General features: G+C 60.4%; 212 protein-coding genes, 12 tRNA genes and 8 pseudogenes (2 of these 232 cut by a window edge). 140 read left to right on the forward strand and 92 right to left on the reverse strand.

Going from position 1 to position 222,575, the window contains the following annotated elements; genetic code table 11:
• The 8 genes from ccoP (I9018_RS09795) to ccoN (I9018_RS09830) form a co-directional block, all read right to left on the reverse strand.
• Window positions 1-465 carry the beginning of a cytochrome-c oxidase, cbb3-type subunit III gene (ccoP, locus tag I9018_RS09795; protein WP_068588102.1) on the reverse strand. The gene continues 513 nt to the left of window position 1, outside the view, so only the first 465 of its 978 coding nucleotides appear in the window; its start codon is at window positions 463-465; the stop codon falls past the left edge of the window.
• Entirely contained in the window at window positions 462-647 is a 186-nt protein-coding gene (locus I9018_RS09800; RefSeq protein ID WP_025128824.1) for a CcoQ/FixQ family Cbb3-type cytochrome c oxidase assembly chaperone, read from the reverse strand. Before I9018_RS09800 ends, ccoP (I9018_RS09795) begins: the two co-directional genes overlap by 4 nt.
• Before the next feature lie 5 nt (window positions 648-652).
• Window positions 653-1,261: a cytochrome-c oxidase, cbb3-type subunit II gene (ccoO, locus tag I9018_RS09805; protein WP_011060240.1), complete on the reverse strand. Its 609-nt coding sequence runs from the start codon at window positions 1,259-1,261 to the stop codon at window positions 653-655.
• Complete coding sequence (gene ccoN, locus I9018_RS09810) at window positions 1,261-2,703, reverse strand: cytochrome-c oxidase, cbb3-type subunit I (protein ID WP_124346254.1); 1,443 nt, start codon at window positions 2,701-2,703, stop codon at window positions 1,261-1,263. Before ccoN (I9018_RS09810) ends, ccoO (I9018_RS09805) begins: the two co-directional genes overlap by 1 nt.
• Window positions 2,704-3,198: 495 nt before the next feature.
• The gene (gene ccoP, locus I9018_RS09815) at window positions 3,199-4,146 is read right to left on the reverse strand and encodes a cytochrome-c oxidase, cbb3-type subunit III (protein WP_124346255.1); all 948 of its coding nucleotides are present in this window, start codon (window positions 4,144-4,146) and stop codon (window positions 3,199-3,201) included.
• Window positions 4,143-4,373 carry a cbb3-type cytochrome c oxidase subunit 3 gene (locus I9018_RS09820; RefSeq protein WP_068587738.1) on the reverse strand — a complete coding sequence of 77 codons (231 nt, stop codon included), beginning with the start codon at window positions 4,371-4,373 and terminating at the stop codon, window positions 4,143-4,145. Before I9018_RS09820 ends, ccoP (I9018_RS09815) begins: the two co-directional genes overlap by 4 nt.
• A gap of 3 nt (window positions 4,374-4,376) precedes the next feature.
• The gene (gene ccoO / locus I9018_RS09825) at window positions 4,377-4,985 is read right to left on the reverse strand and encodes a cytochrome-c oxidase, cbb3-type subunit II (protein WP_068587740.1); all 609 of its coding nucleotides are present in this window, start codon (window positions 4,983-4,985) and stop codon (window positions 4,377-4,379) included.
• A 10-nt stretch (window positions 4,986-4,995) separates the two neighbouring features.
• Window positions 4,996-6,420, reverse strand: coding sequence for a cytochrome-c oxidase, cbb3-type subunit I (gene ccoN, locus I9018_RS09830; RefSeq protein WP_241109303.1), 1,425 nt, complete (start codon window positions 6,418-6,420; stop codon window positions 4,996-4,998).
• Window positions 6,421-6,519: 99 nt separating this feature from the next.
• Between ccoN (I9018_RS09830) and I9018_RS09835 the strand changes: the two genes are divergently transcribed.
• The gene (locus I9018_RS09835) at window positions 6,520-7,215 is read left to right on the forward strand and encodes an alpha/beta family hydrolase (protein WP_241109304.1); all 696 of its coding nucleotides are present in this window, start codon (window positions 6,520-6,522) and stop codon (window positions 7,213-7,215) included.
• A 62-nt stretch (window positions 7,216-7,277) separates the two neighbouring features.
• Here the strand turns inward: I9018_RS09835 and I9018_RS09840 are convergent, their stop codons facing one another.
• The 3 genes from I9018_RS09840 to acnA form a co-directional block, all read right to left on the reverse strand.
• Window positions 7,278-8,843: a PAS domain-containing methyl-accepting chemotaxis protein gene (locus I9018_RS09840; protein ID WP_241109305.1), complete on the reverse strand. Its 1,566-nt coding sequence runs from the start codon at window positions 8,841-8,843 to the stop codon at window positions 7,278-7,280.
• A 233-nt stretch (window positions 8,844-9,076) separates the two neighbouring features.
• On the reverse strand, window positions 9,077-9,868 hold the full coding sequence (locus I9018_RS09845) for a CPBP family intramembrane glutamic endopeptidase (protein ID WP_241109306.1): 792 nt from the start codon (window positions 9,866-9,868) through the stop codon (window positions 9,077-9,079).
• 177 nt (window positions 9,869-10,045) lie between these two features.
• Complete coding sequence (gene acnA, locus I9018_RS09850; RefSeq protein WP_241109307.1) at window positions 10,046-12,787, reverse strand: aconitate hydratase AcnA; 2,742 nt, start codon at window positions 12,785-12,787, stop codon at window positions 10,046-10,048.
• A 238-nt stretch (window positions 12,788-13,025) separates the two neighbouring features.
• On the opposite strand from acnA, the gene rlmM reads away from it, so the two are divergent.
• Window positions 13,026-14,099, forward strand: a complete 1,074-nt coding sequence (rlmM, locus tag I9018_RS09855; RefSeq protein ID WP_241109308.1) for a 23S rRNA (cytidine(2498)-2'-O)-methyltransferase RlmM — start codon at window positions 13,026-13,028, stop codon at window positions 14,097-14,099.
• Between the two features lie 58 nt (window positions 14,100-14,157).
• Window positions 14,158-14,409, forward strand: a complete 252-nt coding sequence (gene tusA / locus I9018_RS09860; protein WP_011060251.1) for a sulfurtransferase TusA — start codon at window positions 14,158-14,160, stop codon at window positions 14,407-14,409.
• On the opposite strand, the gene I9018_RS09865 is transcribed toward tusA, so the two are convergent.
• Entirely contained in the window at window positions 14,406-15,815 is a 1,410-nt protein-coding gene (locus tag I9018_RS09865) for an MATE family efflux transporter (RefSeq protein ID WP_241109309.1), read from the reverse strand. The genes tusA and I9018_RS09865 overlap by 4 nt on opposite strands.
• A 184-nt stretch (window positions 15,816-15,999) precedes the next feature.
• Here I9018_RS09865 and pdxB point away from each other — a divergent pair, with 184 nt between their 5' ends.
• Window positions 16,000-17,142, forward strand: coding sequence for a 4-phosphoerythronate dehydrogenase PdxB (gene pdxB / locus I9018_RS09870; RefSeq protein ID WP_241109310.1), 1,143 nt, complete (start codon window positions 16,000-16,002; stop codon window positions 17,140-17,142).
• A 59-nt stretch (window positions 17,143-17,201) separates the two neighbouring features.
• Here the strand turns inward: pdxB and I9018_RS09875 are convergent, their stop codons facing one another.
• A complete protein-coding gene (locus I9018_RS09875) occupies window positions 17,202-17,381 on the reverse strand; it encodes a PA1571 family protein (RefSeq protein ID WP_011060254.1) in 180 nt (59 codons plus the stop codon).
• 259 nt (window positions 17,382-17,640) lie between these two features.
• Here I9018_RS09875 and I9018_RS09880 point away from each other — a divergent pair, with 259 nt between their 5' ends.
• The gene (locus I9018_RS09880; RefSeq protein WP_241109311.1) at window positions 17,641-19,410 is read left to right on the forward strand and encodes an ABC transporter transmembrane domain-containing protein; all 1,770 of its coding nucleotides are present in this window, start codon (window positions 17,641-17,643) and stop codon (window positions 19,408-19,410) included.
• Window positions 19,411-19,575: 165 nt separating this feature from the next.
• Here the strand turns inward: I9018_RS09880 and I9018_RS09885 are convergent, their stop codons facing one another.
• Window positions 19,576-21,504: a transglycosylase SLT domain-containing protein gene (locus tag I9018_RS09885; protein WP_241109312.1), complete on the reverse strand. Its 1,929-nt coding sequence runs from the start codon at window positions 21,502-21,504 to the stop codon at window positions 19,576-19,578.
• 213 nt (window positions 21,505-21,717) lie between these two features.
• Between I9018_RS09885 and I9018_RS09890 the strand changes: the two genes are divergently transcribed.
• Window positions 21,718-23,640, forward strand: a complete 1,923-nt coding sequence (locus I9018_RS09890; protein ID WP_241109313.1) for an ATP-binding cassette domain-containing protein — start codon at window positions 21,718-21,720, stop codon at window positions 23,638-23,640.
• 61 nt (window positions 23,641-23,701) lie between these two features.
• Here I9018_RS09890 and I9018_RS09895 read toward each other — a convergent pair whose 3' ends face one another.
• Window positions 23,702-24,139, reverse strand: coding sequence for a universal stress protein (locus I9018_RS09895; protein WP_241109314.1), 438 nt, complete (start codon window positions 24,137-24,139; stop codon window positions 23,702-23,704).
• 99 nt (window positions 24,140-24,238) lie between these two features.
• On the opposite strand from I9018_RS09895, the gene I9018_RS09900 reads away from it, so the two are divergent.
• The 10 genes from I9018_RS09900 to I9018_RS09945 all read left to right on the forward strand — a co-directional run bounded on the left by I9018_RS09900 (window position 24,239) and on the right by I9018_RS09945 (window position 35,345).
• A complete protein-coding gene (locus tag I9018_RS09900) occupies window positions 24,239-24,676 on the forward strand; it encodes a hypothetical protein (RefSeq protein ID WP_241109315.1) in 438 nt (145 codons plus the stop codon).
• Window positions 24,677-25,237: 561 nt separating this feature from the next.
• A complete protein-coding gene (gene fadB, locus I9018_RS09905) occupies window positions 25,238-27,385 on the forward strand; it encodes a fatty acid oxidation complex subunit alpha FadB (protein ID WP_241109316.1) in 2,148 nt (715 codons plus the stop codon).
• A 28-nt stretch (window positions 27,386-27,413) separates the two neighbouring features.
• On the forward strand, window positions 27,414-28,589 hold the full coding sequence (fadA, locus tag I9018_RS09910; protein ID WP_068587866.1) for an acetyl-CoA C-acyltransferase FadA: 1,176 nt from the start codon (window positions 27,414-27,416) through the stop codon (window positions 28,587-28,589).
• A gap of 86 nt (window positions 28,590-28,675) precedes the next feature.
• A complete protein-coding gene (locus I9018_RS09915; protein ID WP_019093731.1) occupies window positions 28,676-28,912 on the forward strand; it encodes a DUF1653 domain-containing protein in 237 nt (78 codons plus the stop codon).
• 113 nt (window positions 28,913-29,025) lie between these two features.
• Entirely contained in the window at window positions 29,026-31,635 is a 2,610-nt protein-coding gene (topA, locus tag I9018_RS09920) for a type I DNA topoisomerase (RefSeq protein ID WP_068587864.1), read from the forward strand.
• A 161-nt stretch (window positions 31,636-31,796) separates the two neighbouring features.
• Entirely contained in the window at window positions 31,797-32,318 is a 522-nt protein-coding gene (locus tag I9018_RS09925) for a DUF6586 family protein (protein ID WP_241109317.1), read from the forward strand.
• A 50-nt stretch (window positions 32,319-32,368) separates the two neighbouring features.
• The gene (locus I9018_RS09930; RefSeq protein ID WP_241109318.1) at window positions 32,369-33,388 is read left to right on the forward strand and encodes a hypothetical protein; all 1,020 of its coding nucleotides are present in this window, start codon (window positions 32,369-32,371) and stop codon (window positions 33,386-33,388) included.
• Window positions 33,388-34,404 carry a hypothetical protein gene (locus I9018_RS09935; protein WP_241109319.1) on the forward strand — a complete coding sequence of 339 codons (1,017 nt, stop codon included), beginning with the start codon at window positions 33,388-33,390 and terminating at the stop codon, window positions 34,402-34,404. Before I9018_RS09930 ends, I9018_RS09935 begins: the two co-directional genes overlap by 1 nt.
• A gap of 3 nt (window positions 34,405-34,407) precedes the next feature.
• Complete coding sequence (locus I9018_RS09940; RefSeq protein ID WP_241109320.1) at window positions 34,408-34,965, forward strand: LemA family protein; 558 nt, start codon at window positions 34,408-34,410, stop codon at window positions 34,963-34,965.
• A gap of 146 nt (window positions 34,966-35,111) precedes the next feature.
• Window positions 35,112-35,345 (forward strand): hypothetical protein, encoded by a 234-nt coding sequence (locus I9018_RS09945; RefSeq protein WP_011060267.1) that lies wholly within the window; start codon window positions 35,112-35,114, stop codon window positions 35,343-35,345.
• Between the two features lie 105 nt (window positions 35,346-35,450).
• On the opposite strand, the gene sulA is transcribed toward I9018_RS09945, so the two are convergent.
• Both sulA and lexA read right to left on the reverse strand, forming a co-directional pair.
• Window positions 35,451-35,924 carry an SOS-induced cell division inhibitor SulA gene (gene sulA, locus I9018_RS09950; protein ID WP_241109321.1) on the reverse strand — a complete coding sequence of 158 codons (474 nt, stop codon included), beginning with the start codon at window positions 35,922-35,924 and terminating at the stop codon, window positions 35,451-35,453.
• A gap of 10 nt (window positions 35,925-35,934) precedes the next feature.
• Window positions 35,935-36,540, reverse strand: coding sequence for a transcriptional repressor LexA (gene lexA / locus I9018_RS09955; RefSeq protein ID WP_068587853.1), 606 nt, complete (start codon window positions 36,538-36,540; stop codon window positions 35,935-35,937).
• A gap of 251 nt (window positions 36,541-36,791) precedes the next feature.
• On the opposite strand from lexA, the gene I9018_RS09960 reads away from it, so the two are divergent.
• Together I9018_RS09960 and nagZ are read left to right on the forward strand one after the other, a co-directional pair.
• Window positions 36,792-37,499: a TetR/AcrR family transcriptional regulator gene (locus I9018_RS09960; protein ID WP_068587851.1), complete on the forward strand. Its 708-nt coding sequence runs from the start codon at window positions 36,792-36,794 to the stop codon at window positions 37,497-37,499.
• A 198-nt stretch (window positions 37,500-37,697) separates the two neighbouring features.
• A complete protein-coding gene (gene nagZ / locus I9018_RS09965; protein WP_241110124.1) occupies window positions 37,698-38,696 on the forward strand; it encodes a beta-N-acetylhexosaminidase in 999 nt (332 codons plus the stop codon).
• A gap of 27 nt (window positions 38,697-38,723) precedes the next feature.
• On the opposite strand, the gene I9018_RS09970 is transcribed toward nagZ, so the two are convergent.
• From I9018_RS09970 to mfd, 3 genes are read right to left on the reverse strand one after another with little or no spacing between them, the layout of a single operon-like run.
• On the reverse strand, window positions 38,724-41,414 hold the full coding sequence (locus I9018_RS09970) for a DEAD/DEAH box helicase (RefSeq protein ID WP_241109322.1): 2,691 nt from the start codon (window positions 41,412-41,414) through the stop codon (window positions 38,724-38,726).
• Between the two features lie 11 nt (window positions 41,415-41,425).
• On the reverse strand, window positions 41,426-41,992 hold the full coding sequence (locus tag I9018_RS09975; RefSeq protein WP_241109323.1) for a CsiV family protein: 567 nt from the start codon (window positions 41,990-41,992) through the stop codon (window positions 41,426-41,428).
• Between the two features lie 10 nt (window positions 41,993-42,002).
• Complete coding sequence (gene mfd / locus I9018_RS09980; protein ID WP_241109324.1) at window positions 42,003-45,452, reverse strand: transcription-repair coupling factor; 3,450 nt, start codon at window positions 45,450-45,452, stop codon at window positions 42,003-42,005.
• Window positions 45,453-45,805: 353 nt separating this feature from the next.
• On the opposite strand from mfd, the gene I9018_RS09985 reads away from it, so the two are divergent.
• Entirely contained in the window at window positions 45,806-47,269 is a 1,464-nt protein-coding gene (locus I9018_RS09985; protein WP_068587842.1) for a glyceraldehyde-3-phosphate dehydrogenase, read from the forward strand.
• Window positions 47,270-47,339: 70 nt separating this feature from the next.
• On the opposite strand, the gene I9018_RS09990 is transcribed toward I9018_RS09985, so the two are convergent.
• Window positions 47,340-48,641, reverse strand: coding sequence for an MFS transporter (locus I9018_RS09990; protein WP_241109325.1), 1,302 nt, complete (start codon window positions 48,639-48,641; stop codon window positions 47,340-47,342).
• Window positions 48,642-48,916: 275 nt separating this feature from the next.
• Here I9018_RS09990 and I9018_RS09995 point away from each other — a divergent pair, with 275 nt between their 5' ends.
• Window positions 48,917-49,942: an FAD:protein FMN transferase gene (locus I9018_RS09995; protein WP_241109326.1), complete on the forward strand. Its 1,026-nt coding sequence runs from the start codon at window positions 48,917-48,919 to the stop codon at window positions 49,940-49,942.
• Between the two features lie 199 nt (window positions 49,943-50,141).
• Window positions 50,142-51,536 (forward strand): Si-specific NAD(P)(+) transhydrogenase, encoded by a 1,395-nt coding sequence (gene sthA, locus I9018_RS10000; RefSeq protein ID WP_031321327.1) that lies wholly within the window; start codon window positions 50,142-50,144, stop codon window positions 51,534-51,536.
• A 42-nt stretch (window positions 51,537-51,578) separates the two neighbouring features.
• Here sthA and I9018_RS10005 read toward each other — a convergent pair whose 3' ends face one another.
• Both I9018_RS10005 and I9018_RS10010 read right to left on the reverse strand, forming a co-directional pair.
• Entirely contained in the window at window positions 51,579-52,301 is a 723-nt protein-coding gene (locus tag I9018_RS10005) for a glycerophosphodiester phosphodiesterase family protein (RefSeq protein ID WP_124346272.1), read from the reverse strand.
• 47 nt (window positions 52,302-52,348) lie between these two features.
• Window positions 52,349-52,936, reverse strand: coding sequence for a PilZ domain-containing protein (locus I9018_RS10010; RefSeq protein ID WP_068587837.1), 588 nt, complete (start codon window positions 52,934-52,936; stop codon window positions 52,349-52,351).
• Window positions 52,937-53,030: 94 nt separating this feature from the next.
• Between I9018_RS10010 and I9018_RS10015 the strand changes: the two genes are divergently transcribed.
• The 3 genes from I9018_RS10015 to I9018_RS10025 all read left to right on the forward strand — a co-directional run bounded on the left by I9018_RS10015 (window position 53,031) and on the right by I9018_RS10025 (window position 56,288).
• A complete protein-coding gene (locus I9018_RS10015) occupies window positions 53,031-54,281 on the forward strand; it encodes a lipoprotein-releasing ABC transporter permease subunit (RefSeq protein ID WP_068587835.1) in 1,251 nt (416 codons plus the stop codon).
• A gap of 7 nt (window positions 54,282-54,288) precedes the next feature.
• Window positions 54,289-54,972, forward strand: coding sequence for a lipoprotein-releasing ABC transporter ATP-binding protein LolD (gene lolD, locus I9018_RS10020; protein WP_164487274.1), 684 nt, complete (start codon window positions 54,289-54,291; stop codon window positions 54,970-54,972).
• A gap of 71 nt (window positions 54,973-55,043) precedes the next feature.
• Complete coding sequence (locus I9018_RS10025; protein WP_241109327.1) at window positions 55,044-56,288, forward strand: lipoprotein-releasing ABC transporter permease subunit; 1,245 nt, start codon at window positions 55,044-55,046, stop codon at window positions 56,286-56,288.
• A gap of 36 nt (window positions 56,289-56,324) precedes the next feature.
• Here I9018_RS10025 and I9018_RS10030 read toward each other — a convergent pair whose 3' ends face one another.
• Complete coding sequence (locus I9018_RS10030; RefSeq protein ID WP_241109328.1) at window positions 56,325-57,686, reverse strand: heavy metal sensor histidine kinase; 1,362 nt, start codon at window positions 57,684-57,686, stop codon at window positions 56,325-56,327.
• Window positions 57,686-58,366: a heavy metal response regulator transcription factor gene (locus tag I9018_RS10035; RefSeq protein ID WP_241109329.1), complete on the reverse strand. Its 681-nt coding sequence runs from the start codon at window positions 58,364-58,366 to the stop codon at window positions 57,686-57,688. Before I9018_RS10035 ends, I9018_RS10030 begins: the two co-directional genes overlap by 1 nt.
• Before the next feature lie 157 nt (window positions 58,367-58,523).
• Between I9018_RS10035 and I9018_RS10040 the strand changes: the two genes are divergently transcribed.
• Window positions 58,524-59,090 carry a cupredoxin family protein gene (locus I9018_RS10040; RefSeq protein WP_241109330.1) on the forward strand — a complete coding sequence of 189 codons (567 nt, stop codon included), beginning with the start codon at window positions 58,524-58,526 and terminating at the stop codon, window positions 59,088-59,090.
• Between the two features lie 67 nt (window positions 59,091-59,157).
• Entirely contained in the window at window positions 59,158-59,988 is an 831-nt protein-coding gene (queF, locus tag I9018_RS10045; protein ID WP_241109331.1) for an NADPH-dependent 7-cyano-7-deazaguanine reductase QueF, read from the forward strand.
• A 55-nt stretch (window positions 59,989-60,043) separates the two neighbouring features.
• On the opposite strand, the gene I9018_RS10050 is transcribed toward queF, so the two are convergent.
• Both I9018_RS10050 and I9018_RS10055 read right to left on the reverse strand, forming a co-directional pair.
• Entirely contained in the window at window positions 60,044-60,307 is a 264-nt protein-coding gene (locus I9018_RS10050) for a DUF4404 family protein (protein WP_241109332.1), read from the reverse strand.
• 124 nt (window positions 60,308-60,431) lie between these two features.
• Entirely contained in the window at window positions 60,432-61,052 is a 621-nt protein-coding gene (locus I9018_RS10055) for a phosphatase (RefSeq protein ID WP_068587820.1), read from the reverse strand.
• Between the two features lie 192 nt (window positions 61,053-61,244).
• Between I9018_RS10055 and I9018_RS10060 the strand changes: the two genes are divergently transcribed.
• Window positions 61,245-61,931 (forward strand): VacJ family lipoprotein, encoded by a 687-nt coding sequence (locus tag I9018_RS10060; RefSeq protein ID WP_068587818.1) that lies wholly within the window; start codon window positions 61,245-61,247, stop codon window positions 61,929-61,931.
• Window positions 61,932-61,998: 67 nt separating this feature from the next.
• On the opposite strand, the gene I9018_RS10065 is transcribed toward I9018_RS10060, so the two are convergent.
• Window positions 61,999-62,295 carry a PilZ domain-containing protein gene (locus I9018_RS10065; protein WP_241109333.1) on the reverse strand — a complete coding sequence of 99 codons (297 nt, stop codon included), beginning with the start codon at window positions 62,293-62,295 and terminating at the stop codon, window positions 61,999-62,001.
• Between the two features lie 273 nt (window positions 62,296-62,568).
• On the opposite strand from I9018_RS10065, the gene rssB reads away from it, so the two are divergent.
• Together rssB and rssC are read left to right on the forward strand one after the other, a co-directional pair.
• The gene (gene rssB, locus I9018_RS10070) at window positions 62,569-63,750 is read left to right on the forward strand and encodes a two-component system response regulator RssB (RefSeq protein WP_068587897.1); all 1,182 of its coding nucleotides are present in this window, start codon (window positions 62,569-62,571) and stop codon (window positions 63,748-63,750) included.
• Window positions 63,750-64,232, forward strand: a complete 483-nt coding sequence (rssC, locus tag I9018_RS10075; RefSeq protein WP_068587814.1) for an anti-sigma factor antagonist RssC — start codon at window positions 63,750-63,752, stop codon at window positions 64,230-64,232. Before rssB ends, rssC begins: the two co-directional genes overlap by 1 nt.
• Window positions 64,233-64,302: 70 nt before the next feature.
• Here the strand turns inward: rssC and tal are convergent, their stop codons facing one another.
• The gene (gene tal / locus I9018_RS10080; RefSeq protein ID WP_068587812.1) at window positions 64,303-65,229 is read right to left on the reverse strand and encodes a transaldolase; all 927 of its coding nucleotides are present in this window, start codon (window positions 65,227-65,229) and stop codon (window positions 64,303-64,305) included.
• A gap of 178 nt (window positions 65,230-65,407) precedes the next feature.
• Window positions 65,408-66,427: a tRNA dihydrouridine(20/20a) synthase DusA gene (dusA, locus tag I9018_RS10085; RefSeq protein ID WP_241109334.1), complete on the reverse strand. Its 1,020-nt coding sequence runs from the start codon at window positions 66,425-66,427 to the stop codon at window positions 65,408-65,410.
• Window positions 66,428-66,529: 102 nt separating this feature from the next.
• Between dusA and I9018_RS10090 the strand changes: the two genes are divergently transcribed.
• From I9018_RS10090 to I9018_RS10100, 3 genes are read left to right on the forward strand one after another with little or no spacing between them, the layout of a single operon-like run.
• Window positions 66,530-67,630: a site-specific integrase gene (locus I9018_RS10090; RefSeq protein ID WP_241109335.1), complete on the forward strand. Its 1,101-nt coding sequence runs from the start codon at window positions 66,530-66,532 to the stop codon at window positions 67,628-67,630.
• A 52-nt stretch (window positions 67,631-67,682) separates the two neighbouring features.
• Entirely contained in the window at window positions 67,683-68,594 is a 912-nt protein-coding gene (locus tag I9018_RS10095; RefSeq protein WP_241109336.1) for an endonuclease/exonuclease/phosphatase family protein, read from the forward strand.
• A gap of 1 nt (window position 68,595) precedes the next feature.
• Window positions 68,596-69,654: a hypothetical protein gene (locus I9018_RS10100; protein ID WP_241109337.1), complete on the forward strand. Its 1,059-nt coding sequence runs from the start codon at window positions 68,596-68,598 to the stop codon at window positions 69,652-69,654.
• A gap of 59 nt (window positions 69,655-69,713) precedes the next feature.
• Here the strand turns inward: I9018_RS10100 and I9018_RS10105 are convergent, their stop codons facing one another.
• From I9018_RS10105 to I9018_RS10120, 4 genes are all read right to left on the reverse strand, one after another.
• Window positions 69,714-69,983, reverse strand: coding sequence for a pyocin activator PrtN family protein (locus I9018_RS10105; protein WP_241109338.1), 270 nt, complete (start codon window positions 69,981-69,983; stop codon window positions 69,714-69,716).
• A complete protein-coding gene (locus I9018_RS10110) occupies window positions 69,980-70,588 on the reverse strand; it encodes a hypothetical protein (protein WP_241109339.1) in 609 nt (202 codons plus the stop codon). Before I9018_RS10110 ends, I9018_RS10105 begins: the two co-directional genes overlap by 4 nt.
• A 103-nt stretch (window positions 70,589-70,691) precedes the next feature.
• The gene (locus I9018_RS10115; protein WP_241109340.1) at window positions 70,692-71,330 is read right to left on the reverse strand and encodes a helix-turn-helix domain-containing protein; all 639 of its coding nucleotides are present in this window, start codon (window positions 71,328-71,330) and stop codon (window positions 70,692-70,694) included.
• 167 nt (window positions 71,331-71,497) lie between these two features.
• A complete protein-coding gene (locus I9018_RS10120; protein WP_241109341.1) occupies window positions 71,498-71,908 on the reverse strand; it encodes a GNAT family N-acetyltransferase in 411 nt (136 codons plus the stop codon).
• A gap of 163 nt (window positions 71,909-72,071) precedes the next feature.
• Between I9018_RS10120 and I9018_RS10125 the strand changes: the two are divergent.
• From I9018_RS10125 to I9018_RS10130, 3 genes and pseudogenes are all read left to right on the forward strand, one after another.
• Window positions 72,072-72,719 (forward strand): annotated as a pseudogene (locus I9018_RS10125) (glycoside hydrolase family 19 protein).
• A 195-nt stretch (window positions 72,720-72,914) separates the two neighbouring features.
• Window positions 72,915-73,040: a hypothetical protein gene (locus I9018_RS32715; protein WP_277398118.1), complete on the forward strand. Its 126-nt coding sequence runs from the start codon at window positions 72,915-72,917 to the stop codon at window positions 73,038-73,040.
• A complete protein-coding gene (locus I9018_RS10130) occupies window positions 73,037-73,315 on the forward strand; it encodes a hypothetical protein (protein ID WP_241109342.1) in 279 nt (92 codons plus the stop codon). The genes I9018_RS32715 and I9018_RS10130 overlap by 4 nt, the downstream gene beginning before the upstream one ends.
• A gap of 583 nt (window positions 73,316-73,898) precedes the next feature.
• Here I9018_RS10130 and I9018_RS10135 read toward each other — a convergent pair.
• Window positions 73,899-74,786: a serine hydrolase domain-containing protein gene (locus tag I9018_RS10135; RefSeq protein ID WP_241109343.1), complete on the reverse strand. Its 888-nt coding sequence runs from the start codon at window positions 74,784-74,786 to the stop codon at window positions 73,899-73,901.
• 212 nt (window positions 74,787-74,998) lie between these two features.
• Here I9018_RS10135 and I9018_RS10140 point away from each other — a divergent pair, with 212 nt between their 5' ends.
• The gene (locus I9018_RS10140) at window positions 74,999-75,481 is read left to right on the forward strand and encodes a hypothetical protein (protein WP_241109344.1); all 483 of its coding nucleotides are present in this window, start codon (window positions 74,999-75,001) and stop codon (window positions 75,479-75,481) included.
• Window positions 75,482-76,164: 683 nt separating this feature from the next.
• Window positions 76,165-77,736 (forward strand): GGDEF domain-containing protein, encoded by a 1,572-nt coding sequence (locus tag I9018_RS10145; protein ID WP_241109345.1) that lies wholly within the window; start codon window positions 76,165-76,167, stop codon window positions 77,734-77,736.
• Window positions 77,737-77,739: 3 nt separating this feature from the next.
• Here I9018_RS10145 and I9018_RS10150 read toward each other — a convergent pair whose 3' ends face one another.
• Together I9018_RS10150 and I9018_RS10155 are read right to left on the reverse strand one after the other, a co-directional pair.
• Complete coding sequence (locus I9018_RS10150) at window positions 77,740-78,261, reverse strand: GNAT family N-acetyltransferase (RefSeq protein ID WP_068589240.1); 522 nt, start codon at window positions 78,259-78,261, stop codon at window positions 77,740-77,742.
• A 28-nt stretch (window positions 78,262-78,289) separates the two neighbouring features.
• Window positions 78,290-78,871, reverse strand: coding sequence for a GNAT family protein (locus I9018_RS10155; RefSeq protein WP_241109346.1), 582 nt, complete (start codon window positions 78,869-78,871; stop codon window positions 78,290-78,292).
• Between the two features lie 229 nt (window positions 78,872-79,100).
• Between I9018_RS10155 and I9018_RS10160 the strand changes: the two genes are divergently transcribed.
• Entirely contained in the window at window positions 79,101-79,928 is an 828-nt protein-coding gene (locus I9018_RS10160; protein ID WP_241110125.1) for an arylamine N-acetyltransferase, read from the forward strand.
• A gap of 310 nt (window positions 79,929-80,238) precedes the next feature.
• Window positions 80,239-81,774 carry a nucleobase:cation symporter-2 family protein gene (locus I9018_RS10165; RefSeq protein WP_068589234.1) on the forward strand — a complete coding sequence of 512 codons (1,536 nt, stop codon included), beginning with the start codon at window positions 80,239-80,241 and terminating at the stop codon, window positions 81,772-81,774.
• Between the two features lie 60 nt (window positions 81,775-81,834).
• Here I9018_RS10165 and I9018_RS10170 read toward each other — a convergent pair whose 3' ends face one another.
• Window positions 81,835-82,413: an SH3 domain-containing protein gene (locus tag I9018_RS10170; RefSeq protein WP_241109347.1), complete on the reverse strand. Its 579-nt coding sequence runs from the start codon at window positions 82,411-82,413 to the stop codon at window positions 81,835-81,837.
• Between the two features lie 96 nt (window positions 82,414-82,509).
• A complete protein-coding gene (locus I9018_RS10175) occupies window positions 82,510-83,664 on the reverse strand; it encodes an MFS transporter (protein WP_241109348.1) in 1,155 nt (384 codons plus the stop codon).
• Between I9018_RS10175 and I9018_RS10180 the strand changes: the two genes are divergently transcribed.
• Window positions 83,663-83,845, forward strand: coding sequence for a hypothetical protein (locus I9018_RS10180; protein WP_124346283.1), 183 nt, complete (start codon window positions 83,663-83,665; stop codon window positions 83,843-83,845). The two genes, I9018_RS10175 and I9018_RS10180, sit on opposite strands and share 2 nt — an antisense overlap.
• Window positions 83,846-84,607: 762 nt before the next feature.
• On the opposite strand, the gene I9018_RS10185 is transcribed toward I9018_RS10180, so the two are convergent.
• The 14 genes and pseudogenes from I9018_RS10185 to I9018_RS10250 form a co-directional block, all read right to left on the reverse strand.
• Window positions 84,608-85,051, reverse strand: coding sequence for a hypothetical protein (locus tag I9018_RS10185; protein ID WP_241109349.1), 444 nt, complete (start codon window positions 85,049-85,051; stop codon window positions 84,608-84,610).
• Window positions 85,052-85,182: 131 nt separating this feature from the next.
• Window positions 85,183-85,845, reverse strand: a complete 663-nt coding sequence (locus I9018_RS10190; RefSeq protein ID WP_241109350.1) for an SDR family NAD(P)-dependent oxidoreductase — start codon at window positions 85,843-85,845, stop codon at window positions 85,183-85,185.
• Window positions 85,846-85,848: 3 nt separating this feature from the next.
• Window positions 85,849-86,670 carry a sugar phosphate isomerase/epimerase gene (locus I9018_RS10195; protein ID WP_241109351.1) on the reverse strand — a complete coding sequence of 274 codons (822 nt, stop codon included), beginning with the start codon at window positions 86,668-86,670 and terminating at the stop codon, window positions 85,849-85,851.
• 3 nt (window positions 86,671-86,673) lie between these two features.
• The gene (locus I9018_RS10200) at window positions 86,674-87,603 is read right to left on the reverse strand and encodes a hypothetical protein (RefSeq protein ID WP_241109352.1); all 930 of its coding nucleotides are present in this window, start codon (window positions 87,601-87,603) and stop codon (window positions 86,674-86,676) included.
• Between the two features lie 24 nt (window positions 87,604-87,627).
• On the reverse strand, window positions 87,628-88,410 hold the full coding sequence (locus I9018_RS10205; RefSeq protein ID WP_241109353.1) for a 1-deoxy-D-xylulose-5-phosphate synthase N-terminal domain-containing protein: 783 nt from the start codon (window positions 88,408-88,410) through the stop codon (window positions 87,628-87,630).
• Between the two features lie 21 nt (window positions 88,411-88,431).
• Window positions 88,432-89,442, reverse strand: coding sequence for an alcohol dehydrogenase catalytic domain-containing protein (locus I9018_RS10210; RefSeq protein ID WP_241109354.1), 1,011 nt, complete (start codon window positions 89,440-89,442; stop codon window positions 88,432-88,434).
• On the reverse strand, window positions 89,423-90,121 hold the full coding sequence (locus I9018_RS10215) for a Gfo/Idh/MocA family oxidoreductase (protein ID WP_346780106.1): 699 nt from the start codon (window positions 90,119-90,121) through the stop codon (window positions 89,423-89,425). The genes I9018_RS10210 and I9018_RS10215 overlap by 20 nt, the downstream gene beginning before the upstream one ends.
• Window positions 90,118-90,465 (reverse strand): Gfo/Idh/MocA family oxidoreductase, encoded by a 348-nt coding sequence (locus I9018_RS10220; RefSeq protein ID WP_241109356.1) that lies wholly within the window; start codon window positions 90,463-90,465, stop codon window positions 90,118-90,120. The genes I9018_RS10215 and I9018_RS10220 overlap by 4 nt, the downstream gene beginning before the upstream one ends.
• 21 nt (window positions 90,466-90,486) lie before the next feature.
• A complete protein-coding gene (gene fabG / locus I9018_RS10225) occupies window positions 90,487-91,200 on the reverse strand; it encodes a 3-oxoacyl-ACP reductase FabG (RefSeq protein WP_241109357.1) in 714 nt (237 codons plus the stop codon).
• A gap of 30 nt (window positions 91,201-91,230) precedes the next feature.
• Window positions 91,231-91,959: an SDR family NAD(P)-dependent oxidoreductase gene (locus I9018_RS10230; RefSeq protein WP_241109358.1), complete on the reverse strand. Its 729-nt coding sequence runs from the start codon at window positions 91,957-91,959 to the stop codon at window positions 91,231-91,233.
• Window positions 91,960-92,743: 784 nt separating this feature from the next.
• Window positions 92,744-93,143, reverse strand: a pseudogene (locus tag I9018_RS10235) (hypothetical protein); the annotation flags it as partial.
• 179 nt (window positions 93,144-93,322) lie between these two features.
• Window positions 93,323-93,398 (reverse strand) — tRNA-Asn (locus tag I9018_RS10240).
• An 86-nt stretch (window positions 93,399-93,484) separates the two neighbouring features.
• Window positions 93,485-93,682: a hypothetical protein gene (locus I9018_RS10245; RefSeq protein WP_068576808.1), complete on the reverse strand. Its 198-nt coding sequence runs from the start codon at window positions 93,680-93,682 to the stop codon at window positions 93,485-93,487.
• 128 nt (window positions 93,683-93,810) lie between these two features.
• On the reverse strand, window positions 93,811-95,007 hold the full coding sequence (locus I9018_RS10250; protein WP_241109359.1) for an amino acid aminotransferase: 1,197 nt from the start codon (window positions 95,005-95,007) through the stop codon (window positions 93,811-93,813).
• Between the two features lie 336 nt (window positions 95,008-95,343).
• Here I9018_RS10250 and uvrB point away from each other — a divergent pair, with 336 nt between their 5' ends.
• A complete protein-coding gene (gene uvrB / locus I9018_RS10255; RefSeq protein WP_241109360.1) occupies window positions 95,344-97,359 on the forward strand; it encodes an excinuclease ABC subunit UvrB in 2,016 nt (671 codons plus the stop codon).
• 39 nt (window positions 97,360-97,398) lie between these two features.
• Here uvrB and I9018_RS10260 read toward each other — a convergent pair whose 3' ends face one another.
• Both I9018_RS10260 and I9018_RS10265 read right to left on the reverse strand, forming a co-directional pair.
• Window positions 97,399-98,949, reverse strand: a complete 1,551-nt coding sequence (locus tag I9018_RS10260) for an MDR family MFS transporter (RefSeq protein WP_124346284.1) — start codon at window positions 98,947-98,949, stop codon at window positions 97,399-97,401.
• Window positions 98,939-99,985, reverse strand: coding sequence for an HlyD family secretion protein (locus I9018_RS10265; protein WP_124346285.1), 1,047 nt, complete (start codon window positions 99,983-99,985; stop codon window positions 98,939-98,941). Before I9018_RS10265 ends, I9018_RS10260 begins: the two co-directional genes overlap by 11 nt.
• 228 nt (window positions 99,986-100,213) lie before the next feature.
• Between I9018_RS10265 and gltX the strand changes: the two genes are divergently transcribed.
• The 11 genes from gltX (at window position 100,214) to I9018_RS10320 (ending at window position 105,688) form a co-directional block, all read left to right on the forward strand.
• Complete coding sequence (gene gltX / locus I9018_RS10270) at window positions 100,214-101,695, forward strand: glutamate--tRNA ligase (protein WP_068576798.1); 1,482 nt, start codon at window positions 100,214-100,216, stop codon at window positions 101,693-101,695.
• 277 nt (window positions 101,696-101,972) lie between these two features.
• Window positions 101,973-102,048, forward strand: a tRNA-Ala gene (locus tag I9018_RS10275).
• A gap of 79 nt (window positions 102,049-102,127) precedes the next feature.
• Window positions 102,128-102,203, forward strand: a tRNA-Glu gene (locus tag I9018_RS10280).
• A gap of 53 nt (window positions 102,204-102,256) precedes the next feature.
• Window positions 102,257-102,332: transfer RNA gene (locus tag I9018_RS10285), tRNA-Ala, on the forward strand.
• Window positions 102,333-102,409: 77 nt separating this feature from the next.
• Window positions 102,410-102,485: transfer RNA gene (locus tag I9018_RS10290), tRNA-Glu, on the forward strand.
• Window positions 102,486-102,538: 53 nt separating this feature from the next.
• Window positions 102,539-102,614: transfer RNA gene (locus tag I9018_RS10295), tRNA-Ala, on the forward strand.
• A 77-nt stretch (window positions 102,615-102,691) separates the two neighbouring features.
• Window positions 102,692-102,767 (forward strand) — tRNA-Glu (locus I9018_RS10300).
• A 174-nt stretch (window positions 102,768-102,941) separates the two neighbouring features.
• Window positions 102,942-103,481, forward strand: coding sequence for a TetR/AcrR family transcriptional regulator (locus I9018_RS10305; protein ID WP_068586232.1), 540 nt, complete (start codon window positions 102,942-102,944; stop codon window positions 103,479-103,481).
• A 127-nt stretch (window positions 103,482-103,608) separates the two neighbouring features.
• Window positions 103,609-104,043: a thioesterase family protein gene (locus tag I9018_RS10310; RefSeq protein ID WP_241109361.1), complete on the forward strand. Its 435-nt coding sequence runs from the start codon at window positions 103,609-103,611 to the stop codon at window positions 104,041-104,043.
• A 124-nt stretch (window positions 104,044-104,167) separates the two neighbouring features.
• Window positions 104,168-105,127, forward strand: a complete 960-nt coding sequence (locus I9018_RS10315) for a tRNA-dihydrouridine synthase (protein ID WP_068586238.1) — start codon at window positions 104,168-104,170, stop codon at window positions 105,125-105,127.
• A gap of 114 nt (window positions 105,128-105,241) precedes the next feature.
• A complete protein-coding gene (locus I9018_RS10320; RefSeq protein WP_068586242.1) occupies window positions 105,242-105,688 on the forward strand; it encodes an Hsp20 family protein in 447 nt (148 codons plus the stop codon).
• Between the two features lie 51 nt (window positions 105,689-105,739).
• Here I9018_RS10320 and I9018_RS10325 read toward each other — a convergent pair whose 3' ends face one another.
• Entirely contained in the window at window positions 105,740-109,018 is a 3,279-nt protein-coding gene (locus I9018_RS10325) for an EAL domain-containing protein (protein WP_241109362.1), read from the reverse strand.
• Window positions 109,019-109,103: 85 nt separating this feature from the next.
• The gene (locus I9018_RS10330; protein WP_068586248.1) at window positions 109,104-109,994 is read right to left on the reverse strand and encodes a LysR family transcriptional regulator; all 891 of its coding nucleotides are present in this window, start codon (window positions 109,992-109,994) and stop codon (window positions 109,104-109,106) included.
• A 153-nt stretch (window positions 109,995-110,147) separates the two neighbouring features.
• Here I9018_RS10330 and leuC point away from each other — a divergent pair, with 153 nt between their 5' ends.
• From leuC to I9018_RS10365, 7 genes are all read left to right on the forward strand, one after another.
• The gene (gene leuC, locus I9018_RS10335) at window positions 110,148-111,575 is read left to right on the forward strand and encodes a 3-isopropylmalate dehydratase large subunit (protein WP_068586250.1); all 1,428 of its coding nucleotides are present in this window, start codon (window positions 110,148-110,150) and stop codon (window positions 111,573-111,575) included.
• An 11-nt stretch (window positions 111,576-111,586) separates the two neighbouring features.
• Window positions 111,587-112,231: a 3-isopropylmalate dehydratase small subunit gene (leuD, locus tag I9018_RS10340; RefSeq protein ID WP_068586252.1), complete on the forward strand. Its 645-nt coding sequence runs from the start codon at window positions 111,587-111,589 to the stop codon at window positions 112,229-112,231.
• Between the two features lie 71 nt (window positions 112,232-112,302).
• Window positions 112,303-113,067, forward strand: a complete 765-nt coding sequence (locus I9018_RS10345) for a class I SAM-dependent methyltransferase (protein ID WP_124346288.1) — start codon at window positions 112,303-112,305, stop codon at window positions 113,065-113,067.
• Window positions 113,068-113,118: 51 nt separating this feature from the next.
• Window positions 113,119-114,201, forward strand: a complete 1,083-nt coding sequence (gene leuB / locus I9018_RS10350) for a 3-isopropylmalate dehydrogenase (RefSeq protein WP_053138888.1) — start codon at window positions 113,119-113,121, stop codon at window positions 114,199-114,201.
• Window positions 114,202-114,255: 54 nt separating this feature from the next.
• Window positions 114,256-115,368 carry an aspartate-semialdehyde dehydrogenase gene (asd, locus tag I9018_RS10355; RefSeq protein WP_241109363.1) on the forward strand — a complete coding sequence of 371 codons (1,113 nt, stop codon included), beginning with the start codon at window positions 114,256-114,258 and terminating at the stop codon, window positions 115,366-115,368.
• A 142-nt stretch (window positions 115,369-115,510) separates the two neighbouring features.
• Entirely contained in the window at window positions 115,511-116,521 is a 1,011-nt protein-coding gene (locus tag I9018_RS10360) for an aspartate-semialdehyde dehydrogenase (RefSeq protein WP_068586262.1), read from the forward strand.
• A 204-nt stretch (window positions 116,522-116,725) separates the two neighbouring features.
• Window positions 116,726-119,347 (forward strand): FimV/HubP family polar landmark protein, encoded by a 2,622-nt coding sequence (locus I9018_RS10365; RefSeq protein WP_241109364.1) that lies wholly within the window; start codon window positions 116,726-116,728, stop codon window positions 119,345-119,347.
• A gap of 69 nt (window positions 119,348-119,416) precedes the next feature.
• Here I9018_RS10365 and I9018_RS10370 read toward each other — a convergent pair whose 3' ends face one another.
• Window positions 119,417-120,076, reverse strand: coding sequence for a M24 family metallopeptidase (locus tag I9018_RS10370; RefSeq protein ID WP_241109365.1), 660 nt, complete (start codon window positions 120,074-120,076; stop codon window positions 119,417-119,419).
• A 218-nt stretch (window positions 120,077-120,294) separates the two neighbouring features.
• On the opposite strand from I9018_RS10370, the gene truA reads away from it, so the two are divergent.
• The 12 genes from truA (at window position 120,295) to I9018_RS10430 (ending at window position 129,717) form a co-directional block, all read left to right on the forward strand.
• Window positions 120,295-121,119, forward strand: coding sequence for a tRNA pseudouridine(38-40) synthase TruA (gene truA / locus I9018_RS10375; RefSeq protein WP_068585806.1), 825 nt, complete (start codon window positions 120,295-120,297; stop codon window positions 121,117-121,119).
• A 63-nt stretch (window positions 121,120-121,182) separates the two neighbouring features.
• Complete coding sequence (locus tag I9018_RS10380; RefSeq protein ID WP_241109366.1) at window positions 121,183-121,815, forward strand: phosphoribosylanthranilate isomerase; 633 nt, start codon at window positions 121,183-121,185, stop codon at window positions 121,813-121,815.
• Window positions 121,816-122,074: 259 nt separating this feature from the next.
• The gene (accD, locus tag I9018_RS10385; RefSeq protein WP_241109367.1) at window positions 122,075-122,995 is read left to right on the forward strand and encodes an acetyl-CoA carboxylase, carboxyltransferase subunit beta; all 921 of its coding nucleotides are present in this window, start codon (window positions 122,075-122,077) and stop codon (window positions 122,993-122,995) included.
• On the forward strand, window positions 122,992-124,299 hold the full coding sequence (gene folC, locus I9018_RS10390; protein ID WP_241109368.1) for a bifunctional tetrahydrofolate synthase/dihydrofolate synthase: 1,308 nt from the start codon (window positions 122,992-122,994) through the stop codon (window positions 124,297-124,299). Before accD ends, folC begins: the two co-directional genes overlap by 4 nt.
• Entirely contained in the window at window positions 124,283-124,939 is a 657-nt protein-coding gene (locus tag I9018_RS10395) for an SPOR domain-containing protein (RefSeq protein ID WP_241109369.1), read from the forward strand. The genes folC and I9018_RS10395 overlap by 17 nt, the downstream gene beginning before the upstream one ends.
• A 98-nt stretch (window positions 124,940-125,037) precedes the next feature.
• The gene (locus tag I9018_RS10400; RefSeq protein WP_241109370.1) at window positions 125,038-125,595 is read left to right on the forward strand and encodes a CvpA family protein; all 558 of its coding nucleotides are present in this window, start codon (window positions 125,038-125,040) and stop codon (window positions 125,593-125,595) included.
• 41 nt (window positions 125,596-125,636) lie between these two features.
• Window positions 125,637-127,142: an amidophosphoribosyltransferase gene (gene purF, locus I9018_RS10405; protein WP_031321374.1), complete on the forward strand. Its 1,506-nt coding sequence runs from the start codon at window positions 125,637-125,639 to the stop codon at window positions 127,140-127,142.
• 36 nt (window positions 127,143-127,178) lie between these two features.
• On the forward strand, window positions 127,179-128,390 hold the full coding sequence (locus I9018_RS10410) for an O-succinylhomoserine sulfhydrylase (RefSeq protein ID WP_241109371.1): 1,212 nt from the start codon (window positions 127,179-127,181) through the stop codon (window positions 128,388-128,390).
• Window positions 128,387-129,163, forward strand: coding sequence for an SDR family oxidoreductase (locus I9018_RS10415; RefSeq protein WP_068585831.1), 777 nt, complete (start codon window positions 128,387-128,389; stop codon window positions 129,161-129,163). The genes I9018_RS10410 and I9018_RS10415 overlap by 4 nt, the downstream gene beginning before the upstream one ends.
• A gap of 167 nt (window positions 129,164-129,330) precedes the next feature.
• Window positions 129,331-129,406 (forward strand) — tRNA-Val (locus I9018_RS10420).
• A 59-nt stretch (window positions 129,407-129,465) separates the two neighbouring features.
• Window positions 129,466-129,542, forward strand: a tRNA-Asp gene (locus I9018_RS10425).
• 98 nt (window positions 129,543-129,640) lie between these two features.
• Window positions 129,641-129,717 (forward strand) — tRNA-Asp (locus I9018_RS10430).
• A 165-nt stretch (window positions 129,718-129,882) separates the two neighbouring features.
• On the opposite strand, the gene I9018_RS10435 is transcribed toward I9018_RS10430, so the two are convergent.
• Window positions 129,883-131,166: an FAD-binding oxidoreductase gene (locus tag I9018_RS10435; protein WP_241109372.1), complete on the reverse strand. Its 1,284-nt coding sequence runs from the start codon at window positions 131,164-131,166 to the stop codon at window positions 129,883-129,885.
• Between the two features lie 186 nt (window positions 131,167-131,352).
• Between I9018_RS10435 and I9018_RS10440 the strand changes: the two genes are divergently transcribed.
• Window positions 131,353-131,429: transfer RNA gene (locus I9018_RS10440), tRNA-Val, on the forward strand.
• Window positions 131,430-132,944: 1,515 nt separating this feature from the next.
• On the opposite strand, the gene I9018_RS10445 is transcribed toward I9018_RS10440, so the two are convergent.
• The 3 genes from I9018_RS10445 to I9018_RS10455 form a co-directional block, all read right to left on the reverse strand.
• A complete protein-coding gene (locus I9018_RS10445; RefSeq protein WP_241110126.1) occupies window positions 132,945-134,231 on the reverse strand; it encodes a Wzz/FepE/Etk N-terminal domain-containing protein in 1,287 nt (428 codons plus the stop codon).
• A 529-nt stretch (window positions 134,232-134,760) separates the two neighbouring features.
• Window positions 134,761-135,378 (reverse strand): peptide chain release factor H, encoded by a 618-nt coding sequence (prfH, locus tag I9018_RS10450; RefSeq protein ID WP_241110127.1) that lies wholly within the window; start codon window positions 135,376-135,378, stop codon window positions 134,761-134,763.
• Window positions 135,378-136,511, reverse strand: a complete 1,134-nt coding sequence (locus I9018_RS10455; protein WP_241109373.1) for an RNA ligase RtcB family protein — start codon at window positions 136,509-136,511, stop codon at window positions 135,378-135,380. Before I9018_RS10455 ends, prfH begins: the two co-directional genes overlap by 1 nt.
• 275 nt (window positions 136,512-136,786) lie before the next feature.
• Between I9018_RS10455 and I9018_RS10460 the strand changes: the two genes are divergently transcribed.
• The 6 genes from I9018_RS10460 to I9018_RS10485 all read left to right on the forward strand — a co-directional run bounded on the left by I9018_RS10460 (window position 136,787) and on the right by I9018_RS10485 (window position 141,132).
• Window positions 136,787-137,107, forward strand: a complete 321-nt coding sequence (locus I9018_RS10460; protein WP_053138141.1) for a helix-turn-helix transcriptional regulator — start codon at window positions 136,787-136,789, stop codon at window positions 137,105-137,107.
• An 89-nt stretch (window positions 137,108-137,196) separates the two neighbouring features.
• A complete protein-coding gene (locus tag I9018_RS10465) occupies window positions 137,197-137,547 on the forward strand; it encodes a hypothetical protein (RefSeq protein WP_241109374.1) in 351 nt (116 codons plus the stop codon).
• Window positions 137,548-137,884: 337 nt separating this feature from the next.
• Window positions 137,885-138,514 (forward strand): lytic polysaccharide monooxygenase auxiliary activity family 9 protein, encoded by a 630-nt coding sequence (locus I9018_RS10470; RefSeq protein ID WP_068585735.1) that lies wholly within the window; start codon window positions 137,885-137,887, stop codon window positions 138,512-138,514.
• A gap of 45 nt (window positions 138,515-138,559) precedes the next feature.
• Entirely contained in the window at window positions 138,560-140,026 is a 1,467-nt protein-coding gene (locus I9018_RS10475; RefSeq protein ID WP_241109375.1) for a glycosyl hydrolase family 18 protein, read from the forward strand.
• Window positions 140,027-140,162: 136 nt separating this feature from the next.
• Window positions 140,163-140,624 (forward strand): DUF2214 family protein, encoded by a 462-nt coding sequence (locus tag I9018_RS10480; protein WP_241109376.1) that lies wholly within the window; start codon window positions 140,163-140,165, stop codon window positions 140,622-140,624.
• A gap of 79 nt (window positions 140,625-140,703) precedes the next feature.
• Window positions 140,704-141,132 (forward strand): VOC family protein, encoded by a 429-nt coding sequence (locus tag I9018_RS10485; protein ID WP_124346300.1) that lies wholly within the window; start codon window positions 140,704-140,706, stop codon window positions 141,130-141,132.
• 235 nt (window positions 141,133-141,367) lie between these two features.
• Here the strand turns inward: I9018_RS10485 and csrA are convergent, their stop codons facing one another.
• Complete coding sequence (csrA, locus tag I9018_RS10490) at window positions 141,368-141,562, reverse strand: carbon storage regulator CsrA (RefSeq protein WP_007920550.1); 195 nt, start codon at window positions 141,560-141,562, stop codon at window positions 141,368-141,370.
• A 248-nt stretch (window positions 141,563-141,810) separates the two neighbouring features.
• On the opposite strand from csrA, the gene I9018_RS10495 reads away from it, so the two are divergent.
• Window positions 141,811-142,188 carry an SPOR domain-containing protein gene (locus tag I9018_RS10495; RefSeq protein ID WP_241109377.1) on the forward strand — a complete coding sequence of 126 codons (378 nt, stop codon included), beginning with the start codon at window positions 141,811-141,813 and terminating at the stop codon, window positions 142,186-142,188.
• 49 nt (window positions 142,189-142,237) lie between these two features.
• On the opposite strand, the gene I9018_RS10500 is transcribed toward I9018_RS10495, so the two are convergent.
• The 3 genes from I9018_RS10500 to I9018_RS10510 all read right to left on the reverse strand — a co-directional run bounded on the left by I9018_RS10500 (window position 142,238) and on the right by I9018_RS10510 (window position 144,477).
• On the reverse strand, window positions 142,238-142,927 hold the full coding sequence (locus I9018_RS10500; protein ID WP_068585746.1) for an endonuclease I family protein: 690 nt from the start codon (window positions 142,925-142,927) through the stop codon (window positions 142,238-142,240).
• 4 nt (window positions 142,928-142,931) lie between these two features.
• A complete protein-coding gene (locus I9018_RS10505) occupies window positions 142,932-143,201 on the reverse strand; it encodes a DUF1654 domain-containing protein (protein ID WP_241109378.1) in 270 nt (89 codons plus the stop codon).
• Window positions 143,202-143,388: 187 nt separating this feature from the next.
• A complete protein-coding gene (locus I9018_RS10510; RefSeq protein WP_068585751.1) occupies window positions 143,389-144,477 on the reverse strand; it encodes an asparaginase in 1,089 nt (362 codons plus the stop codon).
• A gap of 339 nt (window positions 144,478-144,816) precedes the next feature.
• Between I9018_RS10510 and I9018_RS10515 the strand changes: the two genes are divergently transcribed.
• The 8 genes from I9018_RS10515 (at window position 144,817) to I9018_RS10550 (ending at window position 152,528) form a co-directional block, all read left to right on the forward strand.
• Window positions 144,817-145,281, forward strand: a complete 465-nt coding sequence (locus I9018_RS10515) for a hypothetical protein (protein ID WP_068585754.1) — start codon at window positions 144,817-144,819, stop codon at window positions 145,279-145,281.
• A gap of 270 nt (window positions 145,282-145,551) precedes the next feature.
• Complete coding sequence (locus I9018_RS10520) at window positions 145,552-146,508, forward strand: sugar ABC transporter substrate-binding protein (RefSeq protein ID WP_068585757.1); 957 nt, start codon at window positions 145,552-145,554, stop codon at window positions 146,506-146,508.
• A 57-nt stretch (window positions 146,509-146,565) separates the two neighbouring features.
• The gene (locus I9018_RS10525; protein ID WP_068585760.1) at window positions 146,566-148,119 is read left to right on the forward strand and encodes a sugar ABC transporter ATP-binding protein; all 1,554 of its coding nucleotides are present in this window, start codon (window positions 146,566-146,568) and stop codon (window positions 148,117-148,119) included.
• Window positions 148,116-149,093, forward strand: coding sequence for an ABC transporter permease (locus I9018_RS10530; RefSeq protein ID WP_068585763.1), 978 nt, complete (start codon window positions 148,116-148,118; stop codon window positions 149,091-149,093). Before I9018_RS10525 ends, I9018_RS10530 begins: the two co-directional genes overlap by 4 nt.
• A gap of 3 nt (window positions 149,094-149,096) precedes the next feature.
• Window positions 149,097-150,116 carry a LacI family DNA-binding transcriptional regulator gene (locus I9018_RS10535; RefSeq protein ID WP_068585765.1) on the forward strand — a complete coding sequence of 340 codons (1,020 nt, stop codon included), beginning with the start codon at window positions 149,097-149,099 and terminating at the stop codon, window positions 150,114-150,116.
• A gap of 24 nt (window positions 150,117-150,140) precedes the next feature.
• Window positions 150,141-151,058, forward strand: a complete 918-nt coding sequence (gene rbsK, locus I9018_RS10540) for a ribokinase (RefSeq protein ID WP_241109379.1) — start codon at window positions 150,141-150,143, stop codon at window positions 151,056-151,058.
• Entirely contained in the window at window positions 151,055-151,459 is a 405-nt protein-coding gene (gene rbsD, locus I9018_RS10545; protein ID WP_241109380.1) for a D-ribose pyranase, read from the forward strand. The genes rbsK and rbsD overlap by 4 nt, the downstream gene beginning before the upstream one ends.
• Before the next feature lie 40 nt (window positions 151,460-151,499).
• Window positions 151,500-152,528: a nucleoside hydrolase gene (locus tag I9018_RS10550; protein WP_068585772.1), complete on the forward strand. Its 1,029-nt coding sequence runs from the start codon at window positions 151,500-151,502 to the stop codon at window positions 152,526-152,528.
• 35 nt (window positions 152,529-152,563) lie between these two features.
• On the opposite strand, the gene I9018_RS10555 is transcribed toward I9018_RS10550, so the two are convergent.
• Complete coding sequence (locus I9018_RS10555; RefSeq protein WP_241109381.1) at window positions 152,564-152,776, reverse strand: hypothetical protein; 213 nt, start codon at window positions 152,774-152,776, stop codon at window positions 152,564-152,566.
• A gap of 124 nt (window positions 152,777-152,900) precedes the next feature.
• Between I9018_RS10555 and I9018_RS10560 the strand changes: the two genes are divergently transcribed.
• Both I9018_RS10560 and I9018_RS10565 read left to right on the forward strand, forming a co-directional pair.
• Window positions 152,901-153,206 (forward strand): hypothetical protein, encoded by a 306-nt coding sequence (locus tag I9018_RS10560; RefSeq protein ID WP_068585778.1) that lies wholly within the window; start codon window positions 152,901-152,903, stop codon window positions 153,204-153,206.
• Between the two features lie 161 nt (window positions 153,207-153,367).
• Window positions 153,368-153,682, forward strand: coding sequence for an I78 family peptidase inhibitor (locus I9018_RS10565; RefSeq protein WP_241109382.1), 315 nt, complete (start codon window positions 153,368-153,370; stop codon window positions 153,680-153,682).
• A gap of 69 nt (window positions 153,683-153,751) precedes the next feature.
• Here the strand turns inward: I9018_RS10565 and I9018_RS10570 are convergent, their stop codons facing one another.
• Window positions 153,752-153,964 carry a cold-shock protein gene (locus I9018_RS10570; RefSeq protein WP_003179963.1) on the reverse strand — a complete coding sequence of 71 codons (213 nt, stop codon included), beginning with the start codon at window positions 153,962-153,964 and terminating at the stop codon, window positions 153,752-153,754.
• Between the two features lie 294 nt (window positions 153,965-154,258).
• Window positions 154,259-154,558 carry a hypothetical protein gene (locus I9018_RS10575; RefSeq protein WP_068585784.1) on the reverse strand — a complete coding sequence of 100 codons (300 nt, stop codon included), beginning with the start codon at window positions 154,556-154,558 and terminating at the stop codon, window positions 154,259-154,261.
• Window positions 154,559-154,938: 380 nt separating this feature from the next.
• Between I9018_RS10575 and thrS the strand changes: the two genes are divergently transcribed.
• From thrS to I9018_RS10620, 9 genes are all read left to right on the forward strand, one after another.
• A complete protein-coding gene (gene thrS, locus I9018_RS10580) occupies window positions 154,939-156,861 on the forward strand; it encodes a threonine--tRNA ligase (protein WP_241109383.1) in 1,923 nt (640 codons plus the stop codon).
• Window positions 156,861-157,412: a translation initiation factor IF-3 gene (infC, locus tag I9018_RS10585; protein WP_176719736.1), complete on the forward strand. Its 552-nt coding sequence runs from the start codon at window positions 156,861-156,863 to the stop codon at window positions 157,410-157,412. Before thrS ends, infC begins: the two co-directional genes overlap by 1 nt.
• Before the next feature lie 60 nt (window positions 157,413-157,472).
• Complete coding sequence (gene rpmI, locus I9018_RS10590) at window positions 157,473-157,667, forward strand: 50S ribosomal protein L35 (protein WP_002553160.1); 195 nt, start codon at window positions 157,473-157,475, stop codon at window positions 157,665-157,667.
• A 30-nt stretch (window positions 157,668-157,697) separates the two neighbouring features.
• The gene (gene rplT, locus I9018_RS10595) at window positions 157,698-158,054 is read left to right on the forward strand and encodes a 50S ribosomal protein L20 (protein WP_016963673.1); all 357 of its coding nucleotides are present in this window, start codon (window positions 157,698-157,700) and stop codon (window positions 158,052-158,054) included.
• A gap of 109 nt (window positions 158,055-158,163) precedes the next feature.
• On the forward strand, window positions 158,164-159,180 hold the full coding sequence (gene pheS / locus I9018_RS10600) for a phenylalanine--tRNA ligase subunit alpha (protein ID WP_241109384.1): 1,017 nt from the start codon (window positions 158,164-158,166) through the stop codon (window positions 159,178-159,180).
• A gap of 35 nt (window positions 159,181-159,215) precedes the next feature.
• Entirely contained in the window at window positions 159,216-161,594 is a 2,379-nt protein-coding gene (pheT, locus tag I9018_RS10605) for a phenylalanine--tRNA ligase subunit beta (protein WP_241109385.1), read from the forward strand.
• Between the two features lie 3 nt (window positions 161,595-161,597).
• Window positions 161,598-161,900 (forward strand): integration host factor subunit alpha, encoded by a 303-nt coding sequence (gene ihfA / locus I9018_RS10610; protein WP_002553164.1) that lies wholly within the window; start codon window positions 161,598-161,600, stop codon window positions 161,898-161,900.
• On the forward strand, window positions 161,881-162,237 hold the full coding sequence (locus tag I9018_RS10615) for a MerR family transcriptional regulator (RefSeq protein ID WP_007920509.1): 357 nt from the start codon (window positions 161,881-161,883) through the stop codon (window positions 162,235-162,237). Before ihfA ends, I9018_RS10615 begins: the two co-directional genes overlap by 20 nt.
• An 88-nt stretch (window positions 162,238-162,325) precedes the next feature.
• A tRNA-Pro gene (locus tag I9018_RS10620) sits at window positions 162,326-162,402 on the forward strand.
• Window positions 162,403-162,471: 69 nt separating this feature from the next.
• Here I9018_RS10620 and I9018_RS10625 read toward each other — a convergent pair.
• Window positions 162,472-163,668 (reverse strand): tyrosine-type recombinase/integrase, encoded by a 1,197-nt coding sequence (locus I9018_RS10625; RefSeq protein WP_241109386.1) that lies wholly within the window; start codon window positions 163,666-163,668, stop codon window positions 162,472-162,474.
• Between I9018_RS10625 and I9018_RS10630 the strand changes: the two genes are divergently transcribed.
• The 6 genes from I9018_RS10630 (at window position 163,667) to I9018_RS10655 (ending at window position 167,080) form a co-directional block, all read left to right on the forward strand.
• On the forward strand, window positions 163,667-164,041 hold the full coding sequence (locus tag I9018_RS10630; RefSeq protein WP_241109387.1) for an antiterminator Q family protein: 375 nt from the start codon (window positions 163,667-163,669) through the stop codon (window positions 164,039-164,041). The two genes, I9018_RS10625 and I9018_RS10630, sit on opposite strands and share 2 nt — an antisense overlap.
• Window positions 164,042-164,309: 268 nt before the next feature.
• Complete coding sequence (locus tag I9018_RS10635) at window positions 164,310-164,822, forward strand: acyloxyacyl hydrolase (protein WP_241109388.1); 513 nt, start codon at window positions 164,310-164,312, stop codon at window positions 164,820-164,822.
• Window positions 164,823-165,166: 344 nt separating this feature from the next.
• Window positions 165,167-165,508, forward strand: a complete 342-nt coding sequence (locus I9018_RS10640) for a hypothetical protein (protein WP_241109389.1) — start codon at window positions 165,167-165,169, stop codon at window positions 165,506-165,508.
• Between the two features lie 106 nt (window positions 165,509-165,614).
• The gene (locus tag I9018_RS10645; protein ID WP_241109390.1) at window positions 165,615-166,457 is read left to right on the forward strand and encodes a putidacin L1 family lectin-like bacteriocin; all 843 of its coding nucleotides are present in this window, start codon (window positions 165,615-165,617) and stop codon (window positions 166,455-166,457) included.
• A 127-nt stretch (window positions 166,458-166,584) separates the two neighbouring features.
• Window positions 166,585-166,908 (forward strand): phage holin, lambda family, encoded by a 324-nt coding sequence (locus I9018_RS10650; protein WP_241109391.1) that lies wholly within the window; start codon window positions 166,585-166,587, stop codon window positions 166,906-166,908.
• Window positions 166,909-166,933: 25 nt separating this feature from the next.
• On the forward strand, window positions 166,934-167,080 hold the full coding sequence (locus tag I9018_RS10655) for a hypothetical protein (protein WP_241109392.1): 147 nt from the start codon (window positions 166,934-166,936) through the stop codon (window positions 167,078-167,080).
• A gap of 4 nt (window positions 167,081-167,084) precedes the next feature.
• Here the strand turns inward: I9018_RS10655 and I9018_RS10660 are convergent, their stop codons facing one another.
• Window positions 167,085-167,813 carry a type II toxin-antitoxin system HicB family antitoxin gene (locus tag I9018_RS10660; protein WP_241109393.1) on the reverse strand — a complete coding sequence of 243 codons (729 nt, stop codon included), beginning with the start codon at window positions 167,811-167,813 and terminating at the stop codon, window positions 167,085-167,087.
• A 201-nt stretch (window positions 167,814-168,014) separates the two neighbouring features.
• Between I9018_RS10660 and I9018_RS10665 the strand changes: the two are divergent.
• A pseudogene (locus tag I9018_RS10665) lies at window positions 168,015-168,239 on the forward strand (putative metallopeptidase); the annotation flags it as partial.
• A pseudogene (locus tag I9018_RS32775) lies at window positions 168,238-168,711 on the forward strand (hypothetical protein); the annotation flags it as partial. The pseudogenes I9018_RS10665 and I9018_RS32775, both read left to right, overlap by 2 nt.
• Here the strand turns inward: I9018_RS32775 and I9018_RS10670 are convergent.
• Window positions 168,703-169,246: pseudogene (locus I9018_RS10670) on the reverse strand (integrase); the annotation flags it as partial. The pseudogenes I9018_RS32775 and I9018_RS10670 sit on opposite strands and share 9 nt — an antisense overlap.
• Before the next feature lie 482 nt (window positions 169,247-169,728).
• Here I9018_RS10670 and I9018_RS10675 point away from each other — a divergent pair.
• From I9018_RS10675 to I9018_RS10690, 4 genes and pseudogenes are all read left to right on the forward strand, one after another.
• Window positions 169,729-170,421, forward strand: coding sequence for a formyl transferase (locus tag I9018_RS10675; protein WP_241109394.1), 693 nt, complete (start codon window positions 169,729-169,731; stop codon window positions 170,419-170,421).
• A pseudogene (locus I9018_RS10680) lies at window positions 170,417-170,659 on the forward strand (phage head morphogenesis protein); the annotation flags it as partial. The gene I9018_RS10675 and the pseudogene I9018_RS10680, both read left to right, overlap by 5 nt.
• Window positions 170,660-170,740: 81 nt before the next feature.
• Window positions 170,741-171,061 (forward strand): hypothetical protein, encoded by a 321-nt coding sequence (locus I9018_RS10685; protein WP_241109395.1) that lies wholly within the window; start codon window positions 170,741-170,743, stop codon window positions 171,059-171,061.
• Between the two features lie 85 nt (window positions 171,062-171,146).
• Window positions 171,147-171,347: a hypothetical protein gene (locus tag I9018_RS10690; protein ID WP_241110220.1), complete on the forward strand. Its 201-nt coding sequence runs from the start codon at window positions 171,147-171,149 to the stop codon at window positions 171,345-171,347.
• Window positions 171,348-171,453: 106 nt separating this feature from the next.
• Here I9018_RS10690 and I9018_RS32720 read toward each other — a convergent pair.
• Window positions 171,454-171,678: pseudogene (locus I9018_RS32720) on the reverse strand (DNA cytosine methyltransferase); the annotation flags it as partial.
• Between the two features lie 385 nt (window positions 171,679-172,063).
• Complete coding sequence (locus tag I9018_RS10700; RefSeq protein ID WP_241109396.1) at window positions 172,064-172,474, reverse strand: hypothetical protein; 411 nt, start codon at window positions 172,472-172,474, stop codon at window positions 172,064-172,066.
• A gap of 99 nt (window positions 172,475-172,573) precedes the next feature.
• Here I9018_RS10700 and I9018_RS10705 point away from each other — a divergent pair, with 99 nt between their 5' ends.
• Window positions 172,574-172,885: a hypothetical protein gene (locus I9018_RS10705; RefSeq protein ID WP_068586332.1), complete on the forward strand. Its 312-nt coding sequence runs from the start codon at window positions 172,574-172,576 to the stop codon at window positions 172,883-172,885.
• A 253-nt stretch (window positions 172,886-173,138) separates the two neighbouring features.
• Here the strand turns inward: I9018_RS10705 and I9018_RS10710 are convergent, their stop codons facing one another.
• Entirely contained in the window at window positions 173,139-173,468 is a 330-nt protein-coding gene (locus tag I9018_RS10710; protein ID WP_068586336.1) for a hypothetical protein, read from the reverse strand.
• A 179-nt stretch (window positions 173,469-173,647) separates the two neighbouring features.
• On the opposite strand from I9018_RS10710, the gene I9018_RS10715 reads away from it, so the two are divergent.
• Window positions 173,648-174,295: a Qnr family pentapeptide repeat protein gene (locus I9018_RS10715; RefSeq protein WP_241109397.1), complete on the forward strand. Its 648-nt coding sequence runs from the start codon at window positions 173,648-173,650 to the stop codon at window positions 174,293-174,295.
• Window positions 174,296-174,357: 62 nt separating this feature from the next.
• Here the strand turns inward: I9018_RS10715 and I9018_RS10720 are convergent, their stop codons facing one another.
• Complete coding sequence (locus tag I9018_RS10720) at window positions 174,358-174,627, reverse strand: hypothetical protein (RefSeq protein WP_346780100.1); 270 nt, start codon at window positions 174,625-174,627, stop codon at window positions 174,358-174,360.
• A 239-nt stretch (window positions 174,628-174,866) separates the two neighbouring features.
• On the opposite strand from I9018_RS10720, the gene I9018_RS10725 reads away from it, so the two are divergent.
• On the forward strand, window positions 174,867-175,565 hold the full coding sequence (locus tag I9018_RS10725; RefSeq protein ID WP_241109398.1) for a pentapeptide repeat-containing protein: 699 nt from the start codon (window positions 174,867-174,869) through the stop codon (window positions 175,563-175,565).
• Between the two features lies 1 nt (window position 175,566).
• Here the strand turns inward: I9018_RS10725 and I9018_RS10730 are convergent, their stop codons facing one another.
• Window positions 175,567-176,484, reverse strand: coding sequence for a LysR family transcriptional regulator (locus I9018_RS10730; RefSeq protein WP_068586343.1), 918 nt, complete (start codon window positions 176,482-176,484; stop codon window positions 175,567-175,569).
• A 95-nt stretch (window positions 176,485-176,579) separates the two neighbouring features.
• On the opposite strand from I9018_RS10730, the gene I9018_RS10735 reads away from it, so the two are divergent.
• The 6 genes from I9018_RS10735 to I9018_RS10760 all read left to right on the forward strand — a co-directional run bounded on the left by I9018_RS10735 (window position 176,580) and on the right by I9018_RS10760 (window position 185,045).
• The gene (locus I9018_RS10735) at window positions 176,580-177,752 is read left to right on the forward strand and encodes an MFS transporter (protein WP_241109399.1); all 1,173 of its coding nucleotides are present in this window, start codon (window positions 176,580-176,582) and stop codon (window positions 177,750-177,752) included.
• Between the two features lie 59 nt (window positions 177,753-177,811).
• Window positions 177,812-179,020: an MFS transporter gene (locus I9018_RS10740; RefSeq protein WP_241109400.1), complete on the forward strand. Its 1,209-nt coding sequence runs from the start codon at window positions 177,812-177,814 to the stop codon at window positions 179,018-179,020.
• 224 nt (window positions 179,021-179,244) lie between these two features.
• Window positions 179,245-179,856, forward strand: a complete 612-nt coding sequence (locus I9018_RS10745; RefSeq protein WP_124346315.1) for a TetR/AcrR family transcriptional regulator — start codon at window positions 179,245-179,247, stop codon at window positions 179,854-179,856.
• Window positions 179,857-179,952: 96 nt separating this feature from the next.
• Window positions 179,953-181,167 (forward strand): efflux RND transporter periplasmic adaptor subunit, encoded by a 1,215-nt coding sequence (locus tag I9018_RS10750; protein ID WP_241109401.1) that lies wholly within the window; start codon window positions 179,953-179,955, stop codon window positions 181,165-181,167.
• Window positions 181,164-184,265 (forward strand): efflux RND transporter permease subunit, encoded by a 3,102-nt coding sequence (locus I9018_RS10755; RefSeq protein ID WP_241109402.1) that lies wholly within the window; start codon window positions 181,164-181,166, stop codon window positions 184,263-184,265. The genes I9018_RS10750 and I9018_RS10755 overlap by 4 nt, the downstream gene beginning before the upstream one ends.
• Before the next feature lie 54 nt (window positions 184,266-184,319).
• On the forward strand, window positions 184,320-185,045 hold the full coding sequence (locus tag I9018_RS10760; protein ID WP_241109403.1) for a GNAT family N-acetyltransferase: 726 nt from the start codon (window positions 184,320-184,322) through the stop codon (window positions 185,043-185,045).
• Between the two features lie 134 nt (window positions 185,046-185,179).
• Here the strand turns inward: I9018_RS10760 and I9018_RS10765 are convergent, their stop codons facing one another.
• Window positions 185,180-185,980: a helix-turn-helix transcriptional regulator gene (locus tag I9018_RS10765; protein WP_068586368.1), complete on the reverse strand. Its 801-nt coding sequence runs from the start codon at window positions 185,978-185,980 to the stop codon at window positions 185,180-185,182.
• A gap of 442 nt (window positions 185,981-186,422) precedes the next feature.
• Between I9018_RS10765 and I9018_RS10770 the strand changes: the two are divergent.
• A pseudogene (locus tag I9018_RS10770) lies at window positions 186,423-186,980 on the forward strand (FtsX-like permease family protein); the annotation flags it as partial.
• Between the two features lie 42 nt (window positions 186,981-187,022).
• Here the strand turns inward: I9018_RS10770 and I9018_RS10775 are convergent.
• The 6 genes from I9018_RS10775 to I9018_RS10800 form a co-directional block, all read right to left on the reverse strand.
• Window positions 187,023-187,793 (reverse strand): LuxR C-terminal-related transcriptional regulator, encoded by a 771-nt coding sequence (locus I9018_RS10775; protein WP_068588751.1) that lies wholly within the window; start codon window positions 187,791-187,793, stop codon window positions 187,023-187,025.
• Window positions 187,794-188,262: 469 nt separating this feature from the next.
• Window positions 188,263-188,679, reverse strand: a complete 417-nt coding sequence (locus tag I9018_RS10780; protein WP_068588754.1) for a VOC family protein — start codon at window positions 188,677-188,679, stop codon at window positions 188,263-188,265.
• A gap of 189 nt (window positions 188,680-188,868) precedes the next feature.
• The gene (locus tag I9018_RS10785; protein WP_068588758.1) at window positions 188,869-190,335 is read right to left on the reverse strand and encodes a GDL motif peptide-associated radical SAM/SPASM maturase; all 1,467 of its coding nucleotides are present in this window, start codon (window positions 190,333-190,335) and stop codon (window positions 188,869-188,871) included.
• Between the two features lie 136 nt (window positions 190,336-190,471).
• Window positions 190,472-191,089 carry a DUF1842 domain-containing protein gene (locus tag I9018_RS10790; RefSeq protein WP_068588828.1) on the reverse strand — a complete coding sequence of 206 codons (618 nt, stop codon included), beginning with the start codon at window positions 191,087-191,089 and terminating at the stop codon, window positions 190,472-190,474.
• A 45-nt stretch (window positions 191,090-191,134) separates the two neighbouring features.
• Entirely contained in the window at window positions 191,135-191,767 is a 633-nt protein-coding gene (locus I9018_RS10795; protein WP_241109404.1) for a DUF1842 domain-containing protein, read from the reverse strand.
• A 36-nt stretch (window positions 191,768-191,803) separates the two neighbouring features.
• Window positions 191,804-191,992, reverse strand: coding sequence for a DUF1843 domain-containing protein (locus I9018_RS10800; RefSeq protein WP_068588822.1), 189 nt, complete (start codon window positions 191,990-191,992; stop codon window positions 191,804-191,806).
• Window positions 191,993-192,323: 331 nt separating this feature from the next.
• On the opposite strand from I9018_RS10800, the gene I9018_RS10805 reads away from it, so the two are divergent.
• Window positions 192,324-193,178 (forward strand): PhzF family phenazine biosynthesis protein, encoded by an 855-nt coding sequence (locus tag I9018_RS10805; protein WP_124346325.1) that lies wholly within the window; start codon window positions 192,324-192,326, stop codon window positions 193,176-193,178.
• A gap of 233 nt (window positions 193,179-193,411) precedes the next feature.
• Window positions 193,412-194,386 carry a porphobilinogen synthase gene (gene hemB / locus I9018_RS10810; protein ID WP_068588817.1) on the forward strand — a complete coding sequence of 325 codons (975 nt, stop codon included), beginning with the start codon at window positions 193,412-193,414 and terminating at the stop codon, window positions 194,384-194,386.
• Between the two features lie 28 nt (window positions 194,387-194,414).
• Here the strand turns inward: hemB and I9018_RS10815 are convergent, their stop codons facing one another.
• Both I9018_RS10815 and I9018_RS10820 read right to left on the reverse strand, forming a co-directional pair.
• The gene (locus I9018_RS10815) at window positions 194,415-195,977 is read right to left on the reverse strand and encodes an FAD-dependent oxidoreductase (RefSeq protein WP_241109405.1); all 1,563 of its coding nucleotides are present in this window, start codon (window positions 195,975-195,977) and stop codon (window positions 194,415-194,417) included.
• A 55-nt stretch (window positions 195,978-196,032) separates the two neighbouring features.
• Window positions 196,033-196,647: a LysE family translocator gene (locus I9018_RS10820; RefSeq protein ID WP_068588803.1), complete on the reverse strand. Its 615-nt coding sequence runs from the start codon at window positions 196,645-196,647 to the stop codon at window positions 196,033-196,035.
• A gap of 238 nt (window positions 196,648-196,885) precedes the next feature.
• Here I9018_RS10820 and I9018_RS10825 point away from each other — a divergent pair, with 238 nt between their 5' ends.
• On the forward strand, window positions 196,886-197,974 hold the full coding sequence (locus tag I9018_RS10825; RefSeq protein ID WP_241109406.1) for a DUF1615 domain-containing protein: 1,089 nt from the start codon (window positions 196,886-196,888) through the stop codon (window positions 197,972-197,974).
• Here the strand turns inward: I9018_RS10825 and I9018_RS10830 are convergent.
• Window positions 197,971-198,885, reverse strand: a complete 915-nt coding sequence (locus I9018_RS10830) for an AraC family transcriptional regulator (RefSeq protein ID WP_241109407.1) — start codon at window positions 198,883-198,885, stop codon at window positions 197,971-197,973. The two genes, I9018_RS10825 and I9018_RS10830, sit on opposite strands and share 4 nt — an antisense overlap.
• A gap of 123 nt (window positions 198,886-199,008) precedes the next feature.
• Between I9018_RS10830 and I9018_RS10835 the strand changes: the two genes are divergently transcribed.
• Window positions 199,009-199,977, forward strand: coding sequence for an SDR family NAD(P)-dependent oxidoreductase (locus tag I9018_RS10835; protein ID WP_124346329.1), 969 nt, complete (start codon window positions 199,009-199,011; stop codon window positions 199,975-199,977).
• Between the two features lie 337 nt (window positions 199,978-200,314).
• Window positions 200,315-200,863, forward strand: coding sequence for an ATP phosphoribosyltransferase regulatory subunit (locus I9018_RS10840; RefSeq protein WP_241110128.1), 549 nt, complete (start codon window positions 200,315-200,317; stop codon window positions 200,861-200,863).
• Between the two features lie 6 nt (window positions 200,864-200,869).
• On the opposite strand, the gene I9018_RS10845 is transcribed toward I9018_RS10840, so the two are convergent.
• Window positions 200,870-201,667 carry a DUF4349 domain-containing protein gene (locus tag I9018_RS10845; RefSeq protein ID WP_241109408.1) on the reverse strand — a complete coding sequence of 266 codons (798 nt, stop codon included), beginning with the start codon at window positions 201,665-201,667 and terminating at the stop codon, window positions 200,870-200,872.
• A 198-nt stretch (window positions 201,668-201,865) separates the two neighbouring features.
• Here I9018_RS10845 and I9018_RS10850 point away from each other — a divergent pair, with 198 nt between their 5' ends.
• On the forward strand, window positions 201,866-202,294 hold the full coding sequence (locus tag I9018_RS10850) for a PaaI family thioesterase (protein ID WP_068588788.1): 429 nt from the start codon (window positions 201,866-201,868) through the stop codon (window positions 202,292-202,294).
• Between the two features lie 148 nt (window positions 202,295-202,442).
• Here I9018_RS10850 and rtcR read toward each other — a convergent pair whose 3' ends face one another.
• Window positions 202,443-204,041, reverse strand: coding sequence for an RNA repair transcriptional activator RtcR (gene rtcR, locus I9018_RS10855; protein ID WP_241109409.1), 1,599 nt, complete (start codon window positions 204,039-204,041; stop codon window positions 202,443-202,445).
• Window positions 204,042-204,244: 203 nt separating this feature from the next.
• Between rtcR and I9018_RS10860 the strand changes: the two genes are divergently transcribed.
• From I9018_RS10860 to I9018_RS10910, 11 genes are all read left to right on the forward strand, one after another.
• Window positions 204,245-205,795: an RNA-binding protein gene (locus I9018_RS10860; RefSeq protein ID WP_241109410.1), complete on the forward strand. Its 1,551-nt coding sequence runs from the start codon at window positions 204,245-204,247 to the stop codon at window positions 205,793-205,795.
• 746 nt (window positions 205,796-206,541) lie between these two features.
• On the forward strand, window positions 206,542-207,768 hold the full coding sequence (locus I9018_RS10865; protein ID WP_068589187.1) for an RtcB family protein: 1,227 nt from the start codon (window positions 206,542-206,544) through the stop codon (window positions 207,766-207,768).
• A gap of 4 nt (window positions 207,769-207,772) precedes the next feature.
• Window positions 207,773-209,113 (forward strand): PBS lyase, encoded by a 1,341-nt coding sequence (locus I9018_RS10870; protein ID WP_068589185.1) that lies wholly within the window; start codon window positions 207,773-207,775, stop codon window positions 209,111-209,113.
• Window positions 209,114-209,129: 16 nt separating this feature from the next.
• The gene (locus I9018_RS10875) at window positions 209,130-209,774 is read left to right on the forward strand and encodes a hypothetical protein (protein ID WP_241109411.1); all 645 of its coding nucleotides are present in this window, start codon (window positions 209,130-209,132) and stop codon (window positions 209,772-209,774) included.
• Between the two features lie 14 nt (window positions 209,775-209,788).
• A complete protein-coding gene (locus tag I9018_RS10880) occupies window positions 209,789-210,580 on the forward strand; it encodes a nucleotidyltransferase domain-containing protein (RefSeq protein WP_241109412.1) in 792 nt (263 codons plus the stop codon).
• A gap of 8 nt (window positions 210,581-210,588) precedes the next feature.
• A complete protein-coding gene (gene rtcA / locus I9018_RS10885; RefSeq protein WP_241109413.1) occupies window positions 210,589-211,620 on the forward strand; it encodes an RNA 3'-terminal phosphate cyclase in 1,032 nt (343 codons plus the stop codon).
• Window positions 211,621-211,656: 36 nt separating this feature from the next.
• Complete coding sequence (locus I9018_RS10890) at window positions 211,657-212,292, forward strand: glutathione S-transferase (RefSeq protein ID WP_241109414.1); 636 nt, start codon at window positions 211,657-211,659, stop codon at window positions 212,290-212,292.
• Between the two features lie 201 nt (window positions 212,293-212,493).
• Window positions 212,494-212,787 (forward strand): DUF3144 domain-containing protein, encoded by a 294-nt coding sequence (locus I9018_RS10895; RefSeq protein WP_068589176.1) that lies wholly within the window; start codon window positions 212,494-212,496, stop codon window positions 212,785-212,787.
• Window positions 212,788-212,926: 139 nt separating this feature from the next.
• Window positions 212,927-213,127: a hypothetical protein gene (locus I9018_RS10900; protein ID WP_241109415.1), complete on the forward strand. Its 201-nt coding sequence runs from the start codon at window positions 212,927-212,929 to the stop codon at window positions 213,125-213,127.
• 164 nt (window positions 213,128-213,291) lie between these two features.
• Window positions 213,292-213,456 carry a hypothetical protein gene (locus I9018_RS10905; RefSeq protein WP_241109416.1) on the forward strand — a complete coding sequence of 55 codons (165 nt, stop codon included), beginning with the start codon at window positions 213,292-213,294 and terminating at the stop codon, window positions 213,454-213,456.
• Between the two features lie 155 nt (window positions 213,457-213,611).
• On the forward strand, window positions 213,612-215,627 hold the full coding sequence (locus tag I9018_RS10910; protein ID WP_241109417.1) for a methyl-accepting chemotaxis protein: 2,016 nt from the start codon (window positions 213,612-213,614) through the stop codon (window positions 215,625-215,627).
• A 92-nt stretch (window positions 215,628-215,719) separates the two neighbouring features.
• Here I9018_RS10910 and I9018_RS10915 read toward each other — a convergent pair whose 3' ends face one another.
• Window positions 215,720-216,148, reverse strand: coding sequence for a hypothetical protein (locus tag I9018_RS10915; RefSeq protein WP_241109418.1), 429 nt, complete (start codon window positions 216,146-216,148; stop codon window positions 215,720-215,722).
• Between the two features lie 118 nt (window positions 216,149-216,266).
• Entirely contained in the window at window positions 216,267-217,160 is an 894-nt protein-coding gene (locus I9018_RS10920) for a LysR family transcriptional regulator (protein WP_241109419.1), read from the reverse strand.
• Between the two features lie 132 nt (window positions 217,161-217,292).
• On the opposite strand from I9018_RS10920, the gene I9018_RS10925 reads away from it, so the two are divergent.
• Both I9018_RS10925 and I9018_RS10930 read left to right on the forward strand, forming a co-directional pair.
• Window positions 217,293-218,729, forward strand: coding sequence for an MFS transporter (locus I9018_RS10925; protein WP_241109420.1), 1,437 nt, complete (start codon window positions 217,293-217,295; stop codon window positions 218,727-218,729).
• A 36-nt stretch (window positions 218,730-218,765) separates the two neighbouring features.
• Entirely contained in the window at window positions 218,766-220,487 is a 1,722-nt protein-coding gene (locus I9018_RS10930; RefSeq protein ID WP_241109421.1) for an alkaline phosphatase D family protein, read from the forward strand.
• A gap of 150 nt (window positions 220,488-220,637) precedes the next feature.
• Here I9018_RS10930 and lysA read toward each other — a convergent pair whose 3' ends face one another.
• Window positions 220,638-221,870: a diaminopimelate decarboxylase gene (gene lysA, locus I9018_RS10935; RefSeq protein ID WP_068589156.1), complete on the reverse strand. Its 1,233-nt coding sequence runs from the start codon at window positions 221,868-221,870 to the stop codon at window positions 220,638-220,640.
• A 130-nt stretch (window positions 221,871-222,000) separates the two neighbouring features.
• Here lysA and I9018_RS10940 point away from each other — a divergent pair, with 130 nt between their 5' ends.
• Window positions 222,001-222,575: the 5' portion of a LysR family transcriptional regulator gene (locus tag I9018_RS10940; RefSeq protein ID WP_241109422.1), read on the forward strand. The gene runs 349 nt beyond the window's last position; only the first 575 of its 924 coding nucleotides appear in the window; it begins with the start codon at window positions 222,001-222,003; its stop codon lies off the right edge, out of view.

Consider the following 222,575-nt stretch of genomic DNA (forward strand, 5'->3'; position numbering starts at 1 on the left):
GGACGCGAACAGGCGGCCACCCATTTTCAGGGCTTGCGGATCCTTGGCGACTTCCTCGATCGGCATTGCAGCGTACTTGGCGAAGATCGGGCCGAACTTGGCGTCGGAGCGGGCCATTTCCTTTTCCCACTCGTGCACGCCGGTCCAGCCGGACTGGCCGTTGGCGAATGCTGTCTGCTTCTCGTTATCGAGATAGTTGTAGCCCGGCAGGACGCCTTTCCAGTTGCCCAGGCCCGGGTACAGCACCAGGTAACCCAGGGCGAAGACGATGGTGCCGACGAACAGCATGAACCACCATTTGGGCAGTGGGTTGTCGTACTCCTCGATCCCGTCGAAGGAGTGGCCGACCGTCTCGTCGGTCTGCTCGGCGCGCTGGCCCTTGCGGGTCGACAGCAGCAGCCAGGTCAAGGCGAAGATGGTACCCAGACTGAGGACTGTGACGTACAGACTCCAGAACGTAGTCATTCTTTGTTACTCCTAGAAGCTTGCTCGACGTGCTTGATGGCGTCGGGATCATCCGCGAACGGCAGCAAGGTCGCGTCTTCAAACTCGGACTTGCGCTTGGGACTGAATACCCACAGTGCCAGGCCGACGAAGGCCACCATCACGACGAGGGTGCCCAGGCCACGAATCATCCCGATATCCATCTAGATCACCGTTTGCTTTTGATGATGGTGCCCAGGCCTTGCAGATAGGCCACCAGCGCGTCCATTTCGGTCTTGCCCTTCACAGCATCCTTGGCACCGGCGATGTCTTCATCGGTGTAGGGAACGCCGAGCGTGCGCAGGACTTCCATTTTTTTCGCGGTGTCTTTGCCGTCGAGCTTGTTTTCTACGAGGAACGGATAGGCCGGCATTTTCGACTCGGGGACAACGTTGCGCGGGTTGTACAAGTGCGCGCGTTGCCAGTCATCGGAGTAGCGGCCGCCGACGCGGGCCAGGTCAGGGCCGGTGCGCTTGGAACCCCACAGGAATGGGTGATCCCAGACGCTTTCACCAGCGACCGAATAGTGGCCATAACGTTCGGTTTCGGCACGGAACGGACGGATCATCTGCGAGTGGCAGCCGACACAGCCGTTGGCGATGTACACATCACGACCTTCCAGTTCCAGCGCGGTGCGTGGCTTCATGCCTTCCACCGGCTTGTTGGTGACGTCCTGGAAGAACAGCGGGACGATCTGGGTCAGGCCGCCGATACTGACGGCGATGACCATGAAGAAGGCCAGTAGGCCAATGTTCTTCTCGACTACTTCATGCTTCATCAGTGAGCTCCAACTACAGCGATCTGAGCAGCGGCTTCAGCTTCAGCCGGGTTAGAGGCGCGAACGGTGCGGAACACGTTGTACGCCATGATCAGCATGCCGCCGGCGAAGAACGCGCCGCCCAGGGCGCGAACGATGAAGCCCGGGTGGCTGGCTTGCAGCGCTTCGACGAAGGAGTAGGTGAGGGTGCCGTCATCGTTGATTGCACGCCACATCAGGCCCTGGGTGATGCCGTTGACCCACATCGAGGCGATGTAGAGCACGGTACCGATGGTAGCCAGCCAGAAGTGGGTATTGATCAGGCCGATGCTGTGCATCTGCTGACGACCGAAGACTTTCGGGATCAGGTGGTACAGGGCGCCGATCGAAATCATCGCTACCCAGCCCAGGGCGCCGGCGTGTACGTGGCCGATGGTCCAGTCGGTGTAGTGGGACAGCGAGTTGACGGTCTTGATGGCCATCATCGGGCCTTCGAAGGTCGACATGCCGTAGAACGCCAGGGATACCACCAGGAACCGCAGGATCGGGTCGGTGCGCAGCTTATGCCAGGCGCCCGAGAGGGTCATCATGCCGTTGATCATGCCGCCCCAGCTCGGAGCCAGCAGGATGATCGACATGGCCATGCCCAGGGATTGGGCCCAGTCCGGCAGCGCGGTGTAGTGCAGGTGGTGCGGACCGGCCCAGATGTACAGGGTGATCAGCGCCCAGAAGTGCACGATGGACAGGCGATAGGAGTAGATCGGGCGCTCGGCCTGCTTGGGTACGAAGTAGTACATCATCCCCAGGAAGCCGGTGGTCAGGAAGAAGCCCACGGCGTTGTGGCCGTACCACCACTGGATCATCGCGTCGGTCGCACCGGCGTAGGCCGAGTAGGACTTGAAGAAGCTGACCGGCAGGGAGGCGTGGTTGACGATGTGCAGCATCGCGGTCACCACGATGAAGGCACCGTAGAACCAGTTGCCCACGTAGATGTGCTTGGTCTTGCGCTTGGTGATGGTGCCGAAGAACACCAGGCCGTAGGTGACCCACACGATCGCCAGCAGGATAGCCAGGGGCCATTCCAGTTCGGCGTATTCCTTGGTGGTGGTGTAACCCAGGGGCAGGGTCACGATGGCACCGACGATCACCGCTTGCCATCCCCAGAAGGTGAAGGCCGCAAGGCTGTCGGAAATCAGTCGCGTCTGGCAGGTTCGCTGCACGACATAGTAAGAGGTGGCAAACAATGCACATCCACCGAAGGCGAAGATCACCAGGTTGGTGTGCAGCGGGCGCAGGCGTCCAAACGTCGTCCACGGCAGGCCGAAGTTCAACTCCGGCCATACCAGTTGCGAGGCGATGAAGACACCGAGCCCCATGCCAAGGATCCCCCAGACCACCGTCATGATGGCGAACTGGCGGACTACCTTATAGTTATAAGCAGTCGGACTGATTGCTGTGCTCATTCTAAGGTTCCACGGTTTGGGTGTTTTATTAGGGATAAAAATCGGTCGCAAGTATGGAGAAAGCAGGGGGTCATTGCAACGCGCCATGACCTGCGTCAATGCGTTCCATGCCTGATTCTGCGGCCTTTCCCTATGCCGAGTAGGGACAAAAAATGCCCTCGGACAAAATGTCGCAGCGGGTAAAAAACTCGAGCTATCGAGTTACTTGTAACCGAGTGTGTTGAAGCCCATTGATCAACTGACAGGTGGTCATCGAGTCGACAGCCGGTATAAACCAGCCCTTACGGCCTGTCATCGGACAAAAGCTTTCGAATGTCACGAATGGATCGGTCAGCGAGCGATCTGTGCCAGCCTATTTGCGAATAAGCCTAGACCTGATTCGGATCGGTGCAAACGTGGCGGGGGAGGAGGGTGCGACACTTGGTCGCAAAGAAGCAGAGAGGAAGTTTGAAGCGGCAAGCTGCAAGTGAAGACTCGCAGCTTGCCGTTGATCTTTTACTTGTCGCTTGCAGCTTGAGGCTTGTTGCTGCTGTTGTGGGACAGGCTGTAGACGTAGGCTGCCAGCAGTTGCACCTTGTCATTGCCGAGCAGTTCGCTCTGCGCAGGCATGTGACCCTGGCGACCGTGGCGGATGGTCTGTTGCAACTGGGCCAGGCTGGTGCCGTAGATGAAGCCGGCTGGTTGGGTCAGGTCAGGCGCGCCCATGATGGCGGTGCCCTTGCCATTCGCACCGTGGCAAGCCACGCAGGTGGTGCTGAAGGCTTGTTGGCCGGCTACCAGGTCGGCGTCGTTATCGGCTGGCAGCGGCAGGCCGGCCAGTTCATGACGTACATAGGCAGCGACGTTCTTCACCCCGTCTTCCTTGAGCACTTCACCCCAAGCCGGCATGGCGGCCATGCGGCCGCCCATGATGGTGGCCTTGATGGTGTCGGCATCGCCGCCCCAGCGCCAGTTGTCGTCAGCCAGGTTGGGGAAGCCGAAGGCACCCTTGGCGTCGGAGCCGTGGCAGACCGAGCAGTTGGAGGCAAACAGGCGTCCGCCCATTTTCAGCGCTTGTGGGTCCTTGGCCACTTCTTCAACGGGCATGGCAGCGAATTTGGCGAAGATCGGACCAAACTTAACGTCCGCCTTGGCCATTTCCTTTTCCCATTCCTTGTTCTGGGTCCAGCCGTCCTCATAGCCCGGCAGGACGCCTTTCCAGTTGCCCAGGCCCGGGTAGAGGATCAGGTAGCCCACGGAAAATACCAGGGTGCCGGCGAACAGCAGGAACCACCATTGCGGCAGGGGGTTGTCATACTCCTCGATGCCATCGAACGCGTGCCCCATGGTCTGGTCCACGCTGCCCTTGGTTTCACCCTTGCGGGTGCCGACCAGCAGCCAGGTCAGGCCGATCAGGCTGCCGATGGTCAGTACGCAGATCCACGTACTCCAGAAGGTGGTCATGGCCGAATGCTCCTTGTTACAGGCTCTTGAGGTTGAGCGTCATCTGATGGTTGACCGGCGTGCGCCGTGCCCGGTGCCGGATCGTCGGCGAAGGGCAGCAAGCGTGCCTGGGCAAACTCGGGGTTGCGTTTGGCGTTGAAGACCCAGATCGACAGGCCGACAAAGGCGATCATCACCACCAGGGTCCCGAGCCCGCGGATCATGCCGCTATCGAGTTCAAAACCCATGGCTCACCTCTTGCTCTTGATCGAAGTGCCAAGCACTTGCAGGTAGGCCACCAGGGCGTCGATTTCAGTCTTGCCCTTGAGCGAGGCGGTGGCGCCGGCGATGTCTTCGTCGGTGTAAGGCACGCCCAGGGTGCGCATGACCTTGAGCTTGGTTTCGGTATGGCTGCTGTCCACCGGAGCGGTCACCAGCCACGGGTAGGCCGGCATCTTCGACTCAGGCACGACGTTGCGCGGGTTGTACAGGTGCGCACGGTGCCAGTCATCGGAGTAGCGGCCGCCGACACGGGCCAGGTCCGGACCGGTACGCTTGGAACCCCACAGGAATGGGTGGTCCCAGACGCTCTCACCGGCTACCGAATAGTGGCCGTAGCGCTCGGTCTCGGCGCGGAAGGGGCGGACCATCTGCGAATGGCACTGTACGCAGCCTTCGCGAATGTAGATGTCGCGACCTTCGAGTTGCAGCGCGGTATAGGGCTTCATGCCTTCCACCGGCTTGTTGGTGACGTCCTGGAAGAACAGCGGGACGATCTGGGTCAGACCGCCGATGCTCACCGCGAAGATCATCAGCAGCATGAGCAGGCCGACGTTTTTCTCAATCGTTTCGTGTTTCATGGCGGACTCCTCAGGCCATCTGCGCTGCAGCGTTGACTTCGGCTGGCACCGCGGCACGCACGGTGCGCCAGGTGTTGTAGGCCATCAGGAGCATGCCGCTGAGGAAGATCGCACCACCGACCAGTCGTACGATGAAGCCTGGGTGGCTGGCCACCAGGGTTTCGACGAAGGAGTAGGTGAGGGTGCCGTCTTCGTTGACCGCACGCCACATCAGGCCCTGGGCGATACCGTTGACCCACATCGAGGCGATGTAGAGCACGGTGCCGATGGTGGCCAGCCAGAAGTGGGTGTTGATCAGGCCGATGCTGTACATCTGCTCGCGGCCGAAGACTTTCGGGATCAGGTGGTACAGGGCGCCGATGGAGATCATCGCTACCCAGCCCAGGGCGCCGGCGTGTACGTGGCCGATGGTCCAGTCGGTGTAGTGGGAGAGGGCGTTGACGGTCTTGATGGCCATCATCGGGCCTTCGAAGGTCGACATGCCGTAGAACGCCAGGGATACCACCAGGAACCGCAGGATTGGGTCGCTGCGCAGCTTATGCCAGGCCCCCGAGAGGGTCATCATGCCGTTGATCATGCCGCCCCAGCTCGGAGCCAGGAGGATCAGCGACATGACCATGCCCAGGGACTGGGCCCAGTCCGGCAGTGCGGTGTAGTGCAGGTGGTGCGGGCCGGCCCAGATGTACAGGGTGATCAGTGCCCAGAAGTGCACGATGGACAGGCGATAGGAGTACACCGGGCGCTCGGCCTGCTTGGGCACGAAGTAGTACATCATCCCCAGGAAGCCTGCCGTCAGGAAGAAGCCCACGGCGTTGTGGCCGTACCACCATTGCACCATGGCGTCGGTCGCACCGGCATACAGCGAGTAGGACTTGGTCAGGCTGACAGGCAGCTCCAGGTTGTTGACGATATGCAGGATGGCCACGGTGATGATGAAGCTACCGAAGAACCAGTTGCCGACATAGATATGCTTGGTTTTACGCTGGGCCAGGGTGCCGAAGAACACGATGGCATACGCGACCCAGACAATGGTGATCAGGATATCGATCGGCCATTCCAGTTCGGCGTATTCCTTGGAGCTGGTGTAGCCCAGTGGCAGGCTGATAGCCGCCAACAGGATCACCAGTTGCCAGCCCCAGAAGCAGAACGCGGCGATCTTCGGCGCGAACAGGGTGGTCTGGCAGGTACGTTGTACCGAATAGAACGAGCTGGCGAACAGTGCACAGCCACCGAAAGCGAAAATCACCGCGTTGGTGTGCAAGGGCCGCAGGCGACCGAAGCTGGTCCACGGTAGATCGAAGTTAAGTTCGGGCCACACCAACTGGGCTGCGAGAAAAACCCCGAGCCCCATGCCGACGATGCCCCACACCACCGTCATAATGGCGAATTGGCGGACCACCTTGTAGTTGTAGGCGGTACTGATAGAAGTGTTCATGGTTCCCCATCCACGGTTCAGCTGAAGTGAAAGCGACTGCGCGAGGCGGTATGCGTCCACTTCGTCTGGAGTTATAGGCAGACTAAAAGCGAGGCAAGCATGAGCAATGAGCACAAGGCCAGTATTGACGGGGATCAATGGGGGCAGTGCGTGCGGGAGCGGGGCTGGTTGTGGGATGTCGCGGCGAGTGCGACTCCGGGCAAGTCGCCGACCTTGATCCTGGCCCACGGTGCCGGCGCACCGATGGACAGCGGGTTCATGGAACAGATCGCTGAACGCCTTGCCCGGCATGGGGTGAACGTCTTGCGCTTCGAGTTCCCCTACATGGCCCAGCGTCGCCTGGACGGTGGCAAGCGCCCTCCGAACCCGGCGCCCAGGCTCCTGGAGTGCTGGCGCGAGGTGTATGCCCAAGTGCGACCTTATGCCACTGGGGTGCTGGCGGTGGGCGGCAAGTCCATGGGCGGGCGCATGGCCAGTTTGCTGGCCGATGAGCTACAGGCCGATGCCCTGGTCTGCCTGGGGTATCCCTTCTATGCCGCTGGCAAGCCCGAGAAGCCGCGGGTGGCGCATCTGGCGAGCCTGGCCACGCCAACGCTGATCGTGCAGGGGGAGCGCGATGCCCTGGGCAATCGCCAGGCCGTGGAGGGCTACGCGTTGGCGCCAAGCATCGAGCTGTGCTGGTTGTCGGCGGCGGATCATGACCTAAAGCCCCTGAAGGCATCCGGACATACCCACGAAGAGCATCTTGAGTCCACGGCATGCCGGGTCGCCGGATTCCTCCGGGGGCAGGGGTAAGGATCGTCGGGCAAAAAAACCGGAAGCAGCGGCTTCCGGTTTTTTATTGCCTGGCCCTGGGCCTAGCGGTTGAAGCGTTCTACCAGAGAGTACTGGGTGTGCGCGGTATGGGTCAGGGCCTCGCTGAGTTCGGCCGAATGCTGGGCCTGCTCGGAGGTCTGGTCCGCCAGTTGGGCGATGGTGCTAATGTTGCGGCTGATCTCCTCGGCCACCGAGCTTTGCTCTTCGGTGGCGGCGGCGATCTGGGTGGTCATGTCGGTGATGTTGGCTACCGCCTCGCTGATGCCCACCAGCGCCTGGTCGGCTTCCAGCACCCGGGCCACGCCTTCTTCGGCCTGGCGATGGCCGGCATCCATGGTCTGCACCGCACTGGCGGCGGTTTGCTGCAGCTTGGCGATCAGTGCGTGGATCTGCCCGGTGGATTCGCTGGTGCGTTGCGCCAGCTGGCGCACCTCGTCTGCCACCACGGCAAAGCCGCGACCCATCTCCCCGGCCCGGGCCGCTTCGATGGCGGCGTTCAGCGCCAGCAGGTTGGTCTGGTCGGCGATGCCCTTGATCACGTCCACCACGCCGCCGATTTCATCGCTGTCCTTGGCCAGTTGGGTCACGGTCTGGCCGGTCTCGCCCACCACCACCGACAGGCGCTGGATAGCTTCACGGGTTTCCCCGGCGATGTTGCGGCCGCGTCCGGTAAGACGATTGGCTTCCTGGGTGGCGTCGGCGGTGCGTTGCACGTGGCTGGCCACTTCCTGGGTGGTGGCCGCCATCTGGTTGACCGCGGTGGCGACCTGCTCGGTCTCCTGGCGCTGGCGCTCCAGGCCGCTGGAACTGTTGTGGGCCAGGGTGTCGGACTGCCGGGCCTGCTCGTTGAGGTGCTCGGCGGTGTCCTGCAGGCGGGTCAGGCAGGTCTTGAGTCGTGCCTCCTGGCTGAGGATCGACATCTCCAGGCGCGCCTGGGCACCCCGGCTGTCGGTGTACATCTGCGCGATCAGCGGGTCCGAGGTGGTCTGCTCGGCCAGGCGTAGCAGCCGCTTGAGGCCACGCTGCTGCCAGGTCAGGCCCAGCAGGCCCAGCGGTACCGAGAGAGCGGCGGCCAGGACGAAGCCCCAGTGGGAGTTGAGCCAGGCACCGATCATGAAGCTCAGCTGGCTGACCAGGATGAACGGCAGCCAGTCTTGCAGTATCGGCAGCCACTTGTCGCGCTTGGGAATGGCCGACTTGCCCTGGTTGATTCGCTTGTAGAGGGATTCGGCGCGGCGCACCTGTTCGGCGGTGGGCTTGACCCGTACCGATTCGTAGCCCACCACCTTGCTGCCTTCGAACACCGGGGTCACGTAGGCGTTGACCCAGTAGTGATCGCCGGTCTTGCAGCGGTTCTTGACGATACCCATCCATGGCAGGCCTTGTTTCAAGGTGGTCCACATGTGGGCGAATACCGCCGCTGGCACATCCGGGTGGCGTACCAGGTTGTGCGGCGCGCGAACCAGTTCTTCGCGGGAGAACCCACTGATCTCGACGAAGGCGTCGTTGCAGTAGGTGATGACGCCCTTGGCATCGGTCGTGGAAATCAACCGTTGTTGAGCCGGGAAGGTACGTTCGCGCTGAGTGACAGGCTGGTTATTACGCATGTTTTTTCAATCCGCAAGGCTTTGATAAGTGATCGGCCGCTTCGGCTTATTATTGAAACTATTTTTCAATAATTGGCATTCGGTCTCATTGGCAGAGTGTGTTGTGTCGTCGTATGCGGCTCCGGTATCCACCGGCGTTGGCGAGGGGCTAATCATTGACCTTCTTCCTTGGCAGTCAATACTTCTGAAGTACTGGTTTGGGCAATTTGCTTGCGGTTTTGCAGTGTCCGGACCTATCCGGCGAGCATTGGGTAGGTGAAAAGCCCGAAATGCAGCAGGTTCAGTCCGAAGTGGGTGGCCAGCGCGGCTCCCAGGCCCCCGAACCGATAGGCCAGACCGTACCCGATCCCGGCGACGCTCGCCAGCAGCGTCCATTGCCAGCCGGCTCCCAGGTGCGCCAGGCCGAATAGCAGGGCCGAGGCGAGCAGGGCCAGGTTCTCGCCGTAAGGCAGGTGTTTCAGGCGTCGGCTCAGGCCTCCCTGGATATAGCCCCGGAATAGTGCCTCTTCCACCAAGGTCACCAGCAGGAGGTTGTTCAGTACCCACAGCCAGGCCTGGTCCGGCCATTTGGGAGCCCAGCTGATGATGCCCAGCAGCAAGGCGCCGCCCAGCGCAGTGATGGCGCACAAGAGCAGGGCCAGGACGCTGGCACACAGCGACAGGCGCAGAGAGCGCCGACCAATGATCCAGGGGCACACCAACAGCAGCCAGAAGCCGATCAGCGGCTTGTCCTGGTTCAGGTACAGGGAAAACGGCACGGCGTCATCGGTGAGGCGTTGCGGATCGATGGCGCGCCCATTGTAGAAGCCGGGCAGCCAGTGCATGGCCAGGGCCAGGGCGACGACCACGAACAGGCCGTGGCCCAGGTATTGGCCAATGATGCTGCGCTGCTGGCGCACGGCGAAGCCGGCGCACAACAACAGCAAGAGCGAGAGGGCGGCCAGCAGCCCCAGTTGCCCGTAGCTCAGGGCCAGTGCATAGCCAAGGGAAAGGAGTGCCAGGTACATCCATGGCAGAGCGGTCATGGGGAATCCTTGTTGCGAAAGAATGGGTATTGCAGAGACGTTGTCCGGCGCCTGATCTGTAGTCGTTGTTGTGACTGATCGGTCAGGTTTTGCGGGCGGGCATTATAACCAGTCGATTTGTGTGCGTTAACCCAATAAAAAACACCGCCCGAAGGCGGTGTCTGTGGCTGTCACGGCTCAGGCCGCGATCAACTGGCGCAAGACGTAGTGCAAGATCCCCCCGGACTTGAAGTATTCCACTTCGTTCAGGGTGTCGATGCGGCACAGCACCTCGATCTGCTCACGGCTGCCATCCTCGCGGGTGATCACCAGTTGCAGGTTCATCCGCGGGGCCAGTTGCGTGCCGCTGAGGCCAAGGATATCCAGGGTCTCGCGGCCGCTGAGCTTGAGGCTCTTGCGATCCTGGCCGGTCTTGAACTGCAGCGGCAACACGCCCATGCCCACGAGGTTGGAGCGGTGGATGCGCTCGAAGCTCTCGGCGATGACCGCCTTGACCCCCAACAGGTTGGTGCCTTTGGCCGCCCAGTCGCGGCTCGAGCCGGTGCCGTACTCTTGCCCCGCGATTACCACCAGTGGCGTGCCCGTGGCCTGGTACTTCATGGCCGCGTCGTAGATCGCCATTTTCTCGCCGGTGGGAATGTACAGCGTATTGCCGCCTTCCTCGCCGCCGAGCATTTCGTTGCGGATGCGGATGTTGGCAAAGGTGCCGCGCATCATCACTTCATGGTTGCCGCGCCGTGAACCATAGGAGTTGAAATCCCGGGGTTCCACGCCCTTGTCCCGCAGGTAGCGCCCGGCCGGGCTATCGGCCTTGATGTTGCCGGCAGGGGAGATGTGGTCGGTGGTCACTGAGTCTCCCAGGAGCGCCAGAACCCGCGCGCCGCCGATATCCTTGATCTCTGGCAAGGGGCCTGAGATATCGTCGAAGAACGGCGGATGCTGGATGTAGGTCGAGTCGTCCTGCCAGACGTAGGTAGCGGCTTGCGGCACTTCGATGGCCTGCCATTGGGCGTCGCCGGCAAACACCTCCGCGTATTCCTTGTGGAACATGCGCGTGTTGACCTGGGCGACGGCCTCGGCAATTTCCTGGCTGCTGGGCCAGATGTCCTTCAGGTACACCGGCTGGCCATCCTTGCCCTGGCCCAGGGGCTCGCGGCTGAGGTCGATGCGCACCGTGCCAGCCAGGGCGTAGGCCACTACCAGGGGCGGAGAGGCCAGCCAGTTGGTCTTCACCAGTGGATGCACCCGACCCTCGAAGTTACGGTTGCCGGACAGCACTGAAGCCACGGTCAGGTCGGATTTCTGGATGGCTTTCTCGATCGGCTCCTGCAATGGGCCGGAGTTGCCAATGCACGTGGTGCAGCCGTAGCCCACCAGATCGAACCCCAATTGGTTCAGGTACGAAGTGAGGCCTGCGGCCTGGTAGTAGTCAGTCACCACCTTGGAGCCTGGCGCCAGGGAGCTCTTGACCCAGGGTTTGCGCTGCAGGCCTTTCTCGACGGCCTTCTTGGCCACCAGGCCGGCTGCCATCATGACGTTCGGGTTGGACGTATTGGTACAGGAGGTGATGGCTGCGATCACTACCGCGCCATTTTTCAGGCGATGGGTCTGGCCGTCGTGCTGGTAGTCGGCTTCCCCGACCAGGTCGGCGTTGCCAACGGCGACACCGCCACCGCCTTCGCTTTCCAGGCGACCTTCTTCCTTGCTGGTGGGCTTGAACTGCAGGTCGAGAAAGTCGCTGAAGGCTTGGCCGACATTCTGCAGGGCGACTCGGTCCTGGGGGCGCTTAGGTCCGGCGAGGCTGGCTTCCACGGTGCCCATGTCCAGGGCCAGGCTATCGGTGAACACCGGCTCCTTGCCCGGCAGGCGCCACAGGCCCTGGGCCTTGCTGTAGGTTTCCACCAGTTTCACCAGGGCGCTTGGGCGACCAGACAGGCGCAGGTAGTCGAGGGTGATCTCGTCCACCGGAAAGAAACCGCAGGTGGCTCCGTATTCCGGCGCCATGTTGGCGATCGTGGCGCGATCCGCCAGGGGCAGGTCGGCCAAGCCGTCGCCATAGAACTCGACGAATTTGCCCACCACGCCTTTCTTGCGCAGCATCTGCGTGACCGTCAGCACCAGGTCGGTGGCGGTGATGCCTTCCTTGAGCTTGCCGGTGAGCTTGAAGCCGATGACTTCGGGGATCAGCATCGAGACGGGCTGGCCAAGCATCGCCGCCTCGGCCTCGATCCCGCCCACGCCCCAGCCCAGCACGCCCAGCCCGTTGATCATGGTGGTGTGGGAATCGGTACCCACCAGGGTATCGGGGAAGGCATAGGTGCGCCCGTCTTCATCCTTGCTCCAGACGGTACGCCCCAGGTACTCCAGGTTGACCTGGTGGCAAATGCCGGTGCCCGGTGGCACTACGCTGAAGTTATCGAACGCGCTTTGGCCCCAGCGCAGGAAAGCGTAGCGCTCGCCGTTGCGCTGCATCTCGATGTCGACGTTCTGCTCGAAGGCGCTGCTGCTGGCGAACTTGTCCACCATCACCGAGTGGTCGATCACCAGGTCCACCGGCGACAGCGGGTTGATCCGTTGCGGGTCGCCACCGGCCTTGGCCATGGCTGCACGCATGGCGGCCAGGTCGACCACGGCGGGGACCCCAGTGAAGTCCTGCATCAGCACCCGGGCCGGGCGGTATTGAATCTCGCGGTCGGAGCGGCGCTCCTTGAGCCAGGCGGCAATGGCCTTGAGGTCGGCACTGGTAACGGTTTGGTTGTCCTCCCAGCGCAAGAGATTTTCCAGCAGGACTTTCAGCGACATGGGCAGGGCGTCGATATCGCCCAGGCTCTTGGCTGCGTCCGGCAGGCTGAAGTAGTGGTAAGTCTTGTCTTCGACTTTTAGGGTCTTAAGGGTTTTCAGGCTATCGAGGGATGGCATTGAATGACTCCTTTGAGCCCGCACGGCTACGGGCCTTGGGTACGAACAGAGCATTAACCTAGCTCTGTTTGGGGCTTATCGCTAATCACTGGACTCCAAGCCTGAGTCCAAGGTTCCTAACTCGGTTATCATGCGCCGGTTTTCGTGACAGGCTTTGCGCTTGTCCTGTTTCCATTGATTCAGGGCACTTTCGGGCAGGTTTGCGCATCGATTCATCGCCAGTTGCCCAGGAGATTCAATGAACACCCTGTTTTTCCATTGCCGTCCCGGTTTCGAGGGCGAAGTCTGTTCGGAGATCGCCGATCACGCGGCTCACCTGAACGTCTCCGGTTATGCCAAGGCCAAGCCCGGTACTGCTTGTGCGCAGTTCATCTGCACTGAGCAGGATGGGGCCCAACGCCTGATGCAGGGCCTGAGCTTCGACAAGCTGATCTTTCCCCGGCAGTGGGCGCGGGGAGGTTTCATCGATCTGCCGGAAACCGATCGCGTCAGTGCGATCCTGGCCTACCTGGCCCATTTCCCACAGTGCGGCAGTTTATGGCTGGAAGTGGTGGACACCAACGACGGCAAGGAACTGTCGACTTTTTGCAAGAAGTTCGAAGGCCCGCTGCGCAAGGCCCTGCTCGGGGCCGGCAAGCTGGTGGAGGACGCCAGCAAGCCGCGCTTGTTGTTGACGTTCATGAGTGGCCGCGAAGTGTTCGTCGGGCTGGCCGATGCCGGTAATTCGGCGATGTGGCCCATGGGAATTCCACGGCTGAAGTTCCCCCGGGAAGCTCCCAGTCGCTCGACCCTGAAGCTTGAGGAGGCCTGGCACCACTTCATTCCCCGCGAGCAGTGGGACGAGCGCTTGCACAGCGACATGACCGGCGTCGACCTGGGCGCCGCACCGGGGGGCTGGACCTGGCAACTGGTCAATCGCGGCATGCTGGTGACCGCGGTCGATAACGGGCCAATGGCCGAGAGCCTGATGGACACAGGCCTGGTCCAGCACCTGATGGCCGACGGTTTCACCTACAAGCCCCGTCAGCCGGTGGATTGGATGGTCTGCGACATCGTCGAGAAACCGGCGCGCAACGCAGCCTTACTGGAGACGTGGATCGGCGAGGGGCATTGTCGCGAGGCAGTGGTCAACCTGAAGCTGCCGATGAAGCAGCGTTATGCCGAGGTGAAGCGCTTGCTGGAGCGGATTGAAGAGGGGTTCAAGGCCCGGGGGATTCGCGTGGCCATTGGCTGCAAGCAGCTGTACCACGATCGAGAGGAAGTGACCTGCCACCTGCGCCGCCTGGAGCACAAGCCCGCCCGCTCGCGCTGAGTCCCTCGCCACATGACCGGCATTGCGCGACAATGCCGGCCAGTTTCAGGAGTGAACCATGAGTCAAATCATCGATACGCCGGTTGACGGCACCCTCGACGCCACCGGGCTCAACTGCCCGGAGCCAGTGATGATGCTGCACCAGCACATTCGTGATCTACCGCCGGGTGGACTGTTGAAGGTGATTGCCACCGACCCGTCCACCCGCCGCGATATTCCCAAGTTCTGCGTCTTCCTGGACCACGAGTTGGTGGCGCAGCAGGAAGAGGCCGGGACCTACCTCTACTGGATCCGCAAGAAGCTCGATTAACTCGCCGAGCGGCTGATGCGAATCTGCTTGCGTGCACTGCGCACCAGGCGGATCGAAAGCATCAGCGCGGCGCAGCTCAAGCCGACGATCAAGCCCTCCCAGAGGCCGCTTGGTCCCCTGGGGGCACCGAACCATTCGGTCAGCCCCAGGGCATAGCCCACCGGCAGACCAATGCCCCAATACGCGAACAAGGTCAGGATCATCGTCACCCGAGTGTCCTGGTAGCCGCGCAGTGCCCCGGCGGCAGTCACCTGGATGCCGTCGGAGAACTGGAACAGTGCGGCATACACGATCAGCATCGATGCCACCTGGATCACCAGCGGGTCGGCGGTGTAGATCGAGGCGATAGGCTCGCGCAGGAAGAACATCAGGCTCGCTGACAAGCAGGCATAGACGAGCGCGGTGGCCATGCCGACGCCGGCGCTGAAGCGAGCATTGCGTGGTTCCTGGCGTCCCAGCGACTGGCCGACCCGCACGGTCACCGCCATGGCCAGGGAGTAGGGGATCATGAACATCAGGGCGCTGACGTTGAGGGCAATCTGGTGTCCGGCCACTACCGTGGCACCCAGGCTGCCGATCAGCAGGGCGATCACCGCGAAGATGCTCGATTCGGCGAATACCGCGATGCCGATGGGCAGGCCGATGCTCAGCAAGCGCCCGATCATCGCTCCTTGTGGCCAGTCGAAACGGCTGAACAATTGAATCTTGCGGTAGGCCGGGGCCCAGCGAATCCAGCCGGCCATGCCCAGCATCATGGCCCACATCACGATCGCCGTGGCCCAGCCGCAGCCGACACCGCCCATGGCCGGTACGCCGAAATGACCGTAGATGAAGATGTAGTTGATGGGGATATTCAGGGCCAGGCCGCAGAGGCCGATGACCATGCTCGGCGCCGTGCGGCCCAGGCCATCGCTCAAGCAGCGCAGCACGTAATACAGCGCTACCGCGGGCAGGCCGCTGGCGATGCCGTGCAAGTAGCCCATGCAGGGCCCGATCAACTCCGGATCGACCTTCATCAGGTGCAGCACCGGCTCGGCACTGACCAGTATCAGCATGGCCGAGATCCCGGCCACGATGGCCAGCCACAGTGCCTGGCGCACCAGCGGGCCGATTTCATCGAGCTTGTCGGCGCCGAAACGCTGGGCCACCTTCGGCGTGGTGGCCAGCAAGGTGCCGGTCATCAAGAGGAACACCGGGATCCAGATCGAGTTGCCCAGCGCCACGGCCGCCAAGTCGCGGGGGCCGACTCGCCCGGCCATCACGGCATCGACGAAACCCATGGCGGTGGTCGCCACTTGGGCGATCATGATCGGCAGGGCAAGAGCCAGCAGATCCTTGAGTTCACGGCCAACCCGCACGGGACGGCTGGTGGGGAGGGGAGTGGATGAGTCGATCACGGAATTCACGGGGCGGAGCGTCCATAGGTGGTGTTGCGCAGGACGCGACAGTCTACGCGTTGACACCGCAGTCAGGAAAAAACCCGTGTTGTGGATTTGTAATGCCCAGTGGCCAATTTTTCTGCGCCTGCACGCTGTGCTGGTTCGTGCCTGGATCTGGGCCTAAACTGCGGCTCCCCAAGAGGAGCCTGCCATGTTGATTGTTGTCGACGAAAACATTCCCCTGATCGATGAGTTCTTTGCCGGTTTCGGCGAGATCCGGCGCTTTCCCGGGCGCGCCATCGATCGGCAGAGCGTAGCGCAGGCCGATGTCCTGCTAGTGCGTTCGGTGACCCGGGTCGACCAGGCTTTGCTCGAGGGGAGCCCGGTACGTTTTGTCGGCACTTGCACCATCGGTACCGATCACCTGGACCTGGACTACTTCCAGCAGGCCGGCATCACTTGGTCCAGCGCGCCGGGATGTAACGCCCGTGGCGTGGTGGATTACGTGTTGGGCAGCCTGCTGACCCTGGCCGAGCTCGAGGGTGTCGACCTGGCCCGGCGCTGTTACGGCGTGGTCGGGGCTGGCGAGGTGGGGGGGCGGTTGATCGAGGTGCTGCGCGGCCTGGGCTGGAACGTACTGGTCTGTGATCCCCAGCGCCAGGCGGTGGAAGGTGGCGACTATGTCAGCCTGGAGCAGTTGCTCGAGCGTTGTGATGTCATCAGCCTGCACACGCCGCTGACCCGGCATGGCGAGCATCGTACCTGGCACTTGCTGGATCGCCAGCGCCTGGAGCGGCTGCGCCAGGGAACCTGGTTGATCAATGCCGCCCGGGGCCCGGTGGTGGACAACCGTGCGCTGCGTGAAGTGCTGGTGCAGCGCGAGGACCTGCAGGCGGTGCTGGATGTCTGGGAGGAGGAACCCACGGTGGACAGTGCACTGGCCGACCTTTGCGTGCTGGCCACGCCGCACATCGCCGGCTACAGCCTGGATGGCAAGCAACGGGGGACGGCGCAGATCTACCAGGCGTTCTGCCGGCATTTTGGTCATGCCGAGCAGGTTCGCCTGGAGACCCTGCTGCCAGCCCCCTGGGTGGCGCAGGTCAGCCTGAATGCCAGTGCCGATCCGGCCTGGGCCCTGGCAGCGATCTGCCGGGCGGTGTATGACCCGCGCCGGGACGATGCGGATTTTCGGCGTAGCCTGTCGGATAACGTCGCCCTGCAGCGCAGTGCTTTCGACGGGCTGCGCAAGCATTACCCTGAGCGCCGTGAGATCGACGGTTTGCAGGTGCGAATCCAGGGCGAATCAGCGGCTTTGAGCAGGATCGTCCGGGCCCTGGGAGCCAGCCAGGTCTAGTGAGGCGCCCATAAAAAACCCGGCCACCAGGCCGGGTCAAGAGGACGTGAGGCTATGTGTCAATCTTGCCGAGCAGGCTTGACCAGTCGCTTTTCCAGTTCGCGGCAGGCGTTCTGGATCATGTCTTCAGTAATAGGTACTTCGCGGCCTTGGGCGTCGATGATGGCACACCCCAGAGACTGGTTAGGCTGGGTACGAATTACTTGAATCTTGTCATTGCTGCTGTGTTGCAAGGACATGGCCTGTCTCCTCATCAGGTTGTGTGCTTACTTTAGAATGACCGGGTGACCAAGCTGTTACAGATCACCGCCAGGGCTGGCCCGGTAACTTCACTCCAACAGAAATACCTGGGGAGTGCCAGGCATAGATTAGACCGATAATCTCTAGGTCCTAGTGTTACTGGTCATAATCAACCTGACTCATTGTGATTTACCAAAGTTCCTGCGAATTCATCTCGTTGCCGAGGCTGCGACGGGTCGAACGCTGGTGCGTCAATGGATGAACGGCATGCTTTCTTCTCGTCATCGCCGGGCCTTGAAACTGGCCGGCCGCTTTATCGCTCCCTACCGTTGGCAGGCGTTGGGAGCCTTGCTGGCACTGATCCTGACTGCGGGCATTACCCTGTCCATGGGGCAGGGTATCCGGCTGTTGGTGGATCAGGGTTTCATGACCCAGTCCCCCCATCTGCTGAACCAGTCCATCGCCCTGTTCCTGCTGCTGGTGCTGGCCCTGGCGGTGGGGACATTCGTGCGCTTTTACCTGGTGTCCTGGATTGGCGAGCGCTGCGTGGCGGACATCCGGCGCCAGGTGTTCAACCACTTGATCTACTTGCACCCTGGCTTCTACGAGAATAATCGCAGTTCGGAGATCCAGTCCCGGCTGACGGCAGACACCACGTTGCTGCAATCGGTGATCGGCTCGTCCTTGTCGTTATTCCTGCGCAACGCCCTGATGGTGCTGGGTGGGGTGGTGCTGTTGTTTATCACCAACCCCAAGCTCACCAGCATCGTCGTGATCGCCTTGCCGCTGGTATTGGTACCGATCCTGTTCTTCGGTCGCCGGGTGCGCAGCCTGTCGCGCCTGAGCCAGGACCGGATCGCCGATGTCGGCAGCTATGTTGCGCAAACCCTCGGCCAGATCAAGACAGTCCAAGCCTACAACCACCAGCCCCAGGACGAGCAGCGTTTTGCCGTGACCGTGGAGGAGGCGTTCCGTACGGCGCGCCAGCGCATTGTCCAGAGGGCCTGGCTGATCACCCTGGTGATCGTGCTGGTTCTGGGTGCCGTGGGAGTGATGCTCTGGGTCGGTGGCATGGACGTGATCGCCGGGCGAATTTCCGGCGGTGAGCTGGCCGCCTTCGTGTTCTACAGCCTGATCGTCGGCAGTGCCTTCGGGACCTTGAGCGAGGTGATCGGCGAGTTGCAGCGGGCGGCAGGGGCTGCTGAGCGAATTGCCGAACTGTTGCGGGCAGACAGCATCATCCTGGCGCCCGAGAGCGGATTGGTGAGCCTGCCGGCTAGGGTGCAAGGCGCATTGCAGCTCGAGGGGTTGCGGTTCGCCTATCCGTCGCGCCCGGACCGTTATGCCCTGGATGGCTTTTCCCTGAATATCCAGGCCGGAGAAACCCTGGCACTGGTCGGGCCTTCGGGTGCCGGTAAATCCACTCTCTATGATTTGCTGCTGCGATTCTACGATCCGCAACAGGGGCAGATCCTTCTCGATGGCGTGCCCCTGACCCGTCTCGATCCGCTGGATTTGCGCCGTTGCTTTGCCCTGGTGTCCCAGAGCCCGGCGCTGTTCTACGGCAGCATCGAGGAGAACATTCGCTACGGTAATCCCGGTGCGAGCCTGGAACAGATCCAGGAGGCGGCAAGGATCGCCTATGCCCATGAGTTCATCGAGCAGATGCCCCAGGGGTACCAGACCCATCTGGGCGATGCGGGGCAGGGGCTGTCTGGCGGCCAGCGCCAGCGCCTGGCGATTGCCCGGGCCTTGCTGGTGGATGCGCCGATCCTGTTGCTGGACGAGGCTACCAGCGCCCTCGATGCGCAAAGCGAGCACCTGATCCAGCAGGCCTTGCCGAGCCTTATGAGGAACCGCACCACCCTGGTGATTGCCCATCGCCTGGCGACGGTGAAGAATGCCGACCGTATCGCGGTCATGGATCATGGTCGCCTGGTGGCGGTAGGCAGCCACCAGCAGTTGCTTATCAGCAGCCCGTTGTATGCGCGGCTGGCAGCGCTGCAATTCAGTGATGGTTCGGTTTGATGGCTGCGTGCTCCTATCGCCGCTGCCGAGCTTGCGAGGCTGCACACGAGGACGCAGCCTCGCCACTCACAGTATCGCGGCCGCTTCGTACCCGATCACAGCCAAGGGGCAGGGGATAGACGAAAAAAAGCCCGCTACCATGCGGGCTTTTTACTGGGCGGGGCGCTAGAGGTCGTCGAAGTACCGCTCATGCCAGTCCACCAGGGGTTGTGGCGAATTGAGCTTCTGGCCGTAGATCACCGAATAGGACAGGACGTTCTGCACGTACTGGCGGGTTTCATCGAAGGGAATGCTCTCCACCCAGACGTCGAAGCTCAGGTGATCGGCCCCCTTCAGCCATTGGCGTACCCGCCCCGGGCCGGCGTTGTAGGCCGCGGAGGCCAGTACCCGGTTACCGTTGAACTGGCTATGGACCTGGCTGAGATAGGCCGCGCCCAGTTGGATGTTCTTGTCCGGGTCCAGTACCTGCTGCGGCGATGCCAGGGGAATGCTGAACTTGCGCGCGGTTTCCTTGGCGGTACCAGGCATCAATTGCATCAGGCCGCTGGCGCCGACACCGGAGCGGGCGTCATCCATGAAGGCGCTTTCCTGGCGGGTGATGGCAAATACCCAGCTTGAATGCAGGCCGCGGACCTTGGCCTCGCGCACCAGGGTGTCGCGGTGGGCCATGGGGAAGCGAATGTCCAGGTCGTCCCAGTACTGGGCCTGGCTGATGGTGCGGATGGCCGGGAAGTACCATTTGAGGTCATAGGCCAGCCGCGCCTGTGCGACCATTTCGTCGCGGTTGAAGTGCCGGCTGACGTGGTACCACTCGCGACGCCCGTCGACGATCTGTCCACGGGCGTGGAGTTCCAGGGCGCGACGCACCCCAGGGGTGTTGCGTACCTTGTTGATCACCGCCTGGCTGAGCATCAGCGGCTGGTTGTTCAACTGGTAGGGGGCCTTGGCATGGTCGGCGGCGAGGAAACCATAGAAGTCGCGCTCCCGGGACAGGCCCTTGAACAGTGCCTGGGCCTGGGGGTTCTTCGGTTCCGCCAGTTCCAGGCTGCGCGCTTGCCAGTAGCGCCAGCGGTTGGTGCTGGCCAGCTCCTGGGGCAATTTGCGGGTCAGCTGGTAGGCGTCCTCCCAGCGCGCCAGGCGCAACAGCAGGCGCAGGCGCCATTCGGACACGGTGTTGTCCCGCAGCTCGGGGTCGTACTTGGTCATCACGTCCAGGGCGCGGCTGTCGAAGCGGCGGGCCAGGGTCAGGCCGATCTCGCGGGCGATGGCCACTTTTTCGTCACGGGAGAAGTGCATGCTGCTGGCATAGCCATCCAGCAACGCCATGGCCTTGTCCGGGTCCTGGCGGGCCAGGCGACGCAGGCCGAGGCCGACCACGTCGGACATAGCTTCGTTGACGGGCTGGAAGCGCGAAGGCTGGCTCAGCAGCTCCGGTTTCTGGGCCACGTCCACCAGCAGGCGGCCCTGGGGGGCCAGGGTGGTCATGCTGTTGACCAGGCTGTTGGCCAGGGCGTAGTTACGCGCTTCGGCCGCCAGCTTGGCCCGTTGCCAGCGTTTTTGTTCGGTCAGCTGGCCTTCGGCGGCCCACTGGCCGAACAGGCCGTCGCAGGCCGCCGGCTGGGACTTGCCGCTCAGCCAGAGCTTTTCGGCGGTGGCGTAGCCCTCGGCCTTGAGGTTGTGGCCCAGCTGGTACTGGCCGTTGAGGCAGTCGAGCTCGGTGAAGTTGAGCTTGGGGTCGTAGTACTTGGTGAAGGTCGCCCAGTCACCGCGTTCTGCCAGCCAGCGTAGCCAGCGCAGTTTCATCCAGTTGGCCTGCGGCAGGTCGCCATGTTCGGCGAGGAACTTCTCGATCTCCGCATTGCTGGCGGACTTCAACCGGGCGGTGAGCTCGTCGTAGGCCAGGTACGGCTCGAGGGGGTAGTCGCGCAGGGCATCGGCATAACGGAAGTAGGGGCCGGAGTCGCCCTTGGCCAGGGCGCGCTTGGCTTCGTCGTAGTACTGGCGTTGCAGGGTCAGGTCTGCCGCCTGGGTGGATTGGGCGGCAGCGGCGGAAAGAAGCAGGCAGGATAAAAGGCTGAAAAGGCGACTGCGCATGAGACATCCGGGCAGAGAAATCATGACAAGTGCCGACAGGGCCAACACTGATTGCTCACTAGCTTAGCCTTTTGCCAGCAACCGGCGAAAGCTTTGCCGGTTCGCTGGTATCAGTTGGCAACAAATGTCGCCCCAGGGTCGCCACCGGCGAAATAGCCGGCCTTCTGCGAGCCTAACTCAGGTAGAATGCGCGCCCGGTTTTTGGAGAAGAACATGACCCTGCTCAAATTCAGCGATGTGTCCCTTGCTTTCGGCGCCATGCCGTTGCTGGACAAGGTGTCCTGGCAGATCGCCCGTGGCGAGCGGGTGTGCATCATCGGTCGCAACGGTACTGGCAAGTCCAGCATGATGAAGCTGGTCAAGGGCGACCAGAAGCCCGACGACGGTGCCATATGGCGCGCACCCGGCCTGAAGATCGGCGAGTTGCCCCAGGAGTTGCCGGTGGCCGACGAGCGCACCGTGTTCGATGTGGTCGCCCAGGGCCTGGCTGGCGTCGGCGAGCTGCTGGCCCAGTACCATCACCTGAGCCAGAACATCGTCACCGACGCCGACCTGGAAAAGCTGATGCACGTCCAGCACGACCTCGAGGCTCGTGACGGCTGGCGCTTGCAGCAACTGGTGGACAGCACCCTGAGCCGCCTGCAACTGCCTGCCGACAAGACCCTCGCCGAGTTGTCCGGCGGCTGGCGCCGGCGCGTCCTGCTGGCCCAGGCCCTGGTGGCGGAGCCGGACCTGCTGCTGCTCGACGAGCCGACCAACCACCTGGACATCGGTGCGATCGCCTGGCTGGAAGAAGCGTTGAAGGATTTCCCGGGGGCCGTGCTCTTCATCACCCACGACCGTTCGTTCCTGCAGAACCTGGCTACCCGCATCCTCGAGCTGGACCGTGGCGGCCTGATCGACTGGAACGGCGACTACGCCAGCTTCCTGGTCCACAAGGAAGCGGCATTGGCGGCGGAAGAAACCGCCAATGCGTTGTTCGACAAGCGCCTGGCCCAGGAAGAAGTCTGGATTCGCCAGGGCATCAAGGCCCGTCGCACCCGTAACGAGGGCCGCGTGCGAGCGCTCAAGGCCTTGCGCGTGGAGCGTAGCCAGCGTCGCGAGCGCACCGGCAAGGCCAACATCCAGCTGGAAGCGGCGGACAAGTCCGGCAAGCAGGTGATGGTGCTGGAGAATGTCAGCTTCGCCCACCCGGAAGGGCCGTTCCTGGTCAAGGATTTCTCCATGGTCCTGCAGCGCGGCGATCGTATCGGCCTGCTGGGCGCCAACGGCACCGGCAAGACCACCTTGCTCAAGCTGATGCTGGGCGGCTTGGTGCCCAGCAGCGGCACGGTGGAAGAGGGCACGCGGATCGAGGTGGCCTATTTCGACCAGCTGCGCCATCAACTGGACCTGGAAAAGACCGTGATCGACAACGTCGCCGAAGGCCGCGACTTCATCGAGATCGATGGCCAGAACCGCCACGTGCTCAGCTACCTGGGCGACTTCCTGTTCAGCCCACAGCGGGCCCGTACGCCCGTCAAGGCGCTGTCGGGTGGCGAGCGTGCGCGCCTGCTGCTGGCCAAGCTGTTCAGCAAACCGGCCAACCTGCTGGTGCTGGACGAGCCGACCAACGACCTGGACGTGGAAACCCTCGAGCTGCTCGAAGAGGTGCTGTCGAACTACCAGGGCACGGTACTGATGGTCAGCCACGACCGAGCCTTCCTCGACAACGTGGTCACCAGCACCTTGGTCTTCGAGGGTCAGGGGCGCGTGCGCGAGTACGTCGGTGGTTATGAGGACTGGATCCGCCAGGGTGGTTCGCCACGGTTGCTGGGTGTGACCGAGAACAAGTCCGGCAAGGCCGAGCTGAACTCCGCGGTAGTACCACCGGTACAGGCCCAGGCATCGGCGCCGGCACAGGATGCACCTGCAGCGAAGAAGAAACTCAGCTACAAGCTGCAGCGCGAGCTTGAGGCACTGCCAGGGCAGATCGAGGCGATGGAGCAGCGCATTGCCTCTGTCGAGGCCGAGATGGCCGATGCCGGTTTCTACCAGCGTCCCGTGGCTGAGACTGCGGCGGTCATTGCACAGCTGGAGCAGTTGAATGCCGAGCTGGACCAGATGGTCGAGCGCTGGGCGGAGCTGGATGCCTGAGTGACCGGCGCCATATGAAAAGCCCGACTCTAGAGTCGGGCTTTTTTTCGAGGCCGAATGCTTAGCGCTTGGCCAGGTGGACCGCGAGTACGTCGCAGGGGGCGCCGTGCAGGACGTCATTGGCGGTGGAGCCCAGTAGCAGGGCAAGGCCGTGGCGGCCATGGCTGCCGACCACGATCAGGTCGCATTCCTGTTCCTTGGCCAGGTGATGGATTTCCTGGCGCGGTTGGCCATAGGTCAGGTGGCTGTACTCCTTGGTCAACTCCGGGTACTTGTTGATCAGCCGATCGAGGCGTTCCCTGGCCTGGTCGAACTGTTGTTGCTGCAGTTGCGAAAGATCCATCGGGACATCGCCGCCAAAGGCCATGGCCATGGGTTCGACAATATGTACCAGCGACAGCTTGGCGCAATTGCTTACCGATAGCTCGCGAGCACGATGGATAACAGGATCGCACTCTTCGGTTAGATCTACGGCGACCAGAATATGGTGGTAGGACATGAGGCGCTCCTCCTGAGGATTGCAATTGCTTCAAGTATGGCTGGTTTCAAGCGGGTTGGTTCCAACCAGGCCCGCTCATCAAGAATCGAGAGTACAGATATGACGGTCTGGATAGTGGTGTCAATCCTTGTGGTGGTCCTCAGCCCTTGGGCATGGTTGCGACCTTCGCGCCGCCAGAATGGGTTGATCGCCTTGCGCATGGAGGCCCGGCGAATGGGGCTGGCCATGCAGCTGGCGCCCCAGCAATGGCCGCATTGGCTGGGGCAGGAGCCTCCTGATCCTTGTCCGCAATATCATCGGCCGCGACGCAATGGCCAGGCCGCCTGCTGGAGTTATTGGCAGGTAGAACCCGGTAACTGGGTCAATCAATGGCGCGAGCCCTGTGACGATGAGTCACTGGTCAAGCAACTGCGCAGCTTGCCCTTCGGCGTGTTCAAGGTTGAAGCGGACAAGCAGATGATCGCCGTGTATTGGAATGAGCGCGGTGAAATCAGTGTATTGCAGGACATTGCCACGGTCCTCAAGTCCCTGGCTTGAGGGCTGGGCAGGCAGGCGTAGCCAAGGCGCTTGCGAGCAGTAAGGGCGCGAGCTTGGCATTGGGAGGGCTGTCCGGCCAAGTCGCTGCCATGGAGCCATCCGGTATAAGCGCGGGCGCGGCTCGCTCTTGCGTTCATTCGACACGGTGCCTTCGATCGAAAGGCCCTGTTTTCTCTCTAGATATCTTCCTGATGTAGTTGCCTTTGGTCCGTGACAGCGGAGATTTAGGGCGATTTTTCTAAATATTGATCCTATGAATGACTATAAATGCAGGGGCGTGTTGGTGGTCCGTGCAGTGCGGGAATGACCGCAAAGTCGCGTTTCAAACGGCATTTTGGACGATTGACAATTCGTGGATTTTCCGTGAATGTGGCGTACCCAAATCAAACGGGCGTATGAAATGAGCGTTTATATCTTAGGCGACTCTATACAGATTCCCGACTATCGCGTTGGCGGGTGTGCCTGGCGGATTGGCGTTAGCATCGACGGTGACGTCAGTGCCATGCCAGAAGTTAGCGTCCGACGTGTACTGTTCAGCTTCCATATCGTGGAGATCAGTTGATGATTTACGAAGGTAAAGCCATCACGGTTAAGGCTCTTGAAAGCGGTATCGTCGAATTGAATTTCGACCTCAAGGGTGAGTCCGTCAACAAGTTCAACCGTCTAACCCTGAACGAATTGCGTCAGGCTGTTGACACCATCAAGGCAGATGCTTCGATCAAGGGCGTGATCGTCAGCAGTGGCAAGGACGTGTTCATCGTCGGCGCCGACATCACCGAGTTTGTCGATAACTTCAAGCTGCCGGATGCGGAGCTGGTGGCGGGCAACCTCGAAGCCAACAAGATCTTCAGCGATTTCGAAGACCTTAACGTGCCGACCGTTGCCGCCATCAACGGCATCGCCCTGGGCGGCGGCCTGGAAATGTGCCTGGCGGCGGACTACCGCGTCATGTCCGCCAGCGCCAAGATCGGCCTGCCGGAAGTCAAGCTGGGCATCTACCCGGGCTTCGGCGGCACCGTGCGCCTGCCGCGCCTGATCGGTACCGACAACGCCATCGAGTGGATCGCCGCCGGCAAGGAAAACCGTGCCGAAGACGCGCTGAAAGTTGGTGCCGTGGATGCAGTGGTGGCCCCTGAGAAGCTCAAGGATGCTGCCCTGACCCTGATCAAGGGGGCTATTTCCGGCGAGTTCGACTACAAGGCCAAGCGCCAGCCGAAGCTGGAGAAAATCAAGCTCAACGCCATCGAGCAGATGATGGCTTTCGAAACCGCCAAGGGTTTCGTCGCAGGCCAGGCAGGTCCGAACTACCCGGCGCCGGTCGAAGCGATCAAGACCATCCAGAAGGCTGCCAACTTCGGTCGCGACAAGGCGCTGGAAGTGGAAGCAGCCGGCTTCGTCAAGCTGGCCAAGACTTCGGCCGCCCAGAGCCTGATCGGCCTGTTCCTGAACGACCAGGAACTCAAGCGCAAGGCCAAGGCCTACGATGAGATCGCCAAGGATGTGAAGCAGGCCGCCGTACTCGGTGCCGGCATCATGGGGGGTGGCATCGCTTATCAGTCGGCTTCCAAAGGCACGCCGATCCTGATGAAGGACATCAACGAACACGGTATCGAGCAGGGCCTGGCTGAGGCTGCGAAATTGCTGGTTGGCCGCGTCGAGAAGGGCCGCATGACCGCAGCGAAGATGGCCGAAGTGCTCAACGGCATTCGTCCGACCCTGTCCTACGGTGATTTCGGCAATGTCGACCTGGTGGTCGAGGCTGTCGTCGAGAACCCCAAGGTCAAGCAAATCGTCCTGGCCGAGGTCGAGGCACAGGTCAAGGAGGACACCATCCTGGCGTCCAACACCTCGACCATCTCCATCAGCCTGCTGGCCAAGGCCCTCAAGCGTCCGGAAAACTTCGTCGGCATGCACTTCTTCAACCCGGTGCACATGATGCCTCTGGTGGAAGTGATCCGTGGCGAGAAGTCCAGCGAACAAGCAGTGGCCACCACCGTTGCCTACGCCAAGAAAATGGGCAAGAACCCGATCGTGGTCAACGACTGCCCGGGCTTTTTGGTCAACCGCGTGCTGTTCCCGTATTTCGGTGGTTTCGCCAAGCTGGTCAGCGCTGGCGTGGACTTCGTGCGCATCGACAAGATCATGGAGAAGTTCGGCTGGCCGATGGGCCCGGCCTACCTGATGGACGTGGTCGGCATCGACACCGGCCACCACGGTCGTGACGTGATGGCCGAAGGCTTCCCGGATCGCATGAAGGACGATCGCCGTTCGGCCATCGACGTGCTCTACGAGGCCAAGCGCCTGGGCCAGAAGAATGGCAAGGGCTTCTACGCCTACGAGACCGACAAGCGCGGCAAGCAGAAGAAGGTCGCCGATCCGTCGGTGCTGGAAGTGCTCAAGCCGATCGTCTACGAGCAGCGTGAAGTCACCGACGAAGACATCATCAACTGGATGATGATCCCGCTGTGCCTGGAAACCGTTCGCTGCCTGGAAGATGGCATCGTCGAGACCGCTGCCGAAGCCGACATGGGTCTGGTCTACGGTATTGGTTTCCCTCCATTCCGTGGCGGTGCGCTGCGCTACATCGATTCCGTCGGTGTTGCCGAGTTCGTTGCCCTGGCCGACCAGTACGCCGATCTGGGCGCGCTGTACCACCCGACCGCGAAGCTGCGTGAGATGGCCAAGAACGGCCAGAGCTTCTTCGGTTAAGCGCCCACACTAGAGCGAGAGTGAACATATGAGCTTGAATCCTAGAGACGTCGTGATTGTCGACTTCGGTCGTACTCCGATGGGCCGCTCCAAGGGCGGCATGCACCGCAACACCCGTGCCGAAGACATGTCGGCACACCTGATCAGCAAGCTGCTGGAGCGCAACGCCAAGGTCGATCCGGCGGAAGTCGAAGACGTGATCTGGGGCTGTGTCAACCAGACCCTGGAGCAGGGCTGGAACATCGCCCGCATGGCCTCGCTGATGACCCAGATCCCTCACACGTCGGCTGGCCAGACCGTCAGCCGCTTGTGCGGCTCGTCCATGAGCGCACTGCACACCGCGGCGCAGGCGATCATGACCGGTAACGGTGACGTGTTCGTCGTCGGCGGCGTCGAGCACATGGGCCACGTGAGCATGATGCATGGCGTCGATCCGAACCCGCACATGTCCCTGTATGCGGCCAAAGCCTCGGGCATGATGGGCCTGACTGCCGAGATGCTGGGCAAGATGCATGGCATCACCCGTGAGCAGCAGGACGCCTTTGGCCTGCGCTCCCACCAGCTCGCCCACAAGGCGACCCTGGAGGGCAAGTTCAAGGACGAGATCATCCCGATGCAGGGTTACGACGAGAATGGCTTCCTGAAGCTGTTCGACTACGACGAAACCATCCGTCCGGACACTACCCTGGAAAGCCTGGCGGCCCTGAAGCCGGCGTTCAACCCCAAGGGCGGTACCGTGACTGCCGGTACTTCGTCGCAGATCACCGACGGTGCCTCGTGCATGATCGTGATGTCTGCCCAGCGTGCCCAGGACCTGGGTATCCAGCCGATGGCAGTGATTCGCTCGATGGCGGTAGCAGGTGTGGATCCGGCGATCATGGGCTATGGTCCAGTACCGGCTACGCAAAAAGCCTTGAAGCGTGCGGGCCTGGGAATCGCCGATATCGACTTCTTCGAACTTAACGAAGCTTTCGCCGCACAGGCCCTGCCAGTGCTGAAAGATCTGAAAGTACTCGACAAGATGGACGAGAAGGTTAACCTGCACGGCGGCGCAATCGCCCTGGGTCACCCATTCGGTTGTTCCGGGGCCCGTATCTCGGGGACTCTGCTCAATGTCATGAAGCAGAATGGCGGCACCTTCGGTGTGTCCACCATGTGCATCGGCCTTGGCCAGGGTATCTCGACCGTCTTCGAACGCGTTTAAGCGTTGGGTTGATGGAAGCCGGGGCCCTGTGCCCCGGTTTTTGTTTTTCTGAAGATTTTTAATTTTTTTTGCAAGAGGGCCAGAGCATGCAGTTACAACCCGGGCTCTACCAGCATTACAAAGGGCCGCAGTACCGCGTCTTCAGCGTGGCGCGGCATTCGGAAACGGAAGAAGAAGTGGTGTTCTACCAAGCCCTGTATGGCGATTACGGCTTTTGGGTACGCCCCTTGAGCATGTTCCTGGAGTCAGTCGAAGTTGACGGCGAGCAGGTCCCACGCTTTGCTTTGGTGCAGGCCGAACCCAGTCTTTTTTCACCGGCTTGAGCGCAGGTCGCGCAGTACCCTGCGCTTGACCTCACCTTGTTGCCACTATATATAGCGGTGCCGCGTCAGGCGCCATCCGCCTCAACTTCTCGAATTCAGGAATTTTCCGATCCATGGGCAAATCGCTGGTCATTGTGGAATCCCCGGCTAAGGCCAAGACCATCAACAAGTACTTGGGTAACCAATACGTGGTGAAGTCGAGTATCGGCCATATCCGAGACCTGCCCACCAGCGGTTCGGCAAGTGCCGCCAAGGAGCCAGCCGCCAAGCGTGGCAAGGCCGCAGGCGAGGCTCCGGCCCTGTCGCCGAAGGAAAAGGCGCGCAAGCAGCTGGTGGCGCGCATGGGCGTCGATCCCGAGCACGGCTGGAAAGCCAAGTACGAAATCCTTCCCGGCAAGGAAAAGGTCATCGAAGAGCTGCGCCGCCTTGCCAAGGATGCCGACACCATCTATCTCGCAACGGACTTGGACCGCGAAGGGGAGGCCATTGCCTGGCACCTGCGCGAGGCCATCGGTGGTGACGACGAGCGCTACAAGCGCGTGGTGTTCAACGAAATCACCAAGAAGGCGATCCAGGACGCCTTCTCCCAGCCGGGCGAGCTGGATATCCATCGGGTCAATGCCCAGCAGGCCCGGCGCTTCCTCGACCGCGTAGTGGGCTACATGGTGTCGCCGCTGCTGTGGGCCAAGATCGCCCGTGGCCTGTCCGCCGGTCGCGTGCAGTCGGTGGCGGTCAAGTTGGTAGTGGAGCGTGAGCGCGAAATCCGCGCGTTCATCCCCGAAGAATACTGGGAGGTGCATGCCGACCTCGGTACCGCGAAGAACGCCAAGGTGCGTTTCGAAGTGGCGCGCGAGAACGGCGAGGCCTTCAAGCCGCTCAACGAAGCCCAGGCCATGGCGGCCCTGGAGAAGCTCAAGGCGTCGTCCTACAGCGTCGCCAAGCGCGAAGACAAGCCCACCAGCAGCAAGCCTTCGGCCCCATTCATCACTTCCACCCTGCAGCAGGCTGCGAGCAACCGCCTGGGCTTCGGGGTGAAGAAGACCATGATGATGGCCCAGCGCTTGTATGAAGCGGGCTACATCACCTACATGCGTACCGACTCCACCAACCTCTCGGCCGACGCCGTGGCGATGGCTCGTAGCTATATCGAGAGCGAGTTCGGTGACAAGTACCTGCCAGCCTCGCCCAATGTCTACAGCAGCAAGGAAGGGGCCCAGGAGGCGCACGAAGCGATTCGTCCGTCCGATGTGCACACCCATCCGAGCAAGCTGTCGGGCATGGAACGCGATGCCGAGCGCCTGTATGAGCTGATCTGGCGCCAGTTCGTGGCCTGCCAGATGCCGCCAGCGCAATACCTGTCCACCACCGTCAGCGTTGCCGCTGGTGAGTTCGAGCTGCGCGCCAAGGGCCGTATCCTCAAGTTCGACGGTTACACCCGGGTCATGCCCCAGGTGAGCAAGCCGGGCGACGACGATGTGTTGCCAGACATGGCCCAGGGCGAAGTCCTGAAACTGATCAAGCTGGACCCGAGCCAGCACTTCACCAAGCCCCCGGCGCGCTACTCCGAAGCCAGCCTGGTGAAGGAGATGGAGAAGCGTGGCATCGGCCGTCCTTCGACCTATGCGGCGATCATCTCCACCATCCAGGATCGCGGTTATGTGACCCTGCACAACCGTCGCTTCTACTCGGAAAAGATGGGCGACATCGTTACCGAACGCCTCTCCGAAAGCTTCTCCAACCTCATGGACTACGGCTTCACTGCCGGCATGGAAGAGAATCTCGACGACGTGGCCCAGGGCGAGCGTGACTGGAAGAACGTGCTCGACGAGTTCTACGGCGACTTCAAGAACAAGCTCGAGGTCGCGGAGGGCGCTGAAAGCGGTATGCGCGCCAACCAGCCGGTCATGACCGATATCCCATGCCTGACCTGCGGCCGGCCGATGCAGATCCGTACGGCTTCCACAGGCGTGTTCCTGGGCTGCTCGGGTTATAGCCTGCCGCCCAAGGAGCGCTGCAAGGCCACGGTCAACCTGGTTCCGGGCGACGAGATCGCGGCGGACGACGAGGGTGAGTCCGAGTCCCTGGTACTGCGCGGCAAGCATCGTTGCCCGATCTGCAGCACGGCGATGGACGCTTACCTGCTGGATGAAAAGCGCAAGCTGCATATCTGTGGCAACAACCCGGATTGCGCCGGCTATGAGATCGAAGAGGGCAGCTACCGGATCAAGGGCTACGAAGGCCCGAGCCTGGAGTGCGACAAGTGCGGTAGCGAAATGCAGCTCAAGACCGGTCGTTTCGGCAAGTTCTTCGGTTGCACCAATGCGACCTGCAAGAACACCCGCAAGCTGCTCAAGAGCGGCGATGCGGCGCCGCCGAAGATGGATCCGGTGAAGATGCCCGAGCTCAAGTGCGAGAAGGTCAACGACACCTATATCCTGCGTGACGGTGCATCGGGGTTGTTCCTGGCTGCCAGCCAGTTCCCGAAAAACCGTGAGACCCGTGCACCGTTGGTGCTCGAGCTGATCCCGCACAAGGACGAGATCGATCCGAAGTATCACTTCCTGTGCGAGGCGCCGCAGAAGGATCCTGATGGCCGTCCCGCAGTCGTGCGCTATAGCCGCAAGACCAAGGAGCAGTACGTGCAGACCGAAGTCGATGGCAAGCCTACTGGCTGGCGCGCTTTCTACGATGGCGGTAGCTGGAAGATCGAAGACAAGCGCTGAGGTCCATTGAGCGCTGGAGCCGGGTATCTGGCTCGGTGATTCACGAGGCCGCATGTTCCCACGGAGCATGCGGCCTTTCTTTTGGCTTGCGGCCGACAGGATTGATCCCTGAAACTGTGCCATTCGCACCCGGTTCTCTTCTCGCAGTGGAGGCTGCCTACATGGCCCACGAGCTCTATACCCGTACCAATCAGAAGATCTACTTCGCCGGCCTGGCCCTGGAGGCTCTGGCGCGGGCTGAAGAGGGGCGAGCGATGAATGCCCAGGCTCTGGTCCAGGCGGGGCGTGAGTCAGTACTGTTTCACCTGTACGGGGCGCTGCTGGGCTTGTGTCATGAGATCGCCGGGTTCTACCGGTTGCCCCAGGCGGGCGCTGCGCGGGTGGAGCAGATACTCAATCGTGATGTGCTGGAGAGCATCGCGATTCCTGAACTGGCGGAGCTGGTCGAGCTGGCGCAGAGCCCGCAAAGCTGGCTGGCGCAGCTGTTAACTGCCTATGCAGCGTTGCTCCAGCCGCCAAGGGTGCCCCACAAGCCCAAGAGCGATGTCACCCAGCCACTTATCGTGGCGGTCAACCTCGATGAGGAAGAACAACCAGAGCTGGGGCGCGAGGAGCTGGAAAGCTGGCGGCAGAATCTCAAGGCCCTGGCCATTCGCTTTCGGGACGGCTTGAACGAGTGCTGAACCTGAGTGCCAGCTGATTCGCCGTAAGACTATTTGATCAAGGAAGATTCATGCTGTTCTTCTTGCGTGACCAGGCGCTGGTTCGCCTGCTGAGCGACTCTCAGGTGCGGGTTGCGCGTGCCCGTTGCAATGCGGATCTGCTAGAGGTGCTCGACAGGCTCGATGTATTTCCCGGCGGGTTGGAGTTCGATCATGTGCAATCGATAGTCCTCCTGGTACTGGCCTTTGCCTCTTTCGCCACGGCGCTGTTGATGGATGGGATGGGCGGGTTTTTCTGGGTGGGCCTGGCCTTGGCTTTTTTCAGTTATTACACCCGTAAAGGGTTTTCCGGATCGTTAACGGACCTGGCAACGAGCATTGCCCGCAAGTGTGCTTTGTTCTGTAACGAGCTGAGCGAATTCGACAGCACTGCCGATTGGCGCTTGAAGAAGCTCAATAGCGAATTTGCCGAATATCAGCGAGGCAATGAGCGACGTCACATCGTCGACTCGGTCCAAGGGGCCTATCAGGGGAGCCGCCATCGGCTGGCGTTCGAGTATCACCAACTGCAGTACGTTACCTCCAGTCTCCAGCGTGGGGCGGGGGGCAGCTACAGAACAGTCTTCGAGACTTTCAATCGCTATAGCCTGGTAGTGGATTTTCCTTGGGTCACGGACATTGCGGTTCGATCCCGTCCATTGGAGGCCACCCTGGCGGGACAACCATTCAAGACTGACTGCAACGCTTTCAATGAGGTCTTTGTGCTTCGGGGCAATGACCAGGCCAGTTGGGAGCGATTCGTCACACCTGCGACCTTGGATCTCCTGCTGGGGCTCGCGCGCCACCTGGACCAGCCGAACCTTGAGTTTTCCAGTCAGGGGCGGCTCTGCCTGAGCTTCGATAATGCACAGGTCATGGCTCATGCCGATCTGGGAGCTTTGAGTGATCTTTCGGTCTTTCGTGAGCGGATCGAGGAGGGGGTTGAATTACCAGGACTATTCCCGGTTCTGGAGTGGGTGCACCAGTTGGCGCTGGCACATGATAGTCCGACAGAGGACTCCGAGCTCGGTGAGCTGATCAAGGAAGGATGATGCAATTTCTCAAGCGCGATGCTGATTTGATCCGTTTGTTGGGCGATTGCGATGTGGCGGTGTTGCAGGCCCGGTCCAATGAAGACTTGTTGATAGTCATTGACAGGCTCAAGGCCTTCAAGGGAGGGCTGCAGTTCGATCATGCCCAATCCTGGGTGTTGCTACTGCTGGCCATTGTCTCGGCGATCCCTGCCCTGGCAGGTCTGGTGTTGATGTGGTTCGCCACTGCGTGCCTGGGGTTTGCCAGCCTGTACATTTGGATGAGCCGTTCGGCGGCCTTGGATGAGTTGCCGAAGAACATAGCCCGCAAATGTTCGTTTCTCAGCAATGGCCTCAGGGATCCGGGCGGTACTGCAGATGAGCGCCTGAGTTGGTTGGATGAGGAGTTCGATGATTATGACCGTGGTAACGACAGTCGTCGCATCGAGGCTTCGGCCAGGGGCGTGTATCAGGGGAGACGGCATCAGTTGTCCTTTGTCTTCCACCATTTGCATTATGTGAACGCCCATAACAAGACCCAATCCGATGGTGAGAGCGAAAAGGTGTACGAGCACTTCGACCGCTTCAGCCTGGTGGTGGATTTTCCTTGGGTTTCCGGTGTAACGGTGCGCAGTGATCTGCCGAGCAAAAAAAACACTAGGCCCAAGGTCTTCGAGACCACGTCCGATGAATTCAACAGGGTCTTCAGTTTTGCCGGTGACAGCGAGTTGGATTGCGCAAAGTTCGCGACACCTACAACCCTGGCTTTTTTGCTGGGTCTTCATCGGCGGCTGAAAAAAGTGAACCTGGAGTTTTCCAGCCAGGGGCATCTATGCCTGAGCTTCGATGATGCAGAAGTCATGGCCTACAAGGATCCAGGCACGCTTGAGGATCTAGCGAGCTTCTACGCGAACATCGAGCGCGGGTTGGAGTTGCCGAATCTGTTTCCGGTACTGGCCCTGGTGCATGAGTTGGCGGAGTTGCACGACAATAATTTCGACCTTCCATTGAAGGTCGCTGATGAAATGGAGCAGTAGGGAATGGAGTTGTTGCTGGTTGCGGTGATTGCCGTGGGTGTTGTTGCTTATGTTCACTACAACAGGATTATCAGCGCGTACAACCGTGTCCAGCGTGCCTGGTCGGATGTTTTGACCTACCAGCGCCAGAGAATCAAGGTGCTGGATATGCTCGAACCCCAGGTAGCCGGCTTTCAGGCTTATGAAAGCCAATTGTTGGAAAAGATCGTTGGGCTGCGTAGTGCTATTGGCAGTTTGCCGTCTGCAGCCGATGGCGGTGCGCTCAAATCGGTAGATCAGGGCGCCAAGGCTCTGCGGGGCGAGTTGAACCTCGCGCTTGAAGCCTACCCTGAGCTCAGGTCCGTGGAGCTGTTGAGCAACCTGATGCGCGAGGTTGCCGAGCAGGAAGGTAATGTCGGTGGAGCCATTACCTTGTTCAACCTGAATGTGGAGCGCTTCAATAACACCATTCAGTTGTTCCCTGGTTCTCTGATCAACAGGTTGGCCCTGGGCAAGCCACTGATCGTACCGTTCTCCGACAGTGAGGCCTCGGCTGGCATTGAATACAAGCCGAATCTCTGAAGATGCCGAGGTGCTTGCACATGCTTATTGGGCAGCATTGGGCGTTTCAAATAGGCAGGGTCGGTCTGCTGAGGGTTAGCGATTCCTGAGCGGGGAGAGGATGATGGCTGGTATAATCCCCCGCCTTTCGTGGAGAACAGATCTATATGCCAACGTCCTTTCTAGAAATTGTCGAGTTGCCAGACGGCCGTATTGAGCTGCGTAGGGCTGAGGACGAGGGTTCTCTGGTTACTTTGGATTTCTCCGAGGATGCCAAGGCCTTTCTGCAGGGCCAGCATGTCGAAGTGGCCAAGGCCATGTTGAGTGTCGGTGTACAGATGGCTGGCCGCCTGGTCGAGGGTGAAATCGACAAGGAAGATGGTCCACGGGTTCTTCACTAAGCCCGTCTATCGGTTTTCTTTAGGTCATTCGTCGCATTGTTCCGGCTTCTCAATCCTGGAGAAGCCCCGAGTTATTCAAGCGTATTTCCCGCGACCTCCCGCTGTTCATCCCAAGCGAATATTCAGGCTTTGCGCCTCGCCAGTGCGTGCAGCGCTGACCAGTTGTTGCCGGGCGCTGGAGCTCATTGGATTCAGCCAACTGACTACCGTATGGCTGCGACCTAGGCGCAGGGCCTCACAGGCTAGCTGTTGAGGGCTTTGGTTACCCCGCGGATGGAGCAGCAAGATGCGTTCGCGATTCAGGCCGGCATCACGTAGCCAGGCCTGGGTCAGGCTGGAGGGTGGGGCAATCAGGGTCAGCCAGCGGGCGTCCTGGTCCTGGCTTAGTTCCCTGAGGATGGGGGCCAGAAGGTTCAGGCAGCTCCCGGCAGTACCGCGTAGCGACAGCTCGCTGAAGGCTTCCTGAGTATTGTTCTTGGGCGGCTCGACCACGTCCTTGAGGGCGGGCGTCAAGGGGTGTGCCATGAACGCCTCGAACAAGGGTAGCTGTGCCTGTTGTGGTGCGTGGGGGAACTGCATGGAGCCTCCTTCAGCGGCGAATGACGCCGACACTCAAGCCTTCAATCACCAGGTCCTGGTCCTTCAGGTTGACTTCGATAGGGGCGAACTCGGGGTTTTCTGCAATCAGCCAGACCTTGCTGCCTTCACGCTTGAAGCGCTTGACCGTGACTTCATCGCCGATGCGCGCTACGACCACCTGGCCGTTGCGGGCTTCACGGGTGGTGTGTACTGCCAGCAAGTCGCCGTCGAAAATGCCGATATCCTTCATGCTCATGCCGTGGACCCGTAGCAGGTAGTCGGCGCGCGGATGGAAGAAGGTCGGGTTGATGTTGCAGGATTCCTCGATGTGCTGCTGGGCGAGGATGGGAGCACCGGCAGCGACGCGCCCGATGATCGGCAGGGTGTCGTCGTTCTTGGCCTCGAAGCCTGGAATGCGGATGCCTCGGGAGGCGCCGGGGGTCATCTCGATGGCGCCCTTGCGGGCCAGCGCCTTGAGGTGTTCTTCCGCCGCATTGGGGGACTTGAATCCCAACTCCTGGGCGATTTCGGCACGAGTTGGCGGATAGCCATTGTCTTCAAGGCAACGTTTGATAAAAGCCAGAATCTCAGCTTGGCGTGGCGTCAGTTTTAGCATGTCGATCGCTCTGTCTTTTTATACAGTTGCTGGGATTATATACAGTGAATGTCGCTTGGCAATCCTCCATTTGTCATGCTCGCTCCTGAAGCTTGTCGTTCAGGTGTCGGAATCTGCTGCCAGGGTCGCCAACTGGCAGTGGCAGGTATGATTAAATAGCGCGCCGGCTGGTCGTTGAAAGGGCTCGCAGACTTGACATTACGGAGCCTGAAACGTATGTTTCAAACAAGTGTTTGTCAGGCGGAGTAGCCATGGCCCAGTCGGAAACCGTTGAACGCATTCTCGATGCAGCCGAGCAGTTGTTCGCGGAAAAAGGTTTTGCCGAAACCTCATTGCGGCTGATCACCAGCAAGGCCGGGGTCAACCTGGCTGCTGTCAACTATCATTTCGGCTCCAAAAAGGCCTTGATCCAAGCGGTGTTCTCGCGCTTTCTCGGGCCGTTCTGCATCAGCCTTGATCGCGAGTTGGAGCGACGCCAGTCCAAGCCGGACAGCAAGCCCAGCCTGGAAGAACTGCTGGAAATCCTTGTTGAGCAGGCGCTGGTGGTTCAGCCGCGTAGCGGTAACGACCTATCGATCTTCATGCGTTTGCTGGGGCTGGCTTTCAGTCAGAGCCAGGGGCATCTGCGTCGCTACCTGGAAGACATGTACGGCAAGGTATTTCGCCGCTATATGCTTCTGGTCAACGATGCTGCGCCGCGTATTCCACCGATCGAGCTGTTCTGGCGTGTGCACTTCATGCTGGGTGCAGCCGCTTTCAGCATGTCCGGAATCAAGGCCTTGCGGGCTATCGCCGAGACTGACTTCGGGGTCAATACCTCCATCGAGCAGGTCATGCGCCTGATGGTGCCGTTCCTCGCTGCCGGCATGCGTGCCGAAACGGGGGTAACCGACGAAGCGATGGCCAGCGCCCAGCTCAAGCCGCGCAGCAAGTCGGTCCCGGCAGCTGCCAAGGCCTGATCCGCGGGTGGGCGCGACAGCTTACATCCGCTAAGCTAGCCGCCCATGCCGATTCTCGTTTTCTACCCCCGCGCTTTTTTCCCGCCAATGCGGATCGCCTGGGCCGCCTGTGTCGTGGATACAGTCGGCTCGCGTTCCGTGGACGCCATTGCTGATGGCGCGCGCACTCGTGTTTAAGGACATTCTATGACCGCTGGCCTGCAAGGCTCCTTGATGGTGGACGTCGCCGGTACCTGGCTGACGGCCGAAGATCGCCACCTCCTGCGTCAGCCAGAAGTGGGCGGGCTGATCATCTTTGCCCGTAATATCGAGCACCCGCGCCAAGTGCGTGAGCTCTGCGCCTCGATTCGCGCAATCCGCCCGGACCTGCTGTTGGCGGTAGACCAGGAAGGTGGCCGGGTGCAGCGCTTGCGCCAGGGCTTCGTGCGCCTGCCGGCGATGCGTGCCCTGGCCGACAACCCGAATGCCGAGTACCTGGCCGAGCAATGCGGTTGGGTCATGGCCACTGAAGTCCTGGCCGTTGGCCTGGATCTGAGTTTCGCGCCGGTGCTGGATCTCGATCACCAGCGTAGCGCTGTGGTGGGCACCCGGGCCTTCGAAGGCGATCCGGAGCGCGCCGCGTTGCTGGCCGGAGCCTTCATCCGGGGCATGAACAGCGCCGGCATGGCCGCCACCGGCAAGCATTTCCCCGGCCATGGCTGGGCCGAGGCGGATTCCCATGTGGCGATCCCCAATGACGAGCGCAGCCTGGAGGAGATCCGTGCCAAGGACTTGCTGCCATTCGCCCGCCTGAGCAAGCAGCTGGCGGCGGTGATGCCGGCCCATGTGATCTACCCACAGGTCGACGGCCAGCCAGCCGGCTTCTCCCGGCGCTGGCTGCAGGACATCCTGCGCGGCGAGTTGCAGTTCGATGGCGTGATCTTCAGTGATGACCTGTCCATGGCAGGGGCTCATGTGGTGGGTGACGCTGCGAGCCGGATCGAGGCTGCCCTGAGCGCCGGGTGCGACATGGGGTTGGTCTGCAATGACCGTGCTGCCGCCGAGTTGGCCCTGGGCGCCGCGCAGCGCCTCAAGGTCAGTCCTTCGCCACGGATTGCACGGATGCGCGGCCAAGCCTTCGCCAATGTCGAATACAAGCAGGATCCGCGCTGGCTGACGGCGCTGGGCGCCCTCAGGGCCGCTCAGTTGATCGACTGACCCGACCGATCCCTTCGACAGGCCGCTTCAGCGGCCTGTCTTGTCATCGGGGAGCGGTGCGAACAGGGCCTCGATATCTTCGCTTTGCAGTTTCCAGTCGCCAGCCTGGCGTCCATCCAGCACGCCTGCTGCCAGGTCCGACTTCTCCTGTTGCAGGTGCTGGATCTTCTCCTCCACGGTGCCACGGGCAATCATCTTGTAGACGAATACCGGCTTTTCCTGGCCGATGCGATAGGCGCGATCGGTGGCCTGGGTCTCGGTGGCCGGGTTCCACCACGGGTCGTAGTGGATCACCGTATCGGCTTGCGTCAGGTTGAGGCCGACCCCGCCGGCTTTCAGACTGATAAGGAAGATCTGCAAGCGACCGCTCTGGAAGTCCCGCACCGGTGTGCGCCGGTCCCGGGTCTGGCCGGTGAGTAGCCCATAGGCGATGTTTCGTCGCTTCAGCTCGACTTCGATCAGGCCCAGCATCGAAGTGAATTGCGAGAACAGCAGGATTCGCCGGCCTTCATCGAACAACTCCTCGAGCATCTCCATCAGGCTGTCGAGTTTGCCGGACGAGCTGCCGCGCGCCGGTGGCGAGTCGTTGACCAGGCGCAGGTCGCAGCACACTTGGCGCAGCTTGAGCAGGGCCTCGAGGATGATGATCTGGCTGCGGGCCACGCCTTTGCGGGTGATTTCGTCGCGGACCTTCTTGTCCATGGCCAGGCGCATGGTCTCGTAGACGTCACGCTGCGCATCGTTGAGTTCGACCCAGTGGATGATCTCGGTCTTGGGTGGCAGCTCCGTCGCTACTTGTTCCTTGGTGCGGCGCAAGAGGAAAGGCTTGATCCGGCCATTGAGGTGTTGCAGGCGTACTTCGCTGGCCTGTTTCTCGATCGGCGCGCGGTAGTCGCGATTGAAGCTCTTGGCATCGCCCAGCCAGCCCGGCAGGAGAAAGTGGAACAGCGACCAGAGCTCTCCCAGATGGTTTTCCAGGGGTGTACCGGACAGGCACAGGCGTTGCCGGGCATCGAGCAGGCGTGCGGCCTGGGCCGCCTTGCTCGAGGGGTTCTTGATGTATTGCGCCTCATCCAGGATCAGCACGTGCAATGGTTGTGCGGCCAATAGCTCGGCGTCCTTGGGCAGCAGGGCATAGGTGGTCAATAGCAAGTCGTAATCGGCCAACTGGTTGAAATGCTTCTTGCGCCCGGCGCCATACAGGGCCAGGACTTTAAGCTGCGGCGTGAAGTGTGCGGCCTCGTCCAGCCAGTTGGGAATCAGGCTGGTAGGCATCACTACCATGCACGGGCGGTCCAGGCGTCCGGCGTTTTTTTCGCTGAGGATGTGGGCCAGGGTCTGCAGGGTCTTGCCCAGGCCCATGTCGTCGGCCAGGATGCCGCCCACTTCCAGTTGGCGCAGCGACTGCATCCAGCTCAGGCCTTCGAGTTGATAGGGCCGCAGGGTCGCGTTGAGCCCCTCGGGGACTGGCGCTGAATAGTCGCGGATGTCCCGCAAGCGCTGGGCGAAGCTGCGAATGTGCTCGCCACCCTCCCAAAGCAGCGGCAGCTCCTCGAGCGGGTTGAGGCGGATGGCGTCGGCGTTGCTCAGGCGCAGGGCCAGATCGCTGTTTTCCTGCAAGTAGAACTCGCCCAGGGTCGCCAGCACGGGTTTCAGGCGGCCATAGGGCAGCGCCACTTGCAGTGGGCCGTGCTGGGAGTTGGGGCGATTGGGAATGTTCACCAGGATCAGTTCGTCATCGCGGCGCTTGGCCAGGCGTTCCGGGTTGAGGATCTCGGTATGCGAGCGCATCAGGTTGAGCAGGATCGGCAGCAGGCTCAGGCGTTCGCCGTTGACGATGATCCCCAGCTCAAGGTCGAACCAATCCCGCCCCGGGGCTTCATCGACACTGGCATACCAGTCGTCCACCGCTGTCAGGTCGAAGCCGAAGCCATCGTCGATTTGCAGTTCCCAACCCTGGCTGCGCAGCTTGGGCAGTTCATTGAGGGTGAAGGTCAGCCAGGCGCTGTCATTGACCATCTCGTACAGCTCGCCAGCGCTCTCCGGCAAGGCCTTGCTCTGGCGGGTGGCGATCTTGAAGCCCAGGCCCCGCAACTGTTCGCGAAAGGCCTGTTCCTGTTCGGGCTGGCGCTTGATCCGCAGGCTCTGGTGTTCCTGGCGGATGATCAGGTCGGCGTGTTTCTGGTCGCTGACGTATTCGCCCTGGTAGTTGAAGGACAGTGCCGCGCGGTGCTGGATGTATCGCTGCATCTTGCCGTTGCGCGGCTCGAAGGCGCTGAACTCGACGCTCGCCAGCCACAGGCGTGGTACTGGCTGGACATCCTCCAGCAGTTGTTGGGGCGGCGCGGGTGGGCGCCGGTTGTCGAGGACGGCGGAAAGCTTTTCCAGCAGTTCGGCATCTTTGGCCGCCGCCGGATAGGCCAGGGTTTCCTCCACTTGCAGCAAGACGGCGGCGATGTGCTTGCAGTTGCTGTGCACCGGGCACGTGCAGTGGCCATCGATCAGTAGCAGGTTGCCCTTGCTCGACTCGCGCAGGGTGATGGTCTGGCGATAGATATTGCCATTGGAGCCTTCGCAACTGGCCGTGATAGCGCTGTCTCCGGCGCTGACGATGCGCACGCGCTTTTCCATGGCGTAGCGCCGGCCGCGCTCCAAGGCTTGTTCCTTGAAGCGATTGAGCCAGGATGGGGCCAGGGGTTTGGTCAGGGGCAGGGTCATAAGGACTTCTATCAGTCCGGAATTTCAGCAGGAGCGGGGCGCGGTGCGGGCGCGGTCAACGAAGTGATCTTGATCAGCAGTGCCAGGTGGCCGTTATCCAGGTAGTTGAGCTGGCCGTTCTTGGTATGGCTCTGCTGCTTGAGGCGTTCGCTGCGGGTGACCAGGCCATTGCTGTCGATCTGGTTGATCCAGAAGTCGGCATCCACATCGGTAAAGCGCCCAAGCGTCAGGCTCAGGGTGCCTTCGATGGGGAACTGGCCGAACTGCTCGGGGCCGTCGCTGAGGGCGACTTTGACCGGGCTTTCTCCCAGGGGCTGTTGCCAGGCCCGATGCAGCAGCACGCTGTAGTCGCTGCTGGCGCCGAGTTTTTCGACTATCGCGTTCAGCGCGGGAGTCCGCAGGCTGCCCGGCTCCAGGCGCGTGGCGCCGGCGGCCCAGTTCTCGGGGGCGGCGCGGCTGATGATCTGGGGTTCGGCGTTCTGGCGCACGAGGATCATTTCCACCTGGTACAGGTCGTTGGCGAATGCCGTTGGCATGACCAGGGCCAGGAGCAGGGGCAAGGAGCGGAACAGGCGCATGGGGCGTCCTTCAAGCAGTTTTCGGGGTGAGGCTCTCAAACAGGGCCTCCAATGTATTAAAGCGCTCTTCCGGGCGTTCCATCGGCACCATGAACTTGAACAGCGTGGCGCCTTCGAATTTGTAGCGCTTGGGCTGGCCCTGGATCAGCTTGATCAAGGCCAGCGGGTCCACCGGGGTGTCTGCGGCGAACTCGATACGCCCACCCTGGGGGCCGCCATCGATCTTCTTGATCCCCAGTTGCTCGGCCTGGAGCTTGAGCTGGGTCAGGCGGATCAGGTTCTTGGTCGGCTCCGGCAACAGGCCGAAGCGGTCGATCATTTCCACTTGCAGGTCCTTCAGGCCATCTTCGTCGGTGGCCGAGGCGATGCGCTTGTAGAGGATCAGGCGAGCGTGGACATCCGGCAGGTAGTCCTCGGGAATCAGTGCCGGCAGGCGCAGGTTGATTTCCGGGCCGCCGCCCAGGGGTTGGTCGAGGTTGGGTTGTTCGCCCTTGCGAATGGCCTTCACCGCCCGCTCCAGCATCTCCATGTACAGGGTGAAGCCCACCGCCTGGATCTGGCCGCTCTGGCCATCCCCCAGCAGCTCGCCGGCACCGCGGATCTCCAGGTCGTTGGTGGCCAGGACGAAACCGGCTCCCAGGTCCTGGGTGTTGGCGATCGCCTCCAGGCGCTTTTCCGCATCCGTGGTGATCTGCTGGCGCGGTGGCGTGAGCAGGTAGGCATAGGCCTGGTGGTGGCTGCGGCCGACCCGGCCGCGCAATTGGTGCAACTGGGCCAGGCCGAACTTGTCGGCCCGTTCGATGATGATGGTATTGGCGCTGGGCACGTCGATCCCGGTCTCGATGATGGTCGAGGCGATGAGGACGTTGAAGCGCTTGTGATAGAAGTCACTCATCACCTGTTCGAGTTCGCGTTCGCGCATCTGCCCGTGGCCGATGCCGATTCGCGCTTCCGGCACCAGTTCGGCAAGGTCGGCGGCACACTTCTCGATGGTCTTCACGTCGTTGTGCAGGTAATACACCTGGCCACCACGCAGCAGCTCGCGCAGCAGGGCCTCCTTGACCGTGCTCTTGTTCTGTTCCATGACGAAGGTGCGTACCGACAGCCGTCGGGCCGGCGGCGTGGCGATGATCGACAGGTCGCGCATGCCCGATACCGCCATGTTCAGGGTCCGCGGTATCGGCGTGGCGGTGAGCGTGAGGATGTCCACTTCGCTGCGCAGGGCCTTGAGCTGCTCTTTCTGGCGTACGCCGAAGCGGTGTTCTTCGTCGATGATCACCAGCCCCAGGTTCTTGATCTTCACATCGTCCTGCAACAGCTTGTGGGTGCCGATGACGATGTCGATCTTGCCTTCGGCCAGGTCCTGTACCGCCGTGCTGACCTCCTTGGCCGACTTGAAGCGGCTCATGACCTCGACGGTTACCGGCCAGTCGGCGAAGCGATCGCGAAAGCTGTTGTAGTGCTGCTGGGCGAGCAGAGTGGTGGGGACCAGGATCGCCACCTGCTTGCCGCCGTGCACCGCGATGAAGGCTGCGCGCATGGCCACTTCGGTCTTGCCGAAGCCCACGTCGCCGCAGACCAGGCGGTCCATCGGCTTGGGCGAGAGCATGTCCTCGCGCACCGCTTCGATGGTGCTCTGCTGGTCCGGGGTCTCCTCGAAGGGGAAGCCGGCACTGAAGGTCGCATAGTCGGCCTTGGGGTCGGCGAAGGCATAACCTTCCCGGGCCGCCCGGCGGGCATAGATATCCAGCAGCTCGGCGGCCACGTCGCGCACCTGTTCGGCGGCCTTGCGCTTGGCCTTTTGCCAAGCCTCGGAGCCCAGGCGGTGCAGGGGCGCGAGGGCATCGTCGCTGCCGGTATAGCGGGCGATCAGGTGCAGGTTGGCCACCGGCACGTAGAGCTTGGCGCCTTCGGCGTATTCGAGGGTGAGGAACTCGGCGGCCTGGTTGTCGATCTCCAGGGTCGCCAGGCCCAGGTAGCGGCCGACACCATGATCGATATGCACCACCGGTGCGCCCTCACGCAATTCGGTGAGGTTCTTGATCACGGCATCGTTGTTGGCGTCGGCACGTTTTTCCCGACGCCTGCGTTGCATCACGCGCTGGCCGAACAGTGGGCTTTCCGCGACCAGCGCCAGGGCTGGCTCGTCCAGGGCCAGGCCTTCATCCAGGGGCGCGATGGTGATGGCCAGGCGCTCCTTGCTGGCGACGAAGTCCGGCCAGCTGTCGACCGTCCTGGGGCGCAACTTGAGGCGCTCCAGCAGTTCCAGCAAGACTTCGCGGCGGCCGGCGGACTCGGCGGTGAACAGCACGCGGCCCGGGAATTCATCGAGGAAGGTGGCCAGCGCCGCCAACGGTTGGTTGGCCTTGGCTTCGATGGCCAGGTTGGGCAGTTCGCGTGCGGCAAAGCGTTCGCGCCCGACACCCGTCTCGATGTCCTGCTGGCTGGCGACCACCCGAGGCCAGTTCTTCAGGCGGGCGAAGCAGTCTTCCACGGGGAGGAACAGTTCGGCCGGCGGCAGCAATGGCCGCGAAGGGTCGATGCGCCGCTCTTCGTAGCGGTTGCGCACGTCGTTCCAGAAGTTCTCCGCGGCCTGTTCGATGCCGGGCAGGGAAAACACCTGGGTGTCCTGGGGCAGGTAGTCGAACAGGGTCGAGGTCTCTTCGAAAAACAGCGGCAGGTAGTACTCGATACCGGCCGGAGTGATTCCGCTGGTCAGGTCCTGGAAGATCGGGCAGCGGCGGAAGTCGACGTCGAAGCGTTCGCGAAAGCGGGCCTTGAAGCGGGTGACCGCCTCCTTCTGCAGGGGGAACTCCTTGGCCGGCAACAGGCGTATGGAGTCGACCTTGTCGATGGAACGCTGGTTTTCCGGGTCGAAGGTGCGCAAGGTTTCGATTTCGTCATCGAACAGATCGATGCGGTAGGGCAGCGTGCTGCCCATGGGGAACAGGTCGATCAGGGCGCCGCGAACGGTGAACTCGCCGTGTTCGTACACCGTATCCACATAGCGATAGCCGCTGGCCTCCAGGCGGGTGCGCATCTGTTCCACATCGAGCTTCTGGCCCACGTCCAGCACCAGGCTGCTGCCCAGCAGGAATTGGGTCGGCGCCAGGCGGTGCAGGGCGGTGGTGATCGGTACCACCAGGACGCCATGCTCCAGCTCGGGCAACCGATACAGGCTGGCGATGCGCTGGGAAATGATGTCCTGGTGGGGGGAGAACAGGTCGTAGGGCAGGGTTTCCCAATCGGGGAAATGCAGGACCGGCAAGTCCGGGGCAAAGAAGCTCAACTCCTGTTCCAGGCGGTCAGCGCTTTGGCTGTCGGCGGTCAGCAGGAGGGTGAAGCGCTTGGCGGCGCTGGCCGCTTCGGCGATGGCCAGGCTCAGGGCGGCACCGGGCAGGTTGCCCCAGTGCTGTTTGCCGGTGGCGGCTGGGAGTAGCGGTAGACGCAGGACAGGCACGGACGGTCAAGCTCCAGGCGTTGCGACAAAGTCGGTAATTGTAACGGCCCCGGGCAGCCACTGTCAGTGGCTGATGTGTCTAATACGCTGGTTGGGGGAAATGTAGTGGCAATCACAAAAAAACCGGCTTTTTAGTGGGAAATGTAGTGCCGATTTTGGCTAGTGTTACGGAGGGTTACGGACAGGTCGCCCGCTCTGACAAAAAAATGACACCGCTGGAGCCCGCGTGTTTACTGGGCTGCAGCGTAGCGTTGATTTTTTTGCAAGGACTATTGTTACGTTCCGCACGACAGGTGCGCATTGCTACGGGAGGGACTCGGCGGCATAATGTAGCCCCTTTTTTCTGCCCCTACATGTGGAAGGTTCCCGTGACTCAGAAGCCCGACCAGTGTCTTGGTGAATGGATCGACCGTGAAGCACTCGCAGAAGCGATGATTCCGCTTATCGGTCAGCTCTACCGCAACAACAATGTGGTGAGCTCGATCTATGGCCGCAGCCTGATCAACCAGTCTGTCATCGCGATTCTCAAAGCTCACCGCTTTGCTCGCCATCGTCAGTCCGACGAAAGCGAATTGTCCGTCCACGAAACGTTCCCGCTCCTCAAAGCCATGAGCGAGCTCAAGCTCGGTGCGGCTTCGGTCGATCTGGGCAAGTTGGCTGTCAAATTCAAAACCCAGGGCAATGGCCGCACCGCCGAACAGTTCGTTCGCGAAGAGCTGGCTGATGTCGTGGGCCAACAAAACGCCTCGGCGCGCAAAGGCACTGACGTAGTGCTGTACGGCTTCGGTCGTATCGGTCGCCTGCTGGCACGCATCCTGATCGAAAAAACCGGTGGTGGCGATGGCCTGCGCCTGCGCGCCATCGTGGTGCGCAAGGGCGCCGAGAACGACCTGACCAAGCGCGCCAGCCTGCTGCGTCGCGACTCGGTACATGGTTCGTTCAACGGCACCATCACCATCGATGAAGCAAACAACACCATCACCGCCAACGGCAACCTGATCCAGGTGATCTACGCCAAGAGCCCGAGCGAAGTCGACTACACCCAGTACGGCATCCACGATGCGCTGATCGTCGACAACACCGGTGTATGGCGCGATGCCGATGGCCTGGGCCAGCACCTGGCCTGCCCGGGCGCTGCCCGCGTGGTCCTGACCGCACCTGGCAAGGGCGCGCTGAAGAACATCGTGCACGGCATCAACCACGGTGAAATCACCCCTGACGACAAGATCGTTTCCGCTGCTTCTTGCACCACCAACGCCATCGTGCCGGTGCTCAAGGCCGTGAACGACCAGTACGGCATCGTCAATGGCCACGTCGAAACCGTTCACTCGTTCACCAACGACCAGAACCTGATCGACAACTTCCACAAGGGCAGCCGTCGTGGCCGCGCCGCGCCGCTGAACATGGTGATCACCGAGACCGGTGCAGCCACCGCTGCTGCCAAGGCATTGCCGGTGCTCAAGGGCAAGCTGACCGGCAACGCGATTCGCGTACCAACGCCGAACGTGTCGATGGCCATCCTCAACCTGAACCTGGAAAAGGCCACCACCCGCGACGAGATCAACGAGTACCTGCGCCAGACCGCCATGCACTCGGATCTGCACAAGCAGATCGACTTCGTCAATTCCCAGGAAGTGGTGTCCACCGACTTCGTTGGTTCCCGCCATGCTGGTGTGGTCGATGCCGAGGCTACTATCTGCAACGACAACCGCGTTGTCCTGTACGTCTGGTACGACAACGAATTCGGTTACAGCTGCCAGGTAGTGCGCGTGATGGAAGACATGGCTGGGGTCAACCCGCCAGCGTTCCCACGCTAAGTATCTGCCAATGTGAAAACGCCCCGACTTGTCGGGGCGTTTTTGTTTGGGGCGATTGCCCGCGAAAGGTTTACCGAGCGCCGCCGGTCACGGTCGTCTGCGCGGTCCGCAGGGCATGGCGGTTGCCGTGGAACAGCACCAGGGTGGCGATCAGCCCCAGTACGGCAGCGCCGCTGAGCCAGATGCCGGGGGCAGCCTTGTTGTCCAGTATGTGGATCAGGTAGGTGCAGGCTGCCGGGGTGAAGCCGCCGAAGGTGGCGGTGGCCAGGCTATAGGCCAGGGAGAAACCGGTGGTACGGACTTCGGCCGGCATGATTTCGGTCAGGGCCACCACCATGGCGCCGTTATAGGAGCCATAGAGGAAGGACAGCCACAACTCGACGATCAACAGGTGGCTGAAGCTGGGGTTGGCCACCAGCCAGGACAGCGCCGGATAGGCCGTGAGAATCGCCAGGATGGTGGCGCCCAGCAGCAATGGCTTGCGGCCGATCCTGTCGGACAGCGACCCCATGACCGGTAGCCAGAAGAAGTTGGACGCCCCGATGCATACCGTCACCAGCAGCGAGTCGAAATCGGACAGGTGCAATTCGGCCTTGCCGAAGGTCGGGGTGTAGGCGGTGATCAGGTAGAAGGACACGGTGGTCATCACCACCAGGGCCATGCCGGCGATGACGATGCCGAAGTTCTGGCCGATGGAGCGCACGATTTCCTGCAGGGTCGGACGGTGCTTGCGCGCCTGGAACTCCGGGGTTTCCTCCAGGGAGCGACGGATCATGAAGATCGCCGGCACGATCATGCAGCCCACCAGGAACGGTACGCGCCAGCCCCAGTCGCCCATCTGATCGGGGCTCAACCAGTGGTTCAGGCCTACGCCCAGCAAGCCGGCGAATACCACGGCGGCCTGTTGGCTTGCCGATTGCCAGCTGACGAAGAAGCCCTTGCGTCCGGGGGTGGAGATCTCGGCCAGGTAGACCGAGACGCCGCCCAGTTCCACGCCAGCGGAGAAGCCCTGCAGCAGGCGCCCGAGCAACACCAGCAGCGGGGCGGCCACGCCCAGGGTGGCGTAGCCAGGCACACAAGCAATCAGCACGGTGCCGGCGGCCATCAGGGCCAGGGTAATGATCAGGCCTTGGCGACGACCATGGCGGTCGATATAGGCACCGAGGAAAATCGCTCCCAGGGGGCGCATCAGGAAACCAGCGCCGAAAGTCGCCAGGGACAGCATCAGCGAAGCGAAAGCACTGTCGGCAGGGAAGAAGGTCTTGGCGATCGCCGTGGCGTAGAAGCCGTAGACCATGAAGTCGAACATCTCTAGAAAGTTGCCGCTGACAACGCGAAAGATCGCCTTGCCTTTGCCCGTGGTCGTGGACATGTTTTTCACTCACTTTGGCTGTCTTGTTAGCATTCCCTGGTCATTACTCGTCCTCACTGCAAAGGCGGGGCACGGGGCTGCACGCTGAACAGTTTTGTAACAATATGTGTGTGGAAGGCATCAGGCAACTAAAACTCTTGGTCATCGCGCGATGGCTCTAGCGTGTGGCTTTGCCCTTGTCTTTGAGGGGAAGTGGATAGGTGAATGCCGTTCCGTCTGTCGCATAATGGCTTTTTGCTTGATGGGCAGGCCCTGCGGGTGGCCGTTCTGGAGGGATGACCTTGGCAGGTAGCAGGCAGTGGCAGGTGCTGTGGGGTGTGATGGCGCTATTGGCTGGATGTGGTGCCGGGGAGCGTTTGGAAAGCATTTCCGGGCCGACCATGGGCAGCACCTGGTCGGTGCAATATGTCCGGCCTTCAGGAGGGCCGCAGGCAGCTGCGGTCAAGGCTGAGGTCGAGGCGATCCTGGCTGAAGTGGATCGCCAGATGTCCACTTACCGCAGCGATTCGGATATCGAACGATTCAATCGGTTGCCGGCCCATGCTTGCCAACCCATGCCCGAGCCGGTGTTGCAGCTGGTGCGGGTTGGCGAGCAGCTGTCCCGTGACAGCGACGGGGCCTTCGACCTGACGGTGGAGCCGCTGCTCGATCTCTGGGGCTTTGGTCCCCAGGGGCGGGCAGAGAAGATTCCGGACGCCGGGGCCCTGGCCGAGGTGCGGCAGCGCGTGGGGCATGGGCTGCTGCGCATCGAGGGATCGCAGTTGTGCAAGGAGGCGGCAGTGGAGGTGGATTTCAACAGCATCGCTGCCGGGTATGCGGTGGATCGTATCGCGGCGCGTCTTGGGGCGCTGGGTATCACCCGTTATCTGGCCGAGGCCACCGGCGAACTCAAGGCGGTTGGACGCAAGCCGGATGGCACGCCCTGGCGTATTGCCCTGGAGGAACCACGGGATGACCGGCAGGTGGCCGAGCGGGTGATCGCCGTGGACGGCTATGGCGTTTCCACCTCTGGCGACTACCGTAATTACTTCGAGCAGGACGGCCAGCGCTACTCCCATACTTTCGATGCCAGGGCCGGCCGGCCCATTGCTCACAAGCTCGCTTCGGTAACGGTGGTTCATCCTTCGGCGCTGATGGCCGATGGCTTGTCGACGCTGCTGCTCATCCTGGGGCCCGAGGCTGGCTGGGACTATGCCGAAAAACAGGCGATCGCCGCGTTTTTCGTGATGCGTGCCGATACAGGTTTCGTCACACGCAGCAACCCGGCCTTCGACCGGTTGTTCCCGGGGCGGCCCAAGTGAGCCAATGAGGGCGCGCACGCTGTAGTGCAGGCAAAAGTAGCCTACGACGCGACCAAGGGTTAATGTGCGCGGCGTTGTCGCTTCTATAGACTGTGCCCGGGTTCGTAACCGAGCCAAATTGATCCTTCATGCCGCTGGCCGCGGCATGATTTAGCCGTAGGTGCCAGAAGGGCATCGCGGCCTGTTCTGAGGAGTACGCATGGCTGTCTACAACTACGACGTAGTGGTGCTGGGTTCAGGCCCCGCTGGAGAAGGTGCGGCGATGAATGCCGCGAAAGCAGGGCGCAAGGTGGCAATGGTCGACAGCCGTCGCCAGGTCGGCGGTAACTGCACTCACTTGGGTACCATCCCGTCCAAGGCCTTGCGTCACTCGGTCCGGCAGATCATGCAGTTCAACACCAACCCGATGTTCCGGGCCATTGGCGAGCCGCGCTGGTTTTCCTTCCCGGACGTGCTCAAGAGCGCGGAAAAAGTCATCTCCAAGCAGGTGGCCTCGCGTACCGGCTACTACGCGCGCAACCGGGTCGATGTGTTCTTCGGTACTGGCAGCTTCGCCGACGAGCAGACGGTCGAAGTGGTTTGCGCCAATGGCGTAGTGGAAAAACTGGTGGCCAAGCACATCATCATCGCCACCGGCTCGCGCCCTTATCGCCCGGCGGACATCGATTTCAACCATCCGCGTATCTACGATAGCGACACCATCCTCAGCCTCGGCCATACCCCGCGCAAGCTCATCGTCTACGGTGCCGGAGTGATCGGTTGCGAATACGCCTCGATCTTCAGCGGCCTGGGTGTGCTGGTGGAGCTGGTGGACAACCGCGGCCAGTTGCTCAGCTTCCTGGACTCCGAGATCTCCCAGGCCCTGAGCTACCACTTCAGCAACAACAACATCACCGTGCGCCACAACGAAGAGTACGAGCGGGTCGAGGGCGTGGATAACGGCGTGATCCTGCACCTCAAGTCCGGCAAGAAGATCAAGGCCGACGCCTTGCTCTGGTGTAACGGCCGTACTGGCAACACCGACAAGCTGGGCATGGAGAACATCGGGATCAAGGTCAATGGCCGTGGCCAGATCGAGGTGGACGAGAACTACCGCACCAGCGTGCCGAACATCTATGGCGCCGGTGACGTGATCGGTTGGCCGAGCCTGGCCAGTGCCGCCCACGACCAGGGGCGTTCCGCTGCCGGCAGCATCGTCGACAACGGCAGCTGGCGCTTCGTCAACGACGTGCCGACCGGGATCTACACCATTCCCGAGATCAGCTCGATCGGCAAGAACGAGCAGGAGCTGACCCAGGCCAAGGTGCCATACGAAGTGGGCAAGGCGTTCTTCAAGGGCATGGCCCGCGCGCAGATCGCCGGCGAGCCCCAGGGCATGCTGAAGATCCTGTTCCACCGCGAGACCCTGGAGGTGCTGGGCGTGCACTGCTTCGGTTACCAGGCTTCGGAGATCGTGCACATCGGCCAGGCGATAATGAACCAGCCGGGCGAGCTCAATACCCTGAAGTACTTCGTCAACACCACCTTCAACTACCCGACCATGGCCGAGGCCTATCGGGTGGCAGCGTACGACGGCCTCAACCGGCTTTTTTGAGCGGCTCCGGCCGGTGGCCTGAGCCGGCCGGGGAGACCGATTTCAGTAATTCTCGAGGGTGGCGCTGGCCAAACCGGGAAAGTCTGTAATCAGGCTATCTACGCCGAAGTCGGCGAGCCTGCGCATCAGCGCCGGCTCGTTGACCGTCCACACTGACACATGCAGGCCCTGGCGCTGCGCCCGTTGCAGGCGTTCCGGGGTGCACAGGGTCCAGTTCAGCGCAAGCATCTGGCAGCCATAGCTCTGGGCGACCTTCAGCGGGTCGAGCCAGGCGTACTCGGCTACCAGTCCGCGGGACAGATCCGGAGTCAGCTCGACGGCGGCCTTGAGGACCTCCCGGGAGCTCGAGGTGACGGTGACCTTGTCCAGCAGGCCGAAGCGCTGGGCCATTTCCCGGATCGCCAGCACGGTGGTGGCGGCACGGGTGCGCGAGGCGCTCTTGACCTCCAGCTGCCAGTGCTCGAAGTCGCATTTCTCGAACAACTCCTCCAGGCGCGGGATGGGGCAGGGGCTGACCCAGCCCGGGCCGCCCCGGCGTGCATCGTAGGTCACCAGTTCGGCAGCGGAGTGCTCCACGACCTTGCCGCGCCGGTCGGTGGTGCGCTTGAGGGTCGGGTCATGGATGACCATCAGTTCCCCGTCCATGGACAGGTGCAGGTCGAGCTCGCAGCGGCGTACGCCGTGCTTGAGGCATTCCTGAAAGCTGGTCAGGGTGTTTTCCGGCGCTTCGCCCTTGGCGCCGCGATGGCCATAGATCAGGGTCACAATTGCTCCTTCACGGATGTTGTTCCTTTAAGAGGGGTCAGGCGCGCTCATTGGGTGTCGGGAGTGTTCTGTTCCCGGGCCAGGCGACGTTGTTGGGCCTGTTTCTGCATGATATAGCGTGCCAACAGCTGGCGCTGGGCCTCGGTCAATGCTTCGAATTCGGTGCCGATTTCAAAGGTGCCGAAGCCCTGGGGCTCGCAGTGGGTGACCTTGGCTCGCAACAGCAGGCCCAGGGCCTGGGGCATCAGCAGCAGTTTCAGCGCCAGGTGGCTACCGGCCGGGTAGCTCTGGTGGTGGCCGAATTCGATGCCCCCCTCCGAGAGGATCACCCGTTGCGGCTCGCCGAACTTGCCGAGCACGGTCTGGGCCACTACCTGGCCGAGCAGGTCGATGCGCTTGTTCATGACCTTGAGGTAGCTGGCCAGGGTGCGATCGCGCTCGCTGACCTGACGCAACAGGTGCTGGGATTCGAATTCGCTCAGGTGCAATTCACTGAGCAGATTGAACAGTGCGGACTCATCCTGCAACACTTCCTTGCTCGCCGCATCGTGGGCGGACAAGGGGCTAATTTCCAGTGCGATCGCGTCCTCGATACGGTAGTATTCGCGGCGATCTTCTTCATCTAATGTCGACATGGCGAACCCATGGTAGAGGCAGTGGTCTGAGTGTAAAGCTGCTTACCAGGCCCCGCCACAAGGACGTCTTCTTTTCCTCCGAACAAGCCCCGACATGTTCAGACCTCTGTTTGCTTTCATCGGCACGCGTTACACCCGTGCAAAGCGCCGCAATCATTTTGTGTCATTCATTTCCCTGACTTCGATGATCGGACTCGCCCTCGGCGTGATCGTGATGATCGTGGTGCTGTCGGTAATGAACGGCTTCGACCATGAGATGCGCACCCGCGTGCTGGGCATGGTGCCCCACGCCACTATCGAATCCGGCGAGCCCATCAGCGACTGGCAAGGCCTGGCCGCCAAGGTCAAGGCCAATCCCCAGGTACTGGCGGTGGCGCCCTTCACCCAGATGCAGGGTCTGTTGACCAACAACGGCCAGGTGCAGAAGGTGCTGCTCAATGCCATCGATCCGGCCCAGGAACGCCAGGTCTCGATCATCGACCACTTCATGCAGCAGGGGCAGCTCGATGCCCTGGCGCCCGGCAGTTTCGGTATCGTCATCGGTGACAAGGCCGCCAACAAGCTGGGCGTCGGCCTGGGTGACAAGCTGACCTTCGTCGCCCCGGAAGTCTCGGTGACGCCGGCTGGCATGTTCCCGCGCATGAAGCGCTTTACCGTAGTGGGCATCTTCCACGTTGGCGCCGGCGAGATCGATGGCTACCTGGGCCTGACCAACCTCCAGGACCTGGGGCGCCTGCACCGCTGGAAGCCGGATCAGGTCCAGGGCCTGCGGCTGAAGTTCGACGACCTGTTCCAGGCGCCGCGCACGGCCTGGCAGATCGCCCAGGAGCTGGGCGAGAACCATTTCTACGCCCGTGACTGGACCCGCACCCACGGCAACCTGTACCAGGCCATCCGCATGGAAAAAGCCATGATCGGCCTGCTGCTCTTGCTGATCGTCGCGGTGGCCGCGTTCAACATCATCTCGACCCTGGTGATGGTGGTGAACGACAAGAAAGGCGATATCGCCATCCTCCGTACCCTGGGGGCGACGCCAGGAACCATCATGGCGATCTTCATGGTCCAGGGCACGGTGATCGGTGTGGTCGGTACCCTGATCGGCGCCGTGCTGGGCATGCTCGCGGCGTTGAATGTCAGCGCTGCGATCGCCGGCCTCGAACGCCTGATCGGGCACAAATTCCTTAATGCCGACGTGTACTTCATCGATTACCTGCCGTCCCAGCTGATGGCCGAGGACGTGTTGATGGTCTGCGGCGCGGCGTTGGTCCTGAGTTTCCTCGCCACCCTGTATCCTGCCTGGCGTGCGGCGCGCACCCAGCCTGCGGAGGCGCTACGTTATGAGTGAGTTGGGCATGAGTGAAAAAGCAATCCTGAGCTGCCGCGACCTGGGCAAATCCTACGAGGAAGGTCCGGAATCGGTGGTGGTGCTGTCTGGCCTGCAGTTGGAGCTGCACCCGGGGGAGCGAGTGGCCATCGTCGGCAGCTCCGGCTCCGGTAAAAGTACCTTGCTCAACTTGCTGGGCGGCCTGGATACGCCTTCCAGGGGCAGCGTCTGGCTGGCCGGGGAGGAGCTTTCGGCCCTGGGTGAGAAGGCCCGTGGCCAGCTACGCAACCGCGCCTTGGGATTCGTCTATCAGTTCCACCACCTGTTGCCGGAATTCACCGCCCTGGAGAATGTCTGCATGCCGCTGCTGATCGGCCGTACACCGATCCCGGAAGCCCGGCAGCGGGCTACGGCGCTGCTGGAGCGGGTTGGTCTCGGTCATCGCCTGGAACACAAGCCCGCCGAACTGTCCGGTGGCGAACGCCAACGGGTGGCCATCGCCCGGGCCCTGGTGAACAAGCCTGGGCTGGTGATGCTCGACGAGCCTACTGGCAACCTCGACTCCCATACCGCCCAGGGCATCCAGGACTTGATGCTGGAGCTCAGCACCTCGATGCGCACCGCCTTTTTGGTGGTGACCCACGACATGAACCTGGCCCGGCAGATGGATCGCGTATTGCACCTGCAAGAAGGTCACCTGGTCGCAATCTGATGCGACCGCACGCGGCGTCGGTGGTTAGCCCAGCGGCGCCGGGTCATTAATTTTTCCAGGGTGCCTTGCCCATGTTCCGACCCTTATCGATCTTTATCGGCACGCGCTACACCCGCGCCAAGCGGCGTAACCGCTTCGTTTCCTTCATTTCCATGACCTCGATGATCGGCCTTGCCCTGGGTGTGCTGGCGATGATCGTGGTGCTCTCGGTGATGAACGGTTTCCAGCGGGAAATGAGTTCGCGGATCCTTGGCATGGTGCCCCATGCGACCATCGTCGGGGTCAAGCCCATCGATGACTGGCAGCCGGTGGCCGCTGCGGCGCTGAGCAATCCACAAGTCACCGCGGCAGTGCCGTTCACTGAGATGGAGGGCATGCTGTCCTACAAGGGCGCGATGCAGCCGATCCAGATCAGCGGCATCGATCCGGCCCAGGAAGGCAAGGTCTCCATCGTCGCCCAGCATATCGTCCAGGGCAGCCTGCAGGACCTGAAGCCAGGCGAGTTCGGCGTGGTGATCGGCGAGATCACGGCCCGGCGCTTTCGCTTGAATGTCGGCGACAAGCTGACGCTGATCGTGCCGGAAGTCAGTAGCGCCCCCGGCGGTATCACCCCGCGCATGCAGCGCCTGAATGTGGTGGGGGTATTCAAGGTCGGTGCCGAGCTGGATGGCTCCATGGGCCTGATTCACGTGGCCGATGCCGCCCAAATGCAGCACTGGCAGCCGAACCAGGTGCAGAGCGTGCGCCTGGCGGTGAAGGATCTGTACGCTGCGCCGCAGGTTTCGGCGAGTATCGCCAAGGATCTGGGGGCGGACTTCAGGGCCGATGACTGGACCCATACCCAGGGCAGCCTGTTCAGCGCGATGAAGATGGAAAAGACCATGATCGGCCTGCTCCTGCTGATGATTGTCGCGGTGGCGGCCTTCAACATCATCGCCACTCTGATCATGGTGGTGAACGACAAGGGCGCGGATATCGCGATCCTGCGCACCATCGGCGCCACCCCGCGGCAGATCATGGCGATCTTCATGGTCCAGGGGACGGTGATCGGCATCGTCGGCACCCTGATCGGCGGCGTGCTGGGCGTCCTGGCGGCGCTGAACGTGAGCGAGCTGGTGGGTTGGCTCGAACGCATCAGCGGCCAGCAGATCTTCAGCTCGGACGTGTACTTCGTCAGCAACCTGCCATCGGAACTGCAGGGCGGTGACGTGGCGTTGATCTGCAGCGCCGGGTTCATCTTGAGCTTCCTGGCCACCGTCTACCCGGCCTGGCGCGCTTCCAAGGTCGAGCCGGCCCAGGCGCTGCGCTACTCCTGAGTCATGAACCCCTGTGCTGCGAGGGTGGCACAGGGGTCAGGTGTTCTTCGGTAGCTCAATCACGAAGCGAGTCCAGCCCGGGCCCGATTCGCAATGGATCTGCCCGCCATGGGCCCTGACGATCGATTGGGTGATGGCCAGCCCCAGCCCGGCATGCTCACTGCTGCCTTCGCGCCGCGCCGGATCGGCCCGGTAGAAGCGATCGAACAGGTGCGGCAGGACTTCCTTGGCGATACCTTCGCCACTGTTCTCGATGCTCAGGCACAAATCCCGAGGCCTTTCGCTGATTTGCACCTTGACCCAGCCAGTGGCTGGAGTGAAGCGCAGGGCGTTGTCCAGCAGGTTGGACAGGGCCCGGCGCAGCATGCTGCGGTCCCCGGAAATCTGGGCACTGCCCTCGCGGCTGAGGTGGACTTGCGCGTCCTCGGCCAGGGGGCCGTAGAACTCCAGCAGCACGTCGGTCTCATGGGCCAGGTCGAGCATCTCGCGCCGAGGGGCCAGTAGACCGTGGTCGGCCTTGGCCAGGTACAGCATGTCGTTGACCAACTGTGCCATCCACTGCAGTTCTTCGAGATTGCTGTGCAGGGCTTCGCGGTAGTCCTCGATTGGCCTGGGCCGGGTCAGGGTGACCTGGGTGTGGGTCAAGAGGTTGGACAGCGGCGTGCGCAGTTCATGGGCGATGTCGGCGGAGAAGGCCGAGAGGCGCTGGAACGACTCGTCTAGGCGACCGAGCATGGCGTTGAAGCTGCCGGCCAGTTCCGCCAGCTCGGCCGGCATCTGCTCTGTCGGCAAGCGCTGGGTCAGTGAGCTGGCGGAAACTCCGGCGGCTACCGCACTCATGCGCCGTAACGGACGCAGGCCACTGCGAGCGGCCCAGGCGCCCAGCAGGGCGGTGGCCAGGGCTGACAACCCTACTGTGAGCCAGATCAGGTTCTGCATGCGTTGCAGGAAATGCTGGTGATGGGTGATGTCGAGCATCAGGGTCAGCCTGGGGGAGCTGGCTTGGCCGGGAACCAGCGCCGCGTTGTAGATCCGGTAGGCGGTTCCGGCCAGGTCCAGGCTGTGCAGGCCTGCAGGGGTGGGCAGTGGGGTGTCGAGCGCGGGCAGGGTGTCGAGCCAGGCCTGGCCGTCGGCGCCGTCGATTCGCAGTGCCAGGTCTGGTTGATGGCGCAGTTCATCCTGCAACCTGGCCAGGTGCTGGGGAAAGTCAGCCGCCGTGGTGACATCCTGCAATGCACTGCGCAGGGCGATCAGCTTGCTGTCCAGCAGTTGTTGGTCCAGTTCGATGAAGTGCGCCTCGCTGGCGCGGCTGAACAGTACCCCGGCCAGTAGCGACACCACGGCGGTACAGGCCGCGAACAGCAGCGCCAGGCGCCCGCTCAAGGACAGGCGGCGCATCAGGCCTGGCGCTCTTCGAGCACATAACCCATGCCGCGCACGGTATGGATCAGCTTGTTGGGGTAATCGTCATCGATCTTCAGGCGCAGGCGGCGGATCGCGACTTCGATGACGTTGGTGTCGCTGTCGAAGTTCATGTCCCAGACCTGGGAGGCGATCAACGACTTGGGCAAGACCTCGCCCTGGCGTCGCAGGAGCATCTCCAGCAGGGCGAACTCCTTGGCCGTGAGGTCGATGCGCTGGTTGCCGCGTTCCACCCGGCGACGGATCAGGTCCAGGCGCAGGTCGGCCAGTTGCAGGCTGGTTTCCTGGGCGGTGCTACCGCCACGACGCAGCAGGCTGCGCACCCGGGCCAGCAACTCGGAGAAGGCGAAGGGCTTGACCAGGTAGTCGTCGGCGCCCAGCTCCAATCCGTGCACGCGGTCTTCAACGGCATCCCGGGCGGTGAGGAACAGCACCGGTATCTCCAGGCCGGCGCTGCGCACCGCTTGCAGTATCTGCCAGCCACTGCGTCCGGGGAGCATCACATCGAGGATCAGCAGTGCATAGTCGCCGGTCAGGGCCAGATGCTGGCCGGTGTTGCCGTCCGCCACCAGTTCGGTATTGAAGCCGGCTTCGCTCAGGCCCTGGCGCAGGTATTGGCCGGTCTTGGGTTGGTCTTCGACGATCAGTAGCTTCATGGCAGGACTCTTGGCATATGGAACCCCGGCTTTATACCTTGCAGGGGCGTTGCACAGGTAAAGCTGACAAAGTTGTAATCTAGCTGTCAGCCAGCCGGCAGCAGCGGGGCCCTAAAGTTTGACACAAGCTCGATTCCGTTCTTGTTGGGGTTTGATAATGAGTATGCAAAGTGTGTTGTTGCGAAGCCGTTCCTTTCTTGGCGGCTGCCTGATGTTGTTGGCTACGCCGCTGTGGGCGTCGCCAGCGGCGTCCTATGATTTTGGCCAGCCGGCTCCGGCGAACAAGGCCACTCGCAGCATCGAAGTGGTGATGGGGGACATGTCGTTCACCCCCAAGGCGCTGGAGGTCAAGGCTGGCGAGACGGTGCGATTCGTACTGGTGAACAAGGGGCAGTTGCTGCATGAGTTCAATCTGGGCGATTCGGCGATGCATGCCCGGCACCAGCAGGAAATGCTGCAGATGCAGCAGAGTGGCATGCTGACTCCCACCGGTATGAAGGCCATGGAGCACGGCTCGATGGATCATGCCTCGATGGGGCATGGCGCCATGCCCGGGATGGCCCCGGGCATGCAGCACGACGATCCCAATAGCGTGCTGGTGGAGCCGGGCAAGCAGGCCGAGCTGACCTGGACCTTCAGCAAGAGCGGCAGCCTGGAGTTCGCCTGCAATATCCCAGGGCACTACCAGGCCGGGATGGTGGGCAAGTTGACGGTCAGTCCGTAGGCTCCTGGGGCTCAATGGCGAAGCAAAGGCTGTTAGAATCCGCTGATTCTTCAGTCAGGTTTCCGCCATGCATCCCGCAGCCGAACATTCGCCGCTGGGCAAATCCAGTGAATACATCTCCACCTACACACCCTCGTTGCTGTTCCCGATTCCTCGGGCAGCGAAATGGGCCGAGCTGGGCTTGAGCGCCGAGACCCTGCCTTACAAGGGGGTGGATTTCTGGAACTGCTTCGAGCTGTCCTGGTTGCTGCCTTCGGGCAAGCCGGTGGTGGCCATCGGCGAGTTCAGTATTCCCGCCGACTCGCCGAACATCATCGAGTCCAAGTCCTTCAAGCTGTACCTCAACTCGCTGAACCAGACGCCGTTCGCCGACCGGGCCACGCTCGAAGCGACCCTGGGCAAGGATCTTTCGGCTGCCGCGGGCAAGCCGGTGGGCGTGCGGGTCCGCAGCTTGGGCGAGGTCCAGGAGCAAGGGTTGGTGGCGCTGCCGGGCGTGTGCATCGACGACCTGGATATCAGCGTCGACAGCTATGAGCATCCGCGTCCCGAGCTGCTGCGCTGCGACAGCTCGCAGGTGGTGGAGGAAAGCTTGCACAGCCATCTGCTCAAGTCCAACTGCCCGGTGACCAGCCAGCCGGACTGGGGCAGCGTGGTGGTGCAATACCGTGGTGCGGCCCTGGATCACGCCAGCCTGCTGGCTTACCTGGTGAGCTTCCGCCAGCACTCGGACTTCCATGAGCAGTGCGTGGAACGGATCTTCCTCGACCTGCAGCGCCTGCTCCAGCCGGAGAAGCTCACTGTCTACGCGCGCTACGTGCGCCGCGGCGGGTTGGATATCAACCCTTACCGCAGTACCGAAACGATGGATTTCACCAACCAGCGCCTGGTACGCCAATAAACGAAAAGCCCCGCCATCATGGCGGGGCTTTCGCTTGAGCTTGATCGTTGGTCGATCAGATGGCGATGTTGCCCAGGGTCTGGACGATGTTGCGCAGGGTTCCGGCAATGGCGGGATGTTCCAGTTCGAACCGCTCCACAGCCAGGTTGACACCATCGGCGAGGCTGGCGTCATGGGTGCTGCTCTCCAGCTTGAGCTGCACTTCGATCTGTTGCATCAGCTCCTGCAGGTTCTCGCGTTCGGCGGGCGAAAGCGGTGGGTTCTGTTCCAATTGCTCGCGCAGGGTGTCGAGTTGTTCTTGCAGTTCGCGGGCAGGCATGGCGTTCTCCCTTCATTGATAGGCACAGGGATGGACCGCGAGCCAGGGTCAAAGGTCCATGCCCCCAGGATTTAGAGTAATCCACTCGCCAACGCCGTGCATGATCCTGATCAACGGGCTTATGTCAGGGTTTTTCACCCTTGAGCCGGCGCAGCTCGATATCCGCCAGGCAAGTATTCAGGTCGCCCAGGTGATCGATCACCGAGTGCACGCCCAAACCGAAGAGTTGCATCGTCGCCTTGCCCCGCTTGAGCTCGCGCTCCTGCTGGTCCAGTGCCTGCCATTCACTGGGCGTCATGCCGCACAGGGAGCCGCAGGATGCCAGGCCGATGGTCCAGAGCCCGGCATTGAGCCCCGATTGCAGCAGGTGTGGTTCACCGCTGACCAGGACGCAACCGTCCAGGCCTTTGACCTTGAGTGCCATCAGTGCTTGCCAGCAAGCATCCGGGGCGGGCCAGGGATTACAGGCGTTCGGCGCTGGGTGGATCCATTCCGGCAGGGAGGCGCTCAGGTGGCGGGCCTGGGCCGGGGAGAGCTGCTCGAGCCAGGCGCAGGGAATGCCTCGCTGGCGCAGGTGGTGCAGGGTGTCCAGCGCGCCAGGGGTGGCCAGGGCTTGTTCGGCTGTAGGTTGCATGGAGGATTGCAGGCGCAGGCGGGCGCCGAAGTCCACCAGGCAGCCGCTGAGCCCGAAAAGCACTGCTGTCAGGGGGCGATGGGGGAGGCCCGAAGGCTCGGCGTGGGGCATGGCAGCGTCCTTGAAATACTCTCCAAAACTAGTTGGAGAACATGACATGCAGGTTACAGGGAGGTGAACGCCCCGGCCGATTTGCTCGGGTCGCTTGCGTCGGTACTGCCTAAACGGCTTCTTCCGCTTTATACTCCTGAGCCTAACCTCTGGGCATGCCCCACGAGAGAACAAGCCAAGGAGTTTCCCGCGATGCGCTGGAGCCGTTATCTAGTTCCACTATGTATGAGTGCCGGTGTGACACTGGCTCCCCTGGTCGCCCAGGCAGCCGAGGAAGATCCGTGGGAAAGCGTCAACCGCCCCATCTTCACGTTCAACGATACCGTGGATACCTATGCCTTGAAGCCATTGGCCCAGGGCTACCAGGCCGTTACGCCACAGTTTCTGGAAGATGGCATCCACAACATGTTTCGCAACATTGGTGATGTCGGCAACCTGGTCAACGATATCCTCCAGGCCAAGCCCAATGCCGCGGGTGTCGACACCGCACGGCTGTTGATGAACACCACCCTGGGCGTGGCTGGCTTCTTCGATGTGGGTACCAAGATGGGCCTGCAGCGCAATGATGAAGATTTCGGCCAGACGCTCGGCCATTGGGGGGTCGGCAGTGGCCCCTACGTGATGCTGCCGTTGCTGGGGCCTAGCACCTTGCGCGATGCGCCGGCCAAGTATGTCGACAGCTACACCGCTCCTTATCGCTACATCAACGATATCCCGGCCCGTAACATCACCATGGGCGTGAATGTGGTCGATACCCGTGCCAGCCTGCTGGCGGCGGACAAGTTGATTCGTGGCGACAAGTACACCTTCATTCGCAATGCGTATCTGCAGAACCGCGAATTCAAGGTCAAGGACGGCAAGGTCGAAGACGATTTTTAAGCTTGCGTAGTTCTTGCTGGAAACAAAAAAGGCGGCCATTGGGCCGCCTTTTTCATTGAGCAGAGGTTCACTTCATTTTAAGGATTGTAAGGCCAAGTTTCTGGCCGCTCTCAAATGGCTTGACCCATACCACTTCGGTGTCCGCTTCAAGGCCGCTGAGCGCCGCATGCTCCGAATCGATGCGTACGCTTAATTGATCGCCGACCTGGAACGAGCGAGGCGCCTGGACCTGCATGCCGCTGCTGGAAAGATCGATGCAAACGGCTTCGATCACCTGCCCTTGGTGAATCAGCGTGATTTCGGCATCCACCCGCATCCGGATGTAATCGCGCTTTTCACTGTAGTCACGCTGGTTCTGATTCATGGCTCCATCCTACGATTGAGTTGCGGTTCCAGGGGTTTTTATAACTCTCGGTGATTTGCCGTGTAAAGACGTCAAGCGACCATCGGCATGAGCTTGAAACGCCCCGCGGATGGGAGTACCGTCTGCGCCTTAGAAGGGCACCTCTGATGCTCGGGCGTGCAGGACTCAAGGTCCTGGCCCTGCTCGGAGTGGCTAGAAAGCGAATCCAGTAGCGTGCGTCGGGCCTTGGGCCATGCCACCTACGCCAACCTAATTCTGGCGCCGTTTGCCCACATGCAAAAAACCAGTGCCACGCTGCTGATAATCGATGACGACGAAGTAGTACGCGCGAGTCTCGCGGCCTATTTGGAAGACAGTGGCTTCAGCGTACTGCAGGCCGCCAATGGCCAGCAGGGTCTCCAGGTATTCGAGCGTGACAAACCCGATCTGGTGATCTGCGATCTGCGCATGCCGCAGATGGGCGGTCTCGAGCTTATCCGTCAAGTGACCGAGCTGTCGCCGCAAACCCCGGTGATCGTGGTGTCGGGCGCGGGCGTGATGAACGACGCGGTCGAGGCCTTGCGCCTAGGTGCTGCCGACTACCTGATCAAGCCCTTGGAAGACTTGGCGGTACTTGAGCATTCGGTACGTCGCGCCCTGGACCGTGCGCGCCTGCTCCTGGAGAACCAGCGTTACCGGGAAAAACTCGAAGCGGCCAACCGGGAGCTGGAGGCGAGTCTCAATCTGCTCCAGGAGGACCAGAACGCAGGTCGCCAGGTGCAGATGAACATGCTGCCCACCAGTCCCTGGTCGATCGATGCCTTCCATTTCGCACACCAGATCATCCCGTCGTTGTACCTGTCGGGGGATTTCGTCGATTACTTCCGTGTCGACGAACGTCGGGTGGCGTTCTATCTGGCAGATGTTTCTGGTCATGGCGCATCTTCGGCTTTCGTCACGGTACTGCTGAAGTTCATGACCACGCGCCTGTTGTTCGAATCCAAGCGCAATGGCACGCTACCGGAGTTCAAGCCCTCGGAAGTCCTGGGCCATATCAACCGCGGCCTTATCAGCTGTAAGCTGGGTAAACACGTCACGATGGTCGGTGGAGTCATCGACGAGGAGACAGGTTTGTTGACCTATAGCATTGGCGGGCATTTGCCGTTGCCGGTGTTGTATACACCAAGCAGCGTACGTTACCTGGAAGGACGTGGCTTGCCTGTAGGGCTGTTCAACGAGGCAACCTACGAGGACCACGTCCTGGAGTTGCCGCCGGTGTTCAGCCTGACGTTAATGTCCGATGGCATCCTGGACCTTTTGTCCGAGCCTACACTCAAAGAGAAAGAAGCAGCCTTGCCTGAACGGGTGAAGGCAGCGGGCGGCAGCCTGGATGGCCTGCGGCAAGTTTTTGGATTGGCCACGCTAGGGGAGATGCCGGATGATATCGCCCTGTTAGTGTTGAGCAGGAACCTTTGATGAGTACCGGTAGAATCCAGTTCGCCGAGCAGGACGGCACCTTTGTCCTGAAATTCGTCGGTGAAGTGCGCCTGACCCTCTGTTCGGCGCTGGATGCGACTATTGAGCGGATCTTCACTGCGCTGAACTTCTCGGCGATCGTGATCGATCTGACGGAAACCCGCAGTATCGACAGCACCACGCTGGGCTTGCTGGCCAAGTTGTCGATTCTTTCTCGGCAGAAGGTCGGCCTGCTGCCCACCGTCGTCACCACCCACGAAGACATTACCCGGCTCTTGCAGTCCATGGGTTTCGATCAGGTGTTCAATATCGTTGATCGCCCGATCCCCTGTCCTGAGTGCCTGACCGACCTACCGTCCCAGGATCAATCGGAGGAGGTAGTGCGGATCAAGGTCCTGGAGGCCCACAAGATTCTGATGGGGCTCAATGACTCCAATCGTGAAGCCTTCCATGATCTGGTGAACGCCCTGGAGCGCCACTGATCGATAGAAATGCCGGGTATAAAAAAGGGCGAACCATCAAGGTTCGCCCTTTTTTATACATGCTGCCCGATCAGAGCTTGGCGCTGAGCAGGGCCTCGAGTTTTTCCTGGTCGCGAGCGAATTGACGGATGCCTTCCGCCAGTTTCTCGGTGGCCATCGCATCCTCGTTCGACGCCCAGCGGAACTGCGCTTCGTTGAGGCTCTGGCGTGCTTCGCCGGTCTTGCTCGGGCTCAGCTTGCGCTCCAGCTTGCCAGTATCGGCCGCTAGTTTTTCGATCAGGTCCGGGCTGATGGTCAGGCGGTCGCAGCCTGCCAGTTGCTCGATCTGATTCAGGTTGCGGAAGCTGGCGCCCATGACCACTGTCTTGTAGTCATTGGCCTTGTAGTAGTTGTAGATTCGAGTCACCGACTGCACGCCTGGGTCGTCCGCGTTGGTGTAGTCGTTTCCAGTCGCCTTCTTGTACCAATCGTAGATCCGGCCCACGAACGGCGAAATCAGGAACACCCCGGCATCGGCGCAAGCCACGGCCTGGGCAAAGGAGAACAGCAGGGTCAGGTTGGTCTGGATGCCTTCGCGCTCCAGTTGCTCGGCAGCACGGATACCTTCCCAGGTAGAAGCGATCTTGATCAGCACTCGATCGCGGCCCACACCGGCTGTTTCGTACAGGTCGATCAAGCGATGAGCGCGCTTGAGCATGGCCGTGGTGTCGAAAGACAGGCGAGCATCGACTTCGGTGGAAATACGGCCCGGGATGACCTTGAGGATTTCCTGGCCGACGGCCACACCGAAACGATCGCTGGCCAGGCCAACATCGCCTTTGCAATCACTGACGCTGGCGTTGAGCAGTTCGGCATAGCCTGGAATAGCCGCAGCCTTGAGCAGCAGCGATGGGTTGGTGGTGGCGTCTACTGGCTTGACTCGGGCAATTGCGTCGAAGTCTCCGGTATCGGCCACGACGGTGGTGATTTTCTTCAGTTGTTCCAGCTTGGAAGTCATGAGCGTGCTCTGTCCTATGGGTCCGATGACATTACCCGAGCGCCGACGAGCGCTCAAGGGCGCGAAATACTTGCAGAAGCCCCAAAGGCTACGGCCGGAACATGGCCGTTTGAAGGTTGGGGCGCTATCCAGATAAATACGATGCCAAAAGCTGGATCAGGTTCAATTGAACCGATACCTAGCGTCCTTCGAGCAGTTGGCCGGCCTGGTCCAGCAGGGCAAGCGGATCTTTGCTCTTGTGGATGTCCACTGACAATAGCTGACGAAACTTGCGTGCCCCTGGAAAACCGGTGCCCAGCCCCAGGATATGGCGGGTGATGTGATGCATGGCGCCACCGCTGGCCAAATGCTCGGCAATGTAAGGTCGCAGTTGCGCCAACGCTTCGGCGCGGGAAATCACCGGTGCTGTGCTGTTGAACAGCTGTTGGTCCACTTCGGCCAGCAGATAGGGGTTGTGGTACGCCTCACGGCCCAACATCACCCCATCGAAGGTCCGCAGATGCTCATGGCAGGACTCGAGGGTCTTGATGCCACCGTTGAGGATGATCTCCAACTGCTCAAAGTCAGCCTTCAATTGCGCCGCCACGTCATAGCGCAGGGGCGGGATTTCCCGATTTTCCTTGGGTGACAGGCCTTCGAGGATCGCGATCCGGGCATGCACGGTAAAACTGGTACAGCCCGCTTCGTGGACCTGCCCTACGAAATCACGCAATTGCTCATAGCTGTCTCGCCCGTTGATGCCGATCCGGTGCTTGACCGTCACCGGGATCGATACCGCATCGCGCATCGCCTTCACGCAATCGGCCACCAGGGCCGGATGCCCCATTAGGCACGCACCGATCATGTTGTTCTGCACCCGGTCGCTGGGGCAGCCCACATTGAGGTTGACCTCGTCATACCCGTGCTCCTGGGCCATGCGCGCGCAGGCGGCCAGGTCCGAAGGCGTACTGCCCCCCAGCTGCAAGGCCAGGGGATGCTCCGACTGGTGGTAGCGCAGGAAGCGCTCATGATCGCCGTTGAGCAAGGCCCCCGTGGTGACCATTTCGGTGTAGAGCAGGGTGTGCTTGGAGAGAAGGCGCAGGAAGTGACGGCAATGGCGGTCCGTCCAATCCATCATCGGTGCTACGGAGAAGCGTCGAGATGGATCGGAGCGGGATGAGCTAGTGTTTACGGGCGCTTCAGGTTTTTCGGAATTCATTGAGACTGATCTTTTATACAGCGGTTTAAACCCGTTTTACCTTGTTTTTCAAGGTTAGTTGCTACAATGTAGCAAGCGAATTCGGCAATGTAGCAACTGGAAATGGGCACGATCACAGCACGTAAGCGCAAGGACAACTCGACAGCCTACACGGCGCAAATTCGGATCAATCGGGATGGCAAGACAGTTTATCAGGAAAGCCAAACCTTCGACCGTAAGCAGGTCGCTCAGGCCTGGATCAAGCGCCGTGAAACTGAGCTAGCCCAGCCAGGTGCTATTGAGCGGGCCAGCAGGAAGGGGATGACGATCAGAAGGATGATCGAGCAGTACCTGGATGAGTACGAGAAGATCCGCCCGCTGGGGAAGACAAAGCGTGCCACCTTGAATGCAATCAAGGATACCTGGTTGGGCGATCTCGACGACTCTGCGCTCACCAGTCAGAAGCTGGTGGAGTTTGCTCAGTGGCGTATGGGGCAGGGGGGGGGTGTGCAGGCGCAGACGGTCGGTAACGACCTGTCGCACCTGGGTGCAGTGTTGTCCGTAGCTCGGCCTGCCTGGGGTTATGTGGTGGACCCGCTGGCTATGCCTGACGCCCGTAAAGTGCTGCGCAAACTTGGTATGGTCAGCAAGAGCAAGGAGCGTAATCGCCGGCCGACGCTGGAGGAGCTGGACAAGCTCATGGTGCATTTCACTGAAATACTAACGCGCCGTCCGGATTCAATCCCCATGCCAAAGCTGGTCGCCTTTGCCATTTTTTCAACTAGACGGCAGGAGGAGATAACACGGATTCGTTGGAGCGATCTCGATGAGTCTCGACAAGCCGTCCTCGTACGCGACATGAAAAATCCAAGACAGAAAATCGGCAACGATGTGTGGTGCCATTTGCCAGACGAGGCGTGGGCAATCCTGCAAAGTATGCCCAGAACTGAGAAGGAGATTTTCCCCTACAACGCTAAGTCGGTATCTGCGTCATTCACCCGGGCGTGCCCAATGGTCGGCATCGATGACTTGCACTTTCATGACCTACGACACGAGGGGGTGAGTCGTCTCTTCGAGATGGACTGGGACATTCCTCGGGTTTCGAGCGCCTCGGGGCATCGAGATTGGAACTCTTTGCGACGATACACTCATCTGCGTAGGCGGGGTGATAAATATACAGAATGGTCATGGCTAGAAAAAGTTATTGCGGAAGGCTATAACTAGGTAGTGCTTTCGCTGTAGGGGAATTTGCCCTGTAACTTGTTGAGGGTGGTAAATGGACTTAAAAATTGCATGGTGGAATACTGGGATGTCTCCGCCAACAACCAGGAAAAGCGCTCAAGGCAAGAGGCAGTCTGAAGGTTTTTTAACTGTACTTCGGCATTTGCTTGTTGAGGATGAAGTTGATTTGCTAGGGCTGTGTGAGGTTAGTCCGAAGGAAATTTCAGCGATAACTATGCTCTTAAGTGGCCTCGAAAAGGATTTTAAAGTCATTTCTCTTTACAGTATTGAAGGTAATAGAATTCAAGATTTTTGTGCAATAATAAATGAGAGCAAGATTCAGTACTTGGAGCATCATTTTGTTGGCAGGAAAGATGAAGCCGGGGTTTATTATAAGGTTGGTGTTAAAGTTAAATTTATAATTTCTGATGGGGCGATTTTTAATGTTTATTTGTCGCACTGGCAAAGTCGACGTACGGTGTCGGATAAGCCTCATAGAGCTGAGTTAGGCAGCGCCTTGCGAGCATCAATAAATACGGTGTTCGAAATGGATGGAGAGAATTCCCACGTTGTGCTCATGGGGGATTACAATGATGATCCGTACGAAGACTCAATGACCCATCACCTTAAAGCGACTCGTGATAAGAGTTTTGTTTTAGCGAATAAGGCAATTTTGTATAATCCTTTTTGGAGAGAAATGGGTGCTTTGATCCCATACGCGCATGCTGATCGGCCATTATGGGACTATCCCTATGGCACTTGCTATTTTAAGCAAAATAAAGAAATGACTTACTGGAAAACGTTTGATCAAATTCTGTTTTCTTCATCGTTTTTTGGTGATGGAAGTTGGCATCTTTCGGAGGGGGAGACCAAAATATACTCTATGGTTGAATTTGGATGTTATTTCGATAAATGGAGTGTTGTTTCTGATCATTTGCCCGTTGCAACCAAGCTCATGAGGGTTTGATATGTTTGATTTTGTGGGTGCGTTCAAGCGAGGTGTAAAGGCTGCAAAAGAGCTGAATAAGCATCAGTCAGAAATTGACGAGGTCTTTTCCGAGCTTTCAAGAAAATTTTTAGATGCAACAAATGGCGAGTTTGTTATAGAGCGGGCTAACTCGTTAGCCTCAGAGTTTTCGACAGCTATAGATCTTTTAACTGAGGTCTCGCCAGGGTCGAAAACAAAATCTAGTGGCGGGATTTATATTTGCTCAACAGTTGAATCTAGTCGGAGGATAAAAGTCGCCAATTGGATTAAGCATTCCAAAGGTTTTGTTTTTGTACTCCAATTTGAGCAGCGTGAGATTATTTCAAAGAGCAAGGCAGAACTGGGTGCTGCATTGGAGGAGCTCTTGAGCTCGCCAGTTTTAGGGAAAGCATATTTGAGTTTGCGGGACTCAACTCAAGCTGACCTTAAAGAAAAAAGCGGTGTCTCTGGTCGTCCATTGAGATTGATAAAAGGAGCTGAAGTAGCAGAGGCGAAGTCTGGGGTTGCACTGGTGGGAATGAAGCCGGCGGTAGCCAGGGTGGCGGCTAAGTTAGTAGCGAAGTCTACAGCAGCTAAACCAGCGGTTAAGGTAGCAGCGAAACCTGCGGCAGCTAAGCCAGCGGCTAAAGCGGCAGCGAAACCTGCGAGAGCTAAGCCAGCGGCTAAAGCAGTAGCGAAACCTGCGGCAGCTAAGCCAACGGCTAAAGCGGCAGCAAAACCTGCGGGAGCTAAGCCAGCGGCTAAAGCAGCGGCGAAACCTGCGGCAGCTAAGCCAACGGCTAAAGCGGCAGCAAAACCTGCGGGAGCTAAGCCAGCGGCTAAAGCAGCGGCGAAACCTGCGGCAGCTAAGCCAGCGGCTAAAGCGGCAGCGAAACCTGCGGCAGCTAAGCCAGCGGCTAAAGCAGCAGCGAAACCTGCGGCACCAATGGTGAGGCCTGCGGTTCCAGCTGTGCCAAATCCTGATTCGCTCAATGGGGGCGCGAACGAGGTGAAGTCCGGAGCCCCTCAGGGTGCAGCCAACCCAGGCCTTCTGAATTGAGCGATCTTGCTGGGCATAACTTTTTTGTTGCCAATTCCAAAAGGGGCATAAGCCCCTATTCATGCTGCTCGCCCCATGAGTTGATTTTGTTCTTTAGCGGCTTTTGCTCTCTGACGGTCGATGTAGTCGGCCAGATCTTTAAGGTGAATGCCCAAAGCTGCTTTTTGAGTGTCGGCTCCCAGGCGTACAACCGGGATGTCGATTTCACCATCAAGTCTCTTGCGTTTGAATTTTTCCACAGTTAAATGCATGTAATCCGAGCACACTCGATCTAGTGGAATGACAGCCTGTCCATCGTACTGAGCCATTAGTAGAAACAAAGTGTTCATGCTGCCTCCTCGGCCAGTTCGCCTGCTTCGCGCTGCTGGTGCTGCTCGTAAGCGTCGCGCAAGGCTTCCCGCAGGTGCGGATAGCCCTCGGTGTCCGCCTCGTGCGGGAAAGTAACGGTGCTGGTTTCCAGCTCGGCCCAGAAACTGCCGTGGTTGTTCAGCCATTCGATCAGGCGGGTATCGAGCGAATCGGCATTCAGCGCGGCGCTCGCCGTGGCGGTGTGGAAAACTCTGTAAGCCAGTTCCCGGGCCTGTGGAATGAGCGAGGCGGCTTTTGCGTGGGCATCTTCGGCCTTGAGTGCTTTGAACGTCTTCGTGGCCAGCTCCAGTGCTTGGGCCATGCGGATCAGGGTTTGTTGATCGTCCACGGTGAAGGGCTGGGCCTTGAGCTGCTGTTGCTGGGCCTGGTGTTCGGCCGCCTGGGCCGCTAGTAATTGGCAACGCTCGACGGTTCGCGCCAGGTCGTTGCTCAAGGCGTGGTTGCGGTCCCGATAGTCGGCCGTGGCGCTTGCCAAGGCGCGCAGGAAGGCCCTGCGGATGAAGTAGGCCAAGGCTAAGCCGCTGAGTAGGGCGCCTGCGAGCATGATCATGTGTTGGGCTTGCATGTGCTGTGATCCTCGATAGAGCCCGCTGCCGGATGTGTAACTTGGTGAGAGGACGGCGGCGGGGTGTTGAGCTTGCCCCTGGGCGGCAGGGGTTACCGTTTAATCAAGCTGCTGCTTGGCTGGCCTGGGCGTCGAGATAGACCGCCAGGTCATACAGGTAGACCACCCATGGGGCGCGGGCCGAGTGGTGAATCCGTTTGATCGTCAACTTGATGCGGCCCCTATCGGCATCCAGCACGACGCTGGCGTAGCGATGCCCTTTGAAGAGGGCAAACTCGTCCATGACCAAGCGCCTGGGGCGGGCTGCAGGCAGCGCATCCAGTTCCATCTGTAGAGCCCGTCGCTCCAGTAGTCGCACGCTATCCCAGTGCAATCCGAATAGCTGAGCCACATGCAAGGTAGGCAGTCGTCGACAGGTCTGGATGACGGTTTCAGCCAAGCGGCGTGTCATCCGGGAGTAGCGGTCAAGCCAGCTGACCCCCTCCATTCGTTTGCCGCAGGCGGCACATCCAACTCGCCTGAGCTCGACGTTCAGCCGCACCGGTTGTCCAAGGATGGGCAGGTCTCGGATGAAGCGCTGACAGTATTCATGGGTGGTTGTGCTGGGCTCGTTGCAGCCGCTGCAGATGGGAAAGCGAGTGCTCAGAGGGACGAGATCGATCTGTAAAGCGCCACCCTCAGGTTTGATGGCGACCACAGAAAAACCCTCCCAAAACGGAAGGAACGTATTAACATCGCGCATAAGAACGCCGGTTTTTTAGATGTGTTTGTTCGCACTAACATCATCTATCAAATCGGCGTTCTTGTTTCTGTGTTTCCCGGGATTCCGTGAAGAACCTTTTTATTGGAGGAGCGCGCTGTCGTTGTTGGCACTGACGTGAATGGCCTGGATGCTGTTAGCGTATTTGCTCAAACATTCACTTTCATTATGTTGCTGAATTCTCTTTCTTCAAATAATGAAAAACCCATTTTTTCATATAGGCCTATTGCGCTATTGTTATTTTTTTTGACTTCAAGCGCGCATCTTTTGAAGCCGCGCGAACGAGTGATTGACAGTACTGCCTCAACTAGGTTTGAGGCTATATTCCTGCCTCTAAAATCTGAATTAACTAGCATTAAGGTTATGAATGATTCTTCTTTTTGAACGTCGTTACAGTAGAACGCAATAAATCCACCGTTGCATCCCTCTATAGAATGAGTTATCAATTCGGCTTTTTCTAGTAATTTTTTCCAGTACGAATCTAGATCTTGAAATGAAATGAAATCTCCATTTTGTAATTCTTGTTCTTCTTTAACCATTTTCAATAATGAGTTAAACATTTCGATTCTTTCACTCTGCAGGCGGCTTGCTAAAATTTGGCGCCGAACTAGAAAACACGTTTCGACTTCTGAGTCAATGACTGTCAGTCTGTTCCGTGAGATCAGCTGCGTGCATGACTCTCAGTCGCATGAAACACCGCCACCTTGATACCTGGAGAAGCGAATGCCTCCCATTACCGAGCAGTTGCTGCAGATCCTCCCCAAAGCCCGCCCAGTCGCGGACGTTTTTTTGCCTGCGATAAACCGGGCAATGGCCCGCTTTAAGATCGACAGCCGGGTGCGCCAGACGGCGTTCCTGGCTCAGGTCAGGCATGATCGGGCCACCTGCACAACTTGGTGGAGAACCTGAACTACAGCGTCGAGGCATTGCTGGCGAAGTTCAGTCGCGCTCGAATCAGCGAAGCCGATGCCAAGGCCTGTGGTCGCACCGCCGAGTGCCCGGCCAATCAGCAATCCATCGCCAATTGCGTCTACGGTGGCGCCTGGGGGCGGCGAAGAACCGCGGGAACAAGAAACCAGGAGACAGCTGGATGTACCGAGGCCATGGACCGATTCAGATTACCAGCCTCGCGAACCACATCCTGTGCGGCGCCGCCCTAGACCTTGACCAGGTCAATCACCCTGGGTTGCTCGAGCAGTTGGAGCATGTCGCCATATCTGCCGCCTGATGGTGGGCGAAGCACGGGCTGAACGAACTGGCCGACGCCGGCCGCATCCAGGACATCGGCAGCATTATTAACTCCGGCAAGCCAGGTCGGGAGTCGCTGAGCGCAAAGCGCTGTATGACCGGGCGCTGCAGGTGTTGACGTGATCGGTAAGTCGGCGGGCCTCAGGATTTGGCTGGCGCTCGTTGTACGGGTTTCCCTGGTAGGGATGGGTTCTATGGCTGGCAGCGGGGCACTATCGCCTGCTGCTCGACAATTCCAACGCGTAACTGGTCAAGGGGCTTAAGCTTGGCGCGCTGGTCCTGGCCGGAAACGAATGCTAGGCCCGGGTAGAGCTGGCGGTGGAAGAGGCAACTGCCCGGGGGCAGGATGACTTCGCCTCGGCAAACCGCCTGCAGCAGGAGCGCACCGGCGGTGACCAGTGTGCGGCGACCGCCTCGATCATCGACAAGGAGCCTGGTCTGTGAACTACAAAGTCGACAGCAAAATATTCCGGAGTCTATTCCTGGTATTGATCGTCGCGGCGCTGAACGGATGCGCGAGCCAGGTAGAGCCAGAAATCCGCACTGTGCGCGTTGAGGTGCCAGTGCAGGTGCTGTGCCAGGTGCCAGATGTCGCCGTGCTACCGTGGGCTGCCGCCGGGCTGAAGAAGGGTGAAAGCCTGGAGGTGAAAGTGAGGGCGTTACTCGCTGAGCGCCGACAGTGGATCGGGTACGAGATGCAGTTTGTGCAGCGGTTTTGACCTGCCAATGATCGGAGCACCAGAGGGCCCCTATATAAAGGAGGCGATGACTCCGTATTGCTACAGAGAAACACCCCTAGTGCCAGTCCGGAGTGTCGCCTTTCATCCCGCCTAAAAAATGATCAAATCGCTGGTCATCCTGCCTTCATTGCTGAATTTTTGCTTTAGCAAATTTCCAAGCGTCCTTTGGGTCCCGTAAACGCTGGGCCTTCCTGATTAATCGTCCAATCCATCATCGGCGCAACGCTAAACCGCCGAGACAGCGTAGGGCTTGAGTTTACTGGGGCTGTAGCTGAATTCTGGACCATTTTGCTCTACGTGTTTAAGGCGTGTTCTGGGGCGTTTTCAGGTGTTCTTTAGGTGTTGGTGGTACGACACACCACCTAAGGAACTGGCATGTAGCACTTTCGATAGGGCGACTTTCTGGGCAGGAAAGCTGGCAGATGGGCTGCGAGCTGCACGGCTCAGGTCCGCATCAAACGAAATGGACGGCAAGTTTACCAAGAGAGCCGCAGCTTCGCCCGAAAACAGATGGCCCCGCCCTGGTGCGCGATCAAGTGGGTAGGCTGCGCGGATGAACGATTCAGCAAGCTTGCCCCAGGGCTTGTATCAGCTGTCCAGCCACGAAGGTTTCTACCGCGCCTTCGCTGGTGCCTGTTGCAAAGGCCGCACAGCAGGCCGATGTGGCGCCATCGCGGACTCGATAGACCGCGATCACGCTGCCAGGTCCGCAGCCTGTGTGCCCACTAAGGGAAAAACCGCCTTCAATCGAACCCTGCATAACCCCCAGGCCATAGCCAGGCTCGATCCATGGTCGCCCTGGAATCGGACCGCCGAGTGTTCGAGTGGCCTGCATTTCCTTAAGCAGATCCGCGGAGAAAAGGTACTCACAAAGCAAGCGATCCAAGAAGAGCGCCGCTTGCGAAATCGGGCCGACCAGCAGGCCGTGATAAACCCTGGCGGGGTCATAGTTCGATGTGTTCCCCGAAGCCGTTGCCTGTAGGTCTGCGGGTGTCTTGGCGAACCGAACATTCGACAGCCCCAGAGGCGCCAGGGCGCGTTGAGTGACGGCATCATTCAGTTCCAGGTCAGTCATGCGTTCAATCAACCTGCCAACCAGCAGATAGCCAACATTCGAGTATCTCCAATGGGTTCCGGGGGCATATCGAAGTCGCAGACCATCAAGGCGTTGCATCATTTCAGTTGCTGGCCAAGGTGATTCATTGTTGGCAACAGCGGCGTGATACTCCACCAGCTCGCCATAGTCGGCGAGGCCGGCCTCATGTCGCAGTAGCTGGCGCAAGGTGAAAGCGTGACCGGCAATAGGGGCGTCCAGCTCCAGCAATCCATCACGCACCAGTGACAGGGCTGTCGCCGCTAGAACTGTTTTCGTGAAACTCCACCAAGGTGCGATCAGGTCCGAGCGATCAGGCGTTGCAGGCTTACCATTCGAGATGAGCGAACTGAGCATGGGGTTCCTGGGTATTGAGCGGTTCTACAAGATACCTCCATTGATTCCCATTGGCTCGAATCCGCTATCCAGCCATGGTCCTGGCAGCGAGCAAGGTATTGGGCCCATCCTCGATATGGGCTGGCGGCACTTGGCTAGCATGGACGCCGTGTTTCAGCTGAGCCAGAGTTTCGTGGTTTTTCCCTACGCCACATGCACAAGGAGTGAATGTCATGCCTTCGATCAAGCTCGCCGCCCTGACCATGGCCGTTCTGGCTCTCACGGCCTGCGCCGTGCCTGGTAAAACCAGCAGCCAGGACAATGAGGTCAATATTGCCGCGCAACGGCTGATTGGCCAGCCAGCCAAGAAAGCCTTCGAATTGTTCGGCAAGCCCGACCAGGGGATGGGGCCTTCGTCCTATGGCAGTGGTGGCTTCTATGCCTGGAACCGGGTGCAGACCCATCTGGGGCCCGACAAGGTGTTCGTGCAGACTGGCAGCGAATATGTCGGCCAGCGCGAAACATGGGTTGGGGTCGGTGGCCAGGGTGTGGCTGGAGCGATGCCGGTGAGCAGCGAGGCGGTCTATCGCAAGACCGGTTATTACGAGAACCAGACCGTGCTGGATTATTTCTGCAGCATCACTCTGTATACCGACAGCAAGAACATCATCACCAAGGCCAGCGTAATCGATTGCCAGGATCGCCAGCGGCGCTAGGTGTGGTACGGAAAGTACCGTCGTAGGCGTGCTGCATGCCGGAGAGCAGCGTAGCGGCTTCCTGACTGTTTTTCTCGATACGCCAGCCTGTGCGTCGCATCGTTCGAGCGGCTGGCGTAGGTTGCGCTGCCCACGCTCCGGTCCGGAGCCAGATCCTCGTGCGGGCTTCGTCGTTGGCGGCGGTAGCCAGCAACTGGCTCGATTCGGCAGAGGGCGCTGCACAGGTCCAGAATGTCATGCCGGGCATTGTCGCAAATCAGGTCAGGTGGGTGTGGCGCGCATCTTTGAAGGGTGCCTGGGGGAAACGCCTGTAGCGATTACCTGAAAAGTTTTTGTGAATACCCGGTGAGCAGCATGCAGCAACCCTGGAAAAGCCTTTTGCAAGGTGCTCTGTACTACCTGAAAATCGGCTCGGAGCCACTGTTGCGGTTTCCATGGTTCGCACCGGCCTGATCATTGTTGAGAGAAATTCTCAGGTCATGGACGAATACTCTGCTGCACCGGCGATCTATGCTTCAGGCATTGCCTCGTGCAGCCGATAACGGCCCATGGACCTGCTTGCCAAAGTAGTGGGCCCAATAAGCATGGAGCTGATGCTGCGCCAGACGCTGGCGGATGAGCCGGCGAAAAACAACAAGGGATTTGCGTTGCAAATCACGCCTTTTCCCGTCAGGACGACCCTTTTGCCCGTTCCCATTTACGATGCACATCATGCCCCCGGCGGCACCCTGAAGCGCCTGCCTTTGCTCAAGGCGGCAGTGGCCTTCATCGCCATGGTCTTTCTCTGCCTGTGCGGCTTGTTGTATCTGCAGCTCGAACAGTCCTGGCGGCATGACTTGGCCCAGGCCGAGGTCAACTCCATCAACCTCACCCAGGCCATGGCCCAGCAGGCCGAGGACACCTTCATGGAGGCCGACCTGGTACTGATGAGCCTGTCCGAGTGGATCGAAGCCCTGGGCGAGGGGCCAGAGCAGAGATTGCGCCTGCAGAAAATCTTCGCGCGGCGCGTATTGGCCCTGAACCAGCTCAGCGGGGTCTTTCTCTACGACAAGCAGGGGCAGTGGATGGTCAGCTCCTTCAACGACTCGCCCCATGGCGAGGAGGTAGCGGATCGCGATTACTTTCGCTTCCACCAGCAGAATGCCTCGTTGCAGGTGCACATCAGCCCGGCGATTCGCAGCCGTGCCAATGGCGAGTGGATCATTCCGATTTCCCGGCGGATCAACGACCAGAATGGGGATTTCCAGGGGGTACTGATGGCCGGCATCAAGCTGGCGTATTTCGACCAGTACTTCAAAAGCTTCAATATCGACGATCAGGGGACAATGTTCCTGGCCCTGTCCGACGGGACGCTCTTGGCGCGGCGGCCATTCGAGGAGCGCCAGGTCGGGGCGTCGATGGCCCGTGGTGAGATCTTCAGCAAGTACCTGCCTGAGGCCACTGCCGGCAATGCCATGATCACCTCGATCGTGGACGGCATACCGCGCCTGTATGGCTATCGCCAGTTGCAGGCCTATCCGCTGGTGGTGGCTGCGGCCAACTCCAAGGATGCGATTCTCAAGGGCTGGTACTCCTCGGCCTACCAGTCCAGCGCTATCGTGGCCCTGGTGTTGCTGGGCGTCGGCTTGTTCGGCTGGGTGTTCGTGCACCAGGTACGCAATAACGAGCGGATCGAGGCTGACCTGCGCGAGGCGCAGGAGGCGCTGGAGGTGATCGCCACCCATGACAGCCTGACCGGCCTGGCCAACCGGCGGCTGTTCGAGCGCTCCTTGGCGATCGAGTTCAGTCGCGGTGCCCGGCAAGGCAGCCCGCTGGGGCTGATCATGGCCGACATCGACTTCTTCAAGAGCTACAACGATACCTATGGCCATGTCGCGGGCGACCATTGCCTGAGCCAGGTGGCCCAGGCCCTGCAGCAGTGTTGCCAGCGCAAGGCCGACCTGGCGGTGCGCTATGGCGGCGAGGAGTTCGCACTGCTGTTGCCCGATACCGATATCCATGGCGTGCTGGCCATGGCTGAGCAGGTGCGCCAGAGCGTCATGGCACGCAACATCACCCACTCCGGTTCTCCGGTCGGCTGCGTGACGGTCAGTCTGGGCTGCTACTCCTTCGTGCCCAGTGGCCGCGACAGCATCGAAGTGTTCATCGAGCGAGCGGACGCAGCGCTGTACCAGGCCAAGGCCACGGGGCGCAATCGGGTGGCGGCGTTAGCGATGGAAACGCTGCCGGAGCAGTTGCAGCGTTCTGATCGTTGAGGGCTACCAGGTCTTGCAGAACACCTGATTGCCATAGCGGTTGCCGCCGAATTCATAGTGGGTGGTGCCGACCGCGTCGTATCCCTGGGCCAGGTAGAAAGCAAGCGCTGGATGATTGCCATCCCAGGCGGTGAGCCACAGGCAACTGGCCTGGCGCGCTTGTGCCAGGCTCTCGGCCCTATCTAGCAAGGCTTGGCCAATTCCCTGGCGATGAGCATGGCGCTGCACATACAGGCGTACCAGTTCCATGCCCTGGGAGAGTTGTGCCAGCGGCGGCCGGATGTTGTCGCCGAGCTCGGCAAATCCCAGCAGGTGTCCCGCGCGCTCGGCCAGTAGCAAGACCTTGCGCGGATCCGCCAGGCGTTGGCGAAATTGCTGCGGTGCATAGGTGCTCAAGGCTTCCTCGGCCAGGTCCGCGCGCATGCCGTCGGTGGCGTAGGTATCGAGGAAGACCTGGGTGGCCAGGCCGCTGATGCACAGGGCGTCCTCGACTTGTGCGTGACGAAAGACAACGGGGGTGGACATGACTACATCCTTGTCGGCAAAGACTTGCTCAATGGGAGGTGTGTTCGAGCAGCTGCTCCAGGTGCCGGCGCACCTCGGGCCACTCGTCGTCGATGATGCTGAAGCGCACGGAATTGCGTTTGCGGCCATCGGGCATGATGCGCTCATGGCGCACTATGCCTTCTTGCTGTGCGCCCAGGCGCAGGATCGCGGCGCGAGATTTGTGGTTGATTTCATCCGTGGTGAACTGCACTCGCACGCAAGCCATCGTCTCGAAGGCATGGCACAGCATCAGGTACTTGGCCTCGGTATTGACGAAGCTGCGTTGCCAGCGACTGGCAATCCAGGTGCTGCCAATCTCCAGTTTTCGATTGTGTCGATCGATCTTCCAGAAGCGTGTGCAGCCGATGACCTCGCCGGTGGATCGCAAACACGTGACGAAGGGCTGCACGGTGCCGTTGGCGCGGCCATCGAGGGCGGCGGCCAGGTAGCGGTCGATGGTGTCCGGGGAGGGCACCACGGTGAAGGGCAGGTTCCATAGCTCGCCATCCCGGGCGGCAGCGACCAGGGCATCGGCATCGCTGGCTTGCAGGGGGCGCAGAACGATGCGGGGGCCTTCCAGCGGGTACATGGCACGGCTTCTCCAGAGCGAGGCGAGGGGGCATTACAGGATCGTCGCTGCCTCTTGGCAAGAGCCAATCGAGTGCCAATTCAATAAAAAATATCAGGCGAATCGATTGTCGCGGCTCGTGCTTTCTGGCTTATACATCAGCCGGGTATGCCAGGGCCTGGCGTTGCTCGAATGGATCGGTACGCGGATTGCCGGGGCCCGGCGCGACACTCATTTCAAGGACTTGTACATGAGCCAGCCGAACCAGATGAATTTCGATCTCTACCTGCATCGCCTCGGGTATGACAGCCCGCCGTCGCCAACCCTGGAGACATTGCGGGAGCTGCAGCTGCGTCATGTCTGCCGGTTCACCTTCGAGAGTCTTTCGACGTTGTTGCAGGTGGCGGTGCCTATCGACCTGGCATCGGTGGAACGCAAGATCCTTCACCAGGGGCGCGGAGGCTACTGTTACGAGCTCAACCAGGTCTTCCTGGTGCTGCTGCAGTACCTGGGTTATGAGGTCCGGGGCATCACCGGCCGGGTGGTGATGGGAGGGCCGGAGGATGAGCTCACCGCCCGTAGCCATCGCTTGACGCTGCTGCACCTGGACGGCCAGCGCTATATCGTCGATGTCGGTTTCGGCGGCATGGTGCCCACCGCGCCGCTGTTGCTGGACACCGAGCAGGAACAGGCAACGCCCCATGAGCCTTACTGCATCACCGAGCGTGAGGGCAGCTATACCCTGCGAGCCAAGGTCGCGGACGAATGGCGAGCGATGTATGTGTTCGACCTGCAGGTGCAGGGGGACGTGGACTACGAAATGGGCAACTGGTACGTCTCGACCCATCCGGACTCGCCGTTTCTCGGCCAGTTGAAGGTGGCGCGAATCGGAGCGGGTGTGCGCCATACGCTGAACAACGCCAGCTATGCAATCCATCGGATGGGGCAACCCAGCGAGCGACGGCAGATCTCCGACGTCGGGGAGTTCATGCGACTACTGCAGGACGAGTTCGCCTTGCGCTTGCCGGATCATCCCGACCTGCAGCGTACGCTCCAGCAATTGCTCGAGGCCGGATGATCGCAAGGCTGCTTGGGACCTTTTCTTGCAAGGGCCGACTCGTTCATCGAGTCGGCCTTTTTTTATGATGTTTTTTTAAGCTCCGAAGTGTCGCTGCCGTGGTGGGCGGGGCCATGGAGTACAGGACTTGGCAGAGGCTCTGGAACGGCTTTTTCGCCTGAGCATCCAGATAGCGCGGGCGGCTCCGAGTTGGCAGGGATGCACCAAAGTGGCCCGGGACTTGGCAGATAAACTGTATACAATCATATGGACAGTTGTCTTTGATGTTGCATACAGTGTGTCCATAACAAAAACAGGAAGCCCTCACACCATGACTACGCCCCAGGTTTCACCGCAGCGGCCCGAAGACGAAAATTTGGGTGTTGGCGCAAACATGGCCTATGGCCTGCAGCATGTTCTGACCATGTATGGCGGTATCGTCGCCGTGCCTTTGATTGTCGGCCAGGCAGCCGGCCTGTCCTCGGCAGAGATCGGTTTGCTGGTCGCGGCCTCGCTGTTTGCCGGAGGGCTGGCCACTCTGTTGCAGACTCTTGGCGTGCCGTTCTTCGGTTGCCGGCTGCCGCTGGTACAGGGCGTGTCCTTCGCGGGTGTGTCGACCATGGTGGCGATCGTCACCAGTGGTGGTGAAGGCGGTTTTCAATCGGTGCTGGGGGCGGTGATTGCCGCGTCGTTGATCGGCTTGTTGATCACCCCGGTGTTTTCCCGTATCACCAAATTCTTCCCGCCCTTGGTCACTGGCATTGTGATCACCACGATCGGCCTGACGCTGATGCCCGTGGCGGCGCGCTGGGCCATGGGCGGCAACAGCCGGTCGCCGGATTTCGGCAGCATGTCGAACATCGGCCTGGCCGCTGTCACCCTGGTGCTGGTGCTGATGTTGAGCAAGATCGGTAGTGCGGCGATTTCCCGGCTGTCGATCCTGCTGGCCATGATCATCGGTACCGTGATCGCCGTATTCTTGGGCATGGCCGATTTCTCTGGTGTCGCCCAGGGGCCGATGTTCGGCCTGCCCACGCCGTTCCACTTCGGCATGCCGACTTTCCATGTCGCGGCGATCCTCTCGATGTGCATCGTGGTCATGGTGACCTTGGTGGAGACTTCCGCGGACATCCTGGCAGTGGGGGAGATCATCCATACCAAGGTCGACTCCAAGCGCCTGGGTAATGGCCTACGGGCCGATATGCTATCGAGCATGATCGCGCCGATCTTCGGTTCCTTTACCCAAAGCGCCTTTGCCCAGAACGTCGGGTTGGTGGCGGTTACCGGAATCAAGAGCCGCTTCGTGGTCGCCACCGGCGGATTGTTCCTGGTGATCCTTGGCCTGTTGCCATTCATGGGGCGTGTGATCGCCGCAGTACCGACCTCCGTGCTCGGTGGGGCCGGGATCGTATTGTTCGGCACCGTGGCGGCCAGCGGTATCCGCACCTTGTCCAAGGTCGACTATCGCAACAACATGAACCTGATCATCGTTGCCACTTCCATCGGCTTCGGCATGATCCCGATTGCCGCACCCAGCTTCTACGATCATTTCCCCAGTTGGTTCGCGACGATCTTCCATTCCGGTATCAGTTCCTCGGCGATCATGGCGATCCTGCTGAACCTGGCCTTCAACCATTTCACCACCGGCAACTCCGACCAGCAGTCGGTGTTCGTCGCCGGTACCGAGCGCAGCCTGCGTTTCCAGGACATCGCGGTACTGCGCGAGGGAGACTATTTCAGTGGTGGCAAGCTGCACGATGCCGAGGGCAATGAGGTGCCCTTGGTGGCTGATGGCTTGGTGGGCGATGTGCAGGCAGAGGGCGCGACGCCCAGCCATGCGAGGAGCAGCGTAGAGGCGACTCACTGACGTGAGTGGCTGTCGTAAGCAACCGGCGCCTTGGGGCGCCGGTTTTGCATCAGGGCCTGGTTATTCCAGGTTTTCCAGCGGGGCCAGTGCCTGGATGACCTCGGCGTCGTCTTTGTACTGCTCGCGCAAGCTGGCGAGTTGGCGATCCAGGCCGATGCAGGTCTTGGTGGCTTTTTCCAGCTCCGCGCGGCGCTCGGCGTCGTAGGGCTCCTCTGCGGCGAAGTGCAAGCATTCTTCATGGCGCTGCACAAAGGTCGTGACCTCGGCTGGCAGTTGAGCGCGCCCATAGTGACCGGCGAATTGCAGGCGCTGCTCCTCGACCCAGCCGGTGTAGTCTTCACCACCCTTGGCGATGTACATGACCTGGGCCCAGCCGTTGTCAGTGGAGGCGTACACCGTCAGGCCATCGCCAGGGATCACGAAGAGCTTCTTGTCCACGCAGGCGGGGTTCGGAGCGCTGTGAAAGTGCAGGCGGCCCGTGCCGGTAACCTTGGCCTCCAGGGGAGGGCGGTAGTCGCCAGCTTCCTGGGAGGCGCTTTCGCCCAGGGCGGCGCAATCTATCGCTGGGTTGGCCAGGGCGGGTAGCGGCAATAGCAAGAGCATGCCGCACAGGGGCAAGAGGCGCAGGGGTCGGTCCATCGCAAGGTGTCCATGAAGGCGGGTTGAAGGGCGCGATGGTAATGACAAAGACGCGGCCTGTGAATGATCGGCGGCCGCGTCTTGCGCTTCGGCGCGTTACTGTGCGGCTTTGAACTGTCCCTGGCGCACCAGGGACAGGGCGAATACCACCACGATGGCGGCGGCGGCCGACAGGGTCAGTGGCAGGCCATAGCTACCACTGCTCATGGCTGCGCCACTGAGCAGTGGTCCCAGCAGGCTGCCAATGCCCCAGAGCAGGCCGGCACTGGCGTTGGCGGTGACCAGGTCCGGGCCGCTGAAGGATTCCCCGATCAGTACGATCGCCAGGGTATAGATGCCGCCGGCCACCGCACCCAGTATCACCAGGCTCGGCCATAGCAGGCCTGGGGTTTGCATCAGCATCGGCAGGCCAAGACCGATCAGCAGCGAGATGATGCCGCAGCCCAGGTAGATGCCCGGACGTCCGAGCTTGTCCGAGAGCCAGCCCAGGGGAAACTGGAATGCCGTGTCGCCCAATAGAATGATGGTCACCATCAGTGCTGCAAGCTTGATGCTGTAGCCGTGGCCGGCGGCGTAGACCGGAAACAGCGACAGCACCATGCTGTCGAAGAAGGCGAAGAACAGGATGCCCACGCATAGCGCCGGGGCAATCCGAATGAAACCCAGCACGGAGAATGTCCGGCTCTCGGCATGGGGGCTCGGCGCATCCTCTTGGGGCAGGATCAGCCAGACCACGGCAATCGCTACGGCGTAGCCGACGCTGACGATGGCCAGCACGGCCGGTCCCTCGGTGCCCAGCAGGGAGACCAGGCCCGGGCCCAGCAGCTGAAAGAAGGTGAAGCAGGTGGTATAGACCGCGACCAGTCGCCCGCGGGTGGCATCTTCGGCCATTTCATTGACCCAGGTTTCGCCGAGAATGATGATCAGCCCGGCGCCCAGGCCCATGCTGATGCGGGCCAGGCCCAGGCTATAGAGGCCGGTACCAGGCACATCCAGGGCCGCGACGCTCAGGGCGCAGAGGCTGAAGCACAGCAGATAGATCTGGCGACGGGTGAAGCGTTGGCACAGCGTATTGACCAGGAACGCCGACAGCATCATGCCGGCTGCCGGCAGGGCTGACATGAGGCCTATCTGGTTGTTGGACGCACCGGCCTGGTAAAGGCGCAGGGCGAGGATCGGCACCGTGGAGCCAATGCTCAGGCCAACGATGGAGATGCCCAGGATCAGGGCGGCTAACAAAGCTTTGTTCATGGCTCAGGACCTGCACCTGAAGATTCAGGCGCCAAAAATAAGAGAGACCGGCTGCGTCATGGCGCGGGCCGGCGTGCAGGCAATTGCTGGGTGGTTAGCTCGATCGCTGGCGGTGGCTACCGGCCGGCAGATTCAGGGTCGGCTGGCGGCCGGGACGCTGGTTGTCCTGACCCTGCGCTAGCGCGCGCGAGCCGGTTTGCAGCTTGGAGTCGCAGCCAGTCGCGATCAGCGGCTGTGCTGGGGAGGGGAGAACGTGAAGGCGAACAGCACGCTGCGGCGTCGACGATTGATCGCGCAGTCATGCTGGGCAACGACCACTTTGGCCGAAGAGGATATCGAGGGAGAGCTGCACGGTGACTGTGCTGACAGGAACATCATCGTCTTACTGACCGGAAAAAGAGGCGCACAGCCTACGCCAGGCTTTTGCGGCAAAGCAACCCGTCGAACGCAGGCGTGGGTTTTGGGCAAGAGCCCGTATCCGCACACCCAGCTTGGTGCACGGATTGGACAACAGATAAGGAGATAGCTTGAGCTGGTTTGCTAAAAAGAGCAGGGCGCCCTTTATGGTGTTTAGCAAACAGTCTGGAAGATGGCGCCGCAGATGGGATTAAAAGAGAGCAATAAATACCTGTATCACAATGAGTTTATGCTGACTGCTAGAATCTTATTCCCTGTGATGTAAACGTATTTTTAAAGCCGTTAGTGACGAAAATAGTTCGGGAGTTGTATTTATACGTAAATTGCAGGCTCAATGATTGAGCGAGTGCTGGCAGTTTTTTTCGCGTAGCGACGCAGACCTAAAGCCGATGAATGCCTGTTTATGCAGCCAGGATGGACAGATAACTCTGTCCGCTGCTGAGACAATGTCCTTCACTAAGGCACTCTGGAATAGTCTGCGTACTTAATGTCGCGACATATTTTACGGCACTACAGTGCCTGTTGTTTACAAGGGCTGCGAAAAATAGGCCTTGAGGGTTTCCTTGAGCCTTGATTGAGCATCCTGCACCTCTTGAGGCACGTCTGCTTGGGAGCTACAGAATCTTTTTCGTGCCCAGCTGAAAAATAACGGGCCATCAATAATACGTTCATTGTGCTCCGCTAAATATAATGTGGTTGCGGAAGCATACCGAGGGAAAATATGAAAGTGCAGCTCAGGATTGAGCTCGGAAATACGCATTATGTATATTTTTTCAGGGGAAAACAGAGTGTTTAGTGCTTGTTCCGCAAAAGCCAGTCCGTTGAATAATTCGACTTTCTCAGAAAAGCTGAGTTCTGTAAGTTTAGATGTTGGCCGCTGAAGCGAAATGATCATGTAGCCAGGAATTTCACAGTCTCGGCAGTGAGATATTATTATGTGTTCTCCCAAGTAGATCGTTCTTGCTGACATGACTAGCCTCCCATATGCCAACCATGATTAACGTGTAGGGTTTGTCCTGTTAAGCTCATGCCGGAGGTTAGTAGAAAAACTAGTGTGTTCACAATTTCCTCTGGTGAGCCAAGTTGGTGACTGGGTATTTGTTATTTCAAATATTTGATAAAGCCATCATCGAACTTACCCATTCCACCGGATACCGCGCCGGGAGCAATAGCATAGACGGGGATTTCAAATTCGCTGAGTTCGCGCGCCAAAGATTTTGTGAAGTTGATTACTCCAGCTTTTGATGCGCTGTAGTGTGCGGCGGAAACACTATAGGGGAATATTTGATGAGCGTCGACCCCAGAGCCGGTAACACCCATCATGGATGCAATATTGATAATTTTTCCTTTCTTGGGTTTCAATGCACTGAAGAAATATTTACACATCAGGAAAATGCTTTTTAGATTGGTTTTCATTACAAAGTCCCACTCCTGATCATCGATATCCAGGGTCGGTATTCTCTTACCATCGGTTAGTTTTGGAGAGATACCCGCGTTATTAATCAGTATGTCGATGTCCCTGAATTTATCCTGGACTATCTGTGCCGCATTTATCACTTCTCGGGAAGAAGAAACACTAGCCTCCAGTGCGAGAACGTGAGTTTCAGGGTGTTGGCTGTGGATCTTTGACTGGAGGGTGGCTAAATTACTTTTGTGATTGTCGATAATTACTAAGTTGTAACCAATACTTGCCAGTCGCATGGATATACATGTGCCGATTGTGCCTCCTGCACCTGTCACAACGGCGGTCAATACCTCTCGCATAGCTTATGCTCCTAGTTGCTGTAGCGTTGAAGTGTAGGAGTTGAGCACCGAATCAATATGGTGCTTTGACGTTGAGTTTTTGTTCAATACCTCAAGACTAACCGGTGCCTTGACACCCATTTCACGCAGGGTCTTAAAAAACTGAATGAGAGGAAAGTCACCCAGGCCGGGTGCTACCCGGTATCCACGGGTTATCTCGATCAGTGAAAGCGTCGAAAAGAGCTCAGAGTCATTAATCAAGTCGTTGATATGAATGAGAAAAATTTTTTCCGGTGGGATCTTTTGCAATGCTTTTAAATCTGGGTCTCCCATAAAAAAATGATAGGTATCTAACAAAATGCCTACATTGTCTCGGTCGATGGTGGCAAGCTGCTCTTGTAAATCTGTGATTGAAGGAATTTCTGTCCAGGGAAGGAACTCAATCGCTAGAGAAATATTTTCTAACTCTAATTTTTTTGAGAGCTTTCTGATATTTTCTCTATACAGCGTCGGTTGAAGGTTTTCTCCAAATGTCGCCGCTGTAAGAAAGGGGGCGTTGAATAACTTTGCATAATGAATCCCTCGTGAAATTTCATGCTGTAGTTCTGGGTGTTCATAACTATGAGTGAAAAGTAGTTTTAAAAAATTAATCTCAATTACGTCGACTTTTTTAGTCTTTAATGCAGAGCTTATGTCCTGCAGGTCGGTGTTTTTTTGACCGAGCCAGAGATCAAGTTTTTCGAACCATAATCCAATTCCGGAAAATGAAGAGTCAGAGATCAAATTTATCTTTTCCAATGGTGATATACCAAATCCGAAGCTGCCCTCATTTATATAAATTTTCATTGATTAACTCTCCAATATATTAATGCATTTATTGATGATTCCATGGGCGTTAAGTTTGTGGAACTCTAAAGCTCGGTCATAGGTTTGGTTGCGGACGATTAAATCTCCGACTCCCAAGCAATGTATTCTGCTACCGGCTTGCTTCACGGACCATGAAAATCCTATGGAGGCTCCGGTTCCGCAGAACGCCAGGTGTTCTTCGACGATCAGCAGGTTTTGGTAATGGCGTACGTATTTTTGGGTGCTGGACTGTAAGCGCTTAACATCCAGATCACACAATGGATGCACAGAGATATTAAGGTTTAAATTTGACTTCAAGTATTCAGAAGCAAGTAGACTTCGTTTTACCGACTGGCCTGTCGCGAGTATTGCTAAGGTCACTGAGCCGTTGAGTGCGGATGAGTCTGAGGTTATATGTAGGTCAAGATAGTCACTTTCGGGAAGTGGGTTCTCAATTCTAAAATATGAAGGTCCTTGGTGCTCAAACGCATCGTCGAGGCAGCGTTTGGTGCTGAGATCGCTGTAGGGTGAGTATATGTTGAGGTTCGGCAGCGAGCGAGTGACATTGATGTCATCTATTTGTAAGTGCGTGTATCCCTGGTCAGAGTAATAGAGGCCACACCAGAGGCCGATAAATATAACTTTGAGTTTGTTCTCACAAATTATTGAACGTAGTTGTTCGTATCCTCGGTACAGCAGAAAGGTCGATATCCCAAACACGAACACCGTGGCTCCTTCCCGAGCAAGTCCAGCGGCGATGTCGAAAGCGTTTTGTTCGGCCACTCCCACATCGATAAAACGATGGCCCAATTGACTCCTGAATATATACAGGTTTGAAGATATAGCGGAGTCAACAGCAATAACGTAAATGTCAGAGCTTTCAGCGTGTAAAATGATATAGTTGTTGATGATATCCCTTAGATCTTTCTTCATCTGCGCGGCTCCTGGCGTGATTCATTAAACGTCCAATTCGTTTTTTACAAAGTCTAATTCCAGTGCTGTAGGAACTCGATAGTGCCAACTGAGATCTCGGGCGCAAAAGCTTATGCCGTGACCTTTTACGGTATGGGCAATCAGCACAGAAGGGCCTGCAGTTTTATTTCGCTTAATGGTGCTAATAGCATTGGTAATTTCTTCGGTGCTATGTCCGTCTACACTGAGTACGCTACAGCCAAAGGAGATTAGCTTGTCGACCAAGGGCTCTATATTCATTACAGTCGCTGTAGGGCCATCAATTTGAACCTTATTGTAATTGATGATGATGATCAGGTTGTTGATCGAGAAGTGCGCAGCGGCCATGATTCCTTCCCAGTTGCTACCCTCGTCAAGTTCGCCATCACCGATAACCACATACAGAGTGCTTTCTGCAATATTATTGAATTTTTTATGCAGGCCCATTCCTACAGCCATGGAGATTCCATGGCCGAGGGAGCCCGAGGTCATATCTGAAAATGATAGCTTGTCATTAGGGAACATGGTCAAATTTGATCCCTCTTTTAAAAAATCAGAGAGTTCAACTTTTTGGTTTCTCAGCGCATCTTGCACGCAATATAGGGCCAGTGCTCCTTGGCAAGAACTCAGCAAAAACCTATCACGCGGTGCTTTATAGTGAGTTGAAAAAACGGACCACAAAATTTCCACCATCGATAGCGAAGAAGCAATATGCCCTCCTCTCGATTCATGGCACAGTTTGAATATCTGATAACGGATGTTTCTTTCAATATGCCGATAGCTAAGCATGCGATGTCCGCCACATTGTTCTCAGTTGAAGTTAAAGGCTGATTTGATCCCTTTTTGGCTCCGAGCGAAATTGAACGCTTGTTGATATTCATGCGGACTAAAGAAATGAGTTGTCAGTCCACTTAGCTTGTGGCTGTTGGTTTCTATGTAGTTACAGGCCGCCACCATGTGGCGGTTCTGTATGCCTTTGCTCGTTGATATACAGCACCCACTTTTGACAATGTCAGAAGAGCTGATATTTTTTTCTGTTGAAAGGTTCAGAACTCTAAGGTGTCCGCCGGGTTTACACCGGCCCAGTGCGAACGCAGCGCCGGAACTGGTATTACTCGAGTCAATGACGAGGTCGTACTGTTGCATTGTTGTTGGAATGGCATCAGACCTAAATGCATTTTTTGCTCCGAGGCTGAGTGCTTTTTCAAGGCGATGATCGTCGCTACTTATGCCAAAAATATCGACCGAGTGATCTCTTTCCGCCAATAAGAGCGTATGTAGAAGACCCAGTATCCCAGGCCCGACGACCGCGACCTTCAATGCCTTATTTCGAGGCTCCTCAAAAATACTGGCAGTGGAGTTCAGGGCAATGGAGAGTGGCTCTGCGAGCACACTGATTTGGGGAGGGATGTCTTTCGATATTTTATGAACCATTGACTCGTCGATGGTTAGGTATTCAGAAAACGTACCGTTGGTATTGATACCGATGTGCAGCCAGTTGCTACAGTAATTAGTCAGGCCTTTTACACATACAGCGCATTTTTGGCAGGGGAAAACGGTCTCAAATACCACGTGATCTCCCGCCTTGAAGAGGCTACCAGAAGAGCTTTGGGCAACACGGCCGCACCCTTCATGACCAAGTATGCCATTGGGTTTTAATAAAGTTTTATTGTAATACTTTCCATCGATGATTTTTAGGTCAGTCGAACAGATTCCGGCTAACTGGATCTTGATTTTTATAGGGTGAGGGTAAAGTTTGGCATCATGCTGCTGAACATCCTGACAGTTGACACGTTCTCCATCATAGATTAAGGCTTTCACTTTTAATCTCCTGTTTTATTTTGTCTACAACGACCATGTTACTCAGCGCATCGTCTATGTTGACCAAAGGTGTGTCTTTACCCTCGATGATTCTTATAAAATGGTCCATTTCTAGTTTGAGCGGATCCTCGCATGCAATTTTTGAATTGATAACATTCGCCGAGAACACGGAAAACCAATCTCCGGAACCATCGTAGGGATATAAAGTTAAGCTTGGAAATGTGATAACGCCTTTGTCGCCAAAGACTTTAAGGAAGTCCACATTGCTTGACGGAAATGAACGGTTTTCATTCATCGTTTTTTCATAACTAAATGGTGATGGAATGTTATCCCCTATTAGTAGAGTTCCGATAATCTCGTTTTCTAGTTTGAAAATAGCAGTGATATTTTCTTCGATAGCCAAGTGCCTACTGCTTTGGCCCAAGATGGCCTTGGTGAGATTGATTTCACCAAATAGAAACCTGACAGTGTCTATTTCATGAATTCCATTGATTGCTAAAGGTCCTCCCCCTTGGCTTGCGTGAATTCTCCAGTTGGTTTCATCATTGTTGAAATACTCGTCATTTTTCTTGATGCACCACACTGATTCAAAAGAAATGACGTTTCCTATAGCGCCACAATCAATGGCTCTTTTGAGCTCTTGCAGTTTTGGAGAGAATCTTCGGTGATGCCCTATCAGTGCAGTACAATTGTGCGTCTGAAGTGTTTTTTAATCTGGACGATTTCTGAAGAGTCATGGGCTACCGGTTTTTCAATCAAGAAAAATTTAATTCTTTCTGCGCTGAATTCAATTATTTCTCGAGTTAAATTATGAGGGCCGGCCAAGACTAATGCGTCTAAATTTTCCTCATCAATCATTTTTTTATAGCTGTCATAGGTTTGAACTTTACTTTCAAGGCTCGAGACTTTGGAGTGATCTTTGTAAGTGAGGCCTTTGACCAGGGCTTTGTTGGAATGATAGCGTTGAATGTTTTTTAGATGTTTCATTCCGTGGTTGCGACCAACAATACCAATGTTCAGCATGGGTCGATCCTCCTTGGCTATTTATCGCCCACCGGCGACTCTGAACAATTCACCTGTGATGTAGTTAGCGTCTGAGCTGGATAGAAAAAATTCTGCACCGGCAATATCTTCAGGCAGCGCAATTCGTCCTAGAGGAACCAAATTTACAAATCGCTCTAAGGTCTCGGCAGACAGCTCCAGCGCGGCATCTGTCAGGGTCAGGCTGGGCATGATCGCGTTGACTCGGACGTTGTACGTCGCCAACTCCTTTGCCAGGGATTTCGTCAGGCCGATCAGCGCACTCTTGGAGGTTGCGTAGGCGCAGGCTCCGGGGTATCCATCGGTGGCGGCTACGGAAGCCACGTTGATGATCACTCCTTCACGCCTTCTCTTCATGTCAGGTATTACTGCTTTACATAAATGAAAGACGCCATCTAAATTGGTAGCGAGGACGTTTCGCCAATCGTCATGATCAATATGTTCTAGACCATCAGATGGTGGTTGCTGGATGCCTGCACAGTTAACGAGAGTGTTTATGTTTTCAACTTCTGTAAGTATCTGGTCGATACAGTGTTTTACTGAATTTAAGTCACGAACATCACATTTTATTATGTGGATGTTTGCGTGAGTTTTTCTGGTTTTGTCAGGGTTTAAACACAATGCAAATACTGTGTCACCAGCTCTTGCGTGCCTCTCTGAGATGGCTAGGCCGATTCCTCTAGTACCACCACTAACGACAACGACTCTATTGGACATAGATATTTACTCCCTAGAAGGTAAGTAGGATCAAGTTATTACCCAACCTCCATTGCAATCAAGTGTGGCCCCATGCACATAATCAGCGTGTTTGGAGATTAAAAATAAGACAACTCCTGCAATATCTTCGCCCTTGCCTAGTCTACCCAAGGGGACATGGTTCTTCGCCCAGTCGGCGCTCAGGTTGGCATTGCAGATCATATCGGTGTCTATACGGCCAGGCGCAATAGCATTAACAGTAATGCCACAGCTCCTTAACTCGTAAGCAAGTCCTTTAGTTAAACCAATAAGTCCTGATTTCGACGCGATGTAGTCAACGGAGGCGAGTACTCCCCCAAATCTTGCTGAAGCCGAAGATATATTTATAATTCGACCATAGTGATTCTTCTTCATGTGAGGAATCACTTGCTTGCAGGTATAAAAAGCTCCGGATAAATTGGTGTTGATTACTTGGTGCCAAATATCATCTTGGATGTCCTCAATCAAAAAGCGTCCGTCGGATTTAATGTGAGAGACACCAGCATTATTGATGAGTATATCGATGCTGTGGTGTCTTTCAATAATTTTGTTAATCATTGAAGAGACGGAGTTTGAGTTGGAGATGTCACATTGGATGTATTCTACACCCTCAGGAAGTTTAGATTCAGAATGAGACTTAGTGCCACAGGTGATGACCACTAAGTATTCTTCGAGTGCGAGCAAATTAACGATAGAGAAACCAATGCCTCTGGTTCCTCCCGTGACTAGAGCAACTTTCATAAAAATGTCTTCCATGAAAATTAACAAAATGACGATATAGATAGCTTGCTATCTATATCGTCATTTGTTTGTTGTTTGTTAGACTTTTTAAGGGTTAATACTTGGGGTGTCAATATCCAGTGTGGTTTTCTTTGTTGGTTGATTTAATTGGGTTTTTATAGTTTTTATAGCGTTGAGAGATAAGTAGATTGTGTTTATTTCGATGTGTTCTTGGTGGAGGGGTGTTGATGGTGGTCATTCCAAGGTGGTTGTAAGAATAAATTTAGGCTCTCCACAATATTCGAGCGGTTTGTTGGATATTTATTGGTCGGATATTATTGCTGGCAGGCTCACATGTGAACGACCGCCGTGTACGGCACCTACGACTACAGCGGATTGAGCTAAGGGCATGAGCTTCACCAAGCTTGAAGCCTCGTCTGTTACGCTAGTGCTATTCAATCTCACATAAACACTGGATCAGTATCGCGATACCTGTAGCATGACTGTTATGAGTTAAGCGCTGGCTCATGAAGGCAGCAATTGGTAGTTTCTGACCTTCGTTTAGTGGTTCAATTATCTGGGTCTCCCGGGGGGAGTGAGTAATTATATAGTTGGTAAATAGTAATGATATGCCGATTCAGTGTGCTGGATTAGGTTGTGATTTAATAAAGCCAGGCAAAATTTTTCTTTATCAAGTCCATAGATTGTGTCGTTGCCAACGTTTAGCGATCTCTGTTTGGATAGCCTTCGTCTGAGTGTCTAATGGTTAACTAAGTCCGAACATGAGACTTAGTTTTTTCTCGGACTAATTAGGTGCATCCCATGCCTGAACTGATGCGATTGAATCTAGTTGTAGCGATGTATCAGGTAATGACTGGTGTCTTGGTGGGCTTCTTGAGTTGTCATGTAGCCCGCGGTTGGTACCCATTCAGTTTTCGAACTGTGGGATACGCGCTAGTAGTTTCCACGAAGGCTCATGTTCTGACGAATGGTAATGCCAGAGCCGTTTCGAGGTACCGGGGCGTTTGACCGTCGTTTGTTTGTAGACATGTGATCCAGGTTGTTCAGGCCACGCACTTTGAATTGCCCGATTTGCTAGCCGTCTTCCTGCATCATGGGCATGGGATGCGACTGCCAGCGAGGCTTCGACTTTGTGTAAACAGTTCGTTGATCAGGCCGCGTAACCGATGCCGTTCAGCGTCCGGAGGTCAGTGCCTGAAGTAGAGGGTGGAGTAACGCGAGAGAGTGACGTCAAAGAGCGTACAAAGCCAGTCGCGAGTCGCCTGGTATCCACTGGGATCTGATAGAACGCCCAAACGCAAAAAACCGCCATAAGGCGGTTTTTGGGGTCAGAGATTTTGAAAGCTCTCTCTGGAACTCTATCTGGCTCCACGACCTGGACTCGAACCAGGGACCCAGTGATTAACAGTCACTTGCTCTACCAACTGAGCTATCGCGGAATGCGCCGTATCTTACTGATTCAAATAGGGAAGTCAAGGGCGGCGGGTGAAAAGAATAATTTTTTACGCGGCGCGCCTTATGTGCCTCAGCCGCCGAAGGTGAGGCTGCCCAGCATCAGTTTGGTCATCAGCGATGTGGCTGCCAGTTGCACCAGCCATAGCGCCAGGCCACCGAGGAACACCCCCAGGGCTATCTGCAGGACCAGGTTCTTCTGCCGTTTTTGTGAATGGGACGGATAGCGTTCCGGTTCGTCGCGCTCGGCTCGCAGGTCATCATCTTTCATTGGGATTCTCGCTAGGCGGGTATGGCTAGAGTCTAGAGCGTGCGGCGTTTTTCCGAACACATAGTTCGCATGCGCCCATGAAAAAGGGGAAGCACGATGGCTTCCCCTTTTTTGCTTGTCCAGGATGATCAGATCACCTGGAGGATGGCCTTGGTCACGACATCGATGTTGCTTTGGTTCAGCGCTGCGACGCAGATGCGGCCGGTATCCAGGGCGTAGATACCGAACTCGCTGCGCAGGCGACCCACTTGTTCGGCGGTCAGGCCAGAGTAGGAGAACATGCCGCGCTGGCGGCCAACGAAGCTGAAGTCGCGATGTGGGGCGCCCTTGGCCAGCAGGTCGACCATCTGGGTGCGCATGCCGCGAATCCGCAGGCGCATTTCCGCCAGTTCCTGCTCCCACTGGGCACGCAGTTCCGGGTTGTTGAGCACCGCGGCGACGATGGTGGCGCCATGGGTCGGCGGGTTGGAGTAGTTGGTGCGGATCACGCGCTTGACCTGGGACAGCACGCGGGCGCTTTCTTCCTTCGAGCTGCTGATGATGGACAGCGCGCCGACACGCTCGCCGTACAGTGAGAACGACTTGGAGAAAGAGCTGGAAACGAAGAAGGTCAGGCCCGAGTCGGCGAACAGGCGGACAGCGGCGGCATCTTCGTCGATGCCATCGCCGAAGCCCTGGTAGGCCATGTCCAGGAACGGCACCAGGTTCTTGGCCTTGACCACTTCCAGGACGTTCTTCCAGTCCGCAGGGCTCAGGTCGACGCCGGTCGGGTTGTGGCAGCAGGCGTGCAGGATCACGATCGACTGCTCTGGCAGGGCGTTGAGATCCTCCAGCAGGCCGGCGCGGTTCACGTCATGGGTGGCGGCATCGTAGTAGCGGTAGTTGCGTACCGGGAAGCCGGCGGTCTCGAACAGCGCGCGATGGTTCTCCCAGCTCGGATCGCTGATGGCAACTACGGCGTTGGGCAGCAGTTGCTTGAGGAAGTCGGCACCGATCTTCAGGGCGCCAGTGCCGCCGACGGCCTGGGTGGTGACCACGCGGCCGGCCGCCAGGAGGGGCGAGTCGGCACCGAACAGCAGCTTCTGTACCGCCTGGTCGTAGGCGGCGATACCGTCGATCGGCAGGTAGCCACGGGAAGCATGCTGGGCTGCGCGGATCGTCTCGGCTTCGACAACGGCGCGCAGGAGTGGAATGCGTCCCTCCTCATTGCAGTACACGCCCACCCCAAGGTTGACCTTGTCGGTACGGGTGTCGGCGTTGAATGCTTCGTTGAGGCCCAGGATTGGATCGCGTGGTGCCATTTCGACAGCGGAGAACAGGCTCATTTTACGGCGGCTCTGAATGGAGTGTGGAGGGACGTGTCGCGCTCCAGCCGAATGCACTAGAGCGGTGCACAAACGGGGAGCTAGTATAGAGGCCATCATCGCGGCGGGCGACAGGCTATTAGCCTTTTGCGACAAGTTTTTCGGGTTATTTTCTGACCGTTAGTCTTATTGCAACATTCGGCGTGTTAGCGGGTGTAGGGCCTTTACCTTGAAAGCTGTGGGATTTGGCTCCACATTCTGAATATTCCCGTTTTCTTTCCTCGACGACCTGGGTCGTACGTGGTCTTTCCCATTGTTGTCCGGTCGCGCCGCGCAGGATGATTCCAGAGGTAGGTTATGTCTGAGTTCCAGCTCGTTACCCGTTTCCAGCCTGCCGGCGACCAGCCGGAGGCCATCCGCCTGATGGTCGAAGGCATCGAGGCCGGCCTGGCGCACCAGACCCTGCTCGGTGTGACCGGTTCAGGCAAGACCTTCAGCATCGCCAACGTCATCCAGCAAGTGCAGCGCCCGACCCTGGTACTGGCCCCGAACAAGACCCTGGCGGCGCAGTTGTACGGCGAGTTCAAGGCGTTTTTCCCGAACAACGCAGTGGAGTACTTCGTTTCCTACTACGACTACTACCAGCCCGAAGCCTATGTGCCGTCCTCCGATACCTTTATCGAGAAGGACGCCTCGATCAACGACCATATCGAGCAGATGCGCCTGTCGGCGACCAAGGCGTTGCTGGAGCGCAAGGACGCGATCATCGTCACCACGGTGTCCTGCATCTATGGCCTGGGCAGCCCTGAGACCTACCTGAAGATGGTCTTGCACGTCGATCGCGGCGACAAGCTTGACCAGCGGGCCTTGTTGCGACGCCTGGCGGACCTGCAATACACCCGCAACGACATGGATTTCGCCCGGGCCACTTTCCGGGTGCGTGGCGATGTGATCGATATCTACCCGGCGGAATCCGATCTGGAGGCGATCCGCATCGAGCTGTTCGATGACGAAGTGGAAAGCATCAGTGCCTTCGACCCGCTGACCGGCGAGGTCATCCGCAAGCTGCCGCGCTTCACCTTCTATCCCAAGAGCCACTACGTGACCCCGCGGGAAACCCTGCTGGAGGCCATCGACGGGATCAAGGAAGAGCTGCAGGAGCGCCTGGAGTACCTGCGCTCCAACAACAAGCTGGTGGAAGCCCAGCGCCTGGAGCAGCGCACCCGTTTTGACCTGGAGATGATCCTGGAGCTGGGTTATTGCAACGGTATCGAGAACTACTCGCGCTATCTGTCCGGGCGTCCCGCCGGTGCGCCGCCGCCAACCCTGTATGACTACCTGCCAGCCGATGCCTTGCTGGTGATCGATGAATCCCATGTGAGCGTGCCCCAGGTCGGCGCCATGTATAAAGGTGACCGTTCGCGCAAGGAAACCCTGGTGGAGTATGGCTTCCGCTTGCCGTCGGCCCTGGATAACCGACCGATGCGTTTCGACGAGTGGGAGGGCATCAGCCCGCAGACCATCTTCGTCTCGGCCACTCCTGGCAACTATGAGGCGGAACATGCCGGCCGGGTGGTGGAGCAGGTGGTGCGTCCCACGGGTCTGGTCGACCCCCAGGTGGAAGTGCGTCCGGCGCTGACCCAGGTGGATGACTTGCTGTCGGAAATCACCAAGCGCGTAGCCCTTCAGGAGCGTGTCCTGGTGACCACCTTGACCAAGCGCATGGCCGAGGACCTTACCGATTACCTGGCCGATCACGGCGTCCGCGTGCGCTACCTGCACTCGGATATCGATACCGTGGAGCGTGTGGAGATCATTCGCGACTTGCGCCTGGGGACCTTCGACGTGCTGGTGGGGATCAACCTGCTGCGCGAAGGCCTGGACATGCCGGAAGTGTCCCTGGTGGCGATTCTCGATGCCGACAAGGAAGGCTTCCTGCGTTCCGAGCGTTCGCTGATCCAGACCATCGGTCGTGCCGCGCGCAACCTCAACGGCAAGGCGATCCTCTACGCCGACAACATCACCGGCTCCATGCAGCGTGCTATCGGTGAGACCGAGCGTCGTCGTGACAAGCAGCTGGCTTTCAACCTGGCTAACGGCATTACGCCAAAGGGCGTGGTCAAGGACATCGCCGACATCATGGAAGGCGCCAGTGTGCCGGGCTCGCGCAGCAAGAAGCGCAAGGGCATGGCCAAGGCTGCCGAGGAGAACGCGCGCTACGAAAACGAACTGCGCTCACCGAGCGAGATCACCAAGCGCATCCGCCAGCTCGAAGAGAAAATGTATCAACTGGCCCGCGACCTCGAGTTCGAGGCGGCGGCGCAAACACGCGACGAAATCAGCAAGTTGCGCGAGCGGTTGCTCAACGTCTGATGGCCGCGTCCAGCCTGCTGCGCTTGTTGCAGGCTGTATTCAGTGAGCTTCACCGGCCTTGGCTCCCTGGGGCAGGGCCTTGGTCAGGAGGATGGCCAGCATGCTGATGCCCAGGGCGATGCCGACAAAATGGAATGCATCGTTGTAAGCCATGATCAGCGCTTGTTGATGGGTGATTTCGCTCAGCTTGCCCAGGGCCGCGGTATCGTTGCCGAGCTTCTCCGTGAGGTTGGCCAGGCGTTCCGCGACTTGTGGGTTGCCTGGCACAACGGCTTCGCGCAGATAGTCGAAGTAAGTCTTGGTCCTGGCATCCAGCAGGGTTGCCAGCAAGGCGATGCCGATCGCACCGCCCAGGTTGCGCAGTATGTTGAACAGGCTGGAGGCCGAGCCAGCATCCTGTGGCTGTATGTAGACCGTGGCGATCAGCGAGATGGTCACCATGATCAATGGCTGGCCCAGGGCGCGGATGATCTGGATCTGGTTGAACTGCGGGCCAGCGAAATCCGGGTTGAGTACGCCTGATGAGAAGCTTGCCAGGCCGAACAGGCCAAAACCCAGGGCGCACAGCCATTTGGGCGAGACATAGCGCATCAGCTTGGGAACCAGCGGGATCAGGAACAGCTGCGGAACGCCCATCCACATGATCACCTCGCCGATCTGCAGGGCGTTGTAGTTCTGGATCTGCGCCAGGTACAGCGGCAGCAGGTAGATCGAGCCGTAAAGGCCGACCCCCATGCCCAGGCTGGAGATGCTCGACAGGCCGAAGTTGCGATTGCCCAGAATTCCCAGGTTGATCAGTGGATTGGGCTTGGACAGTTGGACAATGACGAACGCGCTCAGGCTGATCAAGGCGATGCTGCCCAGGGTGACGATCAGGCTCGATTCCAGCCAGTCCTTGCGATGGCCTTCCTCGAGGAACACCTGCAGGCATCCCAGTCCCAGCCCCAGGGTGAGAATGCCGGTGTAGTCGGTGCTCTTGAGCAGCTCCCAATGGGCAGGTTTCTTCTCCAGGCCGTACAGCAGGCCGGCAATCATCAGCAGCCCTGGGGGGACGTTGATATAGAAGATGTATTCCCAGCCCCAGTTCTCTGTCAGCCAGCCACCGAGGGTCGGGCCAATGGAGGGGGCGAAGGTGGCGGTCATGGCGAACATGGCCATGCCCTTGGCCCGGTGGTGCTCGGGGAGCTTGATCAGGGTCAGGGTGAATGCCAGGGGAATCAGTGCGCCGCCGGTGAAGCCCTGCAGGGCGCGGAACACGATCATGCTTTCCAGGCTCCAGGCCATGGAGCAGAGCAGGGAGGCGATAAGGAATCCCACCGACACCCAGACGGCCAGCCGGCGTGCCGAGAGCAACTGCACCAGCCAGGCGGTGAGAGGAATCATGATGATTTCCGCCACCAGGTAGGAGGTGGAGATCCATGAGCCTTCCTCCAGGGTCGCGGAGAGGGCGCCCTGGATGTCCTTGAGCGAAGAGTTGGTGATCTGGATGTCCAGGACCGCCATGAAGGCACCGAGCATGGCGCTCATGACCGCGATCCAGTCGCGCCGGCTGGGCTCTCCGACCGGGCGCAGTAACGCGTCACCGGCCATCGGCTGGGTCTTTGATGTTCACTTTGACGGTCACGGACATGCCCGGGCGGATCTTGCCTTGCAGCGGGTTGTCGCTGGCGAAGGTCAATTTCACCGGGATGCGTTGTACCACCTTGGTGAAGTTGCCGGTGGCGTTGTCCGGTGGCAGCAGGCTGAACTGCGCGCCCGAAGCGGCGAACAAACTCTCGACCCGGGCTTGGATCGGGGTGTCGCCATAGGCATCGAAGGTCAGCTCGGCTGGCTGTCCCGGGCGCATGTGGCCGATCTGGGTTTCCTTGAAGTTGGCCTGGACCCAGATGTCCTGGTCCGGAACGATCGACAGCAGGTAGGCGCCGGCCTGAACCACCTGGCCATTGCGGGCGGCGCGCTGGCCGATGATGCCGCTGATGGGGGCATGGATCTCGCTGCGGCTCAGGTTCAACTGCGCTTGGGCCAGGTCAGCCCGGGCGTTGGCGATCAGGGCGTCCAGGCGCTTGATATCGGCGCTCAGGGCGCTGACTTGCTGGCGTTGGCCCTGCAGGTCGGCCTGGGCCCTGGCGACCTGGGAGCGGGCAATATGGTTGTCGGCGGAGAGCGTGGTGACCCGCTCTTCAGATACGTAGCCAGGCTTGCGCAGGGTCTGGGCCCGGGACAGGTCGATTTGCGAACGGCCCAGGGTGGCCTGGCTCGATGCAACCTGGGCCTCGCTGGCGGCGATAAGGCTGCCTTGTTGGGTCAGCTTGCTCTGGGCCTGCAGGCGTTCGGCCTCGCGGGTAGCCAGGGCGGCCAGGGCACGATCAACGGCCAGTTGGAAGTCGGCGCGCTCCAGGCGTGCCAGCAGTTGACCCTGTTCCACATGCTGGTTGTCTTGCACCAGCACTTCATCGATGCGTGCACTGAGCTGGCTGGAGACCCGGGTTATTTCGCCTTGGACATAAGCATTGTCGGTCACTTCGTAAAAACGTCCGTGGAACCACCAATGACCGAGGAAACCCAGGGCTACCAGCAGGATCACGAACAGGAAGATGAACAGGCGACGCTTGAGTTGAGCAGGCATGGGCGGGACGCAATCAAATGTAAGTAAATTTTTCTAAGAATGAATCTGGCATATAGCCGGCAGGTGGTAAATGCCGCTTGCAGATTATTGGCGGTTTCTGGCGGTCGCAGTGGCCTGTAGTCGCAACCTTGGCTTAAATGCCCTCCTTACTGGAGCCCGGCTGGTGTCGCCTGTTACCATTCGCCCCCTGTTTGTTCCTCGCTTTTTCTATTCTTTTCGAGACATGCCATGACCACCGTCCGTACGCGCATCGCGCCATCGCCTACCGGGGATCCCCACGTAGGTACTGCTTATATCGCTTTGTTCAACTACTGCTTCGCCAAGCAGCATGGCGGTGAGTTCATCCTGCGTATCGAAGACACCGACCAGTTGCGCTCGACCCGCGAGTCTGAGCAGCAGATCTTCGATGCCTTGCGCTGGCTGGGTATCAACTGGAGCGAAGGCCCGGATGTTGGCGGCCCTCACGGCCCGTATCGCCAGAGCGAGCGCGGTGAGATCTATCAGAAGTACGCCCAGCAACTGGTGGACCTGGGTCACGCCTTCCCGTGCTTCTGCACCGCTGAGGAGCTGGACCAGATGCGCGCCGAGCAAATGGCGCGCGGCGAGACCCCGCGCTATGACGGCCGTGCCTTGTTGCTGTCCAAGGAAGAAGTGGCCCGGCGTCTGGCTGCCGGCGAACCCCATGTGATCCGCATGAAGGTGCCCACCGAAGGCGTCTGCGTGGTGCCCGACATGCTGCGTGGCGATGTCGAGATCCCGTGGGATCGCATGGACATGCAGGTGCTGATGAAGACCGATGGCTTGCCGACCTACTTCCTGGCCAACGTGGTGGATGACCACCTGATGGGCATCACCCACGTGCTGCGTGGTGAGGAATGGCTGCCGTCGGCACCGAAGCTGATCCTGCTGTACGAGTATTTTGGTTGGGAGCAGCCGCAGTTGTGCTACATGCCACTGCTGCGCAACCCGGACAAGAGCAAACTGTCCAAGCGCAAGAACCCGACTTCGGTGACGTTCTACGAGCGCATGGGCTTCATGCCCGAGGCGATGCTCAACTACCTGGGGCGCATGGGCTGGTCGATGCCGGACGAGCGCGAGAAGTTCTCGCTGCAGGAAATGGTCGATAACTTCGACTTGTCGCGGGTGTCCCTGGGCGGCCCGATCTTCGATATCGAGAAATTGTCCTGGCTCAACGGCCAGTGGCTGCGTGACTTGCCGGTGCAGGAGTTCGCCGCGCGGGTGCAGAAGTGGGCGTTCAACAGCGACTACATGATGAAGATCGCTCCCCATGTGCAGGGGCGGGTAGAAACCTTCAGCCAGATCGCGCCGTTGGGTGGCTTCTTTTTTGCCGGTGGGGTCGCGCCGGATGCCAAGCTGTTCGAATCCAAGAAACTGTCCGGTGACCAGGTGCGTCAACTGATGCAACTGATCCTGTGGAAGCTCGAAAGCCTGCGCCAGTGGGAGAAGGACACGATCACCGCGACCATTCAGGCTGTGGTGGAGTCCCTGGAGTTGAAGCTGCGCGATGCGATGCCACTGATGTTCGCCGCCATCACGGGTCAGGCCAGTTCGGTGTCGGTGCTCGATGCCATGGAAATCCTCGGTCCGGACCTGACTCGTTACCGTTTGCGCCAGGCCATCGACCTGCTGGGCGGTGTGTCGAAGAAAGAAAACAAGGAATGGGAGAAGCTGCTGGGCGCCATCGCCTGAGCTTCTGCTTGAGGTGACGACCGGTGGGAGTGGCGATCTTTTCGGCTACGCTTGAGTCTTGAGTGGTGGGTCGATCGGTCGCCTTGGCCTGGGTTCTTTCCGGCCTGCATCGGCTCTTTTGTCGGAGCCGATTCGGGCCGGGAAGGGCGCAAAAGCCCGGTTTTTCTGGGCAGGGCGGTAAGTGATTGTTATCCCGGCAAATTTTTTGTCAAAAAGCTGAAAAAAAATTGACAGCCTTGAGAACGCCCCTTAAGATTCGCCCCGTCCTCACCGACGAGGGGCTATAGCTCAGCTGGGAGAGCGCTTGCATGGCATGCAAGAGGTCGACGGTTCGATCCCGTCTAGCTCCACCAAATTTACAGTTCAAGGTTTGGCCACGCCGACCTTGAATCGACCGGTACTCAGCACTGGTCAGTTGTTAGAAGGGTTTGCGTCCCCTTCGTCTAGTGGCCTAGGACACCGCCCTTTCACGGCGGTAACAGGGGTTCGAGTCCCCTAGGGGACGCCAGTATCACACAAGCGATGTTGCAAGATATCGCTGCGCCGCGAGGCGAAAAATCTGGGGCTATAGCTCAGCTGGGAGAGCGCTTGCATGGCATGCAAGAGGTCGACGGTTCGATCCCGTCTAGCTCCACCAATTTGCAGTTCAAGGTTTGGCCACACCGACCTTGAGCCGATCAGTACTCAGCACTGATCATCTGTCAGAAGGTTTGTGTCCCCTTCGTCTAGTGGCCTAGGACACCGCCCTTTCACGGCGGTAACAGGGGTTCGAGTCCCCTAGGGGACGCCAGTATCACACAAGCGATGTTGCAAGATGTCGCTGCGCCGCGAGGCGAAAAATCCGGGGCTATAGCTCAGCTGGGAGAGCGCTTGCATGGCATGCAAGAGGTCGACGGTTCGATCCCGTCTAGCTCCACCAATTTGCAGTTCAAGGTTTGGCCACACCGACCTTGAGCCGATCAGTACTCAGCACTGATCAATTGTCAGAAGGTTTGTGTCCCCTTCGTCTAGTGGCCTAGGACACCGCCCTTTCACGGCGGTAACAGGGGTTCGAGTCCCCTAGGGGACGCCAGGTTTGCCCGCTATGCGGGATTTAAAGGGTCATTCGATTATTGAATGACCCTTTTGTTTTTCTGGCGTCCAGCCAATTCTTTCCCCAGCCCGTAACTCTGACCGATGGTCATGCTAGTGACTTGCGGAGGATTATTATGCAAATAATATTTCTCCGCAGTATTGGGAGGCAACGATGAACGATAAAAAAGCTCAGACCCGTGAACGCATTCTCCAGGCTGCCAGCTCGGCACTGATTCGACGTGGCCCGGCCGAGCCCAGTGTGGGTGAGGTAATGGGGGCTGCCGGGCTGACGGTGGGTGGTTTCTATGCGCATTTCGAGAGCAAGGATGCGCTGATGCTCGAGGCATTCAGCCAGTTGCTCGCCTATCGGCGCGGCTTGCTCGAGGAAATGGACGCCGGCCTTTCTGGTGAGGAGCGGCGAGCCCTGGCTGCGGCATTCTACCTGTCACGCAAGCATCGCGACTCCAGTGAGTTGGCCTGCCCGATTCCGGCGTCGATCGGAGAGCTGGGGCGCTTGCCCGAGGGCTTTCGGCAGGCCTTGAGTGAGCATATGGAGCTGATGGTCGCGCAATTGGCCGACTGCCCGGAAGATACCGACAAGGCCCTGGCCGATCTGGCATTGATGGTGGGTGGTCTGTCCCTGGCCCGCGCCCTGGGGCCTGGCGAGTTGTCCGACCGCTTGTTGCGAGCAGCCAAATCCGCAGTGCTATGACTTCGTCTGCGCTGCGGGGAGGGCGTTTCACCCTGTGGCTCGGTTATGAGGTGATATTTATGGGTGCGCCAATACACCTGGGCATCCGGTACACTGCCCCGGTCAAAAAACTCACCGGGAGTTGAGCATGAGTTGGGATCTGGCAACGCCATTCATCATCGATTTGCAGGTGGCGGCCGAGGATATCGATGGCTTGGGGCATGCCAATAATGCGGTCTATGTCACCTGGCTGGAGCGTTGCGCCTGGCGCCATTCCCAGCGCCTGGGGCTGGACCTGGCCGAATATCGCCGGCTGGACCGGGCCATGGCTGTGGTGCGGCATGAAATCGATTACCTGGCGGCGGCCTATGAGGGCGATGAGCTGCAATTGGCCACCTGGATCGTCGATTGGGACCAGCGCCTGAAGATGACCCGGCGCTTCCAGCTGGTTCGTCCGAGTGACGGCAGCACCTTGTTGCGGGCCCAGACCACCTTCGTCTGCATTGAGCTATCCAGCGGCAAGCCCAAGCGCATGCCTGCCGAGTTTCTCGATGGCTACGGACCGGCATTGCAATCGTCTTGAGCGCTTTCCTATAGGCCTGCCTTGGTTGGCCACTGCGATGGGGCGCTACGGCAAAGTACTGCTCGCGGGTGAAACCCAGTAAACTGGCGCCCGTTTTTTCGCCTGTTTTCGTCGAGTGTGTTTCATGCAAATTGCCCTGGCGCCCATGGAGGGGTTGGTCGACAACATCCTGCGGGATGTACTGACCCGTGTTGGCGGGATCGACTGGTGTGTCACCGAGTTCATCCGTGTCAACGACCGTCTGCTGACGCCTGCCTATTTCCACAAGCTCGCTCCCGAGTTGTTGCAGGGCGCACAGACTGCGGCTGGTGTGCCGCTGCGCGTGCAGCTGCTGGGCTCCGACCCGGTCTGCCTGGCCGAGAACGCAGCCTTGGCCTGTGAGCTGGGGAGTGAGGTCATCGATCTGAACTTCGGCTGCCCGGCCAAGACCGTCAACAAGTCGCGGGGTGGGGCGGTGCTGCTCAAGGAGCCCGAACTGCTGAACCAGATCGTCGAGCATGTACGGCGTGCGGTGCCGGCGCATATCCCGGTCACGGCGAAAATGCGCTTGGGGTTCGATAGCCCGGATGGCGCACTGGTATGCGCTACCGCGCTGGCCGAAGGCGGCGCCGAGCATATCGTGGTGCATGCGCGGACCAAGGTCGATGGTTACAAGCCGCCGGCCCACTGGGAGTGGATCCCTCGGGTGCAGGAAGTGGTCAAGGTGCCGGTGTTCGCCAATGGCGATATCTGGAGCGTCGAGGACTGGCGGCGCTGCCGGGAAATCAGCGGGGTCGAGGACATCATGCTGGGGCGCGGGCTGGTCTCGCGTCCGGACCTGGCCCGGCAAATCGCTGCAGCGCGAGCTGGTGAAGAGGTGGTGGAGATGTCCTGGGCCGAGTTACTGCCATTGATCCATGACTTCTGGGCCCAGGTGGTGGAGCAGTTGACGCCGCGTTCGGCCCCGGGGCGGCTCAAGCAATGGCTGGCGATGTTGACCCGCAACTACCCCGAGGCGGTCGAGTTGTTCACCGCGTTGCGCCGGGAAACCGAGCTGGAGCAGGTTGGCAGGCTGCTGGGCGTGCCATGCAGCGAGGCCGCCTGACGAAATTTGCGTGGCCGCTCTTGAAATGCCTTGGGTGGTCCATATCTCTTGGGTACGCGATGCCGAATTCGGGTCGCGGAGACAATCACTCGCTGAATATCAGGAGATTTACCCATGAGTACTGCATTTTCCCTGGCACCCCTGTTTCGCTCCTCGGTCGGTTTTGACCGTTTCAATGACCTGTTCGAATCGGCATTGCGCAACGAGCCGGGTAGCAGCTATCCACCCTACAACGTCGAAAAGCACGGCGACGACCAGTATCGCATCGTCATTGCGGCCGCCGGCTTCCAGGAGCAGGACCTGGAGTTGCAAGTAGAGAAAGGCGTGCTGACCGTGAGCGGCGGCAAGCGTGACGCCAACGAGAGTGTCACCTACCTGCACCAGGGCATCGCCCAGCGCGCGTTCAAGCTGTCCTTCCGTCTTGCCGACCACATCGAAGTCAAGGCAGCGGCCTTGAACAACGGCCTGCTGAACATCGACCTGCTGCGGGTCGTGCCGGAAGAGGCCAAGCCCAAGCGCATTCCGATCAATGGTGCGCAGCAACCGGCTTTGCAGCACTAAGCAAGGCATTGCAAGAAAAGGGCGCCCAGGTGGCGCCCTTTTTCGTGCCGGTCATTTGAGCAGCTTCTTGAACTCCTCCAGGGGCAATGGCCGACTGTGCAGGTAGCCCTGGTAGAAATGGCAGTCCAGTCCCTGCAGGAAATCCAGTTGCTGCTGGGTCTCTACGCCTTCGGCGATCACTTTCAGCTCCAGGCTGCGAGCCATGGCGACAATGGCCCGGATGATTTCCGCATCGTTGGGGTCATGGGTAGCGTCGCGAACGAAGGATTGATCGATTTTCAGCGTATCCACCGGCAGGCGCTTGAGGTAGGTCAGGGAGGAATATCCCGTGCCGAAATCGTCCATGGCGAAACTGACACCCAGCTTCTTCAGGCGACGCATCTTGCTGATAGTGTCCTCCAGGTTCTGGATCACGATGCCTTCGGTGATTTCCAGTTTCAGCAGTGACGAGGGCAGGGCATAGGCCGCCAGACTGTGCTCGATTCTCTCCACGAAGTCGTTCTGGCGGAACTGTCGCGGGCTGATGTTCACGCACAGGCTGAACTGGTATGGATTCACCAGGCCCTGCTCGATCAACTGGCTGAAGGCCAGGCAGGATTCGTCGAGGATCCAGGTTCCTACCTCGAGGATCAGGCCGCTATCTTCCAGTACCTTGATGAACTCCGTTGGCGATTGTGCGCCGAGCTCCGGGTGCTGCCAGCGCACTAACGCTTCGGCCCCGATGATGCGGTTGTCGCGGGCATTGACCTGGGGTTGGAAATGCACGCTGAATTCGCCGCGGGACAGTGCCAGGCGCAGGTCGGTCTCCATGCGCAGGCGCTCGCTGGCGGCCTTTTGCATGGTGTTGTGGTACATCTGCGTGGTGTTGCGTCCTGAATCCTTGGCGCGATAAAGAGCGATGTCCGCTCGCTTGAGCAGGTCGGTGGGGGTCGAGCCGTGGTCGGGGATCAAGGCCACGCCGATGCTGGGGGTGACCTGCAGGCGCTGGCCATCGAGGAACATCGGCTCGGAGAGCAGCTCGCGCAGGGTGCCGGCCAGTTGCCGGACTTGTTCGCTGACCTCGTTGCGCGAGCCTTCCAGGCCGCTGAGCAGGACCACGAATTCATCGCCGCCCAGGCGCGCCACGGTGTCTTCCATGCGTACGCTGGCCTCCAGGCGTGCCGTGATGATCTTCAGTACCGTATCGCCCACCGGATGCCCGAGGGAGTCGTTGATGTGCTTGAAGTGGTCCAGGTCGAGAAACAGCAAGGCGCCTCGCAGGTTATGGCGCTTGAGCAGGGCGATCTGTTGGCTCAGGCGGTCCATCAGCAGGGCGCGGTTGGGCAGGTTGGTCAAGGGGTCGTGGTAGGCCAGGTGGCGGATCTGGGCCTGGGCATTCTTCAGCAGGCTGACATCCCGCGCGGTCAGTAGCAGGCAGGGGATTTCATTGAGCGTGATCGGCTCCACCGAGACTTCCAGGGTGAGGATTTCCCCGCGTTTGTTGCGCCCGAGCATTTCCATGTGATGCACCCGGCCCTTGAGCTTGAGCTCACCCATCAGCGCGGATAGCTGGAGCTCTTCGGCCCAGATGCCGATCTCGTGCATGGAGTGGCCGAGTACCTCGTCGGTACGGTAGCCCGTCAGCCGGCAGAAACCGTCATTGACCTCCAGGTAGCGGCCGGTGTCGTGTTCCGTGATGGTGATGGCGTCGGGGCTGGAATGGAAAGCCTTGGCGAACCTCTCCTCGCTGGCCTTGAGGGCCGCCTCCGAGCGTTGCTGCTGGGTAATGTCGCGCAAGGTGGTGACGATGCAGGGCTGCTTGTCGACGATGATCTGGCGACTGGAAATGATACAGGTCAGCGGTTGGCCGTCCTTGTGATTGACCACCACCGCCACGTTGTTCAATGCCTGTTCGCGGATCACCTGTTCGATACGCCGCAGGCGTGGGGCCGAGTCTTCCCAGAGGCCGATCTGCTCGGCGCTGCGGTCGCGCACTTCATCCAGGGTCCAGCCAAAGGTCTGGGTGAAGCTGGAGTTGATCTCGATGAACTGGCCGGTTTCCAGCAGGGTCACGCAAATCGGGTCCGGGCTCACCTGGAACAGGCTGGCGAACTTCTCCTCGGAGGTGATCAGGCGTTGTTCGCGCTCCACTTGCTCGGTGATGTCCAGCAGGGTGCCGGCCATGCGCAACGGATTGCCTTGTTCATCGCGATACAGGCGGGCTCGGCTTTCCAGGTAGCGAGAGCTGCCGTCGGCCAGTTGCACGCGATAGGTCAGCTGGTAGTTGCCCGCCGGACCCTCGCGCAGGCTGCGATAGGCGTCACGCATGGAGTTGCGCTCTTCGGTGGGCACGCCCTCGAAGAAGGCATCGAAGGACTCGTGGAAAGGGGCGGGCTCCAGGCCGTGCAGTTGTGCCGCCCTGGCCGAGCCGTAGAGCATGCCGCTGGGGATGTGCCAGTCCCATGTGCCCAGCTGTGCCGAGTCCAGGGCCAGGTCCAGGCGCTCCTGGCTGTCCTTGAGCGCCTGCTCGGCTCGCTTGCGCTCGCTGGTATCGAGAAAGGTGCTGAGCAGGAAGGCCTTGCCCTCCAGTTCGACCTTCTGTGCGCTGAGAATGCCGTCATGGATCTGGCCGTTGCTGGAGCGCAGCTGCACTTCCAGGCTGGCGGCCTGGCCCTTGTGTTGCACAGCCTTGATCAGCTGGGCGCGTTGTTCGGGATTGACCCATAGGCCGATTTCCAGGGTGGTGCGCCCGATCACGTGTTCGGCAGGCCAGCCGAACTGGCTCTCGAAGTACTGGTTGGCTTCGCTGATCAGGCCGTCTTCCAGGCGGGTCAGCAGCACCATGTTGGGGCACAGATGAAACAAGGTGGCGAAGCGCTTTTCCGAGCTGCTGAGGGCCTCTTCGCGCTGGCGCTGGTGGGTGATTTCGCGGATGACCCCGATCATCCTGGGCTTGCCGTGCTTGTCGGGCAGTACGCTGCCGTTGATCTCCAGCCAGTGCAGGCTGCCATCAGGCCAGCGAATACGGTGGTGCATGGCATGCTCGAGGGGAGCCCCGGCCAGTACCGAGTGGAAGGCGCGCACTGTCCTGGCGCGGTCTTCGATGGGTAGCAGGTCGAGGTATTCGAGGTTTTCCGGCAGGGGTTGGCGTGGATCGAAGCCAAAGAGTGCCTGGGTGCCCCGGGACCAGCTGATTTGCCCGCTTTCGATATCCCAATACCAGGCGCCCAGGCGCGCGCCGTTCAAGGCGGCGAGCAGCTGCGGTGCGCTTTCCCAGCTCTGTTCCGACTCCCTGGGGTCGACGGCGTGGATGCGCGGCATGGGCGGAATACGGTCAGCGGGTTTGGGCATGGTGATCAGGCCTTGTGCTGAGTAGTTCGTTTGGCGCGAGGGCTCATGGCGGGAGGCGACAGGGCACGGGCAAAACCCGGAATACTTATGCCGGGTTCCCTGGCCAATCGACCTGTGCGTCCAATAAGGCCATGAAAGCCCGCGCAGCATTCGACAGCGTCCGTTCGGTATGCAGGATATAGCCTAGCTGGCGGTGTAGTTGTATGCCCGGTAAAGGGATGCGCGCCACTTGTTCGTCGAGCATTGTGCGCGGCAGCACACTCCAGGCCAGGCCGATGGAGACCATCATCTTTATGGTTTCCAGATAGTTAGTGCTCATGGCGATGTTCGGCGTCAGGCCCTGGGCCTCGAACAAGCGCTGCACGATGTGGTGGGTAAAGGTGTTGCCGCCGGGAAAAACCGCCGGATGCAGGGCGATATCCGCCAGGCTGACCTGGCCATTGCTGACCAACGGGTGTTCCGGGGCGGCGACGAAGTCCAGCGGGTCGTCCCAGACCGCGGTGGCCTTGACCAGGCCGTGGGGCTCGGGAGCCAGGGTGATGACGGCCAGTTCGGCGCGGCCGTGGAGGATTTCCTCATAGGCCACCTCCGAATCGAGGAACTGGATGTCCAGGGCCACTTGTGGGTAGCGCCGGGTATAGGCCCGCAGCAAGGGTGGCAGGCGGTGCAGGCCGATGTGATGGCTGGTGGCCAGCGTCAGGCGGCCGCTGACTTCTCCGGTGAGGTTGGTCAGCGCCCGGCGGGTGTCATCCAGCACATTGATGATTTGGTAGGCCCGTGGCAGCAAGGCGCGTCCGGCTTCGGTTAGGCCGATCTCGCGACCCAGGCGATCGAACAGTCGCACATTGAGCTGTTGCTCCAGCCCGGCAATGCGCTTGCTGATGGCGGGCTGGGTCAAGTGCAGGCGTTCGCCGGCGCCGGAGAAGCTGCCGGTTTCGGCGATGGCGATGAAGGCGTTGAGGTTGGCCAGATCCATCATGACATTCCAGTTGGTTATCCAAAGCATGAAAAATATGAATTTGAGTTATTTAATCTAACGCCATAGCATCAGCCTCACAAGCCAAGGGGTTATTGATCGATGCACGATCAGGGCCTGGGGCATAGAAACAAGCTGATGAGGAAGAGTCCGATGGCTGGCAAGACGCTCTACGACAAGCTCTGGGAAATGCACGAGGTGAAGCGCCGTGACGATGGTTCGTCGCTCATCTACATCGATCGCCACATTCTCCATGAGGTGACCTCGCCACAGGCTTTCGAAGGCCTGCGCCTGGCGGGTCGCCAGCCATGGCGCATCGATGCCAACATCGCCACCCCGGACCACAACGTGCCGACCACCCAGGCCGAGCGCAAAGGTGGCCTCGACGCCATTGCCGACGAAGTGTCGCGCATCCAGGTCAAGACCCTGGATGAGAACTGCGACGACTTCGGCATCCTCGAATTCAAGATGAACGACATCCGCCAAGGCATCGTCCACGTGGTCGGTCCGGAGCAGGGGGCCACCTTGCCGGGCATGACCGTGGTTTGTGGCGACTCGCACACCTCGACCCACGGCGCCTTCGGCGCGTTGGCCCACGGTATCGGCACTTCCGAGGTGGAGCACGTGCTCGCCACCCAGTGCCTGGTGGCCAAGAAGATGAAGAACATGCAGGTGCGCGTCGAGGGCCAGTTGCCCTTCGGCGTGACCGCCAAGGACATCGTCCTCGCAGTGATCGGCAGGATCGGTACCGCGGGCGGCAACGGCCACGCCCTGGAGTTCGCTGGCAGCGCCATTCGCGATCTGTCCATGGAAGGCCGCATGACCATCTGCAACATGTCCATCGAGGCGGGTGCCCGCGTCGGCATGGTGGCTTGCGATGACAAGACCATCGACTACGTGAAGGGTCGCCCGTTCTCGCCGCAAGGCAGCGACTGGGACAAGGCCGTAGAGGCCTGGAGCGACCTGGTGTCCGATGCCGACGCGCATTTCGACACCGTCATCGAGCTGCGTGCCGAGGACATCAAGCCGCAGGTCAGCTGGGGTACTTCCCCGGAGATGGTGCTCGCGGTGGACCAGAACGTACCGGATCCGGCTGTCGAGGCCGATGCGGTCAAGCGCGACTCCATCGTCCGGGCGTTGAAGTACATGGGCTTGAACGCCAACCAGGCGATCACCGATATCCAGCTGGACCGGGTATTCATCGGCTCCTGCACCAACTCGCGCATCGAAGACTTGCGCGCCGCCGCGGCCGTGGCCAAGGGGCGCAAGGTTGCCTCCACCGTGAAGCAGGCGCTGGTGGTGCCGGGCTCGGGCCTGGTGAAGGCCCAGGCCGAGCAGGAAGGCTTGGACAAGATTTTCCTCGAGGCCGGCTTCGAGTGGCGTGAGCCGGGCTGCTCCATGTGCCTGGCGATGAACCCTGATCGCCTGGAGAGCGGCGAGCATTGCGCGTCCACTTCCAACCGCAACTTCGAAGGCCGCCAGGGCGCCGGCGGACGTACCCACCTGGTGAGCCCGGCCATGGCCGCGGCTGCCGCGGTGACCGGTCGTTTCATCGATGTACGTGAATTGATGCAGGCCTGAGGAGACCAGAGATGAAAGCATTCACCCAGCACACAGGCCTCGTCGCACCGCTCGACCGTGCCAACGTCGACACCGACCAGATCATTCCCAAGCAATTCCTCAAGTCGATCAAACGTACCGGCTTCGGTCCGAACCTGTTCGACGAGTGGCGCTACCTCGATGTGGGCCAGCCCAACCAGGACAATTCCAAGCGCCCGGTGAACCAGGACTTCGTGCTCAACTTTCCGCGCTATCAGGGTGCCAGCGTGCTGCTGGCCCGCGAGAACTTCGGCTGCGGCTCCTCCCGCGAGCACGCGCCGTGGGCGCTGGATGAGTACGGTTTCCGTACGGTGATCGCGCCGAGCTTCGCCGACATCTTCTTCAACAACAGCTTCAAGAACGGCTTGTTGCCGATCATCCTCAAGGATGAAGAAGTCGACGAACTGTTCCAGCAGAGCGAAGCCACCGAGGGTTACCAACTGACGGTCGATCTCGCCGCGCAGACCGTGACCCGCCCGGATGGCAAGCAGTACAGCTTCGAAGTGGACGCGTTCCGCAAGCACTGCTTGCTCAATGGCCTGGACGACATCGGCCTGACCCTGCGGGACGCCGACGCCATCCGTAGTTTCGAAGTCGGCTACAAACAGCGCCAACCCTGGTTGTTCCGCGACGCTTGAGCGCCGACCGGCCGGCTCCTGCTGGAGCAGGCCAATGAGTGCGGTTTCTCCCTGATCACAAGGACCCAATCATGACCAGCAATGCCCATAGTCAGGTGGTACAGAAGCAATTCGGTGAGCAGGCTGCGGCCTACCTGAGCAGTGCCGTGCACGCCCAGGGCGCCGAGTTCGCGCTGTTGCAGGCCGAGGTGGCGGGCAAGGGCGAGGCCCGGGTGCTGGATCTTGGGTGCGGTGCCGGGCATGTCAGTTTCCATGTCGCGCCGCTGGTCAGGGAGGTGGTGGCCTACGACCTTTCCCAGCAGATGCTGGACGTGGTGGCAGCGGCGGCCCAGGAGCGTAAGCTGGGTAACGTCCGTACGGTAGCCGGTGCAGCAGAGCGCTTGCCGTTCGCCGATGGTGAGTTCGACTTCGTCTTCAGTCGCTACTCGGCCCACCACTGGAGCGACCTGGGCCTGGCCCTGCGCGAGGTGCGCCGGGTCTTGAAGCCTGGTGGCGTGGCGGCGCTCATCGATGTCTTGTCGCCAGGCAGTCCGTTGCTGGATACCTACCTGCAGAGCGTCGAAGTGCTGCGCGACACCAGCCATGTCCGCGACTATTCGGCCGGGGAATGGCTGCACCAGCTCAACGAGGCCGGGTTGCAGGCCCGCAGCAGCGCCCGGCAGCGCCTGCGCTTGGAGTTCAGTTCCTGGGTCGAGCGCATGCGCACCCCGGAGCCGCTGAGGGTGGCTATTCGCCAGTTGCAGCAGGCGATGGGCAATGAAGTGCGCGAATATTTTCAGATTGAGGCCGATGGTTCGTTCAGTACAGATGTACTGGTACTGTGGGCCGAACGATAGAATTTTTCCGGGTGCGCCCAAGGGCGTGCCGACAGAACGAACGAGGAATGCATGAGCAAGCAGATTCTGATTCTCCCTGGTGACGGTATTGGCCCGGAAATCATGGCCGAAGCGGTCAAGGTCCTGGAGTTGGCCAATGACAAGTACGGCCTGGGTTTCGAGCTGAGCCACGATGTGATCGGCGGCGCGGCCATCGACAAGCACGGCGTGCCCCTGGCCGATGAGACCCTGGACCGGGCCCGTGCTGCCGATGCGGTGCTGCTGGGCGCGGTGGGTGGCCCGAAGTGGGACAAGATCGAGCGTGACATTCGTCCGGAACGCGGGCTGTTGAAGATCCGCGCGCAATTGGGGCTGTTCGGCAACCTGCGGCCGGCGATCCTCTATCCGCAACTGGCCGATGCCTCCAGCCTGAAGCCGGAAATCGTCTCGGGCCTGGACATCCTCATCGTCCGCGAGCTGACCGGCGGTATCTATTTCGGTGCTCCCCGCGGCACCCGCGAGCTGGAGAACGGCGAGCGCCAGTCCTACGACACCTTGCCCTACAGCGAGAGCGAGATCCGGCGGATCGCCCGGGTCGGCTTCGACATGGCGCGGGTGCGCGGCAAGAAGCTCTGCTCGGTGGACAAGGCCAACGTCCTGGCGTCCAGCCAGCTGTGGCGTGAAGTGGTCGAGCAGGTGGCCAAGGACTATCCGGACGTCGAGCTCAGCCACATGTACGTCGACAACGCGGCCATGCAGCTGGTGCGCGCGCCCAAGCAGTTCGACGTGATCGTTACCGACAACATGTTTGGCGATATCCTCTCCGACGAGGCCTCGATGCTCACCGGTTCCATCGGCATGCTGCCTTCGGCATCCCTGGACGCCAACAACAAGGGCATGTACGAGCCTTGCCACGGTTCGGCGCCGGACATTGCCGGGCAGGGCATCGCCAACCCGCTGGCGACCATCCTCTCGGTGTCGATGATGCTGCGCTACAGCTTCAACCTGACCGCAGCGGCGGACGCCATCGAGCAGGCTGTGAGCCGGGTATTGGACCAGGGCTTGCGCACCGGTGACATCTGGTCGGCCGGCTGCACTCGGGTCGGTACGCAGGAAATGGGCGATGCAGTAGTCGCGGCGCTGCGGAATCTGTAATCTTTCGGGCCCACTGCACAGACAGTGGCCCACTTTTGTATAGGTGTAGTTGCGATGAAACGTGTAGGTCTGATCGGTTGGCGCGGTATGGTCGGTTCCGTGCTCATGCAGCGGATGCTTGAAGAGCAGGACTTCGATCTTATTGAACCGGTGTTTTTCACCACTTCCAATGTCGGTGGCCAGGGTCCGTCGGTAGGCAAGGATATTGCCCCGCTCAAGGACGCCTACAGCATTGAAGAGCTGAAAACCCTCGACGTGATCCTGACCTGCCAGGGTGGCGACTACACCAGCGAAGTCTTCCCCAAATTGCGCGAAGCCGGCTGGCAGGGCTACTGGATCGACGCTGCTTCCAGCCTGCGCATGCAGGACGACGCAGTGATCATCCTCGATCCGGTGAACCGCAGGGTCATCGACCAGCAACTGGACGCCGGGACCAAGAACTACGTCGGCGGCAATTGCACTGTCAGCCTGATGCTGATGGGTCTGGGTGGCCTGTTCGAAGCCGGCCTGGTGGAGTGGATGAGCGCCATGACCTACCAGGCGGCCTCTGGCGCCGGCGCGCAGAACATGCGCGAGCTGATCAAGCAGATGGGCGCCACCCATGCCGCGGTCGCCGATGACCTGGCCAACCCGGCCAGCGCCATCCTCGACATCGACCGCAAGGTGGCCGAGGCCATGCGCAGCGATACCTATCCAACCGAGAACTTCGGCGTGCCGCTGGCCGGCAGCCTGATTCCGTGGATCGACAAGGAACTGCCCAACGGCCAGAGCCGCGAAGAGTGGAAGGCCCAAGCCGAGACCAACAAGATTCTCGGCCGCTTCAAGAGCCCGATCCCGGTGGATGGTATCTGCGTGCGTATCGGCGCCATGCGCTGCCACAGCCAGGCGCTGACCATCAAGCTCAACAAGGATGTGCCGATCGCCGACATCGAAGGGCTGATCAGCCAGCACAACCCCTGGGTCAAGCTGGTGCCGAACCAGCGTGAGATCAGCATGCAGGAGCTGAGCCCGACCAAGGTCACCGGTACCCTGAACATTCCGGTGGGCCGTCTGCGCAAGCTGAACATGGGGTCGCAGTTCCTCGGTGCCTTCACCGTGGGTGACCAATTGCTGTGGGGCGCGGCCGAGCCGCTGCGCCGCATGCTGCGGATCTTGCTGGAGCGCTGATTGCGCGATTGGCTTGAAACGACCCGCGCCCATCCTGGGCGCGGGTTTTTTTATGCCTTGATCGGCTGCGGCTGGCCGGCGAATTGCCTCGTCATCGCCCGCCGGGTAAAGTGCCGCTCCCCGTTTTGCCTGAGGTAGCACCATGACTCCGTCCTTTGATATCGCCGTGATCGGCGCCACCGGCACAGTCGGTGAAACCCTGGTGCAGATTCTCGAAGAGCGCGATTTCCCCATCGCCAACCTGTACCTGCTGGCCAGCAGCGAGTCGGCGGGGCATTCGGTGCCGTTTCGTGGCAAGAACATCCGTGTGCGTGAAGTCGACGAGTTCGATTTTGCCAAGGCCCAGCTGGCGTTCTTTGCCGCCGGTCCGGCGGTGACCCTGAGTTTTGCGCCTCGCGCCACTGCCGCCAACTGCGCGGTGATCGATCTGTCGGGAGCCTTGCCGTCGACCCAGGCGCCCAGCGTAGTGCCTGAGGCCAATGCCAAGGTCCTGGCTGGTTTGCGCAAGCCCGTGCAATTGAGCAGTCCGAGTGCTTCGGCCACGGCGCTGGCAGTAGCGTTGGCGCCATTGCAGGAGCTGCTGGATATCCAGCAGGTCAACCTGACGGCTTGCCTGGCGATTTCCAGCCAGGGTCGCGAGGCGGTCAGTGAACTGGCTCGCCAGACTGCCGAGCTGCTGAACGTGCGTCCCATGGAGCCGCGCTTCTTCGATCGGCAGGTGGCCTTCAACCTGCTGGCCCAGGTAGGCACGGTGGATGCGCAGGGGCACGCATTGCTGGAAAAACGCCTGGTCAGGGAGTTGCGTGAGGTCCTGGGTCTACCTTTATTGAAGATTTCTGTCACATGCATTCAAGCGCCGGTATTTTTTGGCGATAGCTATAGCGTGACTTTGCAGTCAGCAGCCGATGTCGATCTGGCCGCAGTGAATGCTGCGCTGGATTCTGGCCCGGGCCTGGAGCTGGTGGACGCCGGGGATTATCCGACGGCCGTGGGTGACGCAGTGGGCCAGGATGTGGTCTATGTTGGGCGGGTTCGTACCGGGGTCGATGATCCTGCGCAATTGAACCTGTGGTTGACCTCGGACAATGTCCGCAAAGGTGCGGCTTTGAACGCGGTACAGCTGGCTGAATTGTTGATAAAAGACCTGCTGTAAAAGATACTTGGCAACAATTTGCAGAATGAATCTAGCTGAGCGCTATGCTTGGCAAGTTGCTGGAGGTGAGTGGCCGTCAGGTGCTCCCGGGGCATGCAAGAATTAATCGCGCGTCGTGACCATCCCGGTCCCGCGCAATGCCTGATGGCAGCCGCTACAAAACCTTCTCGCTGGCCGAGGAATGTTCAAACAAAGGATGAGGCTATGGTTCAAGTTCGCAAACTGGTGTTAGCAATAGCGGCCGCCTCGGCGCTGTCCTCCGGTATGGCGCAGGCGCTTGGGCTTGGGGAACTGACCCTGAAGTCGAGTCTGAACCAGCCTCTGGTAGCAGAAATCGAACTGCTTGATATCAAGGATCTTACTGCCGCCGAAGTGGTGCCGAGCCTGGCCCCGGCGGAAGAGTTCGCCAAGGCGGGCGTCGATCGCCAAGCCTTTCTCAATGACTTGAGTTTCACTCCGATCCTCAACCCCGGTGGCAAGAGCGTGTTGCGCGTCACGTCGAGCCAACCGCTGTCGGAGCCGATGGTCAAGTTCCTGGTGCAGGTCATGTGGCCCAATGGTCGCCTGCTGCGCGACTACAGCGTATTGCTGGATCCTTCGAAGTTTTCTCCACAAGCGGCGGCAGCGGCCCAGGCGCCGCTCGCAGGTGCTTCGGTCAATGCCCCGGTCACCGCTGCCAACAAGGTCAGCAAGCCGGAGCAATACACCACCTCGGCCCGTGACACGCTGTGGGAGATTGCTGCAAAGAACCGTAACGGTGCTTCCATCCAGCAAACCATGCTGGCGATCCAGGCCTTGAACCCGGACGCCTTTATCGATGGCAACATCAACCGGCTGAAAACCGGACGAGTATTGCGCTTGCCTGACGTTGTCCAGAGCACGGCATTGCCGCAGCCCAAGGCCATTGCCGAGGTTGCTGCGCAGAATGCTGCCTGGCGTCAGGGGCGGCGCGCGGGTACCCGTGGCCAGCAGCAAGTGGATGCGACTCGCCGTAGCGGTACCGACAAGTTGCCCAAGCAGGTCAACACCAAGGACAACTTGAGCCTGGTCTCTGCCGAGTCCGGCAAGGCGCGCGGCAAAGGTGCCGCAGGTGACAGCAAGGCATTGAACAACAAGCTGGCAGTGACCCAGGAAAGCCTGGACGCGACCCGTCGCGACAATGCCGAGCTGAAAGATCGTATGGCTGACCTGCAAAGCCAGTTGGACAAGTTGCAGCGCCTGATCGATCTGAAGAACAGCCAATTGGCCAAGCTCCAGGCTGAAGGTGCGGCACCTGCCGCGCCTGCAGCGCCAGTGGCCCCGCCAATGCCTGCGGAGTTGGTGGCCAAGCCCGAGGTCCCAGCAGCTCCGGTCGCTCCGGTGGCACCGGTCAGTGAGCCGGCTGCGAGCCCGGCGGTGGATGCCCAGGCGGCCAAGACGGATGAAGACAAATATGCTGATCTGCTGAGCAATCCGATCCTTTTGGGTTTGGTCGGTGGTGGAGCGGTCGCTGCGTTGTTGCTGCTGTTGCTGTTGCTGGCCCGCCGTCGCAAGGCTCAGCAGGAAGCAGAAAAGCACTTGCGCATGGCGCGGGCGTTGTCCGAGGAAAGCGATTTTGCGCAAGAAATGGATTTGCCCGAGGGGAGTTTCGAGGGCCTTGAGGTTCCGCCGCCTAGCGTGAAGCTGGCTCCAGCTCCAGCTCCAGCTCCAGCTCCAGCTCCAGCTCCAGCTCCAGAGCCGAAACCGGAGCCTGTGGTTGCGCCAGTACCGGCGGCGCCGCTGGAGCGGGCAACCGATGTGTTGGGGCAGGCGCAAAATCACATCGATGGCGGCCGTCTGAACCAGGCGGCGGCGATCCTTGAGGAGGCGGTCAAGCTGGAGCCACAGCGCAGTGAACTGCGTCTGAAACTCATGGAAGTCTATGCTCGCCAGGGCGACCGCAGTGCCTTTGTCACCCAGGAGCGGCAGTTGGTTGCCAATGGCGATAATCATGCCCAGGTCGAGCAGCTCAAGAGCCGCTTTCCGGCAATGGTTGCTGTAGCTGCGGCTGCAGGGCTGGCTACGGCGGCCGCCGCAGCCGAGCTGGACGCCGAGTATGTCAAGGAGCTGCTGCAGGACGAGCCTGCGGCTCCTGAACCGGCTGCACCGGTGGAAGGGCTGGATGCCGATTTCGATTTGAGCCTGGATGATCTGGAAGCCGCTTCGCCAGCAGCCTTGACGCCAGAGCCAGAGCCAGAGGCGGACGTGGAGCTGGAGGATTTCCCCCTGGATGATGACCTGAGCTTCGGTTCGGTGCTCGAACAGCAGATTGCGCCAGCTGTACCAGAGGAAAGCCTGGATGATCTGGGAGACTTCGACCTGGATCTGGGGGCGGACCTGCCTGCCGCCAGTCAAAGTGATGACGAGTTCCTGATGAGTCTTGAGGATGACCTCAAGGACCTGCCGGCTGATGATGTGCCGACGGTTACCGAGTCGGCGCTGGACGATCTGGATTTGTCGGCGGACTTCGATCTGTCCCTGGCTGATGAGATGGATGCCGCCGAGCCCAAGGATGCCTTCGCTTCCGAGCTGGACGACGTCAACGCTGAACTGGATCGGCTCGCCCAGAGCCTCGACCAGCCACAAATGCCGACCTTTACCGCTGAAGATGCCGCTGCTGCACCCGATGAAGTCGATTTCGACTTCCTTTCCGGGAGCGATGAGGTGGCCACCAAGCTCGATCTGGCCCAGGCCTACATCGATATGGGCGACAACGACGGTGCCCGGGATATACTGGGCGAGGTGTTGAGCGAGGGGAGCGAGGGGCAGAAGAGCGAGGCGCAGGAAATGCTTGCTCGCCTGGCCTGATAAGGCCTGGGGTAAAACAGAACGGCAGCCAATGAGGCTGCCGTTTTTGTTAGTGGCGACTGCCTGGCATCAGGCCAGCAGGTCTTCGTAGAAGGCGCCGAAGGGGCGGGTAGGGTGGGCGATCTGGATTTCCAGGATCCACAGCCCCACCTGCGGGCAGTCGGCGAAATCACCCAGGTCTCCGGCGCGATAGATCGCATGGGGAAAATCGCTGACCCGATGGCCCTTGATCTCCAGGTTCAGTACCCAGCCAGCGGCGCGGGCCTGTTCCTCGGCATAGCGGTACAGTTCTGGGCCGGCTACCCGATGGGTTTTCCAATGATCGTAAACCTGGTCGAACAGGTTTTTGGCGCCAGCGGCACAGGCGTGCATCTCGGCATCGTCACCCACGACGAAAGTGGCTCCACAGTCGCCTTCGTGGCGATCCCAGACGACCCCTAGATCGATGAAGAACAGATCGTTTTCGCCCAGTTGTGGATCGCCTTCGGAGCGTTGCTTGAAGGTTTTCAGCGTGTTGCTACCGAAGCGGATCAGTAGCGGGTGCCATATGCGCTCCATGCCCAGGTCCTGCAGGACTTCGAAGCCCATTTCCCTGGCAGCGGACTCGAGCATGCCTGGCTGGATGCGCTTGGCCATCTGTGCGACCGCTTCCCAGGTCATGCGTTTGGCATGGAGCATGCCTTCCAGGCTGTAGGCCAGGCCGACGCCCTCTTTATTGCTTGTGTTCATTGTTCGGGTCTCGATCAGGGTGTGTTTATTATTAATCGCTATATACATTCATATATAACGCTTGCTCGATGGCCGGCGCAATCTTCTGTCTTGGGGAGGATCGCCAACTAAACCCCGGTGGCGCATGGCGTCTGTTTCCGCTGCCCGTATAATGTGCGCCTTTGCGTACATCAGCAGGCTGTAAATTCTTGGCAAATATTGATAACGCGGCTGCCGAAATGGCCGCCGCAGGCTTTTCTCGAATCGCTCTGGGTGTTGAATACAAGGGGTCGCGCTACCACGGCTGGCAGCGCCAGTCTTCGGGTGTGGCCAGTGTCCAGGAAACCCTGGAGAAAGCCCTGTCCCGGGTGGCGGATTCCCCCATCCTTCTGTCTTGTGCGGGGCGTACCGATGCCGGTGTGCATGCCTGTGGGCAGGTGGTGCATTTCGATACCCAGGCCATTCGTCCAATGAAGGCCTGGGTCATGGGGGCCAATATCAACTTGCCCCATGACATCAGTGTCGCCTGGGCCCAGGAAATGCCGGCGCACTTTCATGCGCGATTCAAGGCGATTGCCCGGCGCTACCGCTATGTGATCTACAACGACCAGATCCGCCCGGCTCACCTGAATGAGGAAGTCACCTGGAATCATCGCCCGCTGGATATCGAGCGGATGGCCGAGGCAGCGGCATTCCTGGTGGGTACCCATGATTTCAGTGCGTTTCGCGCTGGCCAGTGCCAGGCGAAATCGCCGATCAAGGAGATTCACCACCTGCGTGTTATCCGGCACGGCAAGATGATCGTGCTGGATATTCGTGCCAGTGCGTTTCTTCATCATATGGTGCGCAACATTGCTGGGGTCTTGATGACTATCGGGGCCGGGGAGCGCCCGGTGGAGTGGGCGAGGGAGGTGCTGGAGAGCCGGGCTCGACGCGCTGGTGGCGTTACGGCCCACCCATTTGGCCTGTATCTGGTGCAGGTCGAATACAACGAGGAGTTCCAGTTGCCCGAGCGATACATAGGGCCACACTTCCTCAGCGGGTTCCCGGAACTTGACGGCTGACGCTTGGAAAAGCATTTGCTACCATCCGAAACTTTCTCGGTTTAGCCCAGGGGTTCAAACGATATGCCAGCCGTTCGCAGCAAGATTTGTGGGATTACCCGCATAGAGGATGCGCTGGCAGCCGTGGCGGCAGGGGCTGACGCCATAGGGCTGGTGTTCTATGCCAAGAGCCCGAGAGCGGTGAGCGTGCAACAGGCACGGGCGATCATCGGCGCCTTGCCACCTTTCGTGACCACTGTCGGGCTGTTCGTCAATGCCAGTCGTTGTGAGCTGGGGGAAATCCTCGATGCCGTGCCGCTGGATCTCTTGCAGTTCCACGGCGATGAGTCGGCAGCCGATTGCGAAGGTTATCACCGCCCTTACATCAAGGCTCTGCGGGTCAAGGCCGGCGACGACATCGCCGCGGCCTGCCTGGCCTATCCGCGTGCCAGTGGCATTCTGCTGGATACCTATGTCGAGGGCGTCCCGGGTGGAACCGGCGAGGCCTTCGACTGGTCTCTGGTTCCTCAGGGGTTGAGCAAGCCGATCATCCTTGCTGGCGGCCTGTCGGCCCAGAATGTCGCGTCGGCGATCGCCCAGGTCCGTCCTTATGCGGTGGACGTCAGTGGAGGGGTGGAACGGAGCAAGGGGATCAAGGATCACGCAAAGATCCAGGCGTTCTTGCAGGCAGTGCGTCACAACAGTGAGCCGATGTGACGGCTGGCAGTCTGCCGCCGTCCATAACTCCACTGTACAAAACAGGTAGGCCCTGCCTTCGGGCGGGGTCGGAATCGAGTGGCAACCGCTCTATTGCAGGTTGCCGGGATGGTTGAGGAAAAGTTCGCTGCGGGCAGGTCGAGCCAGGTGCTGACCGCGGTAGCGAATCGATCGTCGCCGTACACATGAATTTAGCTCAAGGGCATACGCGGGGCCTTGAACCAGAGCGTTCGGGCCGCCGGTACTGGAGAAAGAAAGCATGAGCAACTGGTTAGTAGACAAACTGATCCCTTCGATCATGCGCTCCGAGGTGAAGAAAAGCTCGGTGCCCGAAGGCCTTTGGCACAAGTGCCCATCCTGCGAGGCTGTGCTCTATCGTCCAGAGCTGGAAAAGACCCTGGACGTTTGCCCCAAGTGCAATCACCACATGCGGATTGGCGCGCGTGCGCGCATCGATATCTTCCTTGATGTCGAGGGGCGTACCGAGCTGGGTGCTGACCTGGAGCCGGTCGATCGCTTGAAGTTTCGCGACGGCAAGAAGTACAAGGACCGCCTGAGTGCGGCGCAAAAGCAGACCGGCGAGAAAGACGCCCTGGTTTCCGTGAGCGGTACCTTGCTGGGCATGCCGGTGGTGGTTTCTGCTTTCGAGTTCTCCTTCATGGGCGGCTCCATGGGCGCTATCGTCGGTGAGCGCTTCGTGCGAGCGGCCAACTATGCCCTGGAAAATCGCTGCCCAATGGTGTGCTTCTCCGCTTCCGGTGGCGCGCGGATGCAGGAGGCGCTGATCTCCTTGATGCAGATGGCCAAGACTTCGGCCGTGCTGGCTCGCCTGCGTGAAGAGGGGATTCCCTTCATTTCCGTGCTGACCGATCCGGTCTATGGCGGTGTGTCTGCCAGCCTGGCGATGCTGGGCGATGTGATCGTCGCCGAGCCCAAGGCGCTGGTGGGTTTCGCCGGCCCTCGAGTGATTGAGCAGACCGTGCGCGAGAAGCTGCCTGAAGGCTTCCAGCGTAGTGAGTTCCTGCTGGAGCATGGCGCGATCGACATGATCATTTCCCGCCAGGACCTGCGTCCGCGTCTGGGCAGTTTGCTGGCCCAACTGATGGGGTTGCCGACGCCTGAGTTCGTGGCGGTGCCTGTCGAGCCGATCGTGGTTCCACCGGCTCCTGCAAGCCTATGACCCAGCGCACCCTGGGCGATTGGCTCGCCTACCTCGAGCAGCTGCACCCTTCGGCCATCGACATGGGGCTTGGGCGCTCGCAGCAGGTAGTATCCCGCATGGGGTTGGGCAAGCCGGCGCCCCGGGTGATCACTGTCACCGGTACCAACGGCAAGGGCTCCACCTGCGCTTTTATCGCCTCTTTGTTGCGGGCCCAGGGCTTGCAGGTGGGGGGCTACAGCTCGCCGCACCTGCTGCGTTACAACGAGCGGGTGCAGATCAATGGCGTCGAGGCTAGCGATGAGCAGCTGTGCGAAGCCTTTGCTGCGGTGGAAGCTGGGCGCGGCGATATCTCCCTGACCTATTTCGAGATGGGGACCCTGGCGGCGTTCTGGTTGTTCCAGAATGCGTCCCTGGACGCGGTGGTGCTGGAGGTCGGTCTGGGTGGGCGCCTGGATGCGGTGAACCTGGTGGATGCCGACATCGCCCTGGTAACAAGCATTGGCGTCGACCATGTGGAATACCTTGGAGACACTCGGGAGTCGGTGGCTTTTGAGAAGGCGGGGATCTTCCGTGCTGGTGCGCCGGCCTTGTGTGGTGACTTGAATCCACCGCAGCCGTTGTTGGACAAGGCTCGGGAGCTGGGTTGCCCGTTCTTTCTCCGGGGGCGCGATTTCGACCTGGGGCTGACGGATACGCATTGGCAATGGCGTGGCCTGGACGCCCAGGGCAACCAGGTGGAGTTGCAGGACTTGCCGTTGCTGGACTTGCCCATGGAAAACGCAGCCTTGGCTTTGCAGGCCTATCTGCTGACGGGGTTGCCTTGGTCGCCGGAGCGGATTGGCGTTGCTTTGCAGCAGACCCGAGTGACCGGGCGTCTGGATCGCCGCCGTGTGCAGTGGCAAGGGAAGTCCGTCGATTTGCTGCTGGATGTTGGGCATAACCCACACGCTGCGCAGTACTTGGCCGAGCGCCTGGCTCGTCGGCCAGTGGCTGGCAGGCGGTTGGCGGTGTTCGGCTTGCTGGCCGACAAGGACCTGTCGGGTGTGATCGAGTGCTTGGCGTCGTCGGTCCAGCACTGGGCCGTGGCCCCTCTGGATTCGCCGCGAGCCCGTCCGGTGGCTGATCTGCAGGCTGCGCTAGAGAACCTTGGGGCCGCGGTGGCGTCTTATGCCAGCGTGGCTGCAGCGTTGGAGGCGCAATGTGCGCAGGCCGATGCCGGTGACGAAATCTTGTTGTTCGGGTCTTTTTATTGTGTTGCCGAGGCGCTCGAGTGGCTTGCCCGGCGCTCCACGGAGGAAGCTGCATATGGCTATGTTGGATAACGTCTACAAGCAGCGCATGGTTGGGGCCCTGGTGCTGGTGGCATTGGCAGTGATCTTCCTGCCAATGCTGTTCTCGCGAGAGGACGAGCAGCGTCATGTCGTGGTCGAGGCGCCAGCCGCGCCACAGCCTTCGGCCATGCCTCAAGTCCAGGTCGAGCCGGTGGTGGTTCCGCAGCCGCAGCCGCTGCCTGAAGGTTCGGTCCCCGCCGATGAGGTGGCGGTACAGCAGCCGGCGCCCTCTACGCCAATCGCACCGAGTGCACCGGTAGGTGCACCAGCTCCGGTGGCGAGCAAGCCAGCGCCTGCGCCGAAACCTGCTCCGACCCCCGCGCCTGCACCTGCGCAGCCGGTGGTAGCAGCCAAGCCCGACACCACTCAAAGCCGGGTCGATGCCAATGGCTTGTCCGTTAGTTGGTCGATTCAGTTGGCCAGCCTGTCGAGCCGGGAAGGTGCAGAAAACCTGCAGAAAACCCTGCGTAGCCAGGGTTATAACGCTTATATCCGCTCTGCCGACGGCAAGAACCGGGTATTCGTCGGGCCATTGATCGAGCGGGCCGAGGCTGATCGCCTGCGTGACCTATTGGGACGTCAGCAGAACCTCAAGGGGTTCGTGGTGCGTTTCCAGCCCGAGCGTGGTTGAGTCTATCTGCCTGATTTTGAAAGCATAGTGAATCGCAGCTTACCGACAGCCAAGCGCTCTGTTAAAATGCGCCGCCTTATCTGTCTGTAGGCTGCACTGTGCCATTTACCTGGGTCGACTGGGCGATTGTTGCGATAATCGCCATTTCCGCTTTGATCAGCTTGAGCCGCGGTTTCGTCAAAGAAGCCTTGTCGTTGCTTACCTGGATCATCGCAGGAGTCGTCGCCTGGATGTTCGGTGGCTCACTGTCCGAGTACCTCGGCGCTTATATCGAAACTCCTTCGGCTCGCGTGATCGCGGGCTGCGCAATCATGTTTGTCGCCACCTTGCTGGTGGGCGCAATGGTCAACTATCTCATCGGCGAATTGATTCGCGTCACCGGCCTGTCCGGCACCGATCGATTCCTCGGCATGGCCTTCGGCGCGGCCCGTGGCGCGTTGCTGGTGGTCGTGGCGGTCGGGCTCCTGAGCCTGGGGCCGGTTCAGCAGGATTCCTGGTGGCAGCAGTCGCGACTGGTGCCACAATTTCTATTGGTTGCAGATTGGTCCAAGAACCTCATATTGGGGTGGAGCAGTCAGTGGCTGGCCAGCGGTATCAGCGTACCCGCTGAAATACCGTTCAAGGAGCACCTCTTACCGGCCCAGGCGCCTCAGTAAGATGAGCTCAGTTCAGTTCCATTAAGTAGGGGTTGCGTCGCATGTGTGGCATCGTCGGTATCGTCGGTAAGTCGAACGTTAATCAGGCGCTGTATGACGCGCTAACCGTCCTCCAACACCGCGGCCAGGACGCGGCCGGTATCGTGACCAGTCATGATGGCCGGTTGTTCCTGCGCAAGGACAATGGCCTGGTCCGTGACGTGTTCCAGCAGCGCCACATGCAGCGCCTGGTCGGCCACATGGGCATCGGCCACGTGCGTTACCCGACCGCCGGTAGCTCCACTTCGGCCGAGGCCCAGCCGTTCTACGTCAACTCGCCTTACGGCATCACTTTGGCGCACAACGGCAACCTGACCAACGTCGAGCAGCTGGCCAAGGAGATCTACGAGTCCGACCTGCGTCACGTCAATACCAGTTCCGATTCCGAAGTGCTGCTCAACGTCTTCGCCCACGAACTGGCCCAGCGCGGCAAGCTGCAGCCCACCGAGGAAGATGTATTCGCCGCCGTGACCGACGTGCACAACCGTTGTGTGGGTGGTTATGCGGTGGTGGCGATGATCACCGGCTACGGCATCGTCGGTTTCCGCGATCCCCATGGCATCCGTCCGATCGTGTTCGGCCAGCGCCATACCGACGAGGGCGTGGAGTACATGATCGCCTCCGAAAGCGTGTCCCTGGATGTGCTGGGCTTCACCCTGATCCGCGACCTCGCGCCGGGCGAGGCGGTCTACATCACTGAGGAAGGCAAGCTCTACACCCGCCAGTGCGCCACCAATCCGCAGCTCACCCCGTGCATCTTCGAGCATGTATACCTGGCCCGTCCTGATTCGATCATCGATGGCGTCTCGGTATACAAGGCGCGCCTGCGCATGGGTGAGAAGCTGGCCGAGAAGATCCTGCGCGAGCGTCCCGAGCACGATATCGACGTGGTGATCCCGATTCCGGACACCAGCCGCACCGCGGCACTGGAGCTGGCCAACCACCTGGGCGTGAAGTTCCGCGAAGGTTTCGTGAAGAACCGCTATATCGGCCGGACCTTCATCATGCCGGGCCAGGCCGCCCGCAAGAAGTCGGTACGCCAGAAGCTCAATGCCATCGAGCTGGAATTCCGCGGCAAGAACGTGATGCTGGTGGACGATTCCATCGTGCGTGGCACCACCTGCAAGCAGATCATCCAGATGGCCCGTGAGGCCGGTGCGAAGAATGTCTACTTCTGCTCCGCCGCCCCGGCCGTGCGTTATCCGAACGTGTACGGCATCGACATGCCGAGCGCCCACGAGCTGATCGCCCACAATCGTTCCACCCAGGATGTGGCCGACCTGATCGGTGCCGATTGGCTGATCTACCAGGACCTGCCGGACCTGATCGAGGCGGTCGGTGGTGGCAAGATCAAGATCGAAAGCTTCGACTGCGCAGTGTTCGACGGCAAGTACGTTACTGGTGATGTCGACGAGGCCTATCTGAACAAGATCGAGAATGCCCGTAACGATGCCTCCAAGGCCAAGACCCAGGCGGTCAGCGCGATCATCGATCTGTACAACAACTGATCCAGAGCATTCACGAAGAGATTAGGAGTAGGCGGCATGAGTCAGGATTGGGATGCGGGTCGGCTCGACAGCGACCTTGACGGTGTAGCGTTCGATACCCTGGCGGTGCGTGCCGGCCAGCACCGCTCGCCGGAGAGCGAGCATGGTGACCCGATGTTCTTCACCTCCAGCTATGTGTTCCGTACGGCCGCCGACGCGGCCGCGCGCTTCGCGGGCGAGGTGCCAGGCAACGTCTATTCGCGCTATACCAATCCCACCGTGCGTTCTTTCGAGGAGCGCATCGCGGCCCTCGAGGGGGCCGAGCAGGCCGTGGCTACGGCCACTGGCATGGCTGCCATTCTTTCCGTGGTCATGAGCCTGTGCAGCGCTGGTGACCATGTACTGATCTCGCGCAGCGTGTTCGGCTCCACCATCAGTCTGTTCGAAAAGTACTTCAAGCGCTTTGGTGTGCAGGTCGACTACGTGCCTTTGGCAGACCTGTCTGGCTGGGATGCGGCGATCAAGAGCAATACCAAATTGTTGTTCGTCGAGTCGCCATCCAATCCGCTGGCTGAACTGGTGGATATCGCCGCGCTCGCCGAGGTGGCCCACGCCAAGGGGGCGATGCTGGTGGTGGACAACTGTTTCTGCACGCCTGCGTTGCAGCAACCCTTGATGCTTGGAGCTGATGTGGTGGTGCATTCGGCTACGAAGTTCATCGACGGCCAAGGGCGCTGCATGGGCGGTGTTGTCGCTGGTCGCAGCGAACAGATGAAAGAGGTGGTGGGTTTTCTGCGTACCGCAGGGCCGACCCTGAGTCCCTTCAACGCTTGGGTCTTTCTCAAGGGGTTGGAGACTCTCAGTTTGCGTATGCGTGCCCATTGCGCCAATGCCTTGGCCCTGGCGCAGTGGCTGGAGCAGCAGCCTGGCGTGGAGAAAGTGCATTACGCAGGGCTTGCCAGTCATCCGCAGCATGAATTGGCCAAGCGCCAGCAGCGCGGTTTCGGTGCCGTGGTGAGCTTCGAGGTCAAGGGAGGTAAGGAGGGGGCGTGGCGCTTCATCGATGCTACTCGCCTGGTCTCCATCACCGCCAACCTGGGTGATAGCAAGACCACCATTACCCATCCAAGTACTACTTCCCATGGGCGCCTGGCGCCTCAGGAACGTGAGGCTGCGGGCATTCGCGATAGCTTGATCCGTATTGCCGTTGGCCTGGAAGACGTTGCCGACCTGCAGGCCGACCTGGCTCGCGGCCTGGATGCCTTGTGATCGAGTTGTCAGCACCCCAGGGGGGTGGCAACGGTCGCGTTGCACTGGTTACCGGTGCGGCCCGTGGGATTGGCCTGGGTATCGCGACCTGGCTGCTGTGTGATGGCTGGCAGGTGGTCCTTGCCGATCTTGATCGAGAGCGCGGTCCAAAAGTGGCACAGGTACTGGGCGAAAATGCCTTGTTCATTGCCATGGATGTCGCCGACGAAGAGCAGGTGGCCGAGGGGGTTGCCGAGGTTTTGGGGCGTTTCGGGCGCCTGGATGCCCTGGTGTGTAATGCCGCTATGGCTGATCCGCACAATATGACGCTGGAAAGCCTGGACCTGGGGCATTGGAATCGCGTGTTGGCGGTGAATCTTGGTGGGCCGATGCTGCTGGCCAAGCACTGTGCGCCTTATCTCCGAGCCCATGGTGGTGTGATCGTCAACCTGGCTTCCACCCGTGCCCGTCAATCCGAGTCGGATTGCGAGGCCTACGCGGCGAGCAAGGGCGGCTTGCTGGCCTTGACCCATGCCTTGGCTGTCAGCCTGGGGCCTGAGATCCGTGTCAATGCGGTGAGCCCGGGCTGGATCGATGCCCGTGATCCAGCAGTGCGGCGCCTGGAGCCATTGTCGGAGGCCGATCATGCCCAGCACCCGGCTGGTAGGGTCGGGACCGTGGAGGATGTGGCGGCGATGGTGGCTTGGCTGTTGTCGCGTAATTCAGGGTTCGTCACCGGCCAGGAATTCGTGGTGGACGGTGGTATGTCCAAGAAGATGATTTACCAGGGCTGAAGTTTTCTGCAGGTAAGGAGGTTGGAGCGGTGATGCCTTGGCGCACCGTTCGCGTTTTTCCTTGGGCATGCAGCTTGGTGCTTGAAGTTGTTTTTTGAAAAAACTTCAATCCTGCTATTGACTTAGCTTCGATACGTGCGTAAATTTCGCGGCCTCAGCGAAGCAAAGGGTGATTAGCTCAGCCGGGAGAGCATCTGCCTTACAAGCAGAGGGTCGGCGGTTCGATCCCGTCATCACCCACCACTTCCTGAGTACCTTTCGAAAGAAAGGCGGAAGCTTCCAAGGAAGCCTCCAACCGACGCGCAGCGGTAGTTCAGTCGGTTAGAATACCGGCCTGTCACGCCGGGGGTCGCGGGTTCGAGTCCCGTCCGCTGCGCCATATTTTCCAGATCAGGTTCGCCTGGTTTGAGATCGAAAGCCTTAGGGCCTCGGTCAGATGATTTAAAAGTTTCACCTGGATGTAAGTCCAAGCGATACGCAGCGGTAGTTCAGTCGGTTAGAATACCGGCCTGTCACGCCGGGGGTCGCGGGTTCGAGTCCCGTCCGCTGCGCCATATATGCTTCAAGGACCACTGAACGCCTTGATGCAACGAAACAGCAAAGACCCTGGTCGTAAGACCAGGGTCTTTTGTTTTTCGCCTCTGTAGTTTCTATCGTTATGGTTTGCCCACAAAAAACCGCCTGGCTGGCGGTTTTTTTGTGGGCGAAGAACAGTCTCGTCAGAAGCCGAGCTTGTCCCGTAGGCTGTAGTACCAGGCTCCCAGGGCGCTGAATGGGACGCGTAGTGCGTGCCCGCCAGGGAAGGGGTAGTGAGGCAGGTTGGCGAAGGCGTCGAAGCGCTCTGCCTGGCCTCTCAGGGCCTCTGCCAGGACCTTGCCGGCCAGGTGGGTATAGGTCACGCCATGGCCGCTGCAGCCCTGGGAGTAATAGATGTTGTCTCCCAGGCGACCAACTTGCGGCAGGCGCGAGAGGGTCAGCAGGAAGTTGCCGGTCCAGGCGTAGTCGATCTTCACATCCTTGAGCTGCGGGAAGGCCTTGAGCATCTTCGGGCGGATGATCGCCTCGATGTTCGCTGGGTCCCGGGCGCCATACACCACGCCGCCGCCGAAGATCAGGCGCTTGTCGCCGGAGAGGCGATAGTAATCGAGCAGGTAATTGCAATCCTCGACGCAATAGTCCTGAGGCAGCAGGCTGGCTGCCAGTTCGTCGCCCAGGGGCTCGGTGGTGACCACCTGGGTGCCGCAAGGCATGGACTTGGCTGCGAGCTCCGGAATCAGGTTGCCCAGGTAGGCATTGCCAGCAACGATCACGAACTTGGCGCGGACCCTGCCCTGGGGGGTGTGCACCACGGGAGAGGCTCCACGCTCGATGCGCACGGCGGGGGATTGTTCGTGGATGATGCCGCCCAGGGACTCGACGGCGGCCGCTTCGCCCAAAGCCAGGTTCAGCGGATGGATGTGGCCGCCGCTCATATCGAGCATGCCGCCCTGGTACTGGTCGCTGGCCACGACTTCGCGAATCCGGCGCTCATCCAGCAGTTCCAGTTGAGTGTGGCCGTAACGCTCCCACAGGCGCTTCTGTGACTCCAGGTGAGCCATCTGCTTGCCAGTCAGGGCTGCGAACACGCCGCCGTCTTTCAGGTCGCACTGGATCTTGTGCTTGGCGATGCGTTCGCGAATGATCTTGCCCCCCTCGAACGCCATCTGCCCCAGCAGTTGCGCTTGCTTGGGGGCGACGCTGCGCTCGATCACATCGATGTCGCGGCTGTAGCTGTTGACGATCTGTCCGCCGTTGCGCCCGGAAGCGCCGAAGCCGACCCTGGCGGCCTCCAGTACCGTGACGCGAAAGCCGTTCTCCAGGAGGAAGAGGGCGCTGGACAGGCCGGTGTAACCCGCGCCGATCACGCAGACGTCGGTTTCCATCTCGCCTTGCAGTTGGCGGCGTTCTGGGGCGGCGTTGGCCGAAGCGGCGTAATAGGACTGTGGGTATGGAATGTGCGCCATCCTGCGACCTCTTGTGTTTAATATATTTTACGAGTGCGGCGATGCTACCTGAGTTGCAAATGGGCTGCCAGAGCAGGCGAAAAACTTCTTCACCCCTCGGGAATTAAAAAATTCGCATATTCATAGGCTTAGCTGAAAAAAGGTGTTGACACCCCTCCGGAATTCCGTAGAATGCCGCCTCACAGCAGGCACGTAGCTCAGTTGGTTAGAGCACCACCTTGACATGGTGGGGGTCGTTGGTTCGAGTCCAATCGCGCCTACCAAACAAAATCCGCTCTGCTGGGCGGTCTAAAAAGGGTTCACCGAAAGGTGAGCCCTTTTTTTGTTGTCTGCGGTTTTCAAAGCTTCTGCAAGACTCCCATCTCAGAACGCCAGCTCGGCGCACGCCTTCAAGTTCTCGATCTTCTTTTCGCTGTGCCCCACTTGATAGTGCGTTGTCATTTTCTCGTCCGCGTGTCCTGTGAGAGTCTGAGCATATTCCTGGGGTAGATTTTGTTGCTTGTGCAGTCATGCTCCTAGGCACAGATCTCATGAAGAGTGTGGGCTCGTTGGCTGGAGCGCGCTCATGGGCGTACACAGCGTTCCAGGCCTTGCTGAGCTTTCAGGTGATGGGGTGTGTGTAGCTGATGTCCAATGATTCTTGACATCGATCGTTCCAAGGCGGTGAGCCTTTGGCCTGTAGTGCCGCGTGGCGACGCCAGTGGCGACCTCAAGCGTTTCCCGACCGCCCTGCGCAGCGTCTGTAGTGATTTTTAGGTGCGCAGGTTGTTCATCGTCCAGTGTCTTTTCTGGTGAGGCGGTAGGTGTATTTTTCTCTATATCGACAGCTGGCTTTAGCGGGACACTGTGTTGTACCGACGCTAAAGGCTGGCCGGGGCGGGCGTATAGCACGCTTCTGCCAGGTTGACGTGGGCGCGGCCTCAATAATCAATCTTGTCCGTTGAGCGTATGGCGTCGATACTTTTTCTCTACTTCCCCCTTAGCCGGCGTGAGCTCTGTATTGTTGTGTTCGGCCAATCCCTTGGCAGCAGCACGTGAGAAAGTCTGCCCCCCCCCCTCCTTCCTGGATCCTGCCATTAGCGTTCGAGCTTGAACTTTATTTGTTCCGGGAGGGGTGCTGCCTGATCCGGCAGGCATTTCTCTTCGAGCGCGTCAGAAGGTTGCCCGCGATAAGTAGTCGATCGCCAGTGTTGCGTCGTTGGCGACGCCACGCCAGCGAATGTTGAGGGGGCGCCATTGCAGTCATGGTATGGATAGAGCATCGAAATGCTTGGGGCGCTTTCCATCGTCCTCCGTTGTCCAGGCTGGGTGCTGTCGAGCAAGTCGGATGCATCAAGGCGTAGGGCGTGGTAGCGAACGGCGAGGGCACCTCAGGCGCGAGGTGTTATTTCACTCACGTCAGGGCTTGCAGCATGGCTGTAGTCAGTTGCTCTGGCATTATCGCGTGCATCAAGGTGCGAGTAGTCGTTGAACTGTTGGTGTGTATCGCAGCTTGAAGGCTGAATAGATATCAGTCGCGGGCTATATGACGGTTCAAGAGGTGTCCCGATACATTGATCATTACTTGATACATCGGTAGAGCTGGGTTCGACTGCATCAATTACATGATGAGTAGGTGTCAGCCAAGTCGAGAAAAACTTGACGTCGTGTTCGGGGTTGCTTGTCTACTAAAAGCCTGAAGTTGAGTGGTCGCGCTCTAGGGGAAATAGAGATTTGGCATCCGGAGGCGGGCTCCGGATTGCCAGGTATTTTGTTTCTCTATCTTAGTGAGATGAGCATTAATGGTGGGTAGGTTTGCTGAGTGCTGCTTTTCGGCGAGACTGGATGGTATTGCGGGTCAATGCGGCGAGCATGCCCAGCATAAGGCCGCCAGCAAGACTAAGGGCTATTGCGAGTGCTTTCTTGGGCTTTGCTGGTGCTCGAGGCTGTAGTGCGCGGCGGTCTATGGTCACTAGTTTCAGTGTGCTCATGTCGATGTTCAGATTGCTCAATCTGGCTTTTTCGGCGCGTAGGGTTTCTATATTCTGCAGGAATATATCTTCGTTTACGCGCTTGTTCATCGTTTCGACTTCTCGGTTGGCTTCCAGCAGTTTCAGCTCTTTGGCAATTTCAGCTATGCGCTCGTTGGTGAAGTCGTCATTTTTACGCTTCTGCAGTGTGTCGCGCTCTGCTTCAAGCGCTTCGGTTCCCATGAAGTACAGCGGGATGGCTTGGTTGTTAACTTCTGTTCGCATGACCTGATTTGGCTTGCTGTCGGCGGTAGCCATGCTGGATGGGGTAGTGGGGGTCCTGATTCCCATTGACTTTGCTATGGAGATCGCTTCGCCCAGTTCTGCGATTCTATTGGCGCGAACTTTGTTCATCTGGAGTCGTAGGCCAGCTAATTCATCTTGCAGCTGGGCTCGTTTTATCTTGTCGGCCTCCAGTAACTTGGCAATTCTCCACTCCTTGTCAATTTCATAGTTTGAGCGAGCGACATCAATCTTGCCTTGAAGTTCTGTTAGGCGGTTGTTGATGATGACTTTCAGGTCGGCGGCAATTTGTGCTCGTTCTAGCCCAATGGCATGGTCAACAAGGCCGTTGAGGATTGCGGTGCCATTAGTGTCCTCGGGATATTGCATGTTTAGTTGTATGTAGCTGCTGAGGTCGACTTTCTTTGGGTCTGGGAGTACAAGGCTAAGGGAGTTATTATTGAACTCTTCGAATCCTTGTTCCAGACTTTGCCCTGGCTTTTTAAACGCTTTGAATAGTTCAGGATTGGCCTTGAAGAAGCTTAGGCGGGCGTCGTAGGAGTCTATTCTAGCACCTACTTTATTTAGTGCTTCTGCCGGGGGGAGCGTATAAATTTCTGAGCGGTTTAGCGCGTCGAGTTCATTGATCGCAGCAGGTCGCAATACGCTGCTGACCTGGTATTCGCGAGGTGCTAAAAATGCATAGCCGGTACCGATTAACCCAGCTAGCAGTGTGACGCTGATTACAGTCGTGCGCTGTCGCCAGATTGAGCTGAATAATTCGAGCAAATCAATTTCTTCTGTAGAAGTTTGTAGGTGAGGCTGGGAGTGCATGTTCAAAAAAGTATATACCTTATTTTTCAATAGACTAAAGATACTATTATGAATGACTCTGATGCCTGATGAGCTCGTTAGACAGCAGCAAGCTTTGTCCGTTCATGAGAGTTGTCACATTTTTCATGCGTACCCAGATTAATGAGATTTCAGATGTCGTCAAAAACAGCATGAGTTTAGCTTTTTACTGAGTTAATAGTCGCTAGCATCTGGTGGCATAATTTTGGCAGCCTGCTAAATTAATTTGGAAATTAAATTCATGCAAGTGTTTATTTTCTCAGTAAAAGTGAGAAGTCATCTTGCTCTCGCAAAGGGGTCGAGCTTGTAGCTATTGACTTCAGATAGCATAAACAACCGATGCAAGGAGCGTTCATAGCCCAGCATAGACCATGTTTTCCCTAGGCCGCCCAATTGTGGACTGATGGTCGGATGCGCTGCTTTTTATGATCGCTGTCAGACGCCCTTGGATTCTGGATGTAGGCGCTCTGAAGAGGGGGGGGGAGCTGCGAGGCAGCTCCCCTGTGAAAACTTACTCTTGAGGGGTAAAGGTAATGCCACTGAAGGTGCGAACAGGATTGCCGCGTTCCACCTGGTGGTGAGCATAGCGGCGTTCTTGTCGCAATTGCTCCTCGCCTTGTTGCTGCCGAGCTTCCATGCGCTGCTGGATCAATAGGCGGGCCAGGCGCTTGTTATCGTGTTGGCTGCGTTCGGACTGTACTTTCACGCCGATACCGGTTGCCAAGTGCGTGGCGCGCACCGCAGAGTCGGTGGTATTCACGTGTTGTCCTCCGGGGCCAGATGAGCGCATCGTCTCAAACCGGATCTCACCTTCCATCACGTCCTGTGCGGGGCTGAACAGCTGGCCGGCGAAATACCAATTCTTGCGCTTGTGCCCAGGGCGATCAGGGCTCTTGCAGCTCCAGAGCAGGGTGCCGGTCCAGCGCTGGGCCAGCTCCTCGGCCTGCTCGCCGTCGAGGCTGGTCAGGACCGACTTGCAGTGGTTGCCACCATAGCCGGCAATCTGTTCCACGATGCTGATGCGAACGCCAAGGATTTCGGCCTCGCGGTACAGTTGGCGCAAGGCTTTGGTGACTGCGATTTCGCATTCGACCGGTCCTTGGGCCGAGGATAGTTGTAGCAACAACATCAGCAGCACCCCCGGCGTTTATAGGTCAGTACCGGCTTGAGCCGGGCGATGATCTTCACCAGTCCGGCATCACGCAGGCTGCCCACTACGCTGTCGATGCTCTTGTAGGCTTCGGGGGCCTCCTCGTACATCAAGCCGCGGTCTTCGCAGATCACCCGGCTGCCCAGTTGGGTGCGCTTGAGCTGCTCGAAGCTGAAGCGCGCATCCAGGCGGCCCTTGCAGTCGCTGCGCAGCCATTTGCGTCCAGCCCCGTGGGCCAGGGAATAGAGGCTGGCGGTGGCCGGGATGGGTTGCACCAGGTAGCTGTAGTCGCCCCGGGAGCCCGGGATGACCACCGGTCCCACGTCCGAAGGCGTGGCCCCTTTGCGATGCAGCCAGCCACTGATTCCGTCGACGTTAGCCGGCGACACCAGGTTGTGGTTGATGTCCAGTACGGCATGTCCCTTGGCCCGCAGGTTGCAAAGTAGCCGCTCGGCGATCAACCGGCGATTGGCCTCGGCGAAGCGCAAGGCCTCATTGTGTTGCTGCAGATACTGGGCGCCGGCGACGCTGTCGACCTCCAGGGGCTGATGCCCGTGCTGGTCCACGTGGCGGCGCAGGATGGCTTCCCCCAGGCCTCGGGAGCCGCTGTGCACCAGCAGGAGCAGGGCCTTGGGATTCAGCTCCAGCGCTTGCAGGGCCTCGGTGTCGTACACCTGGTCGAACTGTTGCAGCTCGGCGAAGTGGTTGCCACCCCCAATGGTGCCTAGGGAGTGCTCGTGGCCGGTCACCGGCAGGCTCAGTTGCTCACGTTCTTCATCCCACTGCTCATCCAGCGGAAGGTCGATGTTGCCGATCTTCTTTTCCAGCTTGTCGAGGTTCGGGCGAATGCTGGAAATATCGGTTTGCCACAGCGCCATGCCGCAGCCGATGTCGTTGCCCACCAGGGCTGGGTAGATCACCTGGGTGGAAAAAAATGCCGCGCCTACCGGGTAGCCCCGGCCGGGATGCAAGTCAGGCATGCCGACGACCTGGCGCATGCCGGGCAGTTGGGCGGTGGTGTGCAGTTGCTGGAGCGCTTTGTCTTCGATCCAGGTGGTGTCGGACGCGATCAGAGAGACGCCGTTCGACAAATGACGGATGCAAGTGTCCATGTCCAATTCCTGATTGGAAAAAATATTCAGGTAATGGCAGGACGAAGCGGGATTAAGCGAAGGCGCTAACGAATAGCGGATGCAGCGTTTAAACCAGGCACGTCCTGCAAGGGGTGATCAGCTGTTCCATGATGAGTCTCCTTGTCAAAAGTGTGGGAAGGGGCGCGAAGGTTAATCGTTTGTCCCATGGCTGGCAATGGGCCGTTTTACACAATGGGCACCTTCGCCAATGGCCGCGGTCGTAACAACCATCACCTTATCGAATGAGGATGGTTATGCAGACCTTCGGTGAGCGCTTGAAAGAACAGCGCAAGGCGCTGGGGCTTTCCCAGCAGGAGTTCGGGGCTATCGGCGGGGTCGAGGCCAATGCCCAGGGGCGCTATGAGAGCGGTGAGCGGGTGCCCAAGTCGGATTACCTGATGGCGATCGGACGCCATGGGGTCGACCTGCTCTACGTATTGACCGGCGAGCCTTCACGCCTGCCCGAGGGCAGCCTGAGCGCCGATGAAAGCAGCATCATCCAGAACTACCGTCATCTTGGTGATGACGACCAGGAGGCTATAGCCCAGTTGGCGTCGTCCCTGGCCGAATGTTGAATGCCGGCGCGGGTTTTTTCTCGGCCCTGGACGGCTTTTTTCCAGCGCCTGAGCGATACTCTCGCGTTTTTACGCGACCAGGAGGCAGCATGCGGGTTTTGATGGCGGTAACGGTGGCGGCTCTGTTGGCCGGCTGTGCAAGCTCCACCATGGATGATGCGCGGGCCAAGGTCCCCGCCAAAACCTTGAGTTCGGCCAAGGCCGATCAGTTAGTGGCGCAGTGCGTGCAGTTCGCCTGGCAGGATGAGGCTGTATTCGGCGTCGACGCCGCCGCCTATCTGGAGTCGGGCAAGGGCGGTGGCTACACGGTATATGCCCGGTCCGCCGAATCTTTCGTGGATATCAAGGCCGAAGGGGCGGCAACCGCTATCCGTTTCTACGCCGTCGTAGACAACTTTGTTTCCAAACGTCGATTGGCGGCTTTGGCCACCTGCTTGTAGTTTCCCCCTGGCGCAAGCCTTCAGCGCGTTTCCTGCAAACCCGGCCCTGGCCGGGTTTTGTCGTTTCTGGAACTTTGATTTTTCAGGATTAGTTTCAAGTTCTTCTCTGGAATAAACCGGGGAAAAGTAATTTTTGCTCCAGAAGATCGTGTAATACATTGACTCTTTAAATTGTCAGCGCAAATAAGGAAGTCCAGGGTTTAATGGGCTTTGCGCTGTTTTTTGCAAATTGGTCGAAGTGGTTACTTGCTGAGGGCATGAAAAAAATCGAAAAAAGTGCGCTAAGTTAAAAGTGCTCGCCAAGAGCGAGTTTTAATTAATCAATGGAGTGAAAGAAATGAATAAGCCACAAACTCAACTTAAACATGGTCGTGTCGTATCTCCTTCCAGCCGCGGTTCGGTGGCGGTGGACCTGGGTCTCCTGGGCACCTGGCAGGTCAACGAAATGGAAGGCGGAAAAAACTTGCCGGCCCTGGGCGCCGGACCGTTTCCTGCCCCTTACGGTAGCGACGAACCCAGTGTCGCACCGCCTGCGGATGGCCATATCCTCAGCGGTGGCAAGACTGATGCGCGTGATTGCGTCAACTTCACCGACGAAGAAATGTCGAAGAAACTCAATCGTCCATTCAGCTGGCCGCTGGTGAACGTGGAGCCTGGGCAAGTATTCCGGGTGCAGTGGGTTTACAGCGCTCCACACGTTACCCGTGGTTATAGCTGGTTCATCACCAAAGATGGCTGGGATCCGAAACAACGGATCAGCCGTGCGCAACTTGAGCCCAAGGCTTTTTACCAGGACTTCTATACTCAAGTTCCGTATCACGCCCATGGCCCGGAATTGAAAGCCAAGACCGAACATGAAGTCGTGCTGCCCAAGAACAAGAAGGGGCACCATGTTGTAGTTCTGGCCTGGATTGTTGCCAATACCGGTAACGCTTTCTATCAGGCCTTCGATCTGGACTTCAAGTAAGTTGCGGTGGAAGAAACTCTTTTAATAGTTCTGAAGGAATAGAACATGGATACAATCGACTTTTCCTTGATCAAGAGCCAGGCCGCCGATGCCGCATCGCTGATGCCCAGCCTCGCCGGCAAGAAGATTCTCATGGGCTTTTGGCACAACTGGGCCGCTGGCGCCGCCGATGGTTACCAGCGCGGGCAGTTCGCCAACCTGAGCCTGCTGGATGTACCCAAGGAGTACAACGTGGTGGCGGTGGCCTTCATGAAAGGCAACGGCATTCCCACCTTCAAGCCTTACAACCTGTCTGACGCCGAATTCCGGCGTCAGGTGGGCGTACTCAACAGCCAGGGGCGGGCAGTGTTGATTTCCCTGGGTGGCGCCGATGCGCATATCGAGTTGCACAAGGGCAACGAGCAGCCCTTGGCCAACGAGATCATCCGCCTGGTCGAAACCTATGGTTTCGATGGCCTGGACATCGACCTGGAGCAGAGCGCCATCGACTTTGCCGATAACAAGAGCGTACTGCCGGCGGCCTTGAAGCTGGTGAAGGACCATTACGCTGGCCAGGGCAAGCATTTCATCATCAGCATGGCGCCGGAGTTCCCCTACCTGACCAGTAATGGCAAGTACGTGGCCTACTTGCAGGCACTGGAGGGGTATTACGACTTTGTTGCGCCGCAGTACTACAACCAGGGCGGAGATGGACTCTGGGTGTCGGAAGCCAATGGCGGGCAGGGCGCCTGGATCGCCCAGAGCAATGATGCGATGAAAGAGGATTTCTTGTTCTACCTGAGCGACAGCCTGGCTTCGGGAACTCGTGGTTTTACCCGCATTGCGGCGGACAAACTGGTGATCGGCCTGCCGAGCAACGTTGATGCAGCGGCCACAGGCTATGTCATCGATCCGGCGGCGCTGGGCAATGCCTTCAAGCGTTTGCAGAAGGCGGGGCACGGGATCAAGGGGCTGATGACCTGGTCAGTGAACTGGGATGACGGCATCAATCGGCAAGGGACACCCTACAGCTGGGAGTTTTGTAAACGCTATGCGCCGTTGATCCATGGCGATGGTGGTGAACCAGAGCGCCCGGGCGCTCCTGGTAGCCTGGCGGTGGTGGAAAGTGGTCGCAACAATGTGCGGCTGAGCTGGAGTCTTTCCAGCAGTGTGCGCCCGGTGGAGTTCTACACTCTGTATCGCGATGGCAAGGCCGTGGGAAACACGGCGTCCCTGGGCCTGGACGATCAGGGATTGAACCCTGATACCCAGTACAACTACTTCGTCACGGCCACCGATACCCAGGGACGTGAGTCCCTGCCCAGCCGCAGCGTGACTGCGAGGACGGCAGGGGGTGCGGTCGACCCGAAGTTCCCCGAGTGGCGTGTTGGCCAGCACTATCGCAAGGGGGACGGAGTGAGCTATGAGGGCAATCGTTACTTGTGTCTTCAGGAGCACACATCGAACCCGGCCTGGACGCCTTTGGCGGCCTTCACGTTGTGGAGCAAGGTCTTGCTCGAGCGCCATGCTTGAGTCAGGCGGGTCATTAAGGGATTGAATGACCTGGCGACCTATCGTTGGATCCTCGGATTCGCGATAGGTCGTTTTTTCGTTTGGGCCATTGATGAGTTGTCCGGATATGTCGATCAATCAGATGGAGGCGAGCGCCATGTTGATGCATTGGTTTCTGGCGGCGGTACATTTGTTGGGGTTCGCTGGCGCTTTCGCAGCGGTTCTGGCTCGTGGCTCGGCTTTGCGTCGACTGGAGAAGGCCGAAGCAGGGGCTCGTTCGGTGCTGATGGCTGACAATGCCTGGGGGCTGACGGCGCTGATGTTGTTGGCGACTGGATTGCCCAGGGCGTTCGGCGGCTACGAGAAAGGTACGGACTATTACCTGCACCAACCGTTGTTTCACCTGAAAATGGCGTTGTTCATCGCGATCCTGGTGCTGGAAGTCCTCCCCATGTCGACCTTCATCAGGTGGCGGGTGATCCTGGCGCGCGGTGCCATGCCTGACACCGGGCGAGCCGGGCTGTTCGCTCGTATCAGTCACCTGCAGGCCTTGCTGCTGGTATTGATGGTGGTGGCCGCAAGTGGCATGGCGAGAGGGGTGATGCTGGCTCAATTGTAATTGTTGGTAAGCACGGCTGCATTGTCAGCCGCTTGAGGGGTAGTCTCGCGGTTCGATCAGCGAGCCATGGATGCCCACGATGTTTCAAATGAATAGCCTGGTCCCGGAAATGCTGGTGGCGGACCTGGAGCGTAGCCTGTCTTTCTATCGCGATACCCTGGGCTTCAAGGTGGAGTACCAGCGGCCAGAGCACTTCTTTGCTTTTCTCTCCTTCAATGGCAGCCAGCTGATGCTGGAGCAGGATGACCTGGAAGAGTCGGAGTGGCGTGTCGGTCCCTTGCAGGCACCTTTGGGGCGAGGCATGAACCTGTCCATTGAGTGCCCGGATATCCATGGGTTGGCCAATGCCCTGGAGCAAGCGGGAGTGGTCCTGCGCAGGGCGATCCAGGAGTGCTGGTATCGGCAGGATGGTTTGCTGCGCGGCCAGTTGAACCTGCTGGTACAGGACCCGGATGGCTACCTGCTGCGATTCAATGAGGACCTGGGTTCCAGGTCGGTGGATGCCTGAGTGCCAGGCCCGTCACGACGCTTGCCGGATAGGGTGCTGCGTGCCGGGAGCCGAAGGTTGTATTTGTGCTCGGAGGGGATGTTGGCGAAGGGGGTGACAGTTCAGTGGCTGGGGGCCGGCTGTGCCTGTCACCGAATCGGGAGGTTCAGGTGACCTGCGGAGAAAAGCTCAAGGCGAACGAGAGACGCGTTGCGCCAGCCATTGTGCGTGGGCAACAGGCTGGTGCTCATATTATTCAAGGAGTTTCGCGTTTGTCCGGTGCAGTCAGTCCCGCCTGGATGCGTTGGTAGATTTCCTCGCGGTGTACCGCAACGTCTTTTGGTGCATTGATGCCAATACGGACCTGTTGGCCGCTGACGCCGAGAATGGTGATCGTAATGTCGTCACCGATGTTTATGCTTTCACCGACTTTGCGGGTGAGTATCAGCATGATCTTCTCCTTGATAGCTTGGTAGGGCACCAGTTTGAAACAGTGCAGAGGTCGGTCTTAGGTATAGATTAGTGCGAAGTTCCACTCAGTGGGTGCCTCTTTCTGACGCGCAGAAGATCTATAAATTCCCAAGGCGCAACTATACAGACGCAATAAATATCATTCTTCCTGTTTCGAACCGATTTTGTGACAAGGTCCCTCACGCCTTGGGTGCTAAAATCCTGTGTCTGACTTTATGGGAGTAGGTTGTGCGCACAGTAGTGATAGCGGTGGCAGCGTTGGCGGTATTGGGATTGGCCGGTTGCGGCGAAGGCAAGCGTGTCGAGGCGAACAAGAGCGCTTCGGCGGCGCAGGTGCAGCCGGCGCAGGTATCCGGTGCGCCGCAGTGGGATGTGCTGGTGGGCAGTGAGCTGCCTCAGGCGGTGAGCGATCTCACCGGCTGGCTGATCGAGCACGGGATCATGTCCAATGTGATGGTAGTGGACGGCAAGCAACGGGTCTTGGTCGGGCCTTTCGCTACCCAGGCCGAGGCGCAGGCGAAGAAGTCCGAAGTGGTCGAGAAGCTGGTCAAGGCGAAAAAGCGTGATATCGATGTCTCGGTCATCGAGCATCACGACGCACAGTGACGCTGTTTCCCGCATGATGAGATCACCCGCGTCCGCGGGCGATCTTGTATCAACCGCAGGCCTTGAGGTTGACCACGCCAACGAATTCGTTACCGCGCCCCATCACACACGCCACGCTCTGATTGCGCTGGCGCTCCCAGTCCTGCACTGGATACGTCTTGTTCCAGGCTTCGAAGAGCTGGCGGTCTTGCTTGGACAGGCGTAGCCCGTACTGCTTGCTCATGTAGAAGTAAGTGCGGGCGATCATGCCGCGAATGGATGGGCGGGGCATGACCTTCTTGGCCTTGAAGTCCACTTGGGTCAGGCAGGAGCCATATTGACCTGACTGTTCGGGGAGCCAGCCGAAACTGAAGTTGCTGCGGTCGCCATTCACTTCGCCGATGCTGGGCACCAGGTTGTGCAGGTCGGCTTCGGCGCGTTGATAGGTCGTATCGTTGCGCGAGCAGTTCTTGCGCCCGCCCTGTTGCCAGCATTGGCGTTGGTGGCCTATCTGCCAGGCCGGCACGATGTGCTCCCACTCAATGCGTTCGGCTCGTTTGGCATTCTTGCGCGGTACATAGCCACAGGCTGCCAGGTTTACCCGGTTGCCATTGTATTTGCAGCCGCAGTAGAACTCGGTGGATTGAGGGGCATAGAGTTTCCACGCGACCTTCTTGGCTTCAGTGAAGGTGCGAGGTGCATCGGCTTGGGCAGTCAGGGCAACGAAAAACAGCAGTACAGCCAGGCAACGGACAATCATCGACTCAGTCTTCCTTCGGCACGATCCAGAAAATCTGCACGCCGCCATCGTCGCGATAGGCGAGGGTGACGTTGTCGTTTTCGGCGATCTCCTCCAGAAGGCGTTCCCATTCTTCCTGTGGTTCATCGGGCAGGCGAAAGATCAGCGCTGCCTTGGATTTCTGGGCGGTAGGGGAGTTGATGATTTTCTGGATGCGAACACCCAGGCGTTCGTAGGAGCTGAGGGGTGTTTGGGTTGTGGCCACGGAACAATCCTTATTAAGCTGTACGCGCATACAGTATTTAACTGTAGGAAATTTCGCAACTGCTTAAAATTCAAGAAGTTCCTCTGACAACGCTTTGCGCATTTGTCTCATCACAGCCGAGGATTTTTTAACACGGGGAAGTCGCAGGAGGGGAACCGCTCACCCGTTGGGGTGAGCGGTTGAGCGCTTGCTCGACCTGATACGGCCGAGCAGGGAATCAGTATTCCCAGAACATGCGTTGCAGTTCCTTGCTGTCCTGGGTCTTGGTCAGGGCGACCATGGCCAGGATGCGGGCTTTTTGTGGGTTCAGGTCGTGAGCCACGACCCAATCGTACTTGTCGTCAGGCTGTTCGGCGTTACGCAGTACGAAACCGCCAGCATTGACGTGGGAAGAACGGATGATCTGCACACCGTTCTTGCGCAGTTCCTGCAGGGCCGGTACCACGCGGGAAGATACCGAGCCGTTGCCGGTGCCGGCGTGGATGATGGCTTTGGCGCCACCTTGAGCCAGTGCCTTGTAGGCAGTGTCGCTGACGTTGCCGTAGCCGTAGGCGATTTCTACGTCAGGCAGGCTCTTGATGTTCTTGATGTCGAATTCCGAGTCCATGGTGTGGCGCTTGGCTGGCAGGCGGAACCAGTAGGACTTGCCTTCCACCACCATGCCCAGCGGGCCCCATGGGCTCTTGAAGGCTTCGGTCTTGATGTTGATCATCTTGCTGACGTCGCGACCGGACTGGATCTCGTCGTTCATGGTCACCAGTACGCCTTTGCCCCGGGAGCTTTTGTTGCCGGCCACGGATACAGCGTTGTACAGGTTGAGCATGCCGTCTGCCGACATGGCGGTGCCTGGGCGCATGGAGCCGACGACTACGATTGGCTTGTCGGTTTTTTCCACCAGGTTGAGGAAGTAGGCAGTCTCTTCCAGAGTGTCGGTACCGTGGGTGATGACGATGCCGTCCACGTCCTTGCTATCGGCCAGCTCGGCTACGCGGCGGCCCAGTTGCAGCAGGTTTTCATTGGTGATGCTTTCCGAGGCGATCTGCATCACTTGCTCGCCACGTACGTTGGCCACTTGGCTCAACTCGGGGATGCCGGCGATCAGTTGCTCGATGCCAACCTTGGCTGCCTGGTAGGTGGCGCTGTTGGCCGCGCTGGCGCCGGCGCCGGCAATGGTGCCGCCAGTGGCGAGGATCACCACGTTGGAGAGTTTCTGTTGGGTTTCAGCTTCCTTGGCCTGCAGGGCTGCGGGTAGGAGCATGAGCAGGGCCAAAGCGCCCGGAACGAAGGTTTTGAAGGCAGATTTCATTGTTTTCTCTCTAGTAGTGAGACAGTGCTGATGCAGGTTCATCTAGAAACACCTCGGCTGCAGATCTGTATGCGGCGGGGCACCGCGGGTTGAGCAGGATTTGTACCAGCGCTACCTTGGCCAGATATTTATTTTAAGTTACTGATTTATATCAATTTTATTTCTATTTTTGACGGACATTGACAAGCTTATGTCCGGGATTCCGAACGTTTCTGGGTGTGGTGTTCGGCAAACCGAAAGCGACAAACGCAAGCCGTGTGCGGGGTTTTCGCTCATGAATTAAAGATTGTTCTGAAGCGGTCGATGAGTCTTTTAGGATCTTTTTAACCAGGAGTTCATATGTCGCTGTCAGTCGGATTTCCAGGACCGGGGGCCATTCTGATCAATGGCAAGTCACCCGCGACCATCAATGCGTTGAGCGATGCCAGTGCCGAAGGCGCTCCGCAAGCGTTGGGGACCGAAGACTCGGGAACCTTACGAGTCGGTGGCGGTTCGGCCAAGCCGGCGGAAAAGGCCGAGAGCGGCGATGCGGGCGGCGAGGGCGACAACCACAGCATCGTCGTCAAGATGCTGCTCCAGCGCATGAAGGAGCTGCAGGAGCAGCTCAAGCAGCAGCAACAGCAACTGGCCGCTGCCCAGGCCGCCAACTATCCAACCCCCGAGGCCAAGCAGACCGCGGTCATGGCCGTCCAGGCGCAGGTCGCGCAAACCAACGCCGCACTGGCTGAGGTTTCGGGCAACCTGGTGCGCGAACTGGCCAAGGAATCAGGCTCCTCCGGCAAGTTGGTAAATACCTCCGCTTGATCAGTACCCGCCCAGTGCCAGGCACTGGGCGGCTGCTTCCTTTTGGCTATCGGTCCCGCTGTGCGCCGATGGCATCTCTGCGCTGTGATCATCGTTGACAAACCCCATTCGGGTTCGCATAGTTCGCTTTACGCAAACGTTTGCGCGGACTCTCGGGAAGGATAATCGACTATCTTTTCCGAACCTCCAGGCCGTTGAGCGATACCCGGCACCTGGTTCCGCATGCCCTGCAGGCGTTGCCCACAATAATCATAAGATCGGAGTGAACCCATGAAGCTGCCCTTTGCTGGACGTCTACTCGCTGCTGCGGTCCTGGCTGCTACCTGTGCAGCGCTGCCCCTCTCTTCGGCCTATGCCGACACCCCACAGAAACCCAAGGTCGCCCTGGTCATGAAGTCCCTGGCCAACGAGTTCTTCCTGACCATGGAAGACGGCGCCAAGGCCTATCAGAAAGAGCACTCGGCGGATTTCGACCTGGTGTCCAATGGCATCAAGGATGAAACCGATACTGCCAACCAGATCCGCATCGTCGAGCAGATGATCGTCTCCAAGGTCAATGCCCTGGTGATCGCCCCAGCGGACTCCAAGGCCATGGTGCCGGTGATCAAGAAGGCCGTGGATGCTGGGATCACGGTGATCAATATCGATAACCAGCTCGACCCTGGCGTGCTCAAGAGCAAGAACATCAGCGTGCCTTTCGTCGGGCCCGACAACCGCAAGGGCGCGCGCCTGGTGGGCGAGTACCTGGCCAAGCAGCTCAAGGCCGGTGACGAAGTGGGGATCATCGAAGGGGTATCCACTACCACCAATGCCCAGCAGCGCACCGCAGGTTTCAAGGACGCCATGGAGGCCGCGCAGGTCAAGGTGGTTTCCCTGCAGTCCGGTGATTGGGAAATCGACGCCGGCAACCGTGTAGCCTCGGCCATGCTTAGCGAATACCCGAATCTCAAGGCACTGCTGGCCGGTAACGACAGCATGGCAGTGGGCGCCGTGTCCGCGGTACGCGCTGCGGGCAAGGCTGGCAAGGTGCAGGTGGTCGGCTACGACAACATCAATGCCATCAAGCCGATGCTCAAGGATGGCCGGGTCCTGGCCACGGCCGACCAGTTCGCTGCCAAGCAGGCAGTGTTCGGCATCGAGGTCGCGTTGAAGCTTCTCAAGGGCGAGAAGGTCGATACCGGCACCAATGGCGTGATCGAAACTCCGGTTGAGCTGGTCACCAAGTAGTTTTTCCGGCGGCACAACGGCGCCTGCCCGAGAGGGTGGGCGCATGGGGAGTTTCTTATGTCTGTTTCAGCTGCGAACGCTGTCCTTTCGGTCAGCGGTATCGGCAAGACCTATGCGCAACCGGTATTGGCCGGCATCGACCTGACGCTACAGCGCGGCGAGGTGCTGGCGTTGACCGGCGAAAATGGCGCCGGCAAGAGTACCTTGTCGAAGATCATCGGCGGCCTGGTCAGCCCCACTACCGGCCACATGCGCTTCAATGGCCAGGACTATCGACCGGGCAGTCGTACCCAGGCCGAGGAACTGGGTATCCGCATGGTCATGCAGGAGCTCAATCTGCTGCCCACGCTGTCGGTGGCCGAGAACCTGTTCCTCGACAACCTGCCCAACCAGGGTGGCTGGATCAGTCGCAAGCAACTGCGCAAGGCGGCGATCGAGGCCATGGCCCAGGTCGGCCTGGATGCCATCGATCCCGATACCCTGGTAGGCGAGCTGGGAATCGGTCATCAACAGATGGTAGAGATCGCTCGCAACCTGATCGGCGACTGCCATGTGCTGATCCTGGACGAGCCTACCGCCATGCTCACGTCCCGTGAGGTGGAGATGCTCTTCGAGCAGATCACCCGGCTCCAGGCCCGTGGTGTCTCCATCATCTATATCTCCCATCGCCTGGAAGAGCTGGCCAGGGTTGCTCAGCGCATTGCGGTGCTGCGTGATGGCTGCCTGGTCTGCGTCGAGCCCATGGCCAATTACAACAGTGAACAACTGGTGAACCTGATGGTGGGGCGCGAACTGGGCGAGCATATCGACCTGGGCGCGCGCAAGATTGGCGCACCCGCGTTGACCATCAGCAACCTGAGTCGCTCGGACAAGGTGCGTGATGTCTCCTTCGAAGTGCGCAGCGGCGAGATCTTCGGGATTTCCGGCCTGATCGGGGCAGGGCGCACCGAGCTGTTGCGGCTGATCTTCGGTGCCGACGTTGCCGACAGTGGCAGCATTGCCCTGGGCTCTCCAGCTCGGACGGTAAGCATCCGTTCCCCGGTGGATGCGGTAGCCAATGGCATTGCCCTGATTACCGAGGATCGCAAGGGCGAGGGGCTGCTCTTGACCCAGACCATCAGTGCCAATATCGCCCTGGGCAATATGCCGGCCATTTCCAGCAGTGGCCTGGTCAACTCCCAGGATGAGGAGCAGTTGGCCCGGCGACAGATCGATGCCATGCGTATCCGCAGTTCCAGTCCGGCGCAACGGGTGTCCGAGCTGTCCGGTGGCAACCAGCAGAAGGTGGTGATCGGTCGGTGGTTGGAGCGCGACTGCTCGGTGCTGCTGTTCGATGAGCCGACCCGTGGTATCGACGTTGGCGCCAAGTTCGACATCTATGGCCTATTGGGCGAGTTGACGCGCCAGGGCAAGGCCTTGGTGGTGGTCTCCAGTGACCTGCGGGAATTGATGCTGATCTGTGATCGCATCGGCGTGCTGTCTGCTGGACGGTTGATCGATACCTTCGAGCGCGACAGTTGGACCCAGGACGAATTGCTTGCTGCCGCGTTTGCCGGCTATCAAAAACGAGATGCGTTGCTCAATGAAGCGGCGCCTAGGACTGCACCATGAAAACAGCACCTGCAAGCGGCAAGCGAGGCGGCCAGTACTACGGCCTCGGCACCTACCTGGGGCTGGCGGGGGCGTTGTTGGGGATGATCGTTCTGTTCTCCCTGCTCAGTAACCACTTCCTGTCCTACGACACCTTCAGCACCCTGGCCAACCAGATCCCGGACCTGATGGTGCTGGCGGTGGGCATGACCTTTGTCTTGATCATTGGCGGTATCGATCTCTCCGTGGGCTCGGTGCTGGCCCTGGCGGCGTCCACCGTCAGCGTGGCGATCCTTGGCTGGGGCTGGAGCGTGGTGCCGGCAGCCTTGCTGGGCATGGCCTGCGCGGCCCTGGCCGGAACCATCACCGGTTCGATTACCGTGGCCTGGCGCATTCCATCATTCATCGTGTCCCTGGGCGTGCTGGAAATGGCCCGGGGCGTGGCCTACCAGATGACCGGGTCGCGTACGGCCTACATCGGTGATGCCTTCGCCTGGTTGTCGAATCCGATTGCCTTTGGCATTTCGCCGTCGTTTATCATTGCCCTGCTGATTATTTTCCTGGCCCAGGCGGTGCTGACTCGCACCGTATTCGGTCGCTATCTGATCGGCATCGGTACCAACGAAGAAGCGGTGCGCCTGGCGGGGATCAATCCCAAGCCCTACAAGATCCTGGTTTTCAGCCTGATGGGGCTGTTGGCAGGCATTGCGGCACTGTTTCAGATTTCTCGCCTGGAAGCGGCTGATCCGAATGCGGGCTCTGGCCTGGAGTTGCAAGTCATCGCAGCCGTGGTGATTGGTGGCACTAGCCTCATGGGAGGACGCGGTTCGGTGATCAGTACCTTCTTCGGCGTCCTGATTATTTCCGTACTGGCTGCAGGCCTTGCGCAAATCGGAGCAAGCGAACCGACCAAGCGCATCATCACCGGGGCAGTCATCGTGATTGCCGTGGTGCTCGATACCTATCGCAGCCAGCGCGCCAACCGGCGGGTTTGATTCATGGCAACAATCAAGGATGTGGCGGCGCTGGCGGGGATTTCCTACACCACCGTGTCCCACGTGCTGAACAAGACACGGCCAGTCAGCGAGGAGGTTCGGCTCAAGGTCGAGGCGGCGATCAAGCACCTGGACTATGTGCCCAGCGCCGTGGCTCGCTCACTCAAGGCCAAGACTACCGCCACCATCGGTTTGCTGGTGCCCAATAGCCTCAACCCTTACTTCGCCGAGTTGGCGCGAGGTATCGAGGATTACTGCGAGCGCAATGGTTATTGCGTGATCCTGTGCAACTCCGATGACGACCCGGACAAGCAACGCAACTACCTGCGGGTCCTGCTGGAAAAGCGTATCGACGGCCTGATCGTGACTAGCGTCGGCGGCGACAGCGGCCTGGCCCAGGGGCTGGTCGGAGTGCGTACGCCTATGGTGCTGGTCGATCGTGGGCTTGAGGGGGTGGATGCGGACTTGGTGCGCATTGATCACCGCCATGGCGCCTACCTGGCTACCCGGCACCTGCTGGAGCTGGGGCACAGGGATATCGCCTGCGTGGCTGGTCCGGCCAATACCAGCGTGACGCAAATGCGCCTGGCCGGTTTTCACCAGGCGTTGCAGGAAGCGGGGGTCGAGGTGCCGGCGGCACGTATCCTGGAGAGCGATTTCAGTAGCACCGGTGGCTACCTTGCGGCAGCCCGGTTGCTGGACGGCAACCCGCCGAGTGCGATCTTTGCCGCCAACGACATGATGGGCATCGGTGTGCTGCGGGCCGCGGCGGAACGCAACATTCGCGTACCCAGCGAGCTGTCGGTGATCGGTTTCGACGACATTCTCATGAGCCGTTATGTCTATCCGGCGCTGACCACGGTTGGCCAGTCGATCCTGCAGTTGGGGGAGAGTGCTGCTGAATTGCTGCTGCAGCGTATCGCTACGCCAGGCTTGCCAGTGGGCCAACGAATCGTCACGCCGAGCATTGTCTTGCGGGAATCGACTGCGCCACTGGGTGGCGCATTTATGCAGTACCGCTGAACCTTATTGATTGAGTAGCGACGTATGCCAGCAAAAGTAGTGGTAGTGGGTAGCCTGAACATGGACCTGGTGACTCGGGCCGAGCGCTTGCCCCGTGGGGGCGAGACGCTGACAGGCAAGTCCTTCGCCACGGTACCCGGCGGCAAGGGGGCCAACCAGGCGGTGGCTGCCGCCAGGCTTGGGGCCCAGGTGTCGATGGTCGGTTGCGTTGGGGAGGATGCCTACGGCGAGCAGTTGCGCGGGTCCCTGCTTGGCGAGGGTATCGATTGCCAGGCCGTGGACAGGGTGCCAGGGTCGAGCGGCGTGGCCTTGATCGTGGTCGATGACAGTAGCCAGAACGCGATTGTCATCGTTGCTGGAGGCAACGGTGAGCTCAGCCCTGAAAAGGTGGTCGGTTTTGATCCGGTCCTGCAGCAGGCCGAGGTGATCATCTGCCAGCTCGAGGTGCCACAGGAGACCGTGGGATACACCCTTAAGCGCGGGCGTGAGCTGGGCAAGACGGTGATTCTCAATCCGGCGCCTGCCACGGGGCCTCTGCCAGAGTCGTGGTATGGCCCGATCGATTACCTGATTCCCAACGAGAGCGAAGCGACCGCCCTCACAGGTCTTGAGGTTGATTCCCTGGAAAGCGCCGAACAGGCCGCGAGCCGCTTGGTCGCTGCTGGTGCGGGCAAGGTCATCATTACCCTGGGCGCGCAGGGGTCGCTGTTTGCCGATGGTTGCCGCTTCGAGCACTTTCCTGCGCCCAAGGTCACGGCGGTCGATACCACGGCGGCGGGGGATACCTTTGTCGGTGGTTTCGCGGCGGCCCTGGCCGCGGGCAAAAGCGAGGCCGACGCCATTCGCTTCGGGCAGATCGCGGCGGCCCTGTCGGTGACGCGAGCCGGTGCGCAACCTTCCATTCCCATGCTGTCCGACGTTCAGGCGTTTATTCCCTCATGAAGAAAACCCCCTTGCTCAATATTGCCCTGTCACGCCTGGTGGCCTCCTTGGGGCACGGCGATGTCGTGGTGATCGGCGATGCCGGCCTGCCGGTACCGCCAGGTGTCGAATTGATTGATCTGGCCCTGACCCATGGCGTTCCCGATTTTCTCGGCACCCTCAAGGTGCTGCTCAGCGAAATGCAGGTGGAGCGCCATGTCCTGGCCGAGGAAATCCTGCTCAAGCAACCAACGCCCTTGCCCGTTCTCGAGGCCATGGCCGCCAACGGCGAGCTGGGGCAGCGACAGTTGCTCAGTCACGAGGAGTTCAAGGTGCTCAGCCGCAAGGCTCGTGCCGTGCTCCGTACGGGGGAGTGCCAGCCGTACTGCAATATCGCCCTGATTGCCGGGGTGACGTTCTAGATCGTTCGCCCGTTTTCCCACCTTGCACAAGGAGTGCGCTATGCGCCGCTATGCTCAGCTGTTTCAACATTGGTTCCGGAGTCTATTGCTCTTGTCTCTGCTCACTGCTACCGGCGCTCAGGCGGCGGAAAAAATCGATCTGATCATCGACACCGATCCGGGGGCCGATGATGTGGTGGCCTTGTTGTTCGCCCTGGCGTCGCCAGAAGAACTACATATTCGGGCCCTGACCACCGTGGCAGGGAATGTGCGCCTGGATAAAACCTCGCGCAATGCCCGGCTGGCTCGTGAATGGGCGGGGCGCGAAGACGTGCCGGTCTATGCCGGTGCCCCGGCGCCGCTGTTGCGCACGCCGATCTACGCCGAGAACATCCATGGCAAGGAGGGGATCTCCGGAGTGACGGTGCACGAACCCAAGGCGCCCCTGGCCAAGGGCAGTGCGGTCAACTATTTGATCGACACCCTGCGGGCAGCCAAGCCCCATAGCATCACCATCGCCATGCTCGGTCCGCAGACCAACCTGGCACTGGCGCTGATCCAGGCGCCGGATATTACCCAGGGCATCAAGGAAGTGGTGGTCATGGGCGGTGCCCATTTCAATGGCGGTAACATCACGCCGGTGGCGGAGTTCAATCTGTACGCCGATCCCCAGGCTGCTGAAGTGGTTCTCAAGAGTGGGGTCAAGCTGACTTACCTGCCGCTGGATGTTACCCACAAGATCCTGACCAGCGATGCGCGCCTGCAGAAAATCGCGGCGTTGAACAACAATGCCAGCAAGGTGGTGGGCGATATCCTCAACGAGTACGTCAAAGGCGATATGGAGCACTACGGTATTCCGGGTGGGCCGGTGCACGATGCAACCGTGATCGCCTACCTGCTCAAGCCGGAGCTGTTCACGGGGCGCCAGGCCAATATGGTCGTTGATAGCCGTGAGGGGCCTACCTTTGGCCAGACCATCGTCGACTGGTATGACGGCTTGAAGCGCGAGAAGAACGTGTTCTGGGTCGAGAATGGCAATGCCCAGGGCTTCTTCGATCTGCTCACCGAGCGCCTGGCTCGCCTCAAGTAAGCGTTCTCTCCCTGCAGGTACTTACCTGTGGGGAGTTATTCCTGATCGGCGGTCTGAAAATCCTGTTGGCCTTCTGGGTATTTCTCAAAGACCTGTTCAATGAAGTCTCGGGCAGCTTGCGGGCCAAGCTCCTTGACCAGCAGGTCCATGCCGATGATGGCCAGTTCTTCCACGCTGCCCGGGCTGTAGGAGCACTGGCCCTGTGGCCATTTGGCCTTGATGTCGACGTCAATGCTCACTGTAGCCATGAGGGTCTCGCGAATAGGGGTGAGTGAGGAGGCAATGGACGAGTTAAGCATGTCACTCAGGCTTTGACACTCCTACTTAGGCATATGCGACACTGGGTTTTTTCCTGCGCTCAAGGAATCTGGTGTGCAAATCGACTTGAACAAACCTGATGCCCTGACCCTGGATGCGGTGCGCCAACTACTGGCTTCGGCCAGCGATAGCGTGCATACCCAATTGCGTGTAAGCAAGGCCGGTATCGCCTACATCTCCTCTGGGATCGTGGGTGGCGCGCAGATCGAGGGCGTGTTGTTTCGCCTGGAAACCTGGGCTGCCGGTTCCGGTTATGTGGGTGAGGTCGCCGCTAGCGACCAGGCCTGGGTGACGCAGGTCTTCAATGCGCTCAAGCAGAACTGGCCGAAGCCAGCATTCGACTACATCGATATCTATTGAGCGTCATTCATATCCAGTGACGATTGTCCGGTGAAAATACCCGGGTGGCTGAGGCAGACTTGCTCGCCTTGCCCAATAGGGCAAAATGCTATTTCGCTTTGAAACCAAAAATGAAAACGGCTGTCGCACGTTCTCTGTTTATTCTTTAGAAAGGAGGCTTCATGCCTTGGAAGCTCGCTTCATTCGCAACCTTGTTGGCTGCAGCAACCCTTGCTGGGTGCAGCACTGCTGGGTCGACAAAGGAATCTGTGGCCCCTGTTGAATCTGGGCTCACTCGCTGTGAAGCATCCGCTGCCCAGTTCGCTGTCGGCAAGAAGGCCTCTGCAGAGTTGCTGGAGCAGGCTCGTACTCGTGCAGGTGCGCAGTATGCAAGGTTTCTCCAGCCCAACGATATGATCACCTTGGAATATCGTTCTGACCGCTTGAATGTCAATACCGACGCCAACCTGGTGGTGACCCGGGTCAACTGTGGTTGAGCGTTGAGGTTTTTCGCGCTCATAAAAAACCCCGTCACATGGACGGGGTTTTTTTAGCTCGCTGAGAAATTACTCAGGGCGAACTTGTGCAGCTTGCATACCCTTTTGGCCTTTCTCAGCCACGAAGGAAACGGTTTGGCCTTCTTTCAGGCTCTTGAAACCGTCGCTTTCAATAGCTTTGAAGTGTACGAACAGGTCGTCACCGCCACCTTGAGGAGTGATGAAGCCGAAGCCTTTTTCATCGTTGAACCATTTTACGGTGCCGGTTTGGCGATTAGACATGGTGTATCTCCAAGAAACATATATTTTCAGTAGTACTGTGCTGCTCAGGCCAACTGGGCACACCGACCTATCATAGTCGAAATGTTCGGCTTGGGAGCCCCCTGTAGGGAGCGTTTGCCCGGCGTATTCCTGCCTTTTTCCGCTTGGATCAGCTGCAGGCCCCGGTTTAAGGGGGCTTCAGCAAAAAACAAGCGGTGATAAAAAAACCGTAAAAGCTGCATTTACAGTGGAAAAAACACGTCTCGGGCCGTTGGTGGAGCTAGCCAGGCGGTTTGTGCCACGGGTTGTGAGTGGTTATTTCGCCACTCGGCATGCGGAGATGGCGTCCAGGGCACGAGTTCGCAGCTCGGCGCTGGGTTGCTTGGTCTTGCTCATCAGCTCCTTGATTTCCTCGGTCGTGAACTTCTCGTTCAGCTTGTCGGCGCCACAGGCGCAATGCTGCTCGGCGCTTTTCGCGTCGATGCTTTGGCTGGCTGCCGCGGTGCAATCCTTCATGTAGTCGGCACGTGCGCCGGCTGGCCATGCGGCCTGGGCGCTCAATGGCAGCAGCAGGGCAAGCGGGGCAGCGAGGGCGAGCAGTTTAATGAGGCGCATGAGTCGGTTTCTCCTGAAGTCGATAACGAGGGCGACGATTCTCAACGTATTCGAGGGGTTGCGTACATCTCAAGTTCACTTTCTTCAATAAAAGACTGGAAACCGCATTTTGCGAACTTTGTCGCGCGATGATTGGGATTTATCTGTGCTAGCATGCCTGGCTTGGGTGTTTTCAGGCTTTGAAGGCTTCACTTTCCTTTGCGGTCGACACCCTTATCTTTGATTTGAATTCCAGTCACTCTGGTTCGTCCCTGGCAGGCCGAAAGGTCTCTGCCACTGTGAGGCAGGCTTTCCCGTGGGAAAGGCAGGGCGGATCTTGTACTGGCTCATCCCAACCCACGTGACCTTTGGTAGGGGTCACCACTAGGAGAGGAGGCGCCATGCCCACTATTACTCTTCCCGATGGCAGTCAGCGTTCGTTCGACAAGGCCGTAACCGTAGCTGAAGTCGCAGCTTCTATTGGCGCAGGTCTGGCCAAGGCCACTCTGGCCGGCAAGGTCGATGGCAAGTTGGTCGATGCTTGCGACCTGATCGAACACGATGCCACCTTGCAGATCATCACCCCAAAAGATGAAGAGGGACTGGAGATCATCCGTCACTCGTGCGCCCACTTGATCGGCCACGCAGTGAAGCAGCTGTATCCGACCGCCAAGATGGTGATCGGCCCGGTCATCGATGAAGGCTTCTATTACGACATCGCCTACGAGCGTCCTTTCACTCCGGACGACCTGGCCGCCATCGAGCAGCGCATGCACCAGCTGATCGACAAGGACTACGATGTCATCAAGAAGATGACCCCGCGCGCCGAAGTCATCGACGTCTTCCAGAACCGTGGCGAAGATTACAAGCTGCGCCTGGTGGAAGACATGCCCAACGAAACAGCCATGGGCCTGTATTATCACGAAGAATATGTCGACATGTGCCGTGGTCCGCACGTGCCGAACACTCGCTTCCTCAAGGCATTCAAACTGACCAAGTTGTCCGGTGCCTACTGGCGTGGCGATGCCAAGAATGAGCAGTTGCAGCGCGTCTATGGCACTGCCTGGGCCGACAAGAAGCAATTGGCCGCCTACATCCAGCGCATCGAGGAAGCCGAAAAGCGCGACCATCGCAAGATCGGCAAGCAGCTGGATCTGTTCCACTTGCAGGAAGAAGCGCCAGGCATGGTGTTCTGGCACGCCAACGGCTGGACCATCTACCAGGTACTCGAGCAGTACATGCGTAATGTACAGCGCGAAAATGGCTATCTTGAGATCAAGACCCCACAAGTTGTCGATCGTATCCTTTGGGAGCGTTCCGGGCACTGGTCCAACTACGCCGAGAACATGTTCACCACGTCCTCGGAAAGCCGTGACTACGCGGTCAAGCCAATGAACTGCCCATGCCATGTGCAGGTGTTCAACCAAGGTCTGAAATCCTACCGTGACTTGCCGCTGCGTCTGGCCGAGTTTGGTGCTTGCCACCGTAACGAGCCGTCTGGCGCTCTGCACGGCATCATGCGCGTACGTGGTTTCGTCCAGGACGATGCGCACATCTTCTGCACCGAAGAACAGGTGAAGAAGGAGGCCGCGGACTTCATCAAGCTGACCCTGGACGTTTACAAGGACTTCGGCTTCAGCGACATCGCCATGAAGCTGTCGACCCGTCCGGCCAAGCGTGTGGGTTCCGAAGAGTTGTGGGATCGTGCCGAGGGCGCCCTGGCCGATGCCTTGAACGAGTCTGGACTGGAATGGGAATACCAGCCGGGTGAGGGGGCCTTCTACGGTCCGAAGATCGAGTTCACCTTGCGTGATTGCCTCGGTCGTAACTGGCAGTGCGGTACCTTGCAGTACGATCCGAACCTTCCAGAACGCCTGGATGCCAGCTACATCGCCGAAGATAACAGCCGTGTTCGCCCGGTTATGCTGCACCGTGCGATCCTGGGGTCGTTCGAGCGTTTCATCGGCATGCTGATCGAGCATTACGCTGGTGTGTTCCCGGCCTGGCTGGCGCCAACCCAGGCAGTGATCATGAATATCACTGACAAACAGGCCGATTTTGCCCTCGATGTGGAAAAAACACTCAACCAAAGCGGATTTCGTGCCAAGTCCGACTTGAGAAATGAAAAGATCGGCTTTAAAATCCGCGAGCATACTTTGCTCAAGGTTCCCTATCTCTTGGTTATTGGAGATCGGGAAGTCGAGATGCAGACTGTCGCTGTGCGTACCCGTGAAGGTGAAGATTTGGGCTCGATGCCTATCGCCCAATTCTCTGCGCTGCTCGCACAAGCGATTTCCCGGCGTGGTCGCCAAGATTTGGAGTAATTATTATTAAGCGTGATATGAGACAAGATAAACGAGCTGCACCGAAAGCCCCGATCAACGAGAATATCTCGGCACGCGAGGTTCGGTTAATTGGCGCTGACGGCGAGCAGATTGGCATCGTCTCGATTGATGAAGCGCTTCGTATAGCTGAAGAAGCCAAACTGGATCTGGTGGAAATTTCCGCCGACGCAGTCCCACCTGTTTGCCGGGTGATGGACTACGGCAAGTCGATCTTCGAGAAGAAGAAACAACTTGCTGCCGCGAAGAAGAACCAGAAGCAGATTCAGGTTAAAGAAATCAAGTTTCGTCCAGGGACGGAGGAAGGGGATTACCAGGTAAAACTACGCAACCTGGTACGTTTCCTGAGTGACGGGGACAGGGCCAAGGTTTCCTTGCGATTCCGCGGCCGTGAGATGGCCCACCAGGAGCTGGGGATGGAACTCCTCAAGCGGGTTGAAACTGACCTGCAAGAGTACGGTTCGGTCGAACAGCATCCGAAGATGGAAGGACGCCAGCTGATCATGGTCATCGCCCCGAAAAAGAAGAAGTAATCAACAGGGCACGGCAGGCCTTCTGATTATGTTTATCAATTGAATGCGGAGTATCCGAACATGCCAAAGATGAAAACCAAAAGTGGTGCTGCTAAGCGGTTTCTGAAAACTGCTAACGGTATCAAGCACAAGCACGCTTTCAAGAGCCACATCCTGACCAAAATGTCGACCAAGCGTAAGCGTCAACTGCGCGGTAGCAGCTTGCTGCATCCGTCTGACGTGGCAAAAGTCGAGCGCATGCTGCGCCTTCGTTAATTTTTGGATCAAGAATAGAGGAAGTAACTCATGGCTCGTGTAAAGCGTGGCGTCATTGCCCGTAAGCGTCACAAGAAAATTCTGAAACTTGCTAAAGGCTACTACGGTGCTCGCTCGCGCGTGTTCCGTGTTGCCAAGCAAGCGGTAATCAAGGCAGGCCAATACGCCTACCGTGACCGTCGTCAGAAAAAGCGTCAGTTCCGCGCTCTGTGGATCGCTCGTATCAACGCTGGTGCTCGTACCAACGGTCTGTCCTACAGCCGTCTGATCGCTGGCCTGAAAAAGGCATCCATCGAGATCGACCGTAAGGTTCTGGCTGATCTGGCAGTGAACGAAAAAGCGGCGTTTGCTGCGATTGTCGAGAAAGCTAAAGCCACCTTGGCTTAAGTACCCCCGACAGTCACCCGGGCTCACCTTCGTGTGCTCTGGTGTTAAACGTCATAAATAGGGGAAGAGCCTTCAAGCTCTTCCCCTATTTTGTATCTGGAGTCTGTACATGGAAAACCTGGATGCGCTGGTTTCTCAAGCACTTGAGGCCGTGCAACACGCTGAAGACATCAATGCCCTGGAACAAATCCGGGTTCACTTCCTTGGCAAGAAGGGCGAACTGACTCAGGTGATGAAGACCCTGGGCAACCTGCCAGCCGAAGAGCGCCCGCACGTCGGTGCGCTGATCAACGTTGCCAAGGAGCGTGTAACAGAGGTTCTCAATGCTCGCAAAGCGGCTTTCGAGGAGGCGGAACTCAGCGCCAAGCTCGCCGCCGAGTGCATTGACGTGACCCTGCCGGGCCGTGGCCAGACCTCTGGTGGTCTGCATCCGATCACGCGGACCCTGGAGCGTATCGAGCAGTTCTTCACCCATATCGGCTACGGCATTGCCGAGGGCCCTGAGGTCGAAGACGACTATCACAACTTTGAGGCGCTCAACATCCCAGGCCACCACCCGGCCCGGTCGATGCACGACACCTTCTATTTCAATGCGAACATGTTGTTGCGCACCCATACCTCGCCGGTACAGGTCCGCACCATGGAATCGCAGCAGCCGCCGATCCGCATCGTCTGTCCAGGCCGTGTGTATCGCAGCGACTCCGATATCACCCACTCGCCGATGTTCCATCAGGTAGAAGGCCTGCTGGTGGATCGCGGGATCAATTTCGCCGACCTGAAGGGCACCATCGAGGAGTTCCTGCGGGTGTTCTTCGAGAAGGAACTGGCCGTACGTTTCCGTCCTTCCTACTTCCCATTCACCGAGCCGTCCGCTGAAGTCGATATGGAATGCGTGATGTGCAGTGGTAAAGGTTGCCGCGTCTGCAAGCAGACCGGATGGCTGGAAGTGATGGGTTGCGGCATGGTTCACCCGAACGTGTTGCGTATGTCCGGGATCGATCCGGAAGAATTCCAGGGCTTTGCCTTCGGCATGGGCGCCGAGCGCCTGGCCATGCTGCGTTACGGTGTCAATGACTTGCGCCTGTTCTTCGACAACGACTTGCGGTTCCTTGCGCAATTTCGCTAGTCGCGCGTCCGTAACGAATCTATTAGGAGAGCAGGATGAAATTCAGTGAACAATGGCTGCGTGGCTGGGTTAGCCCGCAGGTAACTCGCGACGAGCTGGTCGCTCGTCTGTCCATGGCCGGCCTTGAAGTGGACAGTGTTACGCCAGCCGCCGGTGATTTCAGCGGTGTGGTGGTGGGTGAGGTACTAAGTACCGAGCAGCACCCTGATGCCGACAAACTGCGGGTCTGCCAAGTCAGCAACGGAGCCGAGACTTTCCAGGTTGTCTGCGGTGCGCCGAACGTACGCCCCGGCCTGAAGGTTCCGTTCGCGATGATCGGTGCCCAACTGCCCGGCGACTTCAAGATCAAGAAAGCCAAGCTGCGTGGCGTCGAGTCCAACGGCATGCTGTGTTCCCAGGCGGAGCTGCAGATCGGTGAAGGCAACGACGGCTTGATGGAGTTGCCAGCTGACGCGCCAGTGGGTGAGGACATTCGTGCCTACCTGAGCCTGGACGATGCCAGTATCGAAGTCGACCTGACCCCTAACCGTGGTGACTGCCTGTCGTTGGCTGGTATTGCACGCGAAGTTGGTGCCCTTTATGCGGCCAAGGTGCAGCGTCCGGAAGTCAAGGCAGTTCCTGCGGTGCACCATGAAGTGCGCCCAGTTGACGTGTTGGCGCCGGCAGCCTGCCCGCGTTACCTGGGACGGGTGATCCGTAACGTGGACCTGTCCAAGCCGACCCCGCTGTGGATGGTCGAGCGCCTGCGCCGTGCTGAAGTTCGCAGCATCGATGCCGCAGTGGACATCACCAACTACGTGATGCTTGAGCTGGGTCAGCCGCTGCATGCGTTCGACCTGGCCGAGATCAACGGTGGCATCCGTGTGCGCATGGCCGAAGAGGGCGAGAAGCTGGTGTTGCTCGACGGTCAGGAAGTAGCCCTGCGCAGTGACACCCTGGTGATCGCCGACCATACTCGCGCCCTGGCGATTGCTGGTGTGATGGGTGGTGAGCACAGCGGCGTTACCACCAAGACTCGCGATGTATTCCTGGAAAGCGCGTTCTTCGACCAGATCGCCGTGGCTGGCAAAGCCCGTTCCTATGGCCTGCATACCGATGCTTCCCATCGTTATGAGCGTGGCGTGGATTGGCAGTTGGCCCGTGAAGCGATGGAGCGTGCTACTGGCCTGCTGCTGGAAATCACCGGCGGTGAAGCCGGCCCGATCATCGAAACCGTCAGCGAACAACATCTGCCATTGGTGGCGCCTGTCACCCTGCGGGCCGAGCGCATCAGTCAAATGCTGGGCATGGAACTCGAAGGTTCCGAGGTCGAGCGCCTGCTCACCGCGTTGGGCCTGACGGTAGCTGCCGATGGGGCAGGGCAGTGGCGCGTTGACGTGCCCAGTCATCGTTTCGATATCAGCCTCGAGGTCGATCTGATCGAGGAACTGGCACGCCTGTACGGTTACAACCGCTTGCCGGTTCGTTATCCGCAAGCCCGCCTGGCTCCACAGGCCAAGGCCGAGGCGCAAGGCGACTTGCCATCACTGCGGCGCCTGCTAGTGGCTCGTGGTTATCAGGAAGCCATCACCTACAGCTTCATCGACCCGAAGATGTTCGAACTGTTCAGCCCGGGTGTCGAGCCGTTGCTGTTGGCGAACCCGATTTCCGCCGACATGGCGGCCATGCGTTCGTCCCTGTGGCCAGGCCTGGTCAAGGCGCTTCAGCACAACCTGAACCGTCAGCAGGATCGTGTCCGCATGTTCGAAAGCGGCCTGCGGTTCGTGGGTCAGCTGGAAGGGCTGAAACAACAGCAGATGTTGGCAGGTATTGTTTGTGGTACCCGGTTGCCTGAAGGTTGGGCACAAGGCCGCGATGGCGTGGACTTCTTCGACGTCAAGGCGGATGTCGAGGCGGTGCTGGGCTTTGCCGGTGCCTTGGATGTGTTCACTTTCGTGCCGGGCAAGCATCCTGCGTTGCATCCTGGCCAGACAGCTCGTGTCGAGCGCGATGGGCGTGAAGTCGGTTTCCTGGGGGCCATTCACCCGGAACTGGCAAAGCAGCTCGGGCTGGATCGTCCGGTCTTCGTGTTCGAACTGGTCCTGAGTGAAGTAGCCCAAGGTCGTTTGCCGAAGTTCCACGAACTGTCGCGCTTCCCTGAAGTGCGTCGTGACCTGGCCCTGCTAGCCGATCGTGATGTCGCGGCCAGTGCGGTCCTGGAGGTCATTCGCGAGAACGCGGGTGAGTGGTTGACCGACCTCAGGCTGTTTGACGTGTATCAGGGTAAAGGCATTGATCCGCATAGAAAAAGCCTTGCCGTTGGCTTGACCTGGCAGCATCCATCGCGCACTCTTAACGACGATGAGGTGAACTCAGCGACGCAAAACATCCTCACCTCGCTCGAACAAAGGTTGAACGCCACGTTAAGGAAGTGACGTATGGGGGCTCTGACGAAAGCTGAAATGGCCGAACGTCTCTACGAAGAGCTGGGCCTGAATAAACGCGAGGCCAAGGAGTTGGTCGAGCTATTCTTTGAAGAAATCAGGCACGCTCTTGAAGATAACGAACAGGTCAAATTGTCCGGTTTCGGTAACTTCGACCTTCGGGATAAACGCCAGCGTCCTGGCCGTAACCCGAAAACGGGTGAAGAAATCCCGATCACGGCTCGCCGTGTGGTCACCTTTCGTCCAGGGCAGAAGTTGAAGGCCCGAGTTGAGGCTTATGCTGGAACCAAGTCATAACGACGAGCTCCCGGTCATCCCGGGTAAACGCTACTTCACCATTGGTGAAGTGAGCGAGCTCTGTGCGGTCAAACCGCATGTGCTGCGTTATTGGGAGCAGGAGTTTCCTCAACTCAACCCCGTCAAACGCCGCGGAAATCGCCGGTATTATCAGCGCCAGGATGTGCTGATGATCCGGCAGATCCGAGCGTTGCTTTATGATCAGGGGTTCACCATCGGCGGGGCGCGTTTGCGGCTTTCCGGTGATGAGGCCAAAGACGACACCACTCAGTACAAGCAACTGATCCGTCAGATGATTTCTGAGCTGGAAGACGTACTCGTGGTGCTCAAGAAGTAATTCTTTGCTTTAAATACTTCCACTTTTCAAACGCTTGCGGTATATTCCTCAGCGTTTCCTGAGAAGTGAAACAGGTTTCACGCCTAGTCGGGGCGTAGCGCAGTCCGGTAGCGCACTAGCATGGGGTGCTAGGGGTCGAGTGTTCGAATCACTCCGTCCCGACCATATTTTTCAATGACTTAGCCCAATCTTCACAGGTTGGGCTTTTTCATGCCCAGGGACTTTTGCGGGGGTTCAACCCGTTTTCCTCCTCAAGATGGTCAGTGCCGGCCCTCGCGAATCGGCCGCTGATACTTTGTTCGCTGCCTCAATCAGATGCTGCAGCTCCGGGGTAGAATAGTGGCTCGTAATGCTGCCGTTCTTGTGACCCAGCAACGCTTTCCGATCTTCCTCTGTCACGTTTGCCGCACGTAGCCTTCTGCCAAAGGTGTGCTTCAAGTCGTGAATCCTGATCGATCTGAATCCAGGGTGCGCTGGTGACTTATGGTCCTTCTCCCATTTGTCAGCTGCGCGGACCCTGGCTTTCTTCCAGGCCGAATCATTCATCCTATGCATTGCCGTTGGCCCGAACTGGTCTGGCTGTCCGTAAGGAAAGACCAGGTCATTGTGCAGCCCACGCTGCCCATCGATGATGTTCATCGCGACCCTATTCAGAATCACCAGGCGCTCATCGCCGTTCTTCACTCCAGCCTTGGCACTTCGTCCGCCAAACCCGGCCGGTATCAGAAACACGCTGGTACCAAGCTCAGGCACCCGTATCTCCCAATCCCACCGCAGCTTGCAGACCTCCTGTTCCCGGCATCCGGTATTGACCTTATAGAGGACCATCCTCAATAAGTGATCCGGCAACTCGGAGAAAAGGGCGGATTGCTCCTCCCAGGACAGCGGGTAAGGTTTCCTGCTGGACTTCTTTTCCTCCATCATCGATATCATCGGCACGCTATCCAGCCAGGGCCGCTTCTCTGTATCCCGCCACTTGCGATGGCAAAGGTTCAAGATTCTGACGACTCGTTGCAGGGCGATGTTCACCGTCCTGTTCGATACGCCTGGCTTAACCTTTCCCTGCGCCGTCTTGGTCGGCTTCTGGCGGTCATGCACAAACGGTGCCAGGGTTCCGTCATCGATATGCGTGATCGGCAGATCGCCGATGTTCGGGTCAAGCTGTTCAAGATGCGAGGCGGAAAGCCCGATAGATGGCTGATCTTTGAAATCCACCAGAAATCGGGTGGCTGCTTCACGCCATGTTCTGACCTGTCGCACGCCATAAACCTTTTCTTGCCGAAGCTTCTCCAGCCGGTGGATCAGATATTGCTCCGCTTCCTCCCTTTCGCTTGCTCCAGTGCTTTCCTGAAGTCGGCTACCTCTGACGACTTTGTCGATGTGCCAAATCCCGTTCCTCTGGTACCGACCCGACGTCCCGGAGGGCTGCATGAAGAAGCGGACGTATATCGATAAGCCCCTGGGTGACGCTGAGTGGCTGCTGGAGCAGTGGGGTAGCTGGCGTATGGATGGAATGGGAGTGCCGCGTTACGTCTCGCCATCGATCTTCGGTGCCGTAGTTGGCGGCGGGACTGAGTACACACTGACCGATGATGCTGCGCTGGTGATAGACTCTGCGGTGGCCAAACTCACGCTGCGTAATCAGCAGATGGGTGACTTTGTTTGGCTGTACTACGGAGCCAAGTGGACCATGGTTCGCCTGGGCGAGTCAGCCAAGATGGCTGAGCGTTCGGCGAGAGAGATAGTCAAAGGTGGCGTTGGCTTTATCGACGGCTATTTGCAAGCAATCAGCGAGGCTGCGTAAAAAATTCTTTCATGCCGGATAAACACCTGTTTTCATGGCAGCGTGTTTAGCTTTTCAAGCGCGACACCCCAGAGAAAGCCCGGCCACTGAGCCGGGTTTTTTATTTGCTGTGTTCACCAATAAATCTGCGCTACCCATAAGTAAAAACGGCCAAATCGTAAGTTAAAAATGACAGGTGAAAATTTCATTGAACGATTTGATGGCCCTATGCCTCTTAGCCGTCGGTGATTGCTTACATCTCTCATAATCAGTACTTATTGGTCATAAAATGAAGAAAATTCTGCTGGGTGCTTTACTGTTTTCCTGCGCGTCCCTCGGTGTGAATGCCGCAGAATTGTCAGGTGCGATTGGTGCCACTAGCCAAGGTGGCCTTACTGCCCGCGTAGGTATGGGTTTCGGTTGGGACAAGAGTTGGTTTGAGTCCAATACAGGGCGCCTGACGGGCTACTGGGACGCGGGCTATACCTATTGGGAGGCTGGAGACGCTTCCGGTGGTGCGCACTCGCTGTCTTTCGCTCCGGTGTTCGTCTACGAGTTCGGTAGCGGCAACGTGAAACCATTCGTTGAGGCAGGTATTGGGGTGGCGGTGTTCTCCGGAACGTCCGCAGGTGACCAAGAGTTCGGTTCGGCGTTTAACTTCGAAGACCGCATCGGTGCTGGCCTGAAGATCGGCGAGACTCAGAAGGTCGGCATTCGCGCTATTCACTACTCCAACGCTGGCATCAAGCAGCCCAACGACGGTATCGAATCGTACTCGCTGTTCTACAGCCATCAGATCTGAAACAGTAATTTCCCGAAATACCCGCCGTGTGCGGGTATTTTGTTTCCGGGCCCTGGTATCCGCTGTGGCTTTTTCGTTTCTGGAGTGTCGATGATTAGACTAGGCCGGTCGGGTGAGGCCTTCTGATCGTGGATACGAACAGCCAGAATTAATGCTGGTTGCATATACAGTATTTTGCTGAGATAGTAATTCCACTCCTCGGGTGTATCAGAAGCGAAACCCACCGCGTTGCTGGTGTTTACTTTCTCGACTCGTGTGAAGGCCTTGAGCCTCGAGCAATCGCCTTTGAGCGACATGAGTGCGGAAATCTCCGCAATCACTTACTCGACTCAAAGGTGAAAATCATGGAACCAGTAACACTTGGCCAGAAGTTCATTTCTGCCAACGTCACACGGAAACAACAGCTTATTGCACCGTCTGCGAACGTTAATGGAATCATTCTGCGTACTACTCAGATCGTAGGCAGTAGCCTCTCGTTTATTTCGACCGGTACAGCTGAGCCTTCTTATTGGAGTGGTCCTGGTGTCCCGGTGCTGTTGATGGCGTGGTCAAGTTCAGAGACACTCCCAAATCCAGTCTATCTACCTCCTGGTAACGGCCTCTGGGCTTATGAGAATAATGGCCAACTTCTGGTCTTTATTACTTATGATGTGTTGCCCGCGCCCAGCGCCCAAAACGTGGACTAGTTTCCATTAGGCAGTCACTGAAAGCCAAGAGCTTCAACCCATCGCCTTTGAGCGACATGAAAGCGGAATTTTCCGCAAACAACCATTCGACTCAATAGGTAAAAACATGGCTTATATCCGCTACGACTTTACTGACAACGGCTCCTCTGTGCTGCCGGCTCGTTACTACATGAAGCCGAATCAGTATCTGCAGTCTCCCAACAAGCGCTTCAAGCTGATCTTTCAGGCTGATGGCAACCTTGCGCTGTATGACGGTGCTCAAGCGGTTTGGGTTGCTGACCAGAACACTCCCTTCACGGAGGTGAGCAAGGGCAATACCAAAGACCCCATGATGGTCTTCATGAACTATGGCTTCGTCCTGGATGACCCTTTGCGTGGTCGTATCTGGGCGACTACTCCGAGCGATCCCACCATGGGTTCGCGTGAAGATGCATCGCTGCGCGCGTTCACCCAGGTTCAGGATGACGGGAATATTGTAACCATTGATACCATCCCTCACTGGTTTGCACCTAACGGCCGTCTGTTCACTCCGGCGGTGGGGGCGGCGATGATCATCGATGGCAATACCGAGCTGGTTCCAGGCCAGTTCTATAGCGCTGGTGATCACTCCCTCGTCTTCCAAGGGGATGGCAACCTGGTGGTTTACGGTCCGAACTTCAGCGTCGTCTGGGCAACCTACACACAGAACAAGGGTGCCGTGAGATGCGTGATGCAAGGCGATGGTAACCTCGTTATCTATGCGGCAAACAATGCCCCGCTGTGGCAGAGCGGCACTGCTGGTCATCCTGGCGCAACTATCCGCTTGCAGGCGAATGGCAGCTTCGCGGTCGTAACTGAGCGGCCGGTCTGGGCTCGTTTCGGCTACACCCCGACAATCAAGCCTCCTCGAGTGTTCTATCCGGACCACCAGTGGAAAACCGGTAGCTACACCTGGAATAACGTGTTCTAAGAAGCCACTAGGGGCCCCGCGATATTGCGGGGCTTTCACACTGGTGACATAAGCATCTAGCTAACCCATAGCCTCGGCAACTGCCGGGGCTTTTTCATTTGCGCTCCCCGAAAGGGAGGAATCGAGTATGTCCAACATGCCAGAAAAGAACCCTGACCTGTGGGCGGCAGCACTGGCATGGTTTGCGGTTCATCAGCCTCAAATCTATGCAGGTGGCACGGCTGCCATTGTTGCCGTTTTCCGCGTGATCTATGGCGGTGGTAGCGGACGCAAGATGGTGCTGGAAGCTGTCATCTGCGGCCTGATCGGTTCCAGCCTTATTCCGTTGCTTGAGTACTTCACGCTCCCGCCCAACCTGGCCACGTTCGCTAGCTGCATGGTTGGCTTTGTGGGAGTGGAGAAGCTGCGCGACTACTCCGATCGCTTCATGAGCCGAAAGGCCGAAGGCTGACTGTGCCACAAAATGAATATGCGTCATGGTCGAGCGTAAACAGCGTCTGGACGATCTGACCATTAAGGCCGAGAGCGCCGCTACCAAGTCGTCGAAGGCGGCGGCTACTGCTACCCAGGCTGTCGTCGAGGTCGATGAGCCCCTCAGTCGGGTCGCTCCAGAGAAAGGTTAATGCGCTACACGGAATTGGTCAGAACGATCGAATCGACATTACGCCCTGTTTCAGGGTCAATCGTGTCGCAGCGATCGAAGTGCCCCGTGCTCAGCAACTGATTAATCACCGCAGCGGTTGCTTGCTTCGTATTCGGAGTGCGGGCATAACGGCTACGCAGCCAGTAGTCGAGAGAGTGAGTTTTAACTTTCGCCAGCGCCGTAGGAACAGCGCCAATCACCATGTGATCCGTTTGCCGACGGCGAAGCTCGTCTATGAGCCGCTCAACGTAGAAACCTGCTTCAGGCCCGCCATGGGGGAGGACGATCCAGGAGCGAGAGCGGGTAACGTTTTTGATATCAGTATTGAGAGTTTTGAATGCTGCCTCCAGTTGCTCAATTTTGGAGTTGTGCTGGAAATCTACCAGTCGCGACGCCACCGTGTGAGACAGGTCTAGCATGCGAGCAAGTCCAGCCACTCGAATGCCGTCAGATTGAATTGCGTTCCACAAAGCGATCTTGGCGACCACCTGAATGGGCAACTTAACGACAGCCTGTCGTTCAGCTGGGATAGATGCTTCTGGGATGTGGCGATATTGCTCTACATAGAGGCTGAGAGCTTCAGTTATGGCCTGCAAGGATTTTTCTTCGGCCTCGCTTTGCTTTTCAAACGTGCAGCATGCTTCAGGAATATCGGGACACGAGAAAATAAACTTACCAGCTTCTTCATGAATGATGACGGGGTAGTCGTACATGCTTCACCTATCGATTAGATGTGGGGCTCATGCCCGCTCTATGCGGGCTTTGGCTAGCTGCCACGGAGGCAGTTGTCGTGGAAAAAACGCTACGGCCCTATTTTGCATCACTTGTGATCGATGTCAATCATAAATGATTAATTTTATGGCTTTGCCTTCCTCATCTATTGAGTGCTTGGGGGCTAGAAAATCATGGGCCAACTGAGCAGACCTCTCCCGCCTGGCTCGCTAGCTGAAGAGCCTAAGCTAACTATCTGTCCCGCAACTGGTGTGTGGGACTGGGTCCAGCGCGAGATTCTGGCCGACACCGGCAGCATCCACAACGAAGACCATGCCCACCTACTGGATGCAGACATCCAGGTCATATGGTCATCGTCGAGCTTCGAGAAGCAGGGGCGTACAGTGCTGGGCCAGGCCGAGCAGGTACCTGCCGCGACCTAATGCTCATGATACGAGCAGGGAGAACCAGGAGCGCTACGTTGGCTACAAGCAGCGGGCCGTGTTTTACAACGCCACTGGCCGGACCAAGCACAGCCTGGTGGGTGCTGTATTCCGTACCTGGCCGACGCTGACGGTCCCGGGCGCGCTCGACTACGTGGCCAAGGATGTTGATGGTCAGGGCGTGAGCATCTACCAGCAGTCCCAGTCAGTGATTGGGCACCTGCTTGAAGTGGGCCGTCACGGGCTGTTGGTGGACTACCCGCAAGTTGATGGGCAGGCGGTGAGTGTTGCAGATATGGCGTCTGGCCGTGTCCGTTCGACGATCAGCAGCTACCCAGCGGAAGCGATCAAGAACTGGAAGACTCGCAAGGTCGGCGGCCAGCATCTGCTAAGCCTGGTGGTGCTGGAGGAGAAGGTCGATGTCGACACTGATGATGGCTTCGGTAGCAAGCAGGTACGGGGAGACAATGTCATCTCGGCACCGGCTGCTCACAGCCTGGAGCTCATCAGTCACCTTGAACCGTATCCATGCCGCGTCACTGGCCTTGGCCGTCTTCTGCTACACCACATACAGAAACCCTTCCCGAACCCCATCAAATCGCATATTGAGGATGTCAGTGCGACGCTGCGCCGTGATCAGCGCAAGGTCGATTGCGTTCTGCAGCCAGGGCGGCGACTTCTCCCGAATGGCTTTCAAGCCCTCAATGGTGTGTCGTTTACGTTGCTTCTTCTCGATTCTGTTGATGGTGCTGGCTGCTGGGTTGTCCGGACACAGCCCCTTCGCCGCGGCATGATTGAAGATGTTGATCAGCAGGGCGCGGCATTGGTTGGCCGTGCGCGGGGTGAGGGCGTCTAGCATCTTAGCGATCATACGGATTGTGATCTGGTCGAGGGCCTGGCCTTCGAAGTGCTTTCGAAAGCGGCGAAAGTGGACGGCGTAAAGGCCCCAAGGTGCCCTTGGCTAGCTCGCGCGGCGGCAGGACATCGCGCTCATCCGACCACGAACGGCAGCTTTCGGCCTCCTCCTTTGCGCAGTTGCACTCCACTTGACCCCCCGTTTGCATTCGACTTGACCAGTCATTTGCATTCGTTCTGACCACCGATCGCATCGGATTTCACCAGCACGCTTTGTAACCATGATCGGCAGAGAACTACCAGGAGCTGCTGGCGGACGTAGCAATGACGAAAGAGCAACTATGCTAGGTCTGATGCCGGAATTGATCGAGCAGGTCGGGCCTTGCGTCCATACGTCATGGCAAAACAATGGGAGTGGGATCGATTCGCTTGTGTTGAATCGGCCGTTGCTCCATCTCAAGGAAGGTCTGCCGGAGGTCTGAAGTTGCGAATCGCTTTCCTAGTAAACCGGGACGTGGAGAGCAATCTCACTCTCAATTTCCTGTTACCCGAGATTCACGAGAGCACAGTGGGAATTTTCCTCTCGGAGAAAGTGGGATCGGGCAGGAAGGTGCCACGCATGCTCGGACAACTAGCATTGATCGAGCAGGACCTCTTCAATGCCTTGGCCCCTGGGTTAATCGGATCGAGTGACCAGGTCAGCAGCAGGCATCGATTCGGTTTTGCAGAACTGCAGCAACGCTTTGGGGTTCCTGTGCGGGTATTGCCCAGCTTGGGGGATCCTGCGGGCCTGCAAATGCTGCAGGATGTGGGAGCGGATCTGTTCATCTCAATCCGCTTTGGTCAAATCCTGAAGAATGAAGCGTTGGCAATTCCGCCACGCGGCGTCCTCAATCTTCACTCTGGCCTCTTGCCTCAATATCGAGGTGTTCTCGCGACCTTCCGGGCGCTGCTGAACGGGGACCTGGAGATCGGCTGTACTCTCCATTGGATCGACAGTCCCGGCATTGATGTTGGTCGTATCATTGAGACTGCGCGTGTGGCAGTCGAAAAGGAGCGCTCCTTGCTTTGGCACATCCTTTCACTTTATCAACCAGGCGCGCGTCTCATCATGAACGCCATCAGGCGCCTGGAGCGCGGTGAGCCCATGACGGGGACGTCTCAAGATCCATCTGCCGGGGCCTACTACTCCTTTCCCAGCGAGGATGACCTGATGCGGTTCACTACACTGGGGTGGCGGCTCTTCGATCGCGAGGACGTTTGGGATCTTTTCGAATCGTACGGATTTCCGTTGCGGATAAGCGCTCCTTGAGAGGTTCAGTGCGCTGTTCGCCATGGGCGCCACGCGAGTATCTGTCGGTGAGGATGGCCCGCAGCAGGTAAGGGCCGACCTTAGCTATTACGAGTGGCTTAAGCAGCAGCCTGCTGCCTTCCAGGACAAGGCTATTGGTCCGGTTCGCGGGAAGCTGTTCCGGGAGGGCGGGCTGAGTGTTGAGCGCTTTGCGGAGCTGCAGCTTGATCGCAACTTTGCACCGCTGACGCTTGAGTAAATGAAGACGTTTGAGCCTCTGGCGTTCGAACGTGCGGGTTTGATAGGGTCATAAGGCCTACCGTTCATTATGAAGTCAATCATGATTTACAGCCTGAAAGTCTCCGAAAAATATGACGTTGAGATCTGTATTTACTTTTTCCAATGCGCAATTGACGCAAGTAATTGGTCGGCAGCTTTAACGCAATTGGCAACGCTTGGTGGGATTGTTCAGAAAGCGTTTGCCGCCGGAAGACTGGATGTTGAGTCCAAGGAAATTATTTTATTTGTTGCCGCATTTCCTGATCTTCTTGAGAAAGCCAAGAAGTTTGGTGGAGGGCTGGACGACTTGGTTAGAGAGGCTTGCGGACAGAGCCCATATGGGGCTCCTGTTGCTGAGGTTATACGAATGACCTACATCTAATAACAGATGAAAAAGACAGACCCGCTTCGGCGGGTTTTTTTATGCCTGCAGGCAGGGCCTGCATCTCGTCTCTGGGAGACAACCAATGCTGAAATTCCAACTGGATACCCTGGAAGGGGTAGACGAATCCGTGCGCGCTTTTTACACCGAGAAAGAGGGCAAGTATGTCATCGGTATCGAGGGGTTGCCTCAGCCTGAAGACGTCACCGGCCTAAAATCGAAGGTTCAGGAACTGCTCGACGAGAAGAAGGCAGCCGATATGCGATGCATCACAGTATCGTTGTAAGGAAAAAACCGGTCTTTACTCTAGCCACGCTGCTTGTCGATGATCGATCTCGGTATGTGGTCAGTCGATGGCTATTCGGTCTAAAGGTGTCAGCCGGGAATGACATAGCGGCCACGCCGATATCGGTTTGCGGTACTGCTACACAGTTGGCTTGATGCAACTCCTGGCAAACATGCTCAGTGTCAGCGTGATACGCGGCGTGCCACTTTACTGCCTCGGGCCAATGGTTTGCTGCCCAGAGGATCTGGAGGGCTGCAGCACGCGCGCCGGTGCTCCATCCGCCCATGCCGGCGAATAGGTCGATCGCTGTGGTCTTCTTTACTCCGAGCAATTCCGGATCGGCCAAAATTACGATTCAGACCGATAAAAAGAAGGGAAGAGGCGGCCCATGCAGGACCGCCGGGATTACTGTTAACCGTGCAGCTGCACGTACACGTAAAGAACTAGAAGAAACAGAATCAAGCGACCGATGATCACAGGTAGAACTCCAAGAACGAGCGATATTGCTCATCTTGTAAGTGCTTGGGTGAAGGGCACCAAAAAGAGGGGTAAAAAACCGCGCATGAAAAATTTTATTACCGCAGAAGCAGTCGATATCTTCCACTAGATAGTCGAAATCTAAATCCGTCTGCTTGGATCGCTGGTGAGCGACCGGTAATTTGGCCGGTCCTGCGGGAACACCTGACCGAGCCGTTCTTCGGTGTCAGACCACCAGATCACCTTGGACGGATCTTCCTGCATATGGATGGTCCATCAGCTTGGCCTCGTTCTTCTTCCAGCCCAGGTCGCAGTTGCCGTAATCCGAATCCATGCCCAAGTCGAAGGGGTGCGCTGACCAAAAGGCCGCTATCCCCATCCTTGATGATGCCCGCGACGTAGGATGGGCAAACGCTGTCCCACCGGGCATTGCCGTACTCGTTGGCGTTTATCATCCGGCTGTATCGACGGAGCTCATCGTAACGGATGCCGACGATGCAATCCCACTCGTCATAACCTAGGGCTCGCCTGTGCTTCTCGCCGATCTTCACCTTGAGGTAGGCAGTGCATATGTTGTTGAAGTTCGGGAGTGCGGCCGGCAGGTTCTTCTCAGCCTTCCGGTATGCCAGGTAGTACTCAAGCATCATCATGAACGGCTCTCGTCGGAGTCAAGCGCCCGCTTACCCGATTGGACTTGATCCTCCTTATGGGGCAAGGTCTGGCTCCGCTCACCTCGACCAGGAAAGCCCATGACCCATACAGAACGAGCCACTCTGCTGCTCGCGTGGCTTTGCGAAGAAAGCCGTGCCATCGACCACCGCGATATCATCCTGTTCGATGAGGCGCTGGGTGAGCACATTGCCGACTATGAGGCGGCAGTCGATACCGGTTGTTTCGAGTTCTGTGGCGATACCTATCGCAACAAGGCTGGCACCCAGAGCAACCCGCATCTCATGGATGGGTTGGTTCTCTTTGCCTACGCCCGCGAGTCGCTGCGAGCCCAGTCAGAGCAGACAGAAACCTCCCAGGAACCGACCTGCACTGCAATGCTGTTCACTTAAGCGAGGTGATCCCCTGTAGGAGCGAAGCTTACTCGCGAGGGTCGTTAACCCGCGCTCTTGTTGCAGGCGGATGTCCAGGCGGGACGCCTGGTCCAACTCTTTCCAGAGCAGGAGCTGCCCAGTCGCCCGGTGAATGTGGTGTACCTGCCAGATCGATATCACTCGGCCAGGTTGCGCAGTTTCGCGCAGTTCCTGACGGAACAGTTTTCCCCAGGGGACGAAGTGCTTCTAAGCTCGTTCCCGGACTCGCGGCTCAGCTGTTCATCTTGGCCGCCAGCAGCGCCCGCTCCTTGGTGAGCGGTTGGAGTACGCCCGGGTTGCTGCCGGTACGCTGGTAGAGAAAGTAGTTTTCGGCGTGGTCATGCAAGATGCGGTAGATCTCGCCCTGTCGTTTCGGCCTCGGTGATACGCGGCGGTCTACCAGCAATTGATACTTGTCGATGTGCAGGCGTTTCAGCGCCTGCTCGAAGTCTTCCTGGGTCGTGACATCCCAGCGACGGATGTTGCTTACGTGGTACATGAGTGAAAAGAAAATGAACAGTACCAGGCCTTGAGTGGCGAGGTGCTTTATGACGTGTTCCATAGAGGGACTTCCTGTCTCCTGAAGCAGGGTGAATCACCGGCCAAGAGCGCCGTGGTCTGTACCAGCATGGGTTTCGCATGGCTTGGCAGGGGCAAGGGTGAGACGAAAAGGCTTCAATTGGCTCTATCGGGGTGCTAGGTTGGTCGAGTTATCGGCCATAGATTGTGTAGGAAAGTGCCATGGAGTCCCAGGTTTTTGAGAACAAGCGCATCGGCGTGGAGGAACTTACCGGTCAGGTCGTTACGGGCGTAACCTTTCTGGATTGCGACTTTTCCCGGGTCGACCTGTCGGAAACCCAATTCATCGATTGCAGCTTCTACGACCCCGAGCGGCAAGTGGGTTGCAACTTTCGCAGCGCCAAGTTGAAGGGCGCCTCGTTCAAGCGCTGCGACCTGACGGTCTGCGTGTTCAACTTTGCCAGCGCCCTGGGGCTGGAGATCACTGAGTGCAAGGCACAGGGCGCCGACTTCAGCAGCGCCAGTTTCATGAACGTGATTTCCAGCAAGTCCTGGTTCTGCAATGCCTACATCAACAACAGCAACCTGGCCTACAGCAACTTCTCCAAGGTGAACCTCGAGAAGTGCGAGCTGTGGGACAACCGCTGGACCGGTGCCAATGTCACCGGGGCCAGTTTTACCGGATCGGATCTGTCTGGTGGCGAGTTCAGCCTGTTCGACTGGCGATCTGCCGACTTCACCGGCTGCGACCTGACCAACTCGCAACTGGGCGACCTGGATATCCGGCTGGTGAACCTGGACGGGGTCAAGCTCGACCGTGACCAGATCAGCCACCTTGCCGCACACCTGGGAATCAACGTGATCGGCTAGCCGCGATTGCGGCCTGTGAATCGCCACGGCGTTCTTGTATCCCGAAGGCTGCCCAGGCCACCTCATTGCGCCTTGTGCAGCGGCTGGGCCGGATTGCCACAGACCGTGGTGTAGGGTGCCACGCTCCTGGTCACCACTTCCCCCATGCCGATCACCGCGCTACGGCCGATGACGGTGGGGCGTTCTGCCGCACTCTGCTTGATGATGGCCCCGGCGCCGATACAGGCATGGTCCTCGATCACCACCGCACCGTTGCAATGGACATTGGGAGCGAAGGTGACGAAGTCGCCGATGATGCAGTCATGGGCCACATGGTTATTACAGGTTGGCATGGAAGAAACGGCCAAACCCTCCAGCCCACAAATTGCGTGGACGTCCACGGTGTGCGGTGCCTCGTGGCAATACCGTTGCTGGCATCAGCCGCCAAGCCTAACGGATTCACCCTGGCGCAGGGCAGGGGGCAAGGTATTCCTGCCAGGCGCCGGTCATGCAAGGAACCAACGACCAGCCTTGACCTCCCAAGACCGCATCCAGAAGATGCACCCCATCAACCCCAGGCTCAGGAGAGAGCATGCAGGCGCAAGACGGTTACTTCGACATCACCCCCGAGGATCTGCAAGATCGTTCCCTGGCCGAATTGGTCGCCAGCCAAACCTTGCCCGTGCGTGGCGTAGGCCTGGACCTGAGCGGCCAGGACCTGTCTCGCATCAACCTCGCCGGGGCCCATTTCGAACGTTGCAGCTTCAGCGGCAGCAACCTGACCGCCGCCAACCTGAGCAATAGCCATTGGCTCAGCTGTCGGGCCGGCCAGGCGATCCTGCGCTCGGCGGTGCTCACCGATGCCCGTTTCGAACGCTGCGACCTGAACAACACCCTGTGGCAGCGCAGCAAGGTCGCCCATGTACAGTTCGAGGGTTGCAAGCTGACGGGGGCCAATTTCGCCGATGTCTCGGCCCTGGGCCTGGTTTTCTCCGATTGCCTGCTCAACAGCGCCATGCTGTCCGGCATCTCGTTCTACAAGGCGCAGCTGTACAAGATCGATTTCAGCGAGGCCGACCTCACCTACTGCGATTTTCGCAAGGCGGTGTTCGTCGAGGGCGGCAGCCTGTCCCTGGCCCGGGTGAACAATGCCCGTTTCGACGATGCCGACCTGCGCGAGGCGAGCCTGCAGGGCCTGCGGCTGGTGGACGCCAAGCTGTTCAAGGGGGCGATCATTTCCCGTAGCCAGGCCGGCATGCTGTTGGCTGGCCTTGGGCTTACGGTGCTCTGATTCAGGTCCGCATCGTGGCCTGTTGTGCCTCGAACAATTCATCGATCACCCCCAAGAACGCCTCCACCAGGTGACTGCGCCCCTGGCTGCGGGTCAATACCAGCAGCGGGGCGCTGGCCCCCAGGTCGGTCACTGGCCGGTAGGTCACACCCTTGCGGGCCAGTGTCTGGGTACAGCTGGGTACCAGGGCGATCCCCTGGCCCGCCGCCACCAGGGCAATGATCGAGGTGATCTGGCGCCCGCTGGGGCCAGGGCGCAGGGGCAGGTCGTTGCGTCGGTACAGCTGTTCTATGGCCTCGTTGAGTCCCGAGCCGTAGCCGGTCGGAAACTGGATCAGCGGGTACTCGCTCAGCGCAGCCAGGTTCACCTCGGCCCGGGCCGCCAGCGGGCTGTCGCTGGCGAGCGCCGCCACCAGGGGTTCATCGCCCAGGGACCGGGTGTGGATTTCGCTCAGCTCCTCTGGCGGTTGCATCCGGCTCAGGCCGATATCGATACGACCGTCGACGATTTGCCCCCACTGGCTGACCGACGCGCCTTCCACCAGGGTCAGTTGAACCTGCGGAAAGCGTTGGGCAAAAGCCTGGAGCGCCTGGCTGAACAACTCCGACAAGGCAATCGAGCTGGCGTAGCCCAGGGCCAGTTGCCCGGCGCTGCCTGCGGCCAGTTTGTCCGCCATGACCTGGGCCCGCTCCACCTGTTCCAGCACCGCCTGGGCATAGGGCAGGAAGTGCTGGCCCTGGGGAGTGAGGGACACCGCGCGGCTGGTACGGTCGAACAACCGAAATCCCAGTTCGTTTTCCAGCGTCGAGATCTGGCGGGTCAGCGGCGGTTGCGCGAGGTGCAGGCGCAAGGCGGCGCGGCCGAAGTGCAGCTCTTCGGCGACGGTCAGAAAGTAACGCAACCTGCGTAGATCGAGCATCCTGGCTCCCGGGTATCGATCGGTCGAAAATCGGTATTGGTCTTGGTTCGGCGGCGTATTTTATAAAGCCCTTTCGTCACAAAACGAGAGGTTTCATGAATCTGCCCCAGCATCACGCCCGCCTGGCCCTGTTTTTATGTGGTTGTGCGGCTTTTCTCCATTTGTATGCCACCCAGGGCATTCTCCAGGTACTGGCCCAAGAGTTTGCCGTGGGCACCGCACAGGCCGGCTGGAGCATCACCCTGACCACGCTGGGTGTGGCGCTCAGCGCGCCTTTGAGCACGCGCTTGAGCAGCCGCTTTCCACAACGCACGGTGATCGTGCTGGCCGCCTTGCTCCTGGCACTGCCGTCGGTGTTGCTGGCTGGCGCTGGCAGCCTGTTCCAGCTGCTGGCCTGGCGCCTGGTCGAAGGCCTGCTGATTCCCCTGGTGTTCGCCACCAGCGTGGCCTATATCGGCGATCGCTGGAGCGGCGGCACCGTCACCGAAGTCACCAGCCTCTATGTCGCCGGTACCGTGCTCGGCGGCTTAGCCGGGCGCTTTGTCACCGGCGTCGCGACCCAGTACCTGGGCTGGCGCGAGGCCTTTGTGGTACTGGCGGGCCTGAGCGTGCTCATCGGCCTGGCCATCCATCGCCTGTTGCCGGCCAATCCCCCCGTGCCGGCCGGTAACACCACGCGCCGGGCGGGTCTGCGTGAGCTGTGCAGCAAACCCTTGCTGGCGGCCTATGGCGTGGGGTTCTGCGTACTGTTTTCGCAAGTCGCCACCTTTACCTATGCCGGGCTCTACCTCAGCCAGCCCCCCTTCGCGCTGGGGCCGGCGGCCCTGGGCACGCTCTACAGCGTATTCCTGCTGGCACTGGTGGTCATTCCCGTCGCCGGTCGCCTGAGCCGCTCCCGTCCCCAGGTCGAGTTGCTAGCGGTCGCGGCGCTGCTGGGCGTCTGCGGTTCGGCCCTGACCCTACTGTCCTCCCTGTGGCTGATGGTGCTGGGCCTGGCGCTGAGCTCCACCGGGGTGTTCCTGGCCCAGGCTGCGGCCAATGCCTTTACCAGTACCAGGGCCGGGCCAAACAAGGCCCGTGCGGTAGGGCTATACCTGAGCTGCTACTACCTGGGGGGCAGCGGCGGGGCCCTGGTCCCGGCACTGCTTTGGGAGCGCTGGGGCTGGCACGGCTGCGTAGCGCTGATCGTGATGTTCCAACTGCTGGTCCTGCTGATCGGCTGGTTTGGCTGGCGCGCCCCGCAACCCCGGCGGCAGTTGGCCGGTTGATTCAGCCAGCGCCTGCGACGTTGTTTGCTTTGTTCCCTCCACTTCATCCGGCCCACATCATGAACGATCTGAACCACGCCACCCCGGCCCCCGCCAACGACACCCAGGTACGTCGCCGCTCCCTGCTGGCCGGATGCAGCGCCCATGCCGTGCATGACGGGCTCACCGATGTGATCTACGTATTGCTACCGCTCTGGCAGGCGCAATTTGCCTTGAGCTATGGGCAGATCGGCCTGTTGCGTGGGGTCTACTCCGCCATGATGGCCGGCTTCCAGTTGCTGGCCAGTCGGGCGGCCCGGCGCTGGGGGCGCGAGCGATTGCTGGTGGGCGGTACCGCACTGGCCGGGCTGGCCTACCTGCTGGCGGGGCAGGCCACCGGGCTTGCGGTATTGCTCCTGGCCCTGGCGCTCGGAGGCCTGGGCGCCAGCACCCAGCACCCCCTGGCCTCATCGATGATCACCGATACCCATGAAGCCGGTGGCGGGGTCAAGGAAGCCCTGGCCCAGTACAACTTCGCCGGAGACATCGGCAAGACCCTTGTTCCCGGGTTGGTGGGGCTGCTGCTGGCCGTGGCCAGCTGGCGGGCCAGCGCCACCCTGGTCGGCTTGCTGGGGCTGGGCTGCGCAGTGCTGCTGTGGTGGCTGATGCCATCCAGGGACAGTACCTTGGCCATGCAGGGCAAGGCCCCGAAGGCCGCCAACGGCCATGGCTCGCTCAGTGGGTTATGGGCGCTGATCGTCACCGGCACGCTGGACAGTGCCGTGCGCATGGGCTTCCTGACCTTCCTGCCGTTCCTGCTCAAGGCCAAGGGCGCGGGTAGCGTCGGGATCGGCCTGGCCCTGACCCTGCTGTTCATCGGCGGCGCGTTCGGCAAGCTGTTCTGCGGTTATCTCGGGGCCCGCATCGGCATGATGAAGACCGTCTGGATCACCGAATCCAGCACGGCCTGCCTGATCGTGCTGGCGGTGTTCCTGCCCTATGGCGGCCTGATGCTGATGTTGCCGCTGCTGGGCCTGGTGCTCAACGGCACCTCATCGGTGCTCTATGGCGCAGTGCCGGACCTGGCGGCTGCTGGCAAGCGCGAACAGGCGTTCTCGCTGTTCTACACCGGCACCATCGGCGGCGGGGCGCTGGCCCCGGTTCTGGCAGGCCTGCTCAGCGATGCCAGCAGCGTGATGGTAGCGATCATGGTACTGGCGGCGCTCCTGCTGTTGACGCTGCCACTGTCGTGGTACGTGCAACGTGGGTTGCAAGTCGAGGGCGGCTGAGTCGCTGGTGCCATGCGCTTGCAGTCGTTATGCACCATTTTTCACATAGATTTACAGCTGCCGGAAAAGCTCCGCGCTAGCCTGTCGTCATTGCAGATCGCCAGCCAGGGGACGATCCCGGCCATGCCGTGGAGCGTTGGCCACGGCTGGCTCTGGACTCAAAAATAGATCGATCAATCAGTCTATTCATCGCGCTGCACGAGCCTGCTGCGCCAGGATGAGCAATGAGAACGGCAGACCCCTACAAGGCACAGCATCGGCGTCGCCAGATCCTTGGCGCCGCGGTGGAATGTTTCGCCCGCCACGGTTTCCACGCCACCAGCACCGCACAGATCTGCGCCGCTGCCGGGATGAGCCCGGGCAACCTGTTTCATTACTTTCCCAGCAAGGCAGCGATCATCGCGGCCATTGCCGAGCAGGAGCAGGACAATATGCTCCGCTTGTTCGAGCGCTGGTCCGCTGCCGAGGATGCACTGGGGGCCATCGAGGAACTCGCCCTGGCCATGATGGCGCTTTCCAGCGACCCGCTGCAGGCCCGCATCAGCATCGAAGTCGCCGCTGAGGCCACGCGCAATCCGCAGGTGGGGGCACTGTTCGCGGCCAATGAAGCCCAGGTCAAGGCGGGTCTGGCGGTGTTGCTCGAACGTGGCATGGCCGCCGGCCAGGTCGACCCGCAGCTCGACCCGGGCAAGGCCGCGGTATGGCTGGTGGCGCTCACCGAGGGCGCCATCGCCAGGGTAGTGCTGGAGCCCGGGTTCAAGGCCCGGGAGCACCAACCCATGCTGCGCCAGATCATTCGGCGCTTTCTGCGCCCGCAACCCCTGGAGCCTGGTTGAGTACCGCCCGCAATACTCCAGGCAGCCATGGCCAGCTCCACGGCAGAGCATTGCGCCCAGCGCAAGGGCGCGCGTAATCATTCGAGAATCCAGCAGATGAACCCGACGAATCCCACCCCCGAGCAACGGCGCGAGCAGCGGCTCCAACGCCTGGCCCAGCACAAGCCCAAGCTCCTGATCATGGCGCTGCTGACCCTGGTGGTCGCCGTGCTGGCGCTGTGGCTGCCAGGAACCCAACTGCCCGGTGGCAATAACAACCAGGTAGCGCCGGCCATGAAGGTCAGCAGCGTCGTGGCCCAGCCGGGCAGTGTCGGGCAGAGCCTGTTCATCAGCGGCAGTGTGGTCCCCCGGGAAGAAATCGCCATTGGCACCGCGTTGCAAGAACAGCGCGTCGCGGCAGTCTTGGTGGAAGAGGGAGACCAGGTGATAGCGGGCCAGACCCTGGCGCAGTTGGAAACCAGCACTCTGGACGCCCGGGTACAACAGGCCGAGGCTGCGCTGCGTCGCAGCACTGCTCTGATCCGCCAGCACCAGGCGCTGCATGCCGAGGCCCGGACCAACCTTGGCCGCCTCGATCAACTGGGCAGCGTTGGTGCTGCCAGTGCCCAGCAGGTGGACCAGCAGCGGGCCCAGTCGCGGTCTGCCGAGGCTAACCTGGCGGCAGCCCAGGCCGAGCGTGAACAGGCGCAGGCCGAGCTGGCGGATGCCCGGGCCCAGCGGCAGAAAGCCGTGGTGCGGGCACCGGTGGCGGGGGTGATCTCCGAGCGCCATGCCCGTATCGGAGCCATGAGCGGTAGCGAGCCATTGTTTCGCTTGATCCGCGACAACCAGCTGGAGCTGGACGGCGAAGTGACGCAGAACGGCCTGGGCCTGCTTGAAGTCGGCACCCAGGTACAGGTCCAGGCAGCGGGGGTGGCGACGCCAGTGGCCGGCACTGTGCGCCTGTTGGCCCCGAAGGTCGACCCTACGAGCCGGCGAGCCCGGGTACGCATTGCCCTGGCCGCCGAGCCCGGCCTGCGTGCCGGCAGCTTCGCCAGCGCCAGCCTGGAGAGACCGCAACAGGCCACGAGCCTGGTGCTGCCACAGCGGGCCCTGACTTTCGTCAGCGACGAACAGGCCTCGGTCATGGTGCTGGAGCCGGACGGTACGGCCAAGTTGCGCCAGGTTCGTGTCGGTCGGCGTGATGGTATCCAGGTCGAGGTACTCGCTGGCCTCGCCGAGGGTGAGCGGGTCGTGGCCCAGGCCTCGGCGTTCGTTCGCGATGGCGATATCGTCAACCCGGATGACGAGCCTTCGAGGGCGACGCCATGAGCCTGCAACTGTCCTCTTGGGCGATCCGCCGGCCGATCCCCACCCTGGTGATGTTCCTGGTGTTGACGGTCGCTGGCTGGTTCTCTTTCGTGCAGTTGCCGATCAATGCCAATCCCAGGGTGGAGTTCCCGGTGATCACCGTAGTGATTTCCCAGGTCGGGGCGGCGCCCACCGAACTTGAGCATTCGGTGACCCTGCGGGTCGAGCGCGCGGTATCGGGCCTGGCCGGGATCCGCCATATCACCTCCACCGTGGGCGACGGTATTTCCCTGACCACCGTGGAGTTCCAGCTAGGGGTCGACCCGGGACGCGCGGCCAACGATATCCGCGACGCCATCGCGCTGATCCGCGCCGACCTGCCGCAGACCATCGAGGAGCCGATGATCACCCGTGTCGATGTCGAGGGCGGGGCGATCCTCAACTATGCGGTGCAGGGGCGCGACCGCCAGCTGGCTGACTTGTCCTGGTTCGTCGACGATGTACTGAGCCGTGAGTTGCTGGCGGTGCCGGGGGTACAGAAGGTCCAGCGCCAGGGTGGCGTCGAGCGCGAGGTCAGGGTCGAGTTGCAGGCCGAGCGCCTGCAAGCCCTGGGCGTGACCGCCGACCAGGTCAATGCGCAACTGGTGCAGAGCAATATCAACGTGCCTGGTGGGCGGGCCAGCGTGGCCAGCAGCGAGCAATCCATCCGCACCCTGGGCAGTGCACCGACCGTGCACGCCCTGGCCAATACACCCATTGCCTTGTCCGATGGACGCTGGGCACGCCTGGAGGACCTGGCCAAGGTCTACGACGGTGCCAGCGAGGCCCGCTCCAGGGCTCGGCTCGACGGTCGGGAGGTGGTGGGGTTCGCAGTGTTTCGCGCCAAAGGCTCCAGCGACACCCGGGTCGCCGCCGGGGTCGAGGCCACGATCCAGCGCCTGCAGCAGCAAAACCCCGACCTGCAGATCCTCCAGGTCTCGTCCACCGTTGACTACACCCTGGCCAGCTATGACGCTGCCGTCATGACCCTGGTAGAAGGCGCGTTGTTGACCGTGCTGGTGGTGTTTGTCTTCCTCAGGAGCTGGCGTGCCACCCTGGTGGCTGCCATTGCCTTGCCGCTCTCGATCCTGCCGACCTTCGTGGTGATGATCGCCTTCGGCTATTCCCTCAACAGCATTACTTTGTTGGCGTTGACCCTGGTGATCGGCATCCTGGTGGACGACGCCATCGTCGAGATCGAGAACATCGAGCGTCATCTGGACCAGGGCAAGCGTCCCTACCAGGCGGCCATCGATGCCAGCGACGCCATCGGCTTTGCCGTGGTGGCGATCACGGCGACCATCGTTGCGGTGTTCCTGCCGGTGAGCTTCATCGGTGGTTTCGTCGGCCAGTACTTCGCTCCGTTCGGCATCACCGTATCGGCCGCGGTGCTGGCTTCGTTGCTGGTGGCGCGACTGGTCACGCCCCTGCTGGCGGCCTATCTGCTGGCGCCCAAGGCCTGCGCCAGTGGAGGACACGACCCGGCGCCAGCCTCGCCGCGGGGAATCCTGGCGCACTACCTGAACCTGCTGGAATGGGCCCTGGGCCATCGACGCCGAAGCCTGGGTATCGCCGGCTTGTTCCTGTGTGGCTCGTTCGCCCTGGTGCCGCTGCTGCCTTCGGGCTTCATGCCGGTCAACGACACCAGCCTGACGCGTATCGATGTGTTCCTGCCGCCGGGCACGCCCCTGGCCCAGACCGACCAGGTTTTCACCCGCATGGCCGAGCAACTGCGCCAGCGGCCCGAGGTGCTCTCGGTGTTCGCCACCGCCGGCGGTGAAGACCCCTCCGGCACCACCGACGTGGCGACCGGGCAACTGCTGGTCCGGTTGGTGCCGGCCAGCGAGCGCGAACTCAGCCAGAAAGCCTTCGAGCAGTCCCTGCGCCCGTTGCTCAACGGTTTTGCCGACCTGCGCTATTCCTTTCGTGGCGAGGCCGCGGCACGGGATGTCTCGATCATCCTGGTGGGGGCCGATGGCCAGGTCCTGAGCCAGGCCGCCCATGCCTTGCAACGGCAGATGCGCGGTATCCAGGGGCTGGCCAACGTCCAGGTCAACGAGCCGCTGGCACGTCCGGAACTGCTGATCCAGCCCCGGGCGGACGAGGCGGCGAGGGCCGGGGTCAGTGCCCAGGCCATCGGCAGCGTGGCGCGGATCGCCACCGTGGGGGAGATCAACTCCAGCTCGGCGCGTTTCAACTTTCCCGATCGCCAGGTACCGATCCGGGTACTGCTGCCGCAGATCAAGCAGGGTGATCTCGATGCCCTGAACAACCTTGGCGTGGGCACCAACAGCGGCACCGTGGTGCCGCTGAGCGCCGTGGCCGATATCGGTTATGGCAGCGGGCCGGCGCGGATCGAGCGTTTCTCGCGGCTGCGCAGGATCTCGGTGGATGCCGATCTGTCCGGGCTGACCCTGGGGACTGCACTGGAGGCCGTGGAGCAGCTACCGGCCCTGCAAGACCTGCCCCAGGGCGTGACTCGCATGGAGTACGGCGATGGCGAGTACATGACCGAGATGTTCGACAAGTTCGCCGTGGCCATGGGCTTCGGCATCATGATGGTGTTCGCGGTGCTGGTGCTGCTGTTTCGCGATTTCCTGCAGCCACTGACCATTCTCACTGCGCTGCCACTGTCGGTGGGCGGAGCCATCGGCGGGCTGTTGCTGTATGGCGCCGCCATCGACATGCCAGTGGTCATCGGCCTGTTGATGTTGATGGGCATCGTCACCAAGAACTCGATCCTGCTGGTGGAGTTCACCATCGAGAAGCGTCGTGCCGGCGTGTCCCGGCACCAGGCCCTGATGGAGTCGGGAGCCGAACGGGCACGGCCGATCATCATGACCACCCTGGCCATGGTCGCCGGCATGCTCCCGGCGGTGTTCAGCACCGGGGCCGATGCCGGTTTCCGCGCCCCCATGGCGGTGGCGGTGATCGGCGGCCTGGTGACCTCGACCCTGCTCAGCCTGGTGCTGGTGCCGGTGGTGTTCAGCTACCTGGACGACTTGAACCAGTGGCTGGCGCCGCGCCTGGCCCGGCTGACCTCGGTGACGGCGCAGGACCGTGCCGAAGGGCGCCTGTGAATACGGGCCGGGTGGCCAGCCAACCTTTGAACGACAACTTTGTGGATGACCCTCATGACCTGGTTTTCAGCGACTGTTCAAGACTATTGGCAATCACAGTTCTGCTGCCCGGAAGGCTTGCAGGGCAACGGCGGTTTCAGTGTGCGACTCAATCCCGAACTGGAGGACGAGTCACGCCTGATGCTGCTCCAGACCCCCGGCGGCAGCCAGGCGGTACTGACCCCGGCCATGGCGCAGATCATGGGGTTGCCCGAGGCCCCGGTAGCCACCGAGGCCGAGTTTCTGGCCCGGGTGGCGCGGGCCGGCATCACCTTCAATGGCGCCGACCATGTGTTCTATTTCCCTCGCCAGTGCCAGGCCGAGTTGTTTGGCGACGATGCCCTGGGCGATACCCGGGCGCTATCGGCCAGCGATGAGCAGGCCTTCACTGGCTTCCAGTCCAGTGCCAGCGAAGAGGACCTGGACAATGCCTACGTCGAGCTGGACCACTGGGCGGTATTCGGGGCGTTCGACGAAGGGCGGTTGGTGGCGGCGGCCAGCCTGTATCCCTGGGACGAGTCGAGGCTGGCCGATCTCGGGGTCCTGACCCTGGAGCCGTTTCGCGGCCGTGGCCATGCGCGCAGGCTGGTGCGGGCCATCTGCCGACATGCCCTGGAGCAGGGCCAGGAGCCGCAGTACCGCTGCCAGACCGACAACCTGGCCTCGGTGGCGCTGGCCCGGGCTGCCGGGCTGGCGCTGTTCGGCCAGTGGTGGGCGGTTTCTGCGGACTGCGAGGTCTGAAGCCTCGGCGCTCTTGCCGTGGCGGGCCCGGCTGGGCGCATTCTCAGGGGTGTTTCCTGAACCTGGACGGCCAACATTGACGCGGGCCCGGCCAAAACACCCGGGTGACCCGCATCAGGGTAGGGGAGGCAGGATCAGGCGCCGACCATCCACTTGGCCAGGCCGTGGCGGCCACTGACCCCCAGCTTGGCGGCGGCACGCTTGAGGTAGGTCTCGATCGAGCTGTTCTTGACGCTCAGGCGCTGGGCCATCTCCGGCACCGTGCCGCCGGTCAGCAACCCCAGGCAGACTTCCTTTTCCCGGGCCGAGAGCGTGATGTCGCCCAGCGACAGGCGCTCGTCGAACTCCCGCTGCAACGGGGACTGGTCCTGATTGGCCACCGGCCGCGTGCTCCAGTTGCGCAGGCTCTTCAGGGCTTGTTGCCGATATTGTTGGGCATGGCGCTCCAGCAGTGGCAGCAGGGTAGTGGACAGGCTCTTGAGAAACGACAGCTCGGCCAGGGAAAAGGCGCCCTGGGCCGACTCGCGATAGAAGGCGATGACACAGCGGCGGTTGGCCTTGCGCGAGACCAGGTGGCACTGGTGGGGGAGATTGCGCGATTGCCGGTCATGGGGCTGGATGTTGATCTGGATCAGCAGCGAATCGTCCATTTCCAGCATCTTGTGCAGCAGTGGGTCATGGCGTCGCGGTGGCTCGGGCAGTGGCAGCTCTTCCTGCAAGCCGGCGCGCCCCAGCAGGGCGATCTCCCGGGAGCAGCCCAGGTTTTCGTCGAGGGTCCACTCGCTGAGCAACAGTTGGCTCACCGAGACCAGCTTGTTCACCAGTTCGAGCATGTTGGCGGCGAACTGCCCATGGCCGGTGCTGGAGATCAACTGTCCCAGCTCCAGGTAGAAGTGTGGGGTTTGCATGTTCGCGAGGTTGCTGCTCAGACTCATATCCCTATCATCCTTGATCAAGGCAAATCGCTGATCGAAGCCTTGTTGCGACGGCACACCGCAACAGGTTCTCCATGAACCTGATCCGGTCAGACGAATCTGATTTAAGCCTAAGAATTTGCTTGGCGTCTGTAGGGGTAAACTGGGACAAAAAAAGCCTGCCCGGTGCTCTGCAACGCCGCGTCCACGATCGCGCGAATCGGCCTGGCGGGCCCGTGGGCGTTTGCTTGCGCCCCTGTGCAAGTGCCTGAACGGGCTGTTTGGCCAAGGGGTCGGAAGTCGACTTTCGAGTCAACAGCCTCGTGTACGGATGGTCAATTTCCTACAGCTAATTCAGCCGATCCGCTGATCACTTCCTTGTTCCCGGCATCGCCCGGCCAACAGCCGCTCCACAGCCTAGGCGGGCCCCCGGACCGTCCGGGTTTCGGGTGACATACAACCCCTGGGGCAGCGCCACCTGGACAGCATCAGTGTGAAGATCAAGGACGGCCAGCCGAGCAAGGTGGTGGAGGAGCACGTCAAGAAACTCATGGCGCAGCGCCACGGCACCAAGGACTTCTTCACCAACAACCTGGACAGCATCATGCAGACGGTGCAGCGCACCAGCCGCTCGCTGGCGCTGTTGCTGTCGCTGATCGCGGTGATATCCCTGCTGGTGGGCGGCATCGGGGTGATGAACATCATGTTGGTGTCGGTTACCGAGCGTACCCGCGAGATCGGCATTCGCATGGCGGTGGGGGCGCGCCAGTCGGACATCCGCCAGCAGTTCCTGGTGGAGGCGGTGATGGTCTGCCTGATTGGCGGTGCCATCGGTATCGCCTTGTCCTTCGCTATCGGCTACCTGTTCACCTTGTTCATCAAGGAGTGGGAGATGGTGTTCTCCATGGGGTCGATCGTGATGGCGTTCGCCTGCTCGACCCTGATCGGGGTGGTCTTCGGCTTCGTCCCGGCGCGCAATGCGGCGCGCCTGGACCCCATCGAAGCCCTGGCCCGGGACTGAGTGTGGGGTCTGCCGCCGGCGTTCTGGCCGGCGGCATGGGACTCACTCAGGTTTGCTGCTGGCCGTTGCGGCGACACTCTCCTGGGGCGAGTACATCCAGCGCAGGAGCGAATGGCGGCCGCTGATGCCCAGCTTGATGGCCGCACGCTTGAGGTAGCTCTCGACGGTGTTGACCTTGAGCTGGCACTGCTCGGCCAGCTGTGGCGCGGTGCGCCCGGCCAGCAGGCCGACACAGACTTCCATTTCCCGGTTGGACAGGCTCAGGCCGGACCGCGCCAGGCGATCGGCAAAGCGCAGGCGCAGGGTTTCCAGGCCTTCGACGGAACCGTCCTGGGCGGTATCGGCGCCGCGTGGCTGCAGGGCACTGATGTGCTTCTCCACCATCGGCAGCAGCAAGGGCGAGAAATCCTCCAGCAGCGTGCGCTCCTGGGCGGAAAAACTGCGGGCCTGGTTGCTGCGATACACCGAGACCACGTACTGGTAGGAGTCCTTGTGGCCGGTCAGGTGCAGTTGCACCGGGTTGGCGTCGCCATGGCGGCGCTGTGGCATGGGGCTCGCATCGCTGCCTTGCTCGGGGAAGGTGGCGCACAGCAGCGGGTCATCGTTGGCTGGCAGGCCATGCAACGGATGATGGTTGTGCACGGCGTTGTGGCCATGGCCGTCGACAGCCTGGTCTACCCGCAGCTGGGTGATATGGGTGGCGTCCACTGCCAGCTGGGTCAGGATCAGGTCGTGCAGCATGCGTGGGAAGCGACGGCTGCCGGTACTGGCGATGACCTTGCCAATGTGAGGGAACAGTACTTGTGAGTTCATCATTTCATCCTTGAATGTGAAAGTTGGAAAGGACTGCCTTATAGCAACGAGTTTGGATGACTGCGGATTTAACTCCTGTTTCCGCAGATCGACCAAAGGGCGCTTCGTATCCTAGTACAGGGTTTTGGTGGCTGTTTGATGAACTGCTGCAAAAGCCCCCCGTGCAGAGTCGCCAATGGCGCCCAAGGCACCGGCTGGCGGGGGGATGGCGGTTGTGGAGGATTTTGAAAAAAACTTTTGCAGTAGTGCCCGGTTGGCACGAAAGTTGTGCCCGGGTGGCCGTTCAAGTGTCCGCAGCCCTTGGTCTGGCTGGCAGGCTTTGACCACAAGCAGGAGGCTATCCGATGCAAGTGCGGTTGCCGCTGATGATTTGCACTGCCCTGGCCTGTGGTGCGTTCCCATGCGGCCAAGGTCGAACGGCTGATCGACCCGGGCAGTGCTGCCCAGGTCGACTCGGCTATGTCGCTACCTAGTGCTGGCTCTGTTCGCAGTTGATCATCCACGACACTCCGAAACGGTCTTCGAGCATGCCGAAACGTTCGGCCCAGAATGTCTTTTCCAGGGGCATGCGGACGCTGCCTTGCTCAAGCAAGGCATTGAAGACCCGCTCGGCTTCGGTGGCGCTGTCGACATTCAGGGCGATCGAGCAACCACGGATACCGGAATAGGGCAGGTCCGGGGTACTGTCCGAAGCCATCAGCACCTGGTCGCCGACATTGAGCCGGGTATGCATGATGAGTGTGTGGCAGTCAGGCGGGAGATGATCGCGGACCGGGCTCTCGCCGAAGGTCAGCATCATCTCCAGGGTGCCGTTCAGGCACTGGGCATAGAAGGTGAAGGCAGCCCGGCAGTCGCCGTTGAACACCAGGTAGGGGTTGATTTTCATCGCGTACTCTCCTTGTGCGGCCAGGGCGTGCCCTGGGAGAACCGATAGCCTGGCGGGTATCGGTGGACACTGCATAGCAAAGCGTCGAATGACCGTTCGCGAGCGGTTTTTTTAGACGCTTTTTCCATGGTTTGCGCAAGGCTTATACCCGATCGCCCCCGTTTCTGGAGGCGACCGGGAAGGGTACGGCTACAGGCGCGGCTGTTCCTCGGGCAGGCCCAGTAACTGATGCAGGGTGTTGATCAGCGCCTGCTGGCGCTGGCGGTCTTCCTGGTGGCGGGCCTCGGCCTCGGCGACATCGGCCTGGCAGTGTGGGCAGTGGCGTTCATGGGCATGGATGTACTGGCGGCAGGCGCGGCACAGCGATAGGCGGGGCGGGATGCGGCCTTCCTCGGGGGAGGCCCGGCCCTGGTTGACCCAGGCCAGCTTGATCACCTGGCCGCTGTCGCTGACGCTGGAGACCGTTTCGCCACTGTCGATGCGTTCGGTGATCAGGTCGAAGCGACCCACGGAGAACGAGGCCGGCCCCGCGTCCTCGAGCTTGACGATGCGTTCGCGCAGGCCCTGTTTTTCCAGCTCCAGGGTCCGGTAGTGGCAGTAGGGATTGTTGCCCGGCTTGCCCAGCAGCGAGTGTGAGGTCCAGGTGCAGCCGCCCCGGCAGACGTCGTTGTAGTAGCAGGTGCGGCAGTAGCCCCACAGGTCGTCCACCGAGCGCAGGCGGCCGAAGTGGATGCCCTCGCTGTAGTGCCAGATGTCGTGCAGGTTCATGTTGCGCACATTGCCACCGGAGAAGCCCACGGTGGCCAGTGACGGGCAGCCCTTGACCGTGCCGTCGGCCTCCAGGGCCAGGACGGTCTGCCCGGCGGCGCAACCGCTCCAATGCACGCGCTCGTCGCCGAAGCCGCGCCACAAGTGTTCGTAGGGTCCGTAGTAGCCGATGTTGTTGCCAACGTTCATCAGCAGCCCGCGCTCGCTGCCTTCGCGGTACAGGCGGGCCAGCAGCGGCATGACGTCCAACAGCTGGTAGGGCTGCAACAGCAGTTCGGGGTGATCCACGGCATTGCCCATGGCCACGGTCAGCTGGATCTGCCAGTGGCTGGCCCCGGCCTCGATGATCAGGTCCATCAGGGCCGGCAGGTCGGGCAGGGTGGCGGCGCCGATCTGGGTGTTGACGCTGACCTTGAGTCCGGCCTGCTTGGCCCGGCGCAGCGTGTCCAGGGCCTTGTCGAAGGAGCCGGGCACATTGCGCACCGCATCGTGCAGTGGCGCCAGGCCGTCCAGGGAGATACCAACGCCATCGAGCCCGGCGTCTATCGCCGCCTGCATCTTGGCTGGGGTCAGGTTGCGTCCGCCGGTCTGGACCGCCACGTACATGCCGTGGTCGTGGATGGCCTGGATCAGTCGTGTCCAATCCTTGCGCAAATAGGCCTCGCCGCCGATCAGGGTGACTTCCCGGGTGCCCAGGGCGGCCAGGGCGTCGATCACTTCCAGGCATTCGCCGGTGTTCAACTCGCCGGGGCGGCGGTGCCCGGCCCGGGAGCCGCAATGCAGGCACTTGAGGTCGCAGGCGAGGGTGATTTCCCAGACCACGTGCACAGGCACATAGCGCTTGATATCGGTTTCGCTGAGGTAGCGGGCGGGGAGACGGTCTGACATGAAAAGATCCTTGCGCACCCGGCGGTGCGCGGCACCAACCCATCGGAATAGGCGCGCCTTCCTTGAGCGGCAGTGGCGCGATCGGTTGTCCCGCGAGCCGGGACCGGCCGTTGCCGACCGGTCCCGGAGCCGGGGTTCAGCGTTGTTCCAGGCGATGGATTTCCACCTGCAACTGCTGCGCGGCCTTGCTCAGGTTGTCACTGTTGGCCAGTTGTTGCTCGGCCTGGGCCACAAGTGCCTTGAGTCGCGCCAGGTCGCCACTGGCCTGGGCCTGTTGCAGCGTCACGGCGTACAGCGGATGCGGGTGCAAGTGCACAGGGTCCGCCTGGCTGGCACGGCCCTGGGGCTCGACGTGCGCCGCCTGTTCCACCGGGGCTGGGCTCACGGCGGCGTGTTGCACCACATGCCAATGGCCCTGGTAGTTGTAGCGGTAGCTGGCGAAGCCACTGGCCCAATCCAGGTTGAGGATGCCCTGCAGATGGAAGGTCTCGGCGATCTGGCTGCCGGGGCCGCTGGGGTTGCCCGCGAGGTTGAGGACCAGGTGTCCTTCGCTGGATCGATCGAGCTTGATCTGCGAGTAGTCGCCCCAGACGTCGGCGCTGAAATGCACCGGCGGCGACGTGCTCTGGGTCACTTGGGCCAGGCCTGAGACGGTCTTGCGCACGGTATTGACCAGCAGGTCGAGGGTCAGGATCGGTGCGCCGATCACGGGGTTGGTGATGATCAGGCGGGTATGGAACAGTCCAGTTGTCATGTTGCAACTCCTTGGCGTGATGGAAGAGTGCACTGGGCCTGGAGCTCAGCGCCGCTCCTGCCTGGCGATTTCGCTCTTGGCAGCGTCCAGTGCGGTACGGATCAGCGGCAGCTGTTCCAGTTGCTGCGTCGCCAGGCGGTGCAGGCTCTTCATCTGCGCCAGGTCGCCGCTGGCGATGGCGCCGTGGATCGGGGCCGCGTACAGCGCCGCGAGTGGTGGCAGCGGATGGTGCGAGTGGCCGTGGGGCTGGGGCCGGGACAGGCTGCTGGATTCGATGTTGTTCTCCAGGTAAGCCGGTACGTCGCTCACGGTCACCCAGTTGTAGCCGTTGTAGTACTGGTAGTTGGCGACGCCTTGCTTCCAGTCGTCGTCGACCACCAGGTGCAGCTTGAAGGTGATGATCGAATTCGCGCCTGGGCCACCCTGGTTGCCTGCAACGGTGAGGAGGATCTTGGTACTGGTGGGGGACGTCACGGTCAGGTAGGTGTACTGGCCCCAGTCGTCGGTCTGCAGGTCCAGTGGCGGGCTGGCCGCTTGGGTGATCGACGATGTGCCGCGCAGGCTGCGCTCGGGGGTGTAGACCAGCAGGTTGAGTTGCAGGTTCGGCGCTCCGGGGTCGGAGGTGCCGATGCGATAACTGACGGGGAACAGGCTTTCTTGTGCGTTGGAACCGGACATTTGCTTTGCCTCCATTCAGTGACAGGGAAACAGCGGTCAGTGCCGTTCCAGGCGGGCAACTTCCTTGACCAGCTGTTCGTAGGCGCTACGCAGGTCCGCAGGCTCGGCCTTGCTCGGGTCGCGTTTGGCCAGCAGGGCTTTCATCTGCGGCAACTTGCCTTCGGAGATCGCCGACTGAATGGCGACTCCATAGGGGGGGATGACGTGTTGAGGTGCATTGCTCATGGCGTGTGCCTTCCGTGGGGATGAGGGGATGCTGCGGTACTCGGCAGCTTTTGCAGTTAAGCAGCGCGGATGGAAAAGACAGGCTAATGGCACACTGATTTTATGGGTTTCCGACCGGTGGATTTCACGTTGCAAAAAGTGGCTCTACGCCAGGCCCTGCGGTCATTCCAAAGGGCGATAGAAGCGATTGCCCAGGGCGATAGGGCGGCGCTTTTCGTGCCACTTGAGCCCCCCTGTCCGGCGGTGGCGTGAAGCGCCTTTGTTGCTCGCCCCCGGGCCGGAGCCTTGGGTAAACTGTGCCCCTCCCAGAACAAAACCAACAGGACGGCCCATGAGTACCCTGGCTTTCAAGCAGGTCGATGTTTTCAGTTCCACGCCCCTCAAAGGCAACCCGGTGGCAGTGGTGTTCGATGCCGATGGGCTCGACGACCAGCAAATGGCGAGGTTCGCCAACTGGACCAACCTCAGTGAAACCACATTCATCCTCAAGCCGCGGGACCCACGGGCGGACTACCGCCTGCGGATCTTCACCACCCTGGACGAACTGCCGTTCGCCGGTCACCCGACCTTGGGCAGTTGCCATGCCTGGCTGGAGTCCGGTGGCGTGCCCCAGGGTGAAGAGATCGTCCAGGAGTGTGCGGTGGGCCTGGTGCGGATTCGCCGCCAGGGCCAGCAGTTGGCGTTCCTGGCGCCGCCCCTGTTGCGTTCCGGGCCGGTAGCGGCGCAGTTGCTGGAGCAGGTATGCCGCGGCCTGCGTTTGGCGCCTGCGGACATCGTTGCAGCGCAGTGGGTCGATAACGGTGCCGGATGGCTGGCGGTGATGCTCGCCAGTCGTCAGCAGGTGCTGGACCTGCAACCCGACTACCCGGCCCTGAGCGGGCTGGCGGTGGGCGTGATCGCGCCGTGCGATCCGCAGGTGGATGCCAGTGACGCGCAGTTCGAGGTGCGGGCCTTCATCGCCGGAGACGGCATGCCTGAGGACCCCGCTACGGGCAGCTTGAATGCCGGTATCGCCCAGTGGTTGCTGGGAGCCGGGCTGGCGCCATCGCGCTACCGTGTCAGCCAGGGCCTGAGCATGGGGCGCGCCGGTTGCATCGAGGTGGAGCAGGTGGGGGACGAGGTGTGGGTCGGCGGTGCTGCATCGACCTGTATCGAAGGCCGCCTGAACCTGGCGTCCAGGTCGTAGTCACCCGCTGGAGGGGGCTTGCAGCCGGGCGCGGGTTCTTGCGGCAGATCGTCGCAGGTCGATCGCAGCGCCGGGGCCAAGGGACGCAAACACGGGGCTTGCCGGCGATTGTTACCTGATTGGCAAGGCTCTCTTGAGCGTCCCGGGTTTGTACCCTGGCGGTTGCAGGCATAAGCTTTCAGCCTTTTTTCGATATAGCTCGTGTTGTCCCGCGCTCAGCCTTAGGAAAAATCATGTCCAGCCAGTTCCCTGAAGCCCGTCCTCGTCGCCTGCGTCGTTCCGAACAACTGCGCAGTCTGTTCCAGGAAACCGAATTCACCCTCAACGACCTGGTGCTGCCGATTTTCGTCGAAGAAGAAATCGACGATTTCGTGCCGATCAAGAGCATGCCCGGCGTGATGCGCATCCCCGAGTCCAAGCTTGCTGGCGAAATCGAGCGTTATGCCCGTGCCGGGATCAAGTCGGTGATGACCTTCGGCGTGTCCCATCACCTGGATGGCGACGGTAGCGATACCTGGCAGGAAAACGGCCTGGTCTCGCGCATGTCGCGCATCGCCAAGGACGCGGTGCCGGAGATGGTGGTGATGTCCGACACCTGCTTCTGCGAGTACACCGAGCATGGCCATTGCGGCGTGATGCACGGCCATGAGGTGGATAACGACCAGACCCTGATCAACCTCGGCAAGCAGGCCGTGGCCGCCGCCCGTGCCGGTGCCGACGTGATCGCCCCGTCGGCGGCCATGGACGGTCAGGTCCAGGCCATTCGCCGGGCCCTGGACGCCGCCGGGTTCACCCAGACGCCGATCATGGCCTATTCCACCAAGTTCGCCTCGGCGCTCTACGGCCCGTTCCGCGAAGCTGGCGGCAGTGCGCTCAAGGGCGACCGCAAGAGCTACCAGATGAACCCGATGAACCGCCGCGAAGCGGTGCGCGAATCGCTGTTGGACGAACAGGAAGGCGCCGACTCGCTGATGGTCAAGCCAGCGGGCGCCTACCTGGACATCATCCGCGACATCCGCGAAGCCTCGCGCCTGCCGGTGGCGGCGTACCAGGTCAGTGGCGAGTACGCGATGATCAAGTTCGGTGCCCAGGCCGGGGCGATCGACGAGCAGCGCGTGGTACGCGAGAGCCTGGGCTCGATCAAGCGTGCCGGTGCCGACCTGATCTTCACCTACTTCGCCATGGACCTGGCCCTGGCCGGAATCTGAGCCGGCCTCTGGCGCCTGTCGGTCTTCTTCAGGCGCTCCAGGGCGTGCCCGGGTCCGGCGCGATGCCGGCTACGGGATGGATTTGCTGTTCGCGAAAATACCGCTCCAGCACCTGTGGCTCCGCCGAGCGATCCGCCAGCGCCACGTAGGTGTCGGGGCGCAGCAGGTACAGGGCGTTGCGCGCCAGTCCCGCCTCGGCATGGGCCGCCTGCCAATCGAAGACCCGCAAGGGGATCTCTCGGGCGTTGCACCAGGCATGCAAAGCGTCGCTGGCCACGCCATACACATGCACCTGCCAACCCAGGTATTCCAGGCTGTCGAAGTTGTCCTGCCCGCCGTCGCTGACCCAGGGCAGGCGATCGCCGCCGTGTACCGGGCCGACGCTGCCTGCGCTCAAGGGCATGCCGCGGTAGTTCAGGGTGATCTGCGACACCGTGCGAAACAGGAATTCGCGGGCCCGGTCGAAGGCGGCGATCTTCGGCAGCAGCAGCGGTGCGACACGGGTGCGGACCAGATAGGCGATCGGGCCGTCGGCCGTGGCGAAGTTGAACACCCGGTCGGTGGTGGCGACCAGGCGCCGGGCGAACTCCATGCGCTCGATGCCATAGCTGTCCAGCAGGCGCTCATCGCCCTGGCCTGCGAGCACCGTGGCCAGCTTCCAGGCCAGGTTGATGGCATCGCCGATCCCGGTGTTCATGCCCTGGCCGCCAGCCGGGCTGTGGAGGTGGGCGGCGTCGCCCAGGAGAAAGACCCGACCCCAGCGAAATTGCCCGGCCACTCGGTGGTGTACCCGATAGGTGGAGAACCAGTTGACCTGCTCGACTTGCACCTTGAGCTGGTGCATGGCGCGCTGGCTGACATCCTCGAAGCGCAGGTGCTCCAGGTGTTCGGCTCGTTCGTCACGCACGGTACCGATCAGCCGTGCGTGACCGCTGTGGGCCAGGGGGAACACCGCCAGGAAGTCGGCAGCGTCCAGGTCCACATGCAACTGGCCATCGAGGCTCGGGCCAGCGGCCTCGACATCCGCCACATAGAACACCTGCTGGTAGGTCCCGCCGGGAAAACTGGCGCCCAGGGTCTTGCGGACCGTGGAGCGGGCACCGTCGCAGCCGGCCAGGTAGAACGCCTGGCAGTGCTCTTCCCGACCATCGGGACCGCGCAAGCGGGCATTGATCAGGTGACCGTGATCGGTGAAGGCCAGCAGCTCGGTCTCACGCTCGACACTGACGCCCATCTGGGCCAGGCGCTCGACCAGCAGTTGTTCGTGTTCGTCCTGGGGAAAGATCTGCAGGAAGGGGTAGGGCGTCAGGTCGCCACCGATGGTCTCGAACGGCAGTTGTGCGACCCGTTCGCCCTTGACCCACAGGTTCACCGCCGGCACGTGGCAACCCCGCTCGACAATGGCCTGGGTCAGGCCCAGCTGGCGATACAGCTCAAGGGTCCGGGCCTGCACCGCCAGGGCCCGGGACGTGGTGCCCGGGCCGGAGGTCTTGTCGATGATCCGCACCTTGACCCCTTGCTGGCGCAGCCAGAGCGCCAGGACGAGGCCGGTGGGGCCGGCGCCGATGATCAGTACGTCGCTGCAGTTCATGTCTTTGTCCTGGGCAAGGAATCAATGTCATGGATCCGGCGGTACTGCCGCTGGCTCAGCGCTGGGCGAACGCCAGGTTCAGGCCCAGCCCGGCAAAGCTGGCGGCGAAGCTGCGGCGCAGCCAGTCCTGGACCTTGGGCGACTCGATCACCGCGGTGCGGAACAGGTTGGCCAGCAGGCCGTAGAGCACGAACACGAAGAAGGTCATGGCCATGAACACTCCGCTCAGGAGCAGCATCTGCGGGACCGGATCGCTGCCGTCGTGGCTGATGAACTGCGGCAGGAAGGCGAGGAAGAAGATCGTCAGCTTGGGGTTGAGGATGTTCAGCAGGCAGGCCTTGAGCATCAGCGCGCCGGCGCCCTGGCTGACCGCGTGGCTGTCGACGGCGAAGGCCGAGCGATCGCGCCAGGTGGCGTAGGCCAGGTACAGCAGGTAGGCGACCCCGGCGAACTTCAGGCCCTGGAACGCCAGGGCGCTGGTGTGCAGGATCGCCGACAGGCCGAGGATCGAGGCCAGCAGGTGCGGGACGATCCCGGCGGTGCAGCCGATGGCGGTGAACAGGCTGGCGCGCTTGCCGGCTACCAGGGCCGTGGAAATGGTCAGGATGACGCCGCTGCCGGGGATCAGCACGACGATCAGGCTGGTGATCAAGAAATCCAGGTTCAACATCCGGGCAGCACTCCATGGCAAGGCGGGGGAGTCGTCGAACATACACCCAGGCGGGGGGTGTGCAGTAGAGGGATTCTAGTCGGCCCTGTTCTTGTTGCCGGCGATTTGAACGGATCTGTAGCCGATCACGCTGGCATCTATCGAGCGGGGCAGGGGAACGGCGCTGCAGGTCTTCGGTCGAAGCTCGCGTTCGTTGCTTTACTTGCAGGGACCGGGTCCCGACTTCCCTTGGAGAACCATGATTTCACATCGCCTTGTCGGCAGTTTCCTTGGCCTGCTGTTGTTGGCCGGTTGTGCCAGCCAGCCCGGTTCCCGCTCGCCCGAGATACCTGCCGAACAGGTCCAGGCACGCATCCTGCGACTGTTGCCCGCCCAGGTGAGCGACCGCCAGGGCTGGGCCCGGGACATCCAGGTGGCCTTCAATGTCCAAGGGCTGGACCCCAGTCCCGGCAACTTGTGCGCAGTGCTGGCGGTGGCCGGGCAGGAGTCCGGTTTCCAGGTCGATCCAGCGGTGCCGGGCCTGGGGCGCATTGCCCGGGATGAGGTCGATCGCCGTGCGGCCAAGGCACATGTTCCGGGGCTGCTGGTCAGTGCTGCATTGCAGGTACGTTCCAGCGACGGCCAGTCCTACAGCCAGCGCCTGGCCAAGGCCCGTACCGAAAAGGAACTGAGCGCGATCTTCGATGACTTCATCGGCCAGGTGCCCATGGGCCAGACCCTGTTCGGTGGTTTCAACCCGGTGCATACCGGCGGGCCGATGCAGGTCAGCATCGCCTTTGCCGAGAAGCACGCCCAGGGCTATCCCTATTCACCACGAGATTCGATCCGCCACGAGGTCTTCAGCCGTCGCGGAGGCCTGTACTTCGGCATCGCCCACCTGCTGGGTTATCCGGTGAGCTACCCGCAGCCGCTGTATCGCTTCGCCGACTTCAACGCTGGCTGGTACGCCAGCCGTAATGCCGCGTTCCAGGCTGCGGTCAGCCAGCTCACCGGGATTCGCCTGGCGCTCGATGGCGACCTGATCCGCTACGACTCGATCCTGCCCGGCAGCACCGAGCTGGCAGTACGCACCCTGGGCAAGCAGTTGGGGCTGCGCAACCCGGTGATTCGCGACCAGCTGGAGCAGGGCGACAGCGCGCAATTCGAGCAGACCGCGTTGTACCGCAAGGTATTCGCCCTGGCCGACCAGGCCAAGGACAAGGGTGTACCGCGGCAGATACTCCCGGGCATCGAGCTCAAGAGCCCGAAGATCACGCGCCAGCTGACCACCGCCTGGTTCGCCAAGCGGGTGGAAGAGCGCTATCAGCGCTGCATGGCGCGTCACTAAATGGCGTGTGCCTGTCGCTCGCGGTACTGGCGAGGCGAGCAGTGCATGATCCGCTTGAAGGCGTGGCTGAAGGCGCTGTCGGAGTCGTAGCCCAGCTTCTGGGCGATCGAGGAAATGCTCGCCCGCCCGCTTTTCAAGGATTGCGTGGCCAGTTGCATGCGCCAGCGCAACAGGTACTCCAGTGGGGCTATCCCGGCCTTTTGCTTGAAATGCAGGGCCAGGGTCGAGCGCGAGACCCTGGCGATCCGGGCCAGGTCCTCGACGGTCCAGGACCGGGCCGGGTCGGCATGGATGGCCTCGATGACCGCCCCGATGCGTGGATCACAGATCGCCAGCAACCAGCTTGGTGGTGCGTCGGTTGCCTGGGCCAGGTACATGCGCAGCACCTGCACCAGCATGATGTGCCCCAGGTGCTGGACCACGATCGAATGGCCTGGGGAAGACCCGGCCAGTTCGTGGGCCATGTGTTGCAAGGCCCAGTTCAGTACCGACGCCGGCTCCGAGCCATTGCCGATGACCGCCAACGCAGGCAACCCGGCGAACAGCAGGTTGGCCTCCTCGCCGAAGGCGAAGCGGCCACCGATCAGGAACAGCTCATCGGCGCTACCGCAATGGGCGACGCCATTGCTGGCGTGGCGATAGACCTCGTCCGCCCGGATGGCTGGTAGTTCTGGATCGCTACAGAGCGAAAAGGCCCGTTTGCGCGACAGCAGGAAGCAGTCCCCGGCCACCAGGCGTACGGATGCCCCGGCGCCTTCCACGGTCAACCAGCAGGAGCCTTCGATGAGCGCGTTGAACTTGATGCCGTCGGGCGCAGGGAAGTCGATGGCCCAGTCGCCGCCCGCCTTCAAGCCGGCGAACACCGAGCTGCGCGTATTGAGCAGGGCCAGAACTTCGGATAACGGGTCCATGGACATTCGGACGCTCGCGATAGAAAACCGGACTTTGTTGCATTCCCGGCTGCAAGTCCAGCCGGGAAAATGCCAGGCGCGGGGATCTTCCCGCGACTTCCCATCCTGTTTCACGGAGCGTTCATGACGAGCAGGCAAATCCCGATCCATTCCGGTTTTGGTGCAGCCAGTACGGCGGCAGAAGTGCTGGCAGGGCGAGACCTTTCCGGCACCCTGGCCCTGGTCACCGGCGGCCATTCAGGGCTTGGCCTGGAAGCCACGCGGGCCCTGGCCCAGGCCGGCGCCCAGGTGATCGTGACGGCACGCGATGTCGCGACCGCCCAGGCAAGCACCTATGGCATTGCTGGTGTTGAGGTCCAGCAGCTGGATCTGTCCGATCTCCTTTCGGTGAAGGACCTCGCGCAGCGCGTGCTGGGCAGTGGCCGGCATCTCGACATCCTGATTGCCAACGCAGGCGTCATGGCTTGCCCCGAGGGACGCGTGGGCCCGGGCTGGGAAAGGCAATTGGCGACCAATCACCTGGGGCACTACGTCCTGGTCAATGAGCTTTGGCCAGCACTCGAAGGTGGCGCCAGGGTCGTGGTGCTGTCGTCGGCAGGACACCAGCAATCGGCCATGCGCTGGGACGATGTGCAATTCACTCGGGGTTATGACAAATGGGCCGCCTATGGGCAGTCGAAGACCGCCAACGCGTTGTTCGCCGTGCACCTGGATCGGTTGGGGCGGCATGCCGGCGTCCGGGCCTTTGCCGTTCATCCCGGAAAGATCTTCACCCCGCTGCAACGCCATCTGGTGCAGGGCGAGATGATCGCGGCTGGTTGGCTCGACGCTTCGGGCCAGCCGGCCGATCCCTCGTTCAAGACGCCGCAGCAAGGCGCTGCGACCCAGGTCTGGGCGGCCACTTCGCCGCAGCTGGAGGGCATGGGCGGGTTGTATTGCGAGGACTGCGACATCGCCTCGCTGGATGAGCGCGAGCCGCCGTCCTTTGTCGGTGTCCGCTCATATGCCATCGACCCCGGGCAGGCCGAACGCCTTTGGACGTTGTCTGGCCAGTTGACCGGAGTCGACGCATTGGTGGGCGGTCGGCCTTGAGTGTGGGGCTGCTGGCACGAACAACGAGGCGCTTGTCAGTTGCTTTTACGGTATGCCAGGATGCGCCATGAATTTTTTCCGGCTCGGCAAGCGCACCCATCACCATCGACCTCATTCCAGGGGCCGTGGTCGCGTATGCGCGTCGAGCCGTCAGTGATGCGCATCCCTCGCCACTGACCCTCGATTCACCACCAAGGCGCCCTGCAAGGCGCCTTTTTTATTGTCTGTAAAAAACCTGAGGAACGACCCATGACCATGCTCCGTGGCACGCGAATGATCACCGGCGAACAAGCCGCCAACCTGCGCATCCTGGAGGGCCGGTTCCGGAGCTGGCTTCATCGAAGCGGGTGCTGAAGAAGTCATAGTCCCGGCCTTGTGGGGCCAGGACACCTTTATTGAAAAAGCCGGAGGCAGTGAAGTCATCGGCCAGATGTGGGCTTTCGCCGACAAGGCCGGTCGCCCTTGCTGCCTGATTCCGGAAGCCACCGCGCTGTTCCAGGAAACCGCTGGCCAGCTGCTGGCGGGACGGACCCAGGCAATGTTCTTCTACGTTGCCCGCTGCTATCGCTACGAGAAGCCCCAGGCCGGGCGCTACCGTGAATTCACCCAGCTGGGTTTGGAGATCCTCGGGCCCGACCCACGCCAGGCACTGGTGCAGGCGCAGCAGTTGTGCACCGGCTTCCTGGATGCCTTGGCGCTGGACTATGAGCTCAACCTGGGGGTCAAGCGTGGCCTGACCTATTATCTGGATGGCGAGGGTTTCGAGGTGCGTTGCCGGCGCCTCGGGGCGCAGCAGCAAGTGGTGGGGGCGGGGGCCTATCGCCAGGGTGCCGGGTTCGGCATCGGCCTGGAGCGCTTGCAACTGGCGCTCCAGGCCCAGGCCTAGGCGAGGTTACTGGCGGCGACGGACGAACTTGCGCCACAGCCAGACCCACAGCAGCACCAGGGGGAAGGCGAGGATCACGAAGGGCAGCACGTAGCTGCCTTTCTCCAGGGCCTCGGCGGTACCGTCGGCCAGGTTGTCCAGCAGGTTGCTGAAGGCGCGCTTGAGGTTGGAGCTGCGCTGGCCGCTGTCGCTGGGCTGGAAGTTCAGGGTCAGGCGGTTGGTGTCCAACCGCCGTTGCTGGCCGGCGGCGATCTGGGCCAGGGCTTGCAGGTCATTCTCGATGCCGGCTTGCTCCTTGCTCAGGGCGATCAGGTCGCCGACGCTGATGTCCTTGCGCGCGGCCAGTTCGTCCAGTCGCTGTTGCTGGGCCTTGAGCCGTTGTTGCTGGCGCTGCACGTCGGCCACGGCGTCGGCCAGGTCTTCGGCGCTGGTGATGCGCTCGCCCAGCTCGGCGCCTTCGGCGGCCTGCTGGACCATGGGCTCGACGCCGCTCGGTACTACCCGCAGTACCACTTGGGCGCGGTACTTGCCTTGTTCCAGGCGCAGGATATTGCACGCACCGAACTTCGCCTGTTCGCAGGCTTCACGGGTTTGTGCCAGGCGCGGGCCGATCTGCTCCGAGGGCAACGACAGGGTCAGCTCATGTTCGTAGGCCAACTGGGCGCCGGCCTGGCCCTGGGCGCCGCCAAGGGCCACGGCGCTTCTGTCCTGGTCGCTGGGAGAGCAGGCGCTGAGTGCCAGCGCGCCCAGCAGGGCAAAGGCCAGGCGGCGAGGGCGGTTAGGGTGGTCGTCCTGATGTTGCATGGGAGCTCCTTGGGTACTTGAAACTGCGTTGGGAACGCAGGCGCGCATCTTACCGTCCTTCCTGGGGCGGCCACGATGGCGTTGTGACTTATTTGCGGCAATTTCCCGGATTGATACTGATAGGCCGCACCGCGGATTGGCGCTACATCTGTGGCAGTACGCAGCGATGGTGCTGCGCTGGTGCTCAAGGAGCTTGTCATGAGTGAAGCGGATGTTCCCCAGGGTTTCAGTCCCTTGCCTCGCAGCAGTCCGTTGCTGGAGCTGATCGGTCCGGTCTACGGCTGTGGCAATGGCAGTGGGCTGCGTGTCGGCCTGCGTGCCGATGCCCGCCACGCCAACGGTCGCGGCATCGTGCACGGCGGCATCATCGCCACCCTGGCGGACGTCGGCATGGGGTATGCCATGGCGTTCTCCAGCGAGCCGCCATTGCCACTGATCACGGCCAGCATGAACCTCGATTACCTGGGCGCGGTGCAGGTGGGGGATTGGCTGGAGGTGCGCCTGGAGCATTCCCGGCGCGGGCGGCAGATCGCCTTCGCCACCGTGGTGCTGAGCGTTGGCGAGCGCGAAGTGGCCCGAGCCAGCGGCGTGTTCGCCGTGCCGCAGCCGTCGCCGACGCTGGCCTGATCTGACGCATCGCGCCCGTGCGCAGCCTGCGGCAGCAGCTACACGAAGCGGGCACCTTTGGTGTCTGGCGCATCCTCTTTGTAGCCGCTGCCGAGCCCGCGAGGCCCCCAAGGCCTTCAGCGGGCATTCATGAGCAGCTACGCGATGCTCAGCTGGTGATCTGTTTCCAGTCCAGGCCGAAGCGCGCCAGGTATTTGCGCAACCGATCGGCGTCGTTGGAATTGGCCTTGCCCAGGCGCGAGACCCCGAACAGGCGCCGCCCGGCATCCGACAGGCTGTCGGCGCGCCGGCATTCGGCGATCACCGCCTTGAGTTGCAGGCGGTCGAACAGGTCCAGTTCCATGTCTGTGCCCAACAGCGGCTGTAGCTCGTCCTCGCTCTGTTCCAGGCCCCAGGCATGGCGCAGGCGCTGGATCTCTTCCAGAGCCAGGGCCTCGTCGATCCGGCCGCTGTCGGCCAGGGTGGCCATGCGAGTGATGGACGCCGACAGCTCGCGGAAGTTGCCCAGCCAGGCCGCTTCGCTGGAGCTGGCGAAGGCCAGGTAGCGCCGCCGGGCCTCAAGGTTGAAGCGCACCAGTTGGCCTTGCTCCCGGGCATGGCGTTCCAGCTCGAAATCGATGTTGGGCTCGATGTCTTCGCGGCGCCCCGCCAGCCCCGGCAGGTTGAAGGTCCAGAGGTTGATCCGGGCGTACAGGTCTTCGCGGAACAGGCCCTGGGCCACCCGGCCGCGCAAGTCCCGGTGGGTACCGGCGATGATCAGGAAGTCGCTCTCCACCTCCTGGTCCGAACCCATGGGGAAGAAGCGTTTTTCCTCGATGGCCTTGAGCAGCATCGCCTGTTCGTCCAGGCCCAGTTCGCCGATCTCGTCGAGGAACAACATGCCGCCGTGGGCCGCTCGCAGCAGGCCGTCGCGGGCATTCTGGGCGCCGGTGAAGGCGCCCTTGGTATGGCCGAACAGTGCCGACATGGCGCCGTCGCCGCGCAGGGTGGCGCAGTTGACCTCGACAAAGCGCCCCAGGACCTGGTGCCGGCCACGCTTGAGTTCATAGATGCGCCGGGCCAGGAACGACTTGCCCGCCCCGGTGGGGCCAATCAGCAGCATCGGCGCCTTGGAGCGTACCGCCACTCGCTCGATCTGTTCTATGGAGCGGTTGAAGGCCAGGTTGCGGGTGGCGATCCCCGACTTGAGAAAGGCCAGGCCCTCCAGGCGCTTGTGGGCGAAGCGCGAGGCGATGCGGTCATAGCGCGACAGGTCGAGGTCGATCAGTGCATGGGTGCCGGTAGCGTGCTCGTCCGGATCGCGGCGCCGGGCTGGGGAGGTCTGGATCAGTCGCGCCGGCAGGAAGCGGGCCTCGGTCAACAGGAACCAGCAAATCTGCGCCACGTGGGTCCCGGTGGTGATGTGCACCAGGTAGTCCTCGCGCTCGGTGTCGAACGCGTAGGCGCTGGTGAAGTCGTGCAGGGCGCCATACACCTCCTCGAAGTCCCAGGGGTTCTTCAGCTCCATGGGGTGCAAGCGCACCTCGGTCTCGGGGGAGACCTGGCGGATGTCGTCGGCAATGCGCCCGGCGAGGCTGATGTCCCGGGCGTCGACGCCATGGATCAGTTCCAGGCGGTGGATCAGCACATCCTGCTGCTGGCACAAGCCCACGCTCGGGCGCCAGTGGCTCCAACGGTTGGCGCCCTTGCCGACACGATCGAGGGTGGCTCCGACGAAACCGATGGCGACCGTGGACTTGTCCGACATGTTTATATCCTTGGATAAACTGCGATAGATAAAGATATAAAATCAGAGCAACGTTTGTCGCGAAAAATCACTGAAGAAATAAAGATGAAAAATAAATACGTTTAAAATCAATAAGTTAAAAATAAATTCGATAAAAAATTCAAAGCTGGCACGGCGGCTGCAATATCTCTGGCAACGAACAAGACAACCAGCGAGACGCCAAGATGGCCAACCAGCAGCTGTTCAACACCCAACAGGCAAAAGCCCCGGCGAGCGACACCCGCAATGCCTCCCGGGCCCCGGCCTACGCCTACAACGCCAAGCATCGCCTGGCCCAGCTGGCAGTCACCGGTTGCCTGAACTCGACCTTCTACACCTCACCCGAGGATCAGCTGGAAGCCGTGTTGCAACTGGTGAGTGAAGTCGACAGCCGCTTCGTGGCCCAGGCCGCTCGCTACGCTCGCCAGCAAGGCCATATGAAGGACATGCCGGCGCTGCTGCTGGCGGCGCTGACCGCGCAACGTTCGGTCCAGGTGCCCGAGCTGTTCGCCCAGGTGGTGGACAACGGCAAGATGCTACGCAACTACGTGCAGATCCTGCGTAGCGGCGTGACCGGCCGCAAGTCCCTGGGCTCGCAACCCAAGCGCCTGGTGCAGGACTGGCTGAACAACGCCAGCGAGCGCCAGCTGCTGCAGGCATCGATCGGCAACCAGCCGTCGCTGGCGGATGTGGTCAAGATGGTCCACCCCAAGCCCCGCGAGGCCTGGCGTGAAGCCTTCTTCGCCTGGCTGATCGGCAAGCCGGTGGATGTCCAGGCGCTGCCCGGGCTGACCCGTGAGCTGCTGGCGTTTCGCAGCGGGGCCAGCACCCAGGTGCCGGATGTACCGTTCCAGTTGCTGGGCAACGAGAGCCTGAGCGCTGAGCAATGGGCCGCCCAGGCTCGCAACATGGGCTGGCAGGGGCTGCGCATGAACCTCAACACCCTGGCTCGCCACGGTGCGTTCCAGGTGCGCGGTTGCACGGAGTATGTGGCGGCGCGCCTGGCGGATGCCGCAGAGGTGGCCAAGGCCCGGGTCTACCCGTACCAGCTGCTGGCGGCCTACCGCATGGCGGGAGAGGAGGTGCCGCAGCGGGTGCGCGAGGCGCTGCAGGATGCCCTGGAGCTGTCCCTGGCCAATGTGCCGGCGCTCAGCGGTTCGGTCGTGGTATGCCCGGACGTCTCGGGGTCGATGCACAGTCCGGTCACGGGTTATCGCCAGGGCGCCACCACGGCGGTGCGCTGCATCGATGTGGCGGCACTGGTGGCGGCGGCGGTCCTGCGCAAGCGGCCGACGGCACGGGTCATGCCGTTCGAACGGGAAGTGGTGGATATCCGCCTCAACCCCCGGGACAGCGTGATGACCAATGCCCAGAAGCTGGCGGCCATCGGTGGCGGCGGGACCAACTGCTCGGCCCCCTTGGCGCAGCTGGCCAATGCGCGGTTCAAGCTGGACACGCTGATCCTGGTCTCGGACAACGAGTCGTGGATCGACGCCCGGCGCCATGGGGCCACTGAAACCATGCGCCAGTGGGAGCGGATCAAGGCGATCAACCCCAACGCCCGGCTGGTGTGCATCGATATGCAACCCGGGACCACCACCCAGGCCCCGGACCGTGAGGACATCCTCAACGTCGGTGGCTTCAGCGATGCGGTGTTCGACGTGATCGAGCAGTTCATCGCCGGCAACTACGGTGGCCAGCACTGGGTGAAAGCCATCGAGGCCCTGGCGCCCTGAGCGCCAGGTGGTTGAGTTAGAGCATGCGCCGGGCAGCCGGCGCACACTGAAGTTTCTTGATCATTGGCCCTGAATGCCGCTGTGACTACATCCAAAGACGTCTCAGCAGATTTTGTCAGGGCCGGTGACGGCGCGAATGCCGGTGGCTGTACATCCTGGTCTTGCCGGTTCGAATCCGGCTATCAGCCACTACTGTTGTCGCGCCACCTGTTTTGCGGTTTTTTTGCGACGAATGCCGATGGAACTACATCCAAGGCTCGAGATGCGGGTGCAAGCCCCGCCGGTGCTCGAAAAGGGCGCCGTGGTTCAACCAGCAGAACGCGAGTGCATCGTTTCATCGATTCCTTGTCGTCGCAGGTTTTCCCCGCCTTGGCGGGATGGCAGCGAATGCCACGGGTACTACAGGGTGTCGCGGGTTCGAGCCCCGCCAGCCGCAAGGCTGTAGCTCAGTGGGTAGAGCAAATGTGCCCGTTCCCTTGTCGCTGCCCGCAGGCCCGGCCTGCACCGATTGACCCGGCGAATGCCGGTGGAACTACAGGACAGCCTGGTCGCGGGTTCGATTCCCGCCCACCGCAAGGTGGTAGCTCAGGGGTAGAGCAGGCTGCATGTTTCACCTTTTTTTGTCGCCAAGACCTGCCGGATGACCGGCCACCCGATCGATCATGGGCGCAAGACTGCAATCCGCTCTTGCGCTGCCGATACAACAAGGCCCGGATTCGGGCCCCAGGAAGAACGAGTAAAAAGATATGGAACGCAAGACCTACCAATTGCTGGAAGTCGCCAACGGTAAGCCAATCAAGATGTGGACCCAGGGCGTGCCCGTGGAAAACGAAGCCCGCCAGCAGCTGATGAACACCGCCAAGATGCCCTTCATCTTCAAGCACCTGGCCGTGATGCCCGACGTCCACCTGGGTAAGGGATCGACCATCGGTAGCGTGATCCCCACCGTGGGCGCGATCATTCCGGCGGCGGTCGGGGTGGATATCGGCTGCGGGATGATCGCCGCCCGGACCTCGCTGACCGCCTCCGACCTGCCGGATAACCTGGCCGGGTTGCGTAGCGCCATCGAGCAGGCGGTGCCCCACGGTCGTACCTCGCCACGTAGCGGACGAGACAAGGGGGCCTGGGGTGAGATCCCGCAACAGGCCGACCAGGCCTGGGCAGCCCTGCATCCACGGTTCAAGGCGATCACCGATAAGTACCCGGCGCTGGCCAACAGCAACAACCGCCAGCACCTGGGAACCCTGGGAGGCGGGAACCACTTCATCGAGGTGTGCCTGGACGAGGCCAACCGCGTCTGGTTCATGCTCCATAGCGGTTCGCGCGGCGTAGGTAATGCCATCGGCAACCTGTTCATCAACCTGGCCCAGGCGGATATGCGCCAGCACATCGCCAACCTGCCGGACCGCGACCTGGCCTACTTCGAGGAAGGTAGCCAGCACTTCGATGATTACGTCGAGGCCGTGGCCTGGGCCCAGGATTTCGCCCGGCAGAACCGCGAGTTGATGATGCAACTGGTGATCCAGGCCACCCGCAAGGTGATCAGCAAGCCCTTCGAAGTCGCGCTGGAGGCGGTGAACTGCCACCACAACTACGTACAGAAGGAGCGCCACTTCGGTGAAGAGGTGCTGGTGACCCGCAAGGGTGCGGTGTCGGCGAAGAAGGGCGAGTTGGGGATCATCCCCGGGTCGATGGGAGCCAAGAGCTTCATCGTCCGCGGGTTGGGTAACGAGGAGGCGTTCTGCTCCTGCAGCCACGGTGCCGGTCGAACCATGAGCCGGACCAAGGCCAAGAACACCTTCACCCTGGCCGACCAGATCCGCGCCACCGCCCATGTGGAGTGCCGTAAGGATGAGAACGTGATCGACGAGATTCCGATGGCCTACAAGGACATCGACCAAGTGATGGACGCCCAGAGCGAACTGGTGGAAGTACTGCATACCTTGCGTCAGGTGGTATGCGTTAAGGGGTAGAGCGATGGATGTCATGGATATGCTGGAGTGCCCGCCCGATTGGCACTACCAGCTGAGCGACTACGAAATTGGCCGGATGCGCGAAGTCTGGCAAACCCGGGACGAACACGATGCCTGGCTGGTCCTGAGCGGTTTTGGCAATGGCTTCGTCCGCCAGTCGGCAGTACGACGCCTGGCCCGCCAGCCGTCGGCCGCCGCCCTGGTGGTGCTGCTGGAGCGCCTCAACGATTGGGTGCCCCAGGTTCGCCAGGAGGCGGCTACGGCCGTGGAGCTGTACCTGGTACCTGAACATGGCGCCTTGTGGTTGCAGGTCTTGGGTCCGCTGCTGGCCTTGACCGCCAAGCAGCGGGTCAGCCACGGGGCGACCCTGGAACGGGCACGAGCGGTGCTGCAGTTGCCGCAAGTACGAGGCAAGGTCGAGCAGGCCTTTGCCGCGTGCCGGGGCCGGGCCGCACGGTTCGTCTTCGAGCTGTTGCTGGACAGTGGCGCGGATCGCCCGGCCCTGCTGGCCCAGGCCCTGGGCCATGGCGAGGTCAGCGTGCGGCAGATGGCGGTGGACGCCTGCGCCGAACTGGCTAAAGAGCAGGCCCGGCCGTTGCTGGAGCAGGTCATGCGGACCTCGGGCGCTAGCGTGCGGGTCAAGGCCCTGCGCTTGTTGCTGCCGCTGTTGGACGACCCGCGCGAGCAATTGCGCCAGGCCTTGCTCGACCCCTCGGCAGCCCTGCGTGGCCTGGGGCATTGGGCGGCGCCACGCTATGGCCTGGAGCCACGGGAAGTGCTGCTGGCCCGGGTGCTGCAACCGGCGCCGGCAAACCGGTCGCAGTGGCAAGGCCTGCTGGGCCTGGCCAGGGAACTGCAAGAGCCCCGGGCCGATGCCATGGTGCAACTGGCCCTGGACTCGCCGGCCTTGAACACTCGCCTGCTGGCCCTGCATAGCCTGGGCGAGCGCGGCATGGCCTGGCAGCTCAAGGCCCTGGGCGATGTCTCGGACAAGGTCTTCGAGATGGCGGTCAGCCTGCTGCGCGAACAACCCTGGGCGGTATTCGACGAAGCCCTGGAGCAGTACCTGGATGTTCACTGGCCAGCGCTGCCTGCATGGCGCCAGCGGATGCTGCTGAGTCTCAAACCGGGCTGGCGGCAGCTGGAGTACCTGCTTTGGTGCCTGGACCAGGCTCCACAACAGGCGAGCTACTGGCAGGTGCAATTGGCCGGTTGGTGCAGTGGGCGTTATGCACTGTTCGATCCAGTGACCCCCAAGCCGCTGCGCGAGGCGCTGACCCAGCGGGTACGCATGATGGAAAAGGCCGGAGAATTGCCGGCGGGCTCACTCAAGTGGCTGCCATGAACCAAGGAGAGCAAACATGCTGCCAGCACTGCTGAACCTGCAGGACAACGAGTCGATCCAGGCCCTGCGCCGGCAATTGAAGGAGGCGGACTGCGTGTTCGATTTCGCGGTGCTGGACGTCGCGCCGCAGGCCAGCATCGATCTTGATCTGCATCGCCAGGCCCTTGACGCCTTGTACCTGCAGATAGAAGAGCAGCACCGCGAGGCGCGGCGCCGGCTGATCCAGGAGCATCCGCGCTATGCCGATCTCGGCGAGGCGCCGCCGATGCGCTGGGAAGTGCAGCGGGCCGTGGCTCGGGAGCTGGATGCGCAAGAGATCCAGCGCCTGGGTACAGCCAGTGTGCTACCAGGTCCGCAGGCCTTGTACCAGGCCTTTATCGACCCGCCTTACCGAACGCATTTCCCCGAGGGCGGCGAGCCGCCGGAGGCGATCTTCCAGCGCTGGCTGGCCCTGCTGGGGCTTGAACCCGGGGCGCAGCCGGTGGTGATCGACTGGGTGAGCGATTTGCAGCTGGATTGGCAGGTCGAGGGTACGGCGGCCAGCGAGGCCTGGAGCGATTATTTCGATGAGGGCCTGGAGTGGTGGGGCGTCTGGTGCCTGAGCATCTGGAACCCCGAGCGCCGGACCTTGGGGGTACTGATGGCCAGTGCCACCGATTGAACAGGAAGCAGGACATGCAAGTAGACAAGGAACTTCACCCCCTGGACGACGCCATGCGCGAACGGGTCCTGGAGGAGCTGGCGCGGATCGAGCGCGAGCGCAATGTGCAGGTGCTGTATGCCTGCGAGTCCGGTAGCCGGGCCTGGGGCTTCTCCTCCACCGACAGCGACTACGACGTGCGTTTCATCTACGTGGAGAAACCCGAGTGGTTCATCCAGGTGGACGCCGCGCGGGACGTGATCGAGCGCCCGCTGGACGATGAGCTGGATGTCAGCGGCTGGGAGCTGCGCAAGACCCTGGGGTTGCTGCGCAAGTCCAACCCGACCTTGCTCGAATGGCTCGACTCGCCCCTGGTGTATCGCCGCGAGGCGGCTGCGACCGCGCGTTTGCGCGAGTTGGCCGAGGCCTTCTACAGCCCGTCGGCGGCACGTAACCACTACCTGTCGATGGCCCGGAAGAACTTTCGCGGTTACCTCCAGGGCGACAGCGTGCGGTTCAAGAAATACTTCTATGTGCTGCGACCGTTGCTGGCGGTGCGCTGGATCGACCAGGGCCGGGGCCGACCGCCCATGACCTTCGCCCAACTGCTGGAGACCGTCGATGATCGGCGCTTGCTGGACGAGGTGGATGAGCTGCTGGACTTGAAGCGTCGTGCCGATGAGTCCGCCTACGGTCCACGGCGCCCGGCGTTGCACGACTTCATCGCCGCCGAGCTTGCGCGCCCGGTGCCGAAGCTTGCGCGCACCCATGAAGACAATGCCCTGCTGGACGCCTACTTGAGAGACACCGTCCGGCACTACGCTTAAGGAACATGATGAAACAGGATGTGATCGAGCTGGACGGCGCCATTGGCGGCGGCCAGGTACTGCGCAGTGCCCTGAGCCTGTCGATGCTCACCGGCAAGGCCCTGCGGATCAGCAATATACGCGCCCGGCGCAGCCGTCCGGGCCTGATGCGCCAGCACCTGACGGCGGTCCAGGCCGCTGCCCAGGTGTGTGGGGCCAGGGTCCGGGGGGCTGAGCTGGGCTCCCAGGTGCTGGACTTCGAACCGGGGCCGATCCGTGGCGGTGACTACCGCTTCGCCATCGGCACCGCCGGCAGCTGCACCCTGGTGTTGCAGACCTTGCTGCCGGCCTTGCTCCGGGCCCCGGAACCCAGCCGGGTGACGGTTACCGGCGGCACCCATAATCCCCTGGCACCACCGGCGGACTTCCTCCAGCAATCCTGGCTGCCGCAGCTGCGACGCATGGGCGCGCAGGTCGAGTTGCAGTTGCTGCGCCATGGTTTCGTACCGGCTGGCGGTGGCGAGCTGGAACTGTTGGTCCGGCCTTCGACCCTGCAGCCTGTGCATCTGCAAGAGCGTGGCGCCTTGCTCGGGCGTAGGGCCTGGGCCCTGAGCGCCGGCTTGCCGGAACATGTGGCCGAGCGTGAGCTGCGGCGGGTGGGCAATCGCCTGGGGCTGTCCCGGGACCAGCTGCAAGACGTGCAGTTGGATGAGCAATACGGCCCGGGCAATGTGCTGTTGCTGGAGTTTGCCTACGAGCACCTGACCGAGCTGTTCTGCGGTTTCGCCCAGAACGGCCTGCGGGCCGAAAGCGTCGCCGATGCTGCCATCGACCAGGCCCGGGAATGGCTGGCCTCCGGCGCGGCGGTGGCCGAATGCCTGGCCGACCAGTTGTTGCTGCCCATGGCCCTGGCCGGTGGTGGCAGCTTCACCACGCCGCGCCTGACCAATCATCTGGCGAGCAACATCCAGGTGATCGAAGCCTTCCTCCCGGTGCGCTTCCAGACGCGCTCCCTGGGCGAGCAGGTGCTGCACGTGGAGTGTGGTTCCCAGGACCGATAGGCGTAGAGTGCCCCGGTCAACCTGGAGGTCGCGAAGATGTATCACTTGTATGGAAGCCAGGGCACGGGTTCGGCCATGGTGGAGATTGCCCTGGAGTATTGCCAGGCGCCGTACCGCTGCATCGAGGCCGCGCCCTGGCAAGCCAGCCCGGGGCGGGATGCCCTGGAGCGGCTCAATCCGTTGGTGCAGATTCCCACCTTGCAGCTGCCCGACGGCAGCATCCTCACGGAAAGCGCGGCGATCCTGATCCACCTCGGGTTGCAGTTCGCCGATTCCGGGTTGCTGCCGACCCAGGCCTCGGCGCGGGCCCAGGTCATTCGTGGCTTGGTGTACATCGCCGCCAACTGCTATTCGGCGATCGGCATTCTCGACTACCCGGGGCGTTGGGTGAGCGATGCCGATCCGGCGTTGGAGGCGCGGGTGCGCCAGGCGACCGGGCAACGCCTGCACCACGCCTGGGAGCTGTTCGCCCGCCAGTTCGCTCCACGGCCTTTCCTTAGCGGCGACGCGCCCGGGGCCCTGGATATCCAGGCGGCGGTGGTGTCGCGCTGGGGCGGCGCCAGGGACGCGCTGCGCCACAGCCAGCCGGACTTCGTGGCGTTGCTCGAGCGCATCGAGCACGAGCCCCGGGTGGCCCCGGTGCTGGCCCGGCACTGGCCCGAATCCCGCTGAGAGCCGGCTTGAGGTGTTGGGGGCAAAGCTGGCAGTCTGCGCGCCCGGATTCCCCCAGGTCCGCTGGCGGGAGATGCCGATGCTTTCGATGCGGCTCACCTTTCGCCCACTCCAGGCGCGGCGCTGAAATCCGTCGGTTTTGCCGGGCAAAGCTCTTATACTCCGGCGCCTCGTTTTCATACCCAGCAAAAGGACTCACCTGTGGCCAACGAACCGGATCACGAATTCTACGATCGCGCCGACGCCATCATCGACCTGGCCAATTCCCAGGTCGCCACCTGCGGCCGTGGCAAGGTCAGCGCCTCGCTGATGTACGCCAATGCCCGTTTCTGCGCATTCATCCGCGCCACCGGCTGCCGTGACGCCGAGGAAATGGCCGCTTCCAAGCAGCAGACGCTGGACTACTTCGTCGATCAGTTCCGCCACATGCTCGACGAGCACTTGACGGACTACGCCGAGAACTTCGCGCAGTACACCCACCGCTCGCCAGAGTGAAGACCGCCGGCGCCGCCTGGCGCCGGGGCACCCAACCGTTGGTCCTGTTCCTGCCAGGAGTCCCGAGGCTTGCCGAGGGGCTCGACTGGACTTCGCTTGCGGCGCGTCTTGCCGATCGTTGTATCTCTTTCAAGAGGTCATGCTCCTGCGGCTCGGCTTTACCCGCCCGCGCCAGGTCCTGGTGGTGGCGCAGCAGAAAGTCCACGAACACCCGCACCCGCTGGGGCATGTGCCGCACTTGGGGGTAGAGCAGGATGAACGGCCGCGAAGTGCCGCCGAACTGCGCCAGGACCTCCACTCGTTCGCCGTTCTGCAACTCCTGGTGCGGCTGAAACGATAGGCCTGCATCAGCCCGGCCCCGTTCTTCACCGCGATCACCGTGGCCAGCAAATCCTCCAGGCAGGTCAGGCTGCCTGAGGTGCGCATGTCCCCCTGCCGCCGCTCGACCTGAAAGCTCCAAGGCGCCCGGCATCCGCTGCTGGGCAATTCGAACGGCACGCATGGGTGCTCGGCCAGCGCCTGCTGGCCCTGGAGCTGGCCGGCTCCCAGGTCCAGATCAATGCGGTGGCGCCGGGGATTGTCGATCCGCCTTTGCCCCCGGCCGAGCCGCAGATCCGTGCCGCGCTCCAGGCCCTGGCCCCAGCGGGCGTATCGGCGGCGAGACGGTAACGGTGATCCGCCGGCGCGAGCGCGACAGGCGAGGCTGACGCATCGGGCACGCCCTGGCCGCAAGTGAGATTTATGTGAGCGATGTCACTCTTTTCTCAAGGGAATCCTGGTCGCGGTCGATAACGTCGGGATGCCTAACTGATACGGAGTTCGTCATGGCTTTGCTTCCGGTTCGTCTGTCTCATCGTTTGACCCTCGGCAGCGTGCTGCTGTTGCTGTTCACGGCGTTGGCGGTTTTTGCCGTGATGACCCTGCGGGGACAACCCAAGGTAGTGGAGGCGAGCTCGGCGTTGATCGAACAGACCGGCAGTGCCATCGTCCGTCAACTGGCCTTGCAGTTGGCGGGAATCGAAGGCGTGACCGTGAGCATGGCGCACATGGTCGAGGGCCTGCCCAAGGAGCCGGAGCTGGTCATGGCCACCGCGCCCAAGGTGATCGACCACGAGAACGACAAGGCCATCGCCGGTGGCGGGATCTGGCCGGAACCCAATGCCTTCGCCCCGGGCGTGGAACGCCGCAGCTTCTTCTGGGGCCGCAGCGACGCGGGCTCGCTGGTGTATTCCGATGACTACAACGCCGCTGGCAGCGCCGGTTATCACCATGAAGCCTGGTACACGGGGGCGCGCAATAGCGCCGCCGGGCACTGCCTGTGGTCCGAGGCCTACCAGGACCCGGTGACCCAGGTGCCGATGACCACCTGCAGCGTGCCCTATCGCCAGGGCGGCGCCTTTGCCGGGGTGGCCACCATCGACCTGCGCCTGGACGACCTGGCGCGCTTCCTCAAGGAACAGGGTTCGGTCACCGGCGGTTATGCCTTCGCCCTGGACCAGGCCGGCAACGTCCTGTACTTCCCCGACGCCCAGGCCAGCGGTGGCGCGCAGATGCTCAGCTTCGACGCCTTGAGCAAGCAGCAGGCCTGGTTGCGCCCGGTGGCCGAGACCCTGGCCAGCGCGGCGCGCCCCGGCCAGGTGCGCAGCCTCGACCTGGACCGCGACGGACGCTTGCAGGAAGCGGCGCGGGTCAGCCTGTTCACCATGCCTGGCACCGGTTGGACCATTGGCCTGGTGACTCCAGAGAAACGGGTCACCGGCCTGGCCCGGGCCATGACCACCGAGATCCTGTTGTTCCTCCTGCCATTGCTGGCCCTGTTGCTGTTCTTCGCCTGGCTGGCGGGCAACAAGCTGATTGCCCAGCTCGAGGAAACCACCCGCCAGATCGATGCCCTGGGCAGTGGCCAGGCCACCGACAATGCCGAGCTGCACGTGGATCGGGCCGATGAGATCGGCGCCCTGCGTGGCGCGGTCAACCGCTATGCCGGGCAACTGCGGCAGATGCTGCAGAAGATCGCCAGCGAAGCCCGCCAGTTGCAGAGCGAGGCCGCGCGCCTGGGCGAGTTGAGCAGCACCCTGGCCCGGCGCGCCGAGCAGCAGCGCCAGGAAAACACCCAACTGGCCACGGCCATCACCGAGATGTCCTCCAGTGCCCAGGAAGTGGCGCAGAACACCAACAACTGCGCCGATACCGCGCGCCAGTCGCTGGTAGTGGTGCAGGATGGCCAGCAGCGGGTGGCGGCCAATAGCGAGTCGATCCAGCAACTGTCCACGGAAATGGCCGAGGCAGCTTCGGTGATCCAGCGCCTGGAGCAGGACAGCCAGCAGGTCGGCGCGGTCCTGGACGTGATCAAGGCCATCTCCGAGCAAACCAACTTGCTGGCCCTCAATGCCGCCATCGAGGCGGCCCGGGCCGGCGAACAGGGCCGTGGTTTTGCCGTGGTGGCCGACGAGGTGCGGACCCTGGCCGGGCGTACCCAGACCTCGGCCAACGAGATCAGCGGCATGATCAACGACCTGCAGCAGGCCTCGCGCCAGGCGGTGCAGGCCATCCAGTCCGGCGAGTCACGCACCCGCCAGGCGGTGGGCGAGGCGGCCGGGGCTTCGGACGCGCTGTCGAGCACGGTCAACAGCTTCGATGACATCTCCCAGCGGGCGCAGCAGATTGCCGTGGCGGCGCAGGAGCAGAGCCACGTGACCCAGGAAATCAACGAGCTGGCGGTACGTATCCACAGCATCAGCGAAGACAACGCCCGGGACGCCCAGGCCCTGGACAAGGTCAGCGAGGCCATGCAGGCCTTGTCAGGACGCCTGGCCGATCTCAGTCACGGTCAGATCTGAAGCCGCGCCCGCCCGACCCAGCCAGGGTCGGGCGGGCGGCTTCGGCCTTTTTCGCCGCCGGGCCCGCCGGCGCCGAATCAGCTGTACGCCAGCTATTGCAGCTTGAAGTTCAGCAACAAGCCCAACGCCACACCGAAGAACCCCAGCAGGCCGCTGCCCAGGGCGCTGCGCGGCGGGCGGCGTTTGGCCAGGTAGCGGGCCGCGGCGGCGCCGAGCACCGCGCCAGGGAAGTTGAGCAGGTAGTAGATCCAGCCCAGGGCATCCTGCGCTGTGGTGATCCACAGGCAGAACAGCAACAGGTGGATGGCCAGGGCCAGGGCGGCACCGGCGATCATGGCCGAGGCCGGGCGGGTCAGGAGCAGCAGGCCGAGGACCAGCGCCTGGGGCAGCCAGTAGGCCGCGAAGTTGTCCCAGAAGTAGTCCAGTGGCACCAGGGCCCGGGCAATGGCCAGGGCCAGCCCCAGGGTGACGGCGATGATGGCGGGCAGGTGCCGGAGCGGTAGGCGGTGCAGGAGTGACATGACGACCTCGGGATGGGCGGGCAGGGACTTTTTACGGCTCCTGGCTGTACCTGTCCAGTGTGCCGGGGGTGCTTGCTGGTGTTGGGCGGCCCAACCGTGTTGTACCTGGCACGGGTGTTCAGGTGGTGCTGCACAGCTCATGCACGCATTGGCGTAGCCAGCGGTGGGCCGGATCGGCTTCCATGCGCGGGTGCCAGAGCAGGGAAATGGTCATCGGCGCGAGCGCCACCGGCAGATTGAAGGCATGCAGGCCAGCCCGCAGGTTGCTGGTGTGGCGCTCGGGCACCATGGCGATCAGGTTCGAGCCCCGGGCCAGGGCCAGGGCGGCGGAGAACCCGCTGACCAGGGCCATCACCTGGCGTGCCAGGCCCAGCTCCTGGAGGGCATCGTCCATGGGGCCGTGGTCGTGCCCCTGGTGGGAGACGAGGATGTGCTGGCCGGCCAGGTACTCGTCGAGGTCGACCGGGCCTCGGCTCAAGGGGTGGCCGGCACGTACCACGCCGACGAAGCGATCGCGAAACAACGCCCGGGTGCGCAGTTCGGGGCTGGTATCGGCATCCACTACTGCGGTTTCCAGATCGATGCTGGCCTCGCGCAGGGGCTGGCTGTCGCGGTCCAGCTTGGGCACGAAATGAATCCGCACGCCCGGTGCTTCCCGCTGCAGGCGGGCGAGCAGTGCCGGGCCAAAATTCTCGACGAAACCGTCGCGACTGCGCAGGGTAAAGGTGCGACGCAACTGCCGCAGGTCGACCTCGGTGGCCGGGCGCAAGGCGGCCAGGGCTTCTTCCACCAGAGGGCCGATCCGCTGGCGCAGTTCCAGGGCCCGGGGCGTGGGCACCAAGCCGCGCCCGGCGCGCACCAGCAGCGGGTCGCCGGTGGCCTGGCGCAGGCGGGTCAGGGCCCGGCTCATGGCCGACGGGCTCAGTTGCAGGCGTGCGGCGGCACGCGCCACGCTGCCTTCGGCCAGCAGCACGTCCAGGGTCAGCAATAGATTCAGATCGGGAGTCGACATGGGCGAAATCTAGCATGGCCGAACGCGGCTGGCATGGCGTTGCCTGCAGCTATTCACTGCACCTGCCGCGCCTTCCGCCGCCCTTGCAGCCAGTCCAGGCTAGGGGACCGATCACCACGCAGGAGTCGCTGCATGTCCACCCTCGAAGTTGTCCCGCGCCTGGAGCCTCTTGCCTCCCGGGCGCGCTGGGCCCTGGCCAGCCTGGCGTTGGCGATGCTGATGCCCTCCCTGGATACCAGTATCGCCAATGCCGGCTTGCCGCAGCTGGCCCAGGCGTTCGATGCCTCCTTCCAGCAGGTGCAATGGGTGGTGCTGGCCTACTTGTTGACGATCACCGTCCTGATCGCCAGTGCCGGACGCCTGGGCGACCTGCTGGGACGGCGGCGGGTGCTGTTGGGCGGGATCATGCTGTTCTGCCTGGGATCGCTGGGCTGTGGCCTGGCCCCGGGCCTGCATGGCTTGCTGGCGGCCAGGGCGGTGCAAGGGGTAGGGGCGGCGGCGATGCTGGCGCAAACCCTGGCGCTGGTGAGCGATGTCTTGCCCAAGGGGCGCACCGGTAGCGCCATGGGGCTGCTGGGCACGCTATCGGCCCTGGGGACCACCCTGGGGCCTGCGCTGGGCGGGTGGTTGCTGGCCAGCGTCGGTTGGCGCTGGATGTTCCTGGTCAATCTGCCCCTGGGCCTGGTTGCCCTGGTGCTGGCCTGGCGTTGCCTGCCGGAGGATCGCCGTTCGACCGCGAGCGATGGTTTCGACGTGCCCGGGACGTTGCTCCTGGCCTTGGGGCTGGGGGCCTACGCCTTGGCCCTGACACTGGGCCGCAACCTGCTGGCGCCTTTGAACCTGGGGTTGCTGCTGGTGGCCGTGGTCGCAATGGGTGCCTTGCTGTGGGTCGAGCGCCGGGCCCGGGCCCCGCTGTTCCAGCCGGCCCTGCTACAGCGCCGACCACTGCGCGCCAGCCTGCTGAACAGCCTGTTGGTGTCCACGGTGATCATGAGCACCCTGGTGGTAGGGCCGTTCTATCTTTCCCGCGGGTTGGCGCTGCCAACTGTCTGGGTGGGCCTGGGATTGTCCCTGGGGCCCCTGGTGGCGGCCATGGTCGGGGTGCCGGCCGGACGCCTGGTGGATCGCCATGGCCCGCAGTTGCCCTGCCAGGTTGGCTTGTTCGGCATGTTGCTGGGCCTGGGTTTGCTGGTATTGCTGCCGGTGCGCCTGGGACTGGCCGGGTACCTGCTGCCGATCACCTTGGTCACCGCCGGTTATGCGCTGTTCCAGGCGGCCAATAATAGTTTGCTGCTGCTCGACGTACCGGCTGCGCAGCGCGGGCTGGCGGCCGGGCTCCTGAGCCTGTCGCGCAATCTCGGGCTGATCAGCGGCGCGGCCGCCATGGGTGCGGTGTTCGCCCGGGCTTCCCGGGGCGGTGCGCTGGAGCAGGCCGCAGCCGCTGTGCAGGGCATGCGGGTGACCTTCGGCGTGGCGGCGGTGCTGGTCCTGCTGGCCTTGCTGGTGGCCCTGGTGGCGCGCCGACCGGAGGCGTCGTTCGAGGCTTGCCGGGCACCGCGCCCGGACTAAGCTTGGCTGGCACACCCTGCCAAGGAGCCGGTCATCGTGAGCAGCCTGCGTACCCCTTCGTTAGGCCCGATCGTCGGGCACACCACCGATACGTCCTGCCGCCTGTGGATCGCCGGCTCCGATGCCCTGGACGAGAAGGGCGTGGCCGAGGACATCCGCACCATCGGCGTCATTGGTGTGGTGGGTAGCAATGGCAAGGTCGCCGCCCAGGACATCTTCTATTTCCGCCTGCGCCGCGAGTTCCACCGCACCGGCACCTTCAACCTCGGTGTCGACCTGAGCCTGTGGCGCAACGAAACCGAACGCAAGCAGCTCAAGCCGTTCTTGCTGAGCCCGGCCACGCGCTACCGGGTACGCATGGCCTCGCTCAACGTCGATGATGCGGGCAGCAACGATGATGCGGTGTCCAGTGAGTCGGTGGTGCAGCGCCTGCCGGCACCCGGGGCCTGGGCCAATGACCTGAACCGCAGCGGGGGGGACAAGAAGTACGTCGAGGCCGAGTTCACCACCCAGGCCAGCGCACCCGCGAAGCCGGCGCCACTGAGTTTCCTGCTGGGTTCGTGTCGTTATCCGGGGTTGCTGTGGAAGCGCAAGAACGCCGATGGGATCTTCGCCCCGATGCTGGCCGATCATGACGATGCGCAATTGGTGCTGATGGTTGGCGACCAGATTTATGCCGACCTGCTCAACCGCCTGGTGCCGATAGGCCTGGCCGATACGTTCGAGGAGTTCGAGGAGCGCTACCACACAGCCTTCGGTTCGCCGAATATCCGCCAGTTGCTGGCGCGCCTGCCGACCTACATGATCCTCGACGATCACGAAATCGAGGATAACTGGACCCAGGACCGCATTCGCAAGGATCGCGGCAAGCGCCTGCTGTTCAACCTGGCCATGGGCGCCTACATGAGCTACCAGTGGAGCCATGGCCCGCGCTTTGCCGACAGCTACGTGCACGGGCGCGGCATGTCGGGCGACGACCTGTACTTGCAGCAGTTGCAGACCAACCAGCTGTTCTATGACTTTTCCTGTGTCGACTATCCGTTCTTTGTCCTCGATACCCGCACCCAGCGCTTCCTCGACGACGTCCCGGATGCCCTGGAGGACAACCACCTGCTGGGCCGGCCATCACTGCATCGCAGCGAGCCCGGCCAGCTCGATCGCCTGTGTGCGTGGCTGCGGCACATGCAGGCGGATCGAGGCAACCAGCCGAAGTTCATCGTCACCTCCAGCGTCTTCGTGCCCAACGGCGTGGATACCCTGGGCAGCGACAGCGATGCGCTGCGCCACAAGAACGACAGCGATGCCTGGGCAGCATTTCCCAGCACTCGCCGTGCGGTGCTGGACACCCTGCTCAAGTACCAGGTGCAGAACGTGGTGTTCCTGTCCGGAGATATCCACTGTTCGAACATTTCCCGGTTGCAGTTCAGTGGGGCGGGCAAGGACTTGGTGGCCTACGCGGTGACCTCATCGGCGTTCTACTGGCCCTTTCCCTTCGCCGATGGTGATCCGGCCGGCTATGTGCACGACTCCCAGGCGCCAGCCACGCCCGACGGCTTTGCCCTGGCGGGCGGCGAGACCATGCATTACCGCACCTGGGCCTTCACCCAGGCCGATAACTTTGCACGGATCGACCTGCAGCCGGGCAGCGCCGAAATGCAGGTGCAGTTCTACGGTGCCGATGGTGCGCCCCTGGTGACCCGCAAGCAGGACGACGCCATGAACGACCGGCCGGAACGACTGCAACTGGCGCCTTGGTAGGTTAATGCCGATCAGTTGATGGAACTGTAGGCGCTTGGCTCGCCCGCGATGGACTGCAGAGCGCCGGGTTTATCCGGTAGACACCCGCTACCGCTAACGAGCATCGACCGGCGGCTCCTACAGGGGATCCAATCCCAGTGACAGGTCCAGTTACAGCCCCAGTTCCAGTGCCAGCAGGTCGGCCAGCGGCTGGCGCCGGCGGATCAGGCGCGGTTGGCCGTTTTCGAACAGCACCTCAGGCAGCAGGGTCCGGCTGTTGTAGTTCGAAGACATGCTGGCGCCGTAGGCCCCGGTGTCGTGCAGTACCAGCAGGTCGCCGACCTGGGCCTGGGGCAGCAGGCGCGGGGTCAGGCACTCGTCGTCCTGGGTGAAGATGTCGCCGGACTCGCACAGCGGGCCGCCGACCACCGTCGGTCGTTGCGGGCGTTGGACCGCTTGGCCATTGGCGTCCAGCAGGCTCATGCCGTGGTAGGCGCCGTACATGGCAGGGCGCATCAGGTCGTTGAAGCCGGTGTCCACCAGCACGAAGTGATGCTGGCCGGCATCCTTGACCACCCGTACCTCGCTGACCAGGCAACCGGCCTCGGCCACCAGGAAGCGCCCGGGTTCGATTTCCATGTGCACGCCGTGGCCCAGGTAGGCCTCGATTTCCTCGCGGGCGACTTTCCAGGCGTTGGCGTAGCGTTGCACGTCCACCGGGGTGTCGCCGTCGCGGTAAGGGGTGGACAGGCCGCCGCCGATGGAGAAGGCCTCGATGTCGTGGTCCAGGGACTTGACCGCCGCGACCATGGCCGCGCCCACCTGTTCCAGGTGGTCGTAGTCGACCCCGGAACCAATGTGCATGTGCAGGCCCACCAGGTGCAGGTTGTGCTGGCGGATCACCGCCAGGGCCTCGCCCACCTGGTCGTGCCAGATACCGTGCTTGCTGTTTTCCCCGCCGGTGTTGGTCTTGCGGCTGTGGCCATGGCCGAACCCGGGATTGATCCGCAACCAGACACGATGCCCGGGGGACTGTTCGCCCAACTGGCGGAGCATGTCGATGGAGCCGGCGTTGACCTCTACTTGCAGTTCCACCACACGCTTGAGAGTGGCCTCGTCGAACAGGTCGCAGGTGAAGACGATCCCGCCGTTGGCCGGGCTGAAACCGGCCAGCAGGGCCCGCTCGATCTCACCCAGGGAGACCGCATCGACCCGCACCCCGGCTTCGCGGATCAGGCGCAGCAGGTGCAGGTTGGACGAAGCCTTCTGGGCATAGCGCACCACGTCGAAGGCTTGCAGCTGGGCGATACGTGCCTGGAGGGTGGCGGCGTCGTAGCACCACAGCGGGGTGCCGTATTGGCGGGCGACAGCGGCGAGTTGGGCGGGGGAGAAGGGAATGGCCATGGCGAATGCAATCTGTGGTCGATGAAAGTGTGAGCAGCATGCCGCTTGCCGGTCATTCAAGAAAATATCTATTCTTTGCCGCCTGATTCAGTTTTGATATGGACTGATCGATTCAACGAGCCTTACCGTCATGGATATCTCCCTACGGCACATCGAAGTGTTCCGCGCCATCATGCAGGCCGGTAGCGTGACGGGCGCCGCGCGCCTGCTGTTTACCTCGCAGCCCACGGTGAGCCGCGAGCTGGCGCGCCTGGAAAGTCTTTCCGGCCTGCGCCTGTTCGATCGCGAAGGCGGGCGCCTGCTGCCCACGGCCCAGGCCCTGTTGTTGCTGGAGGAGGTGGAGCGGGCCTATGTCGGCCTGGAGCGGATCAACAGCGTGGCGCGCTCGATCCGCCGCTTCGAGCACGGCCAGCTGAGCCTTTGCTGCCTGCCGCTGTTTTCCCAGACCCTGCTGCCCCCAGTGTGCAAGGACTTCCAGGCCCGGCATCCGGGCATCGGCCTGAGCATCAGCGCCCAGGAATCGCCGCTGCTGGAGGAGTCCCTCAGCGCCCAGCGCCATGACCTGGGCCTGACCGAAAGCGAGCATCTGCCCCGAGGTACCCAGGGCGAGTTGCTGTTCTGTGCCGACATGGTCTGCATCCTGCCCGAGGCCCATCCGTTGCTGGCCAAGGCGCGGCTGTCGGTGGCGGACTTTGGCGGGCAGAA

The sequence above is a fragment of the Pseudomonas sp. MPFS genome (assembly GCF_022537035.1).
Lineage (GTDB): Bacteria > Pseudomonadota > Gammaproteobacteria > Pseudomonadales > Pseudomonadaceae > Aquipseudomonas > Aquipseudomonas sessilinigenes.

What these genes read in the sequence shown, in the direction of transcription:
- I9018_RS09800 (WP_025128824.1), bottom strand. Translation starts at nt 647, where the DNA reads ATGGATATCGGGATGATTCGTGGCCTGGGCACCCTCGTCGTGATGGTG.
- ccoO (WP_011060240.1), bottom strand. Translation starts at nt 1,261, where the DNA reads ATGAAGCATGAAGTAGTCGAGAAGAACATTGGCCTACTGGCCTTCTTC.
- ccoN (WP_124346254.1), bottom strand. Translation starts at nt 2,703, where the DNA reads ATGAGCACAGCAATCAGTCCGACTGCTTATAACTATAAGGTAGTCCGC.
- ccoP (WP_124346255.1), bottom strand. Translation starts at nt 4,146, where the DNA reads ATGACCACCTTCTGGAGTACGTGGATCTGCGTACTGACCATCGGCAGC.
- I9018_RS09820 (WP_068587738.1), bottom strand. Translation starts at nt 4,373, where the DNA reads ATGGGTTTTGAACTCGATAGCGGCATGATCCGCGGGCTCGGGACCCTG.
- ccoO (WP_068587740.1), bottom strand. Translation starts at nt 4,985, where the DNA reads ATGAAACACGAAACGATTGAGAAAAACGTCGGCCTGCTCATGCTGCTG.
- ccoN (WP_241109303.1), bottom strand. Translation starts at nt 6,420, where the DNA reads ATGAACACTTCTATCAGTACCGCCTACAACTACAAGGTGGTCCGCCAA.
- I9018_RS09835 (WP_241109304.1), top strand. Translation starts at nt 6,520, where the DNA reads ATGAGCAATGAGCACAAGGCCAGTATTGACGGGGATCAATGGGGGCAG.
- I9018_RS09840 (WP_241109305.1), bottom strand. Translation starts at nt 8,843, where the DNA reads ATGCGTAATAACCAGCCTGTCACTCAGCGCGAACGTACCTTCCCGGCT.
- I9018_RS09845 (WP_241109306.1), bottom strand. Translation starts at nt 9,868, where the DNA reads ATGACCGCTCTGCCATGGATGTACCTGGCACTCCTTTCCCTTGGCTAT.
- acnA (WP_241109307.1), bottom strand. Translation starts at nt 12,787, where the DNA reads ATGCCATCCCTCGATAGCCTGAAAACCCTTAAGACCCTAAAAGTCGAA.
- rlmM (WP_241109308.1), top strand. Translation starts at nt 13,026, where the DNA reads ATGAACACCCTGTTTTTCCATTGCCGTCCCGGTTTCGAGGGCGAAGTC.
- tusA (WP_011060251.1), top strand. Translation starts at nt 14,158, where the DNA reads ATGAGTCAAATCATCGATACGCCGGTTGACGGCACCCTCGACGCCACC.
- pdxB (WP_241109310.1), top strand. Translation starts at nt 16,000, where the DNA reads ATGTTGATTGTTGTCGACGAAAACATTCCCCTGATCGATGAGTTCTTT.
- I9018_RS09875 (WP_011060254.1), bottom strand. Translation starts at nt 17,381, where the DNA reads ATGTCCTTGCAACACAGCAGCAATGACAAGATTCAAGTAATTCGTACC.
- I9018_RS09880 (WP_241109311.1), top strand. Translation starts at nt 17,641, where the DNA reads ATGAACGGCATGCTTTCTTCTCGTCATCGCCGGGCCTTGAAACTGGCC.
- I9018_RS09885 (WP_241109312.1), bottom strand. Translation starts at nt 21,504, where the DNA reads ATGCGCAGTCGCCTTTTCAGCCTTTTATCCTGCCTGCTTCTTTCCGCC.
- I9018_RS09890 (WP_241109313.1), top strand. Translation starts at nt 21,718, where the DNA reads ATGACCCTGCTCAAATTCAGCGATGTGTCCCTTGCTTTCGGCGCCATG.
- I9018_RS09895 (WP_241109314.1), bottom strand. Translation starts at nt 24,139, where the DNA reads ATGTCCTACCACCATATTCTGGTCGCCGTAGATCTAACCGAAGAGTGC.
- I9018_RS09900 (WP_241109315.1), top strand. Translation starts at nt 24,239, where the DNA reads ATGACGGTCTGGATAGTGGTGTCAATCCTTGTGGTGGTCCTCAGCCCT.
- fadB (WP_241109316.1), top strand. Translation starts at nt 25,238, where the DNA reads ATGATTTACGAAGGTAAAGCCATCACGGTTAAGGCTCTTGAAAGCGGT.
- fadA (WP_068587866.1), top strand. Translation starts at nt 27,414, where the DNA reads ATGAGCTTGAATCCTAGAGACGTCGTGATTGTCGACTTCGGTCGTACT.
- I9018_RS09915 (WP_019093731.1), top strand. Translation starts at nt 28,676, where the DNA reads ATGCAGTTACAACCCGGGCTCTACCAGCATTACAAAGGGCCGCAGTAC.
- topA (WP_068587864.1), top strand. Translation starts at nt 29,026, where the DNA reads ATGGGCAAATCGCTGGTCATTGTGGAATCCCCGGCTAAGGCCAAGACC.
- I9018_RS09925 (WP_241109317.1), top strand. Translation starts at nt 31,797, where the DNA reads ATGGCCCACGAGCTCTATACCCGTACCAATCAGAAGATCTACTTCGCC.
- I9018_RS09930 (WP_241109318.1), top strand. Translation starts at nt 32,369, where the DNA reads ATGCTGTTCTTCTTGCGTGACCAGGCGCTGGTTCGCCTGCTGAGCGAC.
- I9018_RS09935 (WP_241109319.1), top strand. Translation starts at nt 33,388, where the DNA reads ATGCAATTTCTCAAGCGCGATGCTGATTTGATCCGTTTGTTGGGCGAT.
- I9018_RS09940 (WP_241109320.1), top strand. Translation starts at nt 34,408, where the DNA reads ATGGAGTTGTTGCTGGTTGCGGTGATTGCCGTGGGTGTTGTTGCTTAT.
- I9018_RS09945 (WP_011060267.1), top strand. Translation starts at nt 35,112, where the DNA reads ATGCCAACGTCCTTTCTAGAAATTGTCGAGTTGCCAGACGGCCGTATT.
- sulA (WP_241109321.1), bottom strand. Translation starts at nt 35,924, where the DNA reads ATGCAGTTCCCCCACGCACCACAACAGGCACAGCTACCCTTGTTCGAG.
- lexA (WP_068587853.1), bottom strand. Translation starts at nt 36,540, where the DNA reads ATGCTAAAACTGACGCCACGCCAAGCTGAGATTCTGGCTTTTATCAAA.
- I9018_RS09960 (WP_068587851.1), top strand. Translation starts at nt 36,792, where the DNA reads ATGGCCCAGTCGGAAACCGTTGAACGCATTCTCGATGCAGCCGAGCAG.
- I9018_RS09970 (WP_241109322.1), bottom strand. Translation starts at nt 41,414, where the DNA reads ATGACCCTGCCCCTGACCAAACCCCTGGCCCCATCCTGGCTCAATCGC.
- I9018_RS09975 (WP_241109323.1), bottom strand. Translation starts at nt 41,992, where the DNA reads ATGCGCCTGTTCCGCTCCTTGCCCCTGCTCCTGGCCCTGGTCATGCCA.
- I9018_RS09985 (WP_068587842.1), top strand. Translation starts at nt 45,806, where the DNA reads ATGTGGAAGGTTCCCGTGACTCAGAAGCCCGACCAGTGTCTTGGTGAA.
- I9018_RS09990 (WP_241109325.1), bottom strand. Translation starts at nt 48,641, where the DNA reads ATGTCCACGACCACGGGCAAAGGCAAGGCGATCTTTCGCGTTGTCAGC.
- I9018_RS09995 (WP_241109326.1), top strand. Translation starts at nt 48,917, where the DNA reads ATGACCTTGGCAGGTAGCAGGCAGTGGCAGGTGCTGTGGGGTGTGATG.
- sthA (WP_031321327.1), top strand. Translation starts at nt 50,142, where the DNA reads ATGGCTGTCTACAACTACGACGTAGTGGTGCTGGGTTCAGGCCCCGCT.
- I9018_RS10010 (WP_068587837.1), bottom strand. Translation starts at nt 52,936, where the DNA reads ATGTCGACATTAGATGAAGAAGATCGCCGCGAATACTACCGTATCGAG.
- I9018_RS10015 (WP_068587835.1), top strand. Translation starts at nt 53,031, where the DNA reads ATGTTCAGACCTCTGTTTGCTTTCATCGGCACGCGTTACACCCGTGCA.
- lolD (WP_164487274.1), top strand. Translation starts at nt 54,289, where the DNA reads ATGAGTGAAAAAGCAATCCTGAGCTGCCGCGACCTGGGCAAATCCTAC.
- I9018_RS10025 (WP_241109327.1), top strand. Translation starts at nt 55,044, where the DNA reads ATGTTCCGACCCTTATCGATCTTTATCGGCACGCGCTACACCCGCGCC.
- I9018_RS10030 (WP_241109328.1), bottom strand. Translation starts at nt 57,686, where the DNA reads ATGCGCCGCCTGTCCTTGAGCGGGCGCCTGGCGCTGCTGTTCGCGGCC.
- I9018_RS10035 (WP_241109329.1), bottom strand. Translation starts at nt 58,366, where the DNA reads ATGAAGCTACTGATCGTCGAAGACCAACCCAAGACCGGCCAATACCTG.
- I9018_RS10040 (WP_241109330.1), top strand. Translation starts at nt 58,524, where the DNA reads ATGAGTATGCAAAGTGTGTTGTTGCGAAGCCGTTCCTTTCTTGGCGGC.
- queF (WP_241109331.1), top strand. Translation starts at nt 59,158, where the DNA reads ATGCATCCCGCAGCCGAACATTCGCCGCTGGGCAAATCCAGTGAATAC.
- I9018_RS10050 (WP_241109332.1), bottom strand. Translation starts at nt 60,307, where the DNA reads ATGCCTGCCCGCGAACTGCAAGAACAACTCGACACCCTGCGCGAGCAA.
- I9018_RS10055 (WP_068587820.1), bottom strand. Translation starts at nt 61,052, where the DNA reads ATGCCCCACGCCGAGCCTTCGGGCCTCCCCCATCGCCCCCTGACAGCA.
- I9018_RS10060 (WP_068587818.1), top strand. Translation starts at nt 61,245, where the DNA reads ATGCGCTGGAGCCGTTATCTAGTTCCACTATGTATGAGTGCCGGTGTG.
- I9018_RS10065 (WP_241109333.1), bottom strand. Translation starts at nt 62,295, where the DNA reads ATGAATCAGAACCAGCGTGACTACAGTGAAAAGCGCGATTACATCCGG.
- rssB (WP_068587897.1), top strand. Translation starts at nt 62,569, where the DNA reads ATGCAAAAAACCAGTGCCACGCTGCTGATAATCGATGACGACGAAGTA.
- rssC (WP_068587814.1), top strand. Translation starts at nt 63,750, where the DNA reads ATGAGTACCGGTAGAATCCAGTTCGCCGAGCAGGACGGCACCTTTGTC.
- tal (WP_068587812.1), bottom strand. Translation starts at nt 65,229, where the DNA reads ATGACTTCCAAGCTGGAACAACTGAAGAAAATCACCACCGTCGTGGCC.
- dusA (WP_241109334.1), bottom strand. Translation starts at nt 66,427, where the DNA reads ATGAATTCCGAAAAACCTGAAGCGCCCGTAAACACTAGCTCATCCCGC.
- I9018_RS10090 (WP_241109335.1), top strand. Translation starts at nt 66,530, where the DNA reads ATGGGCACGATCACAGCACGTAAGCGCAAGGACAACTCGACAGCCTAC.
- I9018_RS10095 (WP_241109336.1), top strand. Translation starts at nt 67,683, where the DNA reads ATGGACTTAAAAATTGCATGGTGGAATACTGGGATGTCTCCGCCAACA.
- I9018_RS10100 (WP_241109337.1), top strand. Translation starts at nt 68,596, where the DNA reads ATGTTTGATTTTGTGGGTGCGTTCAAGCGAGGTGTAAAGGCTGCAAAA.
- I9018_RS10105 (WP_241109338.1), bottom strand. Translation starts at nt 69,983, where the DNA reads ATGAACACTTTGTTTCTACTAATGGCTCAGTACGATGGACAGGCTGTC.
- I9018_RS10110 (WP_241109339.1), bottom strand. Translation starts at nt 70,588, where the DNA reads ATGCAAGCCCAACACATGATCATGCTCGCAGGCGCCCTACTCAGCGGC.
- I9018_RS10115 (WP_241109340.1), bottom strand. Translation starts at nt 71,330, where the DNA reads ATGCGCGATGTTAATACGTTCCTTCCGTTTTGGGAGGGTTTTTCTGTG.
- I9018_RS10120 (WP_241109341.1), bottom strand. Translation starts at nt 71,908, where the DNA reads ATGTTTAACTCATTATTGAAAATGGTTAAAGAAGAACAAGAATTACAA.
- I9018_RS10135 (WP_241109343.1), bottom strand. Translation starts at nt 74,786, where the DNA reads ATGCTCAGTTCGCTCATCTCGAATGGTAAGCCTGCAACGCCTGATCGC.
- I9018_RS10140 (WP_241109344.1), top strand. Translation starts at nt 74,999, where the DNA reads ATGCCTTCGATCAAGCTCGCCGCCCTGACCATGGCCGTTCTGGCTCTC.
- I9018_RS10150 (WP_068589240.1), bottom strand. Translation starts at nt 78,261, where the DNA reads ATGTCCACCCCCGTTGTCTTTCGTCACGCACAAGTCGAGGACGCCCTG.
- I9018_RS10155 (WP_241109346.1), bottom strand. Translation starts at nt 78,871, where the DNA reads ATGTACCCGCTGGAAGGCCCCCGCATCGTTCTGCGCCCCCTGCAAGCC.
- I9018_RS10160 (WP_241110125.1), top strand. Translation starts at nt 79,101, where the DNA reads ATGAGCCAGCCGAACCAGATGAATTTCGATCTCTACCTGCATCGCCTC.
- I9018_RS10165 (WP_068589234.1), top strand. Translation starts at nt 80,239, where the DNA reads ATGACTACGCCCCAGGTTTCACCGCAGCGGCCCGAAGACGAAAATTTG.
- I9018_RS10170 (WP_241109347.1), bottom strand. Translation starts at nt 82,413, where the DNA reads ATGGACCGACCCCTGCGCCTCTTGCCCCTGTGCGGCATGCTCTTGCTA.
- I9018_RS10180 (WP_124346283.1), top strand. Translation starts at nt 83,663, where the DNA reads ATGGCTCAGGACCTGCACCTGAAGATTCAGGCGCCAAAAATAAGAGAG.
- I9018_RS10175 (WP_241109348.1), bottom strand. Translation starts at nt 83,664, where the DNA reads ATGAACAAAGCTTTGTTAGCCGCCCTGATCCTGGGCATCTCCATCGTT.
- I9018_RS10185 (WP_241109349.1), bottom strand. Translation starts at nt 85,051, where the DNA reads ATGTCAGCAAGAACGATCTACTTGGGAGAACACATAATAATATCTCAC.
- I9018_RS10190 (WP_241109350.1), bottom strand. Translation starts at nt 85,845, where the DNA reads ATGCGAGAGGTATTGACCGCCGTTGTGACAGGTGCAGGAGGCACAATC.
- I9018_RS10195 (WP_241109351.1), bottom strand. Translation starts at nt 86,670, where the DNA reads ATGAAAATTTATATAAATGAGGGCAGCTTCGGATTTGGTATATCACCA.
- I9018_RS10200 (WP_241109352.1), bottom strand. Translation starts at nt 87,603, where the DNA reads ATGAAGAAAGATCTAAGGGATATCATCAACAACTATATCATTTTACAC.
- I9018_RS10205 (WP_241109353.1), bottom strand. Translation starts at nt 88,410, where the DNA reads ATGCTTAGCTATCGGCATATTGAAAGAAACATCCGTTATCAGATATTC.
- I9018_RS10220 (WP_241109356.1), bottom strand. Translation starts at nt 90,465, where the DNA reads ATGCTGAACATTGGTATTGTTGGTCGCAACCACGGAATGAAACATCTA.
- fabG (WP_241109357.1), bottom strand. Translation starts at nt 91,200, where the DNA reads ATGTCCAATAGAGTCGTTGTCGTTAGTGGTGGTACTAGAGGAATCGGC.
- I9018_RS10230 (WP_241109358.1), bottom strand. Translation starts at nt 91,959, where the DNA reads ATGAAAGTTGCTCTAGTCACGGGAGGAACCAGAGGCATTGGTTTCTCT.
- I9018_RS10245 (WP_068576808.1), bottom strand. Translation starts at nt 93,682, where the DNA reads ATGAAAGATGATGACCTGCGAGCCGAGCGCGACGAACCGGAACGCTAT.
- I9018_RS10250 (WP_241109359.1), bottom strand. Translation starts at nt 95,007, where the DNA reads ATGAGCCTGTTCTCCGCTGTCGAAATGGCACCACGCGATCCAATCCTG.
- uvrB (WP_241109360.1), top strand. Translation starts at nt 95,344, where the DNA reads ATGTCTGAGTTCCAGCTCGTTACCCGTTTCCAGCCTGCCGGCGACCAG.
- I9018_RS10260 (WP_124346284.1), bottom strand. Translation starts at nt 98,949, where the DNA reads ATGGCCGGTGACGCGTTACTGCGCCCGGTCGGAGAGCCCAGCCGGCGC.
- I9018_RS10265 (WP_124346285.1), bottom strand. Translation starts at nt 99,985, where the DNA reads ATGCCTGCTCAACTCAAGCGTCGCCTGTTCATCTTCCTGTTCGTGATC.
- gltX (WP_068576798.1), top strand. Translation starts at nt 100,214, where the DNA reads ATGACCACCGTCCGTACGCGCATCGCGCCATCGCCTACCGGGGATCCC.
- I9018_RS10305 (WP_068586232.1), top strand. Translation starts at nt 102,942, where the DNA reads ATGAACGATAAAAAAGCTCAGACCCGTGAACGCATTCTCCAGGCTGCC.
- I9018_RS10310 (WP_241109361.1), top strand. Translation starts at nt 103,609, where the DNA reads ATGAGTTGGGATCTGGCAACGCCATTCATCATCGATTTGCAGGTGGCG.
- I9018_RS10315 (WP_068586238.1), top strand. Translation starts at nt 104,168, where the DNA reads ATGCAAATTGCCCTGGCGCCCATGGAGGGGTTGGTCGACAACATCCTG.
- I9018_RS10320 (WP_068586242.1), top strand. Translation starts at nt 105,242, where the DNA reads ATGAGTACTGCATTTTCCCTGGCACCCCTGTTTCGCTCCTCGGTCGGT.
- I9018_RS10325 (WP_241109362.1), bottom strand. Translation starts at nt 109,018, where the DNA reads ATGCCCAAACCCGCTGACCGTATTCCGCCCATGCCGCGCATCCACGCC.
- I9018_RS10330 (WP_068586248.1), bottom strand. Translation starts at nt 109,994, where the DNA reads ATGGATCTGGCCAACCTCAACGCCTTCATCGCCATCGCCGAAACCGGC.
- leuC (WP_068586250.1), top strand. Translation starts at nt 110,148, where the DNA reads ATGGCTGGCAAGACGCTCTACGACAAGCTCTGGGAAATGCACGAGGTG.
- leuD (WP_068586252.1), top strand. Translation starts at nt 111,587, where the DNA reads ATGAAAGCATTCACCCAGCACACAGGCCTCGTCGCACCGCTCGACCGT.
- I9018_RS10345 (WP_124346288.1), top strand. Translation starts at nt 112,303, where the DNA reads ATGACCAGCAATGCCCATAGTCAGGTGGTACAGAAGCAATTCGGTGAG.
- leuB (WP_053138888.1), top strand. Translation starts at nt 113,119, where the DNA reads ATGAGCAAGCAGATTCTGATTCTCCCTGGTGACGGTATTGGCCCGGAA.
- asd (WP_241109363.1), top strand. Translation starts at nt 114,256, where the DNA reads ATGAAACGTGTAGGTCTGATCGGTTGGCGCGGTATGGTCGGTTCCGTG.
- I9018_RS10360 (WP_068586262.1), top strand. Translation starts at nt 115,511, where the DNA reads ATGACTCCGTCCTTTGATATCGCCGTGATCGGCGCCACCGGCACAGTC.
- I9018_RS10365 (WP_241109364.1), top strand. Translation starts at nt 116,726, where the DNA reads ATGGTTCAAGTTCGCAAACTGGTGTTAGCAATAGCGGCCGCCTCGGCG.
- I9018_RS10370 (WP_241109365.1), bottom strand. Translation starts at nt 120,076, where the DNA reads ATGAACACAAGCAATAAAGAGGGCGTCGGCCTGGCCTACAGCCTGGAA.
- truA (WP_068585806.1), top strand. Translation starts at nt 120,295, where the DNA reads ATGGCCGCCGCAGGCTTTTCTCGAATCGCTCTGGGTGTTGAATACAAG.
- I9018_RS10380 (WP_241109366.1), top strand. Translation starts at nt 121,183, where the DNA reads ATGCCAGCCGTTCGCAGCAAGATTTGTGGGATTACCCGCATAGAGGAT.
- accD (WP_241109367.1), top strand. Translation starts at nt 122,075, where the DNA reads ATGAGCAACTGGTTAGTAGACAAACTGATCCCTTCGATCATGCGCTCC.
- folC (WP_241109368.1), top strand. Translation starts at nt 122,992, where the DNA reads ATGACCCAGCGCACCCTGGGCGATTGGCTCGCCTACCTCGAGCAGCTG.
- I9018_RS10395 (WP_241109369.1), top strand. Translation starts at nt 124,283, where the DNA reads ATGGCTATGTTGGATAACGTCTACAAGCAGCGCATGGTTGGGGCCCTG.
- purF (WP_031321374.1), top strand. Translation starts at nt 125,637, where the DNA reads ATGTGTGGCATCGTCGGTATCGTCGGTAAGTCGAACGTTAATCAGGCG.
- I9018_RS10410 (WP_241109371.1), top strand. Translation starts at nt 127,179, where the DNA reads ATGAGTCAGGATTGGGATGCGGGTCGGCTCGACAGCGACCTTGACGGT.
- I9018_RS10435 (WP_241109372.1), bottom strand. Translation starts at nt 131,166, where the DNA reads ATGGCGCACATTCCATACCCACAGTCCTATTACGCCGCTTCGGCCAAC.
- I9018_RS10445 (WP_241110126.1), bottom strand. Translation starts at nt 134,231, where the DNA reads ATGCACTCCCAGCCTCACCTACAAACTTCTACAGAAGAAATTGATTTG.
- prfH (WP_241110127.1), bottom strand. Translation starts at nt 135,378, where the DNA reads ATGTTGTTGCTACAACTATCCTCGGCCCAAGGACCGGTCGAATGCGAA.
- I9018_RS10455 (WP_241109373.1), bottom strand. Translation starts at nt 136,511, where the DNA reads ATGGACACTTGCATCCGTCATTTGTCGAACGGCGTCTCTCTGATCGCG.
- I9018_RS10460 (WP_053138141.1), top strand. Translation starts at nt 136,787, where the DNA reads ATGCAGACCTTCGGTGAGCGCTTGAAAGAACAGCGCAAGGCGCTGGGG.
- I9018_RS10465 (WP_241109374.1), top strand. Translation starts at nt 137,197, where the DNA reads ATGCGGGTTTTGATGGCGGTAACGGTGGCGGCTCTGTTGGCCGGCTGT.
- I9018_RS10470 (WP_068585735.1), top strand. Translation starts at nt 137,885, where the DNA reads ATGAATAAGCCACAAACTCAACTTAAACATGGTCGTGTCGTATCTCCT.
- I9018_RS10475 (WP_241109375.1), top strand. Translation starts at nt 138,560, where the DNA reads ATGGATACAATCGACTTTTCCTTGATCAAGAGCCAGGCCGCCGATGCC.
- I9018_RS10480 (WP_241109376.1), top strand. Translation starts at nt 140,163, where the DNA reads ATGTTGATGCATTGGTTTCTGGCGGCGGTACATTTGTTGGGGTTCGCT.
- I9018_RS10485 (WP_124346300.1), top strand. Translation starts at nt 140,704, where the DNA reads ATGTTTCAAATGAATAGCCTGGTCCCGGAAATGCTGGTGGCGGACCTG.
- csrA (WP_007920550.1), bottom strand. Translation starts at nt 141,562, where the DNA reads ATGCTGATACTCACCCGCAAAGTCGGTGAAAGCATAAACATCGGTGAC.
- I9018_RS10500 (WP_068585746.1), bottom strand. Translation starts at nt 142,927, where the DNA reads ATGATTGTCCGTTGCCTGGCTGTACTGCTGTTTTTCGTTGCCCTGACT.
- I9018_RS10505 (WP_241109378.1), bottom strand. Translation starts at nt 143,201, where the DNA reads ATGCGCGTACAGCTTAATAAGGATTGTTCCGTGGCCACAACCCAAACA.
- I9018_RS10510 (WP_068585751.1), bottom strand. Translation starts at nt 144,477, where the DNA reads ATGAAATCTGCCTTCAAAACCTTCGTTCCGGGCGCTTTGGCCCTGCTC.
- I9018_RS10515 (WP_068585754.1), top strand. Translation starts at nt 144,817, where the DNA reads ATGTCGCTGTCAGTCGGATTTCCAGGACCGGGGGCCATTCTGATCAAT.
- I9018_RS10520 (WP_068585757.1), top strand. Translation starts at nt 145,552, where the DNA reads ATGAAGCTGCCCTTTGCTGGACGTCTACTCGCTGCTGCGGTCCTGGCT.
- I9018_RS10525 (WP_068585760.1), top strand. Translation starts at nt 146,566, where the DNA reads ATGTCTGTTTCAGCTGCGAACGCTGTCCTTTCGGTCAGCGGTATCGGC.
- I9018_RS10530 (WP_068585763.1), top strand. Translation starts at nt 148,116, where the DNA reads ATGAAAACAGCACCTGCAAGCGGCAAGCGAGGCGGCCAGTACTACGGC.
- I9018_RS10535 (WP_068585765.1), top strand. Translation starts at nt 149,097, where the DNA reads ATGGCAACAATCAAGGATGTGGCGGCGCTGGCGGGGATTTCCTACACC.
- rbsK (WP_241109379.1), top strand. Translation starts at nt 150,141, where the DNA reads ATGCCAGCAAAAGTAGTGGTAGTGGGTAGCCTGAACATGGACCTGGTG.
- rbsD (WP_241109380.1), top strand. Translation starts at nt 151,055, where the DNA reads ATGAAGAAAACCCCCTTGCTCAATATTGCCCTGTCACGCCTGGTGGCC.
- I9018_RS10550 (WP_068585772.1), top strand. Translation starts at nt 151,500, where the DNA reads ATGCGCCGCTATGCTCAGCTGTTTCAACATTGGTTCCGGAGTCTATTG.
- I9018_RS10555 (WP_241109381.1), bottom strand. Translation starts at nt 152,776, where the DNA reads ATGGCTACAGTGAGCATTGACGTCGACATCAAGGCCAAATGGCCACAG.
- I9018_RS10565 (WP_241109382.1), top strand. Translation starts at nt 153,368, where the DNA reads ATGCCTTGGAAGCTCGCTTCATTCGCAACCTTGTTGGCTGCAGCAACC.
- I9018_RS10570 (WP_003179963.1), bottom strand. Translation starts at nt 153,964, where the DNA reads ATGTCTAATCGCCAAACCGGCACCGTAAAATGGTTCAACGATGAAAAA.
- I9018_RS10575 (WP_068585784.1), bottom strand. Translation starts at nt 154,558, where the DNA reads ATGCGCCTCATTAAACTGCTCGCCCTCGCTGCCCCGCTTGCCCTGCTG.
- thrS (WP_241109383.1), top strand. Translation starts at nt 154,939, where the DNA reads ATGCCCACTATTACTCTTCCCGATGGCAGTCAGCGTTCGTTCGACAAG.
- rpmI (WP_002553160.1), top strand. Translation starts at nt 157,473, where the DNA reads ATGCCAAAGATGAAAACCAAAAGTGGTGCTGCTAAGCGGTTTCTGAAA.
- rplT (WP_016963673.1), top strand. Translation starts at nt 157,698, where the DNA reads ATGGCTCGTGTAAAGCGTGGCGTCATTGCCCGTAAGCGTCACAAGAAA.
- pheS (WP_241109384.1), top strand. Translation starts at nt 158,164, where the DNA reads ATGGAAAACCTGGATGCGCTGGTTTCTCAAGCACTTGAGGCCGTGCAA.
- pheT (WP_241109385.1), top strand. Translation starts at nt 159,216, where the DNA reads ATGAAATTCAGTGAACAATGGCTGCGTGGCTGGGTTAGCCCGCAGGTA.
- ihfA (WP_002553164.1), top strand. Translation starts at nt 161,598, where the DNA reads ATGGGGGCTCTGACGAAAGCTGAAATGGCCGAACGTCTCTACGAAGAG.
- I9018_RS10615 (WP_007920509.1), top strand. Translation starts at nt 161,881, where the DNA reads ATGCTGGAACCAAGTCATAACGACGAGCTCCCGGTCATCCCGGGTAAA.
- I9018_RS10630 (WP_241109387.1), top strand. Translation starts at nt 163,667, where the DNA reads ATGAAGAAGCGGACGTATATCGATAAGCCCCTGGGTGACGCTGAGTGG.
- I9018_RS10625 (WP_241109386.1), bottom strand. Translation starts at nt 163,668, where the DNA reads ATGCAGCCCTCCGGGACGTCGGGTCGGTACCAGAGGAACGGGATTTGG.
- I9018_RS10635 (WP_241109388.1), top strand. Translation starts at nt 164,310, where the DNA reads ATGAAGAAAATTCTGCTGGGTGCTTTACTGTTTTCCTGCGCGTCCCTC.
- I9018_RS10640 (WP_241109389.1), top strand. Translation starts at nt 165,167, where the DNA reads ATGGAACCAGTAACACTTGGCCAGAAGTTCATTTCTGCCAACGTCACA.
- I9018_RS10645 (WP_241109390.1), top strand. Translation starts at nt 165,615, where the DNA reads ATGGCTTATATCCGCTACGACTTTACTGACAACGGCTCCTCTGTGCTG.
- I9018_RS10650 (WP_241109391.1), top strand. Translation starts at nt 166,585, where the DNA reads ATGTCCAACATGCCAGAAAAGAACCCTGACCTGTGGGCGGCAGCACTG.
- I9018_RS10655 (WP_241109392.1), top strand. Translation starts at nt 166,934, where the DNA reads ATGGTCGAGCGTAAACAGCGTCTGGACGATCTGACCATTAAGGCCGAG.
- I9018_RS10660 (WP_241109393.1), bottom strand. Translation starts at nt 167,813, where the DNA reads ATGTACGACTACCCCGTCATCATTCATGAAGAAGCTGGTAAGTTTATT.
- I9018_RS10675 (WP_241109394.1), top strand. Translation starts at nt 169,729, where the DNA reads ATGCTCGGACAACTAGCATTGATCGAGCAGGACCTCTTCAATGCCTTG.
- I9018_RS10685 (WP_241109395.1), top strand. Translation starts at nt 170,741, where the DNA reads ATGATTTACAGCCTGAAAGTCTCCGAAAAATATGACGTTGAGATCTGT.
- I9018_RS10690 (WP_241110220.1), top strand. Translation starts at nt 171,147, where the DNA reads ATGCTGAAATTCCAACTGGATACCCTGGAAGGGGTAGACGAATCCGTG.
- I9018_RS10700 (WP_241109396.1), bottom strand. Translation starts at nt 172,474, where the DNA reads ATGATGATGCTTGAGTACTACCTGGCATACCGGAAGGCTGAGAAGAAC.
- I9018_RS10705 (WP_068586332.1), top strand. Translation starts at nt 172,574, where the DNA reads ATGACCCATACAGAACGAGCCACTCTGCTGCTCGCGTGGCTTTGCGAA.
- I9018_RS10710 (WP_068586336.1), bottom strand. Translation starts at nt 173,468, where the DNA reads ATGGAACACGTCATAAAGCACCTCGCCACTCAAGGCCTGGTACTGTTC.
- I9018_RS10715 (WP_241109397.1), top strand. Translation starts at nt 173,648, where the DNA reads ATGGAGTCCCAGGTTTTTGAGAACAAGCGCATCGGCGTGGAGGAACTT.
- I9018_RS10720 (WP_346780100.1), bottom strand. Translation starts at nt 174,627, where the DNA reads ATGCCAACCTGTAATAACCATGTGGCCCATGACTGCATCATCGGCGAC.
- I9018_RS10725 (WP_241109398.1), top strand. Translation starts at nt 174,867, where the DNA reads ATGCAGGCGCAAGACGGTTACTTCGACATCACCCCCGAGGATCTGCAA.
- I9018_RS10730 (WP_068586343.1), bottom strand. Translation starts at nt 176,484, where the DNA reads ATGCTCGATCTACGCAGGTTGCGTTACTTTCTGACCGTCGCCGAAGAG.
- I9018_RS10735 (WP_241109399.1), top strand. Translation starts at nt 176,580, where the DNA reads ATGAATCTGCCCCAGCATCACGCCCGCCTGGCCCTGTTTTTATGTGGT.
- I9018_RS10740 (WP_241109400.1), top strand. Translation starts at nt 177,812, where the DNA reads ATGAACGATCTGAACCACGCCACCCCGGCCCCCGCCAACGACACCCAG.
- I9018_RS10745 (WP_124346315.1), top strand. Translation starts at nt 179,245, where the DNA reads ATGAGAACGGCAGACCCCTACAAGGCACAGCATCGGCGTCGCCAGATC.
- I9018_RS10750 (WP_241109401.1), top strand. Translation starts at nt 179,953, where the DNA reads ATGAACCCGACGAATCCCACCCCCGAGCAACGGCGCGAGCAGCGGCTC.
- I9018_RS10755 (WP_241109402.1), top strand. Translation starts at nt 181,164, where the DNA reads ATGAGCCTGCAACTGTCCTCTTGGGCGATCCGCCGGCCGATCCCCACC.
- I9018_RS10760 (WP_241109403.1), top strand. Translation starts at nt 184,320, where the DNA reads ATGACCTGGTTTTCAGCGACTGTTCAAGACTATTGGCAATCACAGTTC.
- I9018_RS10765 (WP_068586368.1), bottom strand. Translation starts at nt 185,980, where the DNA reads ATGAGTCTGAGCAGCAACCTCGCGAACATGCAAACCCCACACTTCTAC.
- I9018_RS10775 (WP_068588751.1), bottom strand. Translation starts at nt 187,793, where the DNA reads ATGAACTCACAAGTACTGTTCCCTCACATTGGCAAGGTCATCGCCAGT.
- I9018_RS10780 (WP_068588754.1), bottom strand. Translation starts at nt 188,679, where the DNA reads ATGAAAATCAACCCCTACCTGGTGTTCAACGGCGACTGCCGGGCTGCC.
- I9018_RS10785 (WP_068588758.1), bottom strand. Translation starts at nt 190,335, where the DNA reads ATGTCAGACCGTCTCCCCGCCCGCTACCTCAGCGAAACCGATATCAAG.
- I9018_RS10790 (WP_068588828.1), bottom strand. Translation starts at nt 191,089, where the DNA reads ATGACAACTGGACTGTTCCATACCCGCCTGATCATCACCAACCCCGTG.
- I9018_RS10795 (WP_241109404.1), bottom strand. Translation starts at nt 191,767, where the DNA reads ATGTCCGGTTCCAACGCACAAGAAAGCCTGTTCCCCGTCAGTTATCGC.
- I9018_RS10800 (WP_068588822.1), bottom strand. Translation starts at nt 191,992, where the DNA reads ATGAGCAATGCACCTCAACACGTCATCCCCCCCTATGGAGTCGCCATT.
- I9018_RS10805 (WP_124346325.1), top strand. Translation starts at nt 192,324, where the DNA reads ATGAGTACCCTGGCTTTCAAGCAGGTCGATGTTTTCAGTTCCACGCCC.
- hemB (WP_068588817.1), top strand. Translation starts at nt 193,412, where the DNA reads ATGTCCAGCCAGTTCCCTGAAGCCCGTCCTCGTCGCCTGCGTCGTTCC.
- I9018_RS10815 (WP_241109405.1), bottom strand. Translation starts at nt 195,977, where the DNA reads ATGAACTGCAGCGACGTACTGATCATCGGCGCCGGCCCCACCGGCCTC.
- I9018_RS10820 (WP_068588803.1), bottom strand. Translation starts at nt 196,647, where the DNA reads ATGTTGAACCTGGATTTCTTGATCACCAGCCTGATCGTCGTGCTGATC.
- I9018_RS10825 (WP_241109406.1), top strand. Translation starts at nt 196,886, where the DNA reads ATGATTTCACATCGCCTTGTCGGCAGTTTCCTTGGCCTGCTGTTGTTG.
- I9018_RS10830 (WP_241109407.1), bottom strand. Translation starts at nt 198,885, where the DNA reads ATGGACCCGTTATCCGAAGTTCTGGCCCTGCTCAATACGCGCAGCTCG.
- I9018_RS10835 (WP_124346329.1), top strand. Translation starts at nt 199,009, where the DNA reads ATGACGAGCAGGCAAATCCCGATCCATTCCGGTTTTGGTGCAGCCAGT.
- I9018_RS10845 (WP_241109408.1), bottom strand. Translation starts at nt 201,667, where the DNA reads ATGCAACATCAGGACGACCACCCTAACCGCCCTCGCCGCCTGGCCTTT.
- I9018_RS10850 (WP_068588788.1), top strand. Translation starts at nt 201,866, where the DNA reads ATGAGTGAAGCGGATGTTCCCCAGGGTTTCAGTCCCTTGCCTCGCAGC.
- rtcR (WP_241109409.1), bottom strand. Translation starts at nt 204,041, where the DNA reads ATGTCGGACAAGTCCACGGTCGCCATCGGTTTCGTCGGAGCCACCCTC.
- I9018_RS10860 (WP_241109410.1), top strand. Translation starts at nt 204,245, where the DNA reads ATGGCCAACCAGCAGCTGTTCAACACCCAACAGGCAAAAGCCCCGGCG.
- I9018_RS10865 (WP_068589187.1), top strand. Translation starts at nt 206,542, where the DNA reads ATGGAACGCAAGACCTACCAATTGCTGGAAGTCGCCAACGGTAAGCCA.
- I9018_RS10870 (WP_068589185.1), top strand. Translation starts at nt 207,773, where the DNA reads ATGGATGTCATGGATATGCTGGAGTGCCCGCCCGATTGGCACTACCAG.
- I9018_RS10875 (WP_241109411.1), top strand. Translation starts at nt 209,130, where the DNA reads ATGCTGCCAGCACTGCTGAACCTGCAGGACAACGAGTCGATCCAGGCC.
- I9018_RS10880 (WP_241109412.1), top strand. Translation starts at nt 209,789, where the DNA reads ATGCAAGTAGACAAGGAACTTCACCCCCTGGACGACGCCATGCGCGAA.
- rtcA (WP_241109413.1), top strand. Translation starts at nt 210,589, where the DNA reads ATGAAACAGGATGTGATCGAGCTGGACGGCGCCATTGGCGGCGGCCAG.
- I9018_RS10890 (WP_241109414.1), top strand. Translation starts at nt 211,657, where the DNA reads ATGTATCACTTGTATGGAAGCCAGGGCACGGGTTCGGCCATGGTGGAG.
- I9018_RS10900 (WP_241109415.1), top strand. Translation starts at nt 212,927, where the DNA reads ATGCTCCTGCGGCTCGGCTTTACCCGCCCGCGCCAGGTCCTGGTGGTG.
- I9018_RS10910 (WP_241109417.1), top strand. Translation starts at nt 213,612, where the DNA reads ATGGCTTTGCTTCCGGTTCGTCTGTCTCATCGTTTGACCCTCGGCAGC.
- I9018_RS10915 (WP_241109418.1), bottom strand. Translation starts at nt 216,148, where the DNA reads ATGTCACTCCTGCACCGCCTACCGCTCCGGCACCTGCCCGCCATCATC.
- I9018_RS10920 (WP_241109419.1), bottom strand. Translation starts at nt 217,160, where the DNA reads ATGTCGACTCCCGATCTGAATCTATTGCTGACCCTGGACGTGCTGCTG.
- I9018_RS10925 (WP_241109420.1), top strand. Translation starts at nt 217,293, where the DNA reads ATGTCCACCCTCGAAGTTGTCCCGCGCCTGGAGCCTCTTGCCTCCCGG.
- lysA (WP_068589156.1), bottom strand. Translation starts at nt 221,870, where the DNA reads ATGGCCATTCCCTTCTCCCCCGCCCAACTCGCCGCTGTCGCCCGCCAA.